231 protein-coding genes and 2 tRNA genes (2 of these 233 only partly in view) are annotated in these 218910 nt (G+C 66.4%); 115 read left to right on the top strand and 118 right to left on the bottom strand.

The window, feature by feature from the left end:
* The 5 genes from ACLBKT_RS14450 to ACLBKT_RS14430 all read right to left on the bottom strand — a co-directional run.
* Window positions 1–1178: the 5' end (the start) of an efflux RND transporter permease subunit gene (locus ACLBKT_RS14450; protein ID WP_410183598.1), read on the bottom strand. 2374 nt of this gene lie to the left of the window's left edge; only the first 1178 of its 3552 coding nucleotides appear in the window; its start codon is at window positions 1176–1178; its stop codon lies off the left edge, out of view.
* An 80-nt stretch (window positions 1179–1258) separates the two neighbouring features.
* Window positions 1259–2449, bottom strand: coding sequence for an efflux RND transporter periplasmic adaptor subunit (locus tag ACLBKT_RS14445; protein WP_410183597.1), 1191 nt, complete (start codon window positions 2447–2449; stop codon window positions 1259–1261).
* 192 nt (window positions 2450–2641) lie between these two features.
* Window positions 2642–2908, bottom strand: coding sequence for a GlsB/YeaQ/YmgE family stress response membrane protein (locus ACLBKT_RS14440; RefSeq protein WP_410183596.1), 267 nt, complete (start codon window positions 2906–2908; stop codon window positions 2642–2644).
* A 134-nt stretch (window positions 2909–3042) separates the two neighbouring features.
* Window positions 3043–3342 (bottom strand): DUF1153 domain-containing protein, encoded by a 300-nt coding sequence (locus ACLBKT_RS14435; RefSeq protein ID WP_068350083.1) that lies wholly within the window; start codon window positions 3340–3342, stop codon window positions 3043–3045.
* Window positions 3339–3788 carry a hypothetical protein gene (locus tag ACLBKT_RS14430; RefSeq protein WP_410183595.1) on the bottom strand — a complete coding sequence of 150 codons (450 nt, stop codon included), beginning with the start codon at window positions 3786–3788 and terminating at the stop codon, window positions 3339–3341. The genes ACLBKT_RS14435 and ACLBKT_RS14430 overlap by 4 nt, the downstream gene beginning before the upstream one ends.
* A 161-nt stretch (window positions 3789–3949) precedes the next feature.
* Between ACLBKT_RS14430 and mnmA the strand changes: the two genes are divergently transcribed.
* Window positions 3950–5119, top strand: coding sequence for a tRNA 2-thiouridine(34) synthase MnmA (mnmA, locus tag ACLBKT_RS14425; protein ID WP_410183594.1), 1170 nt, complete (start codon window positions 3950–3952; stop codon window positions 5117–5119).
* Here the strand turns inward: mnmA and ACLBKT_RS14420 are convergent.
* Entirely contained in the window at window positions 5116–5466 is a 351-nt protein-coding gene (locus tag ACLBKT_RS14420; protein ID WP_410183593.1) for a hypothetical protein, read from the bottom strand. The two genes, mnmA and ACLBKT_RS14420, sit on opposite strands and share 4 nt — an antisense overlap.
* Window positions 5467–5501: 35 nt before the next feature.
* On the opposite strand from ACLBKT_RS14420, the gene ACLBKT_RS14415 reads away from it, so the two are divergent.
* Window positions 5502–6647, top strand: coding sequence for a serine hydrolase domain-containing protein (locus ACLBKT_RS14415; protein WP_410183592.1), 1146 nt, complete (start codon window positions 5502–5504; stop codon window positions 6645–6647).
* A gap of 93 nt (window positions 6648–6740) precedes the next feature.
* Here ACLBKT_RS14415 and ACLBKT_RS14410 read toward each other — a convergent pair whose 3' ends face one another.
* Together ACLBKT_RS14410 and pdxH are read right to left on the bottom strand one after the other, a co-directional pair.
* The gene (locus tag ACLBKT_RS14410) at window positions 6741–7544 is read right to left on the bottom strand and encodes a PhzF family phenazine biosynthesis protein (RefSeq protein WP_410183591.1); all 804 of its coding nucleotides are present in this window, start codon (window positions 7542–7544) and stop codon (window positions 6741–6743) included.
* Window positions 7545–7555: 11 nt separating this feature from the next.
* The gene (gene pdxH / locus ACLBKT_RS14405; protein WP_410183590.1) at window positions 7556–8224 is read right to left on the bottom strand and encodes a pyridoxamine 5'-phosphate oxidase; all 669 of its coding nucleotides are present in this window, start codon (window positions 8222–8224) and stop codon (window positions 7556–7558) included.
* 139 nt (window positions 8225–8363) lie between these two features.
* Here pdxH and ACLBKT_RS14400 point away from each other — a divergent pair, with 139 nt between their 5' ends.
* From ACLBKT_RS14400 to ACLBKT_RS14385, 4 genes are read left to right on the top strand one after another with little or no spacing between them, the layout of a single operon-like run.
* Entirely contained in the window at window positions 8364–9344 is a 981-nt protein-coding gene (locus ACLBKT_RS14400) for a DnaJ C-terminal domain-containing protein (protein ID WP_410183589.1), read from the top strand.
* A gap of 24 nt (window positions 9345–9368) precedes the next feature.
* Complete coding sequence (locus tag ACLBKT_RS14395; protein ID WP_410183588.1) at window positions 9369–10364, top strand: YihY/virulence factor BrkB family protein; 996 nt, start codon at window positions 9369–9371, stop codon at window positions 10362–10364.
* 23 nt (window positions 10365–10387) lie between these two features.
* Window positions 10388–11182, top strand: coding sequence for an enoyl-ACP reductase FabI (gene fabI, locus ACLBKT_RS14390; protein WP_410183706.1), 795 nt, complete (start codon window positions 10388–10390; stop codon window positions 11180–11182).
* Window positions 11183–11207: 25 nt separating this feature from the next.
* A complete protein-coding gene (locus ACLBKT_RS14385) occupies window positions 11208–12221 on the top strand; it encodes an NAD-dependent epimerase/dehydratase family protein (RefSeq protein WP_410183587.1) in 1014 nt (337 codons plus the stop codon).
* A gap of 3 nt (window positions 12222–12224) precedes the next feature.
* Here ACLBKT_RS14385 and ACLBKT_RS14380 read toward each other — a convergent pair whose 3' ends face one another.
* Window positions 12225–12776 (bottom strand): hypothetical protein, encoded by a 552-nt coding sequence (locus tag ACLBKT_RS14380; RefSeq protein WP_410183586.1) that lies wholly within the window; start codon window positions 12774–12776, stop codon window positions 12225–12227.
* A 155-nt stretch (window positions 12777–12931) separates the two neighbouring features.
* On the opposite strand from ACLBKT_RS14380, the gene ACLBKT_RS14375 reads away from it, so the two are divergent.
* A complete protein-coding gene (locus tag ACLBKT_RS14375) occupies window positions 12932–14221 on the top strand; it encodes a nucleotide sugar dehydrogenase (RefSeq protein WP_410183585.1) in 1290 nt (429 codons plus the stop codon).
* Between the two features lie 126 nt (window positions 14222–14347).
* On the opposite strand, the gene ACLBKT_RS14370 is transcribed toward ACLBKT_RS14375, so the two are convergent.
* The 8 genes from ACLBKT_RS14370 to ACLBKT_RS14335 all read right to left on the bottom strand — a co-directional run bounded on the left by ACLBKT_RS14370 (window position 14348) and on the right by ACLBKT_RS14335 (window position 21192).
* Window positions 14348–14869 (bottom strand): demethoxyubiquinone hydroxylase family protein, encoded by a 522-nt coding sequence (locus ACLBKT_RS14370; RefSeq protein ID WP_410183584.1) that lies wholly within the window; start codon window positions 14867–14869, stop codon window positions 14348–14350.
* Between the two features lie 23 nt (window positions 14870–14892).
* A complete protein-coding gene (locus tag ACLBKT_RS14365; RefSeq protein ID WP_410183583.1) occupies window positions 14893–15345 on the bottom strand; it encodes a disulfide bond formation protein B in 453 nt (150 codons plus the stop codon).
* Between the two features lie 12 nt (window positions 15346–15357).
* Window positions 15358–16719, bottom strand: a complete 1362-nt coding sequence (locus ACLBKT_RS14360; protein ID WP_410183582.1) for a S41 family peptidase — start codon at window positions 16717–16719, stop codon at window positions 15358–15360.
* A gap of 134 nt (window positions 16720–16853) precedes the next feature.
* Complete coding sequence (locus ACLBKT_RS14355) at window positions 16854–18080, bottom strand: murein hydrolase activator EnvC family protein (protein WP_410183581.1); 1227 nt, start codon at window positions 18078–18080, stop codon at window positions 16854–16856.
* A 7-nt stretch (window positions 18081–18087) separates the two neighbouring features.
* Window positions 18088–18510, bottom strand: coding sequence for a 23S rRNA (pseudouridine(1915)-N(3))-methyltransferase RlmH (locus tag ACLBKT_RS14350; protein ID WP_410183705.1), 423 nt, complete (start codon window positions 18508–18510; stop codon window positions 18088–18090).
* A gap of 184 nt (window positions 18511–18694) precedes the next feature.
* Window positions 18695–19132 carry a ribosome silencing factor gene (gene rsfS, locus ACLBKT_RS14345; RefSeq protein ID WP_410183580.1) on the bottom strand — a complete coding sequence of 146 codons (438 nt, stop codon included), beginning with the start codon at window positions 19130–19132 and terminating at the stop codon, window positions 18695–18697.
* An 87-nt stretch (window positions 19133–19219) separates the two neighbouring features.
* Window positions 19220–19900, bottom strand: coding sequence for a nicotinate-nucleotide adenylyltransferase (locus tag ACLBKT_RS14340; RefSeq protein WP_410183579.1), 681 nt, complete (start codon window positions 19898–19900; stop codon window positions 19220–19222).
* A 2-nt stretch (window positions 19901–19902) separates the two neighbouring features.
* On the bottom strand, window positions 19903–21192 hold the full coding sequence (locus ACLBKT_RS14335) for a glutamate-5-semialdehyde dehydrogenase (RefSeq protein ID WP_410183578.1): 1290 nt from the start codon (window positions 21190–21192) through the stop codon (window positions 19903–19905).
* Window positions 21193–21435: 243 nt separating this feature from the next.
* Between ACLBKT_RS14335 and ACLBKT_RS14330 the strand changes: the two genes are divergently transcribed.
* A complete protein-coding gene (locus ACLBKT_RS14330) occupies window positions 21436–22611 on the top strand; it encodes a peptidoglycan DD-metalloendopeptidase family protein (RefSeq protein WP_410183577.1) in 1176 nt (391 codons plus the stop codon).
* A 10-nt stretch (window positions 22612–22621) separates the two neighbouring features.
* The gene (locus tag ACLBKT_RS14325; protein ID WP_410183576.1) at window positions 22622–22987 is read left to right on the top strand and encodes a polymer-forming cytoskeletal protein; all 366 of its coding nucleotides are present in this window, start codon (window positions 22622–22624) and stop codon (window positions 22985–22987) included.
* Between the two features lie 55 nt (window positions 22988–23042).
* Here ACLBKT_RS14325 and ACLBKT_RS14320 read toward each other — a convergent pair whose 3' ends face one another.
* The 6 genes from ACLBKT_RS14320 to ACLBKT_RS14295 all read right to left on the bottom strand — a co-directional run bounded on the left by ACLBKT_RS14320 (window position 23043) and on the right by ACLBKT_RS14295 (window position 29450).
* On the bottom strand, window positions 23043–24704 hold the full coding sequence (locus ACLBKT_RS14320) for an AMP-binding protein (protein ID WP_410183575.1): 1662 nt from the start codon (window positions 24702–24704) through the stop codon (window positions 23043–23045).
* A 195-nt stretch (window positions 24705–24899) separates the two neighbouring features.
* A complete protein-coding gene (locus ACLBKT_RS14315; RefSeq protein WP_410183574.1) occupies window positions 24900–25637 on the bottom strand; it encodes a DUF1013 domain-containing protein in 738 nt (245 codons plus the stop codon).
* Window positions 25638–25736: 99 nt separating this feature from the next.
* Window positions 25737–26789 carry a glycosyltransferase family 4 protein gene (locus ACLBKT_RS14310; protein WP_410183573.1) on the bottom strand — a complete coding sequence of 351 codons (1053 nt, stop codon included), beginning with the start codon at window positions 26787–26789 and terminating at the stop codon, window positions 25737–25739.
* On the bottom strand, window positions 26786–27691 hold the full coding sequence (locus tag ACLBKT_RS14305) for a UDP-2,3-diacylglucosamine diphosphatase (RefSeq protein WP_410183572.1): 906 nt from the start codon (window positions 27689–27691) through the stop codon (window positions 26786–26788). The genes ACLBKT_RS14310 and ACLBKT_RS14305 overlap by 4 nt, the downstream gene beginning before the upstream one ends.
* A gap of 114 nt (window positions 27692–27805) precedes the next feature.
* Complete coding sequence (locus ACLBKT_RS14300) at window positions 27806–28435, bottom strand: glutathione S-transferase family protein (RefSeq protein ID WP_410183571.1); 630 nt, start codon at window positions 28433–28435, stop codon at window positions 27806–27808.
* Window positions 28428–29450, bottom strand: a complete 1023-nt coding sequence (locus ACLBKT_RS14295; RefSeq protein ID WP_410183570.1) for an NAD(P)H-quinone oxidoreductase — start codon at window positions 29448–29450, stop codon at window positions 28428–28430. Before ACLBKT_RS14295 ends, ACLBKT_RS14300 begins: the two co-directional genes overlap by 8 nt.
* Before the next feature lie 100 nt (window positions 29451–29550).
* Here ACLBKT_RS14295 and ACLBKT_RS14290 point away from each other — a divergent pair, with 100 nt between their 5' ends.
* The 3 genes from ACLBKT_RS14290 to ACLBKT_RS14280 all read left to right on the top strand — a co-directional run bounded on the left by ACLBKT_RS14290 (window position 29551) and on the right by ACLBKT_RS14280 (window position 33428).
* Window positions 29551–29754, top strand: coding sequence for a DUF1192 domain-containing protein (locus ACLBKT_RS14290; RefSeq protein ID WP_410183569.1), 204 nt, complete (start codon window positions 29551–29553; stop codon window positions 29752–29754).
* Between the two features lie 132 nt (window positions 29755–29886).
* Window positions 29887–32247, top strand: coding sequence for an ATP-dependent Clp protease ATP-binding subunit ClpA (clpA, locus tag ACLBKT_RS14285; protein ID WP_410183568.1), 2361 nt, complete (start codon window positions 29887–29889; stop codon window positions 32245–32247).
* A 176-nt stretch (window positions 32248–32423) separates the two neighbouring features.
* Window positions 32424–33428, top strand: a complete 1005-nt coding sequence (locus ACLBKT_RS14280; protein ID WP_410183567.1) for a ligase-associated DNA damage response exonuclease — start codon at window positions 32424–32426, stop codon at window positions 33426–33428.
* Window positions 33429–33615: 187 nt separating this feature from the next.
* Here ACLBKT_RS14280 and ACLBKT_RS14275 read toward each other — a convergent pair whose 3' ends face one another.
* On the bottom strand, window positions 33616–33930 hold the full coding sequence (locus ACLBKT_RS14275) for a hypothetical protein (RefSeq protein ID WP_410183566.1): 315 nt from the start codon (window positions 33928–33930) through the stop codon (window positions 33616–33618).
* 95 nt (window positions 33931–34025) lie between these two features.
* On the opposite strand from ACLBKT_RS14275, the gene ACLBKT_RS14270 reads away from it, so the two are divergent.
* From ACLBKT_RS14270 to ACLBKT_RS14255, 4 genes are read left to right on the top strand one after another with little or no spacing between them, the layout of a single operon-like run.
* On the top strand, window positions 34026–34619 hold the full coding sequence (locus ACLBKT_RS14270; RefSeq protein ID WP_410183565.1) for a YdeI/OmpD-associated family protein: 594 nt from the start codon (window positions 34026–34028) through the stop codon (window positions 34617–34619).
* Complete coding sequence (locus tag ACLBKT_RS14265) at window positions 34619–36217, top strand: cisplatin damage response ATP-dependent DNA ligase (protein WP_410183564.1); 1599 nt, start codon at window positions 34619–34621, stop codon at window positions 36215–36217. The genes ACLBKT_RS14270 and ACLBKT_RS14265 overlap by 1 nt, the downstream gene beginning before the upstream one ends.
* A gap of 20 nt (window positions 36218–36237) precedes the next feature.
* Window positions 36238–36753, top strand: a complete 516-nt coding sequence (locus ACLBKT_RS14260; RefSeq protein ID WP_410183563.1) for a DUF1993 family protein — start codon at window positions 36238–36240, stop codon at window positions 36751–36753.
* A 12-nt stretch (window positions 36754–36765) separates the two neighbouring features.
* Window positions 36766–37398, top strand: coding sequence for a YoaK family protein (locus ACLBKT_RS14255; RefSeq protein ID WP_410183562.1), 633 nt, complete (start codon window positions 36766–36768; stop codon window positions 37396–37398).
* Here ACLBKT_RS14255 and ACLBKT_RS14250 read toward each other — a convergent pair.
* The 7 genes from ACLBKT_RS14250 to ACLBKT_RS14220 are packed head-to-tail and all read right to left on the bottom strand — an operon-like array spanning window position 37395 to window position 42739.
* Entirely contained in the window at window positions 37395–37676 is a 282-nt protein-coding gene (locus ACLBKT_RS14250) for a DUF167 domain-containing protein (protein WP_410183561.1), read from the bottom strand. The two genes, ACLBKT_RS14255 and ACLBKT_RS14250, sit on opposite strands and share 4 nt — an antisense overlap.
* Window positions 37676–38242 (bottom strand): gamma carbonic anhydrase family protein, encoded by a 567-nt coding sequence (locus tag ACLBKT_RS14245; protein WP_410183560.1) that lies wholly within the window; start codon window positions 38240–38242, stop codon window positions 37676–37678. Before ACLBKT_RS14245 ends, ACLBKT_RS14250 begins: the two co-directional genes overlap by 1 nt.
* Entirely contained in the window at window positions 38239–38796 is a 558-nt protein-coding gene (locus ACLBKT_RS14240; RefSeq protein WP_410183559.1) for a GNAT family N-acetyltransferase, read from the bottom strand. The genes ACLBKT_RS14245 and ACLBKT_RS14240 overlap by 4 nt, the downstream gene beginning before the upstream one ends.
* Window positions 38793–39347: a GNAT family N-acetyltransferase gene (locus ACLBKT_RS14235; protein ID WP_410183558.1), complete on the bottom strand. Its 555-nt coding sequence runs from the start codon at window positions 39345–39347 to the stop codon at window positions 38793–38795. The genes ACLBKT_RS14240 and ACLBKT_RS14235 overlap by 4 nt, the downstream gene beginning before the upstream one ends.
* Window positions 39344–39892, bottom strand: coding sequence for a GNAT family N-acetyltransferase (locus ACLBKT_RS14230; protein ID WP_410183557.1), 549 nt, complete (start codon window positions 39890–39892; stop codon window positions 39344–39346). The genes ACLBKT_RS14235 and ACLBKT_RS14230 overlap by 4 nt, the downstream gene beginning before the upstream one ends.
* Window positions 39885–40880, bottom strand: a complete 996-nt coding sequence (hemB, locus tag ACLBKT_RS14225; protein ID WP_410183556.1) for a porphobilinogen synthase — start codon at window positions 40878–40880, stop codon at window positions 39885–39887. Before hemB ends, ACLBKT_RS14230 begins: the two co-directional genes overlap by 8 nt.
* A gap of 44 nt (window positions 40881–40924) precedes the next feature.
* The gene (locus ACLBKT_RS14220) at window positions 40925–42739 is read right to left on the bottom strand and encodes a M23 family metallopeptidase (RefSeq protein WP_410183555.1); all 1815 of its coding nucleotides are present in this window, start codon (window positions 42737–42739) and stop codon (window positions 40925–40927) included.
* Between the two features lie 221 nt (window positions 42740–42960).
* Here ACLBKT_RS14220 and ACLBKT_RS14215 point away from each other — a divergent pair, with 221 nt between their 5' ends.
* From ACLBKT_RS14215 to ACLBKT_RS14190, 6 genes are all read left to right on the top strand, one after another.
* Window positions 42961–45675: a helicase-related protein gene (locus ACLBKT_RS14215; protein WP_410183704.1), complete on the top strand. Its 2715-nt coding sequence runs from the start codon at window positions 42961–42963 to the stop codon at window positions 45673–45675.
* The gene (locus ACLBKT_RS14210) at window positions 45672–46037 is read left to right on the top strand and encodes an RNA-binding S4 domain-containing protein (RefSeq protein ID WP_410183554.1); all 366 of its coding nucleotides are present in this window, start codon (window positions 45672–45674) and stop codon (window positions 46035–46037) included. The genes ACLBKT_RS14215 and ACLBKT_RS14210 overlap by 4 nt, the downstream gene beginning before the upstream one ends.
* A gap of 10 nt (window positions 46038–46047) precedes the next feature.
* A complete protein-coding gene (gene fdxA, locus ACLBKT_RS14205; RefSeq protein ID WP_101791440.1) occupies window positions 46048–46386 on the top strand; it encodes a ferredoxin FdxA in 339 nt (112 codons plus the stop codon).
* 276 nt (window positions 46387–46662) lie between these two features.
* The gene (locus tag ACLBKT_RS14200) at window positions 46663–47196 is read left to right on the top strand and encodes a CarD family transcriptional regulator (protein WP_160759785.1); all 534 of its coding nucleotides are present in this window, start codon (window positions 46663–46665) and stop codon (window positions 47194–47196) included.
* A 137-nt stretch (window positions 47197–47333) separates the two neighbouring features.
* A complete protein-coding gene (locus ACLBKT_RS14195; RefSeq protein WP_410183553.1) occupies window positions 47334–48137 on the top strand; it encodes a head GIN domain-containing protein in 804 nt (267 codons plus the stop codon).
* Between the two features lie 39 nt (window positions 48138–48176).
* On the top strand, window positions 48177–48512 hold the full coding sequence (locus ACLBKT_RS14190) for a hypothetical protein (RefSeq protein WP_410183552.1): 336 nt from the start codon (window positions 48177–48179) through the stop codon (window positions 48510–48512).
* Here ACLBKT_RS14190 and ACLBKT_RS14185 read toward each other — a convergent pair.
* The gene (locus tag ACLBKT_RS14185) at window positions 48509–49426 is read right to left on the bottom strand and encodes an L-threonylcarbamoyladenylate synthase (RefSeq protein ID WP_410183551.1); all 918 of its coding nucleotides are present in this window, start codon (window positions 49424–49426) and stop codon (window positions 48509–48511) included. The genes ACLBKT_RS14190 and ACLBKT_RS14185 overlap by 4 nt on opposite strands.
* A 74-nt stretch (window positions 49427–49500) precedes the next feature.
* Here ACLBKT_RS14185 and ACLBKT_RS14180 point away from each other — a divergent pair, with 74 nt between their 5' ends.
* Both ACLBKT_RS14180 and ACLBKT_RS14175 read left to right on the top strand, forming a co-directional pair.
* Complete coding sequence (locus ACLBKT_RS14180) at window positions 49501–51243, top strand: acyl-CoA dehydrogenase (RefSeq protein WP_410183703.1); 1743 nt, start codon at window positions 49501–49503, stop codon at window positions 51241–51243.
* A gap of 1 nt (window position 51244) precedes the next feature.
* Window positions 51245–52066 (top strand): DUF815 domain-containing protein, encoded by an 822-nt coding sequence (locus ACLBKT_RS14175; protein ID WP_410183550.1) that lies wholly within the window; start codon window positions 51245–51247, stop codon window positions 52064–52066.
* Here ACLBKT_RS14175 and ACLBKT_RS14170 read toward each other — a convergent pair.
* Window positions 52059–53537: a PQQ-dependent sugar dehydrogenase gene (locus ACLBKT_RS14170; protein WP_410183549.1), complete on the bottom strand. Its 1479-nt coding sequence runs from the start codon at window positions 53535–53537 to the stop codon at window positions 52059–52061. The two genes, ACLBKT_RS14175 and ACLBKT_RS14170, sit on opposite strands and share 8 nt — an antisense overlap.
* Before the next feature lie 79 nt (window positions 53538–53616).
* Here ACLBKT_RS14170 and ACLBKT_RS14165 point away from each other — a divergent pair, with 79 nt between their 5' ends.
* Both ACLBKT_RS14165 and ACLBKT_RS14160 read left to right on the top strand, forming a co-directional pair.
* Window positions 53617–54117, top strand: coding sequence for a GAF domain-containing protein (locus tag ACLBKT_RS14165; protein WP_410183548.1), 501 nt, complete (start codon window positions 53617–53619; stop codon window positions 54115–54117).
* A 128-nt stretch (window positions 54118–54245) separates the two neighbouring features.
* Window positions 54246–55112, top strand: a complete 867-nt coding sequence (locus ACLBKT_RS14160) for a hypothetical protein (RefSeq protein WP_410183547.1) — start codon at window positions 54246–54248, stop codon at window positions 55110–55112.
* 177 nt (window positions 55113–55289) lie between these two features.
* On the opposite strand, the gene ACLBKT_RS14155 is transcribed toward ACLBKT_RS14160, so the two are convergent.
* The 6 genes from ACLBKT_RS14155 to ACLBKT_RS14130 form a co-directional block, all read right to left on the bottom strand.
* Window positions 55290–56252 (bottom strand): ParB/RepB/Spo0J family partition protein, encoded by a 963-nt coding sequence (locus ACLBKT_RS14155; protein WP_410183546.1) that lies wholly within the window; start codon window positions 56250–56252, stop codon window positions 55290–55292.
* Window positions 56249–57025 carry a ParA family protein gene (locus ACLBKT_RS14150; RefSeq protein WP_410183545.1) on the bottom strand — a complete coding sequence of 259 codons (777 nt, stop codon included), beginning with the start codon at window positions 57023–57025 and terminating at the stop codon, window positions 56249–56251. Before ACLBKT_RS14150 ends, ACLBKT_RS14155 begins: the two co-directional genes overlap by 4 nt.
* Window positions 57026–57081: 56 nt before the next feature.
* Window positions 57082–57708 carry a 16S rRNA (guanine(527)-N(7))-methyltransferase RsmG gene (gene rsmG, locus ACLBKT_RS14145; RefSeq protein WP_410183544.1) on the bottom strand — a complete coding sequence of 209 codons (627 nt, stop codon included), beginning with the start codon at window positions 57706–57708 and terminating at the stop codon, window positions 57082–57084.
* Window positions 57705–59555, bottom strand: coding sequence for a tRNA uridine-5-carboxymethylaminomethyl(34) synthesis enzyme MnmG (gene mnmG, locus ACLBKT_RS14140; protein ID WP_410183543.1), 1851 nt, complete (start codon window positions 59553–59555; stop codon window positions 57705–57707). Before mnmG ends, rsmG begins: the two co-directional genes overlap by 4 nt.
* Window positions 59556–59676: 121 nt before the next feature.
* Window positions 59677–60972 (bottom strand): tRNA uridine-5-carboxymethylaminomethyl(34) synthesis GTPase MnmE, encoded by a 1296-nt coding sequence (mnmE, locus tag ACLBKT_RS14135; RefSeq protein ID WP_410183542.1) that lies wholly within the window; start codon window positions 60970–60972, stop codon window positions 59677–59679.
* Between the two features lie 7 nt (window positions 60973–60979).
* Window positions 60980–61243 carry a DUF6489 family protein gene (locus ACLBKT_RS14130; protein ID WP_410183541.1) on the bottom strand — a complete coding sequence of 88 codons (264 nt, stop codon included), beginning with the start codon at window positions 61241–61243 and terminating at the stop codon, window positions 60980–60982.
* A 95-nt stretch (window positions 61244–61338) separates the two neighbouring features.
* Between ACLBKT_RS14130 and ACLBKT_RS14125 the strand changes: the two genes are divergently transcribed.
* On the top strand, window positions 61339–62037 hold the full coding sequence (locus tag ACLBKT_RS14125) for a dienelactone hydrolase family protein (RefSeq protein WP_410183540.1): 699 nt from the start codon (window positions 61339–61341) through the stop codon (window positions 62035–62037).
* Window positions 62034–62432: a nuclear transport factor 2 family protein gene (locus ACLBKT_RS14120; protein WP_410183539.1), complete on the top strand. Its 399-nt coding sequence runs from the start codon at window positions 62034–62036 to the stop codon at window positions 62430–62432. Before ACLBKT_RS14125 ends, ACLBKT_RS14120 begins: the two co-directional genes overlap by 4 nt.
* On the opposite strand, the gene ACLBKT_RS14115 is transcribed toward ACLBKT_RS14120, so the two are convergent.
* From ACLBKT_RS14115 to hemE, 4 genes are all read right to left on the bottom strand, one after another.
* Complete coding sequence (locus ACLBKT_RS14115; RefSeq protein WP_410183538.1) at window positions 62429–62821, bottom strand: BLUF domain-containing protein; 393 nt, start codon at window positions 62819–62821, stop codon at window positions 62429–62431. The two genes, ACLBKT_RS14120 and ACLBKT_RS14115, sit on opposite strands and share 4 nt — an antisense overlap.
* 61 nt (window positions 62822–62882) lie before the next feature.
* Window positions 62883–64148, bottom strand: a complete 1266-nt coding sequence (gene rho, locus ACLBKT_RS14110) for a transcription termination factor Rho (protein ID WP_160759802.1) — start codon at window positions 64146–64148, stop codon at window positions 62883–62885.
* Between the two features lie 202 nt (window positions 64149–64350).
* The gene (locus ACLBKT_RS14105) at window positions 64351–64794 is read right to left on the bottom strand and encodes a CopD family protein (protein WP_410183537.1); all 444 of its coding nucleotides are present in this window, start codon (window positions 64792–64794) and stop codon (window positions 64351–64353) included.
* Between the two features lie 4 nt (window positions 64795–64798).
* Window positions 64799–65815 (bottom strand): uroporphyrinogen decarboxylase, encoded by a 1017-nt coding sequence (hemE, locus tag ACLBKT_RS14100; protein WP_410183536.1) that lies wholly within the window; start codon window positions 65813–65815, stop codon window positions 64799–64801.
* Window positions 65816–66128: 313 nt separating this feature from the next.
* Here hemE and ACLBKT_RS14095 point away from each other — a divergent pair, with 313 nt between their 5' ends.
* The 10 genes from ACLBKT_RS14095 (at window position 66129) to ACLBKT_RS14050 (ending at window position 72716) form a co-directional block, all read left to right on the top strand.
* Complete coding sequence (locus tag ACLBKT_RS14095; RefSeq protein WP_410183535.1) at window positions 66129–66974, top strand: pyruvate, water dikinase regulatory protein; 846 nt, start codon at window positions 66129–66131, stop codon at window positions 66972–66974.
* Window positions 66971–67564 (top strand): Maf family nucleotide pyrophosphatase, encoded by a 594-nt coding sequence (locus ACLBKT_RS14090; RefSeq protein ID WP_410183534.1) that lies wholly within the window; start codon window positions 66971–66973, stop codon window positions 67562–67564. Before ACLBKT_RS14095 ends, ACLBKT_RS14090 begins: the two co-directional genes overlap by 4 nt.
* Window positions 67561–68430: a shikimate dehydrogenase gene (aroE, locus tag ACLBKT_RS14085; protein WP_410183533.1), complete on the top strand. Its 870-nt coding sequence runs from the start codon at window positions 67561–67563 to the stop codon at window positions 68428–68430. Before ACLBKT_RS14090 ends, aroE begins: the two co-directional genes overlap by 4 nt.
* Entirely contained in the window at window positions 68427–69011 is a 585-nt protein-coding gene (coaE, locus tag ACLBKT_RS14080) for a dephospho-CoA kinase (protein WP_410183532.1), read from the top strand. Before aroE ends, coaE begins: the two co-directional genes overlap by 4 nt.
* Before the next feature lie 63 nt (window positions 69012–69074).
* The gene (dnaQ, locus tag ACLBKT_RS14075; RefSeq protein ID WP_410183531.1) at window positions 69075–69779 is read left to right on the top strand and encodes a DNA polymerase III subunit epsilon; all 705 of its coding nucleotides are present in this window, start codon (window positions 69075–69077) and stop codon (window positions 69777–69779) included.
* Window positions 69780–69842: 63 nt separating this feature from the next.
* Window positions 69843–70409, top strand: coding sequence for a ribosome hibernation-promoting factor, HPF/YfiA family (hpf, locus tag ACLBKT_RS14070; protein WP_410183530.1), 567 nt, complete (start codon window positions 69843–69845; stop codon window positions 70407–70409).
* Between the two features lie 158 nt (window positions 70410–70567).
* Complete coding sequence (locus ACLBKT_RS14065) at window positions 70568–71029, top strand: PTS sugar transporter subunit IIA (RefSeq protein WP_410183529.1); 462 nt, start codon at window positions 70568–70570, stop codon at window positions 71027–71029.
* A gap of 16 nt (window positions 71030–71045) precedes the next feature.
* Complete coding sequence (locus ACLBKT_RS14060; RefSeq protein ID WP_410183528.1) at window positions 71046–71534, top strand: PaaI family thioesterase; 489 nt, start codon at window positions 71046–71048, stop codon at window positions 71532–71534.
* A 1-nt stretch (window position 71535) separates the two neighbouring features.
* The gene (locus tag ACLBKT_RS14055; protein WP_410183527.1) at window positions 71536–71877 is read left to right on the top strand and encodes a DUF1491 family protein; all 342 of its coding nucleotides are present in this window, start codon (window positions 71536–71538) and stop codon (window positions 71875–71877) included.
* 191 nt (window positions 71878–72068) lie between these two features.
* A complete protein-coding gene (locus ACLBKT_RS14050) occupies window positions 72069–72716 on the top strand; it encodes a cell wall hydrolase (protein WP_410183526.1) in 648 nt (215 codons plus the stop codon).
* Between the two features lie 90 nt (window positions 72717–72806).
* Here ACLBKT_RS14050 and xth read toward each other — a convergent pair whose 3' ends face one another.
* The 3 genes from xth to ACLBKT_RS14035 form a co-directional block, all read right to left on the bottom strand.
* Window positions 72807–73601, bottom strand: coding sequence for an exodeoxyribonuclease III (gene xth / locus ACLBKT_RS14045; RefSeq protein WP_410183525.1), 795 nt, complete (start codon window positions 73599–73601; stop codon window positions 72807–72809).
* 112 nt (window positions 73602–73713) lie between these two features.
* Complete coding sequence (locus ACLBKT_RS14040; protein ID WP_410183524.1) at window positions 73714–74046, bottom strand: HesB/IscA family protein; 333 nt, start codon at window positions 74044–74046, stop codon at window positions 73714–73716.
* A gap of 39 nt (window positions 74047–74085) precedes the next feature.
* Window positions 74086–74517: a CBS domain-containing protein gene (locus ACLBKT_RS14035; protein ID WP_410183523.1), complete on the bottom strand. Its 432-nt coding sequence runs from the start codon at window positions 74515–74517 to the stop codon at window positions 74086–74088.
* Between the two features lie 146 nt (window positions 74518–74663).
* Here ACLBKT_RS14035 and ACLBKT_RS14030 point away from each other — a divergent pair, with 146 nt between their 5' ends.
* Window positions 74664–74975: a hypothetical protein gene (locus ACLBKT_RS14030; protein WP_410183522.1), complete on the top strand. Its 312-nt coding sequence runs from the start codon at window positions 74664–74666 to the stop codon at window positions 74973–74975.
* Window positions 74976–75123: 148 nt separating this feature from the next.
* On the opposite strand, the gene ACLBKT_RS14025 is transcribed toward ACLBKT_RS14030, so the two are convergent.
* The 5 genes from ACLBKT_RS14025 to ACLBKT_RS14005 are packed head-to-tail and all read right to left on the bottom strand — an operon-like array spanning window position 75124 to window position 80360.
* Window positions 75124–75537: a (2Fe-2S) ferredoxin domain-containing protein gene (locus ACLBKT_RS14025; protein ID WP_410183702.1), complete on the bottom strand. Its 414-nt coding sequence runs from the start codon at window positions 75535–75537 to the stop codon at window positions 75124–75126.
* Window positions 75534–77684, bottom strand: coding sequence for a prolyl oligopeptidase family serine peptidase (locus ACLBKT_RS14020; RefSeq protein WP_410183521.1), 2151 nt, complete (start codon window positions 77682–77684; stop codon window positions 75534–75536). The genes ACLBKT_RS14025 and ACLBKT_RS14020 overlap by 4 nt, the downstream gene beginning before the upstream one ends.
* Window positions 77685–77737: 53 nt before the next feature.
* Window positions 77738–78238: a DUF2497 domain-containing protein gene (locus tag ACLBKT_RS14015; RefSeq protein WP_410183701.1), complete on the bottom strand. Its 501-nt coding sequence runs from the start codon at window positions 78236–78238 to the stop codon at window positions 77738–77740.
* Window positions 78239–78288: 50 nt separating this feature from the next.
* Window positions 78289–79698, bottom strand: a complete 1410-nt coding sequence (locus ACLBKT_RS14010) for a TolC family outer membrane protein (RefSeq protein ID WP_410183700.1) — start codon at window positions 79696–79698, stop codon at window positions 78289–78291.
* 59 nt (window positions 79699–79757) lie between these two features.
* Entirely contained in the window at window positions 79758–80360 is a 603-nt protein-coding gene (locus ACLBKT_RS14005; protein WP_410183520.1) for a protein-L-isoaspartate O-methyltransferase family protein, read from the bottom strand.
* 215 nt (window positions 80361–80575) lie between these two features.
* Here ACLBKT_RS14005 and fumC point away from each other — a divergent pair, with 215 nt between their 5' ends.
* The 3 genes from fumC (at window position 80576) to ACLBKT_RS13990 (ending at window position 84140) form a co-directional block, all read left to right on the top strand.
* The gene (gene fumC / locus ACLBKT_RS14000; RefSeq protein WP_410183699.1) at window positions 80576–81982 is read left to right on the top strand and encodes a class II fumarate hydratase; all 1407 of its coding nucleotides are present in this window, start codon (window positions 80576–80578) and stop codon (window positions 81980–81982) included.
* 138 nt (window positions 81983–82120) lie between these two features.
* Complete coding sequence (locus ACLBKT_RS13995) at window positions 82121–83377, top strand: sensor histidine kinase (protein WP_410183519.1); 1257 nt, start codon at window positions 82121–82123, stop codon at window positions 83375–83377.
* A complete protein-coding gene (locus ACLBKT_RS13990; protein ID WP_410183518.1) occupies window positions 83370–84140 on the top strand; it encodes a LytR/AlgR family response regulator transcription factor in 771 nt (256 codons plus the stop codon). Before ACLBKT_RS13995 ends, ACLBKT_RS13990 begins: the two co-directional genes overlap by 8 nt.
* Before the next feature lie 120 nt (window positions 84141–84260).
* Here the strand turns inward: ACLBKT_RS13990 and ACLBKT_RS13985 are convergent, their stop codons facing one another.
* Entirely contained in the window at window positions 84261–84584 is a 324-nt protein-coding gene (locus tag ACLBKT_RS13985; RefSeq protein ID WP_410183517.1) for a UrcA family protein, read from the bottom strand.
* Between the two features lie 231 nt (window positions 84585–84815).
* Here ACLBKT_RS13985 and ACLBKT_RS13980 point away from each other — a divergent pair, with 231 nt between their 5' ends.
* The 4 genes from ACLBKT_RS13980 (at window position 84816) to ACLBKT_RS13965 (ending at window position 87220) form a co-directional block, all read left to right on the top strand.
* Entirely contained in the window at window positions 84816–85088 is a 273-nt protein-coding gene (locus ACLBKT_RS13980) for a hypothetical protein (RefSeq protein ID WP_410183516.1), read from the top strand.
* A 25-nt stretch (window positions 85089–85113) separates the two neighbouring features.
* The gene (locus ACLBKT_RS13975) at window positions 85114–85977 is read left to right on the top strand and encodes a diacylglycerol/lipid kinase family protein (protein WP_410183515.1); all 864 of its coding nucleotides are present in this window, start codon (window positions 85114–85116) and stop codon (window positions 85975–85977) included.
* Window positions 85967–86827 carry a metallophosphoesterase family protein gene (locus ACLBKT_RS13970; RefSeq protein WP_410183514.1) on the top strand — a complete coding sequence of 287 codons (861 nt, stop codon included), beginning with the start codon at window positions 85967–85969 and terminating at the stop codon, window positions 86825–86827. The genes ACLBKT_RS13975 and ACLBKT_RS13970 overlap by 11 nt, the downstream gene beginning before the upstream one ends.
* A 195-nt stretch (window positions 86828–87022) precedes the next feature.
* Window positions 87023–87220 carry a hypothetical protein gene (locus tag ACLBKT_RS13965; RefSeq protein WP_410183513.1) on the top strand — a complete coding sequence of 66 codons (198 nt, stop codon included), beginning with the start codon at window positions 87023–87025 and terminating at the stop codon, window positions 87218–87220.
* 81 nt (window positions 87221–87301) lie between these two features.
* Here ACLBKT_RS13965 and rpsI read toward each other — a convergent pair whose 3' ends face one another.
* The 4 genes from rpsI to ACLBKT_RS13945 form a co-directional block, all read right to left on the bottom strand.
* On the bottom strand, window positions 87302–87817 hold the full coding sequence (rpsI, locus tag ACLBKT_RS13960) for a 30S ribosomal protein S9 (protein WP_410183512.1): 516 nt from the start codon (window positions 87815–87817) through the stop codon (window positions 87302–87304).
* On the bottom strand, window positions 87817–88296 hold the full coding sequence (gene rplM / locus ACLBKT_RS13955) for a 50S ribosomal protein L13 (RefSeq protein WP_410183511.1): 480 nt from the start codon (window positions 88294–88296) through the stop codon (window positions 87817–87819). Before rplM ends, rpsI begins: the two co-directional genes overlap by 1 nt.
* Window positions 88297–88454: 158 nt before the next feature.
* Window positions 88455–88772, bottom strand: coding sequence for a divalent-cation tolerance protein CutA (cutA, locus tag ACLBKT_RS13950; RefSeq protein WP_410183510.1), 318 nt, complete (start codon window positions 88770–88772; stop codon window positions 88455–88457).
* Window positions 88772–89854 (bottom strand): COX15/CtaA family protein, encoded by a 1083-nt coding sequence (locus ACLBKT_RS13945; RefSeq protein ID WP_410183509.1) that lies wholly within the window; start codon window positions 89852–89854, stop codon window positions 88772–88774. The genes cutA and ACLBKT_RS13945 overlap by 1 nt, the downstream gene beginning before the upstream one ends.
* Before the next feature lie 122 nt (window positions 89855–89976).
* Between ACLBKT_RS13945 and ACLBKT_RS13940 the strand changes: the two genes are divergently transcribed.
* The 4 genes from ACLBKT_RS13940 (at window position 89977) to ACLBKT_RS13925 (ending at window position 92364) form a co-directional block, all read left to right on the top strand.
* Window positions 89977–90366, top strand: a complete 390-nt coding sequence (locus ACLBKT_RS13940) for a MerC domain-containing protein (RefSeq protein ID WP_410183508.1) — start codon at window positions 89977–89979, stop codon at window positions 90364–90366.
* A 72-nt stretch (window positions 90367–90438) separates the two neighbouring features.
* Entirely contained in the window at window positions 90439–91416 is a 978-nt protein-coding gene (gene thiS, locus ACLBKT_RS13935; protein ID WP_410183507.1) for a sulfur carrier protein ThiS, read from the top strand.
* Between the two features lie 181 nt (window positions 91417–91597).
* The gene (locus ACLBKT_RS13930) at window positions 91598–92110 is read left to right on the top strand and encodes a hypothetical protein (RefSeq protein ID WP_410183506.1); all 513 of its coding nucleotides are present in this window, start codon (window positions 91598–91600) and stop codon (window positions 92108–92110) included.
* Window positions 92111–92127: 17 nt separating this feature from the next.
* A complete protein-coding gene (locus ACLBKT_RS13925) occupies window positions 92128–92364 on the top strand; it encodes a ribbon-helix-helix domain-containing protein (RefSeq protein ID WP_410183505.1) in 237 nt (78 codons plus the stop codon).
* Between the two features lie 83 nt (window positions 92365–92447).
* Here ACLBKT_RS13925 and murA read toward each other — a convergent pair whose 3' ends face one another.
* Complete coding sequence (gene murA, locus ACLBKT_RS13920; RefSeq protein WP_410183504.1) at window positions 92448–93728, bottom strand: UDP-N-acetylglucosamine 1-carboxyvinyltransferase; 1281 nt, start codon at window positions 93726–93728, stop codon at window positions 92448–92450.
* 136 nt (window positions 93729–93864) lie between these two features.
* On the opposite strand from murA, the gene ACLBKT_RS13915 reads away from it, so the two are divergent.
* The gene (locus tag ACLBKT_RS13915) at window positions 93865–94743 is read left to right on the top strand and encodes a UTP--glucose-1-phosphate uridylyltransferase (RefSeq protein ID WP_410183503.1); all 879 of its coding nucleotides are present in this window, start codon (window positions 93865–93867) and stop codon (window positions 94741–94743) included.
* A gap of 3 nt (window positions 94744–94746) precedes the next feature.
* On the opposite strand, the gene ACLBKT_RS13910 is transcribed toward ACLBKT_RS13915, so the two are convergent.
* From ACLBKT_RS13910 to glnE, 6 genes are all read right to left on the bottom strand, one after another.
* Window positions 94747–96039 carry a cytochrome P450 gene (locus ACLBKT_RS13910; RefSeq protein ID WP_410183502.1) on the bottom strand — a complete coding sequence of 431 codons (1293 nt, stop codon included), beginning with the start codon at window positions 96037–96039 and terminating at the stop codon, window positions 94747–94749.
* Entirely contained in the window at window positions 96036–97583 is a 1548-nt protein-coding gene (locus ACLBKT_RS13905) for an acyl-CoA synthetase (protein WP_410183501.1), read from the bottom strand. Before ACLBKT_RS13905 ends, ACLBKT_RS13910 begins: the two co-directional genes overlap by 4 nt.
* Window positions 97584–97841: 258 nt before the next feature.
* On the bottom strand, window positions 97842–98582 hold the full coding sequence (locus tag ACLBKT_RS13900) for a M23 family metallopeptidase (RefSeq protein WP_410183500.1): 741 nt from the start codon (window positions 98580–98582) through the stop codon (window positions 97842–97844).
* A 93-nt stretch (window positions 98583–98675) separates the two neighbouring features.
* Window positions 98676–99467 carry a ferritin-like domain-containing protein gene (locus tag ACLBKT_RS13895; RefSeq protein WP_410183499.1) on the bottom strand — a complete coding sequence of 264 codons (792 nt, stop codon included), beginning with the start codon at window positions 99465–99467 and terminating at the stop codon, window positions 98676–98678.
* 9 nt (window positions 99468–99476) lie between these two features.
* Window positions 99477–99950 carry a peroxiredoxin gene (locus tag ACLBKT_RS13890; protein WP_410183498.1) on the bottom strand — a complete coding sequence of 158 codons (474 nt, stop codon included), beginning with the start codon at window positions 99948–99950 and terminating at the stop codon, window positions 99477–99479.
* The gene (glnE, locus tag ACLBKT_RS13885) at window positions 99947–102706 is read right to left on the bottom strand and encodes a bifunctional [glutamate--ammonia ligase]-adenylyl-L-tyrosine phosphorylase/[glutamate--ammonia-ligase] adenylyltransferase (RefSeq protein WP_410183497.1); all 2760 of its coding nucleotides are present in this window, start codon (window positions 102704–102706) and stop codon (window positions 99947–99949) included. The genes ACLBKT_RS13890 and glnE overlap by 4 nt, the downstream gene beginning before the upstream one ends.
* A gap of 62 nt (window positions 102707–102768) precedes the next feature.
* Here glnE and ACLBKT_RS13880 point away from each other — a divergent pair, with 62 nt between their 5' ends.
* The 3 genes from ACLBKT_RS13880 to ACLBKT_RS13870 all read left to right on the top strand — a co-directional run bounded on the left by ACLBKT_RS13880 (window position 102769) and on the right by ACLBKT_RS13870 (window position 104773).
* Window positions 102769–103758, top strand: a complete 990-nt coding sequence (locus tag ACLBKT_RS13880; protein WP_410183496.1) for an agmatine deiminase family protein — start codon at window positions 102769–102771, stop codon at window positions 103756–103758.
* 35 nt (window positions 103759–103793) lie between these two features.
* Complete coding sequence (locus ACLBKT_RS13875; protein WP_410183495.1) at window positions 103794–103928, top strand: hypothetical protein; 135 nt, start codon at window positions 103794–103796, stop codon at window positions 103926–103928.
* Window positions 103929–103996: 68 nt separating this feature from the next.
* Entirely contained in the window at window positions 103997–104773 is a 777-nt protein-coding gene (locus ACLBKT_RS13870; protein ID WP_410183494.1) for a DUF1223 domain-containing protein, read from the top strand.
* Between the two features lie 6 nt (window positions 104774–104779).
* Here the strand turns inward: ACLBKT_RS13870 and ACLBKT_RS13865 are convergent, their stop codons facing one another.
* Genes ACLBKT_RS13865 through thrS form a run of 3 tightly spaced genes read right to left on the bottom strand, consistent with a single transcriptional unit; the run spans window position 104780 to window position 107941 of the window.
* Complete coding sequence (locus ACLBKT_RS13865; protein WP_410183493.1) at window positions 104780–105523, bottom strand: TSUP family transporter; 744 nt, start codon at window positions 105521–105523, stop codon at window positions 104780–104782.
* A 4-nt stretch (window positions 105524–105527) separates the two neighbouring features.
* Window positions 105528–105935, bottom strand: coding sequence for a DUF305 domain-containing protein (locus ACLBKT_RS13860; RefSeq protein WP_410183492.1), 408 nt, complete (start codon window positions 105933–105935; stop codon window positions 105528–105530).
* 2 nt (window positions 105936–105937) lie between these two features.
* Complete coding sequence (thrS, locus tag ACLBKT_RS13855) at window positions 105938–107941, bottom strand: threonine--tRNA ligase (protein ID WP_410183491.1); 2004 nt, start codon at window positions 107939–107941, stop codon at window positions 105938–105940.
* Window positions 107942–108266: 325 nt separating this feature from the next.
* On the opposite strand from thrS, the gene ACLBKT_RS13850 reads away from it, so the two are divergent.
* Genes ACLBKT_RS13850 through ACLBKT_RS13840 form a run of 3 tightly spaced genes read left to right on the top strand, consistent with a single transcriptional unit; the run spans window position 108267 to window position 109209 of the window.
* Window positions 108267–108431, top strand: a complete 165-nt coding sequence (locus tag ACLBKT_RS13850; protein WP_410183490.1) for a hypothetical protein — start codon at window positions 108267–108269, stop codon at window positions 108429–108431.
* Between the two features lie 2 nt (window positions 108432–108433).
* A complete protein-coding gene (locus tag ACLBKT_RS13845) occupies window positions 108434–109021 on the top strand; it encodes a hypothetical protein (protein ID WP_410183489.1) in 588 nt (195 codons plus the stop codon).
* Window positions 109018–109209: a helix-turn-helix transcriptional regulator gene (locus ACLBKT_RS13840; protein ID WP_410183488.1), complete on the top strand. Its 192-nt coding sequence runs from the start codon at window positions 109018–109020 to the stop codon at window positions 109207–109209. The genes ACLBKT_RS13845 and ACLBKT_RS13840 overlap by 4 nt, the downstream gene beginning before the upstream one ends.
* Here ACLBKT_RS13840 and ACLBKT_RS13835 read toward each other — a convergent pair.
* Complete coding sequence (locus ACLBKT_RS13835; RefSeq protein WP_410183487.1) at window positions 109206–110870, bottom strand: alkaline phosphatase D family protein; 1665 nt, start codon at window positions 110868–110870, stop codon at window positions 109206–109208. The genes ACLBKT_RS13840 and ACLBKT_RS13835 overlap by 4 nt on opposite strands.
* Window positions 110871–110965: 95 nt before the next feature.
* Here ACLBKT_RS13835 and ACLBKT_RS13830 point away from each other — a divergent pair, with 95 nt between their 5' ends.
* From ACLBKT_RS13830 to ACLBKT_RS13810, 5 genes are all read left to right on the top strand, one after another.
* A complete protein-coding gene (locus ACLBKT_RS13830; RefSeq protein ID WP_410183486.1) occupies window positions 110966–111700 on the top strand; it encodes an alpha/beta fold hydrolase in 735 nt (244 codons plus the stop codon).
* A 5-nt stretch (window positions 111701–111705) separates the two neighbouring features.
* On the top strand, window positions 111706–112563 hold the full coding sequence (locus ACLBKT_RS13825; protein WP_410183485.1) for a tetratricopeptide repeat protein: 858 nt from the start codon (window positions 111706–111708) through the stop codon (window positions 112561–112563).
* Window positions 112560–113555: an LLM class flavin-dependent oxidoreductase gene (locus ACLBKT_RS13820; protein ID WP_410183484.1), complete on the top strand. Its 996-nt coding sequence runs from the start codon at window positions 112560–112562 to the stop codon at window positions 113553–113555. The genes ACLBKT_RS13825 and ACLBKT_RS13820 overlap by 4 nt, the downstream gene beginning before the upstream one ends.
* A gap of 130 nt (window positions 113556–113685) precedes the next feature.
* Window positions 113686–118392, top strand: coding sequence for an NAD-glutamate dehydrogenase domain-containing protein (locus ACLBKT_RS13815; protein ID WP_410183483.1), 4707 nt, complete (start codon window positions 113686–113688; stop codon window positions 118390–118392).
* Between the two features lie 83 nt (window positions 118393–118475).
* Window positions 118476–119720 (top strand): NAD(P)/FAD-dependent oxidoreductase, encoded by a 1245-nt coding sequence (locus tag ACLBKT_RS13810; protein WP_410183482.1) that lies wholly within the window; start codon window positions 118476–118478, stop codon window positions 119718–119720.
* A gap of 66 nt (window positions 119721–119786) precedes the next feature.
* Here ACLBKT_RS13810 and queG read toward each other — a convergent pair whose 3' ends face one another.
* Window positions 119787–120908, bottom strand: coding sequence for a tRNA epoxyqueuosine(34) reductase QueG (gene queG / locus ACLBKT_RS13805; RefSeq protein ID WP_410183481.1), 1122 nt, complete (start codon window positions 120906–120908; stop codon window positions 119787–119789).
* A gap of 46 nt (window positions 120909–120954) precedes the next feature.
* Here queG and ACLBKT_RS13800 point away from each other — a divergent pair, with 46 nt between their 5' ends.
* From ACLBKT_RS13800 to msrB, 4 genes are all read left to right on the top strand, one after another.
* Entirely contained in the window at window positions 120955–121965 is a 1011-nt protein-coding gene (locus ACLBKT_RS13800; RefSeq protein ID WP_410183480.1) for an ABC transporter ATP-binding protein, read from the top strand.
* Window positions 121962–123242 (top strand): ABC transporter permease, encoded by a 1281-nt coding sequence (locus ACLBKT_RS13795; protein WP_410183479.1) that lies wholly within the window; start codon window positions 121962–121964, stop codon window positions 123240–123242. Before ACLBKT_RS13800 ends, ACLBKT_RS13795 begins: the two co-directional genes overlap by 4 nt.
* 101 nt (window positions 123243–123343) lie before the next feature.
* Window positions 123344–124693, top strand: a complete 1350-nt coding sequence (locus ACLBKT_RS13790) for a cytochrome P450 (RefSeq protein ID WP_410183478.1) — start codon at window positions 123344–123346, stop codon at window positions 124691–124693.
* A gap of 86 nt (window positions 124694–124779) precedes the next feature.
* Entirely contained in the window at window positions 124780–125268 is a 489-nt protein-coding gene (msrB, locus tag ACLBKT_RS13785; RefSeq protein WP_410183477.1) for a peptide-methionine (R)-S-oxide reductase MsrB, read from the top strand.
* A gap of 11 nt (window positions 125269–125279) precedes the next feature.
* On the opposite strand, the gene ACLBKT_RS13780 is transcribed toward msrB, so the two are convergent.
* Together ACLBKT_RS13780 and ACLBKT_RS13775 are read right to left on the bottom strand one after the other, a co-directional pair.
* Complete coding sequence (locus ACLBKT_RS13780; RefSeq protein WP_410183476.1) at window positions 125280–125921, bottom strand: PilZ domain-containing protein; 642 nt, start codon at window positions 125919–125921, stop codon at window positions 125280–125282.
* A 165-nt stretch (window positions 125922–126086) separates the two neighbouring features.
* Window positions 126087–126171 (bottom strand) — tRNA-Leu (locus tag ACLBKT_RS13775).
* Between the two features lie 60 nt (window positions 126172–126231).
* On the opposite strand from ACLBKT_RS13775, the gene ACLBKT_RS13770 reads away from it, so the two are divergent.
* Window positions 126232–127941 (top strand): cation:proton antiporter, encoded by a 1710-nt coding sequence (locus ACLBKT_RS13770; RefSeq protein ID WP_410183475.1) that lies wholly within the window; start codon window positions 126232–126234, stop codon window positions 127939–127941.
* A 154-nt stretch (window positions 127942–128095) separates the two neighbouring features.
* On the opposite strand, the gene ACLBKT_RS13765 is transcribed toward ACLBKT_RS13770, so the two are convergent.
* Both ACLBKT_RS13765 and ACLBKT_RS13760 read right to left on the bottom strand, forming a co-directional pair.
* On the bottom strand, window positions 128096–128374 hold the full coding sequence (locus tag ACLBKT_RS13765) for an integration host factor subunit beta (RefSeq protein WP_160759862.1): 279 nt from the start codon (window positions 128372–128374) through the stop codon (window positions 128096–128098).
* Between the two features lie 212 nt (window positions 128375–128586).
* Window positions 128587–128940 (bottom strand): GntR family transcriptional regulator, encoded by a 354-nt coding sequence (locus ACLBKT_RS13760; protein ID WP_410183474.1) that lies wholly within the window; start codon window positions 128938–128940, stop codon window positions 128587–128589.
* A gap of 229 nt (window positions 128941–129169) precedes the next feature.
* On the opposite strand from ACLBKT_RS13760, the gene ACLBKT_RS13755 reads away from it, so the two are divergent.
* The 4 genes from ACLBKT_RS13755 (at window position 129170) to ACLBKT_RS13740 (ending at window position 134128) form a co-directional block, all read left to right on the top strand.
* On the top strand, window positions 129170–130789 hold the full coding sequence (locus ACLBKT_RS13755) for a peptide MFS transporter (RefSeq protein WP_410183473.1): 1620 nt from the start codon (window positions 129170–129172) through the stop codon (window positions 130787–130789).
* A 101-nt stretch (window positions 130790–130890) separates the two neighbouring features.
* Window positions 130891–132297, top strand: coding sequence for an amidohydrolase (locus tag ACLBKT_RS13750; protein WP_410183472.1), 1407 nt, complete (start codon window positions 130891–130893; stop codon window positions 132295–132297).
* Window positions 132294–133610: an amidohydrolase gene (locus ACLBKT_RS13745; RefSeq protein WP_410183471.1), complete on the top strand. Its 1317-nt coding sequence runs from the start codon at window positions 132294–132296 to the stop codon at window positions 133608–133610. The genes ACLBKT_RS13750 and ACLBKT_RS13745 overlap by 4 nt, the downstream gene beginning before the upstream one ends.
* Entirely contained in the window at window positions 133610–134128 is a 519-nt protein-coding gene (locus ACLBKT_RS13740) for an FKBP-type peptidyl-prolyl cis-trans isomerase (protein ID WP_410183470.1), read from the top strand. The genes ACLBKT_RS13745 and ACLBKT_RS13740 overlap by 1 nt, the downstream gene beginning before the upstream one ends.
* Here the strand turns inward: ACLBKT_RS13740 and ACLBKT_RS13735 are convergent.
* Window positions 134125–134478 carry a winged helix-turn-helix transcriptional regulator gene (locus ACLBKT_RS13735; protein WP_410183469.1) on the bottom strand — a complete coding sequence of 118 codons (354 nt, stop codon included), beginning with the start codon at window positions 134476–134478 and terminating at the stop codon, window positions 134125–134127. The genes ACLBKT_RS13740 and ACLBKT_RS13735 overlap by 4 nt on opposite strands.
* Window positions 134479–134555: 77 nt before the next feature.
* Here ACLBKT_RS13735 and ACLBKT_RS13730 point away from each other — a divergent pair, with 77 nt between their 5' ends.
* On the top strand, window positions 134556–135014 hold the full coding sequence (locus tag ACLBKT_RS13730) for a PaaI family thioesterase (protein ID WP_410183468.1): 459 nt from the start codon (window positions 134556–134558) through the stop codon (window positions 135012–135014).
* 47 nt (window positions 135015–135061) lie between these two features.
* A complete protein-coding gene (locus ACLBKT_RS13725; protein WP_410183467.1) occupies window positions 135062–135739 on the top strand; it encodes an NnrU family protein in 678 nt (225 codons plus the stop codon).
* Between the two features lie 9 nt (window positions 135740–135748).
* On the opposite strand, the gene ACLBKT_RS13720 is transcribed toward ACLBKT_RS13725, so the two are convergent.
* The gene (locus tag ACLBKT_RS13720) at window positions 135749–136555 is read right to left on the bottom strand and encodes a crotonase/enoyl-CoA hydratase family protein (RefSeq protein WP_410183466.1); all 807 of its coding nucleotides are present in this window, start codon (window positions 136553–136555) and stop codon (window positions 135749–135751) included.
* Between the two features lie 154 nt (window positions 136556–136709).
* Here ACLBKT_RS13720 and ACLBKT_RS13715 point away from each other — a divergent pair, with 154 nt between their 5' ends.
* Window positions 136710–137672, top strand: a complete 963-nt coding sequence (locus ACLBKT_RS13715) for a VacJ family lipoprotein (protein ID WP_410183465.1) — start codon at window positions 136710–136712, stop codon at window positions 137670–137672.
* Window positions 137673–137731: 59 nt separating this feature from the next.
* Here ACLBKT_RS13715 and dxs read toward each other — a convergent pair whose 3' ends face one another.
* The 7 genes from dxs to rpe form a co-directional block, all read right to left on the bottom strand.
* On the bottom strand, window positions 137732–139660 hold the full coding sequence (dxs, locus tag ACLBKT_RS13710) for a 1-deoxy-D-xylulose-5-phosphate synthase (RefSeq protein ID WP_410183464.1): 1929 nt from the start codon (window positions 139658–139660) through the stop codon (window positions 137732–137734).
* Window positions 139661–139848: 188 nt separating this feature from the next.
* Entirely contained in the window at window positions 139849–140313 is a 465-nt protein-coding gene (locus ACLBKT_RS13705) for a Fur family transcriptional regulator (protein ID WP_410183463.1), read from the bottom strand.
* A gap of 114 nt (window positions 140314–140427) precedes the next feature.
* Entirely contained in the window at window positions 140428–141108 is a 681-nt protein-coding gene (gene msrA / locus ACLBKT_RS13700) for a peptide-methionine (S)-S-oxide reductase MsrA (RefSeq protein ID WP_410183462.1), read from the bottom strand.
* Window positions 141109–141112: 4 nt separating this feature from the next.
* Complete coding sequence (locus ACLBKT_RS13695; protein WP_410183461.1) at window positions 141113–141298, bottom strand: hypothetical protein; 186 nt, start codon at window positions 141296–141298, stop codon at window positions 141113–141115.
* 410 nt (window positions 141299–141708) lie between these two features.
* The gene (gene purH / locus ACLBKT_RS13690) at window positions 141709–143310 is read right to left on the bottom strand and encodes a bifunctional phosphoribosylaminoimidazolecarboxamide formyltransferase/IMP cyclohydrolase (protein ID WP_410183460.1); all 1602 of its coding nucleotides are present in this window, start codon (window positions 143308–143310) and stop codon (window positions 141709–141711) included.
* 9 nt (window positions 143311–143319) lie between these two features.
* Window positions 143320–145191: a heparinase II/III family protein gene (locus tag ACLBKT_RS13685; RefSeq protein WP_410183459.1), complete on the bottom strand. Its 1872-nt coding sequence runs from the start codon at window positions 145189–145191 to the stop codon at window positions 143320–143322.
* Entirely contained in the window at window positions 145191–145853 is a 663-nt protein-coding gene (rpe, locus tag ACLBKT_RS13680; RefSeq protein ID WP_410183458.1) for a ribulose-phosphate 3-epimerase, read from the bottom strand. The genes ACLBKT_RS13685 and rpe overlap by 1 nt, the downstream gene beginning before the upstream one ends.
* A 223-nt stretch (window positions 145854–146076) precedes the next feature.
* Between rpe and ACLBKT_RS13675 the strand changes: the two genes are divergently transcribed.
* Complete coding sequence (locus tag ACLBKT_RS13675; RefSeq protein ID WP_410183457.1) at window positions 146077–146622, top strand: DUF2141 domain-containing protein; 546 nt, start codon at window positions 146077–146079, stop codon at window positions 146620–146622.
* A gap of 6 nt (window positions 146623–146628) precedes the next feature.
* On the opposite strand, the gene ACLBKT_RS13670 is transcribed toward ACLBKT_RS13675, so the two are convergent.
* The 3 genes from ACLBKT_RS13670 to ACLBKT_RS13660 form a co-directional block, all read right to left on the bottom strand.
* The gene (locus tag ACLBKT_RS13670) at window positions 146629–147540 is read right to left on the bottom strand and encodes a hypothetical protein (RefSeq protein ID WP_410183456.1); all 912 of its coding nucleotides are present in this window, start codon (window positions 147538–147540) and stop codon (window positions 146629–146631) included.
* Between the two features lie 10 nt (window positions 147541–147550).
* A complete protein-coding gene (locus tag ACLBKT_RS13665) occupies window positions 147551–148585 on the bottom strand; it encodes a diacylglycerol/lipid kinase family protein (protein ID WP_410183455.1) in 1035 nt (344 codons plus the stop codon).
* A 191-nt stretch (window positions 148586–148776) separates the two neighbouring features.
* Complete coding sequence (locus ACLBKT_RS13660; RefSeq protein WP_410183454.1) at window positions 148777–149217, bottom strand: Lrp/AsnC family transcriptional regulator; 441 nt, start codon at window positions 149215–149217, stop codon at window positions 148777–148779.
* A 137-nt stretch (window positions 149218–149354) separates the two neighbouring features.
* Here ACLBKT_RS13660 and ald point away from each other — a divergent pair, with 137 nt between their 5' ends.
* Both ald and ACLBKT_RS13650 read left to right on the top strand, forming a co-directional pair.
* A complete protein-coding gene (gene ald / locus ACLBKT_RS13655; RefSeq protein ID WP_410183453.1) occupies window positions 149355–150449 on the top strand; it encodes an alanine dehydrogenase in 1095 nt (364 codons plus the stop codon).
* 164 nt (window positions 150450–150613) lie between these two features.
* Complete coding sequence (locus ACLBKT_RS13650) at window positions 150614–153388, top strand: TIM-barrel domain-containing protein (RefSeq protein ID WP_410183452.1); 2775 nt, start codon at window positions 150614–150616, stop codon at window positions 153386–153388.
* A 9-nt stretch (window positions 153389–153397) separates the two neighbouring features.
* Here ACLBKT_RS13650 and ACLBKT_RS13645 read toward each other — a convergent pair whose 3' ends face one another.
* The 7 genes from ACLBKT_RS13645 to kdpF form a co-directional block, all read right to left on the bottom strand.
* A complete protein-coding gene (locus ACLBKT_RS13645; protein ID WP_410183451.1) occupies window positions 153398–155563 on the bottom strand; it encodes a catalase in 2166 nt (721 codons plus the stop codon).
* Between the two features lie 95 nt (window positions 155564–155658).
* On the bottom strand, window positions 155659–156342 hold the full coding sequence (locus ACLBKT_RS13640; protein WP_410183698.1) for a response regulator transcription factor: 684 nt from the start codon (window positions 156340–156342) through the stop codon (window positions 155659–155661).
* Window positions 156335–158986: an ATP-binding protein gene (locus tag ACLBKT_RS13635; RefSeq protein WP_410183450.1), complete on the bottom strand. Its 2652-nt coding sequence runs from the start codon at window positions 158984–158986 to the stop codon at window positions 156335–156337. Before ACLBKT_RS13635 ends, ACLBKT_RS13640 begins: the two co-directional genes overlap by 8 nt.
* A 9-nt stretch (window positions 158987–158995) precedes the next feature.
* Window positions 158996–159550 (bottom strand): potassium-transporting ATPase subunit C, encoded by a 555-nt coding sequence (locus ACLBKT_RS13630; protein WP_410183449.1) that lies wholly within the window; start codon window positions 159548–159550, stop codon window positions 158996–158998.
* 14 nt (window positions 159551–159564) lie between these two features.
* Window positions 159565–161223, bottom strand: a complete 1659-nt coding sequence (kdpA, locus tag ACLBKT_RS13625; RefSeq protein ID WP_410183448.1) for a potassium-transporting ATPase subunit KdpA — start codon at window positions 161221–161223, stop codon at window positions 159565–159567.
* Between the two features lie 20 nt (window positions 161224–161243).
* Window positions 161244–163253, bottom strand: a complete 2010-nt coding sequence (gene kdpB / locus ACLBKT_RS13620; protein WP_410183447.1) for a potassium-transporting ATPase subunit KdpB — start codon at window positions 163251–163253, stop codon at window positions 161244–161246.
* Window positions 163253–163342: a K(+)-transporting ATPase subunit F gene (gene kdpF / locus ACLBKT_RS13615; RefSeq protein WP_166546781.1), complete on the bottom strand. Its 90-nt coding sequence runs from the start codon at window positions 163340–163342 to the stop codon at window positions 163253–163255. The genes kdpB and kdpF overlap by 1 nt, the downstream gene beginning before the upstream one ends.
* Before the next feature lie 245 nt (window positions 163343–163587).
* Here kdpF and ACLBKT_RS13610 point away from each other — a divergent pair, with 245 nt between their 5' ends.
* The 5 genes from ACLBKT_RS13610 (at window position 163588) to ACLBKT_RS13590 (ending at window position 168637) form a co-directional block, all read left to right on the top strand.
* Window positions 163588–164442: a TorF family putative porin gene (locus tag ACLBKT_RS13610; protein WP_410183446.1), complete on the top strand. Its 855-nt coding sequence runs from the start codon at window positions 163588–163590 to the stop codon at window positions 164440–164442.
* 130 nt (window positions 164443–164572) lie between these two features.
* The gene (locus ACLBKT_RS13605) at window positions 164573–165277 is read left to right on the top strand and encodes a VIT family protein (RefSeq protein WP_410183697.1); all 705 of its coding nucleotides are present in this window, start codon (window positions 164573–164575) and stop codon (window positions 165275–165277) included.
* A 150-nt stretch (window positions 165278–165427) separates the two neighbouring features.
* Entirely contained in the window at window positions 165428–166048 is a 621-nt protein-coding gene (locus ACLBKT_RS13600) for a cytochrome b/b6 domain-containing protein (RefSeq protein ID WP_410183445.1), read from the top strand.
* Between the two features lie 9 nt (window positions 166049–166057).
* Window positions 166058–166576, top strand: a complete 519-nt coding sequence (locus tag ACLBKT_RS13595; RefSeq protein ID WP_410183444.1) for a helix-turn-helix transcriptional regulator — start codon at window positions 166058–166060, stop codon at window positions 166574–166576.
* Between the two features lie 120 nt (window positions 166577–166696).
* Window positions 166697–168637 (top strand): S9 family peptidase, encoded by a 1941-nt coding sequence (locus tag ACLBKT_RS13590; protein WP_410183443.1) that lies wholly within the window; start codon window positions 166697–166699, stop codon window positions 168635–168637.
* A gap of 53 nt (window positions 168638–168690) precedes the next feature.
* On the opposite strand, the gene ACLBKT_RS13585 is transcribed toward ACLBKT_RS13590, so the two are convergent.
* A tRNA-Arg gene (locus ACLBKT_RS13585) sits at window positions 168691–168767 on the bottom strand.
* A 165-nt stretch (window positions 168768–168932) separates the two neighbouring features.
* Between ACLBKT_RS13585 and ACLBKT_RS13580 the strand changes: the two genes are divergently transcribed.
* From ACLBKT_RS13580 to ACLBKT_RS13520, 13 genes are all read left to right on the top strand, one after another.
* On the top strand, window positions 168933–169319 hold the full coding sequence (locus tag ACLBKT_RS13580; protein ID WP_410183442.1) for a hypothetical protein: 387 nt from the start codon (window positions 168933–168935) through the stop codon (window positions 169317–169319).
* 66 nt (window positions 169320–169385) lie between these two features.
* On the top strand, window positions 169386–169889 hold the full coding sequence (locus tag ACLBKT_RS13575) for an MmcB family DNA repair protein (RefSeq protein ID WP_410183441.1): 504 nt from the start codon (window positions 169386–169388) through the stop codon (window positions 169887–169889).
* A 59-nt stretch (window positions 169890–169948) separates the two neighbouring features.
* Window positions 169949–170725 carry a sterol desaturase family protein gene (locus ACLBKT_RS13570; protein WP_410183440.1) on the top strand — a complete coding sequence of 259 codons (777 nt, stop codon included), beginning with the start codon at window positions 169949–169951 and terminating at the stop codon, window positions 170723–170725.
* A gap of 14 nt (window positions 170726–170739) precedes the next feature.
* Window positions 170740–171171 carry a DUF2141 domain-containing protein gene (locus tag ACLBKT_RS13565; protein ID WP_410183439.1) on the top strand — a complete coding sequence of 144 codons (432 nt, stop codon included), beginning with the start codon at window positions 170740–170742 and terminating at the stop codon, window positions 171169–171171.
* Between the two features lie 127 nt (window positions 171172–171298).
* Complete coding sequence (locus ACLBKT_RS13560) at window positions 171299–172987, top strand: hypothetical protein (RefSeq protein ID WP_410183438.1); 1689 nt, start codon at window positions 171299–171301, stop codon at window positions 172985–172987.
* A 97-nt stretch (window positions 172988–173084) separates the two neighbouring features.
* A complete protein-coding gene (locus ACLBKT_RS13555; protein WP_410183437.1) occupies window positions 173085–174452 on the top strand; it encodes a M48 family metalloprotease in 1368 nt (455 codons plus the stop codon).
* A gap of 40 nt (window positions 174453–174492) precedes the next feature.
* A complete protein-coding gene (locus ACLBKT_RS13550) occupies window positions 174493–175221 on the top strand; it encodes a DsbA family protein (RefSeq protein WP_410183436.1) in 729 nt (242 codons plus the stop codon).
* Window positions 175221–176225 (top strand): hypothetical protein, encoded by a 1005-nt coding sequence (locus ACLBKT_RS13545; protein ID WP_410183435.1) that lies wholly within the window; start codon window positions 175221–175223, stop codon window positions 176223–176225. Before ACLBKT_RS13550 ends, ACLBKT_RS13545 begins: the two co-directional genes overlap by 1 nt.
* An 86-nt stretch (window positions 176226–176311) precedes the next feature.
* Complete coding sequence (locus tag ACLBKT_RS13540; protein ID WP_410183434.1) at window positions 176312–177538, top strand: sensor histidine kinase; 1227 nt, start codon at window positions 176312–176314, stop codon at window positions 177536–177538.
* Window positions 177535–178341: a LytR/AlgR family response regulator transcription factor gene (locus tag ACLBKT_RS13535; protein ID WP_410183433.1), complete on the top strand. Its 807-nt coding sequence runs from the start codon at window positions 177535–177537 to the stop codon at window positions 178339–178341. The genes ACLBKT_RS13540 and ACLBKT_RS13535 overlap by 4 nt, the downstream gene beginning before the upstream one ends.
* A gap of 135 nt (window positions 178342–178476) precedes the next feature.
* Entirely contained in the window at window positions 178477–179352 is an 876-nt protein-coding gene (gene nadC, locus ACLBKT_RS13530) for a carboxylating nicotinate-nucleotide diphosphorylase (protein WP_410183432.1), read from the top strand.
* Window positions 179349–179762 carry a hypothetical protein gene (locus ACLBKT_RS13525; protein WP_410183431.1) on the top strand — a complete coding sequence of 138 codons (414 nt, stop codon included), beginning with the start codon at window positions 179349–179351 and terminating at the stop codon, window positions 179760–179762. The genes nadC and ACLBKT_RS13525 overlap by 4 nt, the downstream gene beginning before the upstream one ends.
* Window positions 179763–179775: 13 nt before the next feature.
* Entirely contained in the window at window positions 179776–180450 is a 675-nt protein-coding gene (locus ACLBKT_RS13520; RefSeq protein WP_410183430.1) for a ribonuclease T2 family protein, read from the top strand.
* Window positions 180451–180460: 10 nt separating this feature from the next.
* On the opposite strand, the gene ACLBKT_RS13515 is transcribed toward ACLBKT_RS13520, so the two are convergent.
* A complete protein-coding gene (locus ACLBKT_RS13515; RefSeq protein ID WP_410183429.1) occupies window positions 180461–181093 on the bottom strand; it encodes a class I SAM-dependent methyltransferase in 633 nt (210 codons plus the stop codon).
* A gap of 251 nt (window positions 181094–181344) precedes the next feature.
* Between ACLBKT_RS13515 and ACLBKT_RS13510 the strand changes: the two genes are divergently transcribed.
* On the top strand, window positions 181345–181731 hold the full coding sequence (locus ACLBKT_RS13510; RefSeq protein WP_410183428.1) for a VOC family protein: 387 nt from the start codon (window positions 181345–181347) through the stop codon (window positions 181729–181731).
* A 27-nt stretch (window positions 181732–181758) separates the two neighbouring features.
* Here the strand turns inward: ACLBKT_RS13510 and ACLBKT_RS13505 are convergent, their stop codons facing one another.
* A complete protein-coding gene (locus tag ACLBKT_RS13505) occupies window positions 181759–182187 on the bottom strand; it encodes a nucleoside deaminase (RefSeq protein ID WP_410183427.1) in 429 nt (142 codons plus the stop codon).
* Between the two features lie 51 nt (window positions 182188–182238).
* On the bottom strand, window positions 182239–182481 hold the full coding sequence (locus tag ACLBKT_RS13500) for a hypothetical protein (RefSeq protein WP_410183426.1): 243 nt from the start codon (window positions 182479–182481) through the stop codon (window positions 182239–182241).
* Between the two features lie 66 nt (window positions 182482–182547).
* Here ACLBKT_RS13500 and ACLBKT_RS13495 point away from each other — a divergent pair, with 66 nt between their 5' ends.
* Both ACLBKT_RS13495 and rpmB read left to right on the top strand, forming a co-directional pair.
* Window positions 182548–183129, top strand: a complete 582-nt coding sequence (locus ACLBKT_RS13495; RefSeq protein ID WP_410183425.1) for a type II toxin-antitoxin system PemK/MazF family toxin — start codon at window positions 182548–182550, stop codon at window positions 183127–183129.
* Window positions 183130–183446: 317 nt separating this feature from the next.
* Window positions 183447–183734 (top strand): 50S ribosomal protein L28, encoded by a 288-nt coding sequence (rpmB, locus tag ACLBKT_RS13490; protein ID WP_410183424.1) that lies wholly within the window; start codon window positions 183447–183449, stop codon window positions 183732–183734.
* A 226-nt stretch (window positions 183735–183960) separates the two neighbouring features.
* On the opposite strand, the gene ACLBKT_RS13485 is transcribed toward rpmB, so the two are convergent.
* From ACLBKT_RS13485 to xseA, 3 genes are all read right to left on the bottom strand, one after another.
* The gene (locus tag ACLBKT_RS13485) at window positions 183961–184968 is read right to left on the bottom strand and encodes an esterase-like activity of phytase family protein (protein ID WP_410183423.1); all 1008 of its coding nucleotides are present in this window, start codon (window positions 184966–184968) and stop codon (window positions 183961–183963) included.
* Window positions 184969–185029: 61 nt separating this feature from the next.
* Window positions 185030–185233, bottom strand: a complete 204-nt coding sequence (locus ACLBKT_RS13480; protein WP_410183422.1) for a DUF2093 domain-containing protein — start codon at window positions 185231–185233, stop codon at window positions 185030–185032.
* Window positions 185234–185257: 24 nt separating this feature from the next.
* Window positions 185258–186706, bottom strand: a complete 1449-nt coding sequence (gene xseA, locus ACLBKT_RS13475) for an exodeoxyribonuclease VII large subunit (protein ID WP_410183421.1) — start codon at window positions 186704–186706, stop codon at window positions 185258–185260.
* Between the two features lie 146 nt (window positions 186707–186852).
* Here xseA and purD point away from each other — a divergent pair, with 146 nt between their 5' ends.
* The 3 genes from purD to ACLBKT_RS13460 all read left to right on the top strand — a co-directional run bounded on the left by purD (window position 186853) and on the right by ACLBKT_RS13460 (window position 189645).
* Window positions 186853–188124 (top strand): phosphoribosylamine--glycine ligase, encoded by a 1272-nt coding sequence (gene purD / locus ACLBKT_RS13470; RefSeq protein WP_410183420.1) that lies wholly within the window; start codon window positions 186853–186855, stop codon window positions 188122–188124.
* Window positions 188125–188348: 224 nt separating this feature from the next.
* A complete protein-coding gene (locus ACLBKT_RS13465; RefSeq protein ID WP_410183419.1) occupies window positions 188349–188732 on the top strand; it encodes a hypothetical protein in 384 nt (127 codons plus the stop codon).
* 88 nt (window positions 188733–188820) lie between these two features.
* A complete protein-coding gene (locus ACLBKT_RS13460; protein WP_410183418.1) occupies window positions 188821–189645 on the top strand; it encodes a hypothetical protein in 825 nt (274 codons plus the stop codon).
* A gap of 465 nt (window positions 189646–190110) precedes the next feature.
* Here ACLBKT_RS13460 and ACLBKT_RS13455 read toward each other — a convergent pair whose 3' ends face one another.
* The gene (locus ACLBKT_RS13455; RefSeq protein ID WP_410183417.1) at window positions 190111–191112 is read right to left on the bottom strand and encodes an adenosine kinase; all 1002 of its coding nucleotides are present in this window, start codon (window positions 191110–191112) and stop codon (window positions 190111–190113) included.
* 131 nt (window positions 191113–191243) lie between these two features.
* Here ACLBKT_RS13455 and ACLBKT_RS13450 point away from each other — a divergent pair, with 131 nt between their 5' ends.
* The 3 genes from ACLBKT_RS13450 to ACLBKT_RS13440 are packed head-to-tail and all read left to right on the top strand — an operon-like array spanning window position 191244 to window position 193341.
* The gene (locus ACLBKT_RS13450) at window positions 191244–191945 is read left to right on the top strand and encodes an EI24 domain-containing protein (RefSeq protein WP_410183416.1); all 702 of its coding nucleotides are present in this window, start codon (window positions 191244–191246) and stop codon (window positions 191943–191945) included.
* Window positions 191942–192337, top strand: a complete 396-nt coding sequence (locus ACLBKT_RS13445; protein ID WP_410183415.1) for a hypothetical protein — start codon at window positions 191942–191944, stop codon at window positions 192335–192337. Before ACLBKT_RS13450 ends, ACLBKT_RS13445 begins: the two co-directional genes overlap by 4 nt.
* Before the next feature lie 59 nt (window positions 192338–192396).
* Window positions 192397–193341: a hypothetical protein gene (locus tag ACLBKT_RS13440; RefSeq protein WP_410183414.1), complete on the top strand. Its 945-nt coding sequence runs from the start codon at window positions 192397–192399 to the stop codon at window positions 193339–193341.
* Window positions 193342–193353: 12 nt separating this feature from the next.
* On the opposite strand, the gene ACLBKT_RS13435 is transcribed toward ACLBKT_RS13440, so the two are convergent.
* The 13 genes from ACLBKT_RS13435 to ACLBKT_RS13375 all read right to left on the bottom strand — a co-directional run bounded on the left by ACLBKT_RS13435 (window position 193354) and on the right by ACLBKT_RS13375 (window position 202150).
* Window positions 193354–193719 (bottom strand): HesB/IscA family protein, encoded by a 366-nt coding sequence (locus ACLBKT_RS13435; RefSeq protein ID WP_410183413.1) that lies wholly within the window; start codon window positions 193717–193719, stop codon window positions 193354–193356.
* Window positions 193716–194210, bottom strand: a complete 495-nt coding sequence (locus tag ACLBKT_RS13430; RefSeq protein ID WP_410183412.1) for an N-acetyltransferase family protein — start codon at window positions 194208–194210, stop codon at window positions 193716–193718. Before ACLBKT_RS13430 ends, ACLBKT_RS13435 begins: the two co-directional genes overlap by 4 nt.
* Window positions 194207–194668, bottom strand: a complete 462-nt coding sequence (locus ACLBKT_RS13425) for an SUF system Fe-S cluster assembly protein (RefSeq protein WP_410183411.1) — start codon at window positions 194666–194668, stop codon at window positions 194207–194209. The genes ACLBKT_RS13430 and ACLBKT_RS13425 overlap by 4 nt, the downstream gene beginning before the upstream one ends.
* 5 nt (window positions 194669–194673) lie before the next feature.
* Window positions 194674–195900 carry an aminotransferase class V-fold PLP-dependent enzyme gene (locus ACLBKT_RS13420; protein WP_410183410.1) on the bottom strand — a complete coding sequence of 409 codons (1227 nt, stop codon included), beginning with the start codon at window positions 195898–195900 and terminating at the stop codon, window positions 194674–194676.
* Window positions 195897–196244 carry a hypothetical protein gene (locus ACLBKT_RS13415; RefSeq protein ID WP_410183409.1) on the bottom strand — a complete coding sequence of 116 codons (348 nt, stop codon included), beginning with the start codon at window positions 196242–196244 and terminating at the stop codon, window positions 195897–195899. Before ACLBKT_RS13415 ends, ACLBKT_RS13420 begins: the two co-directional genes overlap by 4 nt.
* A complete protein-coding gene (locus tag ACLBKT_RS13410; RefSeq protein WP_410183408.1) occupies window positions 196241–196996 on the bottom strand; it encodes a SufD family Fe-S cluster assembly protein in 756 nt (251 codons plus the stop codon). The genes ACLBKT_RS13415 and ACLBKT_RS13410 overlap by 4 nt, the downstream gene beginning before the upstream one ends.
* Window positions 196993–197736, bottom strand: a complete 744-nt coding sequence (gene sufC, locus ACLBKT_RS13405) for a Fe-S cluster assembly ATPase SufC (protein WP_410183407.1) — start codon at window positions 197734–197736, stop codon at window positions 196993–196995. Before sufC ends, ACLBKT_RS13410 begins: the two co-directional genes overlap by 4 nt.
* On the bottom strand, window positions 197736–198260 hold the full coding sequence (locus ACLBKT_RS13400) for a hypothetical protein (RefSeq protein ID WP_410183406.1): 525 nt from the start codon (window positions 198258–198260) through the stop codon (window positions 197736–197738). The genes sufC and ACLBKT_RS13400 overlap by 1 nt, the downstream gene beginning before the upstream one ends.
* Window positions 198257–198820, bottom strand: coding sequence for an endonuclease domain-containing protein (locus ACLBKT_RS13395; RefSeq protein ID WP_410183405.1), 564 nt, complete (start codon window positions 198818–198820; stop codon window positions 198257–198259). Before ACLBKT_RS13395 ends, ACLBKT_RS13400 begins: the two co-directional genes overlap by 4 nt.
* A gap of 1 nt (window position 198821) precedes the next feature.
* Window positions 198822–198980 (bottom strand): hypothetical protein, encoded by a 159-nt coding sequence (locus tag ACLBKT_RS13390; RefSeq protein WP_410183404.1) that lies wholly within the window; start codon window positions 198978–198980, stop codon window positions 198822–198824.
* Window positions 198981–199250: 270 nt separating this feature from the next.
* Entirely contained in the window at window positions 199251–200732 is a 1482-nt protein-coding gene (gene sufB, locus ACLBKT_RS13385) for a Fe-S cluster assembly protein SufB (protein ID WP_410183403.1), read from the bottom strand.
* On the bottom strand, window positions 200729–201166 hold the full coding sequence (locus ACLBKT_RS13380) for an SUF system Fe-S cluster assembly regulator (RefSeq protein WP_410183402.1): 438 nt from the start codon (window positions 201164–201166) through the stop codon (window positions 200729–200731). The genes sufB and ACLBKT_RS13380 overlap by 4 nt, the downstream gene beginning before the upstream one ends.
* 90 nt (window positions 201167–201256) lie before the next feature.
* Window positions 201257–202150 carry a helix-turn-helix domain-containing protein gene (locus ACLBKT_RS13375; protein ID WP_410183401.1) on the bottom strand — a complete coding sequence of 298 codons (894 nt, stop codon included), beginning with the start codon at window positions 202148–202150 and terminating at the stop codon, window positions 201257–201259.
* 334 nt (window positions 202151–202484) lie between these two features.
* Between ACLBKT_RS13375 and ACLBKT_RS13370 the strand changes: the two genes are divergently transcribed.
* The 5 genes from ACLBKT_RS13370 to ACLBKT_RS13350 all read left to right on the top strand — a co-directional run bounded on the left by ACLBKT_RS13370 (window position 202485) and on the right by ACLBKT_RS13350 (window position 208426).
* Complete coding sequence (locus ACLBKT_RS13370) at window positions 202485–203528, top strand: quinone-dependent dihydroorotate dehydrogenase (RefSeq protein ID WP_410183400.1); 1044 nt, start codon at window positions 202485–202487, stop codon at window positions 203526–203528.
* 10 nt (window positions 203529–203538) lie between these two features.
* Window positions 203539–205254 carry a gamma-glutamyltransferase gene (ggt, locus tag ACLBKT_RS13365; protein ID WP_410183399.1) on the top strand — a complete coding sequence of 572 codons (1716 nt, stop codon included), beginning with the start codon at window positions 203539–203541 and terminating at the stop codon, window positions 205252–205254.
* Between the two features lie 190 nt (window positions 205255–205444).
* On the top strand, window positions 205445–207244 hold the full coding sequence (locus ACLBKT_RS13360) for an AMP-dependent synthetase/ligase (RefSeq protein WP_410183696.1): 1800 nt from the start codon (window positions 205445–205447) through the stop codon (window positions 207242–207244).
* A 12-nt stretch (window positions 207245–207256) separates the two neighbouring features.
* Complete coding sequence (locus tag ACLBKT_RS13355) at window positions 207257–207742, top strand: hypothetical protein (RefSeq protein WP_410183398.1); 486 nt, start codon at window positions 207257–207259, stop codon at window positions 207740–207742.
* Window positions 207743–207820: 78 nt separating this feature from the next.
* Window positions 207821–208426, top strand: coding sequence for a twin-arginine translocation pathway signal protein (locus ACLBKT_RS13350; RefSeq protein WP_410183397.1), 606 nt, complete (start codon window positions 207821–207823; stop codon window positions 208424–208426).
* Window positions 208427–208540: 114 nt separating this feature from the next.
* On the opposite strand, the gene ACLBKT_RS13345 is transcribed toward ACLBKT_RS13350, so the two are convergent.
* The 3 genes from ACLBKT_RS13345 to ACLBKT_RS13335 are packed head-to-tail and all read right to left on the bottom strand — an operon-like array spanning window position 208541 to window position 210807.
* Window positions 208541–209038 carry a hypothetical protein gene (locus tag ACLBKT_RS13345; protein ID WP_410183396.1) on the bottom strand — a complete coding sequence of 166 codons (498 nt, stop codon included), beginning with the start codon at window positions 209036–209038 and terminating at the stop codon, window positions 208541–208543.
* A gap of 51 nt (window positions 209039–209089) precedes the next feature.
* Window positions 209090–209680: an NADPH-dependent FMN reductase gene (locus ACLBKT_RS13340; protein WP_410183395.1), complete on the bottom strand. Its 591-nt coding sequence runs from the start codon at window positions 209678–209680 to the stop codon at window positions 209090–209092.
* Between the two features lie 17 nt (window positions 209681–209697).
* Window positions 209698–210807 carry a calcium:proton antiporter gene (locus ACLBKT_RS13335; RefSeq protein WP_410183394.1) on the bottom strand — a complete coding sequence of 370 codons (1110 nt, stop codon included), beginning with the start codon at window positions 210805–210807 and terminating at the stop codon, window positions 209698–209700.
* Between the two features lie 103 nt (window positions 210808–210910).
* Between ACLBKT_RS13335 and ACLBKT_RS13330 the strand changes: the two genes are divergently transcribed.
* Complete coding sequence (locus ACLBKT_RS13330; protein WP_410183393.1) at window positions 210911–211660, top strand: DUF4019 domain-containing protein; 750 nt, start codon at window positions 210911–210913, stop codon at window positions 211658–211660.
* Between the two features lie 3 nt (window positions 211661–211663).
* On the opposite strand, the gene ACLBKT_RS13325 is transcribed toward ACLBKT_RS13330, so the two are convergent.
* On the bottom strand, window positions 211664–212236 hold the full coding sequence (locus ACLBKT_RS13325; RefSeq protein WP_410183392.1) for a class I SAM-dependent methyltransferase: 573 nt from the start codon (window positions 212234–212236) through the stop codon (window positions 211664–211666).
* 77 nt (window positions 212237–212313) lie between these two features.
* Between ACLBKT_RS13325 and ACLBKT_RS13320 the strand changes: the two genes are divergently transcribed.
* The gene (locus ACLBKT_RS13320; RefSeq protein WP_410183391.1) at window positions 212314–212760 is read left to right on the top strand and encodes a MarR family winged helix-turn-helix transcriptional regulator; all 447 of its coding nucleotides are present in this window, start codon (window positions 212314–212316) and stop codon (window positions 212758–212760) included.
* 103 nt (window positions 212761–212863) lie between these two features.
* On the opposite strand, the gene phbB is transcribed toward ACLBKT_RS13320, so the two are convergent.
* On the bottom strand, window positions 212864–213586 hold the full coding sequence (gene phbB, locus ACLBKT_RS13315) for an acetoacetyl-CoA reductase (protein ID WP_160759917.1): 723 nt from the start codon (window positions 213584–213586) through the stop codon (window positions 212864–212866).
* 175 nt (window positions 213587–213761) lie between these two features.
* Window positions 213762–214535 (bottom strand): hypothetical protein, encoded by a 774-nt coding sequence (locus tag ACLBKT_RS13310; RefSeq protein ID WP_410183390.1) that lies wholly within the window; start codon window positions 214533–214535, stop codon window positions 213762–213764.
* Between the two features lie 357 nt (window positions 214536–214892).
* Here ACLBKT_RS13310 and ACLBKT_RS13305 point away from each other — a divergent pair, with 357 nt between their 5' ends.
* From ACLBKT_RS13305 to holA, 4 genes are all read left to right on the top strand, one after another.
* Entirely contained in the window at window positions 214893–215375 is a 483-nt protein-coding gene (locus tag ACLBKT_RS13305) for a DUF3576 domain-containing protein (protein ID WP_410183389.1), read from the top strand.
* A 29-nt stretch (window positions 215376–215404) separates the two neighbouring features.
* Window positions 215405–217975 (top strand): leucine--tRNA ligase, encoded by a 2571-nt coding sequence (gene leuS / locus ACLBKT_RS13300; protein WP_410183388.1) that lies wholly within the window; start codon window positions 215405–215407, stop codon window positions 217973–217975.
* A 75-nt stretch (window positions 217976–218050) separates the two neighbouring features.
* Complete coding sequence (lptE, locus tag ACLBKT_RS13295) at window positions 218051–218587, top strand: LPS assembly lipoprotein LptE (protein WP_410183387.1); 537 nt, start codon at window positions 218051–218053, stop codon at window positions 218585–218587.
* Window positions 218584–218910, top strand: partial view of a DNA polymerase III subunit delta gene (holA, locus tag ACLBKT_RS13290; RefSeq protein WP_410183386.1) — the 5' end (the start) only. The gene runs 738 nt beyond the window's last position; 327 of the gene's 1065 nt are visible here — the first part of the coding sequence; its start codon is at window positions 218584–218586; its stop codon lies beyond the right edge, outside the window. Before lptE ends, holA begins: the two co-directional genes overlap by 4 nt.

Below are 218910 nucleotides of genomic sequence, written 5' to 3'. Positions count from 1 at the left end.
AGCGCCAGCAGCGACAGGAAGTTGAGGTTGAAGCCCAGGAGATCCATGAACCAGAAGGTCGGGATCGCCGACAGCGGGATCGCGACCGCCGAAATGAAGGTCGCGCGCCAATCGCGCAGGAACAGGAACACCACGACCACCGCGAGCACCGCGCCCTCGACCAATGCCCACATCGAGGACTTGTACTGGCCGCGGGTGTAGGTCGTGCTGGTCGACAGTTTGATGAACTTCACGCCTTCGTTCTCGGCCTCGATCTTGTCCATCTCGGCCAGAGCCGCGTCATAGACCGCCAGATCCGATGCACCGCGCGCGCGGTTCATCAGGAAGTTCACGACTTCCTTGCTGTTGACCTCGGAGATAGAGGTGCGTTCGGAAAAGCCGTCCCGCACCTTGGCGATATCGGCGAGCCGCACGGTGCGCCCGCCACCCAGCTGGATCTGGGTCTGCGACAGGGCATAGGCCGTGTCCGAATTGCCAAGCACGCGCAGCGACTGGCGGGTACCGCCAATCTCGGCCAGCCCGCCCGCGGCATCGAGATTGACCTGACGCAGCGCCGCATTGATCTGCGTTGCGGTGACGCCGAAAGATTGCATCCGCGCCGGATCGAGGATCACTTCGATCTGCCGGTCGACCCCGCCGAAGCGCTGGACTTCCGCCATGCCTTCGATCTTCAGCAGGCGCTTGGCCACCGTATCGTCGATGAACCAGCTCAGTTGTTCCAGCGTCATGTCATTGGCTTCGACCGCGACATAGCCGATCGGTTCGCCCACCACGTCGACCTTGGAGACCTGCGGTTCGAGAATGCCGTCGGGCAGGCTGCCGCGCACCGAATCGATCGCGGTTTCGACCTCGTTCACCGCTTCGATCAGGTTGGTGCCGATCTCGAATTCGACGAAGGTGTTGGAACTGCCCTCACGCGCGGTCGACTGGATCGAGTTGACCCCGCTGATCGAACGCAGCGCGCTTTCCACGCGCTGGGTGATCTGGTTCTCGATCTCGGTGGGCGAGGCGCCGGGCTGAGAGATATTGACGATCACCGCCGGGAAATCGACGTCCGGGTTGTTGGTCACGTCCATTTGCAGGAAGCTGACGATCCCGGCGAACAGCAGGCCGGTGAAGAACACCAGCGGGATCACCGGATTGCGGATCGACCAGGCCGAGATGTCGCGTAGAGCCATGATATTCCTGCCTGTGTTTCGCCGGTGCTGTGCCCGCTCCCCGTCGGTTACGCGGAAAACCGCCGCGGGGATGGACGCGATTACTTCTTGAGGGGCTGGGGGTTGACGGTTTCACCGGGGTTGAGGAACCCGCCGGCGCGCAGCACGACCTGCTCAGAGCCGGTGAGGCCCTCGGTGATGGCGAGGCCGTTGGCTGTCACCGCGCCGGTCTTGACCGGGCGGCGCACGGCCTTCTTGTCCTTGCCGATGACGTAGACGAAGCTGCCCTGACTATCGGCGAGCACGGCGCTTTCAGGAAGCACCGTCGCGCTGAAGCTGCCGGCATTGATCCGTGCCGTGGCAAAGCCGCCGGGCCGCAGCTCCGGCGCGAAGGACAATGCGATCCGCGCGGTGCCCTGCCGGGTCGTCGCATCGATCACCGGGGCGACCTGCCAGATCTGACCCGAGAAGCTCTTGTCCGATCCGGTTGGGGTGATGGTCGCCATCGTCCCGACGGAAAGCTTGCTCAGCTGTTCTTCGGAAAGCTGCGCGAGCATCTCCATCTCGCCGCCGCTGGCGATGGTGAACAGCGCCGCCGAGCCGGCACCGACCGTCTGGCCGGGTTCGACATTGCGGGCGAGGACATAGCCGGTGGCGGGCGCATAGATATTGAGTCGCTCATTGCGGGCACGCTGCTCGCCGAACTGCGCCTGCGCGACCTTGACGCGGGCGACGGCAGCGTCGCGCACGGCGGTCAGCCGGTCGATATCGGCCTTGGAAACGAACCCGCGCGCCACCAGCTGGGAGGCGCGATCAAGGTTCGCTTGCGCCAGATTGGCGTCGGCCTGGGCAACATCGATCTGCGCGGATTGCGCGGCGGCCTGCTGGACCTGCACCGAACGGTCGATCACCGCCAGCACTTGCCCCTGTTGCACCCAATCGCCCGCATCGACGGTAACCCGCAGGACCTGCCCGCCTTCACCCACGACGCCAACCGGCATCGGGCGGCGCGCCGCCAGCGTGCCCGGCGCCTCGATCTCGCCAGCGACGGTCGTCTTGCCGGGCGTGACGACCGTGACGGAAGGGGCCTGCGAATTGTCATCGTCAACCGCCACGGGCTCGCCGCCGGCCAGCGCGAACCACGCCGCAATGGCAAGCAACAGCCCGAACACGCCAAGCCCGCCAACAATCAGCCACCGCGGGAGCGCGGGCGCAGCAAGCGTGCGCGCACCGGCAAACTCGGTGGTCACCCCGTCAGCGGCTTCGGCCGTGATTGTCGTCTCGTAATTCATCGCCATTCCCTCACTCGGACCGGTTCCGCGCAGCGGACACGCCGACCACGAAGTGTATTACTCGCATAAGTCACCAACTGCAACGCCTCATAGATTGTCGGGCGTTGGCCTGCAATGACTGCATCGACCGATGACTTTCAGCCTAGACGAAAGGCGCGGCCCATCGGTTCCGAGCGAGGGAAGACGATCGCGTTAGCGCACGCGGCCGCGCTGGATCAAATTGACGATCCCGAGCAACACCACCGCGCCGATCACGGCAATGATCAATCCTCGGATCGAGAATTCCTGCACGCTGCCGCTGATGCCGAGCAGGGGGCCGGCAATCAGATTGCCGATCACGGAACCGACACAGCCGACCACGATGTTGAGGACGACGCCCATTGATGCATCGCGCTTCATCAGGAGGCTGGCCAGCCAGCCCGCCACACCGCCAACAATCAACGCGATAATCCATCCCATAACGTGTCTCCCATACCGGCAGCTGATGCGCGAGATCTGCGCGCTGTCGTGGACAGGGAGTGCCGCCAAACGCCGACAGCCCGCAACGCCTTACGGGCGGAGCGGGCTGTCGGTGGGACGAAACGAAGCGGGCGTCAGTACTTGAGCTGGCGCTCGTAGAGGTCGCGGTAGTGCTGGATCTTGGTGACGCGCAGCCCGTGCATCCCCGAACGGTCGACCGCACGCTGCCACGAAGCGAACTCCTCCAGCGTCAGGCCATACCGCGCGAGCGCTTCGTCAAGCGTCAGCAGCCCGCCATTCACGGCAGCCACGACCTCGGCCTTGCGCCGCACCACCCAACGCTTGGTCTGGGGAGAAGGCAGGTCGGCAAGCGTCAGCGGCTCGCCAAGCGGGCCGATAACCTGTGCGGGGCGGATGTCCTGGTTCTCAATCATTGCTCGTCTCTCGCATCGCCGCAGGGCGCGTCGGAGGATAATCCTTTCGCGTCGCCCGGGCGGTTGGCTTCGTCGGCGCCAACCTTTGCACCCAAGGCTTTAGATTGCCCTAAAGCATCAAGGTTAACACCCGGTTCGCTATCGTCGAGAAGCGCAAAGTAACTTGCAGCCGCATCGCCGAAGCTGGCGGCGGTCTGCTCGATCGGCGCGTGCGATTCGGTTCGCAACAACAGCCGCAGATCGCGCGCGGCGTTGAGGCGGGCGGTCAGCTCGCTCCATTCGAGCGCGCGCAGAGCCTCACCCGCGCGCCGCGCCGGACGCTGGGCGAATCGCTCCTCACTCGCACCGGGGGCCGACGCCCGCACGCGGGTGCGTTCGTCGGCGGGACGACCACCGGAAAGCGCGCCGCTGAGCGCATTGAAAGGCTGGGCTTTCTCAAACATCATCGCCCTTCCTAACCCGAGTGCGTCAAAATCCGGTAAAAGGGGCATTTACCCGGGCTTAGGAATAGTGCTGGCGGATCAGGCAAGGTCATCTTGCTGGAATCGCGCACGGAATTGGCGCCACTGGCGAAACGGGTCGGGGCTCGCTATATCGCGGCCCGCTCATGGACACCCCCACCCTTCTCGACACCGGCCTGATGGCCCCGGAAGACGCTGCCGCGCTGTTCGATCTGCCGCGCCCGGCCGCCGAATGCCGGATCGTCGTGGCCATGAGCGGCGGGGTCGATTCCTCGGTGGTCGCCGCGCTCGCCCATGCCAGCGGGGCGGAGGTGATCGGCATCACGCTCCAGCTTTACGATTACGGCGCGGCGACGGGCCGCAAGGGCGCGTGCTGCGCGGGCGACGACATTCGTGACGCGCGCGCGGTGGCCGACAGGCTGGGGATCGCGCATTATGTCTTCGACCATGAAAGCGCCTTCCGCGAGGAAGTGGTCGAACAGTTCGCCGACGAATATCTCGCCGGGCGGACGCCGGTGCCCTGCATCCGCTGCAACATGGGGCCCAAGTTCACCGACCTGTTCCGCATGGCGCGCGAGTTGGGGGCGGATTGTCTTGCCACCGGGCACTATGTCCGCCGGGTGACGGGCGAGGCCGGGGTGGAGCTGCACCGCGCGCATGATCCGGCGCGCGACCAGTCCTATTTTCTCTATGGCACCACCGAAGCGCAGCTGGATTACCTGCGCTTCCCCTTGGGCGGGATGCCCAAGCCGCAGGTGCGCGAACTCGCCGAGGCGGCGGGCCTCAGGAACGCGGCCAAACCGGATTCGCAGGACATCTGCTTCGTGCCCGACGGCAATTACGCCAAGATCGTCACCAAGGTCCGCCCCGAGGGCGCGGCGCCGGGGGCGATCGTCCACGCCGCGACCGGTGCGGTGCTGGGCGAGCACAAGGGCATCGTCCACTTCACCGTGGGCCAGAGGAAGGGCCTCGAAATCGGCGGCCAGCCCGAACCGCTCTATGTGATCGGCCTCGACGCGCCGAGCCGCGAGGTGCGGGTCGGGCCGAAGCGGATGCTGGCGGTCGCCGTCGCGCGCCTGACCGAGACCAACCGCATCGGCCCGGTGCCTGCCGAACCGCTGACCGCCAAGGTGCGCAGCCTCGCCAAGCCCGTTCGGGTGACCTTAGAGGGGGCGCTGGGTGATGGAGCGGCGGTTACGATCCGCTTTGCAGAACCCGAATTCGGAGTCGCGCCGGGTCAGGCGGCGGTTATCTATGCGGGCGACAGAGTGATCGGCGGCGGATGGATTGATTCGACCGAAAAGGTTGAAGCCTAACCCTCCCACGGCTCCAGCACACAGCCATAGCCTTCGCGATAGGTGGCGGTTGCCTCGGCCACCAGCGGGAAGCGGGCGGTGACGCTCTTGGCCTCGGGATTGTCGCGCAGGGTCACGGCCTCCATCCCGGCGAGCTTGTCCTTCCGGCAATCCTCAAGACTGCGGCCCGCGACAAAGCGGCACGAACAGGCGACCCGCGCCGAATAGGCCGACGCGATGCTGCCATAGCCATTGATCGGCTCACGAAACGCCCAGGCCGCGCCGCCCACGCCCAGCGCGACGATCGCGAGCAGCCACAGCCCGTAACGCGGACGGCGGATCGCTGTGCCGGGGGATGATTTCGCCATTGCCAAGCCTTCGCGCATCGGGAATTGGGGGCCGCATGACCCTTGGATCGCCTGCCCATAATCGCGCGGCCCTGCTAGCGCCAGCCCTGCTGATGCTTGCCGCCTGCGGATCGACGCCGCCGGGACAAGCCCCCCTGTCCGAAGCCGCGCTCGCCGCAGTGACCGCGGATGCCGGGGCGCCGAAGGATCAGCTGGCCCGCTCGATCGACGATCTGTTCACGATGCCGGGCCTCGGCGAAACCCGCGCCGTGGTGGTGATGGCGAACGGCAAGCTGGCCGCCGAACGCTATGGCCCGGGCTATGACAAGGACACCCGCTTCATCAGCTGGTCGATGGCCAAGACCGTCACCGGCGTGCTGATCGGAATGCTGGTCGCTGACGGCAAGCTCAGCCTCGATGCCCCCGCGCCTGTCCCCCTGTGGCAGCGCCCCGGCGATCCGCGCGCCGAGATCACTGTGCGCCAGCTGCTCCAGATGCGCAGCGGGCTGCGCCATACCGAAGCGGGCGATCCGCCCTATGAATCGAGCGAGGTCAGGATGCTGTTCCTCGACGGGCGCGACAACATGGCCAAGTGGGCGGAGGAGCAGCCGCTCGAAGCCGAGCCGGGCAAGCTGTTCGAGTATTCCTCGAACACCAGCGTGATCCTCGCCGATATCGCCGCGCGGGCGCTGACCACCAGCGACAAGCCAGAGGCGCGGCGCAAGGCGGTGGCGGATTACCTCCAGGTGCGGCTGTTCGGTCCGCTCGGCATGACATCAATGCTGCCCGAGTTCGATGCGAGCGGCACGCTGATCGGCGGCAGCCTGATGCACGCCACCGCGCGCGACTGGGCCAAGCTGGGCGAGTTCCTCCGCCTCAAGGGCCGCGCGCCCGGCGGCGAGCAGCTGGTGCCGCAGCGCTGGGTCGAGGCGATGGTCACGCCCTCCCCCCGCAGTCCGCATTACGGGTTCCAGACCTGGCTCAACCGTCCCATTCCCGGCACCCCGGCGAGCGAGCACCCGCTGTTCCCCGATCGCGCGCCGCAAAGCCTGTTCTCGCTGATCGGGCATATGGGGCAATATGTGCTGGTTTCGCCCAGCCAGCGGGTGACGCTGGTGCGGCTCGGCCATTCGGACAGCATGGAGCGCCCGCCGATGTTGCAGCAGGCGGCGGATGTGCTGGAGCTGTATCCCGCTCGCTGACTCCTCGGGCGCTCCCGCGCAGGCGGGCGCCTCCCGATGCTTGGCGCAAACAGCCTGAGACCCCCGCCTGCGCGGGGCATCACAGACCTTTTGTCAGAGGCAGAACGATCCCTCGACCACCGTCACGCACGGCCCGCCGAGCCACGCCCGGTCGCCATCAAGCCGCAGCGTCAGATCGCCGCCGCGCTGGCTTGCCTGATGGGCGGTGAAGCTGTCCCGCCCCAGCCGCTTCGCCCAGAACGGGGTCAGCACCGCATGGGCCGAGCCGGTCACGCTGTCCTCGTCCACCCCCCCGCCGGGCACGAACACGCGGCTGACGATGTCAGTCGCCACGCCGGGCGCCGTCACGATGAACTGGTCTTTGCCCAGCTGCTCCAGCCCGCGAATGTCCGGCGCAAGGCCGCGCACCGCAGCCTCGTTGGCGTAGAGGTAGACGTTGTAGCCCAATTCCGAGCGGAACACCTCGAGCGGCTTCGCGCCGAGCAGGCGGATCGCCTCGGCCTGATTAGGGGCGGTATCGGCCTGCGTGGCAATCGCGGGAAGCGCGAGTTCGTAGCCCTCGCCAGCCCTGACCACTTCCAGAATGCCCGACTTGCGGGTGCGGAACGTCACCCGCTCCCCCCCGTCCCGCTGGAGCAACACATGGCCACTCGCCAGCGTCGCGTGGCCGCACAGCGCAATCTCGTAGGTGGGGGTGCACCAGCGCAGCTCCCAGTCCGCCTCTCCGCTCGCGTCGCGCACCACGAAGGCGGTTTCTGCGAAGAGGTTCTCCCCCCCGATCTGCACCAGCACATCGTCGGGCAGCCATTCTTCCAGCACCATCACGGCCGCCTGATTCCCGCCGAAGGGCCGGGCGGCGAAGGCATCGACGTGCCAATAGGGGATTTTCTGCGTCATCGGGTCAATCCTCAGGGATACAGGAGCGTGTCCGACCACGGCGCATCTGCGGCGTCGCGGACGAATTCGCGGCGGTCATGCAACCGGTTGTCGCGGTCGATCCAGAATTCGATTCGGCGCGGGCTCAAGGTGAAGCCCGTCCAATGCGGCGGGCGCGGCACCTTGCCTTCCGCCTCATGTGCGGCCCACAATTCCTGCACCCGGTCGAGATAGGTCTGCCGCTCGGCCAAGGGGCGCGACTGATCGCTCGCCGCGCTGCCGACCTGGCTCTTGTAGGGGCGCGAGTGGAAATAGGCATCGGCGCGGGCGGGCGAGACCTCGATCAACGGGCCTTCGATGCGGATCTGGCGGCGCAGGCTCTTCCAGTGGAACAGCAACGCGGCCTGCATATTGGCGCGGATGTGCTGGCCTTTGCGGCTTTCGGCATTGGTAAAGAAGGTGAAGCCCCCGCCGGTCATGCCTTCGGGGTTCTCGTCCTTGCCGTGGCCCTTCAGCAGCACCATCCGTACTGACGGCGCCGCATCCGCCGTCGCGGTGGCGAGGGCCATGGCATTGGGATCGTTGAGTTCGCCCACTTGCGCGGCGGCGAACCATTCCTCGAACAGATCAAAGGGATCGCCGCCCGCAGGCAGCACACTATCCGCCAACTGGGCATCGTCGAGAGGGGTGGCATCGGACATGGGCACTGAGTTCCTTGGTGACTGGGGGGCACATAGTTACGCGCGCGCAGCGGGGAAAGGCGCGCATCGTAAATTTCCCGTTGCCCCGGCATCACCCGCAAGCTTGCACACCGCGACTGTCTCACCTAGCTAATACGCCATGCGCGACCCCTACAGCACTCTTGGCATTGCCCGCACGGCGTCCGAGGCGGACATCAAGAGCGCCTATCGCAAGCTTGCCAAGGAGCTGCACCCCGACCGGAACAAGGACAATCCTCAGGCATCGGAGAAATTCTCCGAGGCCACCCGCGCCTATGATCTGCTGTCGGACAAGGCGAAGCGCGCGCAATATGACCGGGGCGAGATCGACGCCGACGGCAACCCCGCCAATCCCTTTGCCGGGATGGGCGCGCGGCCGGGCAATGGTCGGGGCGGCACCTATGGCGCCAGCGGGCCAGGTGCGGCCGACTTTGCGGGATTCGGCGCGGATGACGTCGATCTCGGCGACCTGTTCGAAGGCCTGTTTGGCGGACGCGGCCGCCAGCAGCAGCCTCCGCCGCGGCGCGGTTTCGGCCGCCAGCCGCCTCCGCCCCCGCCCAAACGGGGCGCGGACATCCATTACCGGCTCGCCGTGCCATTCGTCGATGCCGCTGCCGGACGCGATCAGCGCATCACGCTGGCCGATGGCAAGGCGATCAACCTGAAGCTGCCTGCTGGCGTCGAAGATGGCACGATGATGCGCCTCAAGGACAAGGGCCAACCCGGCACCGGCGGCCATGGCGACGGGATCGTGATGGTCGAAGTCGGCAGCCACCCGTTCTTTCGGCGGGACGGCGACAATATCCGCATGGACCTGCCGATCACGCTCGATGAAGCGGTGCGCGGGGCCAAGGTCAAATGCCCCACCGTCGATGGCGCGGTGATGCTGACGGTCAAGCCAGGCTCGTCGTCCGGCACCGTGCTGCGGCTGGCCGGCAAGGGCTGGACGCGCAAGAACGGCAAGACGGTCGACGGCAAGCCCGAACGGGGCGATCAGCTGGTGACGATCGCCATTCAACTGCCCGCCGATCTCGAGGCATTGGAACAACGGCTTGAAGGCTGGGTAGACACGGCCCACCCGCGCGAGAAGTTCGGCCTGTAGGCCGGGGCGCGCAAGGAGCCCGATATGAGCGCAGACAGCCGCGCGCAGCCGCAAGAACGCGAAGTCCGCTCGCTCTCTCCCGAAGCGCGCAAGCAACGCGCGCGCCATGGCGAAGGCGAATCCCGCAGCGGGATCATGGCACACCTCAGGCGGGTGCTGGGGCCCGGCAGCCGCGTGTTTGAGGTGGCAGGCCGGGTGCTCGCGGGCACTTATAACGAAGGCTTCATCCACGCGGGCAACCTCGCCTATCTGTCGATGGTCGCGATCTTCCCGTTCTTTGTGCTGGGCGCGGCTCTGTTCGAACTGATCGGCGGGCGCGAGAGCGCGCAGGGCATGATCACGGCCATCGGCCTGGCCCTGCCGCCCACCGTCGCCGAGGTCATCGCCCCGGTGGCCGAAACCGTGATGAACGCACGATCGGGCTGGCTGCTGGGCCTCGGCGCCTTGGTCGCGCTGTGGACCGTATCGAGCCTGATCGAGACAATCCGCGACATCCTGCGCCGCGCCTATGGCACCAAGGCGCGGCTGGCGTTCTGGCGGTATCGCCTGCTGTCGGCAGGGCTGATTCTGGGTGCGGTGGTGCTGTTGATGATCTCGCTGTTTGCGCAGGTGGCGATCGGCGCGGCGCAGCAGGTGATCGACGCGCGCCTGCCGCAGCTGGGTGAGCTGATTGCATGGCTGCGCTATTCGCGGATCGTCCCCGCGCTGGGCCTTGGCGGGTCGCTGTGGGTGCTGTTTGTGACGCTGACCCCCCGCTCCTATCGCGGCAAGGCCTTTCCGAAATGGCCCGGTGCGCTGTTCACGACAGCGTGGTGGGTTTCGGTCACCGCCGCGCTGCCGGTCGTGCTGCGCAATGTTTTCAGCTATGACGTCACCTATGGAAGCCTGGCCGGCACGATGGTGACGCTGTTCTTTTTCTGGCTCGTCGGCCTCGGCCTCGTTATCGGAGCGCAGTTGAACGCAGCGCTGGCCGAGCCTGAGAAGCTGGCGGGCAGGCCCGCAGAGGAGACGACAGGATGAATGGTAACGCTGGATCCGGGCTGATGGCGGGCAAGCGCGGGCTGATCATGGGGCTGGCCAATGACAAGTCGCTGGCCTGGGGCATTGCCAAAAAGCTGGCCGAGCATGGCGCGGAACTGGCGTTCTCCTATCAGGGCGATGCGCTGGCCAAGCGGGTCAAGCCGCTCGCCGCCGAACTGGGCAGCGATTTCACCTTCGAATGCGACGTATCGAAGATGGAGTCGCTGGACGCTGCCTTCGCGACTCTGAAAGAGCGCTGGGACAGTCTCGATTTCGTGGTCCACGCGATCGGCTATTCCGACAAGAACGAGCTGCGCGGCCACTATGTCGATACCAGCCTCGACAACTTCCTGATGACGATGAACATCTCGGCCTATTCGCTGGTGGCGATCACCCAGCGCGCCGCCGCGATGATGCCCGAGACCGGCGGCGCGATCCTGACGCTGAGCTATTACGGCGCGGAAAAGGTCGTGCCGCATTACAACGTCATGGGTGTCGCCAAGGCGGCGTTGGAGACTAGCGTCAAATATCTCGCCAACGATCTCGGCCCGCGGAATATCCGCGTCAACGCGATCAGCGCCGGGCCGATCAAGACGCTGGCGGCGAGCGGGATCGGCGACTTCCGCTACATCCTCAAGTGGAACGAGCTCAACGCACCGCTGCGCCGCAATGTCACGATCGACGATGTCGGCGGCGCGGGGCTGTATCTCCTGTCCGACCTGTCCTCGGGCGTCACGGGTGAGACGCACCATGTCGATGCAGGGTACCACGTGGTCGGCATGAAGCAGGAAGACGCACCGGATATCGCGCTTTCTTAAGCTTGGCGCGTTAGAGAGCGCCTCCATGCGCACCGTTCTTGTCACTGGCTCTGCCGGGTTCATCGGCTTCCACCTCTCGCAACTTTTGCTGGAAGAGGGATTCCGCGTCGTCGGCTTCGACGGCATGACCGATTACTATGACGTGCGCATCAAGCAGCGGCGGCACCAGATGCTGCTGCAACACCCGCATTTCTCCTGCGTGGAGGGGATGCTCGAGGATTTCGAGACATTGCGCGCGCTGGCGCTGGCTGAAAAGCCCGATGTGATCGTCCACCTCGCCGCGCAGGCCGGGGTGCGATACTCGCTGGAGAATCCGCGCGCCTACATCGACGCGAACCTGATCGGCACCTTCAACGTGATGGAATGCGCGCGCGAGCTCGGGGTCGATCACTTGCTGATGGCCTCGACTTCATCGGTCTACGGGGCCGAGACCGCGATGCCGTTCCACGAAGGGATGAAGGTCGACACCCCCCTCACCCTCTACGCCGCGACCAAGAAGGCGAACGAGGCGATGGCGCATTCCTACGCCCATCTGTGGAACCTGCCGACCACGATGTTCCGCTTCTTCACGGTCTACGGCCCATGGGGACGGCCCGACATGGCCTTGTTCAAGTTCACCCGCGGGATCCTCGAAGGCACGCCGATCGACATCTACAATGATGGCGAGATGTACCGCGACTTTACCTACGTCACCGATCTGGTGCGCGGCATCCGCCTGCTGATCGACGCGGCCCCGGTGCGGCCCGATACGCCCGAGGACATTGCCGAGGGCGACAGCCTCTCGCCGGTCGCGCCGTTCCGGGTGGTGAATATCGGCAATGGCGACAAGGTGCGGCTGATGGACTTCATCACCGCGATCGAGGCCGAGTGCGGGCGTGAGGCGGTGAAGAATTTCATGCCGATGCAGCAGGGCGATGTGCCCGCGACCTGGGCCGATGCGTCGCTGCTCAAATCCCTCACCGGCTACGCCCCGCAAACCCCGTTCCGCGAAGGGGTGGCGCGGTTTGTCGCGTGGTATCGGGACTATTATCGCGTCTGAGGGCTACTTCGGCGGCGGGGGGAGTTGGCCTTCGCCCGGCAGTTCGCCCTGCCGTTCCCGCTCAAGCCGTTGCATATATTCGCGCTCGATCATCTCGACCCGCTCCTGCTCGGCGGCGGCATCCGCGTCGATGGTTGAGAGGCGTTCGGCGCGTGCCTTTTCGATCAGCTGGCCAAAACGCACCGCATCGCGCTCCTTACGGTCGGCGGCCCAGGCCTCGACGAACTTCTGGGTGCAACCGGTGAACCCGCCCGCGCCCGCAGGCGAGCAGCTCATCGCGCCGAAATCGCCGACATACTTGATCTGATCGACCTGCCGCGCGAGCGACTGATTGGCGGGATTGTCGGAATAGCGCAGGTTGGAGGGGATGCGGTACCGCTCCTCCTCGACCAGAATCTCGCACACCACCACTTCGCCGGGCTGCGCAACGGGACATTCGGCCTCGCTATAGGCGATCACCATGTTGATCTTCTCATCCGCGCTCTGCGCAGCGGCGGGGGCCGACGCGGCGGCGAAAGCGGCGAGAGCGGCGGCGGGGGCGAGCAGATGCTTCATGGCGCGTGATCCTTTGTCGGTGCGCGGGAAATCGAATTCTTGCAATGCCCGCGACCGGGGCTGCTTGTCTAGTCCGACGGGGCTGAACCCGCGGTGAAGCCGCCAAGGTCCGCGTGGTTAGCGAAATATTGAAATCTCCGGCGCTATGCAGCCGCATGGACGGGAAAATCGCAGTCGTGGGCCTCGGCTATGTCGGCCTGCCGGTCGCCGTGGCGCTGGCGGAGCGGCTTGGCGCGCGCGGCGTTCACGTCACCGGCTTCGACATCGCAGCCCAGCGCATCGCGCAATTGCGCGCGGGACATGATGCGACCCGCGAGATCGACGACGCGCGGCTGACGTCATGCGGCCTTGCCGTCAGCGATGATCCGGCGGTGCTCGAGGAGGCAAGCCTGATCATTGTCACGGTTCCCACCCCGATCACCGAGGAACGCCGCCCCGATCTCACCCCCTTGGAACGCGCCTGCGAAACCATCGGCCCGCGCCTGTCCAAGGGCGCGCTGGTGGTGTTCGAATCGACCGTCTTCCCGGGCGTGACCGAGGATATCTGCGGCCCCTGGCTCGCCGCGCATTCGGGCCTTACGCAGGGCGAGGATTTCGCGCTCGGCTACAGCCCCGAACGGATCAACCCCGGCGACAGCGTCCACCGGCTCGAGACCATCACCAAGATCATCGCGGCCGACAGCCCCGCAGCGCTGGCGCGGATGCGGGCGGTTTACGGCGCGGTGGTCGATGCGGGGCTCCACGAAGCACCCTCGATCAAGGTGGCCGAGGCCGCCAAGGTGATCGAGAACACCCAGCGCGATCTCAACATCGCGCTGATGAACGAAATCGCGCTGATCTTCGACCGCATGGGCCTCGCCACGCGCGATGTGCTGGCGGCGGCGGGGACGAAGTGGAACTTCCTGCCCTTCACCCCCGGGCTGGTCGGCGGACACTGCATCGGGGTCGATCCCTTCTACCTCACGGCAGCGGCAGAAAAGCTCGGCTACCGGCCGGAGGTGATACTGGCCGGGCGGCGGATCAATGACAGCATGGGGCGTGAAATCGCGCAGAAGGTCGTGAAGCTGCTGATCGCGAACGGGGTGTCCCCGTGCCGCGCGCGGGTGGGCGTCATGGGGCTGACCTTCAAGCAGGACGTGCCCGATATCCGCAATTCCAAGGTGCCCGATATCCTCGCCGAACTGCGCGAATACGGGATCGAAGCGCTGGTGAGCGATCCGCTGGCCGACCCGGCGGCGGCGGCGCACGAATATGGCGTCACGCTCAGCCCGGCGGACGCCATGGTGCAGCTGGATGCGCTGGTGCTGGCGGTCAACCACGCCGCCTACATCGCCAACCCCGGCGACCTCATCGCCCGCGTGCGTAGCGGGGGCGTGCTGGTGGATGTGAAGAGCGCGCTGGACCGCGAGGGGCTGCCCGAAGAGCTTGTGTACTGGAGTTTGTAAGAGGGTTCGAAGTAATGGGCCTCGGTCGCACCGCGACCGCGAGGCCACGCGGCCGAGCCGCAGGCGCTCAAGCCCGTAGGGCTTGAAACAGCGCCGAGGACGCACCGGCGGAGGCCGGTGCGAAAATCAAAGCCGCTCACTCACCTTGATGGCAAACCGGCAGCCGAGCCGGATCGCGCCCGCCAGCAACGGATAGGCGGGCGCACGCTCCGCCCCGTTGGCCATCGCCGCGTCCAGGTGATCGCGCTCATCGGCGCGGAAGGCTTCGATCATTTCAGCCAGTTCCGGGTCAGCCCCTGTGGCTTCGAGCTTTTCGAGCTGTTCGCTGTAATGCTTGTCGATCTCGGTTTCGACCGCCGCCGTGCAGGCCATCGCCGCCTCCGGGCCGAGCAGGGCGGTGAAGGCACCCAGCCCGTATCCTGCCGCCGACCAGAACGGATGCAGCGCCGTCGGGCGGACACCGCGCCGGGTCAGCAGCGCATCAAACTTGGCGCGATGCTCGGCCTCCTGCGCGGCCATGTGACGGATTTCGGCCGAATGGGGGCCGCGATCGCCCATCACGGCCAGCTGGCCTTCATAGATGCGGGTCGCGCCGAATTCGCCGGCCTGATCGACCCGGATCATGCGGTGGAGTTCATCGCGCTGCATTGTCGGCTCCTTCGTTTGAATCCTTACTTCCTATACGCCGCAAGCGCCACAATAGCCGCACCGCTGATGCTGGAAATCAGGAAATTGAACCCGGCGAGCGAAATGCCCCACAAGGTCCACGGGGCCACATCGCAGCGGATCAGCGGGGCGGCGTTGAAGTCCAGCACGTCGGCCCCCGCCATCGGCGCGGTGCAGGCGGTGATCCCCTCCCACCAGCCATATTCGACCCCGGCATGAAAGCCGCCGATCAGCCCGGAGGTCAGGATCGCGAGGCCAGCCAGCGCGGTCCACACCTGCGGCGGCTTCATCACATAGGCGAGCAGCCCCAGGCCGACTGCGGCAAAATGGGGATAGCGCTGCCACCAGCACATCTCGCACGGCGGCAGGCCGAAGCCATATTGCGCCACATAGGCTCCGCCCAGCAATGCCGCCGGGACCAGCACGGCAAGCGCGCGGGCCTTGCCCAGATTGTCCATCACGCGTCGCCCTTAGGGTTTGGCCGGTCGGGGTGCCGGGCGAAGCGCGACGGTGCTCTTGGTGGTGCGGCGCAGGGTTTCCATCGCGTAGTGCAGCTGGAAGTCCTTCACGCCCTGCTGTTCAAGCTGCGCAGAGGTAAGCTGGAAGCGCGGATCGGCGATCTTGTCCGCCTCCATCTCCTCGTCCTTGACCGCGAGTTCGTTGATCAGATGGCCGCGCAGATCGCTTTCGCGGGTCTGGTATTTCGTCCGCAGCGCGTAATCCGGGTCGGAGATCTGCGGCACGGCGATGTCGGGGCGGATACCGCCTTCCTGCACCGATTTGCCCGCCGGGGTGAAGTAGCGCGCGGTGGTCAGCTTCAGCGCGGCATCGGGGCCGAGCGGGAGCAGCGACTGCACGCTGCCCTTGCCGAAACTGCGCTCACCCATGACAAGCGCCCGGCGATGATCCTGCAACGCCCCCGCAACGATCTCGCTCGCCGAAGCAGAACCGGCGTTGATCAGCACGATCATCGGCACGCCTTCGGCCATGTCGCCGCGATAGACGCTTTCAGCATCGTAGAGCATCGTTTCGCCGCGCGCGCGGCCGCGCTGGCTGACGATCCGGCCATCGCTGAGGAACAGGTCCGACAGCGCCACCGATTCATCAAGGCTCCCGCCCGGATTGTTGCGCAGGTCGAGCACCAGCCCGTTGACGCGTCCGCCCGGCGCCTTCTTCTTGATGTCCTGCCATGCGGCATAGACGTCCGCGCCGACATTGGCGGAGAATTCATTGACCGTGATGATGCCGATATTGCCCGCCGCGACCTCGTGGGTGACGGGCTCCAGCTCGATCACCCCGCGGGTGACGTTGACCTCCAACGGTTCTTCGCGGCCCGGACGGAAGATCGTCAGCTGGATCGACGTCCCCTTCGGCCCGCGCATCTGCGCCACCGCATCGTCAAGCTTGGTGTCGACGATCAGCTTGCCATTGAGATGCGTGATGAAATCGCCCGCCTTGATCCCAGCGGTTTCAGCCGGGCTGCCCCGGAACGGCGAGACGACCTTCACCGCGCCGTCTTCCATCACCACCGACAGGCCCAGGCCCGAATATTGCCCATCGATCATGGTCTCCAGCCGTTGGAGATCGCTGCCATCGAGATAGGCCGAATGCGGATCGAGCGCCGCCAGCATCCCGTCAATCGCGCCGCGGATCAGCACATCATCCTCGACCGGTTCGACATAGCTGGCCTTCACCCGCTGGAACACCGCGAACAGCTTGGCGAATTCAGGGCCGGCGCGGCCATCGACCTGGGCCATGGTGGCGGTGGTGGCAGGGATCAGTGCGACTGCGGTGACAAGCGCGGCGCTGCGCAGGAGAGCGGCGATTTTCATGGGACGGTGCAAGGCTCCTTTGACGCGGCAAGGTATAGGATTGGCGGTCTGAACGCCAGATGAGAGCGATCACCGCCGATCGAGCGTGCCCGCGCGGGACAGGGTCATCCGGTGCCTGTGCCGGACCGGAGCAATTAACGCAAGAATTGCAGAGGGTTGACGGGAACGCCGTCACGCCGCAATTCGATCGTGACCGGCTCCGCTCCGCCGCTTGCGCGGCCCAACGGGCTTCCGCCGATGACCAGATCGCCCACCGCGACCTCGACCTGCGCAAGCCCGGTGACGAGGCTCGTCCAGCCGCCGTCATGCTCGATGATGACGATTCGTCCGAACCCGCGATAGGCCCCGGCAAAGGCGATCCGTCCGCGGGCAGGGGCCACCACCTGTGCGTCCCTGGCCGGGGCGAGGCTCAATCCGGTGCTGGCGATCCCGCTGGCGCGCCGGGCTCCGAAGCCGGTGAGGGTGCGGCCCTGCACGGGAAGCTGGAAATCACGCGGCGGCGGGGTGCTTGCGCTCGGCGCGGGCGCGGGTGCGGCGGGGAGTGCAGCGGCGAGATCGACCGGGCGCAGCACCGGCCCGGGCAGCGCGGCAAGCTCCTGACGCAGCGCCGCCACCTCGCCGAGCTTGTCCACCAGGCCATCGAGATCGCGGGCTTCCTCGGCCAGCGCCAGCGCACGCTCGGCTTCGCGCAAGGCTGCCCCGCGCGCATTGCGGGAGGCGAGGCGCTGCTGGTTTTCGAGCGTGGCGAGTTCCGTGCGGCGCTGGCGCAGGGCACTTTCGCCGCTGCGCATCTGATCGAGCGCGCGCGCCGCCTGGGCTTCGAGCGCACGGCCGCGATCAAGCTCGCTCCTCAGCGCGGCGGTGCGGGCGCGGATCTGCGGCACCGCGCTATCGAGCACCGCACGGACATGGACCACATCCTTGAGCGATCCCGGCTGCAAGGCGGCGAGCGCCAGCGGGCGACGGGCGGCGGTCTGGAGCGCGGCGGCAAGGCGGGCGGTCGGCTCCTGCTTCTTGGCGAGGCGCGCGGTCAGCGTGGCGCGGGCTTGCCGCGCAATGGTGAGCCGGGCGCGGGCGACTTCGATGTCGGCTTCCGCCTGCTGGATCCGGGCAGCAAGGGCGGCGGCTTCGCTCGCGGTGCGGGTCGCGGCCTCGGTCGCGGCCTCGGCCTCGCGGGTCAGGCGGGCGGCGCGGCCCTCGGCCAGGCGGCTTTCACGGGTGGCCCGGGCGAGCGCGGCTTCGGCCTCGTCCGGCGCGAGCAGGGCAATCGACGGTGCGGCCTGGGTCTCCGGCAAGGCCAGCGCCAGCACGCCGCCGACGCCAAGCATGGCAAGCAGGGTAAGGATGATCGGCCGCGGCATGGCGGTGTCATGCCCGATGATAGGGATGCCCTGCAAGGATCGTGGTGGCGCGGTAAAGTTGTTCAATCAGCATCGCCCGGGCCAGCATGTGCGGCCAGGTCGCCGGGCCAAAGGCGAGCAGCAGGTCGGCAGCGGCGCGCTCGGCGTCAGAATGGCCGTCCGCCGCGCCGAGCATGAAGCGCGTTTCCCGCACGCCTTCGTCCCGCCAGCGGCCCAGAAGATGGGCGAAATCCTCCGACGTCATGGCCTTGCCACGCTCATCCAGCAGCACCGTGCGGCAGGGGGTCAGCGCATCGGCGACCTTGCCCGCGCCGGTATCGGGCCATTCGGTGAGCTTGAACGGCCAGGTCATGCGCTTGGCATAGCGATCCACCAGCTCACCCTCCGGCGAGCGGCCGATTTTCCCACGCGCGATGATGTGGAGGAGGATAGCGTAAACCCCATGAGGAAATAGCCAAACGGTCGCGCAGCGACCGCAAGGGCAACCGCCCGCCCGCAGCGATGCGGCCTTCAGGTCGCATAAGCGAGGATTTCGCAACCCGGATGGGCTGCGGAACACAAAATACTCTATAGCACCCGGGACGCTCGCCCGGATGGGCGAGCGCAAAACAAAATCAGTTCCGGCCCTGCATCGAGACTTCCGACCCCTCAAACGACCACATGCGTTCAAGGTTGTAGAAAGTGCGCACTTCGGGGCGGAACAGATGGACGACCACATCGCCTGCGTCGATCAGCACCCAGTCGGCAGCCGGCAGGCCTTCGACACGCGCATGGCCGAAACCGGCTTTCTTGATCTCTTCGGCCAGCTTCTGCGCCATGGACGCCACCTGCCGGGTCGAGCGGCCGCTGGCGATCACCATGTGATCGGCAATCGAGCTTTTCCCTTCGAGCGGGATCGTGACAATTTCCTGCGCCTGATCATCGTCAAGCTGCGCGAGCACCAGCTGGTGCAGGGCATTGGTGGCCATCTCAGGCTTGTCCAGCGACGTGGCTGTGGTGGCAGCGGCTTGCACCGCGCCAAGCGGAAGGGAAGCGACAAGGGCTTCGGTCATCGGCAATCGGGTATCTCCAGAGTTTGAGGTCAATGCAGGCTGCATGACGCAAGCGGGCAGAGCACCGGGCCGAAACGCTGCTGCGTCTCATGCCTTGTCCTCTTGCCTGAGCTTACGGAATGTCAGCCGGTCACGCACCTTTGCCCCTCGGTCCTGACTGTCCGATCCCTTGCCAAGCAAAGCATCGGCCCACCCGGCATGGTCACGGCGAATGGCCGTGGCCGAGCGATAGTCGGGATCGAAACGCAATAACACCAGGGCTGGTGCGCTCCATTGCCCCCGTTTCCGAATGCTGGCGGCGGGCACACGATAGCGCCTGAGCCAGGCCATGGCGGGGCTCGTCATGGCGTCCGCATCATAGCCCGGACGGGCGATGACCGCAATCGGCATTGTCCGCGCGATCCGGCGCCAGTCTTTCCAGCGGTGCAACTGGGCGAGATTGTCGCTCCCCATCAACCAGATGAAGCGGCGTTTGGGGTAACGCCGGGTGAGCCTGGCGAGCGTGTCGACCGTGTAGCGCGTGCCGAGTTGCTGCTCGATAGCGGTCGGCACGATGGGCGCGCGCCGCGCCTGATGGCGCGCCGATGTGAGCCGCGCCGCCAGCGGCGCCATGCCCGCTTGCGGTTTCAGCGGGTTGCCGGGGGAGACCAGCCACCAGGTCTCCTCCAGCCCCAGCGCGTCCATCGCGAACAGCGTGATCCGCCGGTGCCCGCCATGCGCCGGGTTGAAACTGCCGCCGAGGAGGCCGGTCAGAGCGGCGCGTGCCATGCTTACGGGCGGGTCTGCCCGCTCCCGCGCACCTGCCACTTGTAGGTGGTGAGCCCCTCCAGCGCGACCGGGCCGCGCGCGTGCAGGCGTCCGGTGGCGATCCCGATCTCGGCGCCGAGGCCGAACTCGCCGCCGTCGGCGAACTGCGAGGAGGCATTGTGCATCACGATCGCGCTGTCGACTTCGGCGAGAAAGCGTTCCGCGGCCGCCGCGTCCGCTGTCACGATCGCATCGGTGTGCGCCGAGGAATGCTGCGCAATATGCGCGAGCGCCGCCTCCAGCCCGTCGACCACGGCCACGGACAGGATGGCGTCGAGATATTCGGTGTCCCAGTCGGTGGCGCTTGCCGGGATCACCCGGCGGTCAAGCGCCTGCGCCCGCCCGTCACCGCGCACTTCGCAGCCCGCGTCGATCAGCGTCGCGACCAGTGCGGCGGCCTTGGGATAGGCCGAATCGATCAGCAGCGTCTCCATCGACCCGCAGATGCCGGTGCGGCGCAGCTTGGCATTGACCGCGATCGCCTCGGCCATGGCCGGATCGGCGGCGGCGTGGACATAGGTGTGGTTGATCCCGTCGAGATGCGCGAGCACCGGCACGCGCGCATCGGCCTGGACGCGCGCGACGAGGCTCTTGCCGCCGCGCGGCACGATCATGTCGATCAGCCCGCTCGCGGTCAGCATCGCGCCCACACAGGCGCGGTCTTGCGAGGGGATGAGCGTCACGGCCGCGGCCGGAACCCCGCCAGCCACAAGGCCTTCGACCAGCGCGGCGTGGATCGCGCGATTGGAATGCACCGCCTCGCTCCCGCCACGCAGCAGCGCTGCATTGCCCGCGCGCACGCACAACGCGGTGGCATCGGCGGTGACATTGGGGCGGCTTTCGTAGATGATCCCGATCACCCCGATCGGCACCCGAATCCGCTGAAATTGCAACCCGTTGGGCTGTTCGGACCGGTCGATGATCTGCCCCACCGGATCGGGGAGTTCGGCAACGGCGGCAACCGCGTCGGCAATCGCGGCAACCCGCGCCTCATTGAGCGCCAGCCGGTCGAGCATCGCGCCTGACAGCCCGTTCGCCTTGCCCGCTGCAAGGTCCCGGGCATTCGCTTCCAGAACCACCGGAGTGGCCGCCCGCAGCGCGTCTGCCGCACAATGCAGCGCGGCGGCGCGCGCTTCGCTCTGCATCGCCGCAAGCGCGCGCTGCGCGAGGCGCGCGGCCTCGGCAAGGCGTGTCACCAGCGCAGCGGGATCGGCGGCATCAGCGCCCGGCGAGATTGCGGTCATGCGATTCATGCGGCGCGGTCTAGCATCACGCAGCCCACCTGTCAGGCCCATCGCCACGGGAGCGAGTCGCTTGCGGCTCAAACGATTCGCGGCGGTCAGGGCCCGCCATTAACGTTGCGAAACCACAGCACATTCACTTCGTCGTGATTCCCGTTCGACTCATCTGCGTGCGCCACATAGGATTCGACCACAGGTTAACGCACTGATAGCGGCGCAATCGTGGGGCATAGATAACAAAATCGGGGCCGCAGCTTGTCAGACAGAATTGCCGCGAAATCGTGGGTAGAACGGCTGCGCCAGTGGTTCCCTGACCGCGAGTTTTTCATGCGCGCCGATGGGCAGGTGCGCTTCATCAAAGTCTCATCGAAACTCCAGATTCGCGTCGTTGTCGGCGTGCTTGCGATGGCGCTGCTGTGGCTTGTCGCGCTCGCTGTGATGGCCTGGGGACAATACCGGGCCGAGGCCGACCTGGCCTCCTTCGCGGAGGAGAAAGCGCGGGTCGCCACCACGGATGAGCGGATCAAGGCCTATGGCGGCGATCTCGACAAGGTGGTCGAAGATCTCAAGCAGCGCCAGGAATTCCTCGACGAGATGGCGCGGATGCTGCCCGAGGATATCGTCGCCGAAGGTGCGGCGAGCGGCACTGTCTCGGATTCTTCGACCGAGGCGGCCAAGACCGTGCAAAAGGTCGGCGCGCTGATCCCGCAGGCGCGCGGCCTCGCAGAAATCGAAGCCCGCCAGCTCGCCTTCGTGGAACGCCTGACCCGCTTCGCCGATGCCCGCGCCCGCCGCGCCGAGAGCGCGATGCGCAAACTGGACCTCGACCCCAAGGCGATGAGCCGCGACACGCAGCAGGCGATGGGTGGTCCCTTCGAAGCGATCACCGGCGGAAACGACATCGACCCGCGGTTCGAACGCCTGGGCCTCAGCCTCGCGCGCATGGCCGTGCTCGAACGCGCGCTTGATGGCATTCCGCAGGTCGTGCCCGCCAGTGTCGAGAATATCACATCAGGCTTCGGCTACCGCCGCGACCCCTTCAACGGCCATGGCGCCATGCACGCCGGGATCGATTTCAAGGGCGCGATGGGTTCGCCGATCTTCGCTGCGGCTGAAGGCCGCGTGACCTTTGCCGGATGGAAATCGGGCTATGGTCAGGCGATCGAGATTACCCATGGTAACGGGATGTTGACCCGCTACGCTCACCTGTCGCGGATCGATGTCAAAGTCGGCCAACCGGTTGCCGCCGGGGCCACCATCGGCGGGCTCGGCAGCACCGGGCGTTCGACGGGCCCGCACCTGCATTTCGAAGTCCGCATCAATGACCGCGCGGTCAATCCGCGCCCGTTTCTGGAGGCTGCCCCCGATGTTCTCAAGGAAGTCCGCAGCGGCCGACCTGACCGCCCCGCCGCCTCCGCGGCCCGTAAGTAGGAGCAGCAGCATGGCCTCGGGTTCGACCTTTTCCGTGATCGGCGCGGATGTGACCATCACCGGCAATATCAGCGCATCGGCCGATCTGCATATCGACGGCACGGTGGAAGGTGACATCACCTGTGCCAGCCTCGTGCAGGGTGAGAAGAGCAGCATCCACGGCGCTGTCGTTGCCGAAAGTGCGCGGCTGGCGGGCAAGGTGTCGGGTTCGATCACCGCGCGCGAATTGGTGATCCTCAAGACGGCGCGGATCGAAGGCGATGTCCATTATGACGCGCTGACGATCGAACAGGGCGCGGCGGTGGATGGCCGCTTCGCCCCCAATGCGCGGACCGCGGTAAAGGCTGTCCCTTCGAGTGTCGAAGCGGCGGAGTAAGGTTCGGCCCCTTTCCTCCCTTTCCCAAGGGGCGGGGAGGAACTGAAGCAGCCCTCTACAGCACCTCGGCCCGCAGCGTCTTGCGGTCGAGTTTGCCAATGATCGTCTTGGGCAGGCTTTCACGCACCACCACCTGATCGACGCGTTCGTGCTTGCCGATCCGGGCGTTGAGCCAGCTGGCCAGCTCTGCGCCGGTCGCTGAGGCGTCCTCGTGCAGTGTGACATAGGCGCGGGGCACTTCGCCGCGATATTCCTCGGGAACGCCGATCACCAGCGCCTCCTTCACCGCCGGGTGCTCGAGGATCACGTCCTCGACCACGCTCGGGAAGACCTTGAAGCCGCCCACCGCGATCATGTCCTTGATGCGGTCGACGATTTCGAGGAATCCATCCTCGTCCACGCGCGCGACATCGCCGGTGCGCAGGTAACGCTTGCCGTCCCGCTCCACGAAGGTTTCGGCATCGGTGTCCGGCCGGTTCCAGTACCCGCGCATCACTTGCGGGCCGTGGACCGCCAACTCGCCCGGCTCGCCTTCGGGAGCGAGCTGTTCGGGGTGCTCCTTGTCGAGCAGGATCACTTCCGTCCCAGGCACCAATTGCCCGATCGTGCCGCGCTTGCGGGTGCCATCATAAGGATTGGCCGACACGACGCCCGCGCTTTCGGTGAGGCCATAGCCTTCGACCAGCCGCACGCCGGTCGCCTCTTCGAAGCGGAGATGGACGGGGCCGGGCATCGGCGCTCCGCCCGAAATGCAGATCTTGAGACTGGAGAGATCGGTCTTGGCGAGGTCAGGATGATCGAGCATCGCCTGGAACATCGTCGGCACGCCGGGAAATCCGGTGCAGCGATATGTCTGGATCGTCTGAAGCACCTGCTTGGTCTCGAACCGCGGCACCATCGCGATCGAGGCGCCGGTGACGCAGGCGTGATTGAGCAGCGCGGTGTTGGCGAAGACGTGGAAGAACGGCAGCGCCCCCATGAACACCTCGTCCCGCGCATTGCCGAAGGGATTGATCGCGGCGACCTGCTGGGCGTTCACGCTCAGCTGGTCATGCCCCAGCATCGCCCCCTTGGGCCGCCCGGTGGTGCCGCCGGTGTATTGCAGCAAGGCAAGGTCTTGCGCGGTCACTTCGACCGAAGGGGCTGCGCCGTTCGGCGTCATATCCGTCCAGCGGCGCACGTTCGGGCCATAGGCGACATCGGCGATCTGGCTGCGCTTGAGCAGCTTCAGCGCCAGCCCCTTGTACCACGGCAGCATGGCGGCCAGAGAGCCCACCACCAGCGTCTCCAGCGCCGAGCCTTCGAGCACCTTGTGCGCGGTTGCGTAGAGTTCGGGCACATCGAGCGTCACCAGCACCCGCGTGCCGCTGTCACCCACCTGCCAGCTCAATTCCTCGACCGAATAGAGCGGCGAGAAGTTCACCACCACGGCGCCCGCCATCATCGCCCCGTAATAGGCGGCGGCGTAGATCGGGACATTGGGCAGGAACAGGCCAACACGGTCGCCCTTGGCGATGCCCATGGCGGTCAGCCCCCGGGCAAAGGCCTGCGCCTGCACGAAGATCTGCTGGTAGCTGTAGGTCCGCCCGAGGAAATGAAGGAACGGCGCATCGGGATTGGCGCGGACGCTGCGTTCCAGCATCGCTGGCAAGCTCATCGGCGCGAACCGGGTGTCGAGGGGCGTGGGGTGGTGATAGGCAGCGTTACTGACAGGCATGTCAATAATACTGGCTGACAATCACGCGGCGCACAAGCGAAAGTCGGAAAAGGCGCAGGCTTTTGCGACTTTAAAACAACGTCGCCCCGGACTTGATCCGGGGCTTGGCTTCTTCATCAGGTCACGAGACAGAAGAAACCCGGCCCCGTGTCAGGCACGGGGCGACGATGTGAGATGTCAGAGGGCCATAGCCTCCTAGATAAACCCGCTTTCCGGGTCGATCTTCTCTTCGGCGGCTTCGGCGGCGCGGCGTGCGGCGAGCCAGGCTTCCGCCTCGGCTTCCTGCGCGGCTTGCCCGGCCGCCTTGACGTTGGCATCGCGTTCCGCGCGCAGTTCCGCGATCAGGCTCTCGCGATCATTGCGATCGGACTTGGCCGGAGCATCGGCATCTTCGGTGATCCCGGCGCGCTTGGCAGCCTTGGCAACCATCGCGTCAAGCTCCCGCTGCGAACACAGGCCCAGCGTCACCGGGTCTTTCGGCGTGATGTTCTGGATGTTCCAGTGGGTCCGGTCGCGCAGCGCGCCGATGGTGTTGCGGGTGGTGCCGATCAGCTTCGAGATCTGCGCGTCCGACACTTCGGGGTGATTGCGCAGAATCCACGCGATGCCGTCGGGCTTGTCCTGGCGCTTCGACACCGGGGTGTAGCGCGGGCCCTTGGTGCGGGTCACTTCGACCGGAGCCTTGTGCATCCGCAGCGAATAGGTCGCGTCGGCCTGACCCTTTTCGATCTCGGCCTGCGTCAGCTCGCCCGAGTGGACCGGATCGCGCCCGGTATACTTGCTGCCCGCAAGGTCATCGGCCATCGCCTGCACTTCAAGGATGTGAAGTCCGCAGAACTCGGCAATCTGCTCGAACGAGAGCGCAGTGTTGTCCACTAGCCAGGTCGCGGTGGCATGCGGCATCAGCGGCTTGGGCTGATCCTTGATCGCCATGGTGGGAATCTCCGTTGAAAATGAAAGGGCCGCCCCTTTCGGAGCGGCCATCTTGGATTCCCAAATAGGCGAAAGCCGCGAAAACGGCAAGGAATGGATTCAGAAAGCGGGCATCGCTTGCAGCGAAACCGCCTCCTCCTCTTCCAGCGCGACCAGACCGGCGAGGAACTGGCGCGTGGCCGCTTCCCACGAAAAGCTGGCGGCATAGGCGGCGCAGGCGGCACGGTCGCAATAGCGCGCCGCGTCGATCGCGCGGGTGAGGTCTTCGGACATGGCGCCCACGGCATCGGTGACGATGTCGAGCGGGCCGGGCACCGGAAAAGCGGCCACCGGCGTCCCGCAGGCGAGCGCCTCGATCATGACGAGGCCAAAGGTGTCGGTGCGACTGGGGAAGACGAACACGTCCGCCCCGGCATAGCAACCCGCCAGCTCGACCCCCGACCGCTTGCCGAGGAACAGCGCGTCCGGAAACTTCGCCGCCAGCGCCGCGCGGGCCGGGCCGTCGCCCACCACCACCTTGGTGCCGGGATAGGGGCAGGCGAGGAAGGCCTCGATGTTCTTCTCGACCGCGACCCGCCCGACATAGAGCAGGATCGGCCCCGCCATCCCGGCATATTCGGGCGGCGGCGGGGCTGTGGGGGAAAAGCAGGCGAGATCGACCCCGCGGCTCCAATGGGTGAGGTGCGTCAGCCCCTGCTCGCGCAGCTGCGCACGGATCGTCTCGGTCGCGACCATGATTCGCTGTGCCGGGCGGTGGAACCAGCGGATATAGGGCCAGAACACCTTGGCCGGCAGGCCGGTGCGCCGCGCGAGGTAATCGGGGAACTGGGTGTGGTAGGCGGTGGTGAACGGCACCCGGCGCCTCAGGCAATAGCGCCGCGCGGCCAGCCCCAGCGGCCCTTCGGTGGCGATATGCACCGCGTCAGGCGCGATTCGCGCCAACCGCCGCCCGACCGCGCCGGGAGCCGTCAGCGCGAGGCGGATCTCGGGATAGGTCGGCGCGGGGATCGAGGGGTAGCCCTCGGGCGAGATCACCGTGACCTGATGGCCCCAGCCGCGCAACACCTCGCAGGTGGTCGAAAGCGTGCGCACCACGCCATTGGTCTGCGGATGCCAGGCATCGGTGATGATGGCGATCGAAGCTGGCGTCACGCCGCCACACGCGCAGGGGTATCGACGGAGGTATCGACGAGCGCATCGGCGCGCTCCCGCCGCTTCATCTCTTCGGGCCAGTGCAGAATCTCCATCCGCCCGTCGTGATGTTCGACCAGCGCATTGCAGCCTTCGACCCAATCGCCATCGTTCCAGTATTCGACCGGCTTGCCGTTATGGTGGAACTCGCGGAATTCAGCGGTGTGGATGTGGCCGCACACCACCCCGTCGACGCCGCGCTCGCCCGCAGCGCGAGCGACGACTTCCTCGTACTTCCCGATGAATTCGACGGCGTTCTTGACCTTGTGCTTGGCCGCCTTGGACAGCGACCAGTAAGGCTTGCCCAGCCAGCGGCGCACGGTGTTCACCGCGATGTTGCACTTCATCATCAGGTGATAGGCATGGTCGCCCACAAAGGCGAGCCAGCGGTGCGACAGCATCACGGCATCGAACTCGTCGCCATGCAGCACCATCAACCGGCGGCCATCGGCCGTATCGTGGAAGGCGGCGCGGCGGATCTCGATGCCGCCGAAGTTCAATCCGGTGAACTGGCGGAACATCTCGTCATGATTGCCGGGGATGTAGACCACCCGCGTGCCCCGCCGGGCGCGCTTCATGATGCGCCAGACGATGTCATTGTGCGCCGAGGGCCAGTAGAACTTCTTCTTCAACCGCCAGCCATCAATGATGTCGCCGACCAGATACATGGTCTCGCTGTCGGTGTGGTCGAGGAAGTCGATCAGCAGCTCCGCATTGCAGCCCTTGGTGCCGAGGTGGACATCGCTGATCCAGATCGTGCGATAGCTGCGCCGCTCGCCTTCCCGCTCGGGCGTGCGCGGGGCGGTGAAAGGGAAGCTGGCGATGTTGCCTTGAATCAAATCGTCGAGGTCGGCGCCGGTCATCGGAGGGTCCTGCGTGGCTTGGCTCGGAAGCCTCCATGGCAGGCAATTGTTACACGTGACTCTCAAGCCCGTGGCGGTTTCGCGTCATGTTTTCAGAACCATGACAGGCGCGCATCAGTCCATCGGGATGAAACCGGGCAGTCCTTCGACGCGGGCGATCCATGCGCGGACATGGCCATAGTCGCCAAGGCCGAAGCCGCCTTCCTCGGCGACATGGGTATAGGGGAACAGCGCGATGTCGGCGAGGGTCGGAGCGTCACCGCAGAAAAAGGCGTGGTTCGCCAGATGCTTGTCCATCACCTCCAGCGCCGCATGGCCCGCCATGCGCTTGGCGATGATCTGCGCGCGCTGGGCGTCCGAGAGGTTCGCCTCGCCCACGAAGCGCAGCCAGAAGCGGAGCGTGGCCACGTTAGGCTCGTGGTTGTATTGTTCGAAGAACATCCAGCGCAGCATGTCGGACTGCGCGAAGCGATCCGCCGGGATCAGCGCCGAGCCATGGGCGAGATACCAGCAGGCGGCATTGCTCTCAGGCAGGAAGCGCGCATCGGCCCCTTCGCCGATCTGGAGCACCGGGATACGGCCATTGGCGTTGACCTTGGCGAGAAATTCGGGCGTGCGGGTCTCGCCCTGCATGATGTCATAGGCGCGCGTCGCCAGCGGCAGGCCGAGCAGCGCGGCGGTGAGCTTGATCTTGAAGCAATTCCCGCTGCGGGGGTCTTCGTGGAGGGTAAGCGCCTCAGCCACCGGCGACTTCCAGCACAATCTTGCCGATGTGATCGCCTTTTTCCATGCGCGCATGGGCAGCGGCGGCTTCGGCGAGGGGGAAGGTCATGTCCATCACCGGGGACAGTTCCCCGTCGCAGAACAGCGGCCAGGCATTGTCGGCGATCTCGTCCGCGAGCGCGGATTTGAAGCTGTCGGAGCGCGGGCGCAGGGTCGATCCCGTCAGCGTCAGGCGGCGCATCATCACCACCGCCATATTGATGTCGGCCTTCGCCCCGCCCAGCACCGCGATGGTGACGTGGCGGCCATCTTCGGCCAGGCATTTGAGATTGCGCGCAACATAGTCGCCCGACACCATGTCGAGCACCACGTGGACGCCCTTGCCCTCGGTATGGGCCATGACCGCCTCGACAAAGTCGGTCTCGCGGTAATTGATCGCGAGATCCGCGCCGATCCGGGTCGCGGAAGCGCATTTGGCGGTGTCGCCGCAGGTGACGATGACCTCAAGCCCGAAAGCCTTGGCGAGCATGATCGCCATGGTGCCGATGCCGGAGGTGCCGCCGTGGATCAGCACCCGCTCCCCATCACGGGCGAGGCCGCGCTCGAAAAGATTGTGCCACACGGTGAACAGGGTCTCGGGCAGCGCGGCGGCTTCGGCCAGCAGCATGCCTTCAGGCACGGGCAGGCAGTGTTGCCAGTGCGCCGCGCAATATTCGGCATAGCCTCCGCCCGGCGTGAGGGCTGCGACATATTGCCCGATCATCTCGCGCGGGACTTCGCTGCCGACTGCGACGATCTCGCCCGAAACCTCAAGGCCCAGCAGCGGCGAGGCCCCCGGTGGCGGCGGATAGGCACCCGCGCGTTGCAGGCAATCAGGACGGTTGACCCCGGCATAGGCGACGCGGATCAGGACATCGTCAGGCCGCAGACGCGGAACCGGGCTGGTTTGCAGCCGCAGCACCTCCGGCCCGCCCGGCGCGTCGAAGCCAATCGATTGCATGGTCTCCGGCAAGGCGACCCCGCTGCTTGCAACCATCACAATCTGCCCCCAATCCACCGCAGTTAACTATGTCGCATGTGCGAATAACCGTCTCGCCGATTGACAGCAAGCCGCTTGGGCCTGATGCTGCGTCGCAATGGAAGAACCCGATCGCCCACGGCCCAGCGGAGACGCGGCGAGTCGCCTCGGACACGAGGACCTCGGCCCCTATTCGCAGGCCGAGCTGGATGAACGGATCGCGCTGCTCGAGACCGAGATTGCCCGGGTGAGGGCGCACCGCGACAAGGCGGCCGCTCACCGCGCCGCGGCCGATGCGCTGTTCGGGAAGGGCGGCGGATGATCCGCGTGGACCTGTTCAGCGTATCACCCTTAGGGGATTCGCAATTTGCGCGGCCCCACCCATATTGTTGGAAACCGGCTCCCCCCGCTCCTTCGCCACGAGCACCCTCTCTCAGCTGAAAAGGCCTCTCCCATGCCCAGCTTCGCCCAGAACCTCGAACGCACGCTGCACAACGCGCTCGGCAATGCGTCCGAACGTCGGCACGAATATGCCACGCTCGAACACCTGCTGCTGGCGCTGATCGATGATGAGGACGCGGCGCAAGTGATGGCCGCCTGCGGGGTCGACCTGGCTGAACTGGGCGAGGTGGTGAAACAGTACCTCGATCAGGAATACCAGAGCCTCAAGACCGAGGACGGCGCCGATCCCCAGCCCACCGCCGGTTTCCAGCGGGTGATCCAGCGCGCGATCCTGCACGTCCAGTCCTCGGGCAAGGACACCGTCACCGGCGCCAATGTGCTGGTCGCGCTGTTCTCGGAACGCGATTCCTACGCGGTCTATTTCCTCCAGCAGCAGGATATGAGCCGGCTGGATGCGGTGAGCTTCATCAGCCATGGCATCGGCAAGGGCGGCCGCCAGATGGAGCCCAAGACTCCGCAGGGCACCGACAAGGCGGATGAACCTGCACAGACCAAGGAAGCGGGCGGCGGCAACAAGAAGGAAACCGCGCTCGACCAGTTCACCGTCAACCTCAACGCCAAGGCCGAAAGCGGCAAGATCGATCCGCTGATCGGCCGCGGGCCCGAAGTCGACCGGACGATCCAGATCCTGTGCCGCCGGTCCAAGAACAATCCGCTCTATGTCGGCGACCCCGGCGTGGGGAAGACCGCGATTGCCGAAGGTCTGGCGCGCAAGATCGTCGAAGGCGATGTGCCCGAAGTGCTGCTGCCGGCGGTGATCTACTCGCTCGACATGGGCGCGCTGCTGGCCGGCACGCGCTATCGCGGCGACTTTGAAGAGCGCTTGAAGCAGGTCGTGACCGAGCTTGAAGCCATGCCCAACGCGGTGCTGTTCATCGACGAGATCCATACGGTGATCGGCGCGGGCGCGACCAGTGGCGGGGCGATGGATGCTTCGAACCTGCTCAAGCCCGCCCTGTCGTCAGGTGCGATCCGTTGCATCGGTTCGACCACCTACAAGGAGTTCCGCAACCACTTCGAAAAGGACCGCGCGCTGCTGCGGCGGTTCCAGAAGATCGACGTGAACGAGCCCACCATCGAGGACACGATCAAGATCCTCAAGGGTCTGCGTTCGGCCTTCGAGGATCACCACAAGGTCAAGTACACGCCCGACGCGATCAAGACCGCGGTGGAGCTCTCGGCGCGCTACATCAATGATCGCAAGCTGCCCGACAAGGCGATCGACGTCATCGACGAAGTCGGCGCGATGCAGATGCTGGTGCCGCCCAACCGCCGCAAGAAGACCATCACCGCCAAGGAAATCGAAGCGGTGATCGCGACTATGGCGCGCATCCCGCCCAAGTCCGTCAGCAAGGACGACAAGAAGGCGCTCGAAAACCTCGAACGCGATCTGAAGCATGTCGTCTTCGGGCAGGACGAGGCGATCACCCGCCTTGCCACCGCGATGAAGCTGAGCCGTGCAGGGCTTCGCGATCCCGACAAGCCGATCGGGAGCTTCCTGTTCTCCGGCCCCACCGGCGTCGGCAAGACCGAAGTGGCGCGTCAGCTTGCGAACATCATGGGGATCGAACTCAAGCGGTTCGACATGTCGGAATATATGGAGCGGCACTCGGTCAGCCGCCTGATCGGCGCGCCTCCGGGCTATGTCGGCTATGATCAGGGCGGCCTCCTCACCGATGCCGTCGACCAGAACCCGCATTGCGTGCTGCTGCTCGACGAGATCGAGAAGGCCCACCCCGATCTGTTCAACATCCTGTTGCAGGTGATGGATAATGGCCGCCTGACCGATCACCACGGCAAGACGGTGGACTTCCGCAACGTGGTCCTGATCATGACCACCAATGCCGGTGCGTCGGACATGGCGCGCAGCGGGATCGGGTTCGGCGATGTGTCGAAGGCCGATGCCGGGACCGAGGCGGTGAACAAGATGTTCACGCCGGAATTCCGCAACCGTCTGGATGCGATCGTGCCCTTCGCCTATCTCGGCAAGAGCATCGTCGCCCGCGTGGTCGACAAGTTCATCCTCCAGCTGGAATTGCAGCTGGCCGAACAGAACGTCCATATCCAGTTCGACAGCGACGCCCGCGCGTGGCTGGGGGACAAGGGCTATGACAAGCTCTACGGCGCACGTCCGATGGCCCGTCTGATCCAGGACAAGATCAAGCAGCCGCTGGCGGAAGAACTGCTCTTCGGCAAGCTGGCCGAAGGCGGCGAAGTCCATGTCAGCATCAAGGATGGCAAGCCGTCCTTCGAGATGACTCCGGCCCCGCCGAAGGTGAAGCCGGTGAAGAAGGTGTCGGTGAAGAAAAGGGCGCCCGCAAAGAAGCCCGCGACGGAAACCGACGAGGGCTGATTGCCGAAAGTCCCTCCCCGTCCCGCAGGGATGGGGAGGTGGCAGCGCGCAGGGCTGACGGAGGGGTTCCACCCCTTGTGCCTTACCCCTCCGTCACCGCTTCGCGGCGACACCTCCCCATTCCTGCGCGAGGGGGAGGAATGGAACCCTTGCCGCTTGCGACTCGTATTTCCTCCATGACCGCCCCCTTTTCCTGGATCCGGCCCGAGCCGCACGGCATCCATGTCGTCCCCGCCGACATCTGGGTCGATCCGTCTCGCGCGGCGCCGCGGGCCTTGGTGACCCATGGCCATGCCGACCACGCGCGCGGCGGGCATGGCGAAACCATCGCGACGCCCGCGACGCTGGCGATCATGAAGTTGCGCTACGCCACCTCGGATGGTGCGGTGCCGGTCGCGTATGGGGAGAGCATCAGCCTCGGCGGGGGCGTATCGGCAACCTTCCTGCCCGCGGGCCATGTGCTCGGCTCGGCGCAGATCCTGCTCGAACACGCGGGCGAGCGGGTGATCATCACGGGCGATTACAAACGCGCGCCCGACCCCACCTGCGCGCCGTTTGCCGTCACGCCCTGCGATATCTTCATCACCGAGGCGACCTTCGGCCTCCCGGTCTTCACGCATCCGCCCATCGGCGAGGAGATCGCCAAGCTGCTCGATGCGCACGCGGAGAATCCGGACGCCTGCATTCTCGTCGGCGCCTATGCGCTGGGCAAGGCGCAGCGGGTGATCGCGGAACTGCGCGCGGCGGGGCACACGGACACGATCTGGCTCCACGGCGCAATGGAGGCGATGTGCCGGCTCTATGAGGAACACGGGGTGGCGCTGGGCGATCTGCGCCTCGTCAGCGATGCGGCCAAGGATGACATGCGCGGTGCAATCGTGGTCGCCCCGCCCTCAGCGCTGAACGACCGCTGGAGCCGCCGCCTGCCCGATCCGATCACCGCCATGGCGAGTGGCTGGATGCGGGTCCGCGCCCGCGCCCGCCAACGCGGGGTCGAATTGCCGCTGGTCATCTCGGACCATGCCGACTGGAACGAACTCACCCGCACCATCGCGCAAGTGAACCCGCAAGAGACCTGGATCACCCACGGCCGCGAGGAAGCGCTGCTGCGCTGGTGCGAACTCAGCCAGCGCCGCGCCCGGGCGCTGGCGCTGGTGGGCTATGAGGACGAGGATGATTGAGGGGGTGGAGGAAGGGCTTGCCCCTCCGTCAGCGCCCGGCGGCGCTGCCCCCTCCCCATCCTTGCAGGGCGGGGAGGGACGATGTCGTGCGCCAACCGCTCGGCAGACCAGTGCCTCCCCGTTCCGCAGGGATGGGGAGGAGGGCCGACCGCGCAGCGGGTGGTGGAGGGGTTCCCCCCTCCCGCGTTTACTTGATGGCGGCCAGGTCGGCGGCGATCTTGGCCAGCATCTCGTCAGTGATCAGGCCCTGCGAGAAGGGTGCGACCGTCTTGAGGCTCAGCGACTTGAACTGTTCGTATGCCGGGTGCTGCGTGAGGTCCATCCCGTTGAAATGCTTGGCCACGGCTGCCTTGGCGCGTTCATCCGCCATCAGCACCTCGATGGGGGTGTCGATGCTGAAGGCCGCGGCCGGCGCAGTGGCTGGCACGCTGTCATCGGCGAAAGCAGGTGTCGTCAGAGCAGCAACGGTCAGGCCCAAGGCAGCAAGCGGAGCAAACTTCATAACAGCGAATCCTCGTTGAAGACGCGCACCCATGCGGCGTCGGTGAAGCGCACTAGCGCATCCATATGGCTGCGCAATGAATGTGTGAGCGGCCGATGAGCGCGCGGCTCGATCATCTCGAACGGGTCGAAGTGGCCAGCACCCAGGAGCTTCGCGCTTGGCTCGCGGCGAACCACGCGTGCGGGCAATCGGTCTGGCTGGTGACAGGCAAGAAGCAGGCCGGCGCGGGCTACATTCCCTATGCCGCGATCGTCGAGGAGCTGCTCTGCTACGGCTGGATCGACAGCCTGCCGCGCGCGCTCGACGCAACACGGGCGATGCTGCTGATCTCGCCGCGCAAGCCGGGCAGCGCATGGTCGAAGGACAACCGCGAGCGGATCGCGCGGCTCGAAGCCGAGGGACGAATGGCCGCGCCCGGCCGCGCCGTGGTCGAAGCCGCGCGCGCTGATGGGGCGTGGGAGCGACTGATGGCGACCGAAAGCGGCAAGGCCCCGACCGATCTTGCCGAGGCGCTGGCGGAAGCAGGCGCGCTGATGGGGTGGGAGGGTCTGAGCCTTTCGGTGCGCCGCCGCAGCCTCGAACTGCTGCTCGCCGCCAAGCGCCCCGATAGCCGTGCCGCACGGATCGCCCGCATCGTCACTGCCGCGCGCGAGGGGAAGGACCCCACGGCCTGGAGGCCCAAGGTCTGATGGAGGAATTCGCCGCCCTGCTCGACGCGCTGGTCTATACGACCAGCCGCAACCGCAAGCTCGCGCTGATCGCGGCTTACCTGCGCGCGGCGCCCGATCCCGATCGCGGGTGGGCGCTGGCCGGCTTGACCGAGGGATTGGATTTTCCGGCGGTGAAGTCATCGACCGTGCGCAACCTGATGATGGAGCGGGTCGATCCCGTGCTGTGGGCGCTCTCGCGTGATTTCGTCGGCGACACGGCTGAAACGGCGAGCCTGCTGTGGCCGGAGCCCGAGGATGCCCCGCCACAAGCGCCCCTCACGCTGGCCGAGGTGGTGGAGCGGCTTGCCGCCCTCACCCGCGCGACCGCGCCGCGTGAACTGCCCGCGCTGTTCGACCGGATGGATGCCAAGGGCCGCTATGCGCTGATCAAGCTCGCCACCGGGGGGATGCGCGTGGGCGTTTCGGCACGGCTTGCCAAGACCGCCTTTGCGCTGGCCTTTGATGTCGCGGTCGAGGAGGTTGAGGAATATTGGCACGCGCTCACCCCGCCCTACACCGAACTGTTCCAATGGGCCGCTGACGGTGGCCCTGCGCCCGATCTCGCCGGTGTCCCGCGCTTCCGCCCCTTCATGCTGGCCCATCCGCTGGAGGACAGCGCGGTCGATCTTGCCGACTACGCTGCCGAGTGGAAATGGGACGGCATCCGGGTCCAGCTGGTCAGGGCAGGCGGGGAAACGCGGGTCTATTCGCGCTCGGGCGACGATATCTCGGCGAGCTTTCCCGAAATGCTCACCGTGCTGCCGATGGACGCGGTGCTCGATGGCGAATTGCTGGTGCGGGGATCGGCGCAGGGCGGCGAGGCTGGCGGGGCCGCCAGTTTCATTGCGCTGCAACAGCGGCTCGGGCGCAAGACCGTGTCGGGCAAGATGCTCAAGGAGGCCCCCGCCTTCGTGCGGCTTTATGATGTGCTGCTGCTGGACGGCACCGATTGGCGCGAACAGCCATGGAAGTCGCGCCGCGCGACTTTGGAGGGCCTGATGCCGCGCCTGCCCGCCAGCCATTTCGACCTCTCCCAACTGGTCGAGGCCGAGGACTTCGCCGCGCTGGCCGCCATCCGCGACACCGCGCGCGACGAGGCCATCGAAGGGCTGATGCTCAAGCATCGTGAGAGCCCCTATGTGGCCGGCCGCAAGGTCGCGCTGTGGTACAAGTGGAAGCGCGATCCGCTGCTGATCGACTGTGTCGTGATGTATGCCCAGCGCGGGTCAGGCAAACGATCGAGCTTCCATTCGGATTTCACCTTCGGCTGCTGGGACGGCGATCCCGATGCGGGCGCGGAGCTGTTGCCGGTGGGCAAGGCCTATACCGGCTTCACCGATGCCGAGCTGAAACAGCTCGACAAATTCGTGCGGCAGAACACCCTGAACCGCTTTGGCCCGGTGCGCGAGGTGAAGCGGGAGTTGGTGTTCGAGGTGGCGTTCGATTCGGTCCACACCAGCAAGCGCCACAAGAGCGGGCTCGCCATGCGCTTCCCCCGCATCCACCGCATCCGCTGGGACAAGCCCGCGCACGAGGCGGACCGGTTGGAGACGCTCAGGGCGTTGATAAAGGACTGATCGGCGCGTAACCCCTGCCCATGCAAACTAACACGCTGCTGCTCACCACCTATGACAACCTGCTCGGCTCGCTCGATGGCTGGCTGACGAAGGCCGCCGATCACGAGCGCGGCGACGCGCTGCTCGATGCGAGGTTGGCCGAGGACATGTTTCCACTTGCCCGCCAGATCCGCTTTGCCTGCAACCTGCCGGGCGAGGCGATGGCCGGGGTCGCCGGGGTGGCCTATTCCTCGAGCGATATCGACGATACCACGCTGGCGAGCGCGCGTGAGCGGATTGCCGCGACCCGCGCGCTGATTGCGGGCTGGCAAAGCACCCCGTTCGGTGCCGATGATGCCCCGGTGGAGTTTTCCCTCGCCAACGGCATGACCTTCGACTTGCACACCGAAAGCTATGTCCGCGATTGGGCGCTGCCGCAGTTCTATTTCCACGTGATGAGCGCCTATGCGATCCTGCGCGCTGCGGGCGTGCCGCTGGGCAAGGCGGATTATGTCGGCTTCATGTTCCGCTATCTGCGCCAACCGCCTGCCGCCTGAGGCGCGGCCATAATGCACCGCTATGACCCCGCCCGCCAGCGCCTCGCCCTCGGGCTGGCCGCGCTCGCGGGGCTGGTGGATGCGACGGGGTTTGTGGTTGCTGGGGGTTACTTCACCAGTTTCATGTCGGGCAACACGACGCGGATGGGGGTGGAGCTGGTCGATCGGCCCGCATTGGCGCTGGCGCCGCTGGGATTGATCGCGTGCTTTCTGACGGGCGTGATTGGCGGCGCGGTGATCGGGCGGCGCTTTGCGGGGCGGCACAAGCGGGTGCTGCTCGGAATCGTGGCCATCATGCTGAGCGCAGGCGCGGGGTTGCTGGCGGCGGGCCTGCCGGTGCCCTTCCTCGGGCTCGCGGCAATGGCGATGGGTCTCGCCAATAATGTCTTCGTGCGTGATGGCGAAGTCACCGTGGGCGTCACTTACATGACCGGCGCGCTGGTGCGTTTTGGGCAGGGTGTGGCCGCAAGGCTGGCGGGCGAGCCGCTGGCCTCGACGCGCGGCTATGGCCTGTTGTGGAGCGCGCTGGCGCTGGGCGCGGCGGCGGGCGGTACGCTGTGCCTGATCGCCCCGCTCTGGGCCGCCGCCCTCGCTGCGCTGGCCGCACTGGCGCTGTGGGGCTTTGCCTTCACGGTCGAGCGCTAAAGCTCCACCGCCAGCAGCTTCTCCCGCGAAGTCACGCCGCGCAACAAACTGACGCGCGAGGGCGCCAGCCCGAGCGCCCGCGCCACCACCTGGATCACCGCGTCATTGGCTGCGCCCTTGTCGGCCGGAGCGCGGACCTTCACCAGCACGGCCTCGGGGGTGAGGGTCACGCTCTCCTCGCGCGCGCCTGGGGTGACCTTGAGCGCGAGGCGGCCGCGCGCATCGACCCGCGCCCGCAGCGCTGCGGCATCCGGCATCAGAGCCGGAGGACGCGCCATCAGCCCAGCGCGGCTTTCACCGCCTCGGCGTGGTGTTTCGCGTTCTCGGCATAATGGGCGACGCCCATCCGCATCCCGGCAATCGCAGGCTCCGGCAGATCGCGCATCTTCACCGCCGGACGCCCGCCCCACAGTTCGCGCTCACCCATCACCTTGCGCTCGGTCAGCATCGCGCCTGCGCCGAGCATCGCGTCACTCCCGATCACGGCCTTGTTCATCACAATCGCGCCGAGGCCCACGAACCCGCGATCGTGGATCGTGCAGCCGTGGACCACCGCCATATGGCCGATCAGCACATCATCGCCGATCACCAGCGGTGAGCCATCGGGATCGCCCGGACGCGGCGGGTCGCAGTGCAGCACACTCCCGTCCTGAACATTGGTCCGCTCCCCGATGCGGATCGAGAACACGTCGGCGCGCAGCACGCAATTGTACCAGATCGAGGAGCCCGCGCCGATTTCGACATCACCGATGATGGTGCAGCCGGGGGCGATGAAGGCGGTGTCGTGGATCACCGGCGTCTTGCCGTGGATCGGGATGATATTGACGCCGGGTCGGTGTGTCATTGCTGGCTTTCCCATTCTGCGCGGGTGATGGCATATTGGATCAACGGACGTTCATGCGGCTCCAGCGCCGGATCGTCAAAATCAAGCGCGGGCCGCCGCGTCATGCCGAGTTTGGCCATGAGCCGCCAACTGCCGATATTGGCCTCGCACGTGACAGCGACGAGGTGCGGCACGGCGTGCACCGCGAAGCCCCAGTCCATCACTGCGCGCATCGCCTCATGCGCATAGCCCATGCGCCAGCGGTCCTCGCGCACCACCCAGCCGATTTCGTGATCGGTGGGATTGGGGGCGAGCGGATGGGCGATCCGGCGCAGCCCGCAATGGGCGACGATGTCTCCGGTTGCGCGTTCCTCGGCCAGCATGAAGCCGAAGCCCTCGGCGGCAAAGCTGGCGCGGGACGCGGCGTGCTTCGCTGCGATCACCGCACGCGGCTGCACCCCGCCAAGGTGCCGCATTACCGCGGGCGTGTTGAGCAGCGCCATGTGCGCATCGAGATCATCCTCGCCGATCTGGCGCAGCACCAATCGTTCGGTCGTCAGCACGATTGCCGTCATGCCGCCGCGCGCCATTGGTCGCGGGTGATGCCATAGGCGATGATGCGCGGATCTTCGGAGCCGAAGTCGGTGCTGTCGAAATCAAGATCAGCGCGCCGCCCCATCCCGAGCCGCCGCATCAAGCCCCAGCTGCCGGTATTGCCCTGAACCGTCAGTGCAATCACCTCATCCGCGCCGAAATGATCGAAGGCCAGCGCGAGCGAAGCCGTGGCAGCCTCCTTGGCATAGCCCTTCCCCCAGGCATCCTCGCGCAAGCGCCAGCCGACCTCCATCATGCCCTGCGGTCCCCCCGGTTGATTCGAGCGCTTCAACCCGCAGAAGCCGAGCAGCGCGCTGTCTGCCTTGCGTTCGACCACCCAAAAGGTGTGGCCGTGCTCCGCGCGATAGCTTTCGATCCGCGCCTCCCCGGCCGCGCGCGCCGCTGCGTCCTGCACCCCGCCGAGCCAGCGCATGACGGCGGGCGTGTTGGTCGCCTCCCAGAACACGGACCAATCCTCCGCGCGCCAATCGCGCAAGATCAGGCGGGTGGTTTCGTGGCGGAATGCGGTCATGCGGGGGCGTCCATCGACCATACGGTGGTGGGATTGTCTTCCGGCGGGTAGTCGGGATCGTGGTAGCCCAGCTCAGGCCGCGCGGTGAAGCCGAGGCGCTGCATCATCCGGGTCGAACTCCCATTCGAATCACTGGTCTGCGAATAGAGCACCGGCAAAGCCAGCGTAGTGAAAGCATAGGCAATAACCGCCCGCGCCGCCTCGGTCGCATAGCCGTGGCCCCAATGGGCTTGCGCGAACGTCCAGCCGATCTCGCGCTGGCCTTGCAACGCCTCGGGCGCGGCAGGGGAGCGCAGGTGGAACAAGCCGCAGCGACCCACCCGTGTCCCGCTGTCACGCAGCCACACCGTCCAACGCTGATGCCCGCCGCTGTGGAAGGCAGCGATATCATCGGCCAGGCTCTCGGCTACCGCCTCGGGCGCGCGCACCCCGGCGAGATGGCGCATCACGCTCTCGGTGTTCATGTGTTCGAGCACCCACGGCAGATCCTCTGCCACGGGCGGGCGCAGGATCAGCCGCTCGCTCGCCAGTATGTCGTCAGCCATTCAACAGGCGGGCGACATGGGCGGCGTGATAGGTCAGCACCCCGTTGCACCCGGCGCGCTTGAAGGCGATCAGCTTTTCCAGCACCAGCGCATCGCGATCCCCGATCCCGGCGGCCTGCGCGGCCTCGATCATCGCGTATTCGCCGGAGACCTGATAGGCGAACACCGGCACGTCGAAGCGCTGCTTCACCCGGTAGATGATGTCGAGATAGGCGAGCCCCGGTTTCACCATCACGCTGTCCGCGCCCTCGGCAATGTCCATCGCCACTTCGCGCATCGCCTCGTCGGCGTTGGCGGGGTCCATCTGGTAGGCTTTCTTGTCGCCCTTCAGCAGCCCGCCGCTGCCCACCGCATCGCGGAACGGGCCGTAGAAAGCGCTGGCATACTTCGCCGCGTAGGACATGATCTGCACGTTCGGGTGCCCGTTCATCTCCAGCGCCCGGCGGATCGCGCCGATGCGGCCGTCCATCATGTCGCTGGGCGCGATGATGTCGGCGCCTGCGTTGGCCTGATTGACCGCCTGATCGACCAGCATCGCCACGGTCTCGTCATTCACGACATAGCCCGCGTCATTCACCAGCCCGTCCTGCCCGTGGGAGGTATAGGGATCGAGCGCGACGTCGGTCAGCACGCCGATCGAGTCCCCGCAGGCGTCCTTGATCGCGCGGATCGCCTGACACATCAGGTTGTCGGGATTATGCGCCTCGGCCCCGTCGTCGCTGCGCAATTCGCGCGGGGTGTTGGGGAACAGCGCGATCACCGGAATGCCGAGATCGGCCGCCTCTTTCGCCCGCGCGACAATCCCGTCGACCGACCAGCGCGAGACGCCCGGCAGCGTCGCGATCGGCTCTTCCACGCCCTTGCCCGAGGTCACGAACAGCGGCCAGATGAGGTCGGAAGGGGTCAGCACCGTCTCGCGGTGGAGCGCGCGGCTCCAGCCGGTGGCACGGGTGCGACGCAGGCGGGTGTTGGGGTAATGTCCGGTCATGCGGGCAGGCTTACGCCCAATCGCGCACGCTCGACAAGTGCTCGTTACGGCGTGGTGGCAGGCTTGGCCGCGCGCGCAGTTTCGACCTTCTCGATCTCGCGCCCCGGCTGCTTCACCTCGTTCGGCAGCGGGGCGAGATCCTTGAGCGCTTCACCCACGCTGATCTCCTTCAGGCGGGCCAGCTGGCGACGGAAATCGGCCAGTTCGGTGCCCGAAAGCTCGGCGCGGCTGACGAATTGCACGCTCGCCGGATTGATCGCTCGCCCGCCGCGATACATTTCGTAATGGAGGTGCGCGCCGGTCGACAGGCCGGTCGAGCCGACATAGCCGATCACCTGCCCGCGCCGCACCTGCTGGCCGGAACGGACCGCCATCTGACTCATGTGGCAATAGCGGGTTGCCAGACCGCCGCCATGCTCCAGCCGCACTGCGATGCCGCAGCCGCCCGCGCGGCCGGCGGCGCTGACGCGGCCATCCGAAACCGCCACGATCGGCGTGCCGTAACGCGCCTTGAAGTCGATCCCGGCGTGCATCCGGGTGTAGCCGAGGATCGGGTGGCGGCGCAGGCCGAAGTTCGAGGTGATCGCGCCCGGCACCGGGGCCAGCAGCCCGCGCCGTTGCTCTCCCACGCCCGAGGCTTCGTAGAACCGCCCCTCGCTCCCCCAACGCATCAACTGCGTGCGCGGACGGCCGCCGCGGTCGATCCCGGCATAGAGCAACTGCCCCGCCTGCCGTTCACCCGTCGCCGCACGGCGATAGGCGATGATGATGTCGAATTCGTCGGCCGATTTGACCTCGCGGTCCATGTCGATCTGCGCGTCGAGCGCCTTGAGATATTCCTGCACCGCGCTGGCCGGAACGCCCGCCTGCCGCATCGAGCGGTAGAGACTGCTGCCGACCACGCCGCGTACCCGCAGCGGCGTTTCATCGACGCGGATGATGTTGCGCTTGAGCGCCAGCGGGCCGGAGGGGACGACCGGCGTGCCATCCTCCGCAATCGTGCCAACGCCGGGGCGGGTCAATTCAAGCTCCAGATCAAAGCGGGCGCGGAACGCCAGGCTGTCGAGCGGGCGCGGCGCACCCGGAGCCGGGCGGCGGCCAAGCAGCACATCCATCTGCGTGCCGGGCGCAATATCGCCCACGGCCACGGCTTGCCCCACCAGCGCGGCCGCGCGGTCGATGTCGCCCGCGGCGACACCGGCGCGGCGCAACATCGAGGCGAAACTGTCGCCCGGCGCCAGTGTCACCACCAGCTGGATCTGCGGGCGTTCGGGTGCACTCTTGAGCGGGATCACCGCTGCGGTCGGCCCCATCCGGCGGCCACTATCGGCGCCCAGCGCCAGTGGCAGGATCATCTGGCTGCGCATCTCGCTGGCGACATCCGCGCTTTGGGGCATGGCGGGGCGCGCTTCGAGCGGCGTGAAATCGGGCCAGAACGCCAGCGCCACCGCGCCAAGACCCACCATCGTCCCCAGCCCGCGCAGCCAGCGGCGGCTGCCGATATCCTCGGCCAGATCGGGGGCCAGGTCGAGCCGGGCGAACCAATCCGAGGCGGCATGACGCCATGACGCATGCCGCTTGCCAAACTCACGCAGCCATGCGGCAGTCTGATCCTTGGCGTTCTGCGTCCTGGTGGGCGGAGCGGGCCGCGCGGAATTGCCCTGATTGGGCAGCAGTTCGGCCACGTTGGGTGCGTGGATCTGGTCGCGCGGCACGGGAGCAATCACGCGCGGGTCGGCCGCACTGTCAGGCGCGTCATGAGCCTCGGGCTCATCCATCAATTTCCGCGCATGATCCAACATTTCTGCCCCGATGGCTGCACCCGTGAGGACGTCTCGTCCGACGGCCGCGCGTGCCATGTCGCATTTCTTTGCCCGATCATAGTAAATGCACGGTTAACCAGCGGCCAATTGCATCGCCCGCGCGCCCGGACGTTTCCCTTATGCGCAGCCCCGGTGGACGGGCGGCCTTGCCCCCATGGTGCAAGCCTGACAGAACCCGGTGCACCGTGCCAGCTCCCCCGTCTGCCCGCCAGCTTGCCAGCCTCGGCTCTTCGCGTGAGAACGCCGCTGACGCGCGTGTGCGCGCGGTGCTGGGGCCGACCAACACCGGCAAGACGCACCTGGCGATCGAGCGGATGTGCGGCCATTCCTCCGGCATGATGGGCTTCCCGCTGCGCCTGCTGGCGCGCGAGGTCTATGACCGGGTGCGGGCGATCAAGGGTGACAAGCAGGTCGCGCTCATCACCGGCGAGGAGCGGATCGAACCGCCCGACGCCCGCTATTTCCTCTGCACGGCCGAAGCCATGCCGCGCACCGCCGGACAGCACGCCTTCGTCGCGCTGGACGAGGCGCAGCTGGGCGCCGATCCCGAACGCGGGCATATCTTCACCGACCGGCTGCTGCATGCGCGCGGGCGGGAGGAGACGATGATCCTCGGCTCTGCGACGCTGGAGCCGATGGTCAAGGCGCTGATCCCCAAGGCGGACATCACCAGCCGTCCGCGTTTCTCGACCCTCAGCCATGCCGGCGTGTGCAAGCTGTCGCGCCTACCCAAGCGGTCGGCCGTGGTCGCCTTCAGCGTCGAGCAGGTTTACGCCATGGCCGAGGCTTTGCGGCGGTTCCGCGGCGGCGCGGCGGTGGTGATGGGCGCGCTCTCGCCTGAGACCCGCAACAAGCAGGTCGCGATGTTCCAGGCGGGCGAGGTCGATTACATCGTCGCCACCGACGCGATCGGCATGGGACTGAACCTCGATCTCGACCACGTCGCCTTCGCAGCGCTGTCAAAGTACGATGGGCGGCGAAAGCGCCGCCTCACACCGTCGGAAATGGCGCAGATCGCCGGGCGCGCCGGGCGGCACCAGCGCGATGGCACCTTCGGGACGCTGTCAGGCACCGGGAAGGGCGATGGCGAGCCGCTCGCCTTCACCGATGAGGAAGTCTACGCCATCGAGGAGCACAAATTCGCTCCGCTCACCCACCTGTTCTGGCGCGATGCCGATCCGCGGTTCGATTCGCTGGCCGCGCTGATCGCCGATCTCGAAGCGCGGCCCAGCCATGCCGCCTTGAAAGCCGCGCCCGAAGCGATCGACATGGCGGTGCTGCGCCGTCTGGCCGAGGATGACGTCGGCCGTTCCGTGCGCGGGGCCGGGAGCGTGCGGCGATTCTGGGAGGCCTGCTCGCTCCCCGATTTCCGCAATCTCGGGGTCGAACAGCACGCCCGCTTTGTCGCCCGCCTGTGGGACGACTTGCGCGAAGGGTATCTCGGCGCGGATTTCGTCGCCGCGCGCATCGCCGAGCTTGACCGGATGCAGGGCGACATCGACACGCTGCAAGGCCGGATTGCGGCGATTCGCAGCTGGGCCTACATCTGCCAGCGCCCCGATTGGGTGCTGGCGCGCGACGAAATGGCTGCGCGGGCGCGCGCGGTCGAGGCGAAGCTCTCGGATGCGCTGCACGCGCGGCTGACCGAGCGTTTCGTGAACCGAAGGACGACTCTCTTGATGAAATCGCTGGGGCAGGATGCGAGTGCGCTGCCCGTCACGCTCGAACCCGATGGCCACCTGACCGTGGAGGGAATGAGCATCGGGCGGCTTGAAGGCTTCCGCTTCCATGTCGATCCGAGCGCAGGCGTTGCTGATCGGCGGATGCTGCTGGCGGCGGGTGAGAAGGCCTTGCCCGCGCTGCTGGCGGACCGGGCCGACTGGCTGCTGACACAGGGTCTGGGCGAGCTGGTCATCTCCGGCGGGGCAATCCGCTGGCAAGACCGTGCGCTTGCCGACATCACCTTCCCCGGTCAGCCGGGCGCGGGCAATTTCGGCACGCCGAAGCTGACGCTCACCCGCGATCTGGTGCTGGTGCCCGAAGGGGCTCGGGCCAGATTGGAAGCGGGACTGGCCGAATGGCTGGACAAGCAGCTCGAACCGCTGGAGCCCCTGCGCAAACTGGCCGAAGCCGCGCGCGATCCCGCAGCCGGATCGCAGGCGCGTGCGCTGGTCATCACCCTGATCGAAGCGCGCGGCGTCATCAGCCGCGAGGATGCCGGGCTGGAACACCTCCCCAAGGACATGCGCCCCTACCTGCGCAAACTGGGCGTGACGTTCGGCGCGCTCGACATTTTCGCCGCGCCCTTGCTCAAGCCCGCGCCGCGCCGCTTGCTGCACGCGCTCGGCCTCGATCTGCGCCCGGTGCAGGACGCGATGCTGCCGGTGCTCGCCGAAGGGAGCTGGGCCAAGGGGCGGCTGCCGGCCGGCTATCGCTATGCCGGGTCGCAGGCGATCCGGGTGGATCTGGCCGAGAAAATCCTGCGCGCCGCGTTTGACGGACGCGCGGTGGCCACGGCGGCCCACCCCAAGGAACGCAACCGCGCCTTCCGGCTCGACATGGCGCTGGCGGTGTCAGTCGGGCTGGAGGCCGAGAACGCGCGCCGCCTGCTCGGCAGCGCCGGGTTCCGCTGCGACCGGGCGCGGCCCCTGGCCGACGGCGCGTTCGGCCCGCCCGCACCCGACCGCTGGCACTGGCGCCCGCGTCGGCCTCAAGATTCCGGGCGTGAAAAGGACGAACGGCGTCCTGACCGCCGCCCCGAACGGACCGACCAGCGCAAGGATCAGCGCCCTCCGCGCGGCAAGGGCAAGCCCGCTGCGGCTCGGCCCGGTCGCGATGGCGCGCAGCCCGCGCGTGACGGCGGCAAGCGGCCGCCTCGCCCGGCGCAGGCCCCCGCAAGGCCCCCGGTCGACACGGGCCCGGCCCGCGCTGGCGGTGCCTTCGACAAGCTGGCGGACCTGCTCAAGGGATGAAGGGCGGCGGGGTGGGAGAGTCGATCCGCATCGACCGCCTGCTGGTCTATCTCCGCTTCGCCCGCACCCGTTCGGCCGCGCAAAGCCTGATCGATACCCACGCTTTGCGCCGCAACAGGAAGCATGTGCTGCGCTGTGCCGAACAGGCGCGTATTGGGGATGTGCTGACGCTGGCCGTAGGCGGCACCGTGCGGGTGATCGAGTTGCTGGCCCTGCCCGAACGACGCGGTTCTCCGGCGCAGGCGGCTTCCTATTATCGGGAGGTTGATTCTGACGGGCTTGACCGTAAAGGGCAAATGACAATAGCAGCGTCAACGCTCACGGCGGATGCCCCGCCGGAAAATTCCGAAGATTCCCATTGAAAGAGCCGCAATGACTTACGTCGTCACTGAAGACTGCATCAAGTGCAAGTATACCGACTGCGTGGAAGTGTGCCCGGTCGATTGCTTCTATGAAGGCGAGAACATGCTGGTGATCAATCCCAGCGAATGCATCGATTGCGGCGTGTGCGAACCGGAATGCCCGGCCGAAGCGATTCTCCCGGATACCGAAGACGGGCTGGAAAAGTGGCTCGAACTGAACACCCAATACTCGGCCCAGTGGCCCAACATCACCAGCCAGAAGGCTCCGCCCGAAGATGCCGACGCGCATAAGGGCGAAAAGGGCAAATTCGAGAAGTATTTCAGCGCCGAACCGGGTGATGGTGACTGATTTTCAGCCGCTTTTCGCGCGGTTTGTATAGTTCGGCCCGCTTTCGCAAACGCCGACTCGCAATTTTGTTGCAGACGTGCTATATAATACGCCAACCGCGCAGGGCCGTGCCCGCGCAGGCGTGAAAACCAGGAAGGCCCGACACCAGCAACCCCCCAACCGGATGATTACCACCCGGCGCTCGCTTTGTCTGAGGCACCCTTCAGTCAAGCCCCGCGTCGCTGGGCCGATTGTCCGCTCTCTCGTTGCCAGGACGGCCGATTGAAAGGAACTTGCATGGCAAGCACCGCGAACGCATTCACCGTCGGCGATTATGTCGTTTATCCCAAGCACGGCGTTGGCCGGGTGATCGAGCTTCAGCGCGAGGAAATCGCCGGGATGCAGCTCGAACTCTACGTCCTTCGGTTTGAAAAAGAGCGCATGACCCTGCGCGTGCCGGTGGGCAAGGTCGAAGCGATCGGGATGCGTAAGCTGTCGTCGGACAAGACGTTGCGGCAGGCGATGGAAACCCTCAAGGGCAAGCCCAAGGTCAAGCGCACCATGTGGTCGCGCCGCGCGCAGGAATATGAAGCGAAGATCAATTCGGGCGACCTCGTGTCGATTGCCGAAGTGACCCGCGATCTGTTCCGCCCCGAAGACCAGCCGGAACAGAGCTATTCGGAACGCCAGATCTTCGAAGCGGCCTCCAGCCGCCTCGCCCGCGAATTGGCGGCGATGGAAGAGACCGACGAGCCCACCGCGCTCGGCAAGATTCTCGACGTGCTGCGTGAACACGCGCCGCAATATTACGATACCGCCGAAGAAGCCTGAGGCTTTTTCCGCCGTGAGCGACATCAAGGGCTGCCCTGCGGGGCGGCCCTTTTTGTTTGTGCGGTGCGCAGTCTTGTGTCACGCGTCGGGGTGTATTATATCAGCAATACGCTAGAGCACTTCGGGAGAGACACGTCATGACCCAATTCACCGGCCGCCACATCGCCGCCGCCGCTTTGCTCACCGCCGCGATTGCGCTGGGCGGGTGCGAAGGGGCGGAGATGGAAATCAATGGTCAGAAGGGCGTGCCGCTTGCCGATGTCGTCCTCACTGGCACACCGCCGTCCGAAGTGGTGCTGGCCTCGGGCGATACGGTGATTCTCACCGAGGGCGATCAGTTCTCGATCAAGGTCGAAGGCGGCAACACCGAAAGCCTGCGCTTTGTCCGGGACGAACGGACCATCGGCATCACCCGCGAAGAAGGCTGGAGCGGTGAGACCAACGCCATCATCCGCATCACTATGCCCGCTCCCGAAGAGGTCGTGATCGCCGGCGCTGGCACGATCAAGGCCCCCACCCTCGCCAGCGAGGCCGAAGTCACAATCGGCGGTTCGGGTCTGGTCGAGTTCGGTACCGTGGCGGCCCAGAACCTCGGGATCAATATCGGCGGCTCGGGCACCATCCGCGGCGCGGGGACAGTCAAGAGCCTGACCATCAACATCGGCGGAAGCGGCGAAGTGGAACTGGCGGGCCTGAAAGCCGACACGGCCGAAGTCTCGATTGGCGGCGCGGGCGATGTCGCCTTTGCCTCGGACGGGGAAGTGACCGCGAACATCGCGGGCGCGGGTGACGTCACCGTTACCGGCAAGGCCAAGTGCACCGTCAACGAATTCGGCTCGGGCACGCTGACCTGCTCCGAGGGTGCCGGAGCCTCGGCCCCGCAGCCGCCGACAGCACCCGAAGCACCCGCAGCTCCGGTCGCCGCAAAACCCGCAGAATAGCATTGCCTTATAGCCTTGGCCGCGCGACACTCTGCGGCCATGCACATCCTCCGACTTGCGGCCCTTGGCCTCGCTTCGCTCGCCTTGCAGGGCTGTCTTGCGCGTGCGGCGGTGAATGTCGTCACGTTGCCGGTCAAGGCAGTGAGCAGGGGTGTCGATCTGGCTACCACCAGCCAATCCGAAGCCGACGAGAAGCGCGGTCGCGAAATCCGCAAGCGCGAGGAACGGTTGGGCGAGCTGGAGCGCGATCTCGACAAGCAGATGGACCGCTGCGCTGACGGAAATGACGCGGCTTGCGAGAAGGCACAGGCCATCCGGGCAGAGATGAAAGCGCTGCTGCCGGGCGTCCCGGTGGAGCCTGACCGCGACGATTAAGCCGCCGCGCGCCTCAGCCGATCATTGATCGCCCGGCCAACGCCCTCGTCCGGCACTGGGGCGACCGCGATGCGCGGCTGCGGGGCGCGGGCGGCTTCGTGCAAGGCCGCGTAGAGGCGGGCAGCGGCCTCGTTGACATCACCGCTGGCTGACAGCGTGCAGTCACCGCCGACAGCGCCGAAGCCGATCAGGAATTCGTCCGTTTCAGCCCACGCGGCATTCAGGCGCACGGGCTTGCCCGGCGCATAGTGGCTGGCGAGCTGGCCGGGGGCTTCCAGCGCCTTGCCCTCGCCCTGCTCCCCGATAGCAAGCGGGCCGGGGCGCAGTTCCTCCACCCGCCCATTGGCCCGCACCGCAACGATGGTCGACTCCACCCCTGCCGAAGTCGGCCCGCCATCGAGGACCAGGTCGATCCGCCCATCCAGCGAAGCGAGAACGTGATCCGCGCTGGTGGGGCTGATGAAGCCGCTGCGATTGGCGGATGGCGCGGCCAGCGGGAAATCCGCCGCCGCCAGCAAGGCCTGCATGACCGGATGGGCCGGCGCGCGCAGAGCGATCGTGGGCAGGCCAGCCGTCACCGCCTCGGCCAACCCCGCCTCGGCCCGGCGCGGCACCACCAGGGTCAGGGGGCCGGGCCAATGCGCGGCGGCCAAGGCGACCGCTTCGGGCGAGAAGTCGGCATAGCGTTCCGCCTGCTCCAGCCCCGCTACATGCACGATCAGCGGGTTGAAGTCCGGCCGACCCTTTGCGGCGTAGATTTTTGCGACCGCCTCGGCAGAATCGGCGCGCGCCGCGAGGCCGTAAACCGTCTCGGTCGGCACCGCGACAAGCCCGCCCGATTCGAGGATTCGCGCGGCCTCAGCGATCCCCGCTGCGTCTGCCAGTCGCACTTCCGTAACGTTCTTGCCGCTCATGCCCCGGCGCTATATTCAAACCCCCGCCCTGCCAAGTGCGCGCGGGCTTTACCCATCGCAAGGACGCCCCCGAAGTGACCCCCTTTACCCCGCCGACCGCCGACCAGCTGCTTGCCATCCGCATCAATGCCGGGATCGACGAGCTCGCTCAGACCGAACGCTTCGCCCATGCCGAACCCGACCTGATCGAAGCCATCGTCGAAGGCGTGGGGCAGTTTGCGGCGGGCGAATTCGCCCCGCTGAACCGTAAGGGCGATCTGGAAGGGGCCAAGCTGGAAAACGGCGTGGTGCGCCTGCCCGACGGCTTCGACGCGGCCTACAAGGCCTATGTCGAGCAGGGGTGGAACGCGATCGCGTCCCCGGTTGACCATGGCGGGCAGGGCCTGCCCTTCACACTGGCCTGCAACGTGCTCGAAAACCTCGGCGCTGCCAATATGGCCTTCACTCTGCTGCCGATGCTGAGCGTCGGTGCGATCGAGGCGCTGGAGCATCATGGCTCCAACGACCAGAAGGCGATGTATCTGCCCAATCTCGTCAGCGGCAAGTGGTCCGGCACGATGAACCTGACCGAGCCCGCCGCCGGGAGCGATGTCGGCGCGCTGCGGTCGGTCGCCGAACCGATCGTCAACGGGCCCCATGCGGGCAAGTACCGGATCACCGGCCAGAAGATCTACATCACCTGGGGCGAGCATGATCTGGCCGAGAACATCATCCATCTGGTGCTGGCCCGGCTCCCCGGCGCGCCCGAGGGGTCGCGCGGCATCTCGCTGTTCGTGGTGCCGAAGTATCATGTCAACGCGGATGGCAGCCTCGGCCCGCACAACGATCTCCGCTGCGTCAGCCTCGAACACAAGCTCGGCATCAATGCCTCGCCCACCTGCGTGATTAGCTATGGCGACAATGGCGAGTGTATCGGCGAGCTGGTCGGGCACGAGAACAAGGGCCTCGCCGCGATGTTCACGATGATGAACAACGCGCGGATCAATGTCGGTAATCAGGGTGTGCAGATCGGTGAGCGGGCGACGCAGCAGGCCCTCGCCTATGCGCGGGACCGGGTGCAATCGGCCCGCGCCGGTTCGCCCGACAAGGCGCCGGTAGCGATCATCGAGCATCCCGATGTGCGCCGCATGATCCTGCGCATGAAGGCGCTGACCGAAGGCGCACGCGCGCTGCTCTATTACTGCGCGGGACAGGTTGATCGCGGCAATCTGGGGGATGAGTCGGCCAAGGCCCGCGCGGAGATCGTCGTGCCGCTGATCAAGGCGTGGGGCACCGATATCGGGGTCGAGGTCGCGGGGCTCGGCATCCAGATTCACGGCGGGATGGGCTTTGTCGAGGAAACCGGCGCGGCCCAGCATTGGCGCGATTCGCGCATCGCGCCGATTTACGAAGGCACCAACGGCATTCAGGCGGCGGACCTCGTCACCCGCAAGCTCGGGCTTGAAGGCGGTGAGGCGATGGTGACCCTGTTCGAGACCATCGCCCGCGAAGCCGCATCCGAATATGCCCTCACCGCGCTGGCGATGGACTGCGCCCATGTCGCGCGCTGGATGCGAGATGAGGCGAGCCTTGATGATCGCCTCGCTGGCAGCGTGCCCTTCTGCACCATGGCCGCTGTCGCGGTTGCCGGATGGCAGCTGATGAAGCAGGCCGAGGCGGTGGCGGCGGGGGCTGCGCCCGAACTCGCGGCGACCAAGCCGGTGACGGTGCGGTTCTTCCTCGACCGGATCGTGCCGGAAGCCGCTGGCCTCAAATCAGGCGCGGTCGCCGGAGCCGAGTTGCTCTACGCCCTGCCCAGCGCAGCGCTGGTGGGCTGAGATGGCGCGCGGCGACGCTCTGGATCGGATCGCCGCCGCGCTCGAACGGCTCGCGCCCCCGCCTCCGCCCCCGACCGACTGGCGCGCCGCGCCCGCCTATGTGTGGGACGGCGAGACGGCGCGCGCGGTGCCGGTGCTGGATGCGGTCCCGCTCGCCCAGCTGCAGGGGATCGCCGCGCAGAAGGCCGCGCTGCGCAGCAATTGCGAGCGGCTTGCCCAGGGTGCGGCGGCGCATGATGTGCTGCTGTGGGGTGCGCGCGGGATGGGCAAATCGGCGCTGGTGCGCGCGACGGTGGCCGATGTGCAGGCGAGCGACCCGCAGGCCCTGGCACTGGTTCAGATCGCGCCGGGAGCCCTGCCGACGTTCCCGGCACTGGTCGCCGAGCTGGCACAGCAATCCCGCGCATTCCTCCTCTTCATCGACGATCTCGGCTTTGGCGCGGATGGGCGCGCCGAGATGCTGGCGCTGCGCAGCCTGCTCGACGGCGGCGTCGCGCCCCGCCCGGGGCATGTCCGCATCGTGGTGACGGCAAACCGCCGTGCCATCGTCGAGCGGGAGGATACCTCTGCCGCGATCCACGAGCGCGATGAGCGCGACGATGCCCTCGCGCTGGCGGACCGCTTCGGGCTGACGCTGGGCTTCCACCCGGCGGACAAGGACACCTACCTCGCGATCCTCGCAGTCTACACCGCGCCGCTCGGCCTCAGCTTCGATGCCGAGGAGGCGATGGCTTTCGCGATCCAGCGCGGCAACCGTTCCGGCCGCACCGCGCTGCAATTCGCAACCGAGTTGGCAGGGCGCGCCGGTTTACGGCTCAGTTGACCTTCTGCCCCGCCTGCTTGCGCAGGTAATCCGCCTCGAACGCCGCCCGCGGATCCTTCAGCGCGGTCGGAGGGAGCGGATCGTCCTTCAGCCGCGCGATCGCCGGAGCCGGCGTGGCCGAGGGTGAATGCACACGCCAGATGATCCCGGCGGTATCGTCAGACACCAGCAGCGACCCATCGCCCGCCCATTCGACCCAGGTCGGACGGCCACGGGTGGTGCCCTCACCTGTCAGGAACCCGGTCAGCACCGGCACCGGCTTGCCCACCGGATTGCCGAGTTCGTCGAAGTCCACGAACACCACGTCATAGCCCGAAGGCGGCTTGCGGTTCCACGATCCGTGCCGCGCGATGAAGGCCCCGCTGGCGAAGTTTTCCCCCATGCGGTCGCCCTCCCTGGAGAACACCAGCCCCAACGCCGCCACGTGCGGGCCGAGCGCGAATTCCGGCTTGCGGACATATTCCATCAGGAAGCGCGGCATGGGTGCTTGGACCCGGCGGTCGATATTGGTGCGGTAATAGACCCAGGGCCAGCCATATTGCGCGCCGATCGGCACATTGGTGAGGTAGTCGGGCACGAGGTCCGATCCCAGCATGTCGCGCTCGTTCACCGTGGTCCACAGCTCGCCGGTCCAGGGGCTGAAATCGAGGCCATTGGGGTTGCGCAGCCCCGCGCCGAACTGGCGCGCGCGGCCCGAAGCGAGATCATATTCCCAGATCATCGCCCGGCCTTCTTCGACCTTCATGCCCTGCTCGCCGATGTTGCTGACCGATCCCACCGCGACATAGAGCAGCTGCCCATTGGGCGAGAGTTCGAGATTGCGCATCCAGTGCCCGCCGCCCGGCGGCAGGTCCATCAGCTTGCGCGGCGCTCCAGTGACCTTGTCGCTGCCGAGCGCATAGGGGAAGGCCAGCACCGCATTGTGGTTGGCGACGTAGAGCGTGCCATCCTTCCAGGCGAGCCCGGATGGGGAATCGAGCCCCTCGGTCAGGATCACCTGCCTGGTTTCGGCACTGCCATTGCCGTCGGTGTCGCGCAGCAGCACGATCTGGTTGGGCGATGTGCCGCCCGCCCCCGCCTTGGCAAACAGGATGCCTTCAATCCAGCCGCGAATGGTCGCCATTACGCCGGTGTCGCGGTTCTTCTTCTCCGGCGCGCGGGTCAGCGAGACCAGCACATCGCCGTTGGGGAGCGCATAGAGCGTGCGCGGGTGATCGAGCCCTTCGGCAAAGCGGACCACCTCCAGCCCCTTGGCCGGGGTCGGGGCCTCGCCCGCTTTCCAGCCCACCGGCTCGGCAATCTGGACGGTCGGGAAGTTCTGCGGATCGCCCTCCTGCAACACCGGTTCGGTGCCAGCGACCTCTTCGACCGAGAGATCGGCGGTATCTCCGCGCGACAGGACAAACAGGGCGACCCCCGTCACCACGATTGCGATGACAAGAGCGATTGCGATTTTGCGAAAAAGAGCCATGTGACGCGGGATAATGCCCGGCCGCCGATGCGGCAACCGATAAGCGCCGGGGCGATGCGACGAAAGGCCACAGACCGCGATGTATGATTTCAAACCCGCCGCACCGCTCGCCGCGGAGGAACTGTACCGCGAGCTGCTGGCCGCCGCCGAAGCGCTGACAGCGGGTGAGCCCGATGCAGTCGCCAACATGGCCAATGTCGCGGCGCTGTTGTGGGAGTTTCTGCCCGATCTCAACTGGGCCGGGTTCTACCGCGTCGCTCCGGCGAAGACCGGCGGCGCGGACGAGCTGGTGCTCGGGCCCTTCGTGGGGCGCCCCGCCTGTATCCGCATCCCCTTCGGCCGGGGCGTATGCGGGGCAGCGGCGCAAAGTCGCGCCACGCAACTTGTCGCCGATGTCCACGCCTTCCCCGGCCACATTGCCTGCGACGCCGCCAGCCAGTCCGAACTGGTCGTCCCAGTGCTGCGCGATGGTGCGGTGATCGCTGTGATCGATCTCGACAGTCCGTCCCCTGCGCGCTTCTCCGAGGATGACGCCGCCGGGATCGAGGCCCTGGCGGCCCTGCTCGCTGACCGGATCTGAGCCCCTCCCCCCGGCGACTTTCCCGAAACGGGACAGCGCCGACAGCATCGCTTGGGCACGCGGCAGAGTCGGTGGTAAGCTTTCGCTAACCATCAGTCCAATCCGGCTGATTCAGGGGGAAATTGCCCATGTTCAAGCTTTCGCCGACTGTTTCGCTCGCCGCTCTGGCCCTTGCCGTTCCGGGGGCGGTGCAGGCGCAGAATTATGCCGATCTTCCGCCGCTTTCGCCGATGAGCGAAGCCGAGATGCGCTCGATCCCGAGCGAATATCGCACCGCGCCGGTGGCGATGCAGGCTGAAGAGACTGTGACGAACGTGAACGGGGTCGAGACCGTCACCCGCACCCGGCGGATCGACGGGCCGCCGCCGCGCCCTGCCATGCCGCATCAGGGCTATGCGCCTGTGCAGCACCACGGCTATGCACCGCCGATGGCCTATGCGCCCGCTCCGGTGGTGTTCGAGCGGCAGCAGTGGATCGACGAGTGCCGCCGCCGCACCAAGGGCCAGGGCAAGGATGACACCGGCCTGATCATCGGCGGCCTGCTGGGCGCGATCGCCGGCGGCTTTGCCGGTTACGAGATCGCTGGCGCGGGTGACCGCGTGCTCGGCACCGTCCTCGGTGTTGGCGGTGGTGGGCTGATCGGCGGATTGCTGGGCAGCATCTTCGACGGGGATGACGACGAGGACCGCTACGACTGCGAAGCCGCGCTCGACAGCTACCTGTCGCAGTATGGTGCCCCCGGCCCGCGCATCGCCAGCCGCGCCATCGCCTACCCGGCGCAGAGCTATTCCTATGGCTATGGCTACCCGGCCGGCTATTCCTACGGCTACACCTACGCCCCCCCGCCGCAGATGGTGATGGTGCCGGTGCGGACCGAAGTGCAGCAGCAGGTGGTGGTGCGCGAGACCGAGCGTTACGAGACCTACACCGTCCCCGGTGCCGTGCGCGAAATTCCGACCCCGCGCCCTTCGCCCAAGATGATCAAGAATCGCTGATTCTCTTTTGCCCCCTCCCCGGGGGACAAAGTGAAAGCCCCGCAAGATGAGGCGATCTTGCGGGGCTTTTTCATGCCTGATTGACGCTCGACGAGTCGGGCATCGCGCTTGCTGCGACGCGCCCGAAAGGCGTGTGAGCGAGGACTTCGCACGCCGGATGGCGTGCGGAACACTTTATCAGAATTCCCCGCCGGTCAGCCGCTGGCACACCAGATCGAGCTGATCCAGCGTGGTGTAGCGGATCGTGATCGTGCCCTTGCGCGGATCAACCTCGGGCTTGATCTTGACGCTGAGCCCAAGAAACTCCTCGAGATGCTGCTGGACGGCGAGAATATCAGCATTTTCAGCTGCTTGCTGCGGGACGGGAGTTGACGTGTCCGGCCGCTTGGCGGGCTTGCGGGTCAAGGTTTCGACATCGCGCACCGATAGCCCCTCGGCCACGGCGATCTCGGCGAGCTGCACTGCATCATCCCGCCCGATCAGCGCGCGGGCGTGGCCGATTGACAGTTTGCCCTGTTCGATGAAGGCCAGCACCGGCTCGGGCAGCGTCATCAGCCGCATCATGTTGGCGACGTGGCTGCGCGATTTTTCGACCATCTTGGCGATGTCGACCTGGATCATGCCCTCCTGTTCGGAGAGACGATGATAGGCCCGCGCTTCCTCGACCGGGTTCAGGTCCTCACGCTGCAAATTCTCGATCAGTGCGAGCGCCATGACCTCGCGTTCGGAGAGGTTGCGCACCAGCGCCGGGATCTCATGCAGCCGCGCTTTCTGCGCCGCCCGCCAGCGGCGCTCGCCTGCAACCAGCTGATACCCCTCCCCATTCGGGTGCGGCCGGACGATGATCGGCTGGATCACGCCCCGGGTGGCGATCGAGGCGGCAAGCTCGTCCAGCGCGGCCTCATCGAAATGCTTACGCGGGTTGCCCGGCAACGGCTTGATCGACGCCAGCGCGAGATTGCGAAGCGGCGAGCCGATCACTTGCGGCGCATCCACCGAAGCATCCTCGCGTCGCACCAGGGGTTCCTCGCGCCGAGTCTCACCGAGCAAGGCGCCCAGGCCCCGGCCCAAACGCCGCGGCTTGTCTTCGCCGCGCGAGGTCACGGGCGAATCAGCGGGTTGCGTCACATTCTCACTCATGCGGCTTGTCTTTCTGCGGGAAATCGCCCGATCAATTCGCGCGCCAGAGCCATATAGGCGCGGCTGCCGGTGCAATGCTGGTCATAGATCAGCGCGGGAAGCCCGTGGCTCGGCGCTTCGGAGAGGCGCACGTTGCGCGGGATCACGGTCTCGAACACCAGCTTGCCGAGGCAATCGCGCACATCATCGGACACCTGATCGGTCAGGCGATTGCGGCGGTCATACATCGTCAACGCCACGCCGATGATGCCGAGATCGGGATTGAAGCGCTGCTGGATCTGATCGACAGTCTGAAGCAGCTGGCTCAGCCCCTCCAGCGCGAAAAACTCGCATTGCAGCGGCACCAGCAGCGTATCAGCGGCGCACAAGGCATTGAGCGTGAGCAGGCCGAGCGAGGGCGGGCAATCGATGAAGCAGATGTCGTGCCCGGTGTGATTCGCCAGCGCTGTGTCCAAGCGGTGCGTCCGGCCCTCGACGGCGACCAACTCGACCTCGGCACCCGACAGATCGACTGTCGCCGGGATGAGATCGAGGCGGGGAATGCTGCTGGGCACGATCGCGCTGGCGAGCGGCACTTCATCCACCAGCAGGTCATAGCTCGAAACCGCGCGCGATTCGGCCCGTACGCCGAGCCCGGTCGAGGCGTTGCCCTGCGGATCGAGGTCGATCAGCAGCGTGCGCCACCCGGTCGCGGCCATGGCGGTGGCGATGTTGATGGCGGTCGTGGTCTTGCCCACTCCGCCCTTCTGATTGGCAATCGCGATTACGAACATGGCTGTTCCCGTCCTTCCGCGCGCCGATTCACGCTGAATCCGCACAGTTTCGCGTGTCAGGCCTTCACAATGATTCCCGCGTCGGGATCGGTCAAGGAATGTTTCACGTGAAACATTGCTCGAATCGAAGGCTTGAGCGTCTCCAACTCCTGCGCCGCCGACCGCCCCTTGGGCAAGACATAGGCGGTGGCCCTTGTGGAGAAGGGTGCGGATAGTTCGAGAAGTTTGGACAACGGGGCAAAAGCCCGTGCCGAAATGGCGCGGGCTGGAAAGGGCGTAACCCGTTCCAGCCGCTGCCCTTCGACCCGACATTTTGGCAGATTCAGCGCCGCAATGACCGCTTCAAGAAACTCCACACGCCGCGCGCGGGATTCGACCAGCACCACCGGCATGTTGGGACATAGCGCGGCGATCACGATGCCGGGGAAGCCCGGCCCGCTGCCGAGATCGAGCCACGGCCCCTGCGCATTCGGTCCCAATGTTTCACGTGAAACATTTTCGATGAGCTGCGCCGAGTCGGCAATATGCCGTTGCCACAGCTGCGGTTCGGTCGGTTTGGCGATCAGATTCTGGCGCTGGTTTTCCGCCAAAACCAGTGCAGCGAAGGCCTCCAGCCGCGTCATCCCCGCAGCATCGGTCAGGCCGGCGACATAGGCGCGGGCCTCATCTTCCGTGGTAATCACGCCGCTGCCTTCCGCCGCGCGTGCACCAGCAACGCCGAGAGCGCCGCGGGAGTAACCCCCGGCACCCGCCCCGCCGCTGCGAGTGTCCCCGGTGCGGCCTTGGTCAGGCGCTCGACCATCTCGTTGGAAAGGCCCGGCACCTCACCATACGGGAAGTCAGAGGCGAGCGGCAGCGCCTCGCTCGCGCGCAAGTCGCGCAGCTCGGCGTCTTGCCGCGCGAGATAGGGCGCATAGGCGGCATCTTCAGCCATTTCCTCGGCCAGCAGGGGATCAAGCGCGGTCACTTCTCCCAACCACGGCGCCAACGCCTCAGGCGTGACGCCGTCATACCGGAGCCATTCGGCCAGTGACCTTTCGCCCTGGTCACGGCGCACCGCAAGACCGAGATCGGCAAGCTCGCGGGCATGGACCCTCTGCGAATGTTTCACGTGAAACATTTCGCGGGTCGCTTCGCGCCGCTCCCACCATTGGCGGCGCTCTTCACCGACGCAGCCTGCTGCCACGCCCAGCCCGGTGAGACGGGTCGCGGCGTTGTTGGCGCGCAGGCGCAGCCGATATTCGGCGCGGGCGGTAAGCATCCGATAGGGTTCGGACACGCCTTGCAAGGTGAGGTCATCAACCATCACCGCGATATAGGAATTGGCGCGATCAAGCCGGGGTGCCTGCTTGCCGAGCGCGGCCGCAGCGGCCTCAAGCCCTGCGACAAGCCCCTGTGCGGCGGCTTCCTCGTACCCGGTGGTGCCGTTGATCTGCCCGGCGCAGTAGAGCCCGGGGATCGCCCGCAGTTGCAGGTCGGGAGTCAGCGCGCGCGGATCAATGTGGTCATATTCCACCGCATAGCCCGGCTGCACGATCACCACCCGCTCGCACCCCGGCATGGTGCGCACCACGGTCTCCTGCACATCGGTCGGGAGCGAGGTGCTGATGCCGTTGGGATAGACCATGTGCGTGTCGAGCCCCTCGGGCTCGAGAAACACCTGATGACCCTCACGGTCGCCGAAACGGTGGATCTTGTCCTCGATCGACGGGCAATAGCGCGGGCCCGCCGCCGCAATCGCACCGGAAAACAACGGCGAGCGGTGGAGGTTGGCGCGGATCGCATCATGGCCCTCCTGCGTGGTGCGCGTAATGGCGCAGAACACTTCGGGGTTGATACGGGCCGGGGTGAGCGCGGACATGGTCCACCCCTCCCCATCCGAAGGCTGCTCCTCCAGCACCGCCCAGTTGATCGTCCGGCCATCGAGCCGCGGCGGCGTCCCGGTCTTGAGCCGCGCCATCGGCAGCTCGGCCCCGCGCAGCTGCTGGGCGAGGCGGTGCGCGGCATTCTCGCCGATGCGCCCGCCCTCAAACCGCTCCTCACCGCGGAACAGCACCCCACCGAGGAAGGTGCCGGTGCACAGGACCAAATGTTTCACGTGAAACATTGTGCCGTCGGCAAGTTCCAGCCCGGCGACACGGCCGCCTTTCAGCACCAGCGCAGCGGCCTCGCCCTGCACCAGCGTGAGGTTCGGCTGTGCGCGGACAATTGCCTGCACCGCTGCTTTGAACCGCACCCGATCCGCCTGCACACGCGGACCCCACACGGCGCTGCCCTTGGAGCGGTTGAGCATCCGGTAATGGATCGCTCCGGCATCCGCCGCGCGCCCGATCACGCCGTCGAGCGCGTCGACCTCGCGCACCAGATGGCCTTTGCCCAGGCCGCCAATCGCAGGGTTGCAGCTCATGGCACCGATGGCGGCGAGATCGAAGCTCACCAGTGCCGTGCGCGCACCCATCCGGGCCGCCGCGCAGGCAGCCTCAACCCCGGCATGACCGCCGCCGATGACAAGGACATCGAAGGAATGCATGGGGCCGCAAATAGGGCCCGGGGCGCGGACAGTCAAAGGCGATTCATGGTCGTGGCGTTCGCGCCCTGTCCGGGTGATGCGCAAAATGTTTCACGTGAAACATTTCCCACCTCTCGGAGAATCACTTCCCGATGCAGAAGCGCCCGAACAAGGTGTCGAGCATATCCTCGGTCGTCGCCCGTCCGATCAGCCGGTCAAAGGCCAGGCGCGCCCGGCGCAATTCTTCCGCGACGAGGAGCGGATCGGTGAGGCGCTTCGCCGCCGCCAGAGCCTCCCCCGCCTCACTCAGCCGCGCGTGCTGGCGGGCGTTGAGCGCAGCTTCGCCCGGCTTGGGCAGAGCGTCGCGGGCCGTCTCCACCAGAGCCGTCTTGAGATGGGGCAACCCCTCCCCGGTCGCCGCCGAAAGCGTGAAGCGCGCCGCGTCCTTCGGCACAAAGTCCGCGCGGTCGGCCTGCGCTGCGATCTCCCACGCACCGTCCGGCCCCTCCCCCTCAGGCCCAAGCCACAGCACCAGATCGGCGCGAAGCAGCTCGCTTTTGGCGCGGTCCATGCCGATAGCCTCGATCTGATCCGCCGCGGCGTCCGACTCTCCTGCCCGCAGGCCCGCGGTGTCGACGAAGGTGAAAGGCACGCCGCCGATCGCCACCGAGCGTTCGATGACATCACGGGTGGTTCCGGCGATGGGCGAGGTGATGGCCGCCTCGCTTTCAACCAAGGCGTTGAATAAGGTCGATTTTCCGGCATTGGGCGGCCCCGCGAGCACCACGCGGAACCCCTCTCCCAAGCGTTCGGAGCGTGGGCGGGTGAGCCATTCGGCAATTTCCGCCGCAAGCGCCGCAATGTTCCACGTGAAACATTCCGGCAGATCGCTGGAATCTTCCTCGTCCGAGAAATCGAGCACACCCTCAACTTCAGCGGACAGCACCAGCACCCGCTCCCGCCAGCGTTCCACCTGCCGCGACAAGGCCCCGCCGAGGTTTGCCAAAGCGGCGGCGCGTTGCAGTTCGGTCTCGGCCGCGAGCAGATCGCCCAGACCTTCGGCCTCGGCCAGATCGATCCGGCCATTGGCGAAAGCGCGGCGGGTGAATTCCCCCGGTTCCGCCCGGCGGGTCTCAGGAAGCGCCGCCAAGGCCGCCTCTACCGCGGCAATCACCGCGCGGCCGCCATGGCAATGGAACTCGGCCAGATCCTCACCGGTCGCGGTGTTCGGGCCGGGGAACCACAGCACCAGCGCCTCATCCAGCACCGCACCCGTACCGTCCCGCAGCTTAGCGAGCGAGGCGCGGCGCGGCGCAGGCACCCGGCCTGCCAAGGCCAGCAAGGCCGCACCCGCTTGCGGCCCGGACACACGGATCACGCCCACACCCGCAGGCGGCGCGCCGCTCGATAGCGCGAAGATCGTCGGCGTGGCGCTCATCGCGGGGTTAGTCGGAACCCTTCGTCCCGACCGATCCGCCTTGAGCCGCCTTCATCCCGCCTTCGACAAAGCTCTGGAACAGCTTCAGCCCCACCTGCCCCATCGGCGCCAGGGCCGAGGCATATTGCTGCAACTGGTCGGGATTGGAGACGCCCTGCATCGCCTTGGTGATGTTGTCGACATAGACATTGTTGGCCGCTGACACGTCCGGCAGGCCCATGAAGCTGCGCGCTTCCTCAGGGGTGCAATCGACTTCGATGGTGATCTTCATGGCGCCGCTCTCCTTGTCCCTCATTTGCGCTTGGCAGCGCGGCAAGGCAAGAGATAGACGATAGGCCAATCCCCGAGCCACGAGAGAGAGACCCCATGAGCCTGAACGCAACCATTCCCACGCTGGAAGCCGATGCCAGCTTCGGCGCCTATGTCGCCCACCCCGCAGGCACGCCCCGCGCGGCAATCATCGTCATTCAGGAGATTTTCGGGGTGAACCCCGGCATTCGCCAGAAGTGCGACAAGCTGGCGGCCGAAGGCTATCTCGCGGTCGCGCCGGACCTGTTCTGGCGCTTGGAGCCGGGGGTCGAGACCGATCCCGATGTCCCCGCCGAGTTCGAGCGCGCCATCGGCATGATGGGCCAGTTTGATCAGGACGCCGGCATCCGCGATATCGAGGCGACGATCCACCACATCCGACGCACGCTGGGGGTCAGCAAGGTCGGCTGCGTTGGATACTGCCTCGGCGGGCGGCTCGCGTTCATGACCGCCGCGCGCACCGATATCGACGCCAGCGTCGGCTATTACGGGGTCGGCATTGATGGCTTGCTGGGAGAGAAGCACGCGATCGCCCATCCGGTGATGCTGCACATCCCCACGGCAGACGGCTTTGTTCCACGTGAAACACAGGCCGCGATGCACGCGGGGCTGGATGATCACCCCAAGGTGACGCTGCACGATTATGAAGGGCTGGACCACGGCTTCGCGACCGAAACCGGCCAGCGCCGGAATGAGGCCGCCGCAACCCTCGCCGACAGCCGCACAGCCGCCTTCTTCGCCGAGCATCTCGGATGAGCGGCCACGCAGGCCTTGCCCGCTGGCACGACTACATGATGGGCGGCAGCGATCCTGCCGTCCTGTCTGCCCTGCTGGCGGAAGATGCGGTGTTCCACTCCCCCGTGGTGCACACGCCGCAGGCCGGCAAGGCAGTGGTGATGGCCTATCTGGTCGCTGCCAGCCACGTGCTCGGCAACGACAGCTTCCACTATGTCCGCGAGCTGGTGGACGGGGACGAGATGATGCTCGAATTCGTGACCGAGCTCGACGGCATCAGCATCAACGGGGTCGACATCATCCGCTTCAATGACGCGGGCCAGATCACCGATTTCAAGGTGATGGTGCGCCCGCTGAAAGCGATCAACAAGGTCTGGGAGATGATGGCCGCACAGCTGGCGGCGGCGAAGGGCTAATTCAGCACCGCGAAGTTGACGATCATCTTGCGCACTTCGGGGTCCAACCCCTCGGGCAGATCGCGCTCGAGCATGTCGCGGCGGCTTTCGATGCTTTCCGCGATCATCACCCGCTTCATCGCCCAGTCAGGACAGGTCCGGGCATCAATCCCGCGGCGATCGAGCACCGAGACGCCGCTGTGGCGCGGGTCGGCGGTGATCGTCTCCATCAGGCCAGAGACCGCGCTCTCCTCGCCTTCGAGCAGCTGGAGGAAATTGCGGCCGTTGAACAGCAGCAGCCCGGTAATCCCGCGCTCGGGATTGTTGCGCGCGCTGGCGGCGAGGATCGCTTCGACTTCTTCGCGCGGCAGGGTCGGCGCGGTGCTGATGTAGAGATACTGACTAAGCACGAATTCCCGTCCTTCTGACGTCTTTTCCGGGCCGACCCCATGGCCCGGATGGGCAACTCACCTATTGATTCATCGTGGCGAAGAAGTCCTCGTTGGTCTTGGAGTCCTTCATCTTGTCGAGCAGGAACTCCATCGCGTCTACGGTGCCCATCTGCATCAGGATGCGGCGCAGCACCCACATCTTGCTGAGATTGTCCTTCTGGACCAGCAGCTCTTCCTTGCGGGTGCCGGACTTGCCGACGTCGAGCGCGGGGAAGATGCGCTTGTCGGAGACCTTGCGGTCGAGCACGATTTCCGAGTTGCCGGTGCCCTTGAACTCTTCGAAGATGACTTCGTCCATGCGGCTGCCGGTGTCGATCAGCGCGGTGGCGATGATCGAGAGGCTGCCGCCTTCCTCGATATTGCGCGCGGCGCCGAAGAAGCGCTTGGGACGCTGGAGCGCGTTGGCGTCCACACCGCCGGTCAGCACCTTGCCCGAGGACGGCACCACGGTGTTGTAGGCGCGGCCGAGGCGGGTGATCGAGTCGAGCAGAATCACCACGTCATGCTTGTGCTCGACCAGGCGCTTGGCCTTTTCGATCACCATTTCAGCGACTTGCACGTGGCGGTTGGCGGGTTCGTCAAAGGTCGAGGAGATCACCTCGCCCTTCACGCTGCGCTGCATGTCGGTGACTTCCTCCGGCCGCTCGTCGACCAGCAGGACGATCAGGAACACCTCGGGATGGTTGTCGGTGATCGCCTTGGCGATGTTCTGCAGCAGCACGGTCTTACCCGTGCGCGGCGGCGCGACGATCAGGGCGCGCTGGCCCTTGCCCTGCGGGGCAATGATGTCGATCACCCGCGCGCTCTTGTCCTTCACGGTCGGATCGAGCGTATCGAGGTTGAGCTTCTGATCCGGGTAGAGCGGGGTGAGGTTATCGAAATTGGTGCGCAGACGCACCGCATCAGGATCGTCGAAATTGACCTTGGCGAGGGTCGTCAGCGCGAAATAGCGCTCGCCTTCGCGCGGTGCGCGGATTTCGCCTTCGACCGTATCGCCGGTGCGCAGGCCCCAGCGGCGGACTTGGTTGGGCGAGACGTAGATGTCGTCCGGCCCGGCGAGGTAGTTGGCCTCGGGGCTGCGCAGGAAGCCGAAGCCGTCCTGCAACACCTCGATGGTGCCGATGCCCATGATCTTTTCTTCGTATTCCTCATCCTCGGCGAGTTCGCGCAGAATGCTGAACAGCAGATCCTGGCGGCGCATGGTCGAGGCGCCTTCGACGCCGAGTTCCTCCGCCATCGCGACCAGTTCGGCCGGGGTCTTTCGCTTGAGGTCTTTGAGATGCATTTTTAATGTGTTCCGAAAGTCTTAGTGTGGCCGGATGGTCAGTGCCTCTGCGTGGCAGAGGTGCCCCGATTGCGACGGGGCTGGGCTTGGAGAAAGCAGACCTGTGGGAGCGGGATTGGCGCTCCGATACCGGATAGGTGTTCGCGAAATAGGAGCGCGCAGGCCCGAGGTCAATCAGCGATTGTGCGAGCCGCGCGCGGGATCAGAACGGTTTGATGTAGACCAGCACCACAATCAGCACCAACAGCAGCCCGGGCACTTCGCCAATCATGCGCAAGGTCTTTTCCGAGAGCGGACGCTCCCCGCGGGCCATCTTCTTGGTCTGGCCCACCAGCCAGCCGTGATAGCCTGTCAGGATCAACACCAACGTCAGCTTGGCATGGAGCCAGCCAGAGCTGAACCAGCCACCGCCATAGGCCATGGTCAGCCCCAGCACCCAGACGATGATCAGGCTGGGGGTGAGGATGATCGCACGCAGCTTGCCCATCCGGTCAGCCCATTTCGCCTCGCCCGCCGAGCCCGGTTCGTGATCGAGCATATAGATGCACTGGCGCGGCAGCATGAACAGCCCCGCCATCCAGAACACCATGAAGATCACATGCCCCGATTTGAGGAACAGGTAGATCGACGAGATGAGCTCCTGCATCGGATCAGCCTCTCAGTGCAGCCAGAAGTTCCTCGACATGGGAAATCGGGGTGAATTGCCCGATCCCGTGGCCGAGGTTGAAGACATGCGGACGGTCTTCGAAGGCGGCGATGATCGTCTTCACCCGCGCCGCCAATGCCGGGCCACCCGCTTCCAGAAGCAGCGGATCGAAATTGCCCTGCACCGGCATGCCTTGGGGCAGGCTCTGATGCGCCCACACGGGATCGAGCGTCTCGTCGAGCCCGACCGCATCCACCCCGGTCTCGCGGGCATAGGCGGGCAGCTTCGCGCCTGCGCCCTTGGGGAAGCCGATCACGGGGGTATCGGGGTGGCTTTCCTTCAGCTTCGCGGTGATCGCGGCGTTCGGCGCAATCACCCACTTCTCGAACTGATCAGGCGCAAGGCTGCCCGCCCAGCTGTCGAACAGCTGCACCGCCTCGGCGCCCGCATCGATCTGGCCGCGCAGGTAGGTGACCGAGACATCGACGATGGCATCGATGATCGCCTGCATCCGCACAGGATCGCGGTAAGCCAGCAATCGTGCCGTGTGGTGATCCTTCGACCCCTCGCCCGCGATCATATAGGTCGCGACCGTCCAAGGGCTCCCCGCAAAGCCAAGCATGGTCACCGCGGGGCCGATCTGCTGGCGCGTGAGGCGCACGGTCTCGTAGACGGGCTCGAACCGCTCGAAGGCCGGGGTGAACGAGTCCAGCTCCACCTCGAGCAGCGTCGGTGACAAATGCGGGCCTTCGCCAGCGGCAAAGGTCAGCCCCTGCCCCATCGCGTGCGGCACGATCAGGATATCCGAGAACAGGATCGCCCCATCAAACCCGAAGCGCCGGATCGGCTGGACGGTGATCTCGGCTGCGGCCTCGCTGTCGTAAACCAGCTCAAGGAATCCGCCCTTTTCGGCGCGAAGCTCGCGATATTCAGGGAGATAGCGCCCGGCCTGGCGCATCAGCCAGACGGGAGCGACATCCTGACGGACACCTTTGAGCGTATCGAGAAGCGGACCGGGCATAGGGTTCCTTAGAGCAAATCAAAACAAATTATAAAAGGACTGATGGAGTCTGATGGCCCTGTGGATAGCGGGAATTACCGGGCCTTGCCGGACTCTCCCCCCGTTTCCTGTCAGCCCCAAGCCCCCACCGAATCCGCATGGATTGGACGTCAAGCTGGCTTTATCCCCACTCTTCACAGACTGTCGACAAAACTTGTCCCGTGTGCGCAAATAGCCCGAGGAAAAGGCCGGGAGTGGGCATGAAAAATCCTCCTCAGCTTGTCCACTGCACCTCGCCGTGGTTTATGCGCCCATCTGTCCACAGGCACTCGCGATGAACCGACTGAACCTCCACCTTGTATCGGATTCGACCGGCGAGACGCTGGAAATGATCGCCAAGGCGGCTCTGGCGCAGTTCGACAATCCGAGCGTGAACCGCCATTTCTGGCCGATGGTGCGGTCGTTGCAGCATCTCGACCGGATCGTGGCGGATCTCGCCGCCCATCCGGGGCTGGTGCTCTACACGCTGGTCAACCCTGAGACGAGGAAGCGGCTTGAGGAGCATTGCCGCCACCTGGGCCTGCCCGCCGTGCCGGTGCTCGATCAGGTGACCGCGGCGCTGGAAGCGCAGCTCGGTCAGGAGGCGCATGGCCGCCCGGGCCGCCAGCACATGATGGACGAGAGCTATTTCAAGCGCGTCGATGCGATCCAGTACACCATCGCCCATGATGACGGGCTCGCCCATGAGGATTGGGAGGAGGCCGACATCCTGCTGGTGGGTGTCTCGCGCTCGTCGAAAACGCCGACCTCGATCTATCTGGCCAATCGCGGTTACAAGGTAGCCAATATCCCGCTGGTGGTCGAAAGCCCGCCGCCCAAGGCGCTGTTCGGTCTCAGGCACCCGCTGGTGGTGGGGCTGACGACTTCGCCCGAACGGCTGGTGCAAATCCGCCGCAACCGCCTGTTATCGCTCAATGAAGCGACCGAGACCGCCTATGTCGACAATGATCGCGTGAAGGCCGAGCTGCAATACGCCCGGCGGATGTTCGGCGATAATGGCTGGCCCGTGATCGACGTCACTCGCCGCTCGATCGAAGAGACCGCGGCGGCGATCATTCGGCTGGCGCAGGAGCGCGAGCGCAAGCCGGCGAGTGAAGGCGGGGTGGGGAAGCCGATATGAGCAAGCGTCTCATCCTCGCCAGCAAATCCGCCTCGCGCCGGGCGATGCTCGATGCGGCCCGGGTCGCATACGAGAGCATCCCGGCCGATATTGACGAGCGCGCGGTGGAGGCGGAGTTGCAAGGCGCAGCGCCTGCCGAGGTGGCTGAAGCACTGGCGGTCGCCAAGGCGGCGGCGGTGGCAGCGCTGCATCCCGAGGCGCTGGTGCTGGGGTCCGACTCGCTGGTGGTCGCGGCAGGGCGGCGGTTCGACAAGCCGCGCTCGGCTGAGGAAGCGGCGGAGCATCTGCGTTTCTTCTCAGGCAAGGTGATGGAGCTGCACAGCGCGGCGGCTCTGGTCCGCGCGGCGGGCTGCGAATGGAGCCACGCCAGCATCGCGCGCCTGCATGTCCGCGAGCTGTCGGAGGAATTTATCGCGCATTATCTCGCCCTTGAATGGCCCGCGATCAGCCACACCGTCGGGGCCTTTCGCATCGAAGGCCCCGGGGTGCAGCTGTTCGACGCGATCGAGGGGGACCAGTTCACCGTGCTCGGGATGCCGCTGCTGCCGCTGCTGGCGGCACTGCGCGAGGAAGGGGTGTTGATCGCATGACCCGGCCCGCCGAGATTCCCTATGCCGAGGTGATCGGCGATCCCATTGCCCAGTCCAAATCCCCGGCCATCCACGGGCTCTGGCTCGGGAAGCTGGGAATCGCGGCGGATTACCGCGCCTGCCATGTACGGCCCGACGAGCTCGCTGATTACATCGCGGAGCGCCGCGCCGATCCGCTGTGGCGCGGGTGCAATGTCACGATGCCGCACAAGCAAAGCGTGATGCCGCTGCTCGACCGGATCGATCCGCCGGCGGGTGAAATCGGGGCGGTAAACACCGTGCTGGGCGGGTCCGGCGGGACGCTGAGCGGCACCAACACCGATGCGAGCGGGTTTCTGGAGCCGCTCACGACTGATCTGGCCAAGACGCATTACTATCGCATGGCCCGGATCGTCGGCACCGGGGGTGCGGCCCGTGCGATCATCACCGCGCTGGCGGACAAAGGCTTCACGCTGGTCGTCGCGGGGCGCGATCCGGGCAAGGCGCGGGCGCTGCTCGATGAACTGGCGCCCAAGGGCGAGCATCACGCCATCCCCCTCTCGCACTTCGCTGATCCGACCGATTTTGCATTCGATGACCGTGAAGGGTGCCTCGATCTGGTCATCAATGCCTCATCGCTGGGGATGCGGGGCCAGCCCCCCCTGCCCTTCGACTGGAGCCATGCCCCGCCCGGCAGCATCGCCTATGACATCGTCACCGCCCCGCTCGACACGCCCTTCCTGCAAGGTGCGCGCGCCAAGGGACACCGCACCATCGACGGGTTGTCCATGCTGATCGGTCAGGCAGCGACGGCCTTCGCGCATTTCTTCGGCGCGCCCCCGCCCCGCGACCATGACGCCGAATTGCGCGCGCTGCTGACCCAATGACGAGCCCGAAGATCATCGGCCTCACCGGCAGCATCGGCATGGGTAAGTCGACCGTCGCGGGGATGTTCGCCGAGGCGGGGATCCCGGTGTTCGATGCCGATGCCGAGGTGCGCGCGATGCAGGGGCCGGGCGGCGAGCTGGTCCCCGCCATCGAAGCTGCCTTCCCCGGATCGACCGGGCCGGAGGGCGTTGACCGCGAACGGCTTGGGGCGCGGGTCTTCGCCGACAAGGCCGCGCTCGCGCGGCTGGAGGCCATCGTCCACCCCGCGGTTGCCGCCCGGCGTGCCGCTTTCCTTGACCAGCACCACGCCAAGCGCGCGGTCGTCTTCGACATCCCGCTATTGTTCGAAAAGGGCGGGCACGAAGCGGTTGACATGATCGTCGTCGTCTCCGCGCCTGAGGCGGTTCAGCGCGCCCGCGTGCTCGCCCGACCGGGCATGACGCCGGAGAAATTCGCGCATATCTTCGGCCTGCAACTCCATGACACCCACAAGCGTGACCGCGCGCATCATGTCATCGACACCAGCACGAGCCTCGATGACACCCGCGCGCAGGTCGCCGCGCTGATTGCCGCGCTCTGAAAGCTGCAATTTGATTCCAAGCACCTCTTGCAAGTGCCCGGACATGGGAGGATAGTCCCCCCAATGCGCGAGATTATCTTCGACACGGAAACCACCGGACTCGATCCCAAGACAGGGGACCGCATGGTGGAAATTGGCTGCATCGAGATGGTCGGCCGGGTCGAAACGGGACGCACCTTTCACGCCTATTTCAACCCTGATCGCGACATGCCGATCGAGGCTGAGCGGGTCCACGGCCTGTCTGCCGCCTTCCTCGCCACCAAGCCGAAATTTGCTGACAGCGCCGACGAATTGCTCGAATTCCTCGGCGATTCTAACCTCGTTGCGCACAATGCCGGGTTCGACTTCGGCTTCCTCAACAACGAGCTGGAATTGGCAGGGCGCGCTCCGATCAGCCTGGACCGGATGGTCGATACGGTCGCGATTGCGCGCAAGAAGCATCCCGGCGCGAAACTCAGCCTCGATGCGCTCTGCACCCGTTACGGGATCGACCGGAGCCACCGGGTCAAGCACGGCGCGCTGCTCGATGCCGAATTGCTCGCGCAGGTCTATGTCGAGCTCACCGGCGGGCGGCAGATCGGACTGGGACTCGCGCCGGCCGATTCTGACGCAGGCCTCGCGGCCGCATCCACAATCAACGCGCCCTGGCACCGGCCTTCCGCCGACAAGCCCCGGCGCGAACCTCGCCCTCATGTTGCCAGCCCGGAGGAGCTGGAACGTCACCGCGCCTTCATCGCCGGGATCGCCGAGGCGATCTGGACGCGGTGAAGCCTTGGCGCGACTCATCGCCTTACATTGGGCTCCTCAACCTGGACGGGAGGACTATACTTCATGGATATTCGGATTTCGGGCCACCAGATGGACACCGGCGCAGCCTTGCAGGAACATGCGACTGACCGGCTCGGCGCAGTCGTCGACAAGTATTTCGACCGCGCGCTCTCCAGCCATGTGACTTTCGGCAAAGCCCCCGCGGGCGCCTTCAGCTGCGACATCGTCACCCACGTCATGCAGGGCCTGATTCTGAAGGCACAGGGCTCGGCCTATGATGCCCATGTCGCCTTCGACGATGCGATGGCCAAGATCGAAAAGCAGCTCCGCCGCTACAAGCGCCGCCTGACCGACCGTCATGAACAGGCCGATCACGCGCGCGGCGAGGAAGAAGCCGCCTACACCATCTTCGCCGTCGAGGAAGACGAGGAAGAGGAAGTGGTGGCCGATGCCCCGCTGGTCATCGCCGAAACCCGCGTCGACATCCCCACCGCCAGCGTTGCGGACGCGGTGATGATGCTCGACCTCAGGAACACCGGCGCGCTGTTTTTCAAAAACGCTGGCACCGGACGGCATAATATGGTTTACCGGCGCGCCGATGGCTCTATCGGATGGGTGGAGCCGAAATAGGGCCTGAATAGGCGGTTGCCGTAAGGGCAAATGCCGCATGTCAAAGGCTCAGGCGGCGGAGGCAGGGGGCTTCGTCCCGATCCGGAGGTGCCTTGAAAAGCATGGCCGGGCCGGATTTTCGCCACCCAAGCGCGCTTGCAATCGGGATTCGCACAAGCATGGACGTCAACCTGGCTCTCTCACCGCAGGCGATTGCTTTCGCCCGGCTCGATACCAAGCCCAAGGTGCTGGCCCGCATGGCCCAGCTTCTCAGCGCGGCTTACGGGCTGGATGAGAGCGAGGTGCTGGAAAGTCTTGAAGCGCGTGAAGCCTTGGGCAGCACTGGCTTCGGGCGCGGTGTGGCGATTCCGCATTGCCGGTCCAAGGATATCCGCCGCCCGTCGCTGGCGGTGATCCGGCTCGACACGCCGATCGACTTCGCGGCGGCCGACGCCCGCCCGGTGTCGCTGGTGTGCGGCCTCGTCTCGCCCGAGAATGCCGGGGCGACGCATCTCCACGCGCTGGCGGCGATTTCGCGCCTGACGCGGGATGAGACGATGCTCCAGATGCTCGCCGATGCGCCTGACACCGATGCCGCCTATGCGCTGTTGACCAACCAGTTCCTGCGCACCGCGGCCTGATCCGCGCCGGTTTTCCATGTCGGGCGGTGACGGTTTTCCTTCGGCGAGTGGGGCCCAGCAGCACTACCGGGCGCTGGAGCGGCTTTATGCCTCGGCCCCGGTGAACGCCAAGTTCGCCAGCAGCCTGAACATCACGGGTGAGGGGCAGTCGCGGCTGCGCTTCACCGTCACGCCCGAAGATTACCACGCGGCCGGCGCGGCGCATGGGACGATCTATTTCAAGATGCTCGACGATGCGGCTTTCTATGCCTGCAATTCGCTGGTGACCGACCGCTTCCTGCTGACCACCAGTTTCAACCTGTTCTTTTCCAAGCCGGTGCGGGCCGGAACCGTCACGGCCGAAGGCCGCTGGGTCAGCGGTCGCCGCCGGGTGTTCGTCGCCGAGGCACGCTTGGTGGACGAAGAGGGTGACGAAATCGGGCGCGGCACCGGCACCTTCATGAAGAGCCGCATCCCGCTCTCCAGCCTGCCGGGTTATGCTGCGGACGGCCTGTCCGGGCTGTGATGTGAGCGACCGGCTCCCTGCGCATCTCGAAGCCAGTGCGATCCTGCGCCTCGCCGAATCGCAGGGCGGCTATGCCACGGTGCTCGCCAAGGGGGAGCGGGATGCGGGGACGATCCTCTTGGTAATGCTGTGTCGCGGCAAGGCCGCCGCGCTTTACGAAAGGATGCCGCAACGGGATGGTTCGCGCCTTTTTATTGCCACAAAGTTAGAAAACCGTGAAAATCCTCAGGAATTTTCCGAGTATCTGGCCCGTCGGCGGGTTCAGGACCATGATATGTGGCTTATCGAGGTAGACATCGCGGATCCCGAACGGTTCGTCGCAGGGTTGAACGATTCGCGTTGACGTAAACGGCAAGGCGGCTATCGGCTCGCTCAATTCCTCGCGCAGGCTGGCAGGACGACAATTCGGTCGTAACCTACAGCACGCAGACGGGGAGCGGCCGGCAGGCTTCTTTGAACCCCCACATCCCGATTTCATCCGGATAAGGTTCCCGCCTGCGCCTGTGCGCGCTCACCGCCGAATTTGTAGATTGAATGCGCCGTAAGACTGCCACGATTGTCGCGATTGCCGGGCTGGCTTTCGCAACCACGATGTTTCCGAGCGGCCGCGATGCCGCTGCCCTGGCGCAAGCCGCTACGGATCAGCCCCCCCTCCCCGCTGTGGCCGAACAGGTCGAGCTGGTCCCCGAAGTCATCAGCTTCGTCTCCGAGCCGGTGGTGCAACCCCTCCCCGCCGAAGCGCAATCCCCGACACTGACCGAAGCCGGATCGCTCACCGAGCTGGTCGGCATGGTCGATACCGATGCCCCGATGAACGAACAGCTGCGCTGCCTTGCGGGCGCGGTCTATTTCGAAGCCCGCGGTGAGCCGCTGGCGGGCCAGCTGGCTGTGGCGCAGGTGATCATCAACCGCACCGAAGACGGCCGCTTCCCGCGGTCCTATTGCGGCGTTGTCGCCCAGCCGGGCCAATTCTCCTTCATGCGCGGAAGCCGGATGCCTGCCATCCGCACCGGCACCGCCGCGTGGGATCGCGCCGTCGCTGTCGCGCAAATCGCGCATCAGGGCCTGTGGGAATCCGAGGCGGGCAACGCGGTGTTCTTCCACGCCCGCTATGTCCGCCCAAGCTGGAGCCGCACCAAGACGCGGCTGGCGCAGATCGACACGCATATCTTCTACAGGTAATCCTCGCCGCGTTTCGCCCTGACGGGCGAGCGGCGGCGGGCGGGCGGACGCCCTTGCGGCGCTGCGCGCGAGGGCGTCTTTGAAGCTTGGTCAGGCCCTCAGCCGCACCCAGACCGGCGCATGGTCGCTGGCTTTCTCCCGGCCGCGATGCGCCTTGTCGACCCCGCAGGCTTCCAGCCGGTCGGCGCATTCGGGCGACAGCAGGATGTGGTCGATGCGGAAGCCGTGGTCGCGCTGCCACGCGCCCGCCTGATAGTCCCAATAGGTCCACACGCCCCCGCGCGGGTTGTGGGTCCGCAGCGCGTCGGTCCAGCCATCGGCAAGGAAGCGGGCATAGGCGGCACGCGATTCGGGCTGCATCAGCGCATCGTCCGCCATCGCCTTCACCGACCAGACATCGTCATCCTCGGGGATCACATTGAAATCGCCCAGCACGACGGCGGGGACTTCCTCGGCCCAGATGTCCGCCATGCGCGCACGCAGCTTGTCCATCCACGCCAGCTTGTAGGTGAACTTCGGCCCAGGATGCGGGTTGCCGTTGGGCAGGTAGAGGCAGGCGATCCGCACACCGCTGACATCCGCTTCGAGATAGCGCGCCTGCTCCTCATCCCCCTCGTTCGGGCCGGGGATGCCGAGACCGCGCTGCACTTCGGTGAGGGTGTAGCCCGCGTGCGTATCGACCAGCATCGCGACCCCGTTGAAGCTCTTCTGTCCGTGCCAGATCGCCGCATAACCCAGCGCCTCGATATCAGCGGCGGGGAAACCCTCGTCCTGCGACTTGATCTCCTGCAAGCAGGCGACCGCGGGGCGGGTCTCTTCCAGCCATTCGAGCAGACGCGGAAGGCGCGCCTTGATACCGTTGATGTTGAAGGTGGCGATTTTCATGGGGGCCATCCCTAGCCGTTCGCCCGGAGCTTGTCGAAGGGCCGCACTTCACTTTGCCGCGGTTAACGGGAAGAACCGGGCCTCGACAAGCTCAGCCCGAACCGGGTCAGCGTCAAATCCCGAAGCTCGCCCCGCAACCGCATCCCGCGGCGGCTTGCGGGTTTTCGACCTTGAACGCCGCGCCGCCGAGCGATTCGACGAAATCGACCGTGCTGCCCGCGATCAGATCCAGACTGACCGAATCGACCACCAGCTTCACCCCATCAGTTTCCGAGACGGAATCGTCCGCCTCGGGCCCATCGGCCAGGTCGAACTTGTACTGGAAGCCCGAACAGCCCCCGCCCTCCACGGCCAGCCGCAGTATCGCGGGGCGCGATTGCTTGCTGGCGATCAGCGCGACGCGCTTGGCGGCGGAGGGAGTGAGGATCAGGGGGGCGGCGGTCATGGCTGTCATTTAGGGCGCGCAGGCGCGTTCCTCAAGCGGTCACACCGCCTGAATGTAATTGCGCAGCGCTTCGGCCTCGTGCTGCACTTCGTCCATCTTGTGCTTCACGAGGTCGCCGATCGAGATGAAGGCGATCAATTGCCCATTCTCGACCACCGGAAAGTGGCGGAAGCGGCGGCGGGTCATCAGGCTCAAGGCCTCGTCCACCGTGGTCGCCGGTTCGACCGTGACCGCAGGCGAGGTCATGATCTGCTCGACCGGCAGATCGAGGCAATGGCCCCCATGATCGGCGAGGCGGTAGATCACGTCACGTTCCGAGACGATACCCACCACCCGCCCGTCGCGCAGCACGGGCAAGGCGCCGATGCGTTTGCTGGCAAGGATGCCGACAGCTTCGGACACCGGGGTGGTGACGTCGCAGGCGATGATGTCGGATGGGCCGCGCTGGGCGATGATTCGCGCAATGGTCATAACGACTCCCTCTCTCTCAGACGGGGAAAGTGCCATGATTGCGGCCAAAAAGCGAATCCGCTGCAGGTCTGGTCTTGCGCCGCAGGTATCAGGCCTTGCAGCTTTCGCGCGTTGCCAAGCGGGCAGCAGCACGCCATGTCGGACACATGACCCGCAAATCCCCGCTCGACGATCCCGTGAACGCCGCCCACGCCTGGGCGCGTTACCGCCAGATCATGAAGGTCCTCCTGGCCGCGACCATCCTGACCGTGGCTATCGCGATGGGCCTGCTCTTTGCCTATAACGGCATGATTTCGGTGCATTTCTATATCGCCGTGGCGCTCGGGATCAGCCTGACGATGCTGCTGGGCGGCGGCTTGATGGGGCTGGTGTTCCTCAGCAACGGCACCGGGCACGACGAATCGGTCGACAATCAGCTGCCGAGCCGGGACGAGCTGTGGAGCCCGAAAGAGGATTGAGGGGTCAGCCTCTGCCTGCCGCGTCAGCGGCTTTCCAGTTGTTCACACGAAGACACGAAGAGGACAGCGAGAGTTGCGCCGTGGCACACCATCCTCGTGTCTTCGTGTGAGTTAATCTGCGGATGCGCCGCGGACTTGGCATTTGCCGCTAGCTGGCAGCTTTCAGCCGGAAATCTTCCACCGGCACGCCGCCCACCAGATGCTCCTGAATGATCCGTTCGAGCACCTTCGGGCTGCACGAATGGTACCACACCCCGTCCGGCCACACGACCGCGACCGGACCGGCGGCGCAGATTTGCAGGCAATCGGCCTTGGAGCGCTGCACGCCCCCGCCTGCGCCGCGCTTGCTTTCGTCGGTGCGCTGCGGGCCGACCAGCCCCAGCTCCTTGAGGCGCGATTTCAGGAAGCCCCACGCCTCCTCGCCGTCCTTGCGGGAGCAGCACTTCTGCTTGTCCGATACCGAACACAGCATGATGTGCCGGGTGATCTGCGTCCCCTTGGCCGGATCGCCATAATGCTTGGCGAGCGCGGTTTGCGCCGAGAGCAGTTCCTGACGGCTCACTTCGCCGCTCCAGCCTTCAGCCAGCGGTCCAGCCACGCGAAGACGGTGTTGTGCCATTGCAGCGAGTTCTTCGCGCCCAGCACCCAGTGGTTTTCGTCCGGGAAGACCAGCAACTGCGCCGGGATGCCGCGTTCCTGCAGGGCGGTGAAGCTCATCAGGCCCTGGCTGTAGGAAACGCGGAAGTCCTTTTCGCCGGTGACGACCAGCATCGGCGTCTTCCACTTGTCGACATGGTTGGCGGGGTTCCACTTCTCGTAGGTCTCGCGCGCCTCTTCGTAGGAGCCGCCGAAGTCCCAGCGGGGGAACCACAATTCCTCGGTCGAATAATACATCGAGCGCATATCGAACAGGCCGTCATGCTGGACGATGCACTTGAAGCGATCGGGCCATTGGCCGGCGATCCAGTTGACCATGTACCCGCCATAGCTCGCGCCCATCGCACAGGCACGATCGCCGTCGATCTGGGTATCGAGGGCAAGCGCGGCGTCGAGGCCCTTCTGCAAGTCCTCCAGCGGTCCGCCGCCCCAATCCTTGTTGATTGCATCGGTGAAGGCCTGCCCGTATCCGGTGCTCCCGTGGAAATCGACCGAGATGACGGCGTAGCCCTGTGAGGCGGTGACACGCGGGTTCCAGCGGTTCGACCAGCTGTCGTTGAAGCTGCCCTGCGGCCCGCCGTGAATGTAGAGCAGCGCCGGGATCGGCCCGGTCTGATCCGCCAGCCGTGTGATCTGGCCCCACACCGTGTCGCCCTTGGCACCCTTGAAACTGAAGCGGCGGGTGACGATGCTGGCAAGGCCGCCCATGCGGGTGGTCGCCACATCGGTCAGCGGGCGGGCCTGGCCCATGCCGTCCGACAGATAGAGTTCCGCGGGCTGCCCGAGCGAATCCCGGGTGAACAGCGCCCGGCCGCCCGGGAGCGGCACGAGATTGGCGATATGCGCCTCGTTCCCGGCCATCAGATTGAGTTCGGTGACCTTGCCGGTCCTGGGGTCGATATTGAAGGCCGGGGTATCCAGCACCTTCTGCGCGGTGGCGATCAGGTGCTTGCCATCCGCACTCCAGGCGAGGCTGGCGAAGCTGAGGTCGGTGTCCTTGGTCAGATTGCGGCGCTCACCCGTGGAGAGATCGAGCAACTGCACGGCGAGCTTGTCGGCCTCGTATGTCGGGCGCGCCATCGCCAGCCACGCGAGATAGCGGCCATCGGGTGAGACGACGGGGGTGGTGTCGGTCGCCCTATTGTCGGCGGTCAGCAGCTTGGGGGCCCCACCTGACAGGTCAGAGACGTAGATATCGAGATTGGTCGACGTGGGCTCGGCCGCGTTCGAAAGGCGCGCCGTGAAATAGAGCGCGCGGCCATCAGGGGCGAAGGCGATTTCCTCGGCTCCGCCAAACGGCATGGTGGGCGTGTCGGCGGTGATGCCGGTGGCGGGATCGGTGCCGTCGACCGGAACGCCTGCGCCCTGCGCGACGCCATTTTTCAGCGGGAAGGTGAAGATGCGGTTGGGCGTGCCGGGGGTGGCCCAGCGGTCCCAATGGCGCACGAAGCCGTCCTTCGCGTCATACAGCCGCCCGGTGCCGGGACCGGGCAGGTGCTGCGGCTTGGCATCCGCGCAGCCGAAGGTCGGGCAATCCCGCGCGACTTCGCCCCACAGAGCGATGGCGCTGCCATTGGGGGCGAGCTTGAACCCGGCGATCGCAGCGTGGGGTGCGTCCGCTACCATCTGCGGGGCGCCAACCGTCCCATCCTTCGCCAGCGCCACCCGCCACACGCGGCTGCGCTGCGGCGCGTCTGCGTCGGGATGTGCACTGCTGAGGAAGTAGAGCTGCCCGTCAGCGCCGAAGGCCAGATCGCTGCCCTTGAGCGGGAGCGTCAGCGCGGTCGGCGCGGCACCCGGCGTGCTGAGATCGAGCAGATAGTGGGCGGCGCTGCGCGACAGGCTTTCGGGATCGGTGATGGTGACGCTGTAGACCGCCAGTGTGCCAGCCGCATTGACCGCCGGCGCGCCCAGACGCGGCAGGGTGACGAGATCCTCGGCGCTCATCGGCGGCGCGGTGACGCCCGGGATGGTCGAGGAGTCCTGCGCGGCAAGCGGCGCGGCGATCAGGGCGGCGGCGATGACAGCGCCGAAAGCAGTGAGGTTACGCATGGGGGCGGGATTAGCCCGCCTTTGCCGATCCGGCTAGCCTTTGGGCACCAGTATCAGCGGCGCTTGCCGACGATGCGGGCGATTTCCGCCTGCACGAGGCTTTCGACCATCGCGGGCAGATGGGCTTCGAGCCATTCCGCCAGCATCGGGCGCAGCAATTCGCGGGTCAGTCCCTCGAGCGAGGTCTCACCCGAACGCACGATCTGCGGCCTTGCGCCGGGCTCTGCCAGCATCGCCAGCGCAGCCAGGTTTTCCTGCATCGCATCGCGCACCGTCTCGGCAATCAGCGGGGTTTCGTCCGCCTGATCGAGCGGGAGCGCCGATGGCTCGGCCTGATACTCCATATCGGACAGGTCGAGCACTTCGTCGGTGGCTTCCGCGGCATCGCGCACCTGATGGGTGCGGAGGAGCGGGGCGGGCTCAGCCTCGGACTCTTCGGAGACCAGCATCCGCCGACGGCGGGCTTCCAGCGCACCGACGCGGTTATCGCGCGCGATCACTTTCTTGATCGATTCAAGGATTTCCTCGACCGATGCTTCGTTATCCTGCGCCATCTCTTGCCCCGTCGTCATGCCGCCCAGCCTGTCCCGAATCGGGATCGCATTCACTCACCGGGCAGCAATTGCGGGCCGATTGTTGCGTTGGCGGGGGGAATGTCAACGGTTCTGGTCGATTTCGCTTCAGCCTTGGGATCGCGGTCCCAATCCCACATCTTGCTGCTGACCCGGTCCGCGTTGATCTGCGGATCATAGAGCACACCGGCATCAAGGTTGAGATCGCGCGCCTCGGCCCGGCCCATCAGCGCGAGCAGGGTGAAGCCTGCGACATAGGCATTGCGCCGCGCGGTCACCAATTGCGCGCGGGCGTTGACCAGCTCCTGTTCGGCGTTGAGCACGTCGAGAATCTGGCGGTTGCCGATCGAGTTTTCCGCGCGCACGCCTTCAAGGCTAAGCTCGGCGGCTTCGACCGCGGCCTGCGCGCTCTTGATGATGGCGCTTGCGGCCAGCCAGTTGGAATAGGTCGCGCGGGTTTCGGCAATGATCTGCCGCTCGGCCGCGATCACATCTTCCAGCGCAGCGGATTCGCGCGCACCGGCCTGGCGTTTTTGCGCGGCGGGCAGGCCGCCCTGGAACAGCGGGATCGTCACCCGCACGCCCGCATTGGCAGTCTTTTCGCTCTGCGCGAAGTCGGCCGAGACCGGACCGCCCAGCGTGCCGAAGAAGTCGCTATAGTCCCCGTTCACGAAGACGCTGACCGACGGCAACCGCCCGCTGCCAGCGGCCTTGGTGTCGAACCCGGCGGCCTGTGCGCGCTGCTTGGCCGCATCGAGGTTGGGGTTGTTCTCCAGCGCTGCGACAATGGCATCGCCGACCGTGTCGGGCAGGCCGGGCAGCGGCGGCGGGGCTTCCAGCTCACCCGGTTCGTTGCCGACCAGCCGGATATAGGTTTCCCGCGCGGCGATCAGGTTGGCTTCGGCCGCTTGCAGATCGCCTTCCGCGACCGCGAGGCGCGAGCGTGACTGGGCGACATCGGTGATGGTGAGATCGCCGATCTGGAAGCGGTCACTGGTCGCTTCGAGATTGGTCCGCAGCACGGCGACATTGTTGCGCGCCAGTGCCACCAGCGCCTCGGTCCGCAGCACGTCCATGTACGAGGCGACGACCTGGCTGAAGATCGTGCTTTCGGTGTTGCGCAGATCGGCCTGACCGGCCTCGACCCGCTCCTTGGCGGCTGCGATCCCATTGCGCACCGCGCCGCCCGAATAGACCGGCACCAGAAGCTGGGCGTTCACGCCGAGGTTGCGTTCCGGCGCGGTGAAGGCGTTGGCCGATTGCTGGATGAACTCGATATGGGTCGCCGTGACCGCGACCGAGGGCAGGCCCTGCGCGCGGTTGATTGGCACGCCTTCGTCAATCGCGCGCTGGGTGGCGCGGGCGGATTCGAGCGTCGGGTTGGTGGTGTAAGCCGCCGCCAGCGCATCCCGCAGGTTATCGGCCTGCGCAGGCGCCGCCATCGCGGCGAGCGCCAGCAGGCTGGCCGAACCGGCCCCGATCAGCGAGGCGGGCTTGCGATTCACGCGAAGGTCCAGCTCTTGGGCGCGTCGAAGGCGTGGAGCACCGGAATGCCGAGATCCTCGACCGGCTGGAGATTGACCTTGCCCGCGACCTTGCGGCCCGTGGCCAGCCGCGTGACTTGCCGCAGCACGAGGCCGGTGACGATCCGCCCATCATCGCTCAGTTGCGCGGCGAGACCATCGGGCAGCTGCGCAATCGCGCCATCGATCACGATCAGGGAATAGGTGCCGCTACCGCCTGCGCTCACCGCCTCGGCCGCGGTGATCTGATGGAGCTCGGCCACCAGCGGGCGCAGCAGCGCGGCGAGGTAATCGGTGCCGCCGCCAACCACGAGCACGCGGTCCTCCGGCATCGGTGCCGCTTCGAGCAGCAGCTTGCCATAGAACAGCGGGGCCGCGAGGTGGCCCGCTTCACCCAGCATCACCGCACGGTCGATATAGGCCTGTGCGGCCTTGTCGGCGGGGAGGAACTCCTCCCGCGGGATAGCGATCATGCGCGCCAGCACATATTCCTCGTTCACCCCGCTGGTGCGCAGCTGGCTGTCGATCATGGCGCGGCGCGCGAGATGAGTATCGGGCAAGGTCGTGGTCATGGTGTTCATCGTCTCTCGGGCTAACTGTATTAGTGACGCAATACAGTCCGTCAACCCTCTCCTTAAACGCCCGCGGCTCCGGTTCCAAGGCCTTTGGACCGCGTCGCAGCGACGCGTATGCTGGTGATTTCGGCCTTTGACCTTCCCGCGCGCCGGTGCTTAGGGGAGCGCCGAACCCTGTGGGGTGCAATTCGACTTAATGAGGGATGGCTTCGATGAGTGACATGACGGCAGCTGGGCAGGACGTGCGGATCGAGACGGATTCGCTGGGCGAAGTGGCGGTTCCGGCGAACATGCACTGGGGCGCTCAGACGCAGCGCTCGATCGTCAACTTCCCGATCGGCGGCGAAAAGATGCCGCCGGCGCTGGTGCGGGCGCTGGGAATCCAGAAGCTTGCGGCGGCCAAGGCGAACATGAAGCTCGGCGTGCTCGATGCCAAACTGGGCGAGGCGATTGTCGCTGCCGCGCGCGAAGTGATCGACGGCACCCTTGCCGACCAGTTCCCGCTGGTGGTGTGGCAGACGGGGAGCGGCACCCAGTCGAATATGAACGCCAACGAGGTGATCGCCAGCCGCGCGAACGAGATTCTCACCGGCAACAAGGGTGGCAAATCCCCGGTTCACCCCAACGACCACTGCAACATGGGCCAGTCGTCGAACGACACCTTCCCGACCGCGATGCACATCGCCGCGGCGGTCGAGGCGATGGATCACCTGATCCCGGCGCTGAAGAAGCTCCACGGGGCATTGGATGCCAAGGCGAAGGAATTCGCCGACATCGTCAAGATCGGCCGCACCCACTTGCAGGACGCGACCCCGATGACGCTGGGGCAGGAATTCTCGGGCTACGCCAAGCAGATCGAATATGGCATCGCCCGGGTCGAGGCGGCGCTGCCGCGTGTGCTGGAACTGGCGCAGGGCGGCACGGCGGTCGGCACCGGGATCAACGCCAAGGTCGGTTTCGACACCGCCTTCGCGGCCGAAGTTGCCGCCGAGACCGGCCACGCCTTCGTCACCGCCCCCAACAAGTTCGAAGCCCTCGCCGCGCATGATGCGATGGTCGAGATTTCGGGCGCGCTGAATGTGCTCGCGGTCAGCCTGATGAAGATCGCCAACGACATTCGCCTGCTCGGCTCCGGCCCGCGTTCGGGCCTTGGCGAACTCTCCCTGCCCGCCAACGAGCCGGGTTCGTCGATCATGCCCGGCAAGGTCAATCCGACTCAGTGCGAGGCGATGACGATGGTCGCCGCCCAAGTGATGGGCAATCACATGACCGTGACCGTTGCCGGATCGCACGGGCATCTCGAACTCAACGTGTTCAAGCCGGTGATCATCTATAACGTGCTGCAATCGATGAAGCTGCTGGGCGATGCGAGCCACGCCTTTACCGACAATTGCGTCGTCGGGATCGAGGCCAACACCACCCGCATCACGCAGCTGCTCAATGAGAGCTTGATGCTGGTGACCGCCCTGAACCCCCATATCGGCTACGACAATGCGGCGAAGATCGCCAAGAAGGCTCATGCCGAAGGCACCACGCTGAAGGCGGCCGCGCTCGCGCTGGGGCTGCTCACCGAAGAGCAATTTGCCGAGTGGGTGGTGCCGGCGGACATGATCAAGCCCCGCGACTGACGGCGCGATTGCGCGTCGCAAGTCGTTCGGCGTGTCTGAACAGCCGTTCATAATTCGACCAAGACCTGACCCCGCCCGACAATAAGCGCCAGTGCCAGTGGCGCGACGCGGGCGGGGGCGTTATCGCTGGCCGTCACAATGGCAACGAACCCGACCAGCGACGCATCCCTTGATCCGCCCGCCCCCACCGTGTCTTTCCGCACGGTGCTGTTTTCGATGGTGGTGCTGTGGGCGACCTATTTCGCGCTCACCACGGTCCGCGCGCTGGTGATGGATTTCGGGCTCCAGTTCGAACTCGGCTGGCGGCGGCTTCTGGTCACGGGTGTCGGCGTACTGCTGACGCTGGTGCTGTGGCTGCTGCTGCGTCTGTTCGACAATCGGCCCTTGTGGCTCAAGATCTCGGCCGCGATTGCGCTCGCGATGCCGGTGGCTCTGGCGATCGGGCAGGTGAATTACATCGTCTTCAAGGACATGGAGTTTGCCCAGCGGCAGGCCTATGCCGAGCGGTACAACCTCAATCTGCGCCGCGACGAATCCGGCAATCTGTTGATCGACGTGCCGGTCCGCCGCGCCGATCCGGCCGCGGGCGATACCAATGATCAGCCCACCGATTCGCAGAGCGTGCTGATCGAGGAAGCGGAAACCTATGCGGATTTCTGGCGCAAGCTGCTCGACGTGGCGCTGGGGCGGTATTTCCTGCTGCTGGCCTGGGCTTCGACCTATTTTGCCTTGCTCGCCGGGGTCCAGGCGCGCGCGGCGCAGCAGCGTGAGAACAAGTTCCGCTCTGCTGCCAAGGCGGCCGAATTGCTGTCCTTGCGCTATCAGGTGAACCCGCATTTCCTGTTCAACACGTTGAATTCCCTGTCCGCGCTGGTGATGACCGGCAAGGCCGACCGGGCCGAGCGGATGATCCAGACGATCAGCCGGTTCTATCGCCATAGCCTCGCCACTGAACCGACGGCCGATGTTGCCCTGCGCGACGAATTCGATCTGCAAAAGCTCTACCTCGATATCGAAGCGGTGCGCTTCCCCACCCGGCTGGTGTGCGTGTTCGATCTGCCGCAGGAGCTTGAGGAAGCGCGGGTGCCGGGCATGATCCTGCAACCGCTGGTCGAAAACTCGGTCAAATACGCCGTGTCACCCGTGTCGCGCCCGGTGACGATCACGCTCGCCGCGCGCGAGGAGTTTGATCGGCTGGTGATCACCGTCAGCGATGATGGCCCCGGCGTGCCGCAGGGCACACCGCACGGTTTTGGCATCGGCCTTGCCAATGTGCGTGACCGGCTGGAGGCCCGCTTCGGTTCCGACATCGGCTTTTCCTCCGCCCCCGTGCCGGGCGGCTACCGCACCGAAATCCGCATCCCCCTGACCAGAATGACAGCCCGCCATGCCTGAGACCGCCACGGAAACCACTGCGCTGCGCACCCTGATCGTTGATGACGAGCCCCTCGCGGTTGAGCGGGTGCAGGTCATCTGCGCCGAAATCCCCGCCGTCCGCGTGGTCGGCACCGCCAGCGATGGCGCCGCCGCGCTGCGCCTGGCCGAGAAGCTTGAGCCTGATCTGGTGCTGCTCGACATGACCATGCCCGAATTGGACGGGCTGGGCGTCGCGCGCCACTTCGCCAGTCAGCCGCAATCGCCGGTGGTGATTTTTGTCACCGCGCATGATCACTTCGCGGTCGAGGCCTTCGATCTGGAGGCGGTCGATTATGTGCTGAAGCCGGTCTCGGCCGATCGGCTGGAGCGCGCCATTGAGCGTGCTGTCGCCCGCCGCGGGCAGATCGATCAGAATCAGGGTCGCCAGAAGGCGAGCCGCTATCTCGACGAATTGTGGGTGCCGCACCGGTCCGAGCTGCTGCGCATCGCGGTGAGCGAAGTCCACCAGATCGATGCCGAGCGTGACTATGTCCGCCTGCACGTTGGTGGGCCGGAAGCGGGGCGCTCTTACCTGCTGCTTCAGACCATCGCCGGGTTGGAGGAACGGCTCGATCCCGAACAGTTCATCCGCATCCACCGCTCGACCATCCTGCGCCGCGACCATATTCGCGGCCTGCGGCATGATGGCCTCGGCGTGTGGTCGGCGGAGCTGGTGAACGGCGAGGCGCTGCGCATCGGCCGCACCTATCTCGCCCGCGTCAAGGCGATGGCCGGACGGTAGGGCGGGAGGCCTGTGTTTCGCGCCAGCGAACCTCAAAAAAACGGCCCGAACCCCAGGGACTGGAAGGGTTCGGGCCGTATCGACTGCGCTTTGAGGTAAGGCGCAGGATTGCAGCTGCGGTTAGCCGCCGCGCTGCTGTTCCAGCATAAGCGCGGCGACCTGACGCTTGGCATCGGTGCGCGCCTTGGCGAGGCAGGCGAGGGCGTCCTGGCTCATCACCCGCGAACCCGTGGTCACGCTGGTGGTGCGGCAGACCTGGCGCACGGCCCGTTCGACGCGGTTGTCGAGGATCTTCTGACCCTTCGCCGTGCCCAGGTCGATGTCCGTGGTGCTGACCCGAATGGTCGTCTTCTGGATGTCACCGGCCAGCGCCGGGGTGATCGCCGCGCCGGCAAGACCAAGCGCTGCAAGGGCATGTGTGAGTGTCTTCGCAAGGGGTTTCATGTTCCATCTCCTCCATCTCGCAGGGGCCTGAGATCGGGCGGGGGTCCGATCCGGCGGGGGTGCCAAGCGCCCTGCTGAAACCCTTGATACGCCGCCTTTCTGACGCCCGCATTCGGCCTTCGATCAACCCCCGTACCGCCGTCGACAGACGCGGCGGGCTGATGACCAATGGCGCTGATCGGGGGACAAATGGCGGTTCCCAATCGACCAGCGCAGCGCCATAGTGGCGCCATGGGTTGGTCGACCGTCATCATCTTTCTGCTGGGAATCGGAAACTTCGCGATCAACCGCGCCGTGTTCAAAAGCGGCCACCCGCTGTTTGCGCGCCTGCCGCGGGTGAGCCAGACGCTCGGCAGCCGCGCCGCCTTGGTGAGCGAGTTTGCGGTGCTGTTCTTCGCGCTGCTGCTCTCGGTCGAGGGATGGCCGGGCTATGCCTGGGCCTATGCTGCCTACACTGTCTTCAATGCCGGTGCCGCTTGGTTGATCCTCAGCGGACGAGTATAGCGCCCGAACCGGGGGCGCCGGAGCAATGACGACGATGGATTCGCACACCCCCTGCTGGCTCGTGGTCAACCCTGCAAGCGGGAGCAATGACCAGACCTCCGCCGAAACGCTTACCGCCGCCTTGACGGCGCGCGGATGGCCGGTTGAGCGGGTGGTGGCCTTTCCCGACGATCCCCTGCCCGATGCTGCCGCGCTGGATGCCGCCGGGATCGCGCATGTGGTGATCTACACCGGCGATGGCACAATGAACACGCTGATCAATCAGCTGTCGGGCTGGGGCGGCAGGGTGCTGGTGCTGCCGGGTGGCACGATGAACCTGCTGCCGTTGCGACTGCACCGGACGACGGACCTCGACACGATCCTCGACATTGTGGCCGGCGGCGGCGCGCGCGCGCGGCGGCTGGATTGCGTGCGCTGCGAGGCGGGGCTGGCGCTGGCGGGGCTGCTGGTCGGGCCGGGCACCGCGTGGAGCCGGGTGCGCGAATCGATGCGCAGGGGCGCTATCGCGGACATGGCAAAAGAAACGGTCGAGGCGCTGCGCGAGACGACCACCGGAGCAGGCGTCATGCTGGCCGATAGCCGGTTATCGCGTGACGGCGGCTATCCGCTCGTCGAGCTGACCCCTGGCGAGCACGGTGTGCAGATCGACGGATATTTCGCCGAGGCCGCGCTCGACTATGCCGGGCAGGCTTGGGCCCTGGTGCGCCGCCGGTTCCGGGAAGGGCCGCACGACCGGCTCGGGATCGCTGAGAGCATAACCCTCGTCAGCGCCGATGGCAGCCCGCTCGCCTGCCTGATCGACGGTGAACCGGGCGAATGCCCCTCGGGATCGCGCTTCTCGGTTGAGCCATGCGGCGTCGATCTGCTGGCGACATCGCATGAGCTCTGACCGGCTCTGCCTGTTCCACCTGTCCGACATCCACTTCGGGCTGGAAGACCGCGACGCGCTGGCATGGGTGCGCGACGAGATCGCGGCCAAGCGCCCCGCTGCGGTGGTGATTACGGGCGACCACACGATGCGCGCGCGCCATCACGAATTCGCCGCCGCGACCCGCTGGATCACCGCGCTCGACGTTCCGGTGACAATCAGCATCGGCAATCACGACATGCCCTATTTCAACCTGATCGAGCGCTTTTTCGATCCCTACAAACGGTTCCAAGGGATGAAGACGCTGGTCGAACGCGAAATCGACCTGCCGGGGCTGGCGATCGTGCCGCTCAAGACCGTGCGGCGCTGGCAGCCGCGCATGAACTGGTCGAAAGGCTGGGTGACCGCCCCGGCGCTGGCCGATTGCCTTGATGCGCTTGATCGGCTGCCTGCGGGCACGCGGGCGCTGGTCGCGGTGCACCACCCCCTGCGCGAGGCCGGGACGCATGGCACAGCGCTGACCCGCGGGGGCGAGAACGCCTTGCGTGAACTCGCGCGGCGCAAGGTGCTGGGCGTGCTGTCGGGCCATGTCCATGACGCCTTCGACATCGCCGAGCCGACCAGCGAAGGCACCGTTCGCATGATCGGCGCCGGCACCCTGTCCGAACGCACCCGCTCAACCCCGCCCAGCTTCAACGAATTGACGTGGGACGGCGTTCGGCTGGAGGTGGCGGTGCGCAATCTCGAAGGTGTGCCGACGCCCGACATGCTGATCGCGGATGTCCCCGAAGATGCCACCCCGCCGCGCACACCCGGCGAACCGGTCGCTCCGGTCGACCGTGTCCCCCCGGTCGATCCGCCGGTGCATTGATCGGCGCGCATCGGCAACATTTCGGGGCAGCACTTTAACCTTATCCCTATGATTTGCCTTAAGGTTTGTTGGTTACACTGCGAATGCAGGCTGGGATGGCGTGCATCCGCTGGCCTTGGCCAGCCTGTCCTTTTCAACCGACGGCCGCTTGGGGCAGGTCTCCCCCGTGCGGCTGGTGCGACGAGGGGAATGGCGATGGAATTGCTCAAGGCGATGACGTTCGGCGCGATCCTGTCTGCGACATTGGCGCTGGTGATCGGCTCGCAGGGATCGAGCGCCGGTCCACTGGCGATCCATGCGGTGCATATCGCCGATGCCAAAATGTACTGGTCGTGGCCGATCTTCGTGTCGGCGAGCGGGCTGTCCTTCGGGATCATGCTGCTGCAACGCTGATCGCCCGAGTCTCCCGGGCGGCAAAGGAAAAGGGCGGCTCCCTTTCGGGGCCGCCCTTTTTGTATCCCTTGCGGGGAAAGCTTAGCGCTTCGAGAACTGGAAGCTGCGGCGGGCCTTGGCCTTGCCGTACTTCTTGCGCTCGACCACGCGGCTGTCGCGGGTGAGGAAGCCTTCAGCCTTCACCGCGCCGCGCAGTTCCGGCTCGTACTTGCTGAGCGCCTGAGCGATGCCGTGCTTCACCGCGCCGGCCTGACCCGACAACCCGCCACCGCGCACGGTGCAGATCACATCGTACTGGCCGCTGCGGTCGGTGATGGTGAAGGGCTGGTTGATCACCAGACGCAGGGTCGGACGCGCGAAATAGGTTTCCTGATCGCGGCCGTTGATGGTGATCTTGCCGGTGCCGGGCTTGACCCACACGCGGGCCACCGCATCCTTGCGGCGACCGGTGGCGTAGGAACGGCCCTGCGCGTCGACTTCGCGTTCACGCAGCGGAGCGGTGACGCGAGCGATTTCGGCTGCGTCGCCCTGCGGCACGCCAGCGGCGATGTCCTTCAGATCGGCGAGATCCGAGACGGTGGTGGTTTCATCAGCCATTATGCGGCCACCTTGTTCTTGCGGTTCATGGAAGCGACGTCGAGCACCTGCGGCTTCTGGCCGTCATGCGGGTGTTCGGTGCCGGCATAGAGGTGCAGCGCACGCATCTGATCACGGCCAAGCGGGCCGCGCGGGATCATGCGCTCGACAGCCTTTTCAAGCACGCGCTCGGGGAAACGGCCGCCCAGCACCTTGGCCGGGGTGGTTTCCTTGATGCCGCCGGGGTGACCGGTGTGCTTGTAATAGACCTTGTCGGTCGCCTTGTTGCCGGTGAACTTCACCTTGTCGACGTTGATGACGATGACGTGATCGCCGCAATCGACGTGCGGGGTGTAGCTCGGCTTGGTCTTGCCGCGCAGGATGTTGGCGATGATCGAGGCCAGACGACCCACGACGAGTCCGTCGGCGTCGATGATGTGCCAGTTCTTTTCGACCTCGGCCGGTTTGATCGACCGGGTCTGCTTGGTGAGCGCCTTCATGGCATGTGTCCTTGGTTCGAAACTGCTCTGCCGGCAAATGTCCGGGAGAATCACCCCGCACCGACCGCAGCCGGGGGAGCGAAGTGGCGCGCAAATGTCGTCTGGGGCGCGCGAAGTCAAGCAAAAGCGCCGTTTTTGGATAGGGTAAAATAATACCGCTAGTCCGCAACGCTTCCAGCAAGCCACGCGAAGGTGGCCGGATGGACCGCGTCGGCGTGCCAGCCGATGATCGCGGGGGTATCGTAAGGGTGGAGCTCGCCAAGGCGCTCCACCACGTCATCGAGCCGTTCGGCGGTGGTCTTGAACAGCACCCCGACCTCGCTCCCGGTGGCCCGCGCGCCTTCCCACACGAAGCGGGATTCGATGCCACCGAGGATATTGGCGCAGGCGATCAGCCCCTCATCGAGCAGCGTGTCAGCCGCGGCGCGGGCGCTGTCCACGTCGGGGAAGGGGCACCACACAAGCGCGGCGGCCATCAGGCGGAAGCTCCGCCCTGCCGCGCGATTCCTTTGCTGTGCATGGCCCAGACCGTCGCCGCGACAGTCAGCGCACCGACCAATTGGTGCGCGGCGGCGATCCACAAGGAGACCCCGCTCATCACGGTTGCGATCCCCAGCAGCACCATCGTCCCGAACGCGCTGTGCACCGCGATGCTCGCGGCCCGATCGGTCTGGCGCACCGCCCGTCCCAGCCACACCAGGGCAGCGACCGCCACCCATGCCCACCAGCGGTGGAGGAAGTGGAGCAGGAAGGGATCATGCGTCAGCGTCCACACCGCGCCCTGCGACCAGTCGACCTCGGGCACCAGCCGCCCGTTCATGAGCGGCCAGTCGTTGGCGGCAAGCCCGGCATTGAGCCCTGCCACCCACGCCCCGAGCAAGAGCTGGACGAACAAGACCCCCGCCACCAGCGCCGCACCTGCCGTCAGCGGTGCCGGGCGGGCGGCAGGATCGCGGGCGAGCAGCCGCAAGTCGCGCGATGTCCACACCAGCCCCGCGAGCAGGAACAGCGCCGTCAGCAAATGCGCCGACAGGCGGAAATGGCTCACATCGGTCAGGTCGGTATTCCCGACGCCCGAAGATACCATGTACCAGCCCAGCGCCCCCTGCCCGAGAATCAGCGCGAACATCGCCGCCAGCCGCCAGCCATAGCCCGCCGGGATCGCCCGCCGCACGGCAAACACGATCAGCGGCAGCAGATAGGCCAGCCCGATGACCCGCCCGAGGATGCGGTGGAACCACTCCCAGAAGAAAATGAACTTGAATGCAGCCAGATCCATTCCCGCCGGGCCGCTTTCCATGCGGAACTCGGCGGTGAGCCGGTACTTGGCGAATTCCGCCTGCCACGCCGCCTCGTTCAGGGGCGGGAGGATGCCGCTGACCACGTTCCATTCGGTGATCGAAAGGCCGCTCTCCGTCAGCCGGGTAATCCCGCCGACCACCACGATGCCCACCACCAGCACCGCCACCAGCTCCAGCCAGCGCGCAATCGCCAGGGGTCGGGCGCGGGTGTGCGGGGCGGGTTTGAACAGGTTCGACACGGAGGCGGAGGTGGCCATAGTGCCCCGCTCTTTGTGCTCCGCGCCGTGCCAGCGCAAGTCTGTTCGGCGCAAATGCAAATGCTTTGCGCGCAAGTCCGCCTTGCACAATGTGACAACATTACATATGTGCGGCGGAGATCATGCCCCACAACGCGCTTCCCCCAGCGAGTCGGACCTCGCTCCGTCGCCGACTCGATCAGCTCGGGATCGGATTGGCGGGCTTGTGCGCGATCCATTGTCTGGCGACGCTGTTCCTGGTCTCGGCGCTGGGCCTTGGTGGGCATTTCCTGCTGGAAGAGAACATCCACCGCATCGGCCTCGCCGTCGCGGTGGCGGTGGCGACGGCGGCAATCGGCTGGGGCCTGCTGCGCCACGGGCGGATGCTGCCGTTTCTCGTCGCGGTGGTCGGTCTGGTGCTGATGGCGGCCGCACTCGTGGTGCCGCATGGGACCAACGAATTCCTGCTGACGCTGCTGGGTGTGGCGCTGGTGTCGGTCGGCCACGTGCTGAACCTGCGCGCCGCGCGCTGACGGACGCATCCCAACGCAGCCTCTCAAAACACTTGGGTTGCAGCCTCGGCCTGAGCGCCTATGTCCCGTGCCATGACGAAGAGCATCACTCTGAACGGCGCGCCGCACCGTTCCGCCGCCGCCACCATCGCCGATCTGGTCCGCGAACTCGATCTTGCGCCCGAGAAGGTCGCGGTGGAGCGCAATGGCGAAATCGTCCCGCGCTCAACGCTGGGTGACGCGCCGCTGGCGGATGGCGACAGGCTGGAAATCGTGCACTTCGTCGGCGGGGGCGATCAGGTCGCGGATAGCTGGACCGTAGCGGGCCGCACCTTCACCTCGCGGCTGATCGTCGGCACCGGCAAGTACAAGAGCTTCGAGCAGAACGCCGCCGCCGTTGAGGCGAGCGGGGCGGAGATCGTCACCGTGGCGGTGCGGCGCGTCAACGTTTCCGATCCCAAGGCGCCGATGCTGACCGACTTCATCGACCCCAAGAAAATCACCTACCTCCCCAACACCGCAGGCTGCTTCACCGGTGAGGACGCGGTGCGCACCCTGCGGCTGGCGCGCGAGGCGGGGGGCTGGGATCTGGTCAAGCTCGAAGTGCTGGGCGAGGCGCGCACGCTCTATCCCGACATGCGCGAGACGCTGAAGGCCACGGAAGTTCTCGCCAAGGATGGCTTCCTGCCGATGGTCTACTGCGCCGACGATCCGATCGCGGCCAAGCAGCTGGAGGATGCGGGGGCGGTCGCGATCATGCCGCTCGGCGCGCCCATCGGGTCGGGGCTCGGCATCCAGAATCAGGTGATGATTCGGCTGATTGTCGAAGGCGCCAAGGTGCCGGTGCTGGTCGACGCAGGCGTGGGCACCGCATCGGACGCGGCGGTCGGCATGGAGCTGGGCTGCGACGGCATCCTGATGAACACCGCCATCGCCGAGGCAAAAGACCCGATCCGCATGGCCCGCGCGATGAAGCTGGCGGTGGAGGCTGGGCGCGAGGCCTACCTCGCCGGGCGCATGGCGCGCCGGATGTATGCGGACCCAAGCTCGCCGCTCGCGGGCTTGATCTAACCGACCGGGCGTATGGCGCTGTAACGGTCCCGCAGGGGCCGCAAGGCCGACCGGCCGCCCGCAGCGCCCAAAGGGCGCGAGGATTTCGCAGCCCGGACGGGCTGCGGACAACAAAGACTCTACCTAACCTTAAATTAACCATGGAGTGCGACGTTCTCCCTGTCCGAAGGAGACGCACGCCATGATGATGCCGATTGCCGAGATGCGGGAATTTGCCGGGTTCGCCCCTGCCGAGCAGCGCTACATCAAGCGCAGCCTTGATATCGGCCTCGCGCGTACCGACGCGTTCCGCCGCTGGGGCCGCAGCGAAAGCGAGAATATCGCGATCCGCCGCCAATATGTTGCCTATCAGGATTTGAAGACCCTGCGCGCGCTGATCCCGCACGAAGGCTCCCCGCAGGAGGTCGAACGCTTCCTCGGCAAGCTGGTGCGGGTGGCGGCCTTCGATCTCGAACAGGAGCGGCTGGGGTGCTTTTCTGCGTTCCGCTTTCTTTATGAGCGCCTGCTCGGTGCCCGCGCGCGGCCCTATCTGCCTGCCGCCTTCTGCGCCGCTGCCGCGCTGCCCTCGATCCGCCCCGAACGCCGCAAACTGCTGCTGCAATCCCTGAGCGAAGCCGCCGCCACCGCGCCAGGCTGGTCGGAACGCGAGCCGGGGTTCCTGCCCGAATATGTGGACGACTTCGAAGCGGCTTGAGTGTTAGGAGGGCGCGGATGACGTCGCCCTATCACCCTCCGGTCAAACGCTCGCTCAGTATCGCGGGTCATCAGACTTCGATCAGCCTGGAACCGCTGTTCTGGGACATGCTGAAGGCCGCCGCGTCGCGCGAGGGGCTGGCGGTCGCCGCTCTGGTCGCCCGCATCGATGCCGAACGGATCAAGTCGCCCACGCCCCCGGGTCTGGCGAGCGCGATCCGGGTGTGGCTGGTGGCCAATAGCCCCCTCCCTTGAGGGAGGGGGTTGGGGGTGGGTGTACACCCCCTATCGACCGTGGAACCCCCACCCCCGACCCCTCCCCAAGGGGAGGGGAGTAACTAGTCGTCCACCCGCTCGATATCCGCGCCCACCAGCTGCAACTTCTCCTCAAGCCGCTCATACCCCCGGTCGAGGTGATAGAGCCGCCGCACCGTGGTCTCGCCTTCGGCCGCCAGCGCAGCAATCACGAGGCTCATCGAGGCGCGCAGGTCGGTCGCCATGACTTCCGCACCGGTCAACCGGTCCACGCCCTTGACGATCGCGGTGCGGCCCTCGGTGGTGATGTCCGCCCCCATGCGCGCCAGTTCCGGCACGTGCATGAAGCGGTTTTCGAAGATCGTTTCCTTCAAGACGCTCGCCCCTTCGGCCTTGCACAGCAGCGCCATCAGCTGGGCCTGCATGTCGGTGGCAAGCCCCGGATAGGGCGCGGTGGTGAGGTTGGTGGCCTTCAAGGGCCCGCTCGCGCCGACGGTGACGCTCTTGGCGTCCCACGACACGTCGCAACCGATGGCTTGCAGCGCGTGGATGGTCGCCATCATCTCGTCCGCACGCGCGCCTTCCAGACGAACCTCGCCGCCGGTGATCGCGGCGGCGCAGGCGTAGGAGCCGGCCTCGATCCGGTCGGGCATGACGCGGTAGGTCGCGCCGTGGAGGCGCTTGACGCCGTGGATGGTGAGGTTGGAGGTGCCGATCCCCTCGATCTCCGCGCCCATTGCGACGAGCATGTTGCACAGATCGACGATCTCGGGCTCGCGCGCGGCGTTGAACAACCGGCTGGTGCCGTTCGCCAGCACTGCGGCCATCAGCGCATTCTCGGTCGCGCCGACGCTCACCACCGGGAAGTCGAAATCCCCGCCCGGCATCCCGCCATCGGGCTGGATCGCGCGGACATAGCCCGCCGCCAGCTCGATCTTGGCCCCGAACGCTTCCAGCGCCTTGAGGTGCAGGTCGATCGGTCGGTTCCCGATCGCGCAGCCGCCGGGCATCGACACGGTAGCCTCGCCGCTACGGGCCAGCATCGGGCCGAGCACCAGGATCGAGGCGCGCATCTTGCGCACCAGATCATAGGGCGCGACGTTGGAGGTGATGCGGGTCGCCTCAAGGCTCATCACCCGGCCGAAATCCTCGGGCCGCGTGCCCTGGATCACCGTGGTGACACCGAACTGGTTCATCAGGTGCTGGAACCCGTCGATATCCGCCAGCCGCGGCAGGTTGCGCAGCGTCAGCGGCTCCTCGGTCAGCAGCGCGCAGGGAATGAGCGTCAAGGCCGCATTCTTCGCGCCGGAGATCGGGATGGTGCCGGAAAGGCGGTTGCCGCCACGAATGATGAGTTTGTCCATGATTCCGCCTTAACGAAAAGTGCCTTTCGTGCAACTCGCCGGGGTCGGTTTCCGATCAATCATTGACCTCGGTTATGGCGCAAGGCACGGAGGCGCGGGACATCAGGCAACCAGAAGCAAGCAACAAGGGCAGTTCATGTCTCCCAAGCCGATCCGGAAAGCCGTTTTCCCTGTTGCCGGTCTTGGCACTCGCTTCCTGCCCGCGACCAAGGTGGTGCCCAAGGAGCTGCTCTGCGTCGTGGATCGTCCGCTGATCCAATATGCGGTCGACGAAGCGCGCGAGGCCGGGATCGAGCAGATGATCTTCGTCACCGGGCGCGGCAAGACCGGGATTGTCGAGCATTTCGACATCGCCTTCGAACTCGAACAGACCATGACCGAGCGGGGCAAGGACCTGTCGGTGCTCGATTGCACCCGCGCGACGCCGGGCGACGTGATTGCGGTGCGCCAGCAGGTGCCACTCGGCCTGGGCCACGCGATCTGGTGCGCCCGTGCGATTGTCGGGGACGAGCCCTTTGCGATCTTTCTCCCCGATGAGCTGATGGTCGCCCGCGAAGGGGGCACCGGCTGCATGAAGCAGATGGTCGAGGCCTATGGCGAGGTCGGCGGCAACCTCATCTCTGTGCTCGAAGTGCCGATGGAGCAGGTCTCGTCCTACGGCGTGATCGACCCGGGCGCTGCGAATGGGGCACTGACCGAAGTGCGCGGGCTGGTCGAGAAGCCCCCGGTGGCCGAAGCGCCCTCCAACAAGATCGTCTCAGGCCGCTACATCCTCCAGCCCGAGGTGATGCGGGTGCTGGAAAACCAGGGCAAGGGCGCGGGCGGCGAGATCCAATTGACCGACGCGATGGCCAAGATGATCGGCCAGCAGCCCTTCCACGCCGTGACCTTTGGCGGCGCGCGCTATGACTGCGGCAGCAAGGTCGGCTTTGTCGAGGCGACGCTCGCCATCGCGCTCGCCCGCCCCGACATGGGCGATCAGGTGCGGGCGATTGCGCTGGATTTGCTCAAGTAGGGCCTAGGCGGCCGTCACCCGCAGAGGCAACGTCTTCAGCCCGCCCACGAAGGTGCTGCTGGCGCGCTTGGCCTCGCCTGCCGGTTCGACGCTGGCGACCCGGTCGAGGATCGCCTCGAACAGGATCTTCATCTCGAGCCGCGCGAGATGCAGGCCGAGGCACTGGTGCGCGCCAGCGCCGAAAGCGAGGTGGCGGTTGGGGGAGCGGGCGGCGTCGAAGCGGCGGGGGTTGGGGAATTGCGCGGGGTCGTGATTGGCGGCGACGTAGTTGATCATCAGCCAGTCGCCCTTCTTGATCGCCTGCCCGCTGATCTCGCAGTCCTCCGCCGCGGTGCGCATGAAATGCTGGACGGGGCTGGTCCAGCGGATCGCTTCCTCGACGATGCCGGGGAGCAGCGAGCGGTCGGCGCGGACGCGGGCATATTGCTCGGGATCGCGGGCGAGGGCCTGCATCGCGCCCGCCGTGCTGGCGCTGGTGGTGTCGTGCCCGGCGGTGGCGACGATGATGTAGTAGCCCGCCATGTCGCGCGGGGGGAGCGGTTGGCCATCGACCAGCGCATTGGCGATGACGCTGGCGACGTCATCGGTCGGGTTGCGACGGCGATCCTCGGCCAGCGCGGCGAAGTAATCCTCGAAGGTCTTCACCGCGCCCGCGACGATCTGCACCACCTGTTCGGGCGTCATCTGGTCCATGCCGCTGCCCGACAGGTCCTTGTCCTGCCCGCCGAACAGCTGCTGGGTGAGCATCTGCATCCGAAACTCGTCCTCCGGCGGCACGCCGAGGATCTGCATGACGACGCGCAAGGGATAGGGGCCGGAGACCTCCTTGACGAAGTCGACCTCGGAGCCCTGCGCCAGCATCCGGTCGACCGTCGCCGCTGCCAGCGTCCGCAGCTCGTCTTCGAGCTTGGCGAGGTTCCTCGGCATGAACCATTCCTGGGTCAGCTTGCGGTATTTGGGATGCACCGGCGCGTCGAACACCACCAGCGAATCGACCAGCATGTTCGAGCCGGTCGCCGCGCGGCTGAATTCGATCGCCTGGTTGAAGCTGAACACCACCGGGCGCGGGTTGTTGAGGAAGGCGGCGTTGTCCTTCGATATGCGCATCACGTCGTCGTAGCGGGTGACGAGCCAGAAGGGGTCGAACAGGCCGGGCGTGTCGGGCTGGACTTTCGCCACCGGAGTCGTCGCGCGGATATGGTCGAAGGTGTCGAGCAGCCCGTCCCACTCGGCATAGGCGTGGGGGTCGATGACTGTGCGGGCGAGATCGCCGCTGAGCACCGCCGCTCCGCTCATGCCGCGTCGGCCTTCGCCTTGGCGGCGTATTCATCGCGCAATTCGCGCTTGTAGAGCTTGCCGTTGGCTTCGCGCGGCAGCTCGGGGCGGAAGTCGAACAGCTTGGGCATCTTGATCTTCGACAGGCTGGCGCTGAGGAAATCGCGCAGCTCCGCTTCCAGCCCCGGCCCGGCCTGCGCCATATCCTTGGGCTGCACCACCGCCACCACCTTCTCGCCCAGATCAGGGCAAGGCGCGCCGATCACGGCGGCGTCCATCACCTTGGGGTGGGTGACGAGCAGGTTCTCGATCTCCTGCGGGTAGATGTTCACCCCGCCGCTGATGATCATGTGGCTCTTGCGGTCGGTCAGGAACAGGAAGCCGTCGGCGTCGAGATGGCCGATATCGCCCAGCGTCATCCAGCCATTGGGGTGCATGGCTTCGGCGGTCTTGGCCGGGTCATTGTGGTAGGTGGGGAGGTTGATATTCTCGAAGAAGATGAGGCCATCCTGCCCGGCGGGAAGCTCCTCGCCCTCCGGTCCGCAGACGTGGACCTTGCCATGCACCGGAAAGCCGACCGTGCCGGGCTTGGCGAGCCAATGTTCGGACTTCACCAGCGTCATCCCGATCATCTCGGAGCCGGCGTAATATTCGTTCACGATCGGCCCCCACCATTCGATCATCTCGCGCTTGATCGGAACGGGGCAGGGCGCAGCGGCGTGGAGCGCGCGCTTGTGGCTGGAGAGGTCGTAGCGCGTGCGCACTGCCGGATCGAGCTTGAGGAAGCGCACGAAATGGGTCGGCACCCATTGGCTGTCTGTCACCTTGTAGCGCTCGATCGCCTTCAGCGCTTCTTCGGGATCGAACTTCTCCATCATCACCACAGTGCCCCCGAGACGGTGGACGATCGAGCACCAGCCGATCGGGGCCGCGTGATAGAGCGGAGCGGGAGAGAGATAGACCATCGTGCCATCCGCCGGCATCCCTGCGCCCATCGTGGCGAGGCCGAGCAGCGGGACGGGTGCCATCGGATCGGGGTCTTCGGGCGGTGCGGGGCGGATGCCCTTGGGGCGGCCGGTGGTGCCCGAGGAATAGAGCATCACCATCCCGGCGCGCTGATCGGGGATCGGGGTGGCGGGCTGTGCGGCCAGCGCGGCGGCGAAATCCTCGGCTCCGCCTTCGTCCATGACCAGCACCTCAAGCCCCGGACAGGCCGCGCGGATGTCGCCGAGGATGGCGGTGAAATAGCTGCTGGTGATCAGCAGCGTCGCCTGCGCATCGCGGATGATATAAGCCGCCTCGGGCGCGGTCAGGCGCGAGGAGATCGGCACCAGCATCGTGCCCGCGCGCTGCGAGCCCCAGATCAAGGTGAAATACTCAATCCGGTTTTCGAGCAGCACCGCAAAGGCATCGCCCTGCTGGATGCCCCGGGCACGCAGCAGGTGGGCGAAGCGGTTCGATTCCGCTTCCATGTCCCCGTAGGTGATCTGCTTGCCCGATCCGGTCATGATGACAGCGGGATGATCGGGGCGGGTCGCGGCGTGCGCGATCGGATGCATCGACATGTGTTCTATCTCTCCCTTGCCATTTGCATGGCTCGGAGAGGAAATTACGCGAGGCGCGCGGCCCCGCAAGCAAAAACGGTATGGAAAATGCTACTCATCGTGAGGTGAGCGAGGCGCAACCCTGGCGCCGATGCGGGGCACAAAAAAAGGCGGCGGGTAAACCCGCCGCCAATGATCGGACACCCTCTCCAATGTCCGGCCCACTTACAGCGGGCAATCTCGTGAAGCCTGCGCGTCAGGGCCTATCGTGTGGGTCGCTTATTCGCCACCCTGGCCGGTCAGACGAGCATCGCGGGCGTAAGCCAGCTGTGCTTCGCTCTCTACCATATACGGAATCGGATTGACTGCAACCCCGTCAACGCGAACTTCATAGTGAAGGTGCGGACCGGTCGAACGGCCGGTCGATCCGACGTAGCCGATGAGGTCGCCCTTCTTCACATTGTCACCCGCAGCCACGGCGAGACGCGAGAGGTGGGCGTAGCGGGTCTGCATCGAAGCGCCATGTTCGACGCTGATGTAGAGGCCGTAGCTCGAATACCAGTCAGCGCGGCTCACCACGCCATCGGCCGTGGCATAGACCGGCGTGCCGGTCGGCGCAGCGAGGTCGATCCCCGTATGAGCGCGGCGTCCGCCGAGCACGGGGTGCGTGCGCATTCCGAAGCCGCTGGTCAGCGCTGCGCCTTCAAGCGGCATACGCGACGGCACCGAAACGGCGCGCTGCGGGATCGGGGAGGAATAGGCGGTCACCTCTGCGCCGGTGCCGAGCGTGGGGCTGGTCCGCTCCATCGCGGTCCAGCTGGAAAAGAGCGACTTGAAGCGGGCATCGCCGGTGTCGACCACTTCGGGCTGACCTTCGCGGAGCGGCTGGGTCACATCGGCGCTGGTGGCGGTGGTGGCGGAATTGGCGGTGTTGGCGAGCGCCGGAGCGGCAGCGGAAACCAGAATTGCCGAAGCAGCTGACACAGCAAGCTTCAACACGTTGCGCACGGCAAATTTCATACTGACCCGAATCCCGATAGCAGCTTTCGCCGTTGAATGCCCTGGCACGTCTGTTGCGCGCCTTTCGTGAAGCGTTGTTATCCGGGTGAGTCGTTAATGCGCAATCTCTGCATAGAATCCGCGCGACAAACCGGCTGCAAGACGCGCTGAGTCGTTGAACGGTGGCTTAACGTGACCTTTGAAGTGCCGTTTCACGAGGCTCTGCCACAGGGATTCGGGCTCGGACCGCGTCCGTTCAGCGCATCGCAAAAAGTGCTTGGTGCCTGCCGCGACGTGGCGGATTTCGTCGTCAAGTATCCGCGTGAGGATCTTGGCGCCGCTCTCATCGCCGCTCGCGCGGACCCGGTCGAGCGTCGCGGGCGTGACATCCAGCCCCCGCGCTTCGAGCACCATCGGCACCACGGCGAGCCGCGCGGCGACATCATCGCGCGTCGCATGGGCCGCTTCCCACAGCCCGGCATGGGCGGGCAGCGCGCCATAATGGCTGCCGAGCTGTTCGAGCTTTCGCGCCAGCAGCGCGAAATGCATCGCTTCATCCGCAGCCACATCCATGAAATCGCTGACGAATTCGCGCCCCATCTCGGCCCCGAACCGCCCCGCCATGTCGAGCGCCAGATCAATCGCGACGAATTCGATATGGGCAAGGCTGTGCCACAGCGCGATTCGCCCGCGCTCGCTGCCGCCCTTGCGGCGCTTGGGCATCTGGCCGGGGGCGAGCAATTCGGGCGCGTCGGGCCAGGCGGGCTGGTCGGGCATCGCCACGTCGAACTCCCACGCCAGCATTCCCATGCGCCAGTCCCGCGCCACCTGCCGGGTGGCGAAGCACTTGGCGCGCGGGTCGGCGGTCAGCAGGGCTGAACGGATGGCGCGGGCGATGGTTGTCATAAAGGTGCGTTAGAGCGCTTTAGCTACCGCCAGCACCTCTTCGGCGTGCCCGGCGACCTTCGCCTTGTCCCAGATGCGCGCGATCTTGCCGTCGGGGCCGACCAGATAGGTCGCGCGGACCATGCCCATGTAGGTCTTGCCGTACATCTGCTTTTCCGCCCACACGCCGAGCGCATCCGAGAGGCCGCCCTCTTCGGCGTCGGTCGCCAGCGGCGCGGTGAGGCCGTGCTTGGCGATGAACTTGGCGTGCTTCTTGGCAGGGTCCTTGCTCACCCCGAGCAGTTTGGTGCCCGCAGCCTCGAAATCGGCCTTAAGCGCAGAGAAATCCTTGTTCTCGGTGGTGCAGCCGGGGGTGTCGTCCTTGGGGTAGAAGAAGATCACCAGCTTGCTGCCGGCGAAATCCGAAGGCTTCACGGTCCCGCCCTCGGGGGTTTCCATGGCGATATCGGGAATGGCGTCGCCGACGCCGGGGAAAGTGGTCATGCGGGGTTCTCCTGTTCGGTAGCGAGAATGTCTGTGCCGAGGATTTGCTTCCATGCCTGCGCGACCTTATGGCGCGCGGCGGCGAAGGCTTCGAGCAGCGCTTCGTAGCTGTCACATCCGCACGCCCGCGCCAGCGCCCGCGCGCCGCTGGGGGGAGGTTCGCGGCCATCGGGGGCGAGCAGGCGTCCGGCGACGAGCATCCGGCTCATCAGGGCATGGGGCGCGGCAAGATCGGCGGGGATGAGGCCGGCCGCAATCAGCCCTTCCAGCGCCGTGGCCAGATCGGGATCGAGCGCGCGGGGTGCCGTCTGGGCCAGCGGGGTGCCGTCTGACGCCTCGCCCTTCAATTGCAGATAGTGGACAAGGAACTCGATATCGACGAGGCCACCGCGCGCCAGCTTGGCATCCACCGCACCGCTGGCGTGCTTGTGCTTCGCCATCTCGGCCCGCATGTCCAGCACGGCATCGCGCAGGGCCGCCCGGTCACGCGGGGCGTGGAGCACTTCGGCGAGCACGTCCTCCAGCTCGGCGCGGGCCTGCGGCGAGCCATAGAGCACCCGCGCACGGGCGAGCGCCATGTGCTCCCATGTCCACGCCGCTTCACGCTGATACTTGCCGAACGCCGCGCAGCTGACCGCCAACGGCCCCTGGTTGCCCTGTGGTCGCAGCCGCGTATCGACCTCGTATAGCGCTCCTTGCGCGGTCGGTACCGACAATGCGGCGCTGACCCGGCTGGCGAGGCGGTTGTAATAGACCGTCGCGCCCAAGGGCCGCGCACCATCCGATTGCGCGGCGAAATCGCCGGTGAACAGATAGACGATATCGAGGTCTGAAGCATGGGTCAGCGCCCCGCCGCCCAGCCGCCCGAGGCCGAGGATCAGCAACTCGCTATCCGGCACGCGCCCATGCTTGTCCGCGAATTCCTGCACCGTCGCCTGCGCCGCGAGCTGCATCGCGGCTTCGGCGGTGCGTGACAGGGCGCGGGCGATATCGAGCGGATCGGCCAGCCCTTCGATCAGCTGGATGCCCAGCGCGAAACGGATTTCCCCGGTGATGATCCGGATCGCATCGAGCAGCGCCTCGTAATCCGGCCGGATCGCCGCCCCGCGCATTCGCGCCATGATCTGCGGCACATCGCCCGGCAGGTCGAGCGCATCCCTGTCGATCAGCGTGTCGAGCAGTTCGGGCTTGCGCGCCAATTCGTCCGACAGCACCGGAGCGAGGGTAAGGGCGGCGACCAGTCGGCGAATGAGATCGGGCCGCGCGTCGAGCAGGCGGAAGGTCGTGATCGCCGAGGGCACGCTTTCGATGATCCGTTCCCACCGGGTGATCGCGCGCATCGGATCGTCGCTGGCGGCCATGGCTTGGAGCAGCGCGGGGGCCAGCCGGTCCCACGCCGCCACCGCCTGCGGACTGCGGATCGCTGCGTGGCGCCCGTCACGCCAGGTCTCGATCCGTTCGGCGAGGGTATCGGGTTCGGGATAGCCCCATTGTCCGAGCTGGTGGGCCAGCGCGCTGACCGGCATGGCGACCGGCACCGCCACGGCTTCGGGCTGGCCGATCAGCTCTTCGTAAATGCGCCCCGTGCGCTCGGTGATCGCGGTCAGCTCCGCCACCAGCGCCGCGCCATCGGCCAGCCCGTCGAGCTGCGCGACATTGTCGAGCGCTTCTCCCTCGGGCAGGGCATGGGTCTGGCGGTCGTTCACCATCTGGAGCCGGTGCTCGATCTGGCGCAGGCGGTCATAGGCCTCGCCCAAGGTGGCGGCGGTTTCGGAAGCGATCCACCCGGCCTGCGCCAGCGCATCGAGCGCCGCGCGCGTCCCGCGCACCCGGAGCGATGCGTCGCGCCCGCCGTGGATCAGCTGGTGCGTCTGCGCGTAGAATTCGATCTCGCGGATGCCGCCGCGGCCGCGCTTCACGTCGAAGCCGGGACCGGGGGCGGGTGGGCCTTCGTGGCTGTGGCGGATGCGGTGGGTGAGCGCGCTGATTTCCTCGATCGCGCCGAAATCGAGCTGGGCGCGCCACACGAAGGGGCGAATCTGGCTGAGGAAGTCCTCGCCCGCCACGATGTCCCCCGCCGCCGCCCGGGCGCGGGTGAAGGCGGCCCGCTCCCACGCCAGCGCGTGCCCCTGATAATGGGTCATGGCCGAGCCGACCGGGACGCACAGCGGGCTGACCTCGCTATTGGGGCGCAGCCGCAGATCGACCCGTAGCGCGTAGCCATCGGCCGTGCTGGAAGAGAGCAGGGCCACGATCCGGCGTGCATAACGCTGCGCCGCGTCACCCGGATCGTCCGTGGCACGGCGGGCCAGACGCTCGCGGTCGAACAGCAGGATCGGGTCGATATCGGACGAGTAATTGAGCTCGCCCGCCCCCTGTTTGCCGAGGGCCAGCGCGATGAAGCCATGGGCCGTCTCGGAATCGGTGCGTTCGGCAATCGCGGTGCGGATCGCGCGGTCCAGCGCGCGGTCGGCGAAGGCGGTGAGTTCGCCCACCACCTGCGTCAGCGGAAAGGCCCCGGCGAGATCCCCGACGGCCAGCGCCGCCGCGAGCGCCAGCCGCTCACGCCGGAGCGCGCCTTCGGCATCGTCCCCGCCACCCTGCGCCCGCGCCCATGCCAGCGCCGCCTCGCCCTCGCCCTCGGCGAGCAAGGCGGCGAGGTCCGGCTGGCGGTCCAGCGCACGCGCCAGAAACGGCGCGTGGTTGCGGGCGCGGCGGAGCGCGTGCTCCCAGTCGGTGCTTCGGTTCTCTCCCATCGCCTGCCTCTCTGGCCCCGCTGCGCTTGCGTGTCTACCGAGGCTCTGCGATGGGGCGCGGCATGACCATGATCATGCCCCCCGAATGGGCCCCGCAGGACTGGCTGTGGATCGGCTTTCCGCATCTGGCCGAGGAATGGCCCGGCTGGCTCGAGCCTGCGCAGGTGCAGATGGCGGCTTTCGCCAGTGCCGTGGCGGAGAGCGGGCAGGAGGTGCGCCTGCTGGTGCGCGACGCAGCCAACGAAGCTCGCGCCCGCGCGCTGGTGAGCGCAAAGGTGACGCTGGAGCGCCGGGTCTATGGCGATGTCTGGCTGCGCGACACCGGCCCGCTGGTGGTGTCGGACGGGCAGACGCGCATCGCGCGCCGGTTCGCCTTCAACGGCTGGGGCGGCAAGTATCTCATGCCGGGCGATCAGGAAATCGGCGCGGAATTGGCGCGCGATGCAGGGCTGGCGGTGACCACCACGGCGATGATCCTCGAAGGCGGGGCGGTGGATGGCGACGGCACCGGGCTGGTGGCGACGACCGAGCAGTGCCTGATCAATCCCAACCGCAACCCGCACCTGACGCGCGAGGCAATCGAGGCGGAACTCGCCGCGCAGCTCGGCTTTACCCGCGTGCTGTGGCTGGGCGATGGTCTCATCAACGACCACACCGATGGCCATGTCGACAATCTCGCGCGGTTTGTTGGCCCGAACCGGCTGGTTGTGCCGGAGGCGACCGGCGCAGACGATCCCAACGCCGCGATCTATGCCGACGCCGCGGCCCGCGCCCGGGCGGCCGGGGTTGAGGTCGTCCGCATTCCCTCGCCCGGTCTGCTGACCCGCGACGGCGTGACCGAGCCTGCCAGCTATGTGAATTTCGCGATTACCAGCCATCTGGTGGTGGTGCCGACCTTCGGCTCGCCCCATGATGCGGACGGCGTCGCCGCCATCGCCGCGCTGTTCCCCGACCGCGACACGATCGGCCTGCCGGGCGAGGCGGTGCTGGCCGGCGGGGGCGGATTCCACTGTGCCAGCCAGCAGATGCCGTCGCTGCCGGGGTCACATTAACGTTTCGTTAGCATATTGGGGCGAAGGTGCAGGCGATGACCCGCGCCCTCGCCCTCGCCTTGCCGCTCGCTGCCGCGACCCGTATCGATTCGCTCGATCTGGTGCGTCGCGTGATCGTGATGGGTTGCGCCGCAGCCCTGATCCTCGCCGGACAGGCGCTGCCGTTCTGACACTGTTCGCGTAACCGGATGCCGGTTTGACGCGAACCCATCCTCGCAACGTGACGAGGATGCCCCCCATGACCCGCCAACAGACCCTGACCGCTGCGCTCGGCGGTGTTGCCATGCTCGCTGCGGCCGCGCTTCTTTGGCCGCAGAGCGGGCCCGCAGCGGCCGAGGCCAGGGCTGACGCGCCCACGATGGCTGCATCAGGCGAGCCGGTGTTGCTCGAACTGTTCACCAGTCAGGGCTGTTCCTCGTGCCCCCCGGCGGACCGGCTCGCGGCGCAGCTTGCGACCGATCCCAATCTGGTCGTGATCGCCCGGCCAGTGACCTATTGGGACCGGCTCGGCTGGAAGGACACCTTGGCGCGTGAGGATAACACCATGCTGCAACAGGATTACGCGCGGCGCGGATTGGCCGGGCGCAACGGGGTCTATACCCCGCAGCTGGTGGTGGACGGCCGCTTCGGCGCGGTCGGATCGCGCAGCGATGATATCGCCGCCGGGGTCAAGCGCTATGGCAGTGCGGGCGATGCGACGATTCGGGCCGCGAAGCGCGAGGCGGGCGGCTACGCGGTGAGCCTGACCGGCACGGGGGAAGGCAAGGGCGAGCTTGTGCTGGTCGCTGTGACTCGCAAGGTGACCGTCGGTATCGGCAGCGGCGAGAATGGCGGTCGCAAGGTCGGCTACACCAATGTCCTGCGCGCCGAACGCAAGATCGCCGATTGGCAGGGCGGCCCAGCACAGGTGGCCGTTCGTGCCGATCAGCTCAGGGTGGCCGGCGCCGACGCCTATGCGCTGGTGCTGCGCGCACCGGGCGGCGGCACCGTGTTCGCGGCGCGCTGGCTCACCTAGATTGCTTCAAACGAGGCGCGCCAAAGCCGCCACTGCTGCGCCGCCGAGGATCAGACCCACCGTCACCCGCCACGCGGGATCGCTGACCCGGCCCGATACCCGCGCCCCCAGCCGGTTGCCCGCCATGATCATCGGCAGCATCACCAGCGCGAACAGCAGCATTTCCGGTCGCAGGATGCCGAGCCAGGTTGCGCTGGCCAGTCCTGCACAGGCCGCGATGGTGAAGATCAGCTGCATCGACGCCTTGATCGTCGGGCGCGGCAGGTCTCGACCCGCATAGTAAGGCACCACTGGCGGCCCTGGCATCCCCGCATAGCCTGTCATCAGCCCGCTCAGCACGCCCACGCCGCCGGTCACCAAGTGTCCCGGCGCGGCCGCACCGCGCTTCGGCAGCAGGATCGCGACAAAGGCGCTGAGAGCGATCAGCGCAATCACCAGCCGCGCGACATCCGTGCCCGTCATGGCCAGCGCCCAGAGGCCAAGCGGCGTGGCCAGCACCACCGCTGCGCCGATGCCCCACGCGGTCGGCTCGGCATCGCGGACAAGGCTGCGGATCTCCGTCGCCCCAAGCATCAGCGACAGCGCATTGGTCAGCACCACCGCCTCGACCGGAGGAAGCGCCAAGGCCAGCACCGGCACCAGCAGGATCGCCATGCCGAACCCGGTGAGGCCCCGCACGAAGGCAGAGCCGAGCGCCGCGGCCAGCGCGACGCCCACTTGCAGCGCGGTGAAGCCTCCGAAAATCTCCACGCGGCTATTGGACGCCGCGCGCCTTGAGCCACGCCTGCATCTCGGCGATCTCGGCCTTCTGCGCCGCGATCACCCGAGCGGCGAGATCGCGGGCCTGTTCGTCCTTGGCATATTTCAGCGCGACTTCCGACATTTCGACCGCGCCTTGGTGATGAGCCAGCATCCCCTGCATGAACGCGACATCGGCATCGGCAGGAATGTCGGCCATCCCGGCGTGCATTTTGTCGTTCACCGCCTTGTAGGCCGCCTGCGCTTCGGTCAGTTCCGGCTTGGCCGCGCCGGTCATGTCGTGGCCGGAATGGTCCATGGTCGAATGATCGACGGCAGCGGGCTTGGCGGCCGTGTCGGTGTCCGCTCCGCAAGCGGCCAGCAGCACCAGCGCGGTGGGCGCGAGAATGGCAATCGGCTTCATGATTAGTGCTCCGTCTTCAGATCGGGCGGCGTGCCCTCGGCGCGCAGCATCGCGATCGCCTCGGCGAGCGGCATCACCTTCTGGTGCTCGGCGCCCAGCGTGCGCACCGCGACGGTGCCCTCCTCGGCCTCGCGCTTGCCGACCACCAGCAGGTGCGGGACCTTGGCGAGCGAGTGTTCGCGCACCTTGTAGTTGATCTTCTCGTTACGGGTGTCGGTTTCGACCCGGATGCCCGCCGCCTTCAGCTGCGCCTCAACGTCATGGGCATAGCCGTCCGCGTCCGACACGATGGTCGCCACCACCGCCTGCACCGGGGCGAGCCAGGTCGGGAGCTTGCCCGCGAAGTGTTCGATCAGGATGCCGATGAAGCGTTCATAGCTCCCGAAGATCGCGCGGTGGAGCATCACCGGGCGGTGCTTCTCGCCATCCTCGCCGATGTAGTGGGCATCGAGCCGCTCGGGCAGCACGCGGTCGGACTGGATCGTGCCGACCTGCCAGGTGCGCCCGATCGCGTCGGTGAGGTGCCATTCGAGCTTGGGGGCGTAGAAGGCGCCTTCGCCGGGGAGTTCTTCCCATTCCAGCCCGTTTGCGGTCAGAGCGTCGCGCAATTCCTGCTCGGCCTTGTCCCAATCCGCCTCGCTGCCGAAGCGCTTTTCGGGGCGCAGGGCGAGCTTGATGTCATAGGTGAAGCCGAAGTCGCGATACACGCTGTCAGCGAGCGCGATAAAGGACTGCACTTCGGCCACCACCTGCCCCTCGGTGCAGAAGATGTGCGCATCGTCCTGCGTGAACTGGCGCACGCGCATCAGCCCGTGGAGCGCGCCGTGGGGTTCGTTGCGGTGGCAGCAGCCCATTTCGCCGAGGCGAATGGGGAGGTCGCGATAGGAGGTGATGCCCTGCTTGAAGACCATCACGTGCGCCGGGCAGTTCATCGGCTTGATCGCCATCCACGCGGCATCATCAGCGACCTTGGGCGAGGCGACGCCGCTCTCCTCGTCGACGTCCGGCACGATGTCGGGGACAGCGAACATGTTCTGCGCATACTTCCCCCAGTGGCCCGATTGCGTCCACTGGCGCACGTCCATCAGCTGCGGGGTCTTGATCTCGCGGTAGCCGCCGCCGTCCATCTTGCGGCGCATGTAGGATTCCAGCTCGCGCCAGATGCGGTAGCCCTTGGGGTGCCAGAAGACGCTCCCGTGGGCCTCCTCCTGCAAGTGGAACAGGTCCATCTCGCGCCCCAGCTTGCGGTGATCGCGCTTGGCGGCTTCCTCCAGCCGGGTGAGGTGGGCTTGCAGCTGCTTCTTGTTGAGCCAGCCGGTGCCGTAGATGCGGGTCAGCTGCGCATTGTTCTGGTCGCCGCGCCAATAGGCGCCCGCGACGCGCATCAGCTTGAAGGCGTCGGGGTCGAGCTTGCCGGTGGAGGGCAGGTGGGGCCCGCGGCACATGTCGAGCCAGTCGTTGCCGCTCCAGTAGACAGTCAGTTCCTCGCCCTCGGGCAGTTCCTTGGCCCATTCGGCCTTGAAGGTCTCGCCTTCTCCTGCCCACTTGGCGATTAGCTGCTCGCGGCTCCACACCTCGCGGCGCAGCGGCTTGTCGGCGCGGATGATGCGGCGCATCTCCTCTTCGATGGCGGGGAGATCGTCCATGCTGAAAGGCTCGCGGCTCTCGGGAGCTTTCACGTCGTAGTAGAACCCGTCGTCGGTCGCCGGGCCGAAGGTGATCTGCGTGCCGGGAAACAGCGCCTGCACGGCTTCGGCCAGCACGTGGGCATAGTCGTGACGGGCGAGCTCCAGCGCATCGGCTTCATCCCGCGCGGTGACGAGCGCGAGCTCGGCGTCGCCGTCGAAGGGCCGGGTCAGGTCGCGCAGTTCCCCGTCGACGCGCGCGGCAATCGCCGCCTTGGCGAGGCCGGGGCCGATAGCCGCGGCGATATCCGCCGGGGTCGATCCCGCAGGCACTTCGCGCACCGAGCCATCGGGGAGGCTGATCTTGAGCAGTTCGGTCATGTCTATCGCAATCCGTCTCGTTTGGGCGGCCCTTAAGGCAAAGGACTACGCACCGGAAGAGCGGTGTTGAGCAGATTACCGGTTCGGGAAGGACACCGCGCCGCCCCGATCCGGGCGGCTGGCGCTTGGCTTCAAGCCGCGTGCCGCCGCCCCCGGATGGTAGTCCGGGTCGTGGTGGTGCGGGTTGTGGTGGGCAGCTTGGCCATGAGCAGGGCTATAGGCGAGCGAGGGGTGAAAGTCATCTCCCAGATTTTGGAAAGCGTCCTTGACATTCGTGGCGACTCGAATGTAAAGCGACCTTGTCTTTCTGCAAAAGGAGCTTTCCATGCCGTCGAACATCCATGCGCTACTGACAGGCACCGTCGCGATTGCGATCGCCCTGCTGGCGGTCGTCGACATCGTCCCTGAATCGGTCGCGCAGATGATCCCGCTGATGGTGGTGCCCTTCGTGATCAGCCGCCGCAACGCTTGCGCCGTGCGGGCGTGCTGAGCGTGGACAAGGCCGAAACGAGCAAGGCCGCCGCCGGGCGCGGCCCGGGGTTCTGGGCGGGGCTCTACGTCGCCTCGTCTGCTGTCATCGCCGCGCTCAGGCTTACCGATGCGATTACCGCCACGGCTGCCCTGATCCTGTTCTTTGGCGCGATGGGACTGCTCATCCCGCTGGTGCGCGCGGGTGAGCGGCAGAACTGCGCGAGCCCCGTGATGGTGCGCTACAACCGCCGCTTCCTCGCTGCATCCTTTGGCTATGTCCTGGGGCTCGGCATCGCGATTGGGATCTGGAACACTTACGAACTGTCCGGCCCGGTGGTTTTCGCCATCGCGCTGTTGCCGACCTTGCCGACCTTCGCGATGATCTGGGCGATGGCCCGCTATCTGGTCGAGGAAACCGACGAATACCTGCGTTACCGCATGGTGCGCGCGGCGATTATCAGCCTTGGCGGGGTGCTCGCCATCGGCATCTTCTGGGGCTTCCTTGAGATGTTTGAGCTCGTCCCGCACATCTGGGCCTGGTGGGTGCTGCCGGTTTGGGCGGTGGGCCTCGGCCTTGCCCAATTGTGGATGAAGGTGCGCGGCGAATGAACAACCGCCTCAAGGTGCTGCGCGCCGAACGCAGCTGGAGCCAGCAGGACCTCGCCGACCAGCTTGGCGTCAGCCGCCAGAGCGTCAACGCTATCGAAACCGGCCGGTATGACCCCTCGCTCCCGCTCGCCTTCACCATTGCCGATGTGTTCGGCCTGCCGATCGAGGCGATCTTCAGCCGCGACTAGACCGCCAGCGTGCCCGAGCCCTTTTCGGTGGTGATCCGCTTCGTGCCTGCCAGCTTTGTTGAACGCTGCTTCACGCCGGTGCTGAAGCGATATTCGGTCGTCGCGCGGGCGGGGGTCAGTTCGACCACCATGTAACCGCGCTGCGCGGTATCGGCCCATTTGAGCTGTTCGTTCTCGGCCACCAGCGCCGCGGCCAGCACATCGGGCTTGATGGTGCTGAGGTAGCTTTCGAACCCGGGCGAACTGACCGAGCAGACCCCGAGCTCCACACCCACCTTCGCGCCGTCCTGCGTCAGGTCGAAGGCCCAGCCATTGTGGGTGTCGCCTGCCAGCACGATGAGGTTTGCGTCCGCCGCCAGCGCGGCCTTGAACACGCGTTCGCGCGCGGCAGGGTAGCCGTCCCACGCGTCCATATTGAGCGGCAGGCCCGCCTTGCTCGCCATCGCGGCGGCGGTGAGGCGCTGGCGCACGTAATCAGGCAAGCCCTCGCCGATCTGCGTGAAAAGCGATTGCGGGCTTTTGAGATTGCCGATCAGCACCTGCTGCACCAGCACCTGCCACGCGGTGCCGCTGGCGGTGGAGGCGGCGAGGCCGTCTGCCAGCCACGCATCCTGCGCCTGCCCGAGCAGCTGGCGATCAGGATTGGCCCATGCCCCATCCCGGAAAGCATCCAGTGCGGCAATGGCGGCTTGCGGATCGGTTTTGCCCGCCAGCACGGTTTCAAGGCTGAACTGCTTCTCGCGCCCCTCCAGCCGCGTATCGAGCCGGAACAGCGTCGCCAGATCGCCGACCTGGTAGGCGGCATAGGGCGCGTCGGAGACGGGCATCCATTCGCGGTAGGCCTGCTTGGCCGCGGCCTTGCGCGCCGCCCAATCGCCCTCGGTCTCGCTCTGATGGTTCTGCGCGCCGTCACGGTAGGCGTCGTTGGCGCTTTCGTGATCGTCCCACACGGCGATCATCGGCAGCACCTGATGCAGGCGCTGGCAATCGGGATCGGCGCGGTAGGTGGCGTAGCGCAGCCGGTAATCGGTGAGCGCGACGATCTCGGTCGCAGGCGCCAGCACGCGGTCCGGGTTGGCTTGGTCGGTGCTGGGATAGGTGCCCGCGGCATATTCGTAGATGTAATCGCCCAGATGCACCGCCAAGTCGGCGTCATTCGCCTCAGCGGCGTGGCCATAGGCGTTGAACCAGCCGAACCCGAAGTTGGAGCAGGAGAATACCGCGAGGCGGAACGCCGCGGACGGCCCTTCGGGCAGGGTGCGGGTGCGGCCCACGGGTGAAGCGGTGCCATCGGGCGCAAGGAAGCGGAAGAAATACCAGCGATCCGGCGACAGGCCCGCCACCACGCCCTTGGCGCACCAGTCGCGCGCGGGCGAGGCCGTCACGCTGCCCTCCGCCACCGGCTTGGCGAAGTCCTCGGTTGCGCTCACCTGCCAGGTCAGCGCGGTTTCCGCATCGGCGACGTAGCGGGTCCACAGCAAGACGCTGCTCGCCGATGGCTCACCGCTGGCAACATTATGCGTGAAGCCGGTGCCGAAGCTGCGCGCGGCGAGCGGAGTTGCCGCCAAGGCGGCGGAAGCCCCGGCGAGCGTGAACAGGTTGCGGCGCGTCAGAGCCATGGGCGAGGGGGCCGGCTGGGCGGCAGAATCGGTGGTGAACATGGCGCGTCGCGTAATCCTCTCCCGTTGCGCTGCTGTGACAGTCGCACGCCGACAATGGTTGCCTTTGCGCCTCCGGGCAAGGCATGGTTGCGCGCATGACCGATCATCTGCACCACACCCTTTATGATGGCCGCCGCGTGGCCTTCCGCTACACGCATGGGGCGGGCCCGTGCCTCGTGTTCCTGCCCGGCTACATGTCCGACATGAGCGGCAGCAAGGCGACCGCGCTGTTTGCCGAAGCGCAGGAACAGGGGCGAGCCTGCCTGCTGCTCGACTATTCGGGCTGCGGGCTGAGTGACGGCGAATTTGCGCAAGGGATGCTGAGCGGCTGGCGGGACGAGGTGCTGGCGCTGGTTGCGTCCTACGTCAGTGGGTCGGTGCTGCTGGTCGGATCGTCGATGGGTGGGTGGCTGATGCTGCTGGTGGCTGAGCATCTGAAGGATCGCCTCGCCGGATTGATCGGCATCGCCCCCGCGCCCGATTTCACTCGCTGGGGTTACAGCGAAGAACAGCGGGCGAAGTTGGCCGCGGGCGAGACGATCTTCGAGCCCAATCCCTATGGCCCCGAACCCACGCCGACTTACGCCAGGTTCTTCGCCGACGCCGAGTGCCACCTGCGGCTGGAGACCGGCATCGCCATCACCTGCCCGGTGCGACTGCTGCACGGCAAGGCCGACGCCGATGTGCCGTGGGAGATTAGCCTCAGGCTGAAAGCGGCGCTGCGGTCGGACGATGTTCAGGTGACTCTGATAGAAGACGGCGACCACCGCCTGTCGCGCCCCGCCGACATTGCCGCCCTCAAGGCCATCGTGGCCGAATTTTACGGATAGATCCTGTGTCCCTGCTCCTTGCATTGCTGCTTCAGGTTGGCCCCAATCCCATGGCCGGAGGGATGGCAGGTGACGACCTGATGCGTGACCGTCCGCCCCGCGCCGATGGGGTGACGGGCGACATGAACGCGACGAGCGCATGGCTCCAGACCTGCCTCGATCAGCTGGCGGAAGACCCGGCGCGCGCGCACACCATGGCGCAGATCCGCCGGAGCGAGACCAAGGGCGCCGACCGCGTGCTCGCCAATCACTGCCTCGGCACCGCTGCGAGCGAGCTGGGGCTGTGGCAGGATGCGCGGGCCGCCTTCCTCGCCGCGCGTGATGAAACGCCTTCGGACGAGACTCGCACCCGCGCGCGCTTTGCCGCGCTGGCCGGGAATGCCGCGCTCGCGGGCGGGGATGCCGAGAGCGCGCTCACCCTGCTGACGGAAGCTGAGGCCGATGCCCGCGCTGCCGGTTTCGCCCCGCTTGAAGCCATCGCCGCGACCGACCGGGCCCGTGCGCTGGTGGCCTTGTCGCGCGGTGAGGATGCGCTCGGCGCGTTGGCAGCGGCGACCACGCTCGCGCCCGAACGGGCCGAGGGGTGGCTGCTCAAGGCCACCCTGCTGCGCCGGCTCGACCGGCTGCCCGAGGCGCAGACCGCGATCGAACGCGCCGCCCTGCTGACGCCCGCCGATCCCGATATCGGGCTGGAAGCCGGGGTGATCGCGATCCTCGCCGGGCGTGACGATGCCGCGCGGGCGAGCTGGCAATCGGTGCTTGCCCTCGCCCCCGAAAGTCCTGCCGCCGTGACTGCCAAGGATTATCTTGCGCAGCTCGGACAGGCAGGGGAGACTGCGCCCGAGGAGGTTCCGCAATCATGACCCGATTTTCCGTGCTCGATCTGGTGCCGGTGCGCGAAGGCGGCACGCTCTCGGAGGCCTTCGCCGCCACCACCGAACTTGCCCGCGCCGCCGAAGCGCTGGGCTGTGACCGCTTCTGGGTCGCCGAGCATCACGCCATGGACGGGATCGCGGGCGGGGCGACCTCCGTCGTGCTCGCCCATATCGGCAACGCCACCAGCCGCCTCCGCATCGGATCGGGCGGGATCATGCTGCCCAACCACACCCCGTTCCAGATCGCCGAGCAGTTCGGCACGCTCGACGCGCTGTTCCCCGGGCGGATCGACTTGGGGCTCGGCCGCGCGCCCGGGGCGGGGCCGGAGTTGCAGCGGGCCTTGAGGAAGAACCTCCATCAGGCCGCCGAATATTTCCCGCAGGACGTGGTGGAACTGCGCGCGCTGTTGACGGGCGATTACGACCTGCCGATCCACGCCACCCCGGGTCTGGGTGCGCAAGTGGAGCTGTGGATGCTCGGATCGAGCCTGTTCGGTGCGCAATTGGCCGCCAAGCTGGGCTTGCCCTATGCGTTCGCCGCTCACTTTGCGCCCGATCACCTCGACGCTGCGCTGGCGGTCTATCGCCGCGACTTCCAGCCCTCCGAAGCGCTGGCCAAGCCGCACGTCATGGTGGCGATGAACGTGTTCACTGCCGAGACCGAGGCCGAGGCGCGCCTGCTCGCTTCCAGCCAGCAGCAGAGCTTCGTGCGGCTGCGCAGCGGCAATCCCGGCAAGCTGCCCCCGCCGGTTGAAGGTTATAGCGACACCCTCCCCGCCCAGGCGCAGGCGATGCTGGCCCATCTGGGACAGGCCGCCGCGGTCGGGACGCCTGCACAGGTGCGAGACGGAATTGCCGCCTTCGTCCAACGCACCCGCGCGGACGAGATCCTGCTGTGCGGCGCGACCTATGACGCAGCCGCGCGTATCCGCAGCCTCGAACTCACACTGGAAGCCTGCGAAACCGTCCTCGCGGGGTAACACTGCGCAATCATCACGCTTGCGCCAGATGCACGAAAGCGGGTATCGCCCAAGACACGATAACAACAATCCGGGACAACAATATTGCGCGCAAAGCGCAGCCGGAACGCAGGACGAGCAGGAGCCAAACATGGGGTCCAAGACCATTGCCGCCGCGGCGCCCAAATCCCCGGGCCGCGCGTTGATCAAGGCCTTGCGCCTTCAGCTCGAAGCCTCGCTGCTTCCCGGTGACGCCCCGGTCGAGAAGGCCGCACTGGACGAAGCCGCCACCTGGCTGCTCGCTGCTGCGGCCACCCGTGCGCCCGGCCAATCGCTGGTCCAGATCGAATCCGCGACCGGCGAGCGGCGCCATCTGCGCATCGCAATCATCAATGATGACATGCCGTTTCTCGTCGACTCGATTGCGGCGGCGATTGCGGCGCAGGGGCTCGCGATTGATCGGCTGCTGCACCCGGTTGTCCCGGTTGAGCGCGATGGCGCGGGCGCAGTCACCGGCCTGGGCAAGGACGGCAGCCGCGAATCGCTGATCTATATCGAAACCCCGCGCGTCGATGCCCGCCAGCGCCGCGACCTGCTGGAAGCGCTGCAAACCACGCTTGCCGATGTCCATGCTGCCGTGAGCGATTGGCCCGCGATGCAGGCGGCGATCAACGCCGATGCGACGCTGGCCGGGGCTCTCGACGCAGAGGCGGGTGCCCTGCTTGGCTGGCTGGGCGGCGGGATGCTGACTCAGCTTGGCCACATCACCCGCCATCGTGACGGGACCACCACCCAGCAGCTCGGCATCTGCCGCGCTTCGGCCGGCGAACTGCTCGCCGAGGTCAGCTATGCCCGCGCGTTCGAATGGTTCGATCGGCATGAGGCCGCCGGCACGCCCAAGGCGCTGCTGGCGATCAAGTCCAATGTGCAGGCGCGGGTCCACCGCTTCAGCCCGCTCGATCTGTTTATCGTGCCCGTGCGCGAAGGTGGCGCGATCAGCGCGCTGTCGATCCATGCCGGGCTGTGGACCAGCGCGGCGCTGAACGCGCGGCCAAGCGAAGTGCCGGTGCTGCGCGCGATGGTCGCGGGCATGACCCAGCAGCTCGGCTTCGATCCGGCGGGGCATAATGGCAAGGCGCTGGTGCACGCTTTCACCTCACTGCCCAACGACCTTTTGACCGCCTTCGAGCCTGCGCGGGTCGCCGATCTGGTGACCGCCAAGATGGCGCTGATCGACCGCCCGCGCCCGCGCCTCATCATGGTGCGCGCCACGCTGGAGCGGCACGTCTTCGCCTTCGTATGGCTGCCGCGCGATCAGCTGTCGACCGATGTGCGCTTGCAGATCCAGGCGATGCTGCTCGGCACGCCTGGCGCGGCGCTGCTCGACTGGAGCCTTGAGGTCGAAAGCAGCACGCTCGCCCTGCTGCGCTTCCTCGTCGATGTGCGCGCCTGCGCCGATCTGCCCGATGATGCTGCGATCGAAGCGCAATTGGTCGATCTGCTGCGCGGCTGGAACGAAGCGGTTGCCGGCCATCTCGCCGCCAGTGAGGAAGAGGGCCGCGCCGCCGCGCTCGCCGCGCGCTATGCGCCTGCCTTCCCGACCGGCTATCGCCTCACCTACGGCCCGCAGGAAGCCGCGCGCGACATCGCCAAGCTGCGCACGCTGGCGGTGGCGGAAGGCGAAGTGACCCGCGCCACCCGCACCGTGCGGCTCTACCGGCTGGATGGTGACGGGGCCGACACGCTGCGGCTGAAGGTCTATGTCATGACCGGCACGCTCGCCCTGTCCGATGCGGTGCCGGCGCTGGAGAACTTCGGGTTCCGGGTCGCCGCCGAAGTGCCGACCTTCCTGACCGATGCCAGCCTCGGCTCGATCCACGATTTCATCCTCACCGTGCCCGCCGGGCGTGATGCGGGCGCGCTGCTGGAACGCGCCGCGCTGATCGAAGGCGCGCTGGCCGAGGTGCTGAATGGCACGGCGGAGGATGATCCCTTCAACCGGCTGATCCCCGCCGCCGGTCTCGCCCCGCGCAGCGCCAACTGGCTGCGCGCGGTCTATCGCTATCTGCGCCAGACCGGGGTGAGCTACACGATCTACACCGTGGTCGACGCGCTGGTCGCCGCGCCGCAGGTGACGCGGGCGATGATCGACCTGTTCGCCGCGCGCCACGATCCGACTTTCGCCGGTGACCGGGACGAGGCGATTGCCGCCGCGCAAGGCGCCTTCACCCGCGGCCTTGCCAAGGTCACCGCGATCAATGACGACCGCCTGCTCAGGCTCTACCGCGCGGTGATCGACGCGGTGCTGCGCACCAACGCCTTTGCCCCTGCCGCTGCCGAGGCGCTGGCGTTCAAGATCGATTCCGCGCTGATTCCCGGCCTGCCCAAGCCCGTGCCGTGGCGCGAGATTTTCGTCTATTCACGCCGGGTCGAAGGCATCCACTTGCGCTCGGGCGCAGTGGCGCGTGGGGGCCTGAGATGGTCCGACCGGCGCGACGACTTCCGCACCGAAATCCTCGGCCTGATGAAGGCGCAGCGCGTGAAGAATGCGGTGATCGTGCCGACCGGTGCGAAGGGCGGCTTCTATCCCAAGCAGTTGCCGTCCCCCGCGATCGACCGCGAAGGCTGGGCGGCCGAGGGGCGCGCGGCCTATGAGATCTTCATCCGCACGCTGCTGTCGGTCACCGACAATATCGTTGGCGGGACAGTCGTTCACCCCGATTGCGTGCAGGTGCTCGACGGCGAAGACCCCTATTTCGTGGTCGCGGCCGACAAGGGCACCGCGACCTTCTCCGACATCGCCAACGGGATCGCGCAAAGCCGCGATTTCTGGCTGGATGACGCCTTCGCCAGCGGCGGCTCCAACGGCTATGACCACAAGGCGATGGGCATCACCGCGCGCGGCGCCTGGGTTTCGGTCCAGCGCCACTTCCGCGAAATGGGCATCGACGTGCAGACCCAGAGCGTCACCGTGGCAGGCTGCGGCGACATGTCGGGCGACGTGTTCGGCAATGGGATGCTGCTGTCCAAGGCGCTGAAGCTGGTCGCTGCCTTCGATCACCGTCACATCTTTATCGACCCCTCGCCCGATCCGATGAGCAGCTGGAAAGAGCGCAAGCGGATGTTCGAACTCCCCCGGTCGAGCTGGGAGGATTACGACGCTGCGCTGATCTCCAAGGGTGGCGGCGTGTTCCCGCGCTCGGCCAAGGTGATCAAGCTGTCGAAGCAGGCGCGCGAAGTGCTGGGGATCGAGGCGAAGGAGATCGAGCCTGAAGCCCTGATCAGCGCGATCCTGCGCGCCCCGGTCGATCTGATGTGGTTCGGCGGGATTGGCACCTATGTGAAGGCCCCGCAGGAGAACAACATCGCGGTCGGCGATCCGGCCAATGATGGCCTGCGTGTCGATGCCACCGACGTGCGCGCCCGCGTGATCGGAGAGGGCGCGAACCTCGGCGTGACGCAGGCCGGGCGCATTGCCTTCTCGCTCAATGGGGGCCGCATCAACACCGACTTCATCGACAATTCGGCCGGGGTCGATTGCTCGGACAACGAGGTCAATATCAAGATCGCGCTGGCGGCGGCGACCGCTTCGGGCAAGCTGGCCCCCAAGAAGCGCAACACGTTGCTCGCTGCGATGACGGACGAAGTCGCCGCGCTGGTGCTGGAAGACAACCGCTTGCAGGCGCTCGCCCTGTCGGTCGCCTCAAGCGGCGGCGCAGGCGCCACGGCGTCCTATATCCGCCTGATCGAGCGGCTGGAGGAAGTCAGCGATTTCGACCGCCGCACCGAAGGCCTCGCCGATGGCGAGACGCTGAGCCGCCGCGCGGCCGACGGGCAGGGGCTGACCCGCCCCGAACTCGCGGTGCTGCTGTCCTCGGCCAAGCTGGCGCTGCAATCGGCGATCGAGGCGAGCGCGCTGCCCGATGATCCCGTGCTGGAGCCGGTGCTGCTGGCGCGTTTCCCATCGGCGATGCGCAAGGCCTATGCCGCCGAGATTCGCGGTCACCGGCTGCGGTCGGAGATGATTTCGACCAGCCTGTCGAACCGCATCGTCAACCGGCTCGGCATGGTGCACCCCTTCGAACTCGCCGAGGAAGAGGGAGTGGGCCTCGCCGAAGTGGCCGCAGCTTTCGTGGTGGCCGAGCGATTGTTCGGGCTTGACCCGCTGTGGCGCGAACTTGATGCGGCCGACATCCCCGAAGCGGCCCGACTGCTGCTGTTCGACCGACTGGCGGCGGCGGTCGGCAACCTGATGTCTGATGTGCTGCGCACCGCTTCGGGCAAGGTGGCCGCGGGCGCAATGATTGGCGAATTGCAGAGCGGCGTTGCGGCGCTGGTTTCGAGCCGTGACGAATTGCTCACCGACGAGCCTCGGGCGCGCTCTCGGGCACTGCGGGACCGCTTTGTCGCCGCCGGGGCGCCCGAGGCGCTGGCCGCCAAGGTCGCCAATCTGTTCGATTTCGACGGCGCAGTGGGTCTGGCGCAGGGCGCGCTCGTCGCCGGGATCGAGACCAAGCGGCTGACCCACGCCTTCACCGATATCGGCACCCGGCTGGGGCTCGACTGGGCGCAAGGGACGGCGGCCTATATGTCACCGTCCGATGTGTGGGAGCGGCTGCTGGTGTCCGGCCTTGCGCGGGATTTCCAGCAGATGCGGATCGAGTTCCTGCGGCGGCTGATGCAGGCCAAGCCGGGCACGGACGACCCGCGCGGTGCGGTCGCCGAATGGGCGGAGCGCAATGCCCAAGGCGTCACGCAATTCCGCGCCATGATCGCCCGCGCGCAGGCCCGCCCGCCGGTGGGTGCGGCGATGCTCGCGCAGATCGCCAGCCAGGCGCGCAATCTGCTCGAACGGTAGCACTGGTGGTTATGGCGGGTTGACCCTCCGGCTGTTTGCGCCACATCAAGGGCCGCAAGTCGCCGGAGGGGCATAGCACGGACATGACCACAACCACGCAACACGCCGATGTCGTGATCGTCGGCACCGGCCACGGCGGGGCGCAGGCGGCGATTGCCTTGCGCCAGCACGGCCACGACGGCTCGATCCTGATGATCGGGCGCGACGATGCGCCGCCCTATGAACGCCCGCCGCTGTCGAAGGAATATCTCGCCGGGGACAAGGGTTTCGAGCGGATCATGATCCGGCCCGAGACATTCTGGGCGGAGAAGAACATCACCCTGCGGCTCGGCGCGGCGGTGACGGGGATCGATCCGGCCCAGCACACGCTTACCCTCAGCGATGGCGCGCAGGTGACCTACCGCAAGCTGATCTGGTCAGGCGGCGGCGATCCGCGCCGCCTGCCGGTGCCGGGCGCGGTGCTGCCGGGCGTGTTCTATGTCCGCGACAAGGCCGATGCCGATGCGATGATGCAGGCGCTGGCCGAGGGTGCGAAGCGCGCGGTCGTGATCGGCGGCGGCTATATCGGGCTGGAGGCGGCGGCGGTGCTGCGCAAGCTCGGCTGCGAGGTGGTGCTGGTCGAGATGCTCGACCGCCTGCTCGCCCGTGTGGCAGGGGAGGAACTGTCCACCTTCTATGCCGAGGAACACCGCCGGCAGGGCGTCGACGTGCGGCTCAGCACCGGCGTCAACGCGGTGCTGGGCGAGGAAGCGGGCCGGGTGACAGGCGTGCGGCTCGACAATGGTGAGGAGGTCGCCTGCGACATGGTGATCGTCGGCATCGGGGTGGTGCCTGCGGTCGCCCCGCTGATTGCGGCGGGCGCGGCAGGGAGCAACGGGGTCGATGTCGACTTCTGCTGCCGCACCACGCTCGATGATATCTACGCCATCGGGGACTGCGCCGCCCATGCCAACGATTTTGCCGATGGCGCGGTGATCCGGCTGGAATCGGTCCAGAATGCGCATGACATGGCGAACACGGTCGCCAAGGCGATCATGGGCGAGAAGGAGCCTTACCACGCGCTCCCGTGGTTCTGGTCGAACCAGTATGATCTGAAGCTCCAGACCGCAGGCCTCAGCCTCGGCTTCGATGCGACCGTGCTGCGGGGCGATCCTGCGACGCGCAAGTTCACGGTGGTGTACCTGAAGGACGGCAAGCCGATCGCCTTCGACTGCGTGGGGACGATGAAGGATTATGTCCAGGCGCGGAAGCTGCTGGAAAGCGGAGCTGGCCGGATCGATCCGGCGCTGCTGGCTGACCCGGAGGTGGCGATCAAGGATCTGATCTAGAGGTCCCTTCCTTGCGCAAACTCCCTTCCCCCAAGGGGAAGGGTCGGGGATGGGGGAGCGAGGCCGTCAGGCCTCGCGTCCTAGCCATCGTCGAGCCCCCACCCCCGCCCCCTCCCCGCCGGGGAGGGGAGAAGAAGCGATAAGCCGCCCCAGCGCCCACAACGCTGCGTCCGCCACCACCGGATCGGGGTCGTCCGTTAGCGTTTTGACCGGTGCGATCAGTTCCACGTTCCCGCTGTTCCCCGCCGCATAGAGGCAATTCCTGACGAAGCGGTCGCGCCCGATGCGTTTGATCGGCGAGCCGGAAAACAGCGACCGGAAGCCCGCATCATCCAGCGCCAGCAGCTCGGCGAGGCGCGGGGCGACCAGTTCGGCGCGGGGGAGGAATTCGCGGATCGCCTGCGCCTCGCTGGCGAACTTGTTCCACGGGCAGACGGCGAGACAATCATCGCAGCCATAGATGCGGTTGCCGAGGGCGGGTCGCAGCGCCTCGTCCACCGGGCCCTTGTGCTCGATGGTGAGGTAGGAAATGCAGCGCCGCGCGTCCAGGCGATAAGGCGCGGGGAAGGCGGCGGTCGGGCAGGCATCCATGCACGCGCGGCACGAACCGCATTGGTCACGGTGCGGCTCGGCAGGGGCGAGGTCGAGCGTCGTGTAGATCGCCCCGAGAAACAGCCAGCTGCCATGGGTGGGGCTGACGAGGTTGGTGTGCTTGCCCTGCCACCCGATCCCGGCGGCCTCGCCCAGCGGCTTTTCCATCACCGGGGCGGTGTCGACGAAGACCTTCACCTGTGAGTCCGGCACCTCGGCGACCAGCCAGCGCGCCAGGGCTTTCAGGCGTTTCTTCACCACATCGTGGTAATCCTTGCCCTGCGCGTAAACCGAGATGCGGGCGTGTTTGTCCGACCCTTCCAGCGCCAGCGGGTCATGAGCCGGTGCGTAGCTCATCCCCAGCGCAATCACGCTCCGCGCTTCAGGCCACAGCCCTTGGGGGGAGCGGCGATGGTCCAGCCGCGCGGCCATCCACTCCATCGCGCCGTGCTGTCCTTCGCCCAGCCATTGTTCCAGCCGGGCGCCACGCAGCGGATCCTCCCTGGCGCTGGCAAAGCCGCACGCGGCAAAGCCCAGGGCGGCTGCCTCCCCTGCAATCCGGGCTGCAAGGTCAGATGCTACTGGAGCATTAACCATATTCGGAGAGGCTCCCGTTTAATCCTGGCCGCTAACCGCGTAGGCTATGGATATGGCGGTAAGCGATCACACAGCATCGGGCAATCGGGCGGACGGTTTCAGCGCCATCCCGGCCGATGCGCGCCCCCTCGCAATCGAGGCCCGCGGGCTGGTCAAGAGCTTTGACGGCACGCGCGCGGTCGACGGGGTCGACATTTTCGTCCCCGAGGGCGCGATTTACGGGATTCTCGGGCCCAACGGTGCGGGCAAGACCACGACGCTGCGGATGCTGCTCGGCATTATCGACCCGGATCAAGGCGTGCGCCGCGTGTTCGGGCATGACCGCCCGCACGACATCGGCCGGATGATCGGCTATCTGCCGGAAGAGCGCGGGCTTTACCCGGCGATGAAGTGCATCGAGGCGATTGCCTTCATGGGCGCGCTGCGCGGCCTGCCCCTGAAGGAGGGCCGCAAACGCGCGGCCGAATTGCTCGAACGCCACGAACTTGGCTATGCGGCTGACCGCCAGATCCGCCAGCTTTCGAAGGGCATGGCGCAGACCGTCCAGCTGCTCGGCACGCTGGTGCACCGCCCGCGCCTGGTGGTGCTGGACGAGCCGTTCTCCGGCCTCGATGCGATCAATCAGGGCAAGCTGGAACTGATGATCCGCGCGCTGGCAGAGGATGGCGTGACCGTGATCTTCTCGACCCACGTCATCCACCATGCCGAACGCCTGTGCGAAGGCGTGGCGATCATCGCCGGGGGCAAGGTGCCCTACGCCGGGTCGGTCGAAGCCGCGCGCGACCGGATTCCGGCGCAGGTGCGGCTGGAGACGCGGGCGCGTGAGGGCGCGTGGCTCTCGGCCCTGCCGGCCAACACCCGCCGCAATGGCGATTTCTTCCAGTTCCCGCTGCCCGCAAGCGGCATCGAACCGCTGCTGCGCCAGCTGATCGAAGGCGAGGCGGGGATTCTCTCGCTCTCCATCGAGCGGGCGGGCCTGCACGACGCCTTCGTCGCCATCGCGGGTGAGGCCGCCGCGCGCCAGCTTGACGCCGATAATCAGGGGAACCGCGCATGAGCGAGACCGAAATGCTTCGCCCGCGCCTCACCACGCTGGAAGCCGCCTGGGTCATCGCCCGGCGCGATTTCGTCGCGGTGCTGTTCAGCCGCGCCTTCCTGTTCTTCCTGCTCGGCCCGCTCTTCCCGGTGCTGATCGGCGGATTGGCGGGCAGTATCGGCGGGCAGGTGCAGCGCAGTGCTGTCAGCACCGAGGTCGGCTTGGCCCTCTCGCCCGAGGACAACGCGGCGATGATCGCGGCTGCCGATGTTCTGCGCCCGCAGCTCGGCCCTCAGGTGCCCGAATTGCGGGTGATCAAAGAGGCGGCGCAGGACAGCAATTTCGATGCGCGCGCCTATCTGGATAAGCGCCGCGGCAATTTCGCCGCGATCCTGACTGGATCGCTGGCGGAGCCGCAACTGGTCGGCACCAAGGGTCAGATTGATCGCTGGTCGGGGCCCATCGAACTGATCGCCGCGACAGCGACGGGTGCTTCGCCCTCGCAATTCCCCACCGCCACCAGCGAAGTGGTCGCCACCAGCGCCGCGTCCGAACGCACCAACCGGGTGCGCACCGCGCAGGCGGCGCAGATGGTCCTGTTCTTGTTGACGATGCTGCTGGGCGGCATGGTGCTGTCCAACCTAGCCGAGGAGAAGGGCAACAAGATCATCGAAATCCTCGCCGCGGCCCTGCCGATGGACGCAGTGTTCATGGGCAAGCTGTTCGCGATGCTGGGCGTGTCCTTCGTCGGGATTGCGGTGTGGGGCACGGTCGGCTGGGCGTTCTGGGCGATTGCCGAGGATGCGATTGTCACCGTCACGCAGACCAATTTCCGCGAGCTGCCCGGCCCGGCGGTCGGCTGGCCGATGTTCATGGCGCTGGGGCTGATCTATTTCACGATGGCCTATCTGCTGCTCGGCTCGCTGTTCCTGACGATCGGCGCGATGGCGGCTTCGGTGCGCGAGGTGCAGACCTTGTCGATGCCGGTGACGATGCTGCAACTGATGGTGTTCTTCCTGTCGGCGGCCAATATCGGTCAGACCGGCACTCCGCTGGAGCTGGGGGCGATCGTTTTCCCGCTGTCTTCGCCCTTTGCCATGCTGGCCCGCGCCGCGCTGGAGGAGACCCTGTGGCTTCATGCGCTGGCGATTGTATGGCAGGGCATTGCGGTGATCCTGCTCGTCAAGGGCGGCTCGCTGCTGTTCCGCAAGCGGGTGATGAAGTCGGGCGGGGCCGGGCGGGCCAAGAAGAGCTGGTTCGCCCGCCGCGCGTCGGGCCCCACGCAGCCAGCCGAATAAGTCTCCATTCGCAACCCACTATTGACATTGCTGTCAGTTAGTCTGAGGATGCGACTCGGATCAGGGCGCCCGTGCGAGAGGCGACCCGACGGGAGACAGACATGGCCACGATCGCCCCGCCCACCCCGGTGCAGCGCCCCCAGGTGCGCCGCGAGCCGACCTCTTACGAGGCGCTCAAGGCCCATTTCGAGAGCCACCCCGAAGAACGCCTCAGCCATCCCCATCCGTGGGATGTCAGCCGCTCGGATATCTATGCCGAGGACAAGTGGCAGCCGATCTTTGCCGAGATGCGCGCGGCGGGCCAACTGCACTGGATCCCCGAAAGCCCCTTTGGCCCCTATTGGGCGGTCGTCGGTCACAAGGCGATCCAGCATATCGAGGCCCTGCCCGAAACCTTCTCGTCGAGTTGGGAGCATGGCGGGATCACCATCCTCAACCGGCTGAGCGAGGAAGAGGCCGCCGCGGCCGGGGTCGAAAGCCGCGAATTGCCGATGTTCATCGCGATGGACCGCCCGCAGCACACCGGGCAGCGTCGCACGGTCGCCCCCAAGTTCACCCCCACGGCGATCGCCGACATGGAGGCCGAGATTCGCCAGCGCACCGGCGAGCTGCTCGACAGCCTGCCGCGTGGGCAGGTGTTCGACTGGGTCGATACCGTCTCGATCGAGCTCACCACCGGGATGCTGGCGATCCTGTTCGGCTTCCCGTGGGAAGATCGCCGCCTGCTGACCTTCTGGTCGGACTGGTCGGGTGACACCGAACTCGCCACCGTGCGCGAGCTGGACGAGCTGCGCTGGGGCATCCTTCAGGAAATGGCGGCCTATTTCCAGTCGCTGTGGATCGAGCGGACAATGGACACCGAACCGCGCAGCGATCTCATCTCGATGATGATTCACTCGCCCGCGATGAACCAGATGCGGCCCGAAGAATTCATGGGCAACCTGATCCTGCTGATCGTCGGCGGGAACGACACCACCCGCAATACCATGAGCGGGATCATCCACGCGCTCGACAAGTTCCCCGACCAGAGGAAGCTCTACGAGGAGCAGCCGGAGCTCATCCCCAATGCGGTGCAGGAAATCCTGCGCATGCAGGTGCCGCTCGCCCACATGCGCCGCACCTGCACCGAGGATACCGAGGTGTTCGGCCAGCAGATCAAGGCGGGCGACAAGGTGGTGCTGTGGTACATCAGCGCCAACCGCGACGCCGAGGTGTTCGAGAACCCCGACAAGCTCGACATCACGCGCGAAAACGCCCGGCGCCACCTCGCTTTCGGCTACGGCATCCACCGCTGCGTGGGTGCGCGCCTGGCTGAGCTGCAATTGCGGGTGCTGCTGGAGGAAATGCACAAGCGCCGGATGCGGGTGCATGTCGCGGGCGATGTCGAGCGCGTGCGCGCCAACTTCGTCCACGGCTTCCGCAAGCTCGAGGTGGAGATCACAACCTTCTGATGGCCGGACGGGCAAGTGAAACCTCAGGCGTGTTCCGGGCGTATTAAGGACAGGACCTTCAAGCCCTCCGAATGGAACACGCCCCGATGCGCCTGCCTGTGATTGATCGCCGCCGCCTGCTTGCCCTTGGCGCAGCGCTGCCCTTTGTCGGCGCCTGCTCTGCCGCGCCTGCCGAAGCGAAGAACTTCCCCAAGGCCCGAACCGAAGCCGAATGGCGCAAGGCTCTGACCAAGGAGCAGTTCTATGTGCTGCGGCAGGCCGGGACGGAGCGTGCCTTCACCTCGCCGCTCGACAAGGAAAAGCGCAAGGGCACCTTCGTCTGCGCCGGCTGCGCGAACCCGCTCTATGCCTCGGCCCACAAGTATGACAGCCGCACCGGCTGGCCGAGTTTCTGGCAGGCCATCGACAAGGGCGCGGTCGGCACGTCGACCGATTACCTGATCGGCTACCCTCGCACCGAAGTGCACTGCGCCGATTGCGGCGGGCATCTGGGGCATATCTTCGACGATGGCCCCAAGCCCACCGGCAAGCGCCACTGCATCAACGGGGTCGCGATGAAGTTCGTGCCTGCCTGATTTCGGGCAGACTATTCGCCGAGCAGCGCCGGGGCCTGGAGCCGGGCAGCAAGCCGTGCGAATTCGCCGAGGGTGAAGGTGTCGTCGAACACCACCCCATATTGACGTTCACGCCGCCATCGCACCTTGGCACGCACTTCGCCGGTCTTGCCCGTCAGGCCCGGCGCAGCGATCCGCACATTCTGGTCGATTGCCAGCAGCTGGTTGCAGGTGATTCGCGCGCCCTGCTGCGAGAGGTTTTCGACCACCGCATCGAAACTGCCGGACAAGGTGTGGACCATCACCGGGAAGCACAGGCCGAGCCTGAGCCCGCGCTTGGGATATTCGCTTGATTCATTGACCAGTTGGCTGACCTCGACGCTGTGGGCGAAGGTGAAGCCAGCTTCATTCTCCCGCTGCCACACGCAGCTGACTTCATAGGTCGCGCCTGCGGGCATGTGCAGCGCGTAGTCCTTGCAGCCGGGCAGGGCGTGGAACAGGCGAACGCTCACGCCGGTTTCGGACACGTCACGGATCACGCACACGAACTCACCCTGCGCCGAGACCAGTTTGGCCGCACGGATGAGCAGCGTGAAGCGGGGTGCGGCGCGCTGGTCAGCGCCGGGTGTATCGGGTGCCTCTTCGAGACGTGCGGTATTCGTCGCTATGTCCATGCCCTGTTGTCCCAACCCGACAGCCCCTGGTCCTGGCACTGGCGAGACATGTTGATGAGACGCGCCTGTCCCATGCTCACAGAACGGTCATAGGTAGAAGACGTTAAGGGGGAGATAATGGCTGCCTGGCCGTCAACGTGCATGACTTAGGTTGAATGACGTATCTGGTACGGGCGGCGGGACTCGAACCCGCACGAGCAAAGCTCAGGGGATTTTAAGTCCCCGGCGTCTACCATTCCGCCACGCCCGCATACCCATCGCTGTGGCACAGATTGCGGCCCGAACGCCAGAGCTTGTAACCAGCGCAGCCATGCTCCATCTCGCGCAAGGACTTTCGGCAAGCGGAGCGGGCATGGCAGGCGAAGTGGTGGAGACGATCCAGCCGGCGATCACGCTGCTGGGGCTGGGCATCGGCGCGGCGCTGGCGAGCCGCGCGCTGCGGCTCAATCCCATTGTCGGTTATCTCGGGCTCGGGCTGGGGCTGTCGGCGCTGGGGCTGGCAGAGGATTTCCGCGGCCCGCTGGTGGCGACGATGGCCGAAGCCGGGGTGATGTTCCTGCTGTTCAACCTTGGCCTGCATTTCTCAATCGGGCGGATCCGGGCCGAGGCGGGCAATATCTTCGGCTTCGGCAGCTTGCAGATGATGGTGGCAGGCGGAGCCTTTGCGGTGCTGTTCATCGCCTTCGGCCTGCCGGTGGCCTTTGCGATCATCGCCGGGTTCGGCATGGGCCTGTCCTCCACCGCCGTCGTGATCGGACTGGTGCGGGAGCGCGGGCAGGAGGATTGTCCGGTCGGCCGTGCGGCGCAATCGATTCTGATCTTTCAGGACATTGCCGCAATCCTGCTGCTGGTGACGGCCGGTGCCTTGGCGAGCGGCGGGGCGCTGGCGCCAGCGCTGGGGCTGGCGGGGGCCAAGGCGCTCGCCGCCTTCGGGATCGCGGTGCTGTTCGCCCGCTACCTGACCGAACCGCTGTTCAACCTGATCGCCCGCGCCGGCACGACCGAGGTCTATACCGCCACCGCGCTGTTCATTGCGCTCGCCGCCGGGTGGGCGACGGGGATGGCGGGGCTGTCGCTGACGCTCGGCGCCTTCCTCGGCGGGATGGCTGTGGCGGATTCGCGCTACCGCATTCTGGTGCAGACCGAGATCGACGCCTTCCGCGGGCTGTTCCTCAGTTTCTTCTTCATCTCCGTCGGGCTCAGCATCGATCCGGCGCTGCTGGTGGCGGACTGGCTGCTGGTGGTGGGCGTGACGCTCGGCATGATCGTGCTGAAATGCGCGTTCAACGTGGCGGCCGCGCTGCTCAACCGCTGGTCGGTGCCGGGCTCGATCCAGCTCGGGTTCCTGCTCGGGCAGGGAAGCGAGTTCACGCTGGTGCTGCTGGCGTTGCCCGCGGTGGCGGGGCTGGCCGAGCCGCGGCTTGTGTCCGCGATGGTCACCGCGATTGCGATCAGCCTGGCAGTGACACCGCTCGTGTCGAATGTCGGGCGCAAGCTGGCCGGACGCCTGCGCGCCGGGCCGCCGGACAGGAAGCTCGCGGGTGATGACGCGCCGGTGCTGATCATCGGCATGACGTCGGCGGGTCGTACGCTGGCCGATGCGCTGTCATTCAACGACATTGGCTACCTCGCGCTCGAAGCGGATCATGATCGCTTCCAGATGGCGCTGGCCGATGGCTATCAGGTCCACCGCGCCAATCCGGCCGACCCGAGGAGCTGGGACGCGATCGGGATTGACCGGCGGCAGGTGCTGGTGGTGGCGACCGGCGACACCTCGGTCTCGCGCGAGGTCACGCCCTTGGCGCAGCAACGGATGCCGGGACTGGCGCGCATCATCGCGGTGCCGGGGCCAGACGAGATCGACGAGATTGCGGCGCTCGGCATGCTGCCGGTCGACATGAGCCTGAGCGGCGGCGGTGAGCGGCTGATCGAACTGGTCTTCGCCGCCTTGGGCGAACAGCGCGCGCTGCCGGTGCCGAGCCTCGCGCACGATGAGATGCGGCCGCTGAAGGTGGCGTGATCTGCTTTTGCTCGCCCCTGAAGGCGAGCGTCCTCGCTGCGTTCGATCCCTGCGGGATCAAGCAGCTGCGGATCGCACACGTGCGCTCGCGGTTGCCGGCGCGACCGAGATCAGCGCTGAGGGCGAAGGCGCGGAAGCGCCCTCGCAACTCACATCACTTATTCAACCGCTCGCGGATTTCCTTGCCGGCCTTGAAATAGGGTACGCGCTTCGAAGGCACGTCCACCGTTTCGCCGGTGCGCGGATTGCGCCCGCTGCGCGCTTCACGCTCCCGCGTCGAAAAGGCACCAAAGCCACGCAGTTCGACCCGGCCGCCCTCGGCCAGCCGTTGCGCGATTTCATCGAAGAAGATGTCGACCACCTGTTCGATTTCGTCCGCGCGAAGCTCTGGATTATCCTTGTGCAATTCCTGCAGCAATTCGGATCTGATCATGGCGATCTCCCGACGCCCATGGACGGTCTCGCCGCCACAACACGTCGTCAATGCGGGTTACCCCGTCGTTTCGTTTACGCGCCCCCGACCCGTGGGGCGGCCCCCTTTACTCTCAGCTTTGCAAGATATGCAACCCGTTGCTGAAGAGTATGAACAAACTGTCAGAATTCGGGAAAGTCCGCAACCTGCATTAATGTCAGTAAGCCAAAACCTTACAAAACGACCGCAAGATTTGCTGGATCAAGCCCGAGGCGTTGCATCCGACTGCGGATTTCGGGCCATTCCTCGCGCAGAAACGTCTCGCGTTCCGTGGCGCGCAGGCGCTCGGCCGCGCCGCGCACGACATACATGCCGACGCCGCGCTGCACTTCGACGAGGCCGTCGTTCTGGAATTGCTGATAGGCTTTGGCCACCGTGAGCGGGTTCGCCCCCTGCTCCGCCGCCAGCGCGCGCACCGAGGGAAGCATCGCGCCCTCAGGATAGGTGCCGTCAATGATCGCAGCGGCGATCTGATCGCGCAGCTTGAGATAGACGGGCCGGTTGGAGCTGGGGCGGTTGGGGTTCATGACAGCGGTGTCCCTTACGAGGTGCATCAGTGCCATAATACAGCCATGCGGTCAAGGCGCGGGAGCGCCTTAGCCCCCCACCCTTGCAGGAGGGGGAGGGACCGCGTGGGCCATTCCATTACGCCCCCGCGCAACAAAAGCTTCACACGGGCGCAACAGGCGCTAGGGTGCCTCCCCATTGCAGCGGTGTGGTGAGGCGCCGCTTAACCATTCGATGGGGATCGAATTCATGAAAGATATGTCGCTGTGGGCGGAGGCCGATTGGATTGCGGCCATCGCCGTGGTTGTGTTGATCGTGTTTCTTGCGATTGGCAGCAAGATCGCGGTGCAGAAGGAGCCCGAGTTCGCCGGGCACCCCAAGGGCCTCTACATGCTGTTCTTCGCCGAGATGTGGGAGCGATTCTCCTACTACGGCATGCGCGCGATCCTGATCTTCTACCTGACGCAGCACTGGCTGTTTTCGGACGGCAAGTCGAACCTGATCTACGGAGCCTATACCTCGCTGGTCTACATCACCCCGGTGCTGGGCGGCTGGCTGGCTGACCGTTACCTCGGCCAACGCAAGGCGGTGCTGTTCGGCGGGTTGCTGCTGGCGGCGGGTCACGCGCTGATGGCCGTGGAAGGCACTGGCGGGCAGAGCGATCCGACAATCAATGTGTTCTGGGCGGCGCTCGCCTTCATCATCGTGGGATCGGGCTTCCTCAAGGCCAATATCTCGGTGATGGTCGGCCAGCTCTATTCCATGACCGATGTGCGCCGCGACGGGGCCTACACGATCTTCTACATGGGCATTAATGTCGGTGCGGCGATCGGTACGATCCTTGTCGCCTATCTCGGCCAGACGCTTGGCTGGGGCTACGGTTTCGGTCTTGCCGGTATCGGGATGCTGGCGGGCCTGATCGTTTTCGTGCTTGGCAAGTCGTCGCTGCGCGGCGCGGGCGAGGCGCCCATTCCGCTCGCCAAGGGCAAGGAATACGGCCTTTACGGGGTAGGTTTTGCTGCCGTCGCGGTGATCTGGGCGCTGGTGCAGTACCAGGATGTCATCCAGACCCTGCTGGCGATTTCTGGCGTCCTGCTGCTCGGCTATGTGCTGTTCGAGAGTTTCAAGCTCGAAAAGGAACCGCGTGAACGCATGTTCGCGATCCTGTTCCTGATCAGCCTCAATCCGCTGTTCTGGGGCCTGTTCGAGCAGGCGGGCGGATCGATGAACCTGTTCACCGACCGCTTCGTCGACCGCGCCGGGGTGCCGGCCGGGATCTTCCAGTCGATCAACCCGATCTATATCATCCTCTTGGCTCCGCTGTTTGCCGGGCTCTGGCAGTGGTTGGGACGCAGGGGCAAGGAGCCTTCGGCTCCGGCCAAGTTCGGGCTGGCGCTGGCGCAGATGGGCTTTGCGAACCTGGTGCTGGTGTGGGGCGCGGAAGCCTATGGCGTGGTGGCGATGACTCCGGTCATCCTCGTCTTCGCCTATTACCTGTTCGCGACGACCGCCGAACTGTGCCTTTCGCCGGTCGGGCTGTCGGCGATGAACCGGCTCGCGCCGAAGCACCTCGCCAGTCTCATCATGGGCGCGTGGTTCTACATGACCGCTGTCGGCAATTTCGTCGCAGGCAAGATTGGCGAGGCGACCGGCGGGCATGATGGCGAAATGACCAAGCAAGGTCTGCTCGACGTTTATGAACTGTTCGGCTGGATCGCGATTGGTGCCGCAGTGGCGGTACTGCTCGTTAGCCCGCTTGTGAAGAAGTGGATGCACCTCGATACCCTTCGCGATGACAAGCCCATTGGGCTCGACAAGCAGGAAGGCGCGGACGAGGCCTATCCGATCACCACCCGCCCGGCCGAGTAAAGGCGACCGGACAGGTTAGTCGTCCAACGGCATGGACAAGCCCCCCGTTTCCCGTCACACATGTGGCAGGGAAACGGGAAGGGTTTTCGATGATTTCACGAATGAAACTGCGGCCGCGCTCCGGCGCGCTGGCCATGCTGGTGAGCGCGCTGGCACTTTCGGCCTGCGCCACCACCGGAGCTAGCTCCGATACGGCGAGCGCGTCCAAGGACACGCCCAAATTCGCCGCCACGCCGGCAGGCGATCCGGTCTTCGCTTCGACTTATAAGCCCTTCCCCAACATCGCGACCGCCATTCGGGGCGCGACCATCTATGACGGGCGCGGCGGCAAAATCGAGAACGGCGTGGTGTTCATGTCGGGCGGCAAGATCACCGCTGTCGGCGGCCCCGATACGCCGATCCCGGCCGACATCGCGGTATTCGACGGTACCGGCAAGTTCGTCACCCCCGGCATCATCGACATTCACTCGCACCTTGGCGACTACCCCTCGCCCGGCGTCGAGGCGCATTCCGATGGCAACGAAGCCACCGCGCCGACCACGCCCGAAGTCTGGGCCGAGCATTCGGTCTGGCCTCAGGACCCCGGCTTCAGCCGCGCGCTGGCGAATGGCGGTATCACCGCGCTCCAGATCCTTCCCGGCTCGGCCAACCTGATGGGCGGCCGTTCGGTGACGCTCAAGAACGTGCCGGCGCGCACTATGCAGGGGATGAAGTTTCCCGGCGCGCCCTATTCGATGAAGATGGCCTGCGGGGAGAACCCGAAGCGCGTCTATGGCAGCCGCGGGCGGATGCCTTCGACCCGGATGGGCAACCTTGCGGTCAACCGCGAAACCTGGCTCGCCGCGATCGATTACGCCAACGACCCGAAAGCCAAGCGCGATCTCGGCAAGGAGACGCTGGTGGGGGTGCTGAAGGGCGAGATCCTGATCCAGAACCACTGCTACCGCGCTGACGAAATGGCGCTGGTGATGGATATGGCCAAGGAGATGGGCTATAAGGTCGCCGCCTTCCACCACGCGGTCGAAGCCTACAAGATCGGCGATCTGCTGCGCGAGAACGACGTGTGCAGCGCGATCTGGGCCGACTGGTACGGCTTCAAGATGGAAAGTTACGACGGCATCCTCGAAAACGCCGCCTTCCTCCAGCGCGAGGGCGCCTGCGTGGTGATCCACTCGGACGATCAGAACGATATCCAGCGCCTCAATCAGGAAGCCGCCAAGGCACAGGCTGCCGGGGCGCGGGTGGGGATCGACATCCCGGATGCGACCGTGATCCAGTGGCTCACCTACAATGCCGCCAAGGCGATGGGGATTGCCGACATGACCGGCAGCCTCGAGACCGGCAAGATGGCCGATGTGGTGCTGTGGAACGGCGATCCGCTGAGCGTTTATTCGCGCCCCGAGAAGGTGTGGATCGACGGCGCGCTGATGTTCGATGCGATGAACCCCAAGACACGGCCCGTCAGCGATTTCGAGCTTGGCCAGCCCGGTGAAGGAGATGTGAAATGAAGCGGCTCCTCATCTCTGCGGCCAGCGTTCTGGCCCTCACCGCCGCACCTGCCTTCGCGCAGGACATGGTCGTCACCAATGCCAGGCTGGTGATCGGTGATGGCGGCGCCCCGATCGAGGGCGGCGTGGTGATCGTCGATGATGGCAAGGTGGTGTTTGCCGGAGCGCCCACCCCCGGCCAGACCTTCACGACCGATGTGGTGATTGACGCGGGCGGCGCGTGGGTCACCCCCGGCCTGTTCGCCACGGTGACGACGCTTGGCCTTGCCGATGTCTCGGCGGTCGACGAAAGCAACGATATCACCGCGCGCGAAACGCCGTTCAGCGCCGCGCTGGATGCGGCAACGGCGATCAACCCGACCTCGCAGCATATCCTCGTCCACAAGGCCGCCGGGATCACCCGCGCGGCGACCTCGATGATGCCGGCCGGTTCGATCTTTGCGGGGCAGGGGGCGATCATCGATCTTGATGGCGATCCGAAGCCGGTGATGCAGGCGCGCGCCTTCCAGATGATCAATCTGGGCGAAGGCGGAGCGGACCGTGCAGGCGGCAGCCGCGCCGCAGCCCATGCGCTGCTGCGGTCGGCGCTGCGCGAAGCGCAGGCACTGGTCGGCAAACCCGGCATTCCCGAGACGACCGAGATCGGCAAGGCTGACGAGGTGTTCCTCAGCCGCTTCGATGCCGAGGCGCTGGTACCGGTGGTGACCGGCAGGCAGAAGCTCTATGTCGCGGTGGACCGGATGGCCGATATCCGCGCCGTGCTGGCTCTCAAGGCGGAGTATCCCAAGCTTGATCTGGTGCTGGTCGGCGTGACCGAAGGCTGGCTGGTGGCGAATGAAATCGCTGCTGCCGGGGTTCCGGTGATTGCCAACGGGCTGAATGATCTGCCCGAGACCTTCGAGCAATTGGGTGCCACCCAATCCAATGCCGGACGCATGGCCAAGGCCGGCGTCAGAGTCGCGATCAACGCCGAAACCCTCCAGAACCCGCGCCGCTTGCAGCAGGTGGCGGGCAACCTTGTCGCGCTGACCCGGATGCCCGGGGCGAGCGGGATGGAATGGGGCAAGGCCTTTGCCGCCATCAGCTCCGTTCCCGCCGAAATCAGCGGCATGGGCGGCAAGGTGGGCGTGTTGAAGCCCGGCGCGCTCGGCGATGTGGTGATGTGGACCGGCGATCCGCTCGAAGTCGGCTCGGTGCCGACCAAGGTGTTCATCGCCGGGGTCGAGCAGGACCTCACCAACCACCAGACCCGTCTGCGCGACCGCTATATCGACCTTGATGAAAGTGATCGGCCCAAGGCTTACGACTGGTAATGATGCTGCAAACCAAACCTGTGGCCGCCGCCTTGGTGGCCTCGCTGCTGCTCGCCCTGCAACCTGTGCAGGCACAGGAGGGGGCGGGCGAGGCTGTTGCCGATCCCAGAGCGCAAGACCCTGCCTGGCATTCTGCGCAGCAGATCTACCTGCTGGGCCTCATGCCCGAAGACGGCTGGCATTTTGTCGATGGCGGGCTGCGCTGGCGCTGGATCAAATATCTCGCGTCAGACCGTAAGCCGAGTGTCGATGACCGGGTCACCGTCCATTACGAGGGGCGGCTGCTCGATGGGACCGTGTTCGACAGCTCCTATGCCCGCGGGGAGCCGGCAACCTTCCCGCTGGGCCGGCTGGTCAAGGGCTGGCAGCTTGCCATTCCGCAGATGGGCGTGGGCGAAATGATCGAAATCGCCATTCCCGCTGACCTCGCTTATGGTCCGGTCCGGCGCGGGCCGATCCCGGCAAATGCGACACTGGTGTTCAAGGTGGAATTGCTCGGGATCGAAGGCCAGACCTAGCCAGCGTGCGGCGGCCATTGCGGCACTGGCTCGCCATCAGCGAACAGGTGCGCGCTGCTCCATCCCGCCATCTGCTCGAACATCGGCACCAGCGCGCGGGCCTTGTCCGTCAGGATATAGCGCGCGCGCTTGCCGTCGGGCGGGTCACGGCGCATCAGCCCCGCTTCTTGCAGGATCGCCAGTCGCGAGGTCAGCGCGGCGCGATTGATGCCGAGGCGGTCCACGAACTCCTCGAACCGCTCCGCTCCCAAAAAGGCGTCGCGCAGGATCAGCAACACCCAGCGGTCGCCGAGCAGGCGGGCGGCGCGGCCGATCGGGCAGGGCGCGCGTGAGGGCGTGTAGGTCTTCATCGTCTGATTATCAGACTTGCGGGCCGACAAGGCAAGCGGCATAACGTCTGCATAACAGACTTAAAGGAAACCCTCACATGTCCGCATCCCGTTTCGCCTCTCCCGAAGACTCCATCGCCTATATGAAAAAAGTGGCCGTCGCGCGCTCGGGCTTCTCGGCATGGCTCGATGTGGAGCCGGTGACCGTGTGGGAAGGGGAGAGCGAATTGCTGCTGGTGATGCGCCCCGAAATGACCCAGCACCACGGCTATGCCCATGGCGCGATTGTCGGGCTGATGGCCGACAATGCCTGCGCCTGGGCAGGGGCATCGGTCGCCGGCGATGTGGTGACGGGAGGCTACACCATCGATTTCCTGCGCCCTGCGAAGGGCGAGCGGCTGCGCGCAAAAGGCACCGTGATCAAGGCGGGCAAGCGGCAGGTGGTGGTGCGCGCGGATGTGTGGGCCGAAAGCGATGGCGAGGAACCGGTCCATGTCGCGGTGGCGCAGGCGACCATCGTTCCTACTGGCATCGTGCCGACCGGGATCGGGGCGTGATCTGCGCCCGCTAGCCGTGCCTCCTCACCCATGTTAGGTTTGCTGCCATGGACGGGGCAATCATCACACTCATCGCGGCCAATGTCGCATTTGTCGGCACCCATTTCGCCATGTCGCACCCCTTGCGGGCGCCCATGGTCAAGGCCTTGGGGGCAGGTGGGTTCCAGGGGGTCTACACCGTCGTTAGCTTCGCGACGCTGGCGTGGGTCTATTTCGCTTTCACCGCAGCCCCACCGGCTGACCTTCCGGGATCCGGAGAAGTGGGCTGGATCGCGGCGACAATCATCACGCTGCCAGCGATGATTTTGCTGGCGGGCTCGTTCATGGGCAATCCCGCCCTGCCGACCCCGATGGCGGAAACGCAGGCGCGCGCCGAGCCCAAGGGCGTGTTCAAGGTCACCCGCCACCCGATGATGTGGGGGATCGGCCTGTGGGCGGCCTCGCACATCGTGCTGTTCTGGAGCACGCGCACACTCGTGACGGCGCTGGCGATGGGCGTGCTGGCACTGGTCGGCGCGAAGTTTCAGGACGCCAAGAAGGAAGTCCTGATGGGCGCCGCCTGGGCCGAGTGGGAAAGCAAGACCAGCTATTGGCCCCGCTGGGGCGCGCTGCCCGGCGTCGGCGCGGTCCCGCTGATCGCGGGCACCGTGCTGTGGCTGGCGGGCAGCTATGTCCACCTGTGGCGCGCGGGCATCCCGGCCGGGGTGTTCAAGTGGCTGACCTGACCCTCTGCGCTACTCGCCCGTAAACACCGCGCCCCGCTTCTCGATCAGCGCGGCCACCCCCTCGGCATGGTCGGCGGTGGTGTGCATCATCGCTTGCGTGTTCGCTGCGAGTTCCAGCGCCGTGTCGTAGCCGGTCTGCTGACCCTGCCGCAGCAGGTTCTTGGTATGGCGCAGCGAATGCGGGGGGAGCAGTGCGATCCGGCCCGCCAGCGCGCGCGCTTCGTCCATCAGCGCTTCCGGTGCAACCACGCGGCTGACGAGGCCCCAGTCCTTCGCGGTGGCCGCGTCGATCACATCGCCGGTGTAGAACAGCTCGGCCGCGCGGCTCATCCCGATCACGCGGGGGAGAATCCAGGTGCCGCCATCGCCGGGGATGATCCCGAGCTTGAGGAACGTCACCCCGAACTTCGCGCTCTCGCTGGCGATGCGGATGTCGGCGAGGCAGGCGACATCGCAGCCCAGACCTATCGCCGGGCCATTGACGGCCGCAATCACCGGCACGCGCAGGCCGTAGAGGGCGCGCAGCATCAGGTGGATGTTGTCGCGGTAGCCGTCGGAGATCGCCGGGGTGGTGCCGCCAAACGTGCCGGTCTTGTCCCGCATCGCTTTCACATCACCGCCCGCGCTGAAGGCCCGTCCGGCGCCCGTCAGGATCACCACCCGGCATTCCATGTCGCGATTGATCGCATTGGCGACCCGGACAAACTCATCCCCGTCGCCCGGCGCGCCCAGCGGGTTCATGGACTCCGCCCGGTCGAGCGTGAGAATGGTGACAGGGCCTTCTTTGGTGATCTGGATCAGAGACGGCTGGGACATCGGGAACCTTGCATCAATCGAGTGGGCGATTAAGGCTGCGTATAGGGGGGGCATGACAAGGGCAAGGTGGCCCATGCGTGCGCTGCGCTAGTGATAGGGGGCCGGAGAACCGATTTTGCCGAGCCTGACCCTGCTTGCCACTTCCCCGCCTCTGTTGAGCGCTGCGCTGGCGGCGGCACCGTTGCCGCCTGCCCCGCCGCCCGCCACGCTTGAGGTCTTGCCGCTCGCATGGACGCTTGCCGCGGCGCAGGACGCTGCCCCGCCCGAAGGCACACCCCCGCCTGACAGTGAGGCGCCGGTCAACGAGATCGTGGTCGAAGGTCAGGTCGGCCCGCCGAAAAGCGATCCGGTCGAGGCGATCAACGAGGAAAGCTATCGCCTGACCCAGGCGGTGGATCAGGCGCTGGTCGAGCCGATGGCCAATGCCTATCGCGATGGCCTGCCCGAACCGGTCCGCGACGGCCTCGGCAATGTCGTGCGCAATCTCGGCGAGCCGAGCGTCGCGCTCAATTTCCTGTTGCAGGGCAAGGTCGGCAAGGCGTTCGAGACGCTGGGACGGCTGGCGATCAATTCGACCATCGGCGTGGGCGGACTGTTCGATGTGGCGGAAAAGCGTGCGGGCCTGCCCTATCGCCGCAACGGCTTTGCCAACACCATGGGCTTTTACGGGATCGGGCCGGGGCCCTACCTCTACCTGCCGGTGACGGGCGCGACGAGCGTGCGCGATCTGGTTGGCAGCACGCTCGATCAGGCTTTGCTGCCTTTCGCGGTGGGCGATCCGTTCAACCGGATCGAGTATGCGGCGACCTATTTCGTGGTCAACGGCCTCGACCAGCGGCTGGAGTTCGACGAGGAAATCGCCAGCATCCGCAATTCCGACGACCCCTATCGCCTGCGCCGCGAGACCTACCTCGCCCAGCGCCGCCGCGACATCGCCGAGCTGAAGCGCGAGCCGATCTCGGAACGCGACCGGATGTGGCTGGAGGAACTGGAGCAGATGAAAGCGGAATCGCGCGCGGTGCCCGACGCTCCGGCCCCGGCGCCCACCGGGGGCGAGGCCATGCCGGTGGAGCCGCCCGCCAATCCCGAAAGCCTGCTAATCACCCAGCCGCGCTAGAGCGCGCGCCCTTCTGCCACACCCGTCATGCCCGCCTGCGCGGGGGTGACGAAAAGCGGTCAGGCCCGCGCCTCTTCGCTCGTGATTCCGGTGCTGTTGTGCTTCAGCGCCTTCAGCACCGTGTCCACGATCTGCGGGGCGTTGAGCCCGGCCTCGTCATATTGCTTCATCGGATCGTCGTGATCGATGAAGGTGTCGGGCAGACGGAGGGTGCGGACCTTCAATCCATTGTCGGTAAGGCCGGTATCGCTGGCGAAGGTCAGCACATGCGCGCCGAGGCCGCCGATCGAGCCTTCCTCGACCGTCACGATCACCTCGTGGCTGCGCATCAGCTTGGCGATCAGATCTTCGTCCAGCGGCTTGGCGAAGCGCAGGTCGGCGACCGTGGTGGAAAGGCCCTTGGCCTCCAAAGTATCGGCGGCCTTAAGCGCTTCGGTCAGGCGCGAACCGAGCGAAAGGATCGCGACCTTAGTCCCCTCTCGCACCAAGCGGCCCTTGCCGATTTCGAGCTTCACCGGGACCTCCGGCAGCGGCACCCCGGTGCCGTTGCCGCGCGGGTAGCGGAAGGCGATCGGGCCCTCGTCATACTCGGCCGCCGTATAGGTCATGTGGACCAGTTCGGCCTCGTCGGCGGCGGCCATGACGACCATGTTGGGCAGGGTCGCGAGATAGGTGATGTCGAAGCTCCCCGCATGGGTCGCCCCGTCCGCGCCGACCAGCCCCGCGCGGTCAATGGCGAAGCGCACCGGCAGGTTCTGGATGCACACATCGTGCACCACCTGGTCGTAGGCGCGCTGGAGGAAGGTCGAATAGATCGCCGCGAAGGGCCGCATGCCCTCGGCCGCGAGGCCTGCGGCAAAGGTGACCGCGTGCTGTTCGGCAATGCCGACATCGAAGGTGCGGGTGGGGTGCGCCTTGGCGAACTTGTCGACCCCCGTGCCGCTCGGCATGGCGGCAGTGATGGCGCAGATCTTGTCGTCGGTTTCGGCAAGCTTGGCCAGCGTCAGGCCGAACACGTCCTGATAGGCGGGCGCAGACGGCGCGCTCTTCGCCTTTTCGCCGGTGATGACGTTGAACTTGGGCACGCCGTGGTACTTGTCGGCACTGTTCTCGGCGGGCGCATAGCCCTTGCCCTTTTCGGTGACGACATGGATCAACACCGGGCCTTCGCTGGTGTCGCGCACGTTCTCCAGCACCGGCAGCAGGTGATCGAGATTGTGCCCGTCAATCGGGCCGACGTAATAGAACCCCAATTCCTCGAACAGGGTGCCGCCGGTCACCATGCCACGGGTGAATTCCTCCGCCTTGCCGATGGTGTCGTGCATGCGGCGGCTCATCTTCTGGATCACGCGGCTGGCGAGGCTGCGGATGCCGAGATACTCGCTCGAAGACACCATGCGGGCGAGATAGGCCGAAAGCCCACCCACCGGCGGCGCGATCGACATGTCGTTATCGTTGAGGATCACGATCAACCGGTTGCCCGCCTGCGCGGCGTTGTTCATCGCCTCATAGGCCATGCCTGCGCTCATCGAGCCGTCGCCGATGACGGCAATCCCGCGCCCCGGCTCGCCCTTCAGCTTGTTGGCGATAGCAAAGCCCAGCGCCGCGCTGATCGAGGTCGAGGAGTGTGCTGCGCCAAAGGGGTCGTATTCGCTCTCGGAGCGCTTGGTAAAGCCAGACAGCCCGCCGCCCTGTCGCAGCGTGCGGATCCGGTCGCGGCGGCCGGTGATGATCTTGTGCGGGTAGCACTGGTGGCCGACGTCCCACACCAGCTTGTCCTCGGGCGTGTTGAAGACATAGTGGATCGCCACGGTCAGCTCGACCACGCCGAGGCCCGACCCGAGGTGCCCACCGGAGGTGCTGACCGCATCGATCATCTCGGTGCGCAGTTCGTCGGCGAGTTGGCGGAGCTGTTCGGGCTTGAGGCGGCGCAGGTCGTCAGGGGTGTCAACCTGATCGAGCAGAGGCGTGTAAGGCGATTGTGTCATAGCCTTAAGCCTTACACAGGGAAATCGGACCTGTCGATTGAAGGCTTGATGGAGATCAAACGCGGTTTGTCTTGGCCTTGCCGAGTCCCGCGGCGCTCGGACATCGCTTTGTTCCGCCCGGTCAAGTGCAGCGTGGGCGGGGCGGGACTGCCACCGGCACGGGCGTCAGCCACTTGCCGCGAGTGCCCTCAGGCGCAGGCCTTGCACAGCCCGCGGATCTCCAGCACCGGCCGCTCCGCCTTGAAGCTGCGGGCGGCGGCGATGGCGCGGACGGCGCGGCTCACATCCTCGTCATCGACATGGGCCGCTTCGCCGCATTCGTCGCAGACGAGGAAGATGCAGTCATGCGCGCAGCCCGGATGGGTGTTGGCGAGATAGGCGTTGGCGCTTTCGACCCGCATGGCGAGGTTGTTCGCCACGAACACATCAAGGATGCGATAGACCGAGTTGGGCGCCACCCGCTTGCCGCGCGCCGCCGAAAGATTGTCGGCAATATCATAGGCCGAGACCGGGCGTTCGTGCCGGGCGAGTTCGGCGAACACCGCTTCGCGCATGGTGGTCCACTGCTCGCCCGCCGTCACCAACGCGCGCGCGGCCTCAGCCACAAGGCCGGGGCCGCGATGTTCGTGATGGCTGTGCGCGTGCTGTCCCATGCCTGCCCATATAATCACACAGGCGGGTGAGCGCCAGTGGGGGAGGCAATGTCCCTCCCCATCCCCGCGGGACAAAGAGGAACGCGGCAGCCACTTGTCGGTGGCGCGGCCTCTTTACCCCGCATCCCTCAGAAAACCCGCGCGGTAATGCGTCGGGAACATTGCCTTCAATGCGGCCACCTTGGGCGCGTCCCAGCGCACGATGTAGCGGCTGGTCGGATTGATCGCCATGTAGTCCTGGTGATAGGCCTCGGCCGGATAGAAGGCCTTGTAGGCCTCGATCCGGGTGACGATCGGGTTCTTCCAGATCCCCGCCTTGCCGAGCTGAGCGATATAGGCCTTGGCGACGGCGGCCTGTTCGGCGTTCATCGGGACAATCGCGCTGCGGTAATGCGCGCCGGTGTCCGGGCCCTGTCGGTTCTTCAGCGTCGGATCGGCGACGACCGAGAAGAAGATCCGCAGCAACTGGTCATAGCGCACCACCGCCGGATCATAGGTGATCCGTACGGCTTCGGCATGATCGGTCACGCCGCTGGAGACGAGGTCGTATTTGGCGCTGGCTGCGTTGCCGCCATGATAGCCCGATACGGCGGAGGTGACGCCCTTCACATGGCTGAACACGCCTTCCACGCCCCAGAAGCACCCGCCCGCGAAAACGGCGGTTTTGAGGCCTTTCGCTTCCTTGGCGACGCGGGTGGCGGCCGGCGCGTTGACGGCCTCTTCGGCCACCGCCGGTTCGGCGCAGGCGCTCAGGGCCAGCGACGTGGCGGCGAGCAGGGCAGCAATCTTGTGCATGGGATCAGCGTCCTTCGGGCGCGATCACGAACTCCGCCGATGGGCCGGGTGTCTCATGGCGTTCGGCAGCCTGCGCGGCCGGAGCCAGCTCGCCCACCCAGCTCTCCGCATTGGCGCCCACGATCAGCAGGGCTCCGAAGACGAAGCCGATGCCGAAATTGCGGAACAGGTCAGGAGAGAACAGACGCATGGGGAACTCGTGATTCGTATGGTTGCCGCCAATGCCTCTGCCCGACGCCGAATTGCAGCGGGATGAACATGGCGGTCAGGCCCGATTAGCTTGCGGCCATAACTTAGTTACGGAACTGCTGAGAAAAAGTTGCGCTTCAGGACGGTTCGTGTCGAGCCGTGCGCGCGGTGCGACGAATGGGGGGGGGTGCGTGAGGCGACCTTCCGGAACAGCCGAGCCTGCCCCTCCACCACCTGCGGTGGTCCCCCTCCCCTAAAGGGGAGGATTGGCTCGGACGAGGGCGCGGAGATGCCCTCGCAACCAAACCGGCCCGCAGGGCCGCAAGGCCGACCGGCCGCCCGCAGGCGCTCGATCCCGCAGGGATCGAAACGCGCCGAGGACGAGGGCGCGGAGGCGCCCTCGCAACCAGGTCAGTGCCGGAAATGCCGCATCCCGGTGAACACCATGGCGAGGCCCGCTGCGTCGGCGGCGGCGATCACCTCTTCGTCCCGGATCGAGCCGCCCGGCTGGATCACGGCGGTCGCGCCTGCTTCAGCCGCCGAGATCAGCCCGTCGGCGAAGGGGAAGAAGGCGTCCGAGGCGACGGCGCTGCCCACGGTGCGGGGGGCGTCCCAGCCATAGGTCTCGGCGGCTTCCTTCGCCTTGATCGCGGCGATGCGCGCGGAATCGCGGCGGTTCATCTGGCCCGCGCCGATCCCGGCGGTGGCGCCATCCTTGGCATAGACAATCGCGTTGGATTTGACGTGGCGGGCCACGGTCCAGGCGAACAGGCAGTCCTTGAGCTCCTGTTCCGTCGGCGCGCGCTTGGTGACGACCTTGAGATCGTCCGCCGCAATCGCCCCGTTGTCGCGCGACTGGATCAGCACGCCCCCGGCGATGGTCTTCAAGGCAAGGCCGCCCCGGCGCGGGTTGGGCAACGCGCCGCATTCGAGCAGGCGCAGGTTCTTCTTCTTCGCGAAAATCTCCCGCGCTTCGGCCGAGACGCTGGGGGCAATCACCACCTCGGTGAAGATCGCGGAGATCGCTTCGGCCGTCGCAGCGTCGAGCTCGGTGTTCACCGCGACGATCCCGCCGAACGCCGAGACAGAGTCGCATGCCAGCGCCGCTTCCCAAGCCGAGAGGAGCGATCCGCCCTGCGCCACGCCGCAGGGGTTAGCGTGCTTGACGATCACCACCGCCGGTTCCTGCCCCGCAAACTCGGCAGCGAGTTCGAGCGCGGCGTCGGCATCGTTGAGGTTGTTGTAGGAGAGTTCCTTACCCTGAAGCTGCGTCGCCTGCGGCACACCCGCGGTGCCCGCAACCTGCGGCACATAAATCGCCGCCATCTGGTGCGGGTTTTCGCCATAGCGCAGCGTGTCTGCGCGCTTCAGCGCCAGCGGGAGCGTCTCGGGGAACAGCGTCGGCTCGTCCGAGGCGGCGGGCGAGAAGGCGAACCAGCTGGCGATCGCGGAATCATAAGTGGCGGTGCGGGCATAGGCCTTGCCCGCCATGCGGGTGCGGAAGGCTTGCGTGGTCGCGCCGCCGTTCGCTTCCATCTCGGCGATCAGCGTCGGGTAGTCGGCGGGATCGGTGAGGATCGTCACGAAGCCGTGGTTCTTCGCGGCCGAACGCACCATCGAGGGGCCGCCGATGTCGATGTTCTCGATCACTTCAGCGCGGTCGGCGCCTTTCGCCACGGTCGCCTCAAACGGGTAGAGGTTCACCACGACAAGATCGATCGCCCCGATCCCATGGGCCTCCATCGCGGCGACATGTTCGGGATTGTCGCGCAGGGCGAGCAAGCCGCCATGGACTGTGGGGTGCAGCGTCTTGACCCGCCCGTCCATCATTTCGGGAAAGCCGGTGAGGTCGGAGACGTCTTTCACGGTCAGCCCCGCATCGCGCAAAGCCCTGGCCGTGCCGCCGGTGCTGACCAGTTCGACGCCGCGCGCCGCCAAGGCAGCGCCCAGTTCAGCCAAACCCGCCTTGTCGGACACTGACAGCAGCGCCCGCTTGATCGCCTTCTCGCTCATGGTGGAAATCTACCCTGTTTTCCTAAACAGCCAGGAGAATTGCCCCCCGCTGCGCAATGCCAGTCCTTCGATCACCAGCTGCTCGGTGGCATGGGGCCGGCCGTCACCGTCGACCCACAGGCTGTCCTCGGCAGTGAGAGTGATTGCGTCGGCACCCGCCCTATCGCCGCCGAGCCGGAATTGCCAGAGCCGACCATCGGGCAGCAGCAGGCTCGCGCCGCGCTTGTCGCCCGAAAGTTGCACCTCGACCCCGCGCCCCAGATGGAAGCGCAGGGCAAAGGCGATCTTGCCGCGCTTGCCGTTCTTCGAGGTCGGGATCAGGAGATCCTCGCCGGCCAATTCGGTGCCATCGGCAGACAGGGTCAGGATGCGTTGGTGGGTGAGGCCGAAGCGGCTGGCGTAACCATCGTGGGCGGCGTCAATCCGGGTCGCCTCGCGGCCGCGTGACGGCACGGTGCGGCGGTCGAGATTGACCGTCTCGACCCCCTTGCCGAGCTGGCCATTGAGCAGCACCGCGGTGGAATTGGCATTGTCCAGCACCAGCGTCGAGAATGCGGCGGTCGCCCGCAGGCCCTGCCCGATGCGCGCGGGAACCTGTCCGCCTGCCAGCGCCGCGCCGCCGCAATTGACGATGACGCGCTGCGGCCCATCGGACAATTCGAACGCCAGCGTCGATGCGCATCCGGTGCGCGCGTGCTTGGCGCGGGGCGGCGGGGCGGTGTCGAATTGCAGCAGGGTCTCGCCCGCCTTGGCCCGTTGATAGCCCCAGCCCTGCACCACCGACAGCGGCCGGGTGCGCACGCCGCTCGCTTCGATCACGGCGTTGATCCGGTCCGAAGAAATCGCGCCCTGTCCCTGCCAGCTGCCCAGCATCCCGTCGCCATGACGCAGCGCCAGCACGGGTGGCACCAGCAATTCGCGCATCACCTTGAGCGCGGCGGGCGGGGTCACTTGCACGGCCTCGTAACAGGCGATGAGATCGGTCAGCAGGCGGATCGCATCCAATTGTGCGGCAGGACAGCGCGACAGCACGCCGCCATCCTCGCCCACCATGTCGCCGAGCGCTTTGACGAGGCCTGCCTCGCCAAACAACCGGCGCGGCTTCCCGTGGGGGAGCAGCAGACCGGCCGCCACCACGCCCGCCCATGCCGCGACCTGCCCGAACCCTGCGTCCTCCCGCGGCGCGCGCTTGTCGAGCCAGGCGGCGGTTTCTGCAATGGCAGCCAGCAGGCGCGACTTCAGCTGCTTGTCCTGCCCGCCGAGCATCAGCGGAGCGTGAACCAGCCAAGCCACCAGCCGGAGACCGGTGTGCTCGGCCTCCCATGCCGGACCCTTGCCGACTTCGCGGTGCGCGTGAAGCCATTGCGTCGCGATCCGTTCAGCCACGGCAGCGCCATCGGCACGCGCGGCGCTGGCGGCAAGATCGGCGAGCCAGCTGAAAGAATGCAGCACCCGCTCCACCCCGGGCGCATGGCGCGCGGCGGCGGAGAAATCGAAGCTCGCGATTGGCAGGCGCGCGCCGTGGATCAGGAAGTGACCAGCGCGCAGCGCGGTGCCGGCGGCCCGGTCCCCGCGATTGGGGCTCTCGACCGTCGCCAGCACCCGCAGAGGCTGCGGTCGGCGGAACGGGGCGGCGAGCGCATGGCCCGGCACCCCGAGGCGATAGGCCAGTCGCATCAGCGCCTCGCCCGGCCCGGCCTTGACCGCGATCACATCGGACAGCGCCAGCGCACGCGATGGTTCGGCGAGGTGCGGCTGTTCGGGCGAAGGCGGCGCGCCTGGTTCAGCCCCGGTGGCCAGCGCCAGCACCGGATTATCGGCTACCCGCTCCACCAGCGCATCGGCACGGACGGAGGCCGAGTTGCGCAGCAGCGTCGCCATCAGCGCGCGCCTTTCAGGCCTGCAATATTGGCAGCATAGGCATCCGGCCCGCCCTTGAAGGTCGCCGAGCCGGCGACCAGCACATCGGCTCCGGCCTCCACGCACATCCGCGCGGTTTCGGCGTTGACGCCGCCATCGACCTCAAGATGGATCGCCCGGCCCGAGCGGGTGATCATCGAACGGATGCGCGCGATCTTGTCCAGCTGCGAGGCGATGAAGCTCTGCCCGCCGAAGCCGGGGTTGACGCTCATCACCAGAATCAGGTCCGCGAGGTCCATCAGATTGTCGAGCACTTCGACCGGGGTGCCCGGATTGATGACCACGCCCGCCTTCTTGCCCAGCGCCTTGATCGCTTGCAGCGTGCGGTGAATATGCGGCCCCGCTTCGGGATGGACGGTGATGATATCGGCCCCCGCCTCCGCAAAGGCCTGCAGGTAGGGATCGACCGGTGCGATCATCAGATGCACGTCGAACGGTTTCTTGGTGTGCGGTCGCAGCGCCTTCACCACATCCGGGCCAATGGTGATATTGGGGACGAAATGCCCGTCCATCACGTCGATGTGAATCCAGTCCGCTCCCGCCGCGTCGATGGCGCGCACTTCCTCGCCGAGCCGAGCGAAATCGGCAGACAGGATCGAGGGAGAAATCAAAGGTGATGGCATGGCGCGGGCTTTGGGCCTTTCTCGGACGCTGGACCAGTCATAGGAGTGCCGCGAATCGCGCCACAAGGCGCGGAACGGACCTTTTCCACCGCCAACATCCCTGTTTGTGTCAATTAAGCCGTAATTCAGGCACGGCTCGTCATAAGGCTTTCATGTCACGATGGCTTTGACATCGCGTCCTTGCTTGCGCGCACGCCCCTCTCCCCTTACCGATGAGATGTCCATGACCGGTTCTATGCCCTCTTCCCGCTTGCCGGATCGCACGTCGCCTGCGCTGTTGCCGGTGGTGGCGACCGGTCTGGCGATCGCCGGACTGGTCGCTGCGCCGCTTGCCGCGCAGCCCTTTACCTATGCCCGCACCGCTCCGAATGACATGAGCCAGTGTGCGCCGGGGAAGGGACCGGCGGTGCGCGTCGTGGTGAGCGGGCTGAAATCGTCCGCGGGCAATCTGTTCGTGCGCGCCTATCCCGCCAACAGCCGCGACTGGCTGGAGAGCAAGCGCTATATCATGCGGGTCGATGTCAAGCCGCAAGCTGGCAGCGTGACCGCGTGTGTGCCGCTGCCTGCGGCGGGTGATTATGCGATCGCCGTCCACCATGACGTGAACGGCAACCGCAAGTCCGATCTGTCTGATGGCGCGGGGATGTCGAACAACCCCGGGATCAAGAAGATCCTCGGCCTCGTCCCGCGACCGCCTTCAGTTGACAAGGTGCGCTTCAACGCCGGTTCGGGTGTCACCCGGATGGCGATTTCCATGCAGTATATGTGAGACGGCTTATCCCACCCGCTGCCGGCGACGGTGGCGGCGCAGGTCAAGCAGCACTTGCGGCGCGGCGAGCAGCGGGAAGCGTTCGCGGAAGGGCGTAATGGTGACGGGCATGCCCGTGTGCCGCTCGATCTTCCACGCAGCATAGCGCGCCGCGCCCTCGAACGTCGTGCTTGCCTTGACCAGCCGCAGCAGATTGAGCGGCTTCCCCATGCGGCGGCGGCGGTTCCACCAGCGCAGGATGCGCGCGCGCTCGGCAGCCGGAAGCTGGGGCGTGAGGGTGGAGCCATGCTGGCCGGGCGGGATGCCCCCTGCTTCCAGCGCGAGCGGCAGCAACCCGGCAAAATGCTCGGCATTGACGCTGAGGATGTCATTCTCGCGGCCTGATTTCTCGACCCGGAATTCCGCGCTGTAGGTGGCGCGGAACAGCGCGCGCCAATAATCCTCCGCTGTCCCGCTGGCCGGGCCAAGCGCCGCCGCCAGTCGTGCGGCGGTCGTGGCGGCCGAGGCGATGGCGGCGATCACTTCGCCGCGCGCGTTATCATCCACCGCCCAGATCAGCGCGCTTGGCTGAACGAACCGCGCCCAGATGGTGGTGTCGGTCAATTCACCGCTGGCAGCGCGGGCGAAGGTGGCCAGTCGCATGGTCGCGACCTTGGCACGCAATGTCGTGCCGTGATGATCGCGCTCATGGTAAGAGACGGTCGGCCAGATCGCGCTTTCGTGGGTGCCCGGCAGCAGGATATAGAAATCGAGCACGCCTTCGAGCGATCCGGTGCGCAGGTTCGACCCGTAGAACAGCACGGCCCGCGCGCCCGACGCATCGCCTAGCGCGCGTGCGAATTCCGCTACGGCAGGATCAATCGGAACAGCAAGGCGCGCGGCGATCCGTTCGGCGAGCGCCGAGGGCCCCGCACTCACTGTGCACCGCTCATGGCGCGATGAAGGCGAGCTCCGGCCCCTGTTCGATCAGGTAATCACCTGCCGGGAACGCCTCGCCATCAAGGATGAACTGATCGTCGATCGACAGGCTGAACTGGGTCGCAGCGAGCTGGTGGATGCCGCGCTCACGCAGGGAGCCACGCAGCTTGCCGAGCAATGCCAGCGGCACCAGCGCGGTGGTGCGCCGCGAAATCTGGTCGACCGCGACGAGTTTCAACCCGCTCTTGAGCGCGCCGAACGGCTTGATCCCGGCCGGCAGGCGCTCCAGCGTCGAGGCGAACAGCAATTGCCGCATTGTGGGATCGCCGTGGCCGCTATGCTCCATCGGTGCATCCGAGGTGCCGAGCCCGATCTGCATTCGCGCGCCTTTGCGCCACGGATTGCTCCGTCCGGCGAACAGTGATTGCAGCAGCGCCCAAATGCCGGTGACCGCCACGACCATGCTGTCAAACGCGCCGAGCTTGTGCGCGCTTTGTCCGGCCTGGGTCGCCTTGCTGAAAGCCCCTGCGCCGAGGATGAAGCCCGCAACACGCGAGCCGGGCTCATCCACCCGCGACACGGCCATCGGGCGGCGCCAGACGCGGGTACCGTGATCCAGCGCGTCAATCGCGTCTTGCAGCGTCCAATCGTCCGGCACGCCGAGATCGACGGTGAGGGCGTTGGTCTTTCCCTTGGGGAGAACGGCAATCGCGGGCCATTCATCGCCAAAGATCGTTTGTCCGCAGGTCAGCACGTCGCGCACAGTGCCATCACCGCCGTTGATGACCAGCAGATCGATCCCCTTGGCGGCGAATTCCGCCAGCGCCAGCGGCAACTGCCCGCGCTCGCGTGGCTGGGCGATGTGAACATGCGGACAGACGCCGCAATCGAAATCGGCGCCGAGATTGCGGTGGCTGCGCGGATTGTAGATCACGCCGACCGTCGGCGCCTGACCCACATCACGCACCCGCCGCGCGCGGCCGCGCGGCTTGTCCGCAGGGTCAACCCGCGGGACTTGGGCAAATTCGTAGATCGGCGTCGCCATGCTCGTCCTATAGTTGTCGGAAAACTAACTTTCTACCGCAATCTTGACCCGCAACTGTCACAGCAGCCCCACGAGATCGGCGGTCCGCACCGAAAAACAAGGGGGCCAGCGACGGGAGCAAGGCGGTTTGCGACGTGTGCCGTGCGGGCAAGGTTTGGGCGGGTGGGCCGGGGCCGAACGGGCCGCGCTGCCTAATCGCCGCCTTCCAATGTACGGATGGTGAACTGGCTCACCAGCCGCTGCACGCCCGGCAGCGCGGAGAGGATCTCGCGGTGGATCCGTTCATAACTGTCCTGTTCGCGCACCAGCACCTTGATCAGATAGTCGGATTGCCCGCTCATCAGATAGGCTTCGACGATCTGCGGCGTGCTTACCATCGCGCGCTCGAAGGCGAGCATGGTCGCCTGGCGCTGATCGGTGAGGGTGACCTGCACGAACACGGTAGAAGGGTTCCCCCGCGCCGCCGCCGACAGCCGTGCCCGGTATCCGATGATCGCACCGCTTTCCTCAAGCGCCTTCACGCGCCGATGGGCGGCAGAGGACGACAGGCCGACCCGCTCGCCCAGCTGCTCACCGGTGAGGCGCGAGTCCTCCGACAGCAGATCAAGAATTTTCCGGTCGATGCGATCCATACGCAGAATTTCTGCGCCAATTCAGGCCAAGGTGCAAGATTTTCCCGTCTGTGTCCTTCTCCGTGCCGATCATTGCGAAGAACGCGCATCGCCCTTCTGCTAAAGGCACCGCAGAGAGATCCAGCAGGAGAGATACCATGCGCGTCGGCGTTCCCACCGAGATCAAGAACAACGAATACCGCGTCGGCCTGACCCCGGCGGCGGTCGCTGAACTGACGCGTGCGGGCCACACGGTCGTGGTGCAGAGCGGCGCGGGGCTCGGCGTGGACTTTACGGACAGCGCCTATGTCGCGGCTGGTGCGGCGATCCTACCCGATGCGGCGTCGGTGTTCGAAGCGGCCGAGATGATCGTCAAGGTCAAGGAACCGCAGGCCGTCGAAGTCGCGATGCTGCGCCCCGACCATGTGTTGTTCACCTACCTCCACCTCGCCGCCGACAAGCCGCAGACCGAAGGCCTGATGGCCTCGGGTGCGACCTGCATTGCCTACGAGACGGTGACCGCGCCCGACGGCACTTTGCCGCTGCTGAAACCGATGTCCGAAGTCGCCGGGCGGATGAGCGTCCAGTGCGGCGCGCATTATCTCGAAAAGCACCAGGGCGGACGCGGCGTGCTGCTCGGCGGCGTCCCGGGTGTGGAGCCGGGCAAGGTCGTGATTCTGGGGGGCGGGGTCGCGGGCGTGAACGCGGCGCAGATGGCGGTCGGCCTGCGCGCCGATGTGACGATTTTCGACATCTCCAATCGCCGCCTCGCGGAACTCGACATGGTGTTCGGCAACCAGATCCGCACCGCCTTTGCTTCCTCCGCTGCCATTGCCGAAGCGGTGGCGGGCGCTGACCTCGTGATCGGCGCGGTGCTGGTGCCGGGTGCTGCTGCGCCCAAGCTGGTGACCAAGGAAATGATCGCTTCGATGCGCCCCGGCACGGTGGTGGTCGATATCGCGATCGATCAGGGCGGCTGTTTCGAAACCAGTCATGCCACGACCCACGAAGACCCGGTGTTCGTGGTGGATGACGTGATCCATTACTGCGTCGCCAACATGCCCGGCGCGGTGGCACGCACCTCGACCATGGCGCTCGGCAACGCGACGCTGCCCTTCGTGCTGAAGCTGGCGAACCTGGGCGCCGAGGCGGCGATGGCGGCCGATCCGCATCTGGCGGCTGGGCTTAACGTATCGGGCGGGAAGCTGCACATTCCGGCCGTGGCTGAAGCGCTGGGCCTGCCGCTGGGTTGAGCCCTGTCAGCCGGGGTTGCACCGCCGCTCCCCCGCCACTAGCCTGCATCCCCGGGAGTTCGCGGCGAAAGCTGCGGTGAAAGGGTGGGGATGCAGCCGTGCAGGGATCAAAATTGGTAGCGGTAACATGGAGGGTGCTCGCGGGTTTTGCGGGATCGGGGTGGATGCTCGCGGCCCAAGTCTCGGCTGGCGAGGTGCAGCAGGTGGCGCATGGCATGATCGTCACCACCGATGCGGGGGAGCAGGTGCGCGTGCTGGCCTATGCCGATGGCACGTTCCGCGTGACGGTGGCCGAGACCCTGCCCGATGGCCGGCCGTCGGCCATGGTAATCGCCGAAGCGGACGGCACGCCTGAATTTCGGCTGGAGGGCGAAGTGGCCACGTTGGCCCTGCCTCAGGCCTCCGCCGCGGTACGTCTTGCCGATGGTCACATCGCGATCCGCGATCCACAGGGCGCGATACTGCTGGACGAATATGCCCCCGCGCGCCGCCTTTCCCCCGTCACTATCGAGGGCCAGCCATGGCTCGCCTCGCGGGTCCAGTTCAACCGGGGGACGGAGGAGGGGCTTTACGGCCTCGGTCAGCACCAGAACCGCCAGATGAATTACAATGGCGAGGATGTGGAGCTCGCCCAGCACAACATGGCGATTGCCATTCCCTTTCTCGTCTCGACCAAGGGCTACGGCATCCTGTGGGACAACGCCGCGATCACCCGCGTCGGCGATCCTGAGCCCTATGCCAGGCTGGTGCTGGACTGGCGGGCGGAGTATTTCCTTGGCAGCCGCAAGGTGCTGGAGCGGACAGAAAGCGCGGTCGATTATCAATACCTCAAGGATCAGACCCGCTGGCCCGCCGAGGCAAAGGCGGCGACGGTCGCTGCGACGACTGGCCAGAACACGCAGGGCAATGCCGTCGAGACCCAGCGCGTGGTGTGGACCGGCAGCTTCACCCCCGACAAGGCGGGCACGCACAAATTCCGGCTCTATTCCTCGTCCTATGTGACGGTGTTCGCGGATGGGAAAGAGGTGCTCTCCCGCTGGCGGCAGAACTGGAACCCGTGGTATCACAACTTCCAGCTCGACCTTGCGGCGGGAAAGCCCGTTGCGCTGCGCATCGAGTGGGAGCCCAACCAGGGCTATATCGCGCTTGACCACGCAGACCCCTTGCCGCCCGAGGACCGCCACGCGGTCAGCTTCGCGAGCGAAGCGGGCAAGGCGGTCGATTACTACGTGGTCCCCGCCCCCTCGATGGATGATGCCATCGCCGGATACCGTCGCCTCACCGGCAAGGCGCCGATGATGCCGCGTTGGGCCTATGGCTTCTGGCAATCACGCCAGCGTTACAACACCCAGGCCGAGGTGGTGGGCGTGGTGCAGGCCTACCGTGACCGCAAGATTCCCATCGATACAATCGTGCAGGACTGGTTCTACTGGCCCGAAGACAGCTGGGGCTGCCACTGCTTCGATCCTGCGCGCTTCCCTGATCCGGCCGCGATGGTCGACGCGGTCAAGGCGCTGAATGGCCGGGTGATGATCTCGGTCTGGCCCAAGTTCTATCCCGATACTGTGCACGGCAAGGCGCTGCGTGAGCGCGGTTTCCTCTATGAACGCCCGCTCGAAGCCGGCCAGCGCGATTGGGTGGGTAAGGGCTATGCCAACACCTTCTACGACCCCTACCTGCCGGAGGCGCGCGCGCTTTACTGGAAGCAGATGCAGGACACGCTTGTGCCGCTGGGCTTCGATGCCTGGTGGATGGACGCGACCGAGCCAGACTGGCACTCGAACCTTTCGGTGGCAGAGCGCGCCTTCCAGATGACCTCACCCACCATTGGCGTCCCGGGGGCGGCGATTTTCAATTCCTATCCCTTGCCCCATGCCGAAGGCGTGGCCGAGGGGCTGCGGCAGGCCCAGCCAGACACGCGCCCATTCATCCTCACCCGCAGTGGCTTTGGCGGGATCCAGCGCGCGTCCGCCGCGCTGTGGTCGGGCGATGTCGCGGCGCGGTGGGACGATTTGCGCGACCAGATCAGCGCGGGCCTCAATCTCAGCCTCGCCGGGGTGCCCAACTGGACGCATGACATCGGCGGCTTCGCGGTCGAGGATCGTTTCAGCAAGCAGGACCCGGCGCACCTCCCCGAATGGCGCGAGCTTTACCTGCGCTGGTTCCAGTTCGGCGCGTTCTCGCCGCTGTTTCGCAGCCACGGCGAGTTTCCGCAACGCGAGACCTACATCGTCAGCGAAGGCGATCCGGCGATGCTGGACGGTCTCACCCACTACCACCGCCTGCGCTACCGCCTGCTGCCCTATATCTACACGCTGGCCGCCGCGACGCATTTTGACGACGCGACGATCCTACGTCCGCTGGTGATGGATTTCGAGGGTGACCGGAGGGTCTGGGGCATCGACGACCAATATCTGTTCGGCCCTTCGATCATGGCTGCGCCGGTGACCGCGTTCGAAGCCCGCTCGCGGCAGGTCTATCTGCCGGAAGGGGGCGACTGGTTCGACGCGCTCTCCGGCAAGCCACTGAAGGGCGGGCAGACCGTCACCGCTGCCGCCCCGCGCGAGCGGATGCCGCTGTTCGTCCGGGCCGGAGCGATCATCCCCGCCGGGCCGGACGTGCAATGGTCCGGCGAGAACCCGCAAGGCCCGCTGACGCTTCATGTCTTCGCCGGGGCCGACGGCCGCTTCACGCTCTACGAGGATGCGGGCGCCGACATGGGCTATGCCCGCGGCGAATTCGTCCGCATCCCGATCACGTGGGACGATGCCGCCCGCACGCTGACGCTGGGCGCGCGCGAGGGGAGCTTTCCCGGCATGGCCGAGACGCGCGCGATCACCGTGATCCTTCACGATGGGCAGGCACCGGGCGACGTGTTCGACCGACGCGACGGCCGGACGTTGATCTACACCGGCCAGCCCCTCGCTGTCGGACTGTAGCGCCCCGGATCACGCCAGATCGCGCACCTCGGGTTCGCGGTGCCAGTGACGGATGGGGCCAACGCCCATGAAGTCCTCGGGATCGACCACCCCGTCGTCAGGCTCGATATTGGCCTTGGGCAGCAGGTGCTGGCGCGTTCCGCCACAGGCACCGATCGTCTTGCAGTGATACCAGGCGTCCGCAAACCACGCGACCGCGCCGACATCACCCGCCAGTTTCTCGGCCCGTTCGGGCATGAGGATGGCCACGACCGCATCGAACAGGACAGAGGGCGATCCCGCAAGCTGGCCATCAGCCTTGAGCTTTCCGCCCTTGACCTTCAGCGGCCCGATCTTCGGTGCGACGAGGAACGTCGTGCCGCCTTGTTTGGCGATATCGGCCACCAGCGTGTCGATCATGGCCTTGTCTGATCCTTCGTCGAACAGGATGCCGATCTTGCGGCCCTTGAAGGTCGGCTTGGCACGCTTCTGGATCGACAAGGCGTCCGAGGTTCCCAGGTCAACCGGTTCCTTGGCGGCGGGAGCCTTCTCGGGCAGTTCGATTCCAAGGCCGTCCGCCACGCGCCGGGCGAGATCCTCGTCAATATTGCGCAACCGGGCAATCACCGCTGGCGGGATGTGGGGGATCAGCACCTTCGATAGTTCGAACACCAGTGCCGAGGCGATGTGCGCCTGCTCATTCTCGGTCTGCGAGCGATAGAACAGCTGCGCCTGGCTGTAGTGATCGGCAAAGCTCTCTGCCCGCAGGCGCAGTTTCTCGGCGGGGTTGTTGCGTTCCGCGTTGTCCCGGAACGAGGTGAACCCGGTCTCCGGGCAGGCGCGCGGACCGCCATCCTCACCTGCTTCGGCCAGCGAATTGGGCTCGTAATTGGCGCGGCCTGTCGGCACCAGCGTCTGCATCATCCCGTCGCGCTGCATATTGTGGAACGGGCATTTGGGCGCGTTGACCGGGATCTGGTGGAAATTGGTGGTGCCGAGCCGCGACTTCTGCGTGTCGAGATAGCTGAACAACCGGCCTTGCAGCAGCGGATCATTGCTGAAATCCATCCCGGGCAGGATGTTGGTCGGCATGAAGGCGACCTGTTCGGTCTCGGCGAAGAAATTGTCGACATTGCGGTTGAGCGTCATGCGCCCGATCACCTCGACCGGGATCTCCTCTTCCGGGATCAGCTTGGTCGCGTCGAGTACGTCGTAGGGCTGCTTGGCCGCCCATTCCTCGTCAAACACCTGCACGCCCAGATCCCACTGCGGGAAATCGCCGCCATCGATCGCTTCCCACAGGTCGCGGCGGTGGAAATCGGGATCGGCCCCGGCGATCTTGACCGCCTCGTCCCAGGTGGTGCTTTCAAGACCAAGCACAGGCTTCCAGTGAAACTTCACGAAGCGGCTTTCACCGGCCGCATTGATCAAGCGGAAGGTGTGAACGCCGAAGCCCTCGATCATCCTGAGCGAACGCGGGATGGCGCGGTCCGACATCGCCCACATGATCATGTGCATGCTTTCGGGCATCAGGCTGACGAAATCCCAGAAGGTATCGTGCGCACTGGCGGCCTGCGGATAGCCGCGGTCGGCCTCCATCTTCACGCTGTGGACGAGATCGGGGAACTTGATCGCATCCTGAATGAAGAACACCGGGATGTTGTTGCCGACCAGATCCCAATTGCCTTCTTCGGTGTAGAGCTTGACGGCAAAGCCTCGCACATCGCGCGGCGTGTCAACGCTGCCCGCGCCGCCCGCGACCGTCGAGAACCGGACGAACACCGGGCAGGTGTTGCCCTTTTTCTGGAACAGGCCAGCGCGGGTCCATTCGGGGATTGCGCGGGTCACTTCGAAGGTGCCGTGCGCACCCGATCCGCGGGCATGGACGATCCGTTCGGGGATGCGTTCGTGATCGAAGTGGAAGATCTTCTCGCGCAGCACGAAGTCTTCGAGCAGGGTCGGCCCCCGCTCGCCCGCGCGCAGCGAGTTCTGGTTATCGGCGATGCGGTGGCCGTGATTGTCGGTCAGATGGGCCCGGCTTGCGTCGTGATCGCCATCGGACGGAATGTCCTGGTGCAGTTCACCGGCATTGCCTTCGTTTTGCGCAAAAGCGGCAGAGCCGCTCCCTGGTTGGTGTTCGCGCAGGGCGTTGTGGGTCGCGGGTGATGTTTCACCGGGGGCTTTGCTGCGGGGCATGGGGGAATTCCTCCGGTTACGCCAATGGGGAAACCCATGGGTTACCGGTGAACAGGGGCGCGCACCCTAAACGACTTTAGCGTCGTGGTTGAGCCTCAGGTCTCCGCCACCCGGTAACCCACCCCCGGCTCATTGATCAAAAGCCGCGGGGTGGCTGGTGCCACTTCCAGCTTGCGCCGCAGCGACCGGATCGCAACCCGGAGATAGTCCAGATCGTGCCGGTGCGCCGGGCCCCACACCTGTTCGAGCAGGCTCTCATGCGTGACCACGCGCCCGGGCCGGTCGGCCAGGGCCCATAGCAGGTTGAACTCGCGCGGGGTCAGTTCGGCCCGCTCGCCGCGCACCATCACCTCATGCGTATCGCGGTCGATATGGCCGCCCGCAAACTCGCGCCGGTGGACATTGATGAGCGGCCCCGCCTTGCGCCTCAGTGCAGAGCGGATGCGGGCGAGCAATTCCTCGCTGTCGAACGGCTTGGTGACGAAATCGTCCGCGCCCAGATCGAGCGCGGCGACCTTCTCCTGAGTCGCGTCGCGTGCGGTCAGGATGATCACCGAGAGACCCAGCGCCGCGAGTTGCGGGACGATCTCCAGTCCGTCGCGGTCCGGGAGGCCGAGATCGAGCAGCGCCACCAGCGGCGCTGGGGTCGCCCCGGCATAGCGCAGCGCTTCGCCCGCGTTGGCGGCCTCGGCATGGGTGATGCCCGCGCGGTCAAGCGCGCTGGTCAGGAGCCTGCGGATCGACGGCTCGTCATCAATGATGAGAACGTCCTTACGCATCATCTGTGGGGCGTAGCGCTTTACTGCCGCTTGCCGCAACCGGCAAGGTCACGACAAACGCCGCGCCCCCGCCTTCGCGATTGCGGGCTGCGATGTGTCCGCCGAGCGCCTCGGTGAAATTGCGCGCGATCCACAGGCCGAGGCCGGACCCGCCGACCCGGTCACTTCCTTCGAGGCGTTCGAAGCGTTCGAACAGGTTGGCGTGATCGGGCGGCAGGCCGGGGCCACGATCCCGGACGGTGCAGGTGACGCCATCGGGCGCTGTGTCGATTGCAACGTCGACGCGGGTGTCCTCGGGCGCGAACTTCAGCGCATTGTCGATCAGGTTGATCAGCACATGGCGCAGCAAGACCGGGTCGCTCAGGATCAGCGGGCAATCCGATGCGATGCGCGTATCGACCCGCCCGCCATCGCGGTCCTGCCTGAGATCACGCAGGACCGCCGCGACCACGTCGGTCAGGTCAAGGGTTTCAAGCCGCGGCTCGATCGCCCCATGTTCGATCCGCGAGGCTTCGAGCAGGTCACCCAGGAACCGTTCGAGCCTTCGGGCTTCGGTCCGCGCGATGCGGACTTCTTCGGCATAATCGCCCATGGCCGGGATCGTCTCGGCAGCGGCGATCACGGCCGTCAGCGGCGTGCGCAGATCATGGGCGATGCTGCCGAGCAAGGCGCCGCGCAGCCGGTCCCGTTCGCGCAAGCCATCAACCTGCCGCGCGTCTTCTTCCAGCACCAGCCGTTCATGGGCGAGTGCCGTCTGATCGATCAGAGAGGCCAGCAGGGTGGCATCGTCCGCGCGGATCACGCGGCCTTGTTCGGGCCGCGCCACCCCCAGCGCCCCCATGATCCCCAGTGCCGTCTGGAGCGGATGGAACTGCCAGTCGGAAGCATTGAGCGTGCCGGTATCGCGGCCGGTCGCTTGCCCATGCTCCAGTGTCCAGCGCGCCGCCGCTTCGTCCACCAGATCGAGCCGCCGGTAGCTGTCGTTCCCACGCACAACCATATGCCCTGCCTCCTCGGCAACGATAATCGCCTGGACGCCCAGCAGCGCGCCGATCTCGCGGCAGGCGACGCGCGCGGTTGCGTCGCGGTCGGACACGCCGCCAAGCAGCCCGGCAAATCGTGCGAGGCTCGCGTTGAGGCGCGCCACGCCGGCGCTGGTTTCGGCCTGCCGCCGCACTTTGCCTGCGAGCGCTCCGATCACGCCCGCTACCAAAGCCAGCGCGGCAAAGGTCAAGATGTCGCCAGCGCTGGAGATGAACAAGGTGAAGCGCGGCGCAGTGAAGAAGAAATTGTAGGCCAGAGCCGCGAACACCGCCGCCCATAACCCCGCTTGCAAGCCGATCATGCTGGCCGCGACAATCACCGGCAGCAGCAGCAGCATATCGATCGCACTGGAAGGAAGCCACGTCTCTGCCAGCCACAGCGGCACAATCATGGCGACCACCAGCATCAGCGCCACCGCCGGGGCAGCGTAGGGATTGGTCTCGCGCACCGGCGCGGGCCGCTCGTCCGCCTCATCCAGCGGCACGACCTGAACCGCTATCCCGCGCGCCTTGCGGATCACATCCTGCGCGATCGAGCCATGGCGCCACTCGAACCAGCGGCTGCGGCGGCTCTTGCCAACCACGATCTGGCTTGCGCGCAGTTCCCGCGCCTGATCGACCAGGGCTTGGGCCACGTCCGTTGCGGCGACCGTCATCAGGCCTGCGCCCAGCGACGAAGCCAGCGCGAGATTCTCGGCGAGCTGTTCGCGCTGACTGCCCGCGACGCCGCGCGCGCCGCCGCTCTCGACCACGACGGCGGTCCAGGCCGCATGGGCAAGATCGGCGAGCCGCTTGGCATGGCGGATCACCCGCGCCCCGCCCTTGCCGGGGCTGACGGCGACGAGCAGGCGTTCGCCCACAGCAAAGTCGCCCTCGGCCGGACTGATAGCGAGATCGTCGAACAAGCGGCGGTCGACCGATCCGGCCGCGAACCGCAGCGCCAATTCGCGCAACGCGGCCAGTTTGGCCGGGGTGAAGAAGTTGGCGAGCGCCTGTCCGGCCGTTTCGGGCAGGTAGATCTTGCCCGCATGCAACCGCTCGATCAGCGCTTCGGGCGGGAGGTCGACAAGGATGATCTCGGCGGAATCGAGGATGCTGTCCGGCACCGTCTCGCGCACCCGGACATGGGTAAAGCCGGCGACGATATCATTGAGGCTTTCGATGTGCTGGATGTTGAGTGTGGTGGCGACGTCAATTCCCGACACCAGCAGTTCGGCCACATCCTGCCAGCGCTTGGGGTGGCGGCTGCCGGGGGCGTTGGTGTGGGCCAGTTCGTCGACAAGGATCAGGCCGGGGCGGCGCTCCAGTGCGGTATCAATATCGAATTCGTCGAGAGCATGACCCGCGTAGGTGATCGTTTTGCGGGGTAGCACTGCGAAGGGTTCGAGCAATATTGCGGTCTCGCTGCGGCCGTGGCTTTCGGCGATGCCGACGACCACATCCACGCCCTCACTCTGGCGCCGCGCTGCATCCTGCAGCATCCGGTAGGTTTTGCCGACGCCGGGAGCGGCGCCGAGGTACACTGTCAGCCGCCCCCGCGCCTCGCGCTGTGCGAGGCGCAGGAAGCGCTCTGCATCAGTGGTGGGGCGCGGGCCGTCCATAGGGCTCGCCTACTGCGCCAACCGGTCGAGCGCCAGATTGAGTTCGAGCACATTGACGATCCGCTCTGGTGCCAGCGTTCCGCCGACGCTGATCGCCTGACCCTCGACGAGCTGCTTCATCGCCGTCACGGTCAGGCCGCGCGCTTTGGCCACGCGGTCCACCTGATAGAGCGCTCCGGCAAGGCTGATGTGGGGATCAAGCCCCCCGCCCGATGCCGCCACAAGGTCGGCGGGGATCGGGTTGGCCGCCGTAGCGCCATAGGCGGCGATCGTATCTTCGGCGCGCCTTGTCAGATCGGGACTGGTGGGCGACTTGTTGCTGCCCGCCGCTCCCATTGCTTTGTAATCGGGTGCGGAGGGACGGGGCCAGAAGTAGCGCGGGCTGGTGAACTTCTGCGCGACCAGCTTGCTGCCCACCGCCCTGCCGCCGACCTCGATAATCGAGCCGTTAGCGCTGTAAGGCGTGATCCCTTGCGCAAAGCCGAGGATCAAGGCGGTGTAGAGCACCACACAGACGAGGAAGGTGACCAGCCAAAGGCGGATCGAAGGAAGGATGTATTGCATCGCGGCAGTGCTCCTCAGCGCATCAGGGTGACATGCTCGGCAATCGGGCCGAGCGCGGCAGCGGGAAAGAAGGTGAGCGCGCCGAAGATCAGGATGACGAGGAACAGCATCACCCCGAAGGTCGGCCCCTCGACACTCAGCGTCCCCGCGCTCTCGGCGCTGCGGCGCTTGGCCATGAGCGAGCCGACGATCGCGAGTGGGACGATGATCGGCAGGAAGCGCGCGATCAGCATGACGATCCCTGTGGCGATGTTCCAAGCCGGGGTGTTGTCGCCCAGCCCTTCGAAGCCGGAGCCGTTGTTGGCGGCGGCAGAGCTGAACTCGTAGAGAATCTCGGAGAAACCGTGCGCGCCGGTGTTGTTGAGCGTGTCGAGGCCCCAGGGGGTCGCCGCGAACAGCGCCGTCCCGCCAAGGATCAGCAAGGGGTGACTGATAAGCGCCAGCACGACCAGCCGCATCTCGCGGCCTTCGATGCGGTGACCGAGATATTCGGGCGTCCGCCCCACCATCATCCCCGCCACGAACACCGCGAGCGCGATGTAGAGGAACATGTTGATCATGCCGACGCCGACACCGCCGAAGGTCTCGTTGAGCCACATTCCGGCCATCGGCACGAGGCCGGTCAGCGGATTGAGGCTGTCGTGCATCGCGCCCACCGAGCCGTTGCTGGTGGCGGTGGTGAGCACCGCCCACAGCGGCCCGGTGATCGCGCCGAGGCGCAGTTCCTTGCCTTCGAGATTGCCGACATCCTGCTGCACCGGGAGGTTGGTGAAGGCCATGGTGGGCGCGCTTTCGAACGTGACGGCGGCGGTGAGCTTGATCGCCAGCAGTGCGGCCATCACGCCGAAGATCACGGCGGCGTGACGGGGACGATTGATCATCCGCCCGAACATCCAGACGCAGGCCATGGGGATGAGAATAAGCGAGGCCATTTCGACGAGGTTCGCCCAGAAGCTGGGGTTTTCGAGCGGATGCGTGGAGTTCGGCCCGAAGAAGCCGCCGCCATTGGTGCCCAGCTGCTTGATCGCGACAAATGCCGCCACCGGCCCGCGCGCAATGGTCTGCGCGGCGCCTTCCAAAGTGGTGACGTTCGCCGCGCCCTCCAGGGTCATCGGCACACCCGAAAGCGCGAGCCATGCAGCGACAATGATCGCCAGCGGCAGCAGGATCAGGAAGCTCGCGCGAGCCACGTCGAGGAAGAAGTTCCCCATGCTTGCCTGCCCTCCAATCCCGCGCGCCAAGGCAGCCAGAGCCGCGATGCCGGTCGCGGCCGACACGAATTGCAGCCACATCAGCCCGCCGAGCTGCGCGAGGTAGCTGAAGGTGCTCTCACCCGAATAGTGCTGGAGATTGGTGTTGGTGGTGAAGCTAGCTGCCGTGTTGAAGACCAAGTCAAGGCTGGTCGCCCCCTGTCCGTCGGGGTTCAGCGGCAGCAGGTGATGAGTCGTCAGCAGCGCGAACACGAAGCCGAACATCACCACGTTGAAGGCGGCGAGAGCGAGCGCATAGGACCTCCAGTCCTGCTCCCCCGCGCTGCCGGTGAGAGTGGTGAACATCCGGTCGGCGCGGGCGAAGCGGCCCGAGAACAGCGCGGCCATGTATGTGCCGAGCGGCCACGACAACAGCGCCGTGCCGCCGATGACGAGCGTGATGGTGAGAAGGCTTGCAAGCATGGGTCAGGTTCCTTTGCGGCTCAGGCGAGGCCAAGGCTGGCGACCGCGAGGTCGATCAGCTTGATGCCGACGAAAGGGGCGATCACGCCGCCGCCGCCATAGATTGCGAGGTTGCGCAGCAGCTGGCTGGCAGCGGGCATGGGGCGGTAGGCGACCCCTTTGAGGGCCAGCGGGACCAGCAGCGGAATGATCAGCGCGTTGAAGATGATCGCGGACAGAATCGCGCTTGAAGGGCTTGCCAGCCCCATCACATTGAGCGCGCCCAGCCCCGGATAGAGCACCACGAAGATCGCCGGCAGGATCGCGAAATATTTGGCGACGTCATTGGCGATCGAGAAGGTCGTGAGCGCCCCGCGCGTCATCAGCAATTGCTTGCCGATGCCGACGACCTCGATCAGCTTGGTCGGGTCGCTGTCGAGATCGACCATGTTGCCCGCCTCGCGCGCGGCCTGGGTGCCGGTGTTCATCGCCACCCCGACGTCCGACTGCGCGAGCGCGGGGGCATCGTTGGTGCCGTCGCCGCACATGGCGACCAGCTTGCCCTCGGCCTGCTCCTTGCGGATATAGGCGAGCTTGTCCTCGGGCGTGGCCTCGGCGAGGAAATCGTCGACCCCGGCCTCGGCGGCGATGGCGGCGGCGGTGAGCGGGTTGTCGCCGGTGATCATCACCGTGCGGATGCCCATGCGCCTGAGTTCAACGAAGCGTTCGCGGATCCCTGCCTTGACGATGTCCTTGAGATGGACCGCGCCGAGCAGTCGACCATTCTCGGTCACGGCAAGGGGCGTGCCACCGGCCTGGGCAATCCGGTTGGTGAGCTGCCGCAACTCGGCGACACCGGCCTCGGGGAAGTCCCCGAGCTTGAGGACGGCATCGACCGCACCCTTGCGGATGCTGCGACCCTGCTGGTCGATGCCGCTGACCCGGGTCTGGGCGGTGAAGCCCACCACCTCCGCATCAGGCGCAAGCGGTTCGCCGTCGCCCGCCAGCACCACGATGGAGCGGCCTTCGGGCGTCTCGTCGGCGAGGCTGGCAAGCCGGGCGGCAGAGATCAGGTCGGCCTCGGCCACACCGGTCAGCGCGACAAACTCGCTCGCCTGCCGGTCACCGATGGTGATCGTGCCGGTCTTGTCGAGCAGCAGCGTGCCGATGTCCCCCGCCGCCTCGACCGCGCGGCCCGACTTGGCGAGCACGTTGAAGCGGATCAACCGGTCCATGCCCGCGATACCGATGGCCGAGAGCAGCCCTGAGATTGTGGTCGGGATCAGCGCCACGAACAGCGCGATCAGCACGGGCACCGCAATGCTTCCACCCGCATAGGCGGCGGAGGCGGGCAGCGTGCCGACCGCGATCAGGAACACCAGCGTGAGGCCGGTGAGCAGGATCGTCAGAGCGATTTCGTTGGGGGTCTTCTGGCGGCTCGCGCCTTCAACCAGCGCGATCATCCGATCGAGGAATCCTGCCCCGGGTTCGGCTGTCACCTTGATGCGGAGTTCATCCGAGATCACGGTCGTTCCCGCCGTCACCGCCGAGCGGTCGCCGCCCGCTTCGCGGATCACGGGCGCGCTTTCGCCGGTGATGGCGGCCTCGTTGACCGAAGCGACCCCGGCCACGACTTCGCCGTCGGCAGGGATTTGCTGGCCTGCAACCACCAACACCACATCGCCGCGTTGGAGCTGGGTGGCGGGGATCTGTTCTGCCGCACCATCGCGTCCGATGCGGTAGGCGACCAGCTGATCCTTGGTCGCTCTCAGGCTCGCCGCCTGCGCCTTGCCGCGGCCTTCAGCCAGTGCCTCGGCGAAGTTGCCGAACAGCACCGTCAGCCATAGCCAGAACACCAGCTGGCCCTCAAAGCGCGGATCGCCCGTGCCCATTGAGAGGTTGTAGAACAGCACCAGCGTCGCTGCCGCCGCGGTCACCGCGGTGGCGAACATCACCGGATTGCGCGCCAGCGTCCGCGGATCGAGCTTGGTGAAGGCGTCGCGGATGGCGGGCCCCATCAGCGCGCGGTCGAACATCCCGGCGCTTGCCATCAGAACCGCTCCGGCTTGAGCAGCACGAACACCAGATAGGCAAACAGGCCGAGCGCGACGAGCGCGGCCAGCAGGAGGTCGAAGGTCATCAAAGGCTCCTCAAAGGGGAGCCGTCCCAATGCGCGCGCAGCCCATGAAAAGTCGCAGGGGGTTCAGGGGCGCTGACATTAAATCCGCGTGAAAGCGGTGCGCGCCCGTTGTTGCCAAGTGGCCGGTTTCATGCGGCTTTCATGCCCTCCAGCCGCAATCCGCATGGTGATTTAACGGCAAGGCGGAGGAATTGCGCAGGCTCGGGGCAGCCCTTTCGGCTGCGCCGCCAGAAGGAACAAATCCCATGCGTTTTCTCCCCATCGCCGTGCTGGCAACCATCGCCGCTGGTCCCGCCTATGCCCAGCAAGCCGAGGAAGGGCCGGGCGAAGCGGCCGAACCCATCACCGTCTCGGGCAGCGCCGGCCTCACCACCGATTACCGCTTTCGCGGCGTCTCTCAGACAGATGGCGGACTGGCGGTGCAAGGCGGCATCACCGCCACGCACACAAGCGGCGTCTATGTTGGCGCCTGGGGCTCGAACCTTGCCGGCTGGGGCACGTTCGGCGGGGCCAATATGGAGCTTGATCTGTACGCCGGGGTGGAGGTGCCGGTGGGAGCGGGGACGCTGGATACCGGCCTTGTCTGGTACATGTATCCCGGCGGCGCGGACAAGACCGACTTTGCCGAGCTTTATGCCAAGCTGTCCGGCACCGTCGGCCCGCTCGCTTTGACCGCAGGTGTGGCCTATGCGCCGCAGCAAGAGGCGCTGGGCCATGTCTTTTTCACTGGCGCAGCGGCTCAGGCCGGACGGTCGGATGATCCTGGCGACAAGGAGGACAACCTCTATCTGTCCGCTGACGCCGTCTATGCGCTTGGCGGCACCCCGGTCAGCCTCAAGGCCCATCTCGGCTACTCGGACGGCAATCCCGGTCTTGGTCCCAATGCCACCAGCGTCGCGCCGACCGGCACCTATTTCGACTGGTCGATTGGTGCGGACATCACGCCACGAGCAGGGCTGACCTTCTCGATCGCCTATGTCGACACGGATATCTCGCGGGCGGAGAGCGCTTACCTCCAGCCGGGTTTCTCGCGCGGTCAGGATGGTGTCGGCGCGCTCGCTGGTTCCACGGTTCTGGCTGCGGTAACGGCGTCCTTCTGATGGGTCCAAGGGAGGGGCGGCCTGTTCGTCCCTTCTGCCGGCACAAGCTCCCGCAGTTGCAATTCGGCCCCGATCGGCGGACACTCACGCCTCAGAGCCGGGGAGCAAACCCGGCGGAGCCACAAGAATGATGACAACCGCCAGCGCCCACCCCGATGATCCGCACTATGTTCACCGCACGGGCTGGTTGCGGGCCTCCGTGCTCGGCGCCAATGACGGGATCATTTCGGTGTCTTCGCTGATCATCGGGGTGGCGGCGGCGACGCCTGAACCGGGTGCGATCATGGTCGCCGGGGTGGCAGCGCTGATGGCCGGGGCCATGTCGATGGCGGCGGGCGAATACATCTCGGTCTCCAGTCAGGCCGATTCCGAACAGGCCGACATTCGCCGTGAGGCCGAGGCCTTGGCCGCGACGCCCGCCGACGAAGAGGCGGAGCTCGCCGCGATCTACCGTGCGCGCGGCCTTAGCGAACAGACCGCCGCTGCCGTGGCACGCGAGCTGACCACGCTCGATCCGCTGGCCGCGCATGTGCGCGACGAACTCGGCCTGTCGGACCAGCTTTCGGCCCGCCCGTTGCAGGCGGCACTGGCGTCAGGGCTGACCTTCAGCGCGGCGGCGGCCGTGCCCCTGGTGGCGGCGTGGCTTGCACCGGCCGGTGCGATCGCCTTCACCGTGGTGGCGGTGTCGATCCTCGCGCTGGCCATCCTCGGCGCGCTTGGCGCCAAGGCCGGTGCCGCACCGCTTGTCCCGGCAACGCTGCGGGTCGTGGGCTGGGGCGTGTTCGCGATGGCGACCACGGCTCTGGTGGGCCGCCTGTTTGGGGTCAGTGTCTAAGGCACGGGCCATAAGCTCCTGCTTAGGCAGGCCCGGATAAGCAGATCGCCAATCGCGCGGCCGCATTTGCCGCCGCACATGATGCGGGCCAGCGGCTCGCTTGTCCCTTTGTCCCGCGCAGTCGCTGGCACCCTTCACAAAGGATGCGCCATGACCGCTGCTACACATCCCGCTCGCCGCCGCTGGGATCCGATTGTCCGAATCACCCACTGGTCGATCGCCTTGGCGGTGCTCGCCAATGCCCTCATCACCGAAGAAGGCTCCGCCCCCCACATCTGGGTTGGCTACGGGCTCGCCGCAATCCTTGGGCTGCGCCTGCTGTGGGGGCTGATCGGCCCGGCCGAGGCGCGCTTTGCCGCCTTTTGGCCAAGCCCGCGCAAGGCGCTCGCCCATCTGCGCGACATCCGGACTGGCAGTGTCATCCCGCACGCCTCGCACAATCCGCTGGGCGCGCTGATGGTCTATGCCATCTGGAGCTGTCTGCTGACGATCATCGCCACCGGAATCGCGATGGCCGGACCGCCTCCCTGGGACGCTGCGGAGCGGGACGAGGACCGTGGCAGCATCGCCGTTTCCCCGCAGAACTATGATGAGGACGGCGATGAGGAGGACGGCGAAGCGGAAGGCGAAGAAGGCCCGCTCGGCGAAATCCATGAAACCGCCGCCAATCTGCTCTACCTGCTGATTTTGCTCCACCTTGCCGGGGTGATCTTCGAGACCCGGCGGAGCGGCAAGCAGGTTCTGGTGGCGATGGCTCCGTTCGGGCGATAGGCTCGTGGCATGAACGCAACAGCGCGCAGCATTGAACGCAAGGCCACCGGGGTCAGCATCCTGGTGGCCTTGCAAGCCTTGGCCTGCGCGTTCTTTCTGTCCGATCTGGTTGGTGATGTTGTCGCAGACGGGATCGGCTTGCATCTGGCCATCGAAGGCTTGGCCGCCATCGCCCTGCTCATCGCGGTGGTGCTGGGAAGCCTGCAGGTGCGCAGCCTGATCGCCGCCGCCCGGCGTGACGAGGCGGCGGTGGCCGCAGCGCAAGGCGCGATGTCTGACCTGATCGCCCTGCGCTTTGCGGAATGGAAGCTCACCGCGGCCGAGGCTGACGTGGCTCTGTTTGCGCTGAAAGGTTGCGATATCGCCGCAATCGCAGCCTTGCGCGGTTCGGCCGCCGGCACGGTGCGCGCGCAGCTCGCCCGGGTCTATGCCAAGGCCGGTGTTGATTCCCAGTCAGGCCTGATCGCTCTGTTCCTTGAGGAGTTGATCGCCTTGCCGGATCAAGGGCCGTCCGCGCCGCTGGGCTGATGTCTCGGCACTGGCGCCGCTGCGTCCTTTTGGTATGTTGCCCGGGGGAATGCACGCAGGTGCATATGTGCGAGTCTCGCAGCGCGGTCGCCACGCTGGCCGCAAAAGGGGGGAATTACGATGCGTTCGATGATCGTCGCAGTCCTGTTGTTTTCAGCCTCGCCGCTGGCGGCGCAGATCGTCACGCCTGAGCGGCCGGTCACCGATCCCAGAACCGTCGAATCCCCGGCCAATCCCGAGGCGCGCGCCGTGCCGCTGGAAGACATCGGCAATTCGCGCGGGATCGCCGGGGTGACGTGGAGCGCCGACGGCAAGCACATCTTTGTATCGACCAACCTGACCGGGCGCTACAACATCTGGCGCACCGACGCGGATGGCAGCTGGCCGCTGCAGATGACCCAGTCGGACGAGACCCAGACCGGCCTCGCCGCCTCGCGCGATGGCAAGTGGCTCTATTTCCGGCAGGACGCCGGGGGCGACGAATATTACAACATCTTCCGCGTTCCCACCGGCGGCGGCTCGGTGGAGCAGGTGACGCGCACTCCCGATCTGAGCGAGACCGGACTGGTGCCCGGCGGCGCGGACGGGCTGATCGCGCTGTCGGTCAAGAAGAAGAGCGAGGCGCAGTCCAACCTCGCCGTGCTCGCCCCCGACGGCTCTGTGCGCGTGCTGACCGCCGAGGCCGACCCCAATTTCGGCTGGAGCCCGCGGGTCTGGGCCGATGGCGGCAAGACCATCTTCGCCAACCGTGAGAACATCGATTCGACCGCGAGCGAAATCTGGCGCGTCGATGTCGCCACCGGCAAGGCGACGCGCGTGCTGGGCAAGGATGACACGATCTACGCCGTCGCCGACGTCAGCGCCGACGGGAAATGGCTGGCGGTTACCACCAACGAGCGCACGGGCCGTATGCAGGCCGGCCTCTATGCGCCCGCCTCGGGCGAGTGGAAATGGCTAAAGCCGATCGTCTGGGACCAGTCGGCGCTGCGCTTCACCCGCGACGGCAAGACGCTGCTGGTCGAGAGCAGCGACGATCTGCGCAGCCGGTTGGTCAAGGTCGATCTGGCGACGGGGACGGAGACGCCCCTCAAGCTGCCGCAGGGGATCAACTTCACCTCGGGTGCCGAACCGCGCTCGCCCGATGGCACGTCGCTGCTGGTGGTCAATATGGCCGCCAACGTCACGGGCGAGCTCAACCGCTATGACCTTGCCACCGACACCGTCACGCCGGTCACCCGCCTCGCGCTCGCCAGTGTCCGGCCCGAAGTGCTCGCCACCTCGCAGCAGGTGACCTACGCAAGCTTTGACGGCACGCTGATAAGCGCGCTCGTGACGATGCCCGCAAACCTCAAGCGTGATGGCAGCAACCCCGCGATCGTCATCCCCCACGGCGGACCGACCGGCAAGACCGATGACTATTTCGACGACATCGCCGCCGCGCTCGCCAGTCGCGGGTTCATCATCATCGCGCCCAACTTCCGCGGCTCGACCGGCTACGGCAAGGCGTTTCAGGCGGCCAACTACAATGATCTGGGTGGCGGCGACCTGAAAGATACCATCGCCGCCAAGCAGTTCCTCGTCGAGAGCGGCTATGTCGACCCCAAGCGGGTCGGCATTTTCGGCGGCTCCTACGGCGGGTTCATGACGCTGATGGCGATTGGCAAGGCGCCGGACGAATTTGCCGCCGGGGTCCAGTGGTTCGGCATCATCAACTGGCGCACCATGTACCGCGACATGGACGAGGTCTTGAAAGCCTATCTGCGCAGCCTGATGGGCACGCCCGAGGAGAACCCCGAAGGCTATGACCGCGCCTCTCCCCTCACCTACATCGCCAATGCCAAGGCCCCGCTGCTGACGATCCAGGGCGACAACGACATCCGCGTGCCGCGCGGACAGGCGCAGGAGGTGGACGACATCCTGAGAGCCAAGGGGAACACGGTCGAGACGGTGTTCTACCCCGCCGAGGGCCACGGCTTCAGGAAGCGCGAGAACCAGCTCGATTCGCTCAAACGCACGGTGGAATGGTTGGAACGTTACCTCAAACCGACCCCGCCAAAATAGGAAGCGGTCGCAGGCAGCGCCCCTTGCTGATCCGGTCGGTGATGATTTGGAGGTGGCGCACCCGACAGGATTCGAACCTGTGACCTCTGCCTTCGGAGGGCAGCACTCTATCCAGCTGAGCTACGGGTGCATGATGCCATGCGGTGCGCGCTATTCTTGCGTGCGGCGGGGCGCTTAGCAAGAGGTGGGGCGCGATGCCACACAATTGTTCCGGGGACGCGCGGGTTCGGATCGCCGCGCCAGCGCCGGGAGCGGGCTTAACCAATCGGCAAGGACGCTTGCCTAGGCTCCGCCCATGGCCACGCTTCCGCCCGAGACGATTCCCCCGCAGGCCGCGACCCTGCCTGCGGACAGTGCCGCGTCCGAGGCGCTGGCCGAAGCACTGGTGGCGCTCCACGGGCAGGCGGCCGGACTGGCGTTGCTCGCCCGGCTGGGACCTGAACGGGTGGAGATCGGCGGCGAGCTTGGCGCGGTGATTGCCCGGGCGGCGCCGTGGCAGCGGGCGCTGGTGGCGCAGACGGTCGCGGATTGCGCCGCGATGCTTGACAGTGGGCTGGCCGCGCTCGGCACGCTGGCGCGCCGGGGGCAGGACCCGGCGGCTCCGGCCTTGGTGCTATGGCGCGAGTTTCATGCGGCCCGCGCCGCAATCGTGAGCGTGCTCGAAAACCCGCGCCCCGAGTAAGGGCGCTTGCGTGAGAGCGGTGGGACACGGCTTGACTGCGTTCCGCTTTCGTTCCAACCGTGCCTTATGACCGGCGGGCCGATTTCCTCCCCTGATTCGTCCCAGCCGCTGGCGCTCGCCGCTGGCGATGTTGCGCGCGGGATCGGGCGTCTGTTCGCGCGCAACGATATCTGGTGTTTGGCCGAAGTGCCGCTGCGGAACGGTCGCCGTGCCGATCTGATGGGGATCGATGCGAAGGGGCTGGTGGTGATTGTCGAGATCAAGGTCGCCCGCGCCGATCTGCTCGGCGATGCCAAGTGGCCCGATTATCTCGATTATTGCGACCGGTTCTTCTGGGGCCTGCCGCCGGGGCTTGATCGTACGCCGCTGGAAAGCGAGGCCTACAGGCCGGGCACTTGCGGGGTGATCGTCGCCGATGGCTATGATGCCGAAATCCTGCGCCCCGCGGCGCTCGAACCGCTGGCGGCTGCGCGGCGCAAGATCCAGGTGGAACACCTCGCGCGGATCGCCATGCGGCGGCACATGGCGCTGCTCGACCCGCTGGCGACGGCGCTCGATTCGCACGGCTGAGATGGGCCCCCTGACTTAACCCTGTCGCGCCGTTCGGATTTGCGGCATATCGTGGGGCGATGCTCCCCGCTGACACGCCCGTTCCGCTTGCGCTGCTGATCGTCAGTTTCGCCGTCACGTTGATCGTGGCACTGCGCTATCTGCTGACCAGCGGGCTGTTCGCCTATGCCACCGCGAAAATGCGACCCGGACTGTATGACGGCAAGCGCGCACAGATCGCGCGCGAGGTGCGCTGGTCGCTGCTGTCGGCGGCGATCTATGGCGCACCGGCGGGGATCGTGCTGTGGGGCTGGCGGCATCATGGCTGGACACAGATGACCGCCGACTGGACGAGCCTGCCCTTGTGGTATCACCCGCTGTCGGTGCTGATCTACCTCTTCGTGCAGGACACCTGTTTCTACTGGAGCCATCGCTGGATGCACCGCCCGAGGTGGTTCCGTCTTGCCCATGCCGTCCACCATGACAGCCGCCCCCCGACCGCGTGGACCGCGATGAGCTTTCACCCGATCGAGGCGGTGACGGGCGCGATTGTGGTGCCGGTGCTGGTGTTTGTCGTGCCGATCCATGTCGCCATGCTGGGCCTGGTGCTGACCGTGGCGACGGTGATGGGCGTCACCAATCACATGGGGTGGGAGATGTTCCCACGCTGGCTTGTTCACTCGCCGTTGGGGAACTGGCTGATAACCGCCAGCCATCACGAGCGTCATCACGAGGAATACAGATGCAACTTCGGGCTATATTTCCGCGTGTGGGACAGGCTGTGCGGGACCGACAAGGGGCTGTCGCGGCGGATCGTGGCCGAGGCCGGGCACGGCGCGCGGGCCGTCACGCCGTGAAGGCCGGGGCGCTGATGCTCGCAGGGCTTGGCGCGGCCTATGCTGCGGCGCTGGCCGCCGCTCCGGCGCAGACCGGTGAGGTGGTCATCACCGTCACCGACATCCGCTCCGCCAAAGGCGTGGTGCGCGCTTGCATGACCACGCGTGCGGATATCTTCCCCAAATGCATCAAGGATCCGGCCGCGCACCGCACTGTGGTGCCCGCCAATGGCAAGGTCGAAATCCGCTTCACCGGGGTCAAGCCCGGTCAATATGCCATCGCGCTGCTGCATGACGAGAACAACAACGGCAAGGCTGACCGGGCGATGGGGATGATGCCCAAGGAAGGCTATGGCTTCTCGCGCGATGCACCGGTCCGCATGGCACCGCCCAAGTTCACGGACGCGGTGTTCGCGCTGGGCGCAGGCACCAGCCGCGTGACGATCAAGATGCGGTATTTCCTGTAGTCTGATCGACTTACGGCTGAAAGGAATCTCTGCAAGATCAAAACATCCCAGCTGCGTTTAACGGGATGTTTACCACGCTGCGCCACAACCCTGCGTGACTAGGTTCACCAAGGGGCGGATTACAGCCATGGACACTCTGCGCGGCACCTTCGATCCCGACGCGATTGCGGATCGGGGTTGGGATGCATCCGACGACGACGACGGTGCCGAATCGTCCCAGCGCCGCGACTTGCCGCCGCATGCTATCGGGCAGGACGAGCGCCGGATGCAGGTGCGCGCCTACAACCATTGGGCCAGCCTGCTGGGCGAGCGCATGTTCCCCAATATCGAAGACCTTGATCCGGCCGCCCTTCCCGATTTCGGGCCGCATTCGGTGCTGCTCGATTTCTCGGCCGGGATCGACAATCCGGCAGTCTGCTTCCTCGGCGCCAAGTTGGGGCAGGAATGCGGCGCTACCGGCGTCATCACCCGGCTGTCGGACGTGCCGCCGCGCTCCTTGCTGAGCCGCATCACCGATCATTACATGCAGATTCTCGCCAATCAGGCGCCGATCGGCTTCGAGGCCGAGTTCGTCAATCACGCCGGCGTCGCGATCCTCTATCGCGGGATCCTGCTGCCCTATTCCAGCGACGATGCCACGATCGACTTCATCTATGGGGTGATCAACTGGAAGGAAATGGCCGACCAGCTGACCGCGGATGAGCTGCTGCTGGAGATCGATCAGGCGCTCGAACTGGGGTCCGAGCTTGAACTCGATACCGCGCCTGCCTTGCGCCCCGCCGACCCGGTGACCGACTGGGCCGATTCGCCTGCGCATGAAAGCGCCGATGACGCCACCGAGTCCGATGAAGGCCTGCGGATGCCCGACTTCAGCCAGTTCGGCCTCGGCGATGATGACGAGGAATATGACGAGGACGAAGGCGAGGGCGAGCTTGCCGGATATAATTTCGCCTCGCTTGCGGACTACATCGAAGCGCCGGCCAAGAAGGCCATCGACCTCACCGGCCTCGAACCGCTGCCGGAAATCGAGACCGTGCCGGAGTCCGATTACGCCGTTGCCGATTTCGGCGCGGTGCCCGTGGCGGCAACCGAGCCTGAGCCCGCGCCTGCAATCGCCGCTACCCCCGCCTACGCCTCCATGGCCCGGGTCGCCGACCCGGTGGCCGAAGATGGCGACTTCGCTGACGATTTCGTCGACGAGCTGCCTGATGATGCCGGGCTTTATGATTGCCTTGCCGCCGCGCGTGAACTTGCGCGGGCCGCTGACAGCACCGAGGATCGCAGCCGCAACGCGCTCTATGCCGCGGTCAGCCGCGCCTATGACTTCAGCCTCGCTGCGCAGGCCGCGCCTGAGGACTATGCCGAACTGATCGCGGAAAGCGGCCTCACCGTGCAGGACCGCGCGCCGATGACCCCCGTGGTCAAGCTCGTGTTCGGGCATGATTACGACAAGACGCGCCTCACCGAATATGCCGCTGTTCTGACCCACGCCCACCGCTTGCAGCTGGAGCGCGGGAGCCTGGCGCGCTTCCTCGCCGATGTCGAAGGCGGGGTGAAGGCCGTGGTCAAGGCCGAGCGCCGGTTGCGCCGCGAAGAGCAGGGCAAGCCGGTCGAAGATGCCGCCGCCGTGCGCGAGGCGCTCGCGCAGCAATTGCGCGCGCTGGATGCGATCTCGCTCGAACATCTCGACGGGGCCGGGCCGGAATTCGCGCTGGTGCTGATCCGCCGGGACGAGATCGGCTGCGCGGAAATCCTCGCCGAAGTGCCCGAAGACCTCGCCCAGATCGAACGCGCGGCAAGGAAGATCGTAGGCTGAAGCCCTAGTCCTTCCCCGTCCCGCAGAGATGGGGAGGGATAAACCTCCTCCCGCCCTTCACTTTGCGTTCAGGTGCAAGTCCGGTAGGGTAGCCGCCATGCGCGGTCGCCCCAACTTCATCGCTGCCTGCCTTGCGCTGCTGGCGAGCCTGATCCTCGCCGTCACCCAGGTGCGGGCCCAGTCGATCCTGCGCGATGCCGAGACCGAGGAACTGCTCAAGGACATGGTCGCCCCGCTGGTCGAGGCGAGCGAGCTTGAACCCGGCAATGTCGAGCTGGTGCTGATCAATGACGGTTCGATCAACGCCTTCGTCGCGGGCGGGCAGGCGATCTATGTCCACTCCGGCCTGATCAACGCGGCCGAAACCGCCAACGAAGTGCAAGGCGTGCTCGCGCACGAGCTGGGGCATATTACCGCTGGCCACGTCGTCCGGTTCGACGAGCGGACCAAGCGGGCAACCAATATCTCGATCCTGTCCTTGCTGCTTGGTGTCGGCGCGGCGCTGGCCGGGGCGGGCGAAGGCGCCATGGGCATCATCGCCGCCGGGCAACAGGCCGCAATGGGGAGCTTTCTCTCCTTCAACCGCGATCAGGAAGCCGCGACCGATCTGGCCGGCGCGCGTTACCTCTCGGGCGCAGGCATCACCGGCAAGGGGATGATCAAGTTTTTCGAGCGGCTGCGCGGCAATGAGATTCGCGCAGGCTACAGTCAGGCGGACGAAGCCGCCTATGCCCGCACCCACCCGCTTTCGGGCGACCGTATCCAGGTATTGCGCGGCTTGCTGGAGAAGGACCCGGCGTGGGATGCGCCGCCCGATCCGGCGTTGCAGGAACGCTTCGTGCGGGCCAAAGCCAAGCTGTTCGGCTACCTTGCCGAACCGCGGCGCACGCTCAACGCCTATCCCCCGCGCGACACCAGCATCCCGGCGCGCTATGCCCGCGCCTATGCCTATCACAAGGAAGCGCGGGTCGACATGGCGTTGACCGAGGCTGATGCGCTGTTGGCGGCGGAGCCCGACAATCCGTGGTTCCTCGAGTTGAAGGGGCAGGTGCTGCTCGAATCCGGGCGACCGGTCGAAGCGCTGGTGCCGCTGCGTCGCGCGACCGAGCTGACCCGTGCGCACCCGCTGATTGCCGGAATGCTCGGCCACGCTCTGATCGCGACCGAGAACCAGGCCAATTTCCCCGAGGCCGAACAGGTGCTGCGCGCTTCGGTGCAGAAGGATCGCTACAATCCCTTCGCGTGGTACCAGCTCGGCGTGGTCTATGAAGCGCGCGGCGATATTCCGCGCGCACGGCTTGCCAGTGCGGAGGTGCAGGTGATGAACCGCCAATATCCGCAAGCGCTTGCCAATGCGCAGGCGGCGGAGGCCTATCTGCCCTATGGCTCGCCGGACTGGATCCGCGCACAGGATGTTGCCCTGGAAGCGCGCGCTGAACTGGAACGGCTGCGCGACCGGCGCTAGGCTGGCGCGCCTCTCCCGCTGACCGACGGAACCTTTGCGCATGTCCACCCCACCGCCTGCCTCGCCTCCCGCCGACGCACCCCGCACGCTCACCGCGACCTTGCTGACCGCATTGCTGGCGCTGGTGTTCGGCTTTCTGGGCGCGGCGGCGTGGTCCTATTCCGGGCTGGCGGACAATCGCACCCGCACTTTCCTGCTCGCCAATCCCGACCTGCTGCCGCAGATGGCGCAGGCTTACGAGGAGCAGGAATCGGCCAAGCGGCTGGCGCAGATGGGCGGCGAGGTGCGCGAGCCCTTCCCCGGCGTGGTGCTCGGCAATCCCAACGGCAAGACCGTGCTGGTCGAGTTCACCGACTATAACTGCCCCTATTGCGAGGCGAGCCTCAAGGACGTGAACCGGCTGATTGCCGAAGACCCAGACCTGAAGGTCGTGATCCGCGAATGGCCGATTTTCGAAGGCAGCGATGTCGCCTCGCGCATGGCGCTGGCGGCCGGATTGCAGGGCAAGTATCGCGCGTTCCACGATGCCATGTTCGCGACCGGCGATGTCACGGCTGCGGCCAAGGCCGCCGGGCTCGATATGGCCCGGGCCGAGCGTGACGCGGCGTCCGATGCCGTCTCGACCGAGATCGCCCGCAACCTCGATTTCGCCCGCTCGCTCGGCTTCACCGGCACCCCGGCATGGATCGCAGGCAAGACCCCGTTTGGCGGGGCGGTCGGCTACGACAAGCTCAAGGCCGCGCTCGCCGCTTCGACCGAGGCGCGTTGATGCGCGCCATTGCGCTCGTCGCCCTGCTGCTCGCCGCCCCGCTGGCGGCGCAGGCGCAGGAGCCGCCGCCGGTGATCGACTACGCGGCCGAACGGGCGGCAATCGGGCGCTATCAGGACGCTGACCAGCGCTTGCAGGATGTGGGCTGGCACCTCGCCCGCGCGAATGCCGCCTTTTGCCCGCGGGTCGTGCCGAGCATCGGGCTGCAATTGCAGGATATGGCGAGCTATGGCGCGCCCGCGATCGCCCGCGCCGCGCTGGGGCTGGAGCGCGACTTCGCGGTGCAAACCGCCGCGCGCGGATCGCCCGCCGCGCTGTCGGGCGCGTTCCCCCGCAACCGCGAGGTTATCGCGCTCGAACGGTTCGACCCCAACCAGTGGCCCGCCGGCGCGGCGATGGAATGGCAGCGGTTGGTGCGCGCGCATGAACACATCGAAGCGATGCTGACCGAACATGGCGGGATCGCGATTGCCTTTGCCGATGGGGGCGAGGCGCGGGTCCAGCCGGTCGAGGTCTGCGCCACCCGGTTCGAACTGATGGGCGACGGCAAGCGCGCGGTCGCCGATGGCGCGCGGGTGGTGATCGGGATCGGTTTCCCCGCCTTCGGCTATGCGGAAGAGCCGCTCTTCGCCGCGCTGGTCGCGCATGAGCTGGCGCATAATGTGCTCGGCCATAATGCCTGGCTCGAACGCAACGGGCGCAAGGCCAAGCTTGTGCGCCGGGTCGAGCGGGAAGCCGACCGGCTGGTGCCGTGGCTGCTCGCCAATGCGGGCTATGATCCGCAGGCTGCCGTCGCCTTCATGACCCGCTGGGGTTCGACCCATGACGCGGGGCTCAGGATGCGGCGCCATCACGAAGGCTGGGACGAGCGGGCCGAGGCGATGGCCGCCGAAGTTCCGCTGGTGCAGGCCCAGATGGCGGGTGCGGGCAAGGCCGATTGGGCCACCCATTTCCGCCGGGAGATCGACCCGGCCGGCGGCCTCATCTCCCAACAGAAGCGGTAATCCTTGCGCCGAGCCGTGGCGGCCCCGCGATGATGCGACCGATTAGCCGTGTGGTTTGCGACGAAATGAGTTAGGACTGTCGGGCTATGGCAGTGCTCCAGATCCAGGCGGCGCCGTTCTTCGCCAGCAAGAACCGGGCGTTCTGGAACCTCCAGTTGGCAGGCTGGGGCGCGGCTTTCCTGTTGCGTGCGGTCTCGGCATTGGCGAACCAGCAGCCGCTGGATCTGCTGGCGCTGATCCTTGTCACCACCATCACCGGCTTTTCGATCAGCCTGATCCTGTCGGTCATCTACCGCAAGCTCATCCAGCAGCAACCGCTGGTGACCTGGGGGCTGACGGCGGTGGTGCTGTTTGTCGCCGTGCTGATGCACGCTTCGATCGATGCCTGGGTGCAGGGGGTCTATTACGCGGGGAGCCGCGATACGACCTTTGCCCAGCGCCTGATCGGCTTGCTCTATCTGCCGCTGACCTTGCTCGGCGGGTGGAGCGCGCTGTATTACGCGATCAATTTCTTCCTCACAGTGGAACAGCAGGCTGACCGGCTGGAGCGGCTGGAAGCGCAGGCAACGGCTGCGCAGCTGGCAATGCTGCGTTATCAGCTCAACCCGCACTTCCTGTTCAACACGTTGAATTCCATCAGCACGCTTGTGCTGCTTAAGCAAACCGAGCCCGCCAATGCGATGCTCACGCGGCTGTCGGGCTTCCTGCGCCACACGCTGATCGCCGAGCCCGGCAGTCAGGTGACGCTGGCGCAGGAGGTCGAGACCTTGCAGCTCTATCTCGATATCGAGCGGATGCGGTTCGAAGAGCGCCTGCGCACCCATTTCGAGATCGAGGATGCCGCGCTCGCTGCGCAGCTGCCCGCGATGTTGCTGCAACCTCTGGTGGAAAACGCGATCAAATATGCCGTCAGCCCGCAGGAGGAAGGGGCGCGCATCTCGCTCACCGCGCGGGTGATCGGCGATCGGCTGCGCCTCACTGTCGAGGATACCGGACCGGGTATCGAAGACATGCAGCGTTTCATGGCGGGCGATCCGTCCGGGACGCCTGCACCCGGCCGTCCGGTCTCCACCGGGGTCGGCCTTGCCAATATCCGCAATCGGCTGGCCCAGGCCTATGGCGACACACATCTGTTTGAAACCCGTTCGGAAGCTGGGGGCGGCTTTACCGTGCTGATCGAGATCCCCTTTACCCGCGCCGACAGAGCCGGGGATGGGCCAATATCCGCCGTGGCAGCCGGGACTGCCCCAAGCGGCGGGGGCGACAATATCATCCCGCTCAACCCCCCTAAAAACATCGGAAAAACCGCATGACTATCAGAACCATCCTCGTCGATGACGAGAAGCTCGCCATCCAGGGCCTCCAGCTGCGGCTCCAGCCGTTCGAGGACGTCGAGATCATCGACACCTGCGCCAATGGCCGCGAAGCGATCCGCAAGATCAAGACCGAGAAGCCCGATCTGGTCTTCCTCGACATCCAGATGCCCGGCTTTGACGGCTTCAGCGTCGTCAAGGGCGTGATGGAGATCGAACCCCCCCTGTTCGTCTTTGTCACGGCCTATGAAGAACACGCGATCCGCGCCTTCGAGGCCAATGCCGTCAACTACCTGATGAAGCCGGTCGACGAACAGAAGCTCGCCGGCACCATCGAACGCGTGCGCCAGCGCCTTGCCGAGAAGAAGTCGTCCGAGGATGCGGGGCAACTGCTCGAGGTGCTCTCGGAAATCGCGCCCGAGCGGGCGGCGGATTTCGTCGAGACCACCACCCCGGCGGCAGAAAGCGCGGACCGCTTCGAGAAGCTGATCAACGTCAAGGACCGCGGCCAGATCTTCCGTGTCGAGGTCGATACGATCGAGCACATCGAGGCCGCGGGCGATTACATGATAATCTCCACCGGCGACAATTCGCTGGTGCTGCGCGAGACGATGAAGGACCTCGAGCGCCGCCTCGACCCGCGCAAGTTCCAGCGCGTGCACCGTTCGACCATCGTCAATCTTGATCTGGTGCGGCAGGTGAAGCCCCACACCAACGGCGAATGCTTCCTGGTGCTGGAAAGCGGCGCCGAGGTGAAGGTGAGCCGCAGCTATCGGGATGTGGTGGCGCGCTTCGTGCATTGATCGCCACCCCGCCCCGGGCTTGACCCGGGGCCCAGCTTCTTACGGTTGATGGAAAAGTGAGCGGGGCCCCGGGTCAAGCCCGGGGCGGGGGTAAAGGTATCGACTTGGCGCAAGACGAAAGGCTAGGGTTGAGCCATGACCACCTTTACCCTCCCTGGCTTCGACCTCGCCCAGTTCATCCGCGAAACGCTGGCAGAGGACTTGGGAGAGGGCCTGCCCGGCGGCGGGCGCGACGTGACGAGCGAAAGCGTGATCCCCGCCGATGCCCGCTTTTCGGGGGTGATGGATAGCCGCGATGCGATTGTCGTGGCGGGCTTGCCGCTGGCCGAGGCGTTTTTTCGCCACCTTGATCCCGAATGCACCATCGAGGCCCTGGTCCATGATGGCGACAAGGTGCCGGCCGGAACCGATCTCATGCGGATCGAAGGCCGGGCCCGCGCGCTGCTGACGGCAGAGCGCAGCGCCTTGAACATCGTCCAGCACCTCTCCGGCATCGCCACGCTGACGCAGGCCTATGTCACCGCGATGCGGGGGGAAGGAGGCAACCCTGCCTGTACCCTGCTCGACACCCGCAAGACCATCCCCGGCCTCAGGTTCCTTGAGAAATATGCCACCCGCCAGGGCGGGGCACAGAACCACCGCATGGGGCTGTGGGATGCGGCGATGATCAAGGACAACCACGTCGCGGTCGCTGGCTCTGTCGGCGAGGCGGTGCGGCGGGCGCGCGAGGCGGGGGTGACCAAGATCATCTGCGAGGTGGATAGCCTCAACCAGATCGAACCCGCGCTGGCGGCAGGCGCGCATCACCTGCTGCTCGACAACATGGACGCAGGCACGCTGGCCGAGGCCGTCCGGCTGGTCGCAGGCCGCGTACCGACCGAGGCGAGCGGCGGCGTCAACCTCCAGACCATCGCAGCCAAGGCGGCGAGCGGGGTGGACTACATCTCGGTCGGCCGCCTGACCCAGAGCGCGCCCGCCGCGGACATCGGGCTGGATTTCAAGCCGCTATGAAGATGGTCCGCGGGCCGCGTCCGCTGGCGATCCGGGTGTTCGCAGCCGCTTTCCTTGCCGCGGCGATGCTGCGGCTGGCGCGCGGCTTGGGCAATCTGGCGTTGTCGGAAACCATCCTCGCCGTGAATGCCCCGTGGTTCGCATGGGACCGCGACTGGACCATTGTGGCCCTCTCGGCCGAATTCACCATCGCCCTGATCCCGCTGGTGTGGATCTACCTGTTCGCCGCGCCCTTTGCCCGCTGGCTGGTGCTCGGCTTCGGCGCGCTGCGGCTTGTCCTGCTTGATCCCGCCGCTTTGGTCGGGCCGCTGCTCGTCGCCATTGCCATGGCAAGCCTGCTTACCCCGCAAGCCGCGCGCTGGTTCGCCCGCCAACCCGAGGAGGAGGATGGCCCTGCGGTGTTCGAGTAGCCTTGTCGCGGCCATGGCGCTGGCATTGCCTTCGCTGGCAAGCGCGCAGGCCTATCAATGCCGCGCGCCGCAGGTCACCAGCGTTCCCAGGATCACGCCCGATGGGCCGCGCCGGGTGATGCCGATCACCGGCTACACCATGGCATTGAGCTGGAGCCCGGAGTTCTGCAAACCCCGCGCCGATGATCGCAGCCACGCCGTGCAATGCGCGGGCACCAACGGGCGCTTCGGTCTCGTCGTGCACGGGCTGTGGCCGGAAGGTGGGCAAAGCTGGCCGCAATGGTGCGAGGCCCGCCAAGCCCTCACCCCTGCCGAGGTGCGCGGCAGCATGTGCCTGATGCCGTCCGAACGCCTGATCGCGCGCCAATGGGCCAAGCACGGTGCATGCATGGTCAAGCGCCCGGCCAATTACCTCAGGATCATCCGCGTCCTGCGCTCGGGCCTGCGCCTGCCCGATTACGACCGCATCAGCCGCGAGGACGGCCTGACGGCAGGCCGCATCCGCGCCGCCTTTGCCGATGCCAACCCCGGCTGGCGCGAGGAGGCGATCGGGGTCAAGCTCAATCCGCGCGGGTGGCTTGAGGAAATCAGGCTCTGCTATTCCAAGACCTTCCGCCCCGCGCGCTGCACGCCGTCACGCTGGGGCGCCAGGGACGCCGCACCGGCCAGGATCTGGCGGGGGCTGTAGCCGCCCGAGCCTACGGCGCGTCCTTCCAGCCCCAGGCGAGACGGCAGGGGAGGATGTTGAGCAGCTCGAACCCGCTATCGACCCGGTCAAAATGCTGGGCGGTGAGATTATGGGCCGCCTTGCTGAACTGGTAGGTGAGGAAGGCGCCGCCCGGCCGGATCGCGCGATGCGTAGCGGCGGCGATGCGGGGGCCGAGGCCTTCGGGCAGGGTCGAGAACGGCAGCCCGGACAGGATGTAATCGGCATGGTCATGGCCATGCGCGTGGATGATCGCTTCCACATCTTCAGCCGAGCCATGCACTGCGATGAAGCGGCTGTCGGTGATGGTGCGATTGAGATAGTCGATGAACAGCTTGTTGGTGTCGATCACCAGCAGCGTCCCGTCGCGCCGCAGCTGATCGAGCACCGGACGGCAGAAGGTGCCGACACCGGGGCCATATTCCACGAACAGCTGGCAGCGCTCCCAATCGACGGGCGCAAGCATCTTGCGGATGGTGTAGCCTGATGAGGGGATGATCGAGCCGACCATCACCGGGTGTTCGATAAAGCCCTGAAAGAACACCCCCCACGGCCCCAGAAAACCGCGAAGCTTCTGCTTCCAGCGCGTCAGCCTGCGGGTCTGCGTAACTTCATAACCGGCCATTATCGATCAGTATCCCTTGCCTCGCCCCCGGGCATGAGGACCGTCCTGAGTCACCCTGCCCGTCGCAAATTCACCGCCGGTTTGCAAGGAATTGACTAATGACCTGCTTATCGACCGCCAATCCGTGGCGCTTTTGCGACGAAATTCGCCCGCAAAACCAGCCGCTCGCCGAAGGCCTGACGGCGCTTGCATTTGGCTCGGCGCGCAACATCTGGAAACCAACACCGGCTCGCGTCCCGAAAGGCAGGCCCATGACCTATGCGCTCGACCATCTGACCATCCTGTCGCGCTCGCCCGAACAGGCAGCGGCGTTTTACGGCTTCCTGCTCCCGCGTATCGGCTTCACGCAGAAGCAGCCGCACATCTGGGCCAATGCGGCCGGGCTTTATATCCAGTTCGGCAAGGCCAAGCAGGGCACGGGCGACTATGGCCGCTATGCTCCCGGCCTCAATCATTTCGGGCTGTCGGCGCCCAGTCCCGATGCCGTGCGCGCGCTCGCTGCCGAGCTTGAGGAAGCAGGGATCGAAGCCCGGCTCCAGACCTTCGATCCCGGGATCACCGCGCTGTTTGTCCCCGACCCTGATGGCCTGAGGGTCGAGATTTCCTATTATCCGCCGGGTGTTCCGCCGGTCGATTGAGGGGTTTGCGCCCCTAAGCCCGGCGTCTCAGCGCCGCTCTCTGAAAAATCCCCGGAGCATGTCCGCCGCCTCGCCCTCGCCGATGCCGCTGTAGACCTCGGGGCGGTGCAGGCATTGCTCCTGCTCGAACACCCGCGCACCATGTTCGACCGCGCCGCCCTTGGGATCGCTGGCCGCGTAATAGAGCCGCTGGATGCGCGCATGGGCAATCGCACCCGCGCACATCGCGCAAGGCTCCAGCGTGACCCACAATTCGCAGCCGGTGAGGCGTTCATCGCCCAGCGCTTGCGCAGCGCGGCGGATGGCGAGGATTTCGGCGTGGGCGGTGGGATCGTGATCGGTTCGCGGGCTGTTATGTGCCTCGGCGATCACGTGCCCGTCTTTCACGATCACCGCGCCGATCGGCACCTCGCCTGCGGCCGCCGCAGCGCGGGCCAGCGCAAGGGCACGAGGCATGAAGCTGCGGAATCCCGCATCGCTCACGCCCCGCGCCCTTGGCGGTAAGGTTTATTCGTCGCCGGTAGCCGGCGTGCCCTTGGCATCGGGCATGGTGATCTTGACATCCGGAACCTCGACCGTCGTTTCCTTGGTGCCGACATCGACGTCGGCGGTTTCGACGTCATATTCCGGCAGCGCGCCGCCTGTCACTTCGACTTCGGGCATTTCGCCTTCCTTGGTCTGGTCGACATCGCACGCGGCGAGCCCGATTGCCAAGGGGGTGATGAGGCTGGCGATAAGGATACGATTCATGCTGATCTTCTCCTGTCAGCCTGACACGGCGGGCGGCGCCCGGTTCAGGCCTGTCACATCAGCACGATGGACGGGCCTGTCCGGCCATTAAATGGGTTAGGCTGGCGCGAAGAGGCGCCGGGATTGCGACCATCCCGGTTGAGCGCCATCTGCTTGAGAAGATTGACGAATTGGCTTCGCCGCCTAGAAGGCAGGGACCATAAAAAAGCGGACCGCCTAGTGCCTCTGATGTATTACCCCAAACCGGGTGAAATTCTGCTCTGCGATTACAGAGGGGGCTTTATCGTTCCTGAGATGGTCAAGACGCGGCCAGTTATCGTTGTCTCGCCGCGTCTCAGGCGCAGAAGGGATTTGGTGGCCGTTGTTCCTCTGAGCACTACCGCACCAACGCCCAGGGAAAATTACCATTGCGAAATCGTCTTGGCGCAGCCGCTGCCAAAGCCTTTCGACAGCCCCGTCATGTGGGCGAAGGCCGATATGCTCGCCACGGTCGCAAAGTCTCGTCTGGATAGGTTCAGAGCGGGCAAGAACCCACACGGCGGCACACGCATCTATATGTCAGGATCGGTTGACGCAGCGCAACTTAAGGCCGTCAGAGTGGCAGTTCTTTGCGGCCTAGGCCTTGATTCATTGACGATTCATCTGTGAGGCTTTATCTACCATCCGTCCCCGCTCTGCTTCGGCATCGGGCTAGAAGACTGTCACCGCCGCACAACAGTGGAGACAGCCAGCCTCTTTGAAAGCGATTCCAAGCTTCTTGAGGCTGTTGTGGACGGAAGGCCCTGCCGAAAGGCGGGGCCTTCGCGCATTTTCCAGCTTGAAGATTTCGGCTAGCCTACAGCCAAGGTCCGGATTTCAAACTGAGACCCTACCGACGCGCGCAACTTGCTTGACGATTCGGCAGCGCCCCGTTATGCGCGCCGCTTTCCCGGACCACATCCGAACTTTACGAGAAGAGACACACCATGTCGCGCATCTGCGAACTGACCGGCAAGGGCCGCCAGGTTGGCCACAATGTGAGCCACGCCAACAACAAGACCAAGCGCGTGTTTCTGCCCAACCTGCAGAACGTCACGCTGATGAGCGAAAAGCTGGAGCGCAGCTTCAAGTTCCGCGTGTCGACCCACGGTCTGCGCTCGGTCGAGCACAATGGCGGGCTCGACAACTGGCTGCTCAAGACCAGCGACGACAAGCTTTCGGCCAGCGCGCTGAAGGTGAAGCGCGAGCTGGTGGAGGCTCAGGCCGCCGCCTAAGACGGCGCTGTCCTTCGGGATAGCAACGGATCGATCAAGCGCTCGGGGTTCCGGGCGCTTTTTCGTTTGCGGGTTGGAGAGATGCGCCTCAGCCCCTGTCCCGTTCGCCCTTGGCTGTTCGAAGGGCCGTTCTGTGGTTCGCGCCTAGGGAACGACCCGAACGCCGTCCTTCGACAAGCTCAGGACGAATGAAGGTGGGGGGCGGCGTTCCCGCTCCCAGACAACGTCACCCCTCCCAATCGAATCGCACCAGTATATTGCGCTGGAAGACCGAGAAATTGTCGTCGGCGATCAGCCACAGGCTGCCGCGCGCGGGATCGGATGCGGAGGGGACATAGGCCAGGCCTTCGAAATTGTCGGCGAAGACGCCGCCCGTCAGCCGCTGGATGATTCGCGCTTGCCACGGCTGGCCTGCGCGAATCCTGCGCGGATCGGCGATGGCGATGGCGGTGTCGAAGCGCGCGGGCAGGGCATAGGCGACACGTCGCAGCAAAATCAGCACCCGACCATCGGGCAATTGGGTCGCGTCGACCGGATCATAATCGCGCGGCGCGGCAAAGGGGAACGCGGTCGGCTTGCCTTTCGCCACCGGATCGGTCGGGTAGAGCAGCGCCTGGTGCAGCGTGTCGCTGCCGCTCTCCGGCCCTTCGGCGATGATCAGAAACCGCCCATCGGCGAGCCGCTCCATCGTCTCGGGGCCGCTGTTCGGGCTCCAGCGCGCCATTTCACGCGGGGCGCGGGTCTGGCTTGAGCCATCGGCGGCGAGGCGCATAATGAGATTGTCGTTTTCGAACGCGGCCCACAGCGTTTGGGTGACAGGATCATGGGCGAGCGATTCGAGATCGACGATCTCTTTGCGCCCGCGGTCGCTGATGCCGACAAAGCGGAAGCTGCCCGGCACGGCGCGCGGCGAATCGCCTGACAGGTCGAGATCGAGCAGGAAGCCGCGGTCGGTCCCCGCGATCAGTCCGCGCTGATCATCGGCGACCAGCGCCGAAAAGCCGCCGAACCAGCCATGCCCGGCGGTGAGCTCCCACGCGCCGCTCAGGGTGAGATCGCCGGACACGCCGCCGCGCGCGTCGAGTGGGGTGACGGTGATGTTCGCGGCATCGCTGCGCTGCCCGATCGTGGTCTGGACGATGGTGCCGGGCACCAGCCCGATGGCGACCAGCGCCAGCAGCACCAGTCGCCCCGCCCGCAAGCGTCCCTTGGGCTTCGTGCGAACCCGGTCCATCACAGGGGGAGTGTCGGTCAGGCGCGGGCCTTGGGGCGGCAGGTGGTCCGGGGCGCGACGATCACTCGATGCCGAGCAGGCGACGCGTGGCGATTTCGCAGGACGCATAGGCCTCCTGCCGCTCGGCGCTCCAATAGCGCAGCTCGGGCAGGGGTATCGCTTCACCGGTGACGGCGCAGAGCACATGGCTCCCCGGGCGCAGCACGCGGAAACTGGAGGGGCCGTAATAGAGTTTGGCGGCCTTGTCGGACGGGGTCATCAGCATGATGCGAACCATAGCACCGAGCGGCTAACGGAACAAATCATCTTGGATGGCCGAGCGCGGCGCAGCCCGTTTGCGCGGCGCGGCAGCGGGGGGCGGGGACGCTGGGGGCGCGTGTCCGGCGGGCACGGCCGCGAGGTTCCCATCGCGAAATTGCAGCGTCAGCGCCGCCTCGCCCGCAGCCTCGGCGCGGGTGGTGAGCGCCTTGCCGCCCGCATCCCTTACGATCGCATAGCCGCGCTCCAGCGGCTTTTCGGGGTGAAGCTGGCTCATCACGCGGGCGAGCGCGGCGAGCCGGTCGGTGCCATGGCGCAAGGGCCGCTCGATCAGCGCGGGGCTGAGCCGCGCGCGGTCAAGACGGCGCTGGGCCTCGGCAGCAGACCGCGACAGCAGGCTGGGCGACAGCCGCGCGGCGACGCCCGCCAGCCGCTCGCGCCCTTTGGCGGAACGGTCGCCGAGCGCGCGCCGCAGCCGCTCGGACAGATCGTCGAGCCGCTGGGTCTGGGGGGCGAGCAGGTTCTCGGGGCGCGGCAGCAAGCGCGCCCGCGCCGCCAGCCGTTCCCGACCCAGCTCGACCGGGCGATAGACCGCGCGGCGCTGGCGCGCGGCGAGGTCGGTGAGCGTGAAGGCGAGATCGGCGCGCACCGGCACCGCCATTTCTGCCGCGGCGGTGGGGGTGGGCGCACGGCGGTCAGCGGCGTAATCGGCGAGCGTCGTGTCGGTCTCGTGGCCCACGGCGCTGATCACCGGGATCGTGCACTCGGCAATGGCGCGGACGACGACTTCCTCGTTGAAGCTCCACAAGTCCTCGATCGACCCGCCCCCGCGCGCGACGATCACCACATCGGGTCGCGGCACCGGGCCTCCGGGGGCGAGGCCTGAGAACCCGCGCACCGCCGCCGCCACCTGCTCGGCCGCGCCCTGCCCCTGCACCAGCACCGGCCAGACGATCACGTGGCTCGGAAAGCGATCCGCCAAGCGGTGGAGAATATCGCGGATCACCGCCCCCGTGGGCGAGGTCACCACGCCGATCACCTGCGGCAGGAACGGCAGGCGGCGCTTCCTCTCGGCGGCGAACAGCCCCTCGGCGGCGAGCCGGGCGCGGGTCTTCTCCAGCAGCGCCAGCAGCGCGCCTTCACCCGCCAGCTCCAGCGAATCGATCACGATCTGGTACTTGGAACGCCCCGGATAGGTGGTGAGCTTGCCGGTCGCGATCACCTCCAGCCCGTCTTCGGCGCGGAAATTGAGGCGGGCGGCGTTGCCCTTCCACATCACCCCGTCGATCACCGCGCCTTCGTCCTTCAGCGCGCAGTAGAAATGCCCCGAAGCCGCCCGCTTCACCCCCGAGAGCTCGCCGCGCAGGCGGACGAAGCCGAAGCGATCCTCGACCGTGCGCTTCAGCAGCGCGGAAATCTCGCTGATGGTGAGGGGCTGGGCGTTGTCGCCGGGCCGGGTCTCGGCGATCATGTCGGGCATATCGGGGCTTCCATGTGCCGGTTAGCTGTGACCAAAGAAAAGCAGCCCTTCGACAGGCTCGGGGCGAACGGATAAGGGCCGACTCAATACCCGTTCGCGCCGAGCTTGTCGAAGCGCCGTCCTGTCTTTTGCGCGAGGTTTCGCAGATGAATGTTCTTCTCCTCGGCTCCGGCGGTCGTGAGCACGCGCTGGCGTGGAAGCTGGCGCAATCCCCGAGCCTCGCAAAGCTCTACGCCGCCCCCGGAAATCCCGGCATCGCCGAGGAGGCCGAGGTGGTCGCGCTCGATGTGACCGACCATGGCGCGGTGATCGCGTTCTGCGCCGACAAGGCCATTGGCCTCGTCGTCGTCGGCCCCGAAGCGCCGCTGGTGGATGGCCTCTCGGATTCGCTGCGGGCGGCGGGGGTGCCGGTGTTCGGCCCCTCGCAGGCGGCGGCGCAACTGGAAGGCTCCAAGGGCTTCACCAAGGACCTGTGCCAGCGAGCAGGCATCCCCACCGCCGGTTACGTCCGCACCGCCTCGCTGGAGGAAGCCCGCGCCGCCCTCGCCCGGTTCAGCGCGCCCTATGTGCTCAAGGCCGATGGGCTGGCAGCGGGCAAGGGCGTGGTGATCGCCGCGACGCTTGAAGAGGCCGAAGAAACGCTCGCCGACATGTTCGGCGGCGGGTTCGGCAGCGCAGGCGCGCAGGTGGTGATCGAGGAATTCATGGAGGGCGAGGAGGCCAGCTTCTTCGCGCTCACCGACGGCACGGCGATTGTCCCCTTCGGCAGCGCGCAGGATCACAAGCGGGTGGGCGATGGCGATGTGGGGCCGAACACCGGCGGCATGGGTGCCTATTCCCCCGCCCCGGTTCTGACGAGCGAATTGCAGGCCCGCGTGATGGCCGAAATCATCGAACCCACGGTGCGGACGATGCGCGCGGAAGGGAACCCCTATCAGGGCGTGCTTTTCGCAGGCCTGATGCTGACGAGCGAAGGCCCCAAGCTGATTGAATACAATGCCCGCTTCGGCGACCCGGAATGCCAGGTGCTGATGATGCGGCTGGAAGGCGATCTGGTGGCGCTGATGCTCGCCTGCGCTACGGGCACGCTCGAAGGCACGCAAGTTGCCCTCAGCCACGAGACCGCGCTGACCGTGGTGATGGCAGCCAAGGGCTACCCCGGCACCCCGGAAAAAGGCGGCGCGATCGATCTGTCGGGCGTGGAGCCGGGCGCGGCCAAGGTGTTCCACGCCGGCACCGCACTGAAGGACGGCGCGCTGGTGGCCAACGGCGGACGGGTGCTGAACGTCACCGCCATGGCGCAGAACGTGACCGAAGCGCAGGCCCGCGCTTATGCGGCCGTCGACCAGATCGACTTCCCCACCGGCTTCTGCCGCCGCGATATCGGCTGGCGGGAGGTGGCGCGGGAGCACGGGTAACGAAGCGTTCCCGTCACCCCAGCGGAAGCTGGGGCCTAGGGCCGCAAGCACCGCACGTCGCCGCCCTAGGTCCCAGCTTTCGCTGGGATGACGAAGAGTGGCAGGAGTTGCCCCACTTCCATTCATATGCGCTGGCCCGGTGCGATCCCGGATCTGCCGGAAAGCCTGCGACAAATTTGATTCCGATCAAAGACGCTGGCCTTGGGGAGGCCCACAAGGCCAGCATGACCCACCGCCTCACCTTCATCGCCGCTGCGACCTTGGCCCTCACCGCCTGCGCTACCGCGCCCGGCACCGACAACCCGCCGCCGATGGTGGGCAAGGCGACCTTGCCCTCGCCCGACACCCGTGCGCCCGCCTTTGTCGAAGCGGCCTGCGGGGGGTGCCATGCGGTCGAGCCGCCGTTCCTGTCGCCCAATCCGGCCTCGCCCAGCTTTGCCGCGATCGCCAACCGGCCGGGGCTGTCCGAGACATCGCTCGCCGACTGGTTGGCCGAGGCGCACAATTACCCTGAGGACATGGATTTCACCCTCACCCGCCCCCAGATCGACCAGATCGCCCGCTACATGGTGACGCTGCGTGACGCGGGTTACGTGCCGGACGAGTGACCGCATTGCGCCCTGCGGGGCCCGCATTTGGCTGATCAGGCAGACGTGTGCTAGCATAGGGCAACCGTAATCGAGAGGGGGGATCTCGATGCCGTATCGCCATGCGCCATATTTCGTGGGTTTCGTGCTGCTGGTCATCATGGCCGGGTTCTGGGCGAGCTATTTCGCGTTCGGAGGTGCGATCCCGCTCGCTTTCCACGTCCACGCGATCTCGTCGATGATGTGGCTCGCTTTGCTGATCGTCCAGCAGGTCGCGGTGCAGCGCCGCGCCATCGAACTCCACCGCTGGCTCGGGCGGGCGAGCTTTGTGCTGTTCCCGTTCCTGATGTTCGGCTTCGTAATGATCATCAACCGCGCGGCGCACCGGTTTGTGGTACGCGAGGACGAGGTGATCGCTGCGCTTGGCCCGGCCTTCGGGGTCGGCATGGGGATCGCGATCGCGGCCTATCTGACGCTGTTCTACCTCGCGCTCAAGCACCGCCGCAATGTGAAGCTCCACGCGGGCTATATGCTCGCGACCCCGCTGATCCTGTTCGAAAGCCCGTTCAGCCGGGTGATGGGGGATTATCTGCCGTGGATGAACGTGATTGGGAGCGATTTCCCGCTCGCGATCCTCGATACCATCGCGATCAGCGACGCCCTGGTGGCCGTCTTCGCGCTGGTGCTGTGGGCACGCGATCGCAAGCACGGTGCGCCATGGCTGGTGGCGGCGGGTTTCACGATGCTTCAGGCGGTGATGATGTGGTTTGCGCCCTTCATGCCGGGGCTGACCGAGGGCTTCGCCGCCTATGCCGCGATCCCGCCCGCGATGACACTGGCGCTCGGTATCGCGGCGGGCAGCGCAGCGGCATGGCTGGGCTGGGAGGCAGGCAAGCGCCCCGCGCGGGCCAAGACAGCAGCGGCAACGGTCTGAGGCGCTTTCCTACCGCGGGCGAGCGGCGATAATGTCAGCGCCGCTCTTTCCCATCGTCAGCCTGCAACCATCAGTGAGGCCCACAAAGCAGGCCCCGTTCCCCTGTCCGTCCGCTTGTTCTGGGCGTTTATAGACCCATGAAATACAAGGAAAAATCGGGCAATTACAAAGCGGACAGCGTGTCCGCTTTGTCCGCTTAAGCCCGCAGGGCTTGAACGGCGTCGAGGACGCTCGCCCGGAGGGGCGAGGGCAAGCGACGGGCCAAAGGCCCGCAAGGGCGACTGCCCGCCCGCAGGCGCTCAAGCCCGCAGGGCTTGAAACAGCGCCGAGGACGCTCGCCCGGAGGGGCGAGGGCAAGCGACGGGCCAAGGGCCCGCAAGGGCGACTGCCCGCCCGCAGGCGCTCAAACCCGCAGGGCTTGAAACAGCGCCGAGGACGCTCGCCCGGAGGGGCGAGCGCAAAGCATCAAAGCCGCTCGGCCATCAACGCCTGCATGTCGGCCTCCGGGCGGGGGCCGTAGTGCGCGATAACCTCCGCAGCGCAGATCGCGCCGCGCTTGAGGCACTGCGCCAGCGGCTCGCCCTTGACGTAGCCTGACAGGAACCCGGCCGCGAACTGGTCGCCCGCGCCGGTGGTGTCGATCACCTTGGCGACCGGCTCGGCCGCGACTTCGGCGCGTTCCCCGTGAGCCACCGCAACCGCGCCCTTTTCGCTGCGCGTCGCGACCAGCACCGGCACCTTGCCCGCGACGGCGGCGAGGCCGGCGTCGAAGTCGTCCTCGCCCGTCAGCGTCGCCAGCTCGCTTTCATTGACGAACAGGATGTCGATGATGCCTTCCTCGATCATGGCGCGGAAATCGTCACCGTGGCGCGCGATCACGAAGCTCTCCGATGCGGTGAAGGCGATCTTGCGGCCCGCCGCGCGCGCCACCTCGATGGCGCGGCGCATGGCGCGGCGGGGCTCTTCGGGATCCCACAGATAGCCTTCGAGATAGAGGATCGCGCCGCTCGCGATCAGCTCTTCGTCGAGCGCGGCAGCCGGGAGGAACTGGCCCGCGCCAAGGAAGGTGTTCATTGTCCGCTCGCCATCGGGGGTGACGAAGATGAGCACGCGGCCCGTCGCCGGTTCACCGTCGCGCGCCGGGGTGTCGAAATCGATGCCGGTGGCGCGCATGTCGTGGCGGAACACCTTGCCCAGCTGGTCGTCGGCAACCTGGCCGATGAAGGCGCATTGCAGGCCCAGGGTGGCGAGGCCCGCCAGCGTGTTCGCCGCCGATCCGCCCGACAGCTCGCGTGCGGGGGGCATAGCCTCGTAGAGCTCGTCGGCCCGCGCCTCATCGATCAGGGTCATGCCGCCGCGGTTCAGTTGCAGCTCGTCGATCAGCTCTTCCGTGCAGGAGGCGATCACGTCGACCACGGCATTGCCGATGGCGATCACGTCATAACGGGGGTCGGTGTTGGCGGGCACAGAGAGTTCCTTGGGCTTGCTGGGTTGGCTTTCGCGCCGCCTAGCCCCCTTCTGGCCACAGGCCAAGCCATCTGTGTGCGGCGCAGCATACGCGCGTTGACTTCGCCGCGCAGGGATACCATCGCAGCGCCATGTCAGCCGTCCCCGCCGCGATTGTGAAAGCCTTTGGGCAGCTGGGCGACCGCGCGGTCGTCGCGGTGCTGGTGAAGAGCATCGTGATCACGCTGGTGCTGTTTGCCGGGCTGGGCGTGGGGCTCTATTTCGGGCTGGTCGAGGCCGGGCAGCGCTACGGCGTGGAGGAAGGCTGGGCAGGCCTTGCCGCGGTGCTGCTGGTGCCGCTGGCGATGTGGCTGCTGTTCCGGGTGGTGGCGCTGGCGGTGTTGCAGTTCTTCGCAGACGCAATCGTCGTCGCGGTCGAGGCACGGCACTATCCGGCGCTGGCAGAGCGCGCGCAGCCCTTGCCGCTGCCGCGCGAGGTGGCGGTGGCGACGCGGGGCCTGCTGCGGGCGCTGGGCTACAACCTGCTCGCCCTGCCGCTGGCTGCGGTGCTGCTGTTCACCGCGATCGGCCCGGCGGTGGTGTTTCTGGCGGTTAATGCCGTGCTGCTCGGGCGCGAGTTCACCGACATGGCGTGGCTGCGGCATCACACGGCTGCTGGCGGAGGGGATGAAGCGGCCAACCCCTCGCCCTGGGCCGAGCGGGCGCTGCTGGGGGCAGCGATCGCGGGGCTGATGCTGGTGCCATTCCTCAACTTCGTCGCCCCGGTTATTGGCGCGGCAGCGGGAACGCATCTGGTGCTACGGCGGATTGAAGCAGGGGCGGCAGCGCGGTGAGAGGGACTGCGCCATCACTCGCCGCGCTTGCGCTGCTGCTGGGGGGCTGCGCCGGGTCGAGCAAGCCGGCGCCGACCCGTCCGCCTGCCGCGGTTCAGCCGCGCAGCACGGTAGTGCGCGTGCCGGAGGTGATGGCGCCGAAGGGGCTTGAGGGCGTGATCGGTTCCTCGGCTGAAGCGCTGCTCAAGCGGTTCGGCACGCCGCGGATCGATCTGGTTGAAGGGGACGCGCGCAAGCTCCAGTTCGCAGGCGCGAAATGCGTGCTCGATATCTACATCTACCCCGTCTCCGCCGTCGCCCAGCCGACCGCCACCCACGTTGTGGCCCGGCAGCGGCAGGGGGGAGGCGCGGCTGATCCCGGCGCCTGCATCCGCGAGGTGGAAAAGCGGTAACGCCGTCTTAAGCCTGTTCGTGCCATGCTGCGCGCGATTTTCAGGGGATAGACCGCCGCATGACCACCCAATTCCTCGCCGTCGCGCAGGCCGCTGCCGCGGACGGACGCATCACCGCCGACGAACTGCTCAGCTTGCGCCGCGAAGGCTGGGGTGACGGGATCATCACCCGCGCCGAGGCCGAAGCGCTGTTTGCGCTCAACAATGCCCTCAGTGAGCGCACGCCCGAATGGTGCGATTTCTTCGTCGAAGCGATTGGCGAATTCGTCCTCAACGGCACCCCGCCGCGCCTGCAATGCTCGCTGGAGGAGGCCGAGTGGCTCATTGGCCAGATCGATCATGACGGCGTTGTCGAAAGCATGGTCGAACTGGAAACCATGGTGCGCATCATCGAGCGCGCCGAGAACACCCCCGACCGGCTCAAGAACTATGTCCTGGCTCAGGTCGAGCGCGAGGTACTCACCGGCACCGGCCCGACCCGCTGCGGCGGTGCGCTGGCCGCGACCCACATCAGCGCCGCCGAATGCCGCATCATCCGCCGGGTGATCTGGGCGAGCGGCGGCCACGGCCCGGCGGCGGTGACGCGCTGGGATGCGGAGATGCTGTTCCGCCTGAAGGACGCCACATTGGCCGAAGAAAACGCCGCCGAATGGGACGATCTGTTCATCGACGGCGTGGCGAACTTCCTCAAGGGCTTCGTCCTGCCCAACGCGCAGGTCAGCCACGAACGCAAGCGCGAGCTGGAGGCCTTCGTCGCCGACAGCTCGGTCAACGTCGGTCGCTTCATGGGCCGCGTTGCGAAGGAAGCGCCGCAGGTGATGAACCACTTTGGCCGGGTGTTCGGGAAGAAGCAGGCGACGGGCACGGACTTTGACGCCCTCGCCGCAGCAGGCGAAGTCATCACCGATTATGAAAGCGAATGGCTCGAAGGGATGATCGCGGCCGATGGCGAGGTGGACGAGCTCGAAAGCCGGTTGATCGCACGGCTGGCAGCGGAAGGGTGAGGCGTCAGCGCCTCACACCATGAAGCTCTCCCCGCAGCCGCAGGCTCCCTTGGCGTTGGGGTTCTCGAACACGAAGCCGGCGGTGAAGTCATCCTCGCGCCAGTCCATGATGCTGCCGACGAGGTAGAGCACGCTCGCCCCGTCGATGTAGAACACGCCGCCGGGGGTGACGATCTTCTCGTCGAACTTCGCCTCAGTGGTGACGTAGTCGACCGAATAGGCGAGGCCCGAGCAGCCGCGACGCGGGGTGGAGAGCTTCACGCCGATGGCATCCGCCGGGGCCTTGCTCATCAGCTCGGCGATCCGCGCCTCGGCGCTCGGCGTCAGGGTGACGGCGGCCTTGGGGGCGGGGCGAGCGGTGGTGGTCGTCTCGGTCATTTGAGCCTCTTCTGCCAGAACAGCGCGTGCCCGGTGGCGGGATCGAGCTGGTAGTCGCCATAGCCTTCGCGGGCGTAGAGATGCCGCGCCGGATTGCCGCTCAGCACTTCCAATGTGATCTTGCAGGCCCCGCGCTTCAAGGCCTCGGCCTCGACGGCCTGGAGGAGCGCCTTGCCGACCCCGCGCCCGCGCGTTTCGGGCAGCACGGCGAGGTCGTGGATATTGACCAGCGGCGCGGCGGCGAAGGTCGAATAGCCCATGAAGCAGTTGGCGAGGCCGACCGCTTTGTCATCAAGCCGCGCGATCAGCGAGAAGGCTTGGCGGTTCGCCGCCAGATCGCCCGCGAGGCGCGCCCTGACGTCATCGCGCAAGGGCTCGCCCCCGCCCATCGGGTCGCGGGCATAGGCATCGAGCAGCGCCACGACGTCGGCCGCATCGCGCGCGTCGCGGTAATCCGCGAGGGTAATCGCAAGGGCGGCGGTGTCGCTCACAGCATCCCCAGTTCGAGCCGCGCCTCGTCGCTCATCTTGTGCGGGCCCCATGGCGGGTCCCAGACGAGATTGACTTCGGCATCGCGGATCCCGGGCACGCTCGAGACGCGCAGTTCGACCTCGCCCGGCATGGACTCGGCGACCGGGCAATGCGGGGTGGTGAGCGTCATGGTGACGGTGGCGTCACGGTTCTCGTCCACCTCGACACCATAGATCAGGCCGAGATCGTAGATGTTGACCGGGATCTCCGGGTCGAAGATTTCCCGCAAGGCCGCGATCACGTCGGCCTGAAGGTCACTGCCTTCACCGCCGACAGCCGTTCCGGTCTTGGCGGCGAGGAAGCCTTCGAGATAGTCGCGATTGCGCGGGGTCTCGGGCGCGGCGTCGGTATCGACAGCATCCGCGACACGGGCGCGGGGCGGCTTGGTCATGTCCGGGTGATCGGCTGAGCTGTCCATCGCTCTCATCCTCTTCCAAAAATCTTGCGGGTGCGGGCGATCCCGGCGAGCAGCGCGTCGACATCGGCCTCGGTGGAATAGAGGCCGAAGCTGGCGCGCGCGGTGGCGGGGACGCCGAGGTAATCCATCAAAGGCTGGGCGCAGTGGTGCCCGGCACGGATCGCGACATTGCTCTCGTCGAGGATCGTGCCGAGATCGTGCGGGTGGATCTCGTCGAGCGCGAAGCTGACGATCCCGGCGCTGTCGGCGGGGCCGAAGAGCGTGACGTCATTCATCGCGCCGAGTTCACGGCGCAGGCGGGCCACCAGCACCTGTTCGTGGGCGTGGATGCGTGCCGGGCCGATGGCCGCGACGTAGTCGGCGGCGGCGGCGAAGGCGACGGCCTCGGTGATTGCGGGGGTGCCGGCCTCGAACCGTTGGGGGCCGCTGGCATAGGTGGTCTTGGCGAAGGTCACCCTATCGATCATCGCCCCGCCGCCCTGATAGGGGGGCATGTCGGCGAGAATGTCCTTCTTCGCCCACAGCGCCCCGATCCCGGTCGGGCCGTAGAGCTTGTGCGCGGAGAAGACGTAGAAGTCGCAGGCCAGCGCGGCGACATCGACGCCCATGTGCGGCGCAGACTGGCACCCGTCGAGCAGCAGCTTCGCGCCGACCTTGTGCGCCATCGCGGCAGCGCGCGGGGCATCGAGCAGCGCCCCTGTCACGTTCGAAACATGGCCCAGCGCGACCAGCTTGTGCCGCTCGGTCAGCATGGCCTCGGCGGCATCGAGGTCGATGCGGTGATCGTCGGTCAGCGGGCACACATCGATCACCGCGCCCACCTCTTCCGCCACCATCTGCCACGGCACGATGTTCGAATGATGCTCGGCCTGCGAGAGGAGGATGCGGTCGCTTGGCCGGAGGTTCGCGCGGCCCCAGGTCTGGGCGACGAGGTTGATCGCTTCGGTGGCGCCGCGGGTGAAGACCAGCTCGTCCTCATGCCCGCCGATGAACCGTGCGACGGTGCGCCGCGCCGCCTCGTAAGCCAAGGTCATCTCGGCCGAGCGGGTGTAGACCCCGCGGTGGACGGTCGCGTAATCCTCCCCCAGCGCGCGCGCCATGGCGTCGATCACCGCACGCGGCTTCTGCGCGGTGGCGGCGGTGTCAAGGTAGTGCCACGGCTTACCGTCATGGGTGACCATGCCGGGGAAGTCGGCGCGCAGGTCGCGCTCGATGGTCGTCGGAGCGTTCATGCCTTGGCCTCGTAATGCTCGCGGATCAGCCGATCGACGAAGTAGAGCGCCTCGGAACGCAGCGTCTGCCGCTTGGTGATGCTGCCGTGCGACACCTCCTCATAGAGCCTGACGGCTTCGGGCGAATCCGCCGCGGCGTCGATCTGCGCCTCGCAAACCCCGGCAATCGCCAGCGCCCACTGCCAGCGTTCGTCGGCATTGGGGGCAGGGGCGTTGGCGGCGAGCTTGTCGGCCAGACCTTCGCGCAGGCAGGCGTGGGCGGCATCGAGTGCCGGATTGGGCTGCGGCACGGTGCCGACGACAGCCGGTGCTTGTGCCAAGGCGAGGGCGAGGACCAGGCTCACAGCTTGGCTCCCTCCAGCGCCGCCAGTGCCGCATCGAGCAGCGTCTCGCGCTCGGCCTCGTCCTCCAGCGCCACGAAGGCATCGCCGATGAAAGCCTGCACCAGCAGCCGCTGCGCTGTCGCCGGATCGACCCCACGCGCCATCATGTAGAAACGTGCGTCCTCGTCGAGTTCGCCCACGGTCGCGCCGTGCGCGCATTTCACATCGTCGGCGAAGATTTCGAGCTGAGGTACGGCATTGGCGCTCGCCCCGGCTTCGAGCAACAGGCCCTTGAAGTCCTGCGCGGCGTCGGTCTTCTGCGCATGGCGCGCGACCTTGATCTCGCCGAGGAAATTGCCGGTGCCGGTGCCCCAATGGACCGCGCGGACGGTCTGGTTGCTGGTCGCCTCCGGGTCTGCGTGGATGACCTGCGTCACGAATTCGCGGGTGGCCGCGCCGCCGCCGATGGTGACCCCGCCGAATTCGAAATGCGCCCCCTTGGCGAGGCGGACTTCCAGCTCGACCCGGGTGTAATCGCCGCCTGCGTTGGTGACGAAGAAGGCGGCGCGCGCGCCCTCGCCCAGCGTCACGCGGAAGCGGTGGAGTTCGGGCGCGTCGGAGCCGACCACGAGGCAGCGCGTCACGCTCTCGCCCGCGGGGACGTCAACCGCCTGCCACTGGTCGAGCGCCGCAACGCCAAGCCGCGCCACGCCGTCCATGTCGGCATAGCGCCACGCTTCATCGCGGCGGGTGGGGAGGGTGGCTACCGTCACGCCATCACCGCGTCATAGCCCTCGGCCTCGAGCCTCAGGGCGAGTTCCGGCCCGCCGGTCTCGACGATGCGGCCGCCGGCAAGGATGCTGACCTTGTCGGGCTTCACCACGTCAAGCAGGCGCTGGTAGTGGGTGATGAGCAGCACGGCCTTGTCCGGCGAGCGCATGATGGCGTTGATCCCCGCGCCGACGATCCTGAGCGCGTCGATATCGAGGCCCGAATCCGTCTCGTCCAGCACCGCAAAGGCGGGATCAAGGATGCCCATCTGCACCATCTCGGCGCGCTTCTTCTCGCCGCCCGAGAAGCCGACATTCACCTGCCGCTTGAGCATGTCCATGTCCATCTTGAGCAGCCCGGCCTTGTCCTTCGCCAGCTTCAGGAACTCGCCGCCGGAGAGCGGCTCTTCCCCGCGCGCCTTGCGCTGCGCGTTCAGCGCCTCACGCAGGAACTGGACGTTGGAGACGCCCGGGATCTCGACCGGATATTGAAAGCCGAGGAACAGGCCCGCCGCGGCGCGTTCATGCGGTTCGAGCGCGAACAGATCCTGCCCGCGGAACATCACGCTCCCGCCCGTCACTGCGTAACCCGGCTTGCCACCCAGCACGTTCGCCAGCGTCGATTTGCCCGCGCCGTTGGGGCCCATGATGGCGTGGATCTCGCCCGCAGGCACGTCCAGCGTCAGGCCCTTGAGGATCGGCTTATCGCCAACCGAGGCGTGCAGATCGGTGATGGTCAGCATTACTTGGAGTCCTTGTCTTCGTTGGTCGCACCGGGCGCGGTGGCGTCGGTGCGGGCCTTGACCACGCTCGCATCGCGCAGTTCGATCACCAGCCCCTTGGGCCGCCCTGCTTCGTAGGCATCGCTCGCCGCCGTGGCCCCGGCCATGCGCGAGGTGAATTGCTGGTCGAGATCGCGTCCGCGCGCGACGTGGATGGTGCCGATATTGTCGAACAGGGTGTTCACCTGTTCCGGGCTCAAGGTGGTCTTGGCCCCGGCAAGATCGGCATTCGAGTTGGCGATAGCCTTGGCCTTGACCTCGGCACAGCGCACAAGATCAGCCGCGTGCTGGCGCTCGAAATCGGCAGTGCCCGCGATGCGCCGGTTGGCGACGGTCAGGCAGCGGCGGTAATCCGCCACATAGGGCTGGATCAGGCGCGGATATTCAACGGTCCAGGTTTCGGGATTGTCGTTCTTGATCGCGACAACCGACTCGTTGGCGGATTGCAGCGCAAGAAGCGGAGCAAAGAGGGTAGCAATGATCACGCACGGCTCCGGGGCTTGGCGTTGCGGGAGGAGGCAGCCCTGTCACCGGAGGGCGATTTGGGGCGCGAATAGGTCTGCTTGGGATTGGCGGCCTTGTGCGCGCGGGCGGCCGCTTTGCGTTCCTCGATCCGGTCGCGCATCACCTGAGTAAGCTGCTTCAGCACGGCGTCGATATCGGTGAGGATATCGCTGGCGGCGATGCGCATCACCTTGATCCCGACGCTTTCGAGGCTCTTGTCGCGGCGCTTGGCGAGGGTGTCGTTCTGTCCCTCCTCGTCAATCGCCAGCGCGAGACCGAGGTTGTGGCAGTTGAAATCGACAATCGCGCTACCGACCACCGCGTGGCGCTTGAAGGTGTAGCGGCCAAGATCGGCTTTGGAGAACTTCTCGGCCAGCGCCTTGTGCGCGTCTGTCGAATGGCGGCGCAACTCGCGCGCCTGTTCGTGCAGGGCGTCGAGCCGCTTGTCCGAAATCTCCCACCCGCGGCCCTTCTTCTTGAGCGCGGGGGCTTCGGAGGAGGCAGCCTCGGGGTTGAGGGCGAGGGTTTTGCGGGTGGTCATTTCAGTCGGGCCTCGGCATTTTTGCACGATCTTCGTCAGACATCGAAAGCCGAAAACGACCATTACCAAGATCTTCAATGATTAGCTTAGCATCAAAGTGTGCCGCTTGCGTTTTCATGATCTCTATCATCTCAAGATCATCAGTCGTGACAATCATCATCCGACGCTGCCCTCAAGCAAACCACCTTCGTCACCCTGAACTTGTTTCAGGGTCCATTTTTCCGCACGCGCGGTGGGTGCATGGGGCGGGATGGATGCTGAAACGAGTTCAGCATGACGGGGGAAGCGGGCCTTGGTCACCTCACGTTCCCCTCGAGCAAAATCGCCCATTCGTCATTGCGAGCGCAGCGAAGCAATCCAGAGCCGCACGCGCAAACACTGGATTGCCGCGCGGCTTCGCCGCTCGCAATGACGAAGGAGGAGAGGGCCTTCATCCGACCGAACCCTCAAGCGAAATCGCCAGCAGCTTCTGCGCTTCGACCGCAAACTCCATCGGCAGCTCTTTCAGCACGTCCTTGGCAAAGCCGTTGACGATCAGCGCCACCGCTTCCTCTTCGCCGAGGCCGCGCTGCATCGCGTAGAACAGCTGTTCGTCGCTGATCTTGCTGGTGGTCGCCTCGTGCTCGATCTGGGCGCTGGGGTTCTTGACCTCGATATAGGGCACGGTGTGCGCGCCGCACTGGTCGCCGAGCAGCAGGCTGTCGCACTGGGTGAAGTTGCGCACGCCGCTCGCGGTCGGGCCGACGCGGACGAGGCCGCGATAGGTGTTGTTCGACTTGCCCGCCGAAATGCCCTTGGAGATGATCGTCGAGCGGCTGTTCTTGCCGTTGTGGATCATCTTGGTGCCGGTGTCGGCCTGCTGGTAATTGTTGGTGACCGCGACCGAGTAGAACTCGCCCACGCTATCCTCGCCGTTGAGCACGCAGGAGGGGTACTTCCATGTCACCGCCGAGCCGGTTTCGACCTGCGTCCACGAGACCTTCGAGCGGTCCCCCTGGCACAGCGCGCGCTTGGTGACGAAGTTGTAGATCCCGCCCTTGCCCTCGGCGTTGCCGGGGTACCAGTTCTGCACGGTCGAGTACTTGATCTCGGCATCGTCGAGCGCGACGAGTTCCACCACGGCAGCGTGGAGCTGGTTCTCGTCGCGCATCGGGGCGGTGCAGCCTTCGAGGTAGCTGACGTAAGCGCCCTTGTCGGCGATGATCAGGGTGCGCTCGAACTGGCCGGTGTTCTCGGCATTGATGCGGAAATAGGTGCTGAGCTCCATCGGGCAGCGCACGCCTTCGGGCACGTAGACGAAGGTGCCGTCGGAGAAGACCGCGCAATTGAGCGCCGCGAAGTAGTTGTCGCGCACCGGCACGACGCGCCCCAACCACTTCTTCACCAGATCGGGATATTCGCGGATCGCCTCGGAGATCGAGAGGAAGATCACCCCCGCGCGCAGCAGCTCCTCGCGGAAGCTGGTGGCGACGCTGACGCTGTCGAACACCGCATCCACCGCAACCTTCTTCGCGCCCTTGACCCCGGCGAGGACTTCCTGCTCGCCCAAGGGAATGCCGAGCTTGTCGTAGACGCGCTTGATCTCGGGATCGAGGTCATCGAGACTGTCCAACTCGATCTTCTTCTTGGGCGCGGCGTAGTAATAGGCGTCCTGATAGTCGATCGGCGGATAGCCGAGCTTGGCCCAGTCGGGCTCCTCCATCGTCTGCCACAGGCGGAAGGCCTTGAGGCGCCATTCGAGCATCCATTCGGGCTCGTTCTTCTTGGCGCTGATGAAGCGGACGGTGTCCTCGTTCAGACCCTTGGGCGCAAATTCGGTGTCGATCTCGGCCGACCAGCCATGCTCGTAATCGGCGACCTTGGCCGCCGCCTCGCGCGCCTCGCGGTCCTGGATGTCGATGTCTTCGCTCATGCCGGAAGGTCCTCGGAAAGGGTGGTGGGCGCTGCCACGGGTCCGCGCAGCTGGGCCAGCGTAATGCCCGCCAGCGCGCCGCGCAGCGCGTTGTTGATGATCGGCCAGTGCGGCTTCATGTTGCACCCGCTCTCGAAATCGCAGGGGGTGTGGTCAATGCAGGCCGTGAGCGCGATGCGGCCCTCGATCGCCTCGACGATGTCCGCCACCGTGATCGCCGCTGCCGGTCGGCCCAGCTGCAAGCCGCCATGCGCCCCGCGCACAGAGCGCAGCAGGCCCGCGGCCGTCAGCTTCGAGACCAGCTTCTGCACCGTCGGCACCGGCAGCCCGGTCTCGGTCGCAAGCTCCGCCGCGCTCACCCGGCCGCTGCCGCAATGCAGGGCGGCCTGGCACATCGTAATGACGGCGTAATCGGCAAGGTTGGACAGGCGCATATTGCGAGCGGTTCTCAATTCGGACGGAATCAGTCCGAATTGGAATTAGGAGCATTTTGTTCGCATTACAACCGCCAATGCGCCCAGCGCTCAGACGTCGAGTTCGCGCAGGTTTCGTCCGTCGATCATCTCGGCAAGGTAGGGCGTGGTCGCGTCGGTGAGCCGCGCCGGTGTGCGGCCGACAAAGTGCGCGATCTCGCGGATCATGTGCGGTTGATCGAAGAAGGCTTCGGAAATCGCGGCTTCGTCCTCCATCGACAATTGCGGGGCGGAAAGCAGCGCTGCGGCGCGCAAGGCGCGATATTTGCGGGCCAAGGCACGCGGAGGCAGGCCGAAATAGCGTTCCACAAGCCGCTGCACCTGCCGACCCGAGTAGCCCGCGACCCCGGCCAGCGCGCTGACTTCGGGATTGAACGAGGCGCTCAGCCAGCGGCCGGTTGCGGCAACCAGTGCAAGATGGCGCGGATTGACCGGCTGGATGTTGCGTTCAATGAAGTCGCCGACCGCGATAGCGCAGTCCCGACCGCTCATCGTGCCCTGGCGATAGGCAGCGATCAACCGCTCCCCCAAAATGTCGATTTCCGGGCCGAGCACGCTGGCGGCAGGGAGCAGCCGGTCACGCCATTGTCCGGCATGAAGTCCGGTCAGCGCCGCCCAACCCACGGGTGTCAGCGCTGCGCCAAAGGCATGGAACGGCCCCTCGACCACGATCGGCGTGGCGCGCGAGAGCGGCGTCATCAGGCCGACCGTGTGATTGGGATCGCGGCGCCCCTGGGCAAACAGCATTTCGCCTGTGCCATGCGGAAACAGGCACAGATTGCCAATCGCAGCCGGCTGAATGTCGCGGATCACCGGCTCGTCACAGCGAAAGTGGTAGAGCGTGGTCACGAAGGGCGCGATCGGCGCGGGCGGCGCAATATAGTCGACCGCAATCAGCGCGGCAGAGGTCAGCCGCTGCTCCCCTCCCGGCAGGCCACTGGTCATTTCGGAAGAGGCAAGGGGCGCGTCCATGATGTCAACGAACACCTGATGCCACATTTCTTTCCCTGTCAAAACAGGACAAAAAAAGGCGGCGCTCCATCGGGAGCGCCGCCTCTGTGAGTTGAGGAACTCTTTGCATTGCTGCTCCGAGCCCTTCGGGTCGCAAGACCGGCATAACCTGCGAATCCGCGGCGGGATTGTATGCAAGCGACACGAAATCCCCCCAAATCGCCCCGAAAACCCGACAAAATATAACCCAGATTAAATTCGTGGGATGCTGTCCCGAAGCAGGCCGATTTGCTCGACATGCTAGACCGGCTGACTTAGGCGCCAACCCATGCTGTTCCGCCTGATCAAGCCCGCCCTTTTCGCCCTCGATTCGGAAACCGGACACCGTCTGGCGATCCGGTCCCTCGCCGCCTTGCCGCGCCGCGCGCCGGCGGCGGCGGGCGGGCCGCTGGCAGTGGAGGTGGCGGGGCTCACGTTCCCCAATCCGGTCGGCGTGGCGGCGGGCTTTGACAAGGATGCCGAGGTGCCCGACGCGCTGCTGGGGCTGGGCTTCGGCTTCACCGAGGTCGGCTCGATCACCCCGCTGCCGCAAGCGGGCAATCCCAGGCCGCGCCTGTTCCGGCTGGTCGAGGATCAGGCGGTTATCAACCGGATGGGGTTCAACAATGGCGGGGCAGAGGCGGCGCTGGCGCGGCTGCGCGCACGGGCCGGGCGACCGGGGATCGTGGCGGTCAATATCGGCGCCAACAAGGATTCCGCTGACCGCATCGCCGACTATGCGGTGATGGCCCGGATGATGGCCCCGTTTTCGAGCTATCTCTGCGTGAACGTGTCCTCGCCCAACACCCCGGGCCTGCGCGCGCTTCAGGATGAAGGCGCGCTGAGCGCTCTGATCGATGCGGTGATTGCGGCGCGCAACGCGGCCATGCCGTCCGCGCCGCCGCCGATTTTCCTCAAGGTCGCGCCCGATCTGGAGCCCGCCGACATCGACGCCATCGCCCGCATCGCGATCGACAAAGCGTTGGGCGCGCTGGTGGTATCGAACACCACGATCAGCCGCCCCGCGCTGCGTTCGCATCACGCGGGCGAGACCGGGGGGCTCTCGGGCGCGCCCTTGCGCAGCCTCGCCACCCAGCGCCTGCGCGATTTCCGCAAGGCGACCGGGGCTGCCATCCCGCTGGTCGGCGTCGGCGGCATCGCCACCGCCGAACACGCGTGGGAGCGCATCCGCGCGGGCGCTTCGCTGGTGCAGCTCTATTCGGCGATGGTCTATGAAGGCCCCGGCCTCGGCGCGCGGATCGTGCGCGGACTGGAGCGGCTGATGCGCCGCGATGGCTTCGCAAGCATTGCCGAAGCGGTGGGAAGCGAATAGCACCGCCGCGATGCGTATCCTTCCGTCCCTGATCGCCCCGTTTGCACTGGCCCTTTCGGGCTGTGCCACCACGCAGACCATCGCCGCAGCAGATGCGCCGCCCGTTACCGCAGGCGCGGTCAGCAGCGCCGACCCGCGCGCCACGGCGGCGGGCGAGGCGATCCTTGCACAAGGCGGCTCGGCGGTCGATGCCGCCATCGCCGTGATGCTGGCGCTGACCGTGGTCGAACCGCAGAGCTCCGGCATCGGCGGCGGCGGGTTCATGCTGCGCGCGGATGCCGCGACCGGCGCGCTGGTCAGCTATGACGGGCGCGAGACGGCCCCAGCTGCCGCCACGCCGAACCGCTTCCTCGACGCGAACGGCAAGGTGCTCCCGCGCGAGCCGCGTGTCTTCTCGGGCCTTAGCGTCGGGGTGCCGGGCAATGTCGCGCTCGCCGCCAAGGCTCACGCCGCGCATGGCAAACTGCTCTGGGCCAAGCTGTTCGAACCGGCCATCGCGCTGGCCGAGGATGGCTTCGTGATGAACAAGCGGCTCTACGAATCGCTCAATGGCAACAAGGGCCGGGCCGACAAGAGCCCCGCGGCCAAGGCGGTGTTCTTCGGCGCGGATGGCAACCCGCTGCCGCTCGGCACCACGATCCGGGTGCCGGAACTGGCAGCCACCTTCCGGGCGCTTGCCGCTGAAGGCCCGCAAGCGATGTATGGCAGCGCGTCCGCCACAGCGCTGGCCGCCTATGTCGCCGGCGAGACGCCGCAGGACGGCAAGATGACCGCCGCCGATGTCACCGGCTACACCGCCAAGGACCGCGTACCCATCTGCGCCCGCTACCGCGTCTACCGCGTGTGCGGGATGGGCCCGCCATCATCGGGCGGCATTGCCGTGGCACAGATGCTCGGCCAGCTCGAACGCTTCGATATCGCCGCGATGGGGCCGGACAGCCCGCAATTCTGGCACCTGTTCATCGAGAGCCAGCGCCTCGCCTATGCCGACCGCGAGCTTTATTCCGGTGATGCCGATTTCGTCGAGGTGCCGGTCGCAGGGCTGGTGGATGCGGGCTACCTTGCTGCACGGTCAGGCCTGATTTCGCCCGAGGCAAGGATCGCCAAGCCCGAGGCCGGTGTGCCGCCGGGCGCGCCGCTTGCACGCGGCGACGGGCCGGAAGAGCCGGAGAACGGCACCACCCATTTTGCGGTCGTCGACCGCACGGGCAACGCGGTCAGCTACACTTCGACCATCGAAGGCGCCTTCGGATCGGGCCTGCACTTCCGCGGGTTCTACCTCAACAATGAACTGACCGATTTCACCCTGACGCCCGAGGCGGATGGCAAGCCGGTCGCCAACCGGGTCGAGGGCGGCAAGCGCCCGCGTTCCTCGATGGCGCCGACCATCGTCTATGACGCGGACGGGCGGATCGTGCTGGTGATCGGCGCAGCCGGTGGCCCGACCATCCCCGTGACGGTTGCCCGCGCGATCATCGGCGTGATCGACTTCAAGCTCGGCGCGCAGGAGGCGCTGGCGCTGCCCTTCGCCATGTCCTTCGGCGACATGCTGCTCATCGAGGAAGGCACTACGCTCGCCGCCATGAAGGAGCAGCTGATCGCGCTGGGTCACACCAACATCCGGCTCGGCCCGGCGCCGATCAAGGCCAATGCGCTCGGCCTGCGCGCCGACGGTACCTGGGAAGCGGCGACCGAGCCACGCCTTGTCAGCGTCGTCACGCCCTGAGCGCCGTCTTGGGGGGAGACACCATCCCCATGCTTGCCGCTACGGATTTGTCCTTCTAGTCTGTGCACCACACGCGGGTCGCACCTGAACCTGCGAATGACAAACTCGAAGGGATCAGGAGCCTTTGCCAGTGCATTCCCCCACCATTCCTCACGCCACCCGTGCGGTCGCCAACCCGGCGGACGACCAGCTGTTGCAGGACATCGACAACGCGCAGAACCTTGTGGAGCTGTTCCTCAAGCGCGCGGATGAAAAGGGCGATGCCCCGTTCCTCGGCCACAAGACCGGCGGGCAATGGGTGACGCAAAGCTGGCGGTCGGCGGCGGAGCAGGTCTGCCTGCTGGCTGAAGCGCTGCGCGGGATGGGGCTGGAGGATGGCGACCGGGTGGCGCTCGTCTCCGAAAACCGTCCCGAGTGGTGCATCGCCGACCTCGCGATCATGGCCGCCGGGTGCATCACCGTCCCGACCTACACCACCAACACCCGCCGCGATCATGCGCATATCCTCGACAATTCGGGCGCGCGGGCGGTGTTTGTCTCGACCGAGAAGCTGCTCGCACCGCTGGTCGGCGCAATCGGGCAGACCGGGCTGGTCGAACATGTCATTGGAATCGACGACTTGAAGCGCCAGCAATCGGGCAGCTTCGAGTATCACGCCTGGGCCGGACTGATCACGGGTGACGCCGCCGCTGCGCGCGCGGCGGTGGATGACCGCATCTCCCGGATCGAGCGGTCGGAAACCGCCTGCCTGATCTACACCAGCGGCACCGGCGGTGCACCGCGCGGGGTGATGCAGCACCACGGCGCGATCCTGTGCAACGTGGCGGGCGCGGCCGAAGTGCTGATCGAGGACTTCGGCATCACGGACGAACGCTTCCTGTCCTTCCTCCCGCTGTCCCACGCCTATGAGCATTCCGGCGGGCAATATCTCCCCATCGGGGTCGGCGCGGAAATCTTCTACTCGGAAGGGCTGGAGAAGCTCGCCTCGAACATCGAGGAAACCCGGCCCACGATCATGGTGGTCGTCCCACGCCTGTTCGAAGTGCTGCGCACCCGCATCATGAAGCAGATCGAAAAGCAGGGCAAAGTCGCGAACTTCATGATGGATAGCGCGCTCAAGATCGCCGAGCATTCCAAGGAGGGCAGGAAGCGCCTGCGTGACCGGCCGCTCGATTTCCTCGTTGAAAAGACGCTGCGGCCCAAGATCCGCCAGAAGTTCGGCGGACGGATCAAGGCGATGGTTTCGGGCGGCGCGCCGCTCAACCCGGAAGTCGGCAATTTCTTCGACGCCATGGGGCTGACCATGCTGCAAGGCTACGGCCAGACCGAAGCCGGGCCGGTGATCAGCTGCAACCGCCCCAAGGTCGGGCTCAAGATGGACACGGTCGGCCCGCCGCTGCGCGGGGTCGAGGTGAAGATCGCCGAGGATGGCGAAATCCTGGTGCGCGGCGAGCTGGTGATGCACGGCTATTGGCGCAATGATGCCGAGACCGCGCGGACGCTGAAGGACGGCTGGCTCCACACCGGCGACATCGGCCACTTCGACAACAAGGGCCGGATCAAGATCACCGACCGCAAGAAGGACATGATCGTCAACGACAAGGGCGACAACATCGCGCCGCAGAAGGTCGAGGGGATGCTCACGCTCCAGCCCGAGATCGCGCAGGCGATGGTGAGCGGGGACAAGCGGCCTTACGTGGTGGGCCTGATCGTCCCCGATGCCGAATGGGCGCTGGAATGGGCGCGCGCCAATGACGAGAAGTTCGACATGAAGGCGCTGCAAGAGCTCCCCGCCTTCAAGAACGCGGTGCGCGCGGCGGTCGACCGGACCAATGCCGATCTGTCCGTGATCGAAAAGGTGAGGCAGTTCGCCTTCGCGGACGAGGCGTTCTCCATCGAGAACGAGGAAATGACGCCGAGCATGAAGATCCGGCGCCACAAGATTCGCGAGCGGTATCAGGAACGGATCGACGGGCTGTATCGGAGCTAGGGACAGCGGGCCGTGATGCTCGGCGTTGTCCTTGCGGCGGCCCTGTCCGCGCAGCAGGCGGCGCCGTGCCCTGCGACCTTGCCCAACGGCACCGCGGTGCGCGGCGGTTTCGCACCGTCGCGTGACCTGCCTGACTTCACGATCCGCAACCGCGAGGCGAGCCATGTGCTGGTCAAGCTCGAACCGGCGGACGGCGGCGGCGAGGATCACGTCTATTTCATCGTCTCAGGCGGGGAGATGACGATCCGCGGCGTGCCGCTCGGCAGCCATACCGTCAGCGTCGCGGTAGCAGGCCGGTTCGCGCCGGACTGCCGCTCGCTCGCGGCGGCCGAGGCGATCTACCGCTTCGAGCAACCCTTCGTCTTCACGCGGGCGGAAACCGTCAACCCCGACGGATCGCGCGATGTGCGGATGGAAGGGCACTGGATCGAGCTTGGCAATGCGGGGCGCGATGATGCGGGCGGGGTAACGATCACGGTCGATGCGTTCAACCGCTAGCCATGCTGGCCGGATGACGCATGGCGGCGGCATCGCAGGCCGGATAAGCCTGCGGCAGATGGCCAAGGAGATGGCGGCATGAAGGTCTGGACGGCGGCACTGGCAGCAACGCTCGCGCTTGGCGGAGCTTTCGCTGTGCCCGCATCGGCGCAAACGCCCGCCCCGCCTCCGACAGTCGCCCCCGCCCCGTGGATCGCGCCCGACTTCGCTGTGCCGACGCTGATCGAGGGGCCGGGCTTCAAGCTCGTGCCCTTGGGACCCGCGCTGACCGAGATCGATTACCGCGCCTACATGAGCTCGATCGCGCACTTGCAGAAGACCTTCACCCGCTCGGCCAGCTGGCCGAACGATCAGATCACCCTCAAGGACGCGGTGGTCGACATGGAGACCGAGGCAGGCCGCTTCGCCCGCCGCGAATCCTTCGCCTATGCCGTCCTCACCCCCGATGGCCTGCGCGAGCGCGGCAGCGTCTATGTCTATCCGAGCAAGGTCCCCGGCCACGACGCGCAGGTGATGATGTGGGTGACCGCGGCCGACTACGAAGCAGGCTTCGACGCTGAGCTCTACACCTGGGTGAAAGGCTGGATCGCCCGCGACTGGCCTTTTCGGAGCGTCGCCTATCCGGGCCGCGCCATACCGTGGGAGCAGTGGGACGCGATGGTGGCGAAGAGTAAGGGCGGCTGAGCGGCGCGCTGCTCCGCCCCTCCACCGTCACCCCGGACCTGATCGCTCCGATGAGGACCTGCCGCACATGGCCCCCGACTGACGTCTGGAATGGGCCAACGGGCAGTATCGGGTCTAAGGCTTGCGCAGTTGTTCAATGACTTTCGTGTCGCCCAGAAGGTTCTGCACCTGATCGTGGATCGAGCGACCGTCATTCGAGGCGATCCGCAGCACTTCAAGGCTCTCTTCAGCAGACCACACCCTATCGGGCGTTATGTCATCCTCGTCACGAGGCAGATGGCGAGTCACGATCACGGCGTTGCGATTTTCGTCGAACAATATGCGCACCGTTGCGTGAGCCAAGACGTGACGTACGGGCCGAAGGGATTGCCAGCGCTTGATGCGCTTTTCGAGGTTCTGGCAGCGCCTGTCGCCTGAGCGCACCAGACGGTTGCGCAGGTCGTTCACGCTGCCAAGAGGACCGTTCTTGATGGGCAGATTGATGCCGAGGCAAAGACGGCCAATCGCTTGTTCGGCTTTTGCAAAGCTCGTGAGGACTTGGGCAAGCCACTGATGGGCAACCGCCAGATCATCCTTGGCGCTGCTTCTTTCAACGGGCAGATTCTCACTCATGGGCTGAGCGTGTAGCAAAAAGCCCTTAAGTCTTCGTCACTTCGCAAGCGCTCAATAAGGCGGCGTGGCACTCTCCCGCTGCGCCTTCGCTGCCTCAGTCCACCATGCCAGATCGTCGGCAAAGCGCGGGAACTGGCGCTCCAGCGCCTTGCCGCCGTCGCCCACCGGCTCACCCGCCTCGTCCAGCGTGTCCTTCATCGGCCCCACCGCTATGGTGCTCGACACCACCACCATCCCCATTTCGCCGAGAATATCGCGCCACGCCAGCGCCGCGCGCACTCCGCCGAAGCGCCCGGCGGAGTAGCTCGCAATCGCGGCCGGCCGCCAGAACCACTCTTCAAGAAAGTGATCGGTGAGGTTTTTCAGCCCCGGCTGCACGCTCCAATTATATTCGCCGACCACGAACAGGAAGGCGTCCGCGCTGCGGATCTTGCCCGCCAGCCTCTCCAGCGCATCGGGCGCATCGCCCTTGGGATATTCCTTGTACATCCGGTCGAGCATCGGGAGATCGAACGCCATCGCATCGATCAGCTCGACATCGCAGCCCCGCGCCGCAAGCTGGCGGACGCAGTACTCCGCCAGCCGGATGCCCTGCCGGTCGCGGCGATAGGAGCCGTAGAATACGAGAATGCGGTCAGCCATGTCAGTCTCCCGCGCCGTCACGGCACGATGGTGGTGAACAGATAGGTTGCGAAGATCACGAGGTGGATCACCCCTTGCACCAGCGTCGTGCGGCCTTGGCCGAGCGTCAGGCTGGCCACCAGCAGCGTCAGCGCCAGCAGCACGATCCCGCCCATCGACAGACCGAGTTCGAGATCGAGCCCCAGCGCCAGCGCCACCATCGCCACCGCCGGGATCGTCAGCCCGATCGAGGCCAGCGCCGATCCGATCGCGAGGTTGAGACTGGTCTGCACCCGGTTGGCCTTGGCCGCGCGCAGGGCGGAAAAGCCCTCGGGCGCGAGGACCAGCGCGGCGATGATGATCCCCACCACCGCCTTGGGAGCGCCCGCGGCCTGCACGCCGTCCTCGATCACCGGAGAGAGATTCTTGGCCAGCAGCACCACGGCCACCAGCGCTGCGAGCAGCATGGCTGCTGCCGCTGCCGCCTTGGGACGCGACACCGGCTCTTCATGGGCATGATCGTCGGCATCCGCGATCTGGTGGATGAAGTGATCGCGGTGACGGATCGTCTGCGCCACCACGAAGGTGACATAGACGATCAGCGATACCGCCGCGACGAACAGCAGCTGCGTTTCGGTGTAATAGGCCTCGGGCGCACTGGTGGTGAAGCGCGGCAGCACCAGTGTCAGCACCGCGAGCGTCGCCAGCATCGCCAGACCCGTGCTGACTCCGGCCTGGGTATAGGCCTGCTCCAGATGGCGCCGCCCGCCTGCGATCAGGCAGATGCCGATAATGCCGTTGATGGTGATCATGATCGTCGCGATCAGCGTGTCGCGCGCCAGCAACTCGGTTTCCGCACCGCCCGCCAGCATGATCGACACGATCAGCGACACCTCGATCACCGTCACCGCCAGCGCGAGGATCAGGGTGCCGAAGGGCTCGCCGACATAGTGAGCGATGATTTCGGCATGATAGACCGCCGCCATCACCGCCGCGCCCAGCAGCAGGGCAATGATCGTGGTGGGCGCGAAGCCATCGGGCTTGCCCAGCGCCAGCGCGGCGATGCCGAGCACGGGCGCGATCAGCGTCCAGAGCGGAAGCCCGACAGTGAAGCGAGCGGCGGGGGAGGGTGTGGCAGAAGCTGTCATGCGCGGCAGCCTATCGCATTGCGACGGCGCGGGGAACGACGCTGAAACCCCACCCGAAAAATTCGGGGTGGCCCGCCCCCGGTGCGCGCCCTAGACCGCAGCCATGGCGACCGTCCGCGACACCTTGACCGAGAAGGAGAAGCAGACCCTCCGCCTGATCCTGCGCGGGCATGACGCCAAGTCCTCGGCGCGCGAACTCGGCCTGTCGGTCCACACCGTCAACGAACGCCTGCGCGATGCGCGGCGCAAGCTCGGCGTCACCAGCAGCCGCGAGGCGGCGCGGCGCTTGCTGGCGGAGGAAGGGGAGCCGACCCCCGAAACGCTGGGGGACAAGGCTTTGGGGGATGCACCGGACGGCACGGCGGCGGCAGGAATGACGGCATCCGCCACCCGGCGGCCGCCTGTCCTTGCCACCATCGGAGTGCTTGCCATGTCGCTTGTTCTTGCCGCCCTGCTCGTCCCTGCCTCCCCGCTCTCGGTGCTGCCCGCCGCGGCCCCCGCCCCGGTCCTCGCCGCCGAGACCGACGCCGCCGCTGCCGCCCGCGCGGCCGAGGATTTCCTCAAGCTGGTCGACGAAAGCCGCTGGGCCGAGAGCTACGCCGCCACCGGAGCCGAGTTCCGCCGGCTCAACACCCTCGCGGTCTGGAGCGAGGTGTCCGAGAGGGTCCGCCCGCCGCTCGGCAAGGTGCTGACCCGCGATCTGGTCGGCAACGAATGGGTCCCCGCCCCGCCCGCCGGCTACCGCCTGATCAAGTTCCGCTCGGCCTATGCCAATGGCACCCAGCAGACGGAGAGCCTTTCGCTGGCGTGGGAAGACGGCGCTTGGAAGGTGGCGGGGATTACGTTCGATTAGCGCTCAGCGTACGGCTTCGATCAGAAGGGCAGTGCGCTTCTCGGCATCGGCCAGGGCGCTGTGCACCCGCGCAAAGCCGGCAGCCTGCAAACCTCCGGAGACTTCGCCGATGAAGGCATCTTCGTCGCCGTAGTCTTTCCGGGCCGCCCACGCATGGGTGATCGCGATCAGCCGTCCGCCGGGCTTGAGGAGTGCCGCGAGCCGCGCTGCCGTGGGGCCGAAGGGGCGGCAGATCTGCAAGGTGTGGACCGCGATTGCGCCGTCGAAGGGGCCGTATTCCAGCGGAAGATCCGCCACGACAGTCGGGACCAGTTCGAGCCGACCTGCGTCGATGGCATCGCGGTTTCGGTCAGCAGCAATCTCGTTCATCACGAGCGAAGGATCCGTTCCCACGACACGCCCGACCGGTCGGCCCAGCAGTCGCTCGATCCCCACGCCCGGTCCAAACCCGATGACCAGCACCGCCGATCCGGCCGCCGGATCAAGCCGCGCGACCGCCTCTGCTTCGGCTTCGGCATTCATGCGCGCCATCACGCTTGCAGCAATCCTGCCGGAGACGCCTTCAAACATCGCCATCGGGCAATCCTCTGTTGTCAACCATGTTGACATATATCCGGCTTGCCTCATGTCAACATGGTTCTCATTTAAGCGGCATGACAGAGGAGACTTCGGGCGAATTCCTGATGGCGCTGACCCGCGCCTATCATTTGCTTTCGGCGCTCTCGGATCGCCTCCATGCCGCCCACGGCCTGTCGACCGGCGTGCGCTCGGTGCTGCTCCTGCTCGACCGCCAAGGGCCGCGAACGCTGTCGGAGATCGCGCGGGACCGAGCCGTATCGCGGCAGTTCATCCAGAAACTTGCGCAAACGCTGATCGCGCGGGATCTGATCGTCGCATTGCCCAACGCCGCAAACCGGAAGTCGCCGCGATTTGCGCTGACCCCGACGGGTGAGCAGGCGCTAGCGACCATCCGCGAGCGCGAGGCGGAGGTGCAGGAAGCGCTGGCGAGTGTCCTTCAGGCGGCTGATCTGGAGCCAGCCCTGAAGGTGCTGGATCGCTTGAACGCGGCTTTGACAGACTTGAAACAGCCGTTGGCGTGACGTCAGACGGGATCGGCGGACGGGGGTCCGCCGCCCCGCTGGCCGCTCGGCCGGCTGGCGCTGCGCGCCACCGGCGGCCAGCCAAGCTGGCCGCCTGCCTGCGCTAGTACATATGCTGCCCGCCGTTGATGCTCATGGTCGAGCCGGTCATGAAGCCGCCGTTCTCGCTCGTCAGGAACGCGACCCCGCGCGCGATTTCCTCGGCCATGCCGAGGCGGCCGACGGGGATCTTGGCGACGATCTTCTCGAGCACCGGGGCGGGCACGGCGGCGACCATGTCGGTGTCGATGTAGCCCGGCGCGATCGCGTTCACCGTCACCCCGAACTTCGCGCCTTCCTGCGCGAGCGCCTTGGTGAAGCCGTGGATGCCGCTCTTGGCGGCGGCATAGTTGACCTGACCGTATTGCCCCGCCTGTCCGTTGATCGAGCCGATGTTGACGATCCGCCCCCACCCGCGCTCACGCATTCCGGGGAAGGTCGCCTTGGCCATGTTGAAGCACCCGCCGAGGTTGATGCGCATGACATCGTTCCAGTCCTCGAAGCTCATCTTGTGGAGCGTGCCGTCACGCGTGATCCCGGCGTTGTTGACGACGATATCGACCGCGCCGAACTCCTCCGCCACGGCGGCGCATCCGGCCTGAGTCGCCTCGTAATCGCCCACATCCCAACGGCGCGCCGGGATGCCGGTCGCCTCGGTGAAGGCCCGCGCCTTTTCCTCGTTCCCGGCGTAATTGGCGATGACGGTGTGGCCCTGGCGCTGGAGCCGTTTGCAGATCGCCTCTCCGATTCCGCGCGTTCCTCCGGTGACGATGGCTACCCGGCCCATGCTCTTCTCCCCTTTGTCGTGATGCGATGGCACCAGCGCAACCTAGCCGTGCCGTAGGGTCAGGGAAAGCGGGGAATAGCTATGCGTTTCGGGCCGATTGACGCGCCAATGACCGGGCCATGATCGTGCAACGGGTGGGCAACCACGGGCCAACGCCCGGTGGATCAGCGCGGGATCAGAACTTGATCTGCGTGCCGACGTAAACCGCCTGGCTATCCTGCACCGAATTGGTCAGCGGATTGAGCCGTTCACGTTCCTGCGAGTAGCGCACGCCTGCCGTCACGTTGAGATTGGGCGAAAGGCGGAAGCTTCCGCCGAGACCCACGGTCTGCGCGGCGGTCGAATCGAGCGTGTTGGGCGAACGGCCCGCAATCTGGCGATCTTCCAGCTCGATCCGCGGCTGGAGGCGGCTGGGCTTGTCTTCGGCCTTGGGGCGCGAGGGTTCAAACTGCGCGAGATCGGGCAGCGAGACATTGCTGACCTTGGCCGACAGATCGACCGAGCGGGCAAAGCTCTTGTAGCCACGCGCCGAACCCAGCTGGAACTTGCTCGAATCGAGACCGGTCAGACCGAGCCCGCGGCCCGGCACGGCGTCAATCGCCTTGCGCACCGTGATCGCGCGGGCGGTGTCATCATCCATCCGCACCGCGACCGTCACCGTGCGCTTGCCCGACATCGTCGGCGCGCTGGCGGGGGTGAAACGAATGCCGCGCGCACGCGCCTTGTCCGCTACGCGGGCCGCCAGATCAGGATCGACCGAGGCCGGAGTGAACATCCCGAGGCCCAGCGCGTCGAGCGAGGCCGCCGTCCGCGCCGGGGCGATTTCGCCCGCCAGCGCCAGTCCGGCGCTCGGCACGGCAAGGGCAAGCGCACCGCACGCCAGCGCACACAGGGCAAGCGGCCGCAGCGATTGCTGCGCCTTTGCTGACCTGTCCGACTCGCGTGCCATTATGCTACCCGTTTCCTGTTCTTATGCGCCCCGGATTTGCGACTGGAGCGCCTTTGCCTCACCACGTTTTGCCTTAACCCCAGCTGAGTCGCGGTGACTTTGAAATATAGTGATAGTCTCGCGCCAGCCGCTTGCAATGGGGTTGCTGCGACACGAAACGGATTCGCGCCGCACCTGTGGCACCATGCACACAGAATGTTGCACAGCGAGGTAAATTCAGGCTGGGTAAAGCCCGCAGGCGCTCTTCCAGCGCCGGGCTTGACCGCTTCGACCGGGCCGCCACGCGGATGATGCTTGCCGCATCAACCCTTGGGGCTATAGAGCGAGGCCGATACAGATGATGAGGATGATCCGGCTGTGACACGCGCCAATTCCGCCACTTTCTCCAAGGCCACTGGTCGCCCGGCGTTGCGCCGTACGCTCGGCCTTGCGCTGCTTGGCGTCTCGCTGGTGGGCCTCAGCGCCTGCGGCGGCGGCGCCCGTCCGCGCACCGAATTGTCTGCGGCCCAGCTCAACACCATCGGCGTCAACGCCTATCTGTGGCGCGCCGCGCTCGATACGGTGAGCTTTGCGCCGCTGCTTCAGGCGGACAGCAGCGGGGGCGTGATCGTGACCGACTGGTATGCCAATCCCGCCAATCCGGGTGAGCGGGTCAAGCTGACCGTGACGATCCTCGATCAGGATCTGCGCGCCGATGCCCTGCGCGTCGCGGCGAGCCGTCAGGTGAACGAAGCCGGCAACTGGCTCGAAGCCCCGGTGCAGGCCGCCACTGTCCAAAAGCTTGAGGACATCATCCTCACCAAGGCCCGCGATCTGCGCCGTCAGGCGCTGGCGTCTTGAGTTTCTACGCTTTTCACTGAAAGCCGTTCATGACTGACACTCGTGTTGATCCGTCCGCCGGAGGCGAACGGGGGCGTTTCGACCCTGCCGTCGCCGATGAACGCTGGCAGCGTGCCTGGACCGAGGCGGGCACCTTCACCGCCGATTCCGACAGCCCCAAGCCCAAGAGCTACATCCTCGAGATGTTCCCCTATCCTTCGGGGCGCATCCACATGGGCCACGTGCGCAACTACACGATGGGCGACGTGCTGGCGCGCTACCAGAAGATGCGCGGGTTCGAGGTGCTGCACCCGATGGGCTGGGATGCCTTCGGGATGCCGGCGGAAAACGCCGCGATGGAAAAGGGCGTGCACCCCGGCGGCTGGACGCGGGCCAACATCGCGCAGATGAAGGCGCAGTTGCAGCGCATCGGCTTCGCGCTCGACTGGACGCGCGAATTCGCCACCTGCGACCCTGAATATTACGGCCACGAACAGGCGCTGTTCCTCGATCTGTATGAGGCGGGGCTGGTCTATCGCAAGGAATCGACCGTCAACTGGGACCCGGTCGACATGACCGTGCTCGCCAACGAGCAGGTGATCGACGGCAAGGGCTGGCGGTCCGGCGCGGAGGTCGAGAAGCGCAAGCTGAACCAGTGGTTCCTCAAGATCACCGACTTTGCCGATGATCTGCTGGAGGGGCTGGGCAGCCTTGAGGACTGGCCCGAGAAGGTTCGCCTGATGCAGGAGAACTGGATCGGCAAGTCGCAGGGGCTGGAGTTCTCGTTTGACCTGAGCGACGGCGGCAAGCTGGCGGTCTATTCGACCCGCCCCGATACGATCTTCGGCGCGAGTTTCTGCGCCATCGCTGCCGATCACCCGATCGCGCAGGGGCTGGCGGGCGACCCCGAGGTCGCCGCCTTCATCGACCAGTGCAAGAAGGGCGCGACCACGGCCGCAGCGCTCGAAACGGCGGAGAAGCTGGGCTACCGCACGCCGATCACGGCAAAGCACCCGTTCACCGGGTCTGAGCTGCCCGTCTTCATCGCCAACTTCGTGCTGATGGAATACGGCACGGGCGCGGTGATGGGCGTGCCGGGGCATGACCAGCGCGACTTCGAGTTTGCGACCAAATACGAATTGCCGATCCTGCGTGTCGTCGCCAGCGATCCTTCCCGCGCGGACGAGCCCTTCAAGGGCGAGGCCGAGGCGGGGGACGGGGTGATCGTCAACAGCGATTTCCTCAATGGCATGACCGTCGAGGCCGCCAAGGCTGCCGTCATCGCCCGCGCCGAACAAGGCGGCTGGGGCGAGGGCCGCACCGTGTGGCGCCTGCGCGATTGGGGCGTTTCGCGGCAACGCTACTGGGGCACCCCGATCCCGATCATTCACAGCCCCGATCACGGCCCCGTCCCCGTCCCGCGCGACCAGCTGCCCGTCGTGCTGCCCGAGGACATCGACTTCAGCGAACCGGGCAACCCGCTCGACCGCCACCCCACCTGGAAGCACACCACCTGCCCGATCAGCGGCAAGCCCGCGCTGCGCGAGACCGACACGCTCGACACCTTCGTCGACAGCTCATGGTATTTCCTGCGCTTTGCGAGCCAGCCGGCCGACAAGCCCTTTGACCCCGAAGAGGTCGCCAAGTGGATGCCGGTGCAGCACTATATTGGGGGCATCGAGCACGCGATCCTGCACCTGCTCTATGCGCGCTTCTGGACGCGCGCGCTGGCTCACATCGGCAAGCTCGACCTGAAGGAGCCCTTCGCGGCGCTGTTCACGCAAGGCATGGTGACGCACGAGACCTATAGCCGCATCGACGAGAGTCGCGGCGTGCCGGTGTTCTTCGGCCCCGAGGAAGTCGACCGCACCTCGGAGGGCGCCACGCTGCTCGCCGACAACGCCCCCGTCGAAGTAGGCCGCGTCATCAAGATGTCGAAGTCGAAGAAGAACGTCGTCGACCCCGATGCGATCATCGCCCGCCACGGGGCGGATGCGGTGCGCTGGTTCATGCTCTCCGATTCGCCGCCCGAGCGCGACCTGCCGTGGTCTGACGCCGGGATCGAGGGCTGCGCGCGCTTCGTCCAGCGCCTGTGGCGGCTGTTCGGGCAGGCGGGCGCGGGCGGCGCCGGGGCCGATACGGAATATGACAAGGCCTTGGACCGCAAGCTCCACCAGACCGTTGCCGCGGTCGCCGAGGATATCGAGGCGCTGAGCTTCAACAAGGCGGTTGCGCGCATCTACGAACTGGTCGGCGCGGTCGAGAAGGCGCCGCTGTCCGCCACCCGCTCGGACGCGATCCGCAAGCTTGCCATCCTCGTCTCGCCGATGATGCCGCATCTCGCGGAAGAAGCGCGCGCGACCTATGGTCTCGGGACCGGCCTCGTCGCCGAATCCGTCTGGCCCGACATCGACCCGTCGCTGCTGGTCGACGACGAGGTCACCATCGCGATCCAGCACATGGGCAAGCTGCGCGACACCGTCACCGCGCCCAAGGGGGCTTCGAAGGGAGACCTCGAGGCGCTGGCGCTGGCTTCGGCCAATCTGCAACGCTCGGTCGATGGCGCGGCGATCCGCAAGGTGATTGTCGTGCCGGACCGATTGGTGAATATCGTCACCTAGACAATTTCCGTCACCCTGAACTTGTTTCAGGGTCCATCGCGCGGCATCGTGCTGCGGCTTCAGGAGGCAGAAGGGATGCTGAAACGCGTTCAGCATGACGAAAAGCGATGGGGCAAGGCGCTGATTGCCTGCTTGGCGCTCCTCGCCCTCACCGCCTGCGGCCTGTCGCCGATGTATGCGGGCGGGGCGAGTTCGGGCGCGGCACAGGGGATTGCGGCGGTCGATATCCCCGCGATCCAGGGGCGCGGCGGGTGGCTGATCAAGAACGCGCTCGATGCCCGGCTGGGGGTGGCAGGTCAGGTGACGCCGCAATACCGGCTCGACGTCAGGCTCGACGATTCGCTCGAGGCCCTCGGCGTGCTCAACGATGACACCATCAGCCGTGAACGCCGCATCCTGCGCGCGCGGTATCAGCTGGTCGAACTGGCGACCGGCGCGGTGCTGCTCGATGCCACCGCAGGCTCGGACGCGGGGATCGATGTGGTCTCCAGCGAATATGCCACCATCGCGGCCGAGCAGAAGGCACTGGAAAACCTCGCGCTCGAAGTCGCTGACCGGATGGCGACGCAGGTCGCCGTCACGCTGCGCAGTCGCGCCGCTGCGGGCCAGTGAAGTCCAAGAACAGCGATTTCGCCCGCGGCCTGCCGCAAGGCGCGCTCGCTGCCCGCATCTTCTTTTTCTGCGGCCCGGACGAAGCCGGGGCGACCGCTGCTGCGAACCGCCTGGCTGCGGCCTTCCCCGATGCGGGCGAGCGGGTGGAACTGGCCGGAGCAGACCTCAAGCGCGATCCCGCGCTGCTGGGCGATGAAGCGCGCTCGACCTCGCTGTTTGGCGGCGCGCGCCATATCTGGGTGCGCGCCAGCGGGGATGATGCCCATGATGCGCTGCAATTCCTGATCGAAACCGCCGAGGCCGGCGCGGGCGCGGCGGCACCC

Source organism: Erythrobacter sp. W302b (assembly GCF_046452395.1).
GTDB lineage: Bacteria > Pseudomonadota > Alphaproteobacteria > Sphingomonadales > Sphingomonadaceae > Erythrobacter.
Note: the sequence above shows the minus strand (reverse complement) of the source record. Positions and strands in the feature narration are given on the sequence as shown.

Excerpts from the sequence above, each read along its gene's own strand:
- mnmA (WP_410183594.1), top strand. The coding sequence starts at position 3,950 with ATGGACACCCCCACCCTTCTCGACACCGGCCTGATGGCCCCGGAAGAC.
- ACLBKT_RS14420 (WP_410183593.1), bottom strand. The coding sequence starts at position 5,466 with ATGGCGAAATCATCCCCCGGCACAGCGATCCGCCGTCCGCGTTACGGG.
- ACLBKT_RS13500 (WP_410183426.1), bottom strand. The coding sequence starts at position 182,481 with ATGAATCGTATCCTTATCGCCAGCCTCATCACCCCCTTGGCAATCGGG.
- ACLBKT_RS13905 (WP_410183501.1), bottom strand. The coding sequence starts at position 97,583 with ATGTCGATGCATCCGATCGCGCACGCCGCGACCCGCCCCGATCATCCC.
- ACLBKT_RS14175 (WP_410183550.1), top strand. The coding sequence starts at position 51,245 with ATGGCGCGCGGCGACGCTCTGGATCGGATCGCCGCCGCGCTCGAACGG.
- sufB (WP_410183403.1), bottom strand. The coding sequence starts at position 200,732 with ATGAGCGAAGACATCGACATCCAGGACCGCGAGGCGCGCGAGGCGGCG.
- ACLBKT_RS13605 (WP_410183697.1), top strand. The coding sequence starts at position 164,573 with ATGACAACCGCCAGCGCCCACCCCGATGATCCGCACTATGTTCACCGC.
- ACLBKT_RS13375 (WP_410183401.1), bottom strand. The coding sequence starts at position 202,150 with ATGACCAGTGGCCTGCCGGGAGGGGAGCAGCGGCTGACCTCTGCCGCG.
- msrA (WP_410183462.1), bottom strand. The coding sequence starts at position 141,108 with ATGCACAAGATTGCTGCCCTGCTCGCCGCCACGTCGCTGGCCCTGAGC.
- ACLBKT_RS13860 (WP_410183492.1), bottom strand. The coding sequence starts at position 105,935 with ATGAAGCCGATTGCCATTCTCGCGCCCACCGCGCTGGTGCTGCTGGCC.
- ACLBKT_RS13740 (WP_410183470.1), top strand. The coding sequence starts at position 133,610 with ATGATGCTGCAAACCAAACCTGTGGCCGCCGCCTTGGTGGCCTCGCTG.
- ACLBKT_RS13810 (WP_410183482.1), top strand. The coding sequence starts at position 118,476 with ATGACCACAACCACGCAACACGCCGATGTCGTGATCGTCGGCACCGGC.
- fumC (WP_410183699.1), top strand. The coding sequence starts at position 80,576 with ATGACGGCAGCTGGGCAGGACGTGCGGATCGAGACGGATTCGCTGGGC.
- cutA (WP_410183510.1), bottom strand. The coding sequence starts at position 88,772 with ATGGCCGCCGCGCTTGTGTGGTGCCCCTTCCCCGACGTGGACAGCGCC.
- ACLBKT_RS14190 (WP_410183552.1), top strand. The coding sequence starts at position 48,177 with ATGCACATCCTCCGACTTGCGGCCCTTGGCCTCGCTTCGCTCGCCTTG.
- ACLBKT_RS14185 (WP_410183551.1), bottom strand. The coding sequence starts at position 49,426 with ATGAGCGGCAAGAACGTTACGGAAGTGCGACTGGCAGACGCAGCGGGG.
- ACLBKT_RS14360 (WP_410183582.1), bottom strand. The coding sequence starts at position 16,719 with ATGAAAATCGCCGCTCTCCTGCGCAGCGCCGCGCTTGTCACCGCAGTC.
- thiS (WP_410183507.1), top strand. The coding sequence starts at position 90,439 with ATGACGAAGAGCATCACTCTGAACGGCGCGCCGCACCGTTCCGCCGCC.
- ACLBKT_RS13675 (WP_410183457.1), top strand. The coding sequence starts at position 146,077 with ATGACCGGTTCTATGCCCTCTTCCCGCTTGCCGGATCGCACGTCGCCT.
- ACLBKT_RS13925 (WP_410183505.1), top strand. The coding sequence starts at position 92,128 with ATGACGTCGCCCTATCACCCTCCGGTCAAACGCTCGCTCAGTATCGCG.
- ACLBKT_RS14210 (WP_410183554.1), top strand. The coding sequence starts at position 45,672 with ATGAAGGGCGGCGGGGTGGGAGAGTCGATCCGCATCGACCGCCTGCTG.
- ACLBKT_RS13560 (WP_410183438.1), top strand. The coding sequence starts at position 171,299 with ATGGACACTCTGCGCGGCACCTTCGATCCCGACGCGATTGCGGATCGG.
- ACLBKT_RS13685 (WP_410183459.1), bottom strand. The coding sequence starts at position 145,191 with ATGGCGACGCTGCTGCGCAACTCGGCCTCCGTCCGTGCCGATGCGCTG.
- ACLBKT_RS13555 (WP_410183437.1), top strand. The coding sequence starts at position 173,085 with ATGCGCGGTCGCCCCAACTTCATCGCTGCCTGCCTTGCGCTGCTGGCG.
- clpA (WP_410183568.1), top strand. The coding sequence starts at position 29,887 with ATGCCCAGCTTCGCCCAGAACCTCGAACGCACGCTGCACAACGCGCTC.
- ACLBKT_RS13425 (WP_410183411.1), bottom strand. The coding sequence starts at position 194,668 with ATGGACAGCTCAGCCGATCACCCGGACATGACCAAGCCGCCCCGCGCC.
- ACLBKT_RS14195 (WP_410183553.1), top strand. The coding sequence starts at position 47,334 with ATGACCCAATTCACCGGCCGCCACATCGCCGCCGCCGCTTTGCTCACC.
- ACLBKT_RS13800 (WP_410183480.1), top strand. The coding sequence starts at position 120,955 with ATGGATATGGCGGTAAGCGATCACACAGCATCGGGCAATCGGGCGGAC.
- hemB (WP_410183556.1), bottom strand. The coding sequence starts at position 40,880 with ATGACCGGACATTACCCCAACACCCGCCTGCGTCGCACCCGTGCCACC.
- ACLBKT_RS13765 (WP_160759862.1), bottom strand. The coding sequence starts at position 128,374 with ATGATCAGATCCGAATTGCTGCAGGAATTGCACAAGGATAATCCAGAG.
- ACLBKT_RS13595 (WP_410183444.1), top strand. The coding sequence starts at position 166,058 with ATGAACGCAACAGCGCGCAGCATTGAACGCAAGGCCACCGGGGTCAGC.
- ACLBKT_RS13790 (WP_410183478.1), top strand. The coding sequence starts at position 123,344 with ATGGCCACGATCGCCCCGCCCACCCCGGTGCAGCGCCCCCAGGTGCGC.
- ACLBKT_RS13735 (WP_410183469.1), bottom strand. The coding sequence starts at position 134,478 with ATGAAGACCTACACGCCCTCACGCGCGCCCTGCCCGATCGGCCGCGCC.
- ACLBKT_RS13870 (WP_410183494.1), top strand. The coding sequence starts at position 103,997 with ATGACCCGCCAACAGACCCTGACCGCTGCGCTCGGCGGTGTTGCCATG.
- ACLBKT_RS14160 (WP_410183547.1), top strand. The coding sequence starts at position 54,246 with ATGTTCAAGCTTTCGCCGACTGTTTCGCTCGCCGCTCTGGCCCTTGCC.
- ACLBKT_RS13465 (WP_410183419.1), top strand. The coding sequence starts at position 188,349 with ATGACCCACCGCCTCACCTTCATCGCCGCTGCGACCTTGGCCCTCACC.
- ACLBKT_RS14410 (WP_410183591.1), bottom strand. The coding sequence starts at position 7,544 with ATGACGCAGAAAATCCCCTATTGGCACGTCGATGCCTTCGCCGCCCGG.
- ACLBKT_RS13450 (WP_410183416.1), top strand. The coding sequence starts at position 191,244 with ATGTCAGCCGTCCCCGCCGCGATTGTGAAAGCCTTTGGGCAGCTGGGC.
- ACLBKT_RS14245 (WP_410183560.1), bottom strand. The coding sequence starts at position 38,242 with ATGACACACCGACCCGGCGTCAATATCATCCCGATCCACGGCAAGACG.
- ACLBKT_RS13510 (WP_410183428.1), top strand. The coding sequence starts at position 181,345 with ATGACCTATGCGCTCGACCATCTGACCATCCTGTCGCGCTCGCCCGAA.
- ACLBKT_RS13910 (WP_410183502.1), bottom strand. The coding sequence starts at position 96,039 with ATGAGCGGAGCGGCGGTGCTCAGCGGCGATCTCGCCCGCACAGTCATC.
- ACLBKT_RS13440 (WP_410183414.1), top strand. The coding sequence starts at position 192,397 with ATGACCACCCAATTCCTCGCCGTCGCGCAGGCCGCTGCCGCGGACGGA.
- murA (WP_410183504.1), bottom strand. The coding sequence starts at position 93,728 with ATGGACAAACTCATCATTCGTGGCGGCAACCGCCTTTCCGGCACCATC.
- kdpF (WP_166546781.1), bottom strand. The coding sequence starts at position 163,342 with ATGACCTTCGACCTCCTGCTGGCCGCGCTCGTCGCGCTCGGCCTGTTT.
- ACLBKT_RS14120 (WP_410183539.1), top strand. The coding sequence starts at position 62,034 with ATGAGCGGCCACGCAGGCCTTGCCCGCTGGCACGACTACATGATGGGC.
- ACLBKT_RS13720 (WP_410183466.1), bottom strand. The coding sequence starts at position 136,555 with ATGTCCCAGCCGTCTCTGATCCAGATCACCAAAGAAGGCCCTGTCACC.
- ACLBKT_RS13600 (WP_410183445.1), top strand. The coding sequence starts at position 165,428 with ATGACCGCTGCTACACATCCCGCTCGCCGCCGCTGGGATCCGATTGTC.
- ACLBKT_RS14430 (WP_410183595.1), bottom strand. The coding sequence starts at position 3,788 with ATGATGTTTGAGAAAGCCCAGCCTTTCAATGCGCTCAGCGGCGCGCTT.
- ACLBKT_RS14090 (WP_410183534.1), top strand. The coding sequence starts at position 66,971 with ATGAGCAAGCGTCTCATCCTCGCCAGCAAATCCGCCTCGCGCCGGGCG.
- ACLBKT_RS13965 (WP_410183513.1), top strand. The coding sequence starts at position 87,023 with ATGGAATTGCTCAAGGCGATGACGTTCGGCGCGATCCTGTCTGCGACA.
- ACLBKT_RS14380 (WP_410183586.1), bottom strand. The coding sequence starts at position 12,776 with ATGAAGCATCTGCTCGCCCCCGCCGCCGCTCTCGCCGCTTTCGCCGCC.
- ACLBKT_RS13815 (WP_410183483.1), top strand. The coding sequence starts at position 113,686 with ATGGGGTCCAAGACCATTGCCGCCGCGGCGCCCAAATCCCCGGGCCGC.
- nadC (WP_410183432.1), top strand. The coding sequence starts at position 178,477 with ATGACCACCTTTACCCTCCCTGGCTTCGACCTCGCCCAGTTCATCCGC.
- ACLBKT_RS13550 (WP_410183436.1), top strand. The coding sequence starts at position 174,493 with ATGTCCACCCCACCGCCTGCCTCGCCTCCCGCCGACGCACCCCGCACG.
- ACLBKT_RS14385 (WP_410183587.1), top strand. The coding sequence starts at position 11,208 with ATGCGCACCGTTCTTGTCACTGGCTCTGCCGGGTTCATCGGCTTCCAC.
- ACLBKT_RS14030 (WP_410183522.1), top strand. The coding sequence starts at position 74,664 with ATGACCCGCAAATCCCCGCTCGACGATCCCGTGAACGCCGCCCACGCC.
- ACLBKT_RS14320 (WP_410183575.1), bottom strand. The coding sequence starts at position 24,704 with ATGCCTGTCAGTAACGCTGCCTATCACCACCCCACGCCCCTCGACACC.
- thrS (WP_410183491.1), bottom strand. The coding sequence starts at position 107,941 with ATGACCGAACTGCTCAAGATCAGCCTCCCCGATGGCTCGGTGCGCGAA.
- ACLBKT_RS14060 (WP_410183528.1), top strand. The coding sequence starts at position 71,046 with ATGTCGGGCGGTGACGGTTTTCCTTCGGCGAGTGGGGCCCAGCAGCAC.
- ACLBKT_RS13835 (WP_410183487.1), bottom strand. The coding sequence starts at position 110,870 with ATGTTCACCACCGATTCTGCCGCCCAGCCGGCCCCCTCGCCCATGGCT.
- ACLBKT_RS14255 (WP_410183562.1), top strand. The coding sequence starts at position 36,766 with ATGCACCGCTATGACCCCGCCCGCCAGCGCCTCGCCCTCGGGCTGGCC.
- ACLBKT_RS13730 (WP_410183468.1), top strand. The coding sequence starts at position 134,556 with ATGTCCGCATCCCGTTTCGCCTCTCCCGAAGACTCCATCGCCTATATG.
- ACLBKT_RS14290 (WP_410183569.1), top strand. The coding sequence starts at position 29,551 with ATGGAAGAACCCGATCGCCCACGGCCCAGCGGAGACGCGGCGAGTCGC.
- ACLBKT_RS13830 (WP_410183486.1), top strand. The coding sequence starts at position 110,966 with ATGACCGATCATCTGCACCACACCCTTTATGATGGCCGCCGCGTGGCC.
- ACLBKT_RS13990 (WP_410183518.1), top strand. The coding sequence starts at position 83,370 with ATGCCTGAGACCGCCACGGAAACCACTGCGCTGCGCACCCTGATCGTT.
- ACLBKT_RS14355 (WP_410183581.1), bottom strand. The coding sequence starts at position 18,080 with ATGCCGCGGCCGATCATCCTTACCCTGCTTGCCATGCTTGGCGTCGGC.
- ACLBKT_RS14325 (WP_410183576.1), top strand. The coding sequence starts at position 22,622 with ATGGCCTCGGGTTCGACCTTTTCCGTGATCGGCGCGGATGTGACCATC.
- ACLBKT_RS13820 (WP_410183484.1), top strand. The coding sequence starts at position 112,560 with ATGACCCGATTTTCCGTGCTCGATCTGGTGCCGGTGCGCGAAGGCGGC.
- ACLBKT_RS14010 (WP_410183700.1), bottom strand. The coding sequence starts at position 79,698 with ATGGCGGCGCCTGCGCAGGCCGATAACCTGCGGGATGCGCTGGCGGCG.
- ACLBKT_RS14305 (WP_410183572.1), bottom strand. The coding sequence starts at position 27,691 with ATGACCGGCGCCGACCTCGACGATTTGATTCAAGGCAACATCGCCAGC.
- mnmE (WP_410183542.1), bottom strand. The coding sequence starts at position 60,972 with ATGAGCGCCACGCCGACGATCTTCGCGCTATCGAGCGGCGCGCCGCCT.
- ACLBKT_RS13435 (WP_410183413.1), bottom strand. The coding sequence starts at position 193,719 with ATGACCGAGACGACCACCACCGCTCGCCCCGCCCCCAAGGCCGCCGTC.
- ACLBKT_RS13940 (WP_410183508.1), top strand. The coding sequence starts at position 89,977 with ATGCCCCACAACGCGCTTCCCCCAGCGAGTCGGACCTCGCTCCGTCGC.
- ACLBKT_RS14170 (WP_410183549.1), bottom strand. The coding sequence starts at position 53,537 with ATGGCTCTTTTTCGCAAAATCGCAATCGCTCTTGTCATCGCAATCGTG.
- ACLBKT_RS14220 (WP_410183555.1), bottom strand. The coding sequence starts at position 42,739 with ATGGCACGCGCGGCCGTCGGACGAGACGTCCTCACGGGTGCAGCCATC.
- ACLBKT_RS13985 (WP_410183517.1), bottom strand. The coding sequence starts at position 84,584 with ATGAAACCCCTTGCGAAGACACTCACACATGCCCTTGCAGCGCTTGGT.
- ACLBKT_RS14265 (WP_410183564.1), top strand. The coding sequence starts at position 34,619 with ATGGAGGAATTCGCCGCCCTGCTCGACGCGCTGGTCTATACGACCAGC.
- ACLBKT_RS14295 (WP_410183570.1), bottom strand. The coding sequence starts at position 29,450 with ATGGTTGCAAGCAGCGGGGTCGCCTTGCCGGAGACCATGCAATCGATT.
- aroE (WP_410183533.1), top strand. The coding sequence starts at position 67,561 with ATGACCCGGCCCGCCGAGATTCCCTATGCCGAGGTGATCGGCGATCCC.
- ACLBKT_RS13705 (WP_410183463.1), bottom strand. The coding sequence starts at position 140,313 with ATGGGACAGCACGCGCACAGCCATCACGAACATCGCGGCCCCGGCCTT.
- msrB (WP_410183477.1), top strand. The coding sequence starts at position 124,780 with ATGCGCCTGCCTGTGATTGATCGCCGCCGCCTGCTTGCCCTTGGCGCA.
- ACLBKT_RS13325 (WP_410183392.1), bottom strand. The coding sequence starts at position 212,236 with ATGGCGATGTTTGAAGGCGTCTCCGGCAGGATTGCTGCAAGCGTGATG.
- kdpA (WP_410183448.1), bottom strand. The coding sequence starts at position 161,223 with ATGCTTGCAAGCCTTCTCACCATCACGCTCGTCATCGGCGGCACGGCG.
- queG (WP_410183481.1), bottom strand. The coding sequence starts at position 120,908 with ATGGTTAATGCTCCAGTAGCATCTGACCTTGCAGCCCGGATTGCAGGG.
- ACLBKT_RS13345 (WP_410183396.1), bottom strand. The coding sequence starts at position 209,038 with ATGAGTGAGAATCTGCCCGTTGAAAGAAGCAGCGCCAAGGATGATCTG.
- leuS (WP_410183388.1), top strand. The coding sequence starts at position 215,405 with ATGACTGACACTCGTGTTGATCCGTCCGCCGGAGGCGAACGGGGGCGT.
- xseA (WP_410183421.1), bottom strand. The coding sequence starts at position 186,706 with ATGCCCGACATGATCGCCGAGACCCGGCCCGGCGACAACGCCCAGCCC.
- ACLBKT_RS14130 (WP_410183541.1), bottom strand. The coding sequence starts at position 61,243 with ATGAAGATCACCATCGAAGTCGATTGCACCCCTGAGGAAGCGCGCAGC.
- ACLBKT_RS13310 (WP_410183390.1), bottom strand. The coding sequence starts at position 214,535 with ATGGCACGCGAGTCGGACAGGTCAGCAAAGGCGCAGCAATCGCTGCGG.
- ACLBKT_RS13875 (WP_410183495.1), top strand. The coding sequence starts at position 103,794 with ATGACCCGCGCCCTCGCCCTCGCCTTGCCGCTCGCTGCCGCGACCCGT.
- mnmG (WP_410183543.1), bottom strand. The coding sequence starts at position 59,555 with ATGCATTCCTTCGATGTCCTTGTCATCGGCGGCGGTCATGCCGGGGTT.
- ACLBKT_RS14240 (WP_410183559.1), bottom strand. The coding sequence starts at position 38,796 with ATGACGGCAATCGTGCTGACGACCGAACGATTGGTGCTGCGCCAGATC.
- ACLBKT_RS13495 (WP_410183425.1), top strand. The coding sequence starts at position 182,548 with ATGGACGGGCCTGTCCGGCCATTAAATGGGTTAGGCTGGCGCGAAGAG.
- ACLBKT_RS14050 (WP_410183526.1), top strand. The coding sequence starts at position 72,069 with ATGCGCCGTAAGACTGCCACGATTGTCGCGATTGCCGGGCTGGCTTTC.
- ACLBKT_RS14415 (WP_410183592.1), top strand. The coding sequence starts at position 5,502 with ATGACCCTTGGATCGCCTGCCCATAATCGCGCGGCCCTGCTAGCGCCA.
- ACLBKT_RS14335 (WP_410183578.1), bottom strand. The coding sequence starts at position 21,192 with ATGAATCGCATGACCGCAATCTCGCCGGGCGCTGATGCCGCCGATCCC.
- ACLBKT_RS13840 (WP_410183488.1), top strand. The coding sequence starts at position 109,018 with ATGAACAACCGCCTCAAGGTGCTGCGCGCCGAACGCAGCTGGAGCCAG.
- dxs (WP_410183464.1), bottom strand. The coding sequence starts at position 139,660 with ATGACACAATCGCCTTACACGCCTCTGCTCGATCAGGTTGACACCCCT.
- rpmB (WP_410183424.1), top strand. The coding sequence starts at position 183,447 with ATGTCGCGCATCTGCGAACTGACCGGCAAGGGCCGCCAGGTTGGCCAC.
- dnaQ (WP_410183531.1), top strand. The coding sequence starts at position 69,075 with ATGCGCGAGATTATCTTCGACACGGAAACCACCGGACTCGATCCCAAG.
- ACLBKT_RS14035 (WP_410183523.1), bottom strand. The coding sequence starts at position 74,517 with ATGACCATTGCGCGAATCATCGCCCAGCGCGGCCCATCCGACATCATC.
- ACLBKT_RS13745 (WP_410183471.1), top strand. The coding sequence starts at position 132,294 with ATGAAGCGGCTCCTCATCTCTGCGGCCAGCGTTCTGGCCCTCACCGCC.
- ACLBKT_RS13580 (WP_410183442.1), top strand. The coding sequence starts at position 168,933 with ATGGCCACGCTTCCGCCCGAGACGATTCCCCCGCAGGCCGCGACCCTG.
- ACLBKT_RS13755 (WP_410183473.1), top strand. The coding sequence starts at position 129,170 with ATGAAAGATATGTCGCTGTGGGCGGAGGCCGATTGGATTGCGGCCATC.
- ACLBKT_RS14015 (WP_410183701.1), bottom strand. The coding sequence starts at position 78,238 with ATGGCGCAGGATAACGAAGCATCGGTCGAGGAAATCCTTGAATCGATC.
- ACLBKT_RS13640 (WP_410183698.1), bottom strand. The coding sequence starts at position 156,342 with ATGCGTAAGGACGTTCTCATCATTGATGACGAGCCGTCGATCCGCAGG.
- ACLBKT_RS14400 (WP_410183589.1), top strand. The coding sequence starts at position 8,364 with ATGCGCGACCCCTACAGCACTCTTGGCATTGCCCGCACGGCGTCCGAG.
- ACLBKT_RS13590 (WP_410183443.1), top strand. The coding sequence starts at position 166,697 with ATGCGTTCGATGATCGTCGCAGTCCTGTTGTTTTCAGCCTCGCCGCTG.
- ACLBKT_RS13520 (WP_410183430.1), top strand. The coding sequence starts at position 179,776 with ATGGCGCTGGCATTGCCTTCGCTGGCAAGCGCGCAGGCCTATCAATGC.
- xth (WP_410183525.1), bottom strand. The coding sequence starts at position 73,601 with ATGAAAATCGCCACCTTCAACATCAACGGTATCAAGGCGCGCCTTCCG.
- ACLBKT_RS13350 (WP_410183397.1), top strand. The coding sequence starts at position 207,821 with ATGAAGGTCTGGACGGCGGCACTGGCAGCAACGCTCGCGCTTGGCGGA.
- ACLBKT_RS13515 (WP_410183429.1), bottom strand. The coding sequence starts at position 181,093 with ATGGCCGGTTATGAAGTTACGCAGACCCGCAGGCTGACGCGCTGGAAG.
- ACLBKT_RS13665 (WP_410183455.1), bottom strand. The coding sequence starts at position 148,585 with ATGGCGACGCCGATCTACGAATTTGCCCAAGTCCCGCGGGTTGACCCT.
- ACLBKT_RS14150 (WP_410183545.1), bottom strand. The coding sequence starts at position 57,025 with ATGTTCGTAATCGCGATTGCCAATCAGAAGGGCGGAGTGGGCAAGACC.
- ACLBKT_RS14440 (WP_410183596.1), bottom strand. The coding sequence starts at position 2,908 with ATGGGATGGATTATCGCGTTGATTGTTGGCGGTGTGGCGGGCTGGCTG.
- sufC (WP_410183407.1), bottom strand. The coding sequence starts at position 197,736 with ATGCTGACCATCACCGATCTGCACGCCTCGGTTGGCGATAAGCCGATC.
- coaE (WP_410183532.1), top strand. The coding sequence starts at position 68,427 with ATGACGAGCCCGAAGATCATCGGCCTCACCGGCAGCATCGGCATGGGT.
- ACLBKT_RS14270 (WP_410183565.1), top strand. The coding sequence starts at position 34,026 with ATGAGCGCGCGGCTCGATCATCTCGAACGGGTCGAAGTGGCCAGCACC.
- ACLBKT_RS14435 (WP_068350083.1), bottom strand. The coding sequence starts at position 3,342 with ATGATTGAGAACCAGGACATCCGCCCCGCACAGGTTATCGGCCCGCTT.
- purD (WP_410183420.1), top strand. The coding sequence starts at position 186,853 with ATGAATGTTCTTCTCCTCGGCTCCGGCGGTCGTGAGCACGCGCTGGCG.
- ald (WP_410183453.1), top strand. The coding sequence starts at position 149,355 with ATGCGCGTCGGCGTTCCCACCGAGATCAAGAACAACGAATACCGCGTC.
- ACLBKT_RS13780 (WP_410183476.1), bottom strand. The coding sequence starts at position 125,921 with ATGGACATAGCGACGAATACCGCACGTCTCGAAGAGGCACCCGATACA.
- ACLBKT_RS13915 (WP_410183503.1), top strand. The coding sequence starts at position 93,865 with ATGTCTCCCAAGCCGATCCGGAAAGCCGTTTTCCCTGTTGCCGGTCTT.
- ACLBKT_RS14235 (WP_410183558.1), bottom strand. The coding sequence starts at position 39,347 with ATGACCGCATTCCGCCACGAAACCACCCGCCTGATCTTGCGCGATTGG.
- ACLBKT_RS13335 (WP_410183394.1), bottom strand. The coding sequence starts at position 210,807 with ATGACAGCTTCTGCCACACCCTCCCCCGCCGCTCGCTTCACTGTCGGG.
- fabI (WP_410183706.1), top strand. The coding sequence starts at position 10,388 with ATGGCGGGCAAGCGCGGGCTGATCATGGGGCTGGCCAATGACAAGTCG.
- ACLBKT_RS14280 (WP_410183567.1), top strand. The coding sequence starts at position 32,424 with ATGACCGCCCCCTTTTCCTGGATCCGGCCCGAGCCGCACGGCATCCAT.
- ACLBKT_RS13525 (WP_410183431.1), top strand. The coding sequence starts at position 179,349 with ATGAAGATGGTCCGCGGGCCGCGTCCGCTGGCGATCCGGGTGTTCGCA.
- ACLBKT_RS13900 (WP_410183500.1), bottom strand. The coding sequence starts at position 98,582 with ATGAAATTTGCCGTGCGCAACGTGTTGAAGCTTGCTGTGTCAGCTGCT.
- ACLBKT_RS13485 (WP_410183423.1), bottom strand. The coding sequence starts at position 184,968 with ATGGACCGGGTTCGCACGAAGCCCAAGGGACGCTTGCGGGCGGGGCGA.
- ACLBKT_RS13770 (WP_410183475.1), top strand. The coding sequence starts at position 126,232 with ATGCTCCATCTCGCGCAAGGACTTTCGGCAAGCGGAGCGGGCATGGCA.
- ACLBKT_RS14165 (WP_410183548.1), top strand. The coding sequence starts at position 53,617 with ATGTATGATTTCAAACCCGCCGCACCGCTCGCCGCGGAGGAACTGTAC.
- ACLBKT_RS14125 (WP_410183540.1), top strand. The coding sequence starts at position 61,339 with ATGAGCCTGAACGCAACCATTCCCACGCTGGAAGCCGATGCCAGCTTC.
- rplM (WP_410183511.1), bottom strand. The coding sequence starts at position 88,296 with ATGAAGGCGCTCACCAAGCAGACCCGGTCGATCAAACCGGCCGAGGTC.
- ACLBKT_RS13980 (WP_410183516.1), top strand. The coding sequence starts at position 84,816 with ATGGGTTGGTCGACCGTCATCATCTTTCTGCTGGGAATCGGAAACTTC.
- ACLBKT_RS14275 (WP_410183566.1), bottom strand. The coding sequence starts at position 33,930 with ATGAAGTTTGCTCCGCTTGCTGCCTTGGGCCTGACCGTTGCTGCTCTG.
- ACLBKT_RS13660 (WP_410183454.1), bottom strand. The coding sequence starts at position 149,217 with ATGGATCGCATCGACCGGAAAATTCTTGATCTGCTGTCGGAGGACTCG.
- ACLBKT_RS13895 (WP_410183499.1), bottom strand. The coding sequence starts at position 99,467 with ATGACAACCATCGCCCGCGCCATCCGTTCAGCCCTGCTGACCGCCGAC.
- ACLBKT_RS14200 (WP_160759785.1), top strand. The coding sequence starts at position 46,663 with ATGGCAAGCACCGCGAACGCATTCACCGTCGGCGATTATGTCGTTTAT.
- hemE (WP_410183536.1), bottom strand. The coding sequence starts at position 65,815 with ATGCCCGGTCCGCTTCTCGATACGCTCAAAGGTGTCCGTCAGGATGTC.
- ACLBKT_RS14155 (WP_410183546.1), bottom strand. The coding sequence starts at position 56,252 with ATGAGTGAGAATGTGACGCAACCCGCTGATTCGCCCGTGACCTCGCGC.
- ACLBKT_RS14395 (WP_410183588.1), top strand. The coding sequence starts at position 9,369 with ATGAGCGCAGACAGCCGCGCGCAGCCGCAAGAACGCGAAGTCCGCTCG.
- ACLBKT_RS14065 (WP_410183529.1), top strand. The coding sequence starts at position 70,568 with ATGGACGTCAACCTGGCTCTCTCACCGCAGGCGATTGCTTTCGCCCGG.
- ACLBKT_RS13725 (WP_410183467.1), top strand. The coding sequence starts at position 135,062 with ATGGACGGGGCAATCATCACACTCATCGCGGCCAATGTCGCATTTGTC.
- ACLBKT_RS13535 (WP_410183433.1), top strand. The coding sequence starts at position 177,535 with ATGACTATCAGAACCATCCTCGTCGATGACGAGAAGCTCGCCATCCAG.
- ACLBKT_RS13320 (WP_410183391.1), top strand. The coding sequence starts at position 212,314 with ATGACAGAGGAGACTTCGGGCGAATTCCTGATGGCGCTGACCCGCGCC.
- ACLBKT_RS13930 (WP_410183506.1), top strand. The coding sequence starts at position 91,598 with ATGATGATGCCGATTGCCGAGATGCGGGAATTTGCCGGGTTCGCCCCT.
- ACLBKT_RS14370 (WP_410183584.1), bottom strand. The coding sequence starts at position 14,869 with ATGCAGCGCGATGAACTCCACCGCATGATCCGGGTCGATCAGGCCGGC.
- phbB (WP_160759917.1), bottom strand. The coding sequence starts at position 213,586 with ATGGGCCGGGTAGCCATCGTCACCGGAGGAACGCGCGGAATCGGAGAG.
- ACLBKT_RS13970 (WP_410183514.1), top strand. The coding sequence starts at position 85,967 with ATGAGCTCTGACCGGCTCTGCCTGTTCCACCTGTCCGACATCCACTTC.
- ACLBKT_RS13540 (WP_410183434.1), top strand. The coding sequence starts at position 176,312 with ATGGCAGTGCTCCAGATCCAGGCGGCGCCGTTCTTCGCCAGCAAGAAC.
- pdxH (WP_410183590.1), bottom strand. The coding sequence starts at position 8,224 with ATGTCCGATGCCACCCCTCTCGACGATGCCCAGTTGGCGGATAGTGTG.
- ACLBKT_RS13420 (WP_410183410.1), bottom strand. The coding sequence starts at position 195,900 with ATGAACGCTCCGACGACCATCGAGCGCGACCTGCGCGCCGACTTCCCC.
- ACLBKT_RS14365 (WP_410183583.1), bottom strand. The coding sequence starts at position 15,345 with ATGGACAATCTGGGCAAGGCCCGCGCGCTTGCCGTGCTGGTCCCGGCG.
- ACLBKT_RS13575 (WP_410183441.1), top strand. The coding sequence starts at position 169,386 with ATGACCGGCGGGCCGATTTCCTCCCCTGATTCGTCCCAGCCGCTGGCG.
- ACLBKT_RS13330 (WP_410183393.1), top strand. The coding sequence starts at position 210,911 with ATGGCGACCGTCCGCGACACCTTGACCGAGAAGGAGAAGCAGACCCTC.
- ACLBKT_RS13650 (WP_410183452.1), top strand. The coding sequence starts at position 150,614 with ATGCTCGCGGCCCAAGTCTCGGCTGGCGAGGTGCAGCAGGTGGCGCAT.
- ACLBKT_RS13395 (WP_410183405.1), bottom strand. The coding sequence starts at position 198,820 with ATGACCACCCGCAAAACCCTCGCCCTCAACCCCGAGGCTGCCTCCTCC.
- ACLBKT_RS13695 (WP_410183461.1), bottom strand. The coding sequence starts at position 141,298 with ATGCGTCTGTTCTCTCCTGACCTGTTCCGCAATTTCGGCATCGGCTTC.
- ACLBKT_RS14005 (WP_410183520.1), bottom strand. The coding sequence starts at position 80,360 with ATGAACACCATGACCACGACCTTGCCCGATACTCATCTCGCGCGCCGC.
- fdxA (WP_101791440.1), top strand. The coding sequence starts at position 46,048 with ATGACTTACGTCGTCACTGAAGACTGCATCAAGTGCAAGTATACCGAC.
- ACLBKT_RS13505 (WP_410183427.1), bottom strand. The coding sequence starts at position 182,187 with ATGCCTCGTGCCCTTGCGCTGGCCCGCGCTGCGGCGGCCGCAGGCGAG.
- ACLBKT_RS13380 (WP_410183402.1), bottom strand. The coding sequence starts at position 201,166 with ATGCGCCTGTCCAACCTTGCCGATTACGCCGTCATTACGATGTGCCAG.
- ACLBKT_RS14260 (WP_410183563.1), top strand. The coding sequence starts at position 36,238 with ATGCAAACTAACACGCTGCTGCTCACCACCTATGACAACCTGCTCGGC.
- kdpB (WP_410183447.1), bottom strand. The coding sequence starts at position 163,253 with ATGGCAAGCGCCGGGATGTTCGACCGCGCGCTGATGGGGCCCGCCATC.
- rsfS (WP_410183580.1), bottom strand. The coding sequence starts at position 19,132 with ATGACCGAAGCCCTTGTCGCTTCCCTTCCGCTTGGCGCGGTGCAAGCC.
- hpf (WP_410183530.1), top strand. The coding sequence starts at position 69,843 with ATGGATATTCGGATTTCGGGCCACCAGATGGACACCGGCGCAGCCTTG.
- lptE (WP_410183387.1), top strand. The coding sequence starts at position 218,051 with ATGCTGAAACGCGTTCAGCATGACGAAAAGCGATGGGGCAAGGCGCTG.
- ACLBKT_RS13630 (WP_410183449.1), bottom strand. The coding sequence starts at position 159,550 with ATGCAATACATCCTTCCTTCGATCCGCCTTTGGCTGGTCACCTTCCTC.
- rho (WP_160759802.1), bottom strand. The coding sequence starts at position 64,148 with ATGCATCTCAAAGACCTCAAGCGAAAGACCCCGGCCGAACTGGTCGCG.
- ACLBKT_RS14445 (WP_410183597.1), bottom strand. The coding sequence starts at position 2,449 with ATGAATTACGAGACGACAATCACGGCCGAAGCCGCTGACGGGGTGACC.
- ACLBKT_RS13370 (WP_410183400.1), top strand. The coding sequence starts at position 202,485 with ATGCTGTTCCGCCTGATCAAGCCCGCCCTTTTCGCCCTCGATTCGGAA.
- rpe (WP_410183458.1), bottom strand. The coding sequence starts at position 145,853 with ATGCCATCACCTTTGATTTCTCCCTCGATCCTGTCTGCCGATTTCGCT.
- glnE (WP_410183497.1), bottom strand. The coding sequence starts at position 102,706 with ATGGGAGAGAACCGAAGCACCGACTGGGAGCACGCGCTCCGCCGCGCC.
- ACLBKT_RS14230 (WP_410183557.1), bottom strand. The coding sequence starts at position 39,892 with ATGGCTGACGACATACTGGCGAGCGAGCGGCTGATCCTGCGCCCGCCC.
- ACLBKT_RS14250 (WP_410183561.1), bottom strand. The coding sequence starts at position 37,676 with ATGGCGCGTCCTCCGGCTCTGATGCCGGATGCCGCAGCGCTGCGGGCG.
- ACLBKT_RS13480 (WP_410183422.1), bottom strand. The coding sequence starts at position 185,233 with ATGCTGATGACCCCGTCCGACAAGGCCGCCAAACTCTATTACGGCCCC.
- ACLBKT_RS14375 (WP_410183585.1), top strand. The coding sequence starts at position 12,932 with ATGGACGGGAAAATCGCAGTCGTGGGCCTCGGCTATGTCGGCCTGCCG.
- ggt (WP_410183399.1), top strand. The coding sequence starts at position 203,539 with ATGCGTATCCTTCCGTCCCTGATCGCCCCGTTTGCACTGGCCCTTTCG.
- ACLBKT_RS14105 (WP_410183537.1), bottom strand. The coding sequence starts at position 64,794 with ATGCAGGAGCTCATCTCGTCGATCTACCTGTTCCTCAAATCGGGGCAT.
- ACLBKT_RS13565 (WP_410183439.1), top strand. The coding sequence starts at position 170,740 with ATGCTCGCAGGGCTTGGCGCGGCCTATGCTGCGGCGCTGGCCGCCGCT.
- rpsI (WP_410183512.1), bottom strand. The coding sequence starts at position 87,817 with ATGGCTGATGAAACCACCACCGTCTCGGATCTCGCCGATCTGAAGGAC.
- ACLBKT_RS13545 (WP_410183435.1), top strand. The coding sequence starts at position 175,221 with ATGCGCGCCATTGCGCTCGTCGCCCTGCTGCTCGCCGCCCCGCTGGCG.
- ACLBKT_RS14340 (WP_410183579.1), bottom strand. The coding sequence starts at position 19,900 with ATGGCACGCGCCGCTCTGACCGGCCTCCTCGGCGGCAGTTTCAACCCG.
- ACLBKT_RS13995 (WP_410183519.1), top strand. The coding sequence starts at position 82,121 with ATGGCAACGAACCCGACCAGCGACGCATCCCTTGATCCGCCCGCCCCC.
- ACLBKT_RS14040 (WP_410183524.1), bottom strand. The coding sequence starts at position 74,046 with ATGACCGCCGCCCCCCTGATCCTCACTCCCTCCGCCGCCAAGCGCGTC.
- ACLBKT_RS14020 (WP_410183521.1), bottom strand. The coding sequence starts at position 77,684 with ATGCGTAACCTCACTGCTTTCGGCGCTGTCATCGCCGCCGCCCTGATC.
- ACLBKT_RS13610 (WP_410183446.1), top strand. The coding sequence starts at position 163,588 with ATGCGTTTTCTCCCCATCGCCGTGCTGGCAACCATCGCCGCTGGTCCC.
- ACLBKT_RS13945 (WP_410183509.1), bottom strand. The coding sequence starts at position 89,854 with ATGGCCACCTCCGCCTCCGTGTCGAACCTGTTCAAACCCGCCCCGCAC.
- ACLBKT_RS13880 (WP_410183496.1), top strand. The coding sequence starts at position 102,769 with ATGACCATGATCATGCCCCCCGAATGGGCCCCGCAGGACTGGCTGTGG.
- ACLBKT_RS13460 (WP_410183418.1), top strand. The coding sequence starts at position 188,821 with ATGCCGTATCGCCATGCGCCATATTTCGTGGGTTTCGTGCTGCTGGTC.
- ACLBKT_RS14315 (WP_410183574.1), bottom strand. The coding sequence starts at position 25,637 with ATGGCGATCAAGGATCAGCCCAAGCCGCTGATGCCGCATGCCACCGCG.
- ACLBKT_RS13975 (WP_410183515.1), top strand. The coding sequence starts at position 85,114 with ATGACGACGATGGATTCGCACACCCCCTGCTGGCTCGTGGTCAACCCT.
- purH (WP_410183460.1), bottom strand. The coding sequence starts at position 143,310 with ATGAGCGAGAAGGCGATCAAGCGGGCGCTGCTGTCAGTGTCCGACAAG.
- ACLBKT_RS13390 (WP_410183404.1), bottom strand. The coding sequence starts at position 198,980 with ATGATGATTGTCACGACTGATGATCTTGAGATGATAGAGATCATGAAA.
- ACLBKT_RS13890 (WP_410183498.1), bottom strand. The coding sequence starts at position 99,950 with ATGACCACTTTCCCCGGCGTCGGCGACGCCATTCCCGATATCGCCATG.
- ACLBKT_RS13850 (WP_410183490.1), top strand. The coding sequence starts at position 108,267 with ATGCCGTCGAACATCCATGCGCTACTGACAGGCACCGTCGCGATTGCG.
- ACLBKT_RS13570 (WP_410183440.1), top strand. The coding sequence starts at position 169,949 with ATGCTCCCCGCTGACACGCCCGTTCCGCTTGCGCTGCTGATCGTCAGT.
- ACLBKT_RS13795 (WP_410183479.1), top strand. The coding sequence starts at position 121,962 with ATGAGCGAGACCGAAATGCTTCGCCCGCGCCTCACCACGCTGGAAGCC.
- ACLBKT_RS13635 (WP_410183450.1), bottom strand. The coding sequence starts at position 158,986 with ATGGACGGCCCGCGCCCCACCACTGATGCAGAGCGCTTCCTGCGCCTC.
- ACLBKT_RS13645 (WP_410183451.1), bottom strand. The coding sequence starts at position 155,563 with ATGCCCCGCAGCAAAGCCCCCGGTGAAACATCACCCGCGACCCACAAC.
- ACLBKT_RS13750 (WP_410183472.1), top strand. The coding sequence starts at position 130,891 with ATGAAACTGCGGCCGCGCTCCGGCGCGCTGGCCATGCTGGTGAGCGCG.
- ACLBKT_RS14095 (WP_410183535.1), top strand. The coding sequence starts at position 66,129 with ATGAACCGACTGAACCTCCACCTTGTATCGGATTCGACCGGCGAGACG.
- ACLBKT_RS13760 (WP_410183474.1), bottom strand. The coding sequence starts at position 128,940 with ATGAACCCCAACCGCCCCAGCTCCAACCGGCCCGTCTATCTCAAGCTG.
- ACLBKT_RS13340 (WP_410183395.1), bottom strand. The coding sequence starts at position 209,680 with ATGGCTGACCGCATTCTCGTATTCTACGGCTCCTATCGCCGCGACCGG.